Annotated in this window: 186 protein-coding genes, 1 tRNA gene and 9 pseudogenes (1 of these 196 cut by a window edge); 96 read left to right on the forward strand and 100 right to left on the reverse strand. The window is 71.6% G+C overall.

Annotated elements, in window-relative coordinates; genetic code table 11:
• A partial coding sequence (locus AB0J12_RS00005) for a 6-phospho-beta-glucosidase (RefSeq protein ID WP_363261788.1) occupies window positions 1–1144 on the reverse strand: 1144 nt, incomplete at its 3' end.
• A 248-nt stretch (window positions 1145–1392) separates the two neighbouring features.
• Here AB0J12_RS00005 and AB0J12_RS00010 point away from each other — a divergent pair.
• Window positions 1393–1818 carry a MarR family transcriptional regulator gene (locus tag AB0J12_RS00010; protein ID WP_363261789.1) on the forward strand — a complete coding sequence of 142 codons (426 nt, stop codon included), beginning with the start codon at window positions 1393–1395 and terminating at the stop codon, window positions 1816–1818.
• A gap of 53 nt (window positions 1819–1871) precedes the next feature.
• Here the strand turns inward: AB0J12_RS00010 and AB0J12_RS00015 are convergent, their stop codons facing one another.
• Complete coding sequence (locus AB0J12_RS00015; protein ID WP_363261790.1) at window positions 1872–3380, reverse strand: DUF4246 domain-containing protein; 1509 nt, start codon at window positions 3378–3380, stop codon at window positions 1872–1874.
• A 314-nt stretch (window positions 3381–3694) separates the two neighbouring features.
• Between AB0J12_RS00015 and AB0J12_RS00020 the strand changes: the two genes are divergently transcribed.
• Window positions 3695–5101: a glycoside hydrolase family 16 protein gene (locus AB0J12_RS00020; RefSeq protein ID WP_363261791.1), complete on the forward strand. Its 1407-nt coding sequence runs from the start codon at window positions 3695–3697 to the stop codon at window positions 5099–5101.
• Between the two features lie 53 nt (window positions 5102–5154).
• Here the strand turns inward: AB0J12_RS00020 and AB0J12_RS00025 are convergent, their stop codons facing one another.
• Window positions 5155–6555 (reverse strand): MFS transporter, encoded by a 1401-nt coding sequence (locus AB0J12_RS00025; protein ID WP_363261792.1) that lies wholly within the window; start codon window positions 6553–6555, stop codon window positions 5155–5157.
• Window positions 6556–6784: 229 nt separating this feature from the next.
• Window positions 6785–7690, reverse strand: coding sequence for an AraC family transcriptional regulator (locus AB0J12_RS00030; RefSeq protein ID WP_363261793.1), 906 nt, complete (start codon window positions 7688–7690; stop codon window positions 6785–6787).
• 146 nt (window positions 7691–7836) lie between these two features.
• On the opposite strand from AB0J12_RS00030, the gene tkt reads away from it, so the two are divergent.
• Genes tkt through AB0J12_RS00070 form a run of 8 tightly spaced genes read left to right on the forward strand, consistent with a single transcriptional unit; the run spans window position 7837 to window position 17152 of the window.
• Window positions 7837–9912 carry a transketolase gene (gene tkt / locus AB0J12_RS00035; RefSeq protein ID WP_363261794.1) on the forward strand — a complete coding sequence of 692 codons (2076 nt, stop codon included), beginning with the start codon at window positions 7837–7839 and terminating at the stop codon, window positions 9910–9912.
• 19 nt (window positions 9913–9931) lie between these two features.
• Complete coding sequence (gene tal, locus AB0J12_RS00040) at window positions 9932–11074, forward strand: transaldolase (RefSeq protein WP_363261795.1); 1143 nt, start codon at window positions 9932–9934, stop codon at window positions 11072–11074.
• Window positions 11075–12637: a glucose-6-phosphate dehydrogenase gene (gene zwf, locus AB0J12_RS00045; RefSeq protein ID WP_363261796.1), complete on the forward strand. Its 1563-nt coding sequence runs from the start codon at window positions 11075–11077 to the stop codon at window positions 12635–12637.
• Window positions 12634–13569: a glucose-6-phosphate dehydrogenase assembly protein OpcA gene (gene opcA, locus AB0J12_RS00050; RefSeq protein ID WP_363261797.1), complete on the forward strand. Its 936-nt coding sequence runs from the start codon at window positions 12634–12636 to the stop codon at window positions 13567–13569. The genes zwf and opcA overlap by 4 nt, the downstream gene beginning before the upstream one ends.
• A complete protein-coding gene (gene pgi / locus AB0J12_RS00055; protein WP_363261798.1) occupies window positions 13562–15208 on the forward strand; it encodes a glucose-6-phosphate isomerase in 1647 nt (548 codons plus the stop codon). Before opcA ends, pgi begins: the two co-directional genes overlap by 8 nt.
• A gap of 2 nt (window positions 15209–15210) precedes the next feature.
• A complete protein-coding gene (gene gnd, locus AB0J12_RS00060) occupies window positions 15211–16092 on the forward strand; it encodes a phosphogluconate dehydrogenase (NAD(+)-dependent, decarboxylating) (RefSeq protein ID WP_363262259.1) in 882 nt (293 codons plus the stop codon).
• A gap of 6 nt (window positions 16093–16098) precedes the next feature.
• The gene (locus AB0J12_RS00065) at window positions 16099–16683 is read left to right on the forward strand and encodes a histidine phosphatase family protein (protein ID WP_363261799.1); all 585 of its coding nucleotides are present in this window, start codon (window positions 16099–16101) and stop codon (window positions 16681–16683) included.
• 10 nt (window positions 16684–16693) lie between these two features.
• The gene (locus tag AB0J12_RS00070; protein WP_363261800.1) at window positions 16694–17152 is read left to right on the forward strand and encodes an SRPBCC domain-containing protein; all 459 of its coding nucleotides are present in this window, start codon (window positions 16694–16696) and stop codon (window positions 17150–17152) included.
• On the opposite strand, the gene AB0J12_RS00075 is transcribed toward AB0J12_RS00070, so the two are convergent.
• Window positions 17144–18943: a TIM barrel protein gene (locus AB0J12_RS00075; RefSeq protein ID WP_363261801.1), complete on the reverse strand. Its 1800-nt coding sequence runs from the start codon at window positions 18941–18943 to the stop codon at window positions 17144–17146. The genes AB0J12_RS00070 and AB0J12_RS00075 overlap by 9 nt on opposite strands.
• An 8-nt stretch (window positions 18944–18951) precedes the next feature.
• Window positions 18952–19830, reverse strand: a complete 879-nt coding sequence (locus tag AB0J12_RS00080; RefSeq protein WP_363261802.1) for a shikimate dehydrogenase — start codon at window positions 19828–19830, stop codon at window positions 18952–18954.
• Window positions 19831–19967: 137 nt separating this feature from the next.
• Here AB0J12_RS00080 and AB0J12_RS00085 point away from each other — a divergent pair, with 137 nt between their 5' ends.
• Both AB0J12_RS00085 and AB0J12_RS00090 read left to right on the forward strand, forming a co-directional pair.
• Window positions 19968–20633 (forward strand): TetR/AcrR family transcriptional regulator, encoded by a 666-nt coding sequence (locus tag AB0J12_RS00085; RefSeq protein ID WP_363261803.1) that lies wholly within the window; start codon window positions 19968–19970, stop codon window positions 20631–20633.
• A 192-nt stretch (window positions 20634–20825) separates the two neighbouring features.
• Window positions 20826–22184 (forward strand): MFS transporter, encoded by a 1359-nt coding sequence (locus AB0J12_RS00090; RefSeq protein WP_363261804.1) that lies wholly within the window; start codon window positions 20826–20828, stop codon window positions 22182–22184.
• A gap of 60 nt (window positions 22185–22244) precedes the next feature.
• On the opposite strand, the gene AB0J12_RS00095 is transcribed toward AB0J12_RS00090, so the two are convergent.
• Window positions 22245–22583 carry an extradiol dioxygenase gene (locus tag AB0J12_RS00095; protein ID WP_363261805.1) on the reverse strand — a complete coding sequence of 113 codons (339 nt, stop codon included), beginning with the start codon at window positions 22581–22583 and terminating at the stop codon, window positions 22245–22247.
• A 90-nt stretch (window positions 22584–22673) separates the two neighbouring features.
• Entirely contained in the window at window positions 22674–23702 is a 1029-nt protein-coding gene (locus AB0J12_RS00100) for a saccharopine dehydrogenase NADP-binding domain-containing protein (protein ID WP_363261807.1), read from the reverse strand.
• Window positions 23703–23801: 99 nt separating this feature from the next.
• On the opposite strand from AB0J12_RS00100, the gene AB0J12_RS00105 reads away from it, so the two are divergent.
• Window positions 23802–24803: a helix-turn-helix domain-containing protein gene (locus tag AB0J12_RS00105; protein WP_363261808.1), complete on the forward strand. Its 1002-nt coding sequence runs from the start codon at window positions 23802–23804 to the stop codon at window positions 24801–24803.
• A 102-nt stretch (window positions 24804–24905) separates the two neighbouring features.
• A complete protein-coding gene (locus AB0J12_RS00110) occupies window positions 24906–26096 on the forward strand; it encodes an MFS transporter (RefSeq protein WP_363261809.1) in 1191 nt (396 codons plus the stop codon).
• Between the two features lie 71 nt (window positions 26097–26167).
• Here the strand turns inward: AB0J12_RS00110 and AB0J12_RS00115 are convergent, their stop codons facing one another.
• Window positions 26168–26761, reverse strand: coding sequence for a TetR/AcrR family transcriptional regulator (locus tag AB0J12_RS00115; protein WP_363261810.1), 594 nt, complete (start codon window positions 26759–26761; stop codon window positions 26168–26170).
• 126 nt (window positions 26762–26887) lie between these two features.
• On the opposite strand from AB0J12_RS00115, the gene AB0J12_RS00120 reads away from it, so the two are divergent.
• Window positions 26888–27784 carry an NAD(P)-dependent oxidoreductase gene (locus AB0J12_RS00120; RefSeq protein ID WP_363262260.1) on the forward strand — a complete coding sequence of 299 codons (897 nt, stop codon included), beginning with the start codon at window positions 26888–26890 and terminating at the stop codon, window positions 27782–27784.
• A 13-nt stretch (window positions 27785–27797) separates the two neighbouring features.
• On the opposite strand, the gene AB0J12_RS00125 is transcribed toward AB0J12_RS00120, so the two are convergent.
• The gene (locus tag AB0J12_RS00125) at window positions 27798–28247 is read right to left on the reverse strand and encodes a PPOX class F420-dependent oxidoreductase (RefSeq protein ID WP_363261811.1); all 450 of its coding nucleotides are present in this window, start codon (window positions 28245–28247) and stop codon (window positions 27798–27800) included.
• 77 nt (window positions 28248–28324) lie between these two features.
• On the opposite strand from AB0J12_RS00125, the gene AB0J12_RS00130 reads away from it, so the two are divergent.
• The 3 genes from AB0J12_RS00130 to AB0J12_RS00140 all read left to right on the forward strand — a co-directional run bounded on the left by AB0J12_RS00130 (window position 28325) and on the right by AB0J12_RS00140 (window position 31607).
• Window positions 28325–28903, forward strand: a complete 579-nt coding sequence (locus AB0J12_RS00130) for a TetR/AcrR family transcriptional regulator (RefSeq protein ID WP_363261812.1) — start codon at window positions 28325–28327, stop codon at window positions 28901–28903.
• Window positions 28900–30315, forward strand: a complete 1416-nt coding sequence (locus AB0J12_RS00135; protein ID WP_363261813.1) for an MFS transporter — start codon at window positions 28900–28902, stop codon at window positions 30313–30315. The genes AB0J12_RS00130 and AB0J12_RS00135 overlap by 4 nt, the downstream gene beginning before the upstream one ends.
• A 62-nt stretch (window positions 30316–30377) precedes the next feature.
• The gene (locus AB0J12_RS00140) at window positions 30378–31607 is read left to right on the forward strand and encodes a serine hydrolase domain-containing protein (protein WP_363261814.1); all 1230 of its coding nucleotides are present in this window, start codon (window positions 30378–30380) and stop codon (window positions 31605–31607) included.
• Between the two features lie 12 nt (window positions 31608–31619).
• Here AB0J12_RS00140 and ribA read toward each other — a convergent pair whose 3' ends face one another.
• Entirely contained in the window at window positions 31620–32291 is a 672-nt protein-coding gene (ribA, locus tag AB0J12_RS00145; RefSeq protein ID WP_363261815.1) for a GTP cyclohydrolase II, read from the reverse strand.
• Between the two features lie 39 nt (window positions 32292–32330).
• Between ribA and AB0J12_RS00150 the strand changes: the two genes are divergently transcribed.
• Window positions 32331–33113, forward strand: coding sequence for a creatininase family protein (locus AB0J12_RS00150; protein WP_363261816.1), 783 nt, complete (start codon window positions 32331–32333; stop codon window positions 33111–33113).
• A 101-nt stretch (window positions 33114–33214) separates the two neighbouring features.
• Here AB0J12_RS00150 and AB0J12_RS00155 read toward each other — a convergent pair.
• The 5 genes and pseudogenes from AB0J12_RS00155 to AB0J12_RS00175 form a co-directional block, all read right to left on the reverse strand.
• Window positions 33215–34399, reverse strand: a pseudogene (locus tag AB0J12_RS00155) (lysylphosphatidylglycerol synthase transmembrane domain-containing protein); the annotation flags it as partial.
• Entirely contained in the window at window positions 34396–35427 is a 1032-nt protein-coding gene (locus AB0J12_RS00160; RefSeq protein WP_363261817.1) for a methyltransferase domain-containing protein, read from the reverse strand. The pseudogene AB0J12_RS00155 and the gene AB0J12_RS00160, both read right to left, overlap by 4 nt.
• A complete protein-coding gene (locus AB0J12_RS00165; protein ID WP_363261818.1) occupies window positions 35424–36605 on the reverse strand; it encodes a glycosyltransferase family 4 protein in 1182 nt (393 codons plus the stop codon). Before AB0J12_RS00165 ends, AB0J12_RS00160 begins: the two co-directional genes overlap by 4 nt.
• On the reverse strand, window positions 36602–37000 hold the full coding sequence (locus tag AB0J12_RS00170) for a 6-carboxytetrahydropterin synthase (RefSeq protein ID WP_363261819.1): 399 nt from the start codon (window positions 36998–37000) through the stop codon (window positions 36602–36604). The genes AB0J12_RS00165 and AB0J12_RS00170 overlap by 4 nt, the downstream gene beginning before the upstream one ends.
• Before the next feature lie 116 nt (window positions 37001–37116).
• Entirely contained in the window at window positions 37117–38100 is a 984-nt protein-coding gene (locus AB0J12_RS00175) for a zinc-binding alcohol dehydrogenase (RefSeq protein WP_363261820.1), read from the reverse strand.
• A 107-nt stretch (window positions 38101–38207) separates the two neighbouring features.
• Here AB0J12_RS00175 and AB0J12_RS00180 point away from each other — a divergent pair, with 107 nt between their 5' ends.
• The gene (locus tag AB0J12_RS00180) at window positions 38208–38975 is read left to right on the forward strand and encodes a CDP-alcohol phosphatidyltransferase family protein (protein ID WP_363261821.1); all 768 of its coding nucleotides are present in this window, start codon (window positions 38208–38210) and stop codon (window positions 38973–38975) included.
• 100 nt (window positions 38976–39075) lie between these two features.
• Here the strand turns inward: AB0J12_RS00180 and AB0J12_RS00185 are convergent, their stop codons facing one another.
• From AB0J12_RS00185 to AB0J12_RS00200, 4 genes are all read right to left on the reverse strand, one after another.
• Entirely contained in the window at window positions 39076–40170 is a 1095-nt protein-coding gene (locus AB0J12_RS00185) for an ADP-ribosylglycohydrolase family protein (protein WP_363261822.1), read from the reverse strand.
• A gap of 44 nt (window positions 40171–40214) precedes the next feature.
• On the reverse strand, window positions 40215–40613 hold the full coding sequence (locus AB0J12_RS00190) for a hypothetical protein (RefSeq protein ID WP_363261823.1): 399 nt from the start codon (window positions 40611–40613) through the stop codon (window positions 40215–40217).
• Window positions 40614–40952: 339 nt separating this feature from the next.
• Complete coding sequence (gene fusA, locus AB0J12_RS00195) at window positions 40953–43001, reverse strand: elongation factor G (RefSeq protein ID WP_363261824.1); 2049 nt, start codon at window positions 42999–43001, stop codon at window positions 40953–40955.
• 305 nt (window positions 43002–43306) lie between these two features.
• Window positions 43307–44002: a nucleotidyltransferase domain-containing protein gene (locus AB0J12_RS00200; RefSeq protein ID WP_363261825.1), complete on the reverse strand. Its 696-nt coding sequence runs from the start codon at window positions 44000–44002 to the stop codon at window positions 43307–43309.
• Between the two features lie 331 nt (window positions 44003–44333).
• On the opposite strand from AB0J12_RS00200, the gene AB0J12_RS00205 reads away from it, so the two are divergent.
• From AB0J12_RS00205 to AB0J12_RS00235, 7 genes are all read left to right on the forward strand, one after another.
• The gene (locus AB0J12_RS00205; RefSeq protein WP_363261826.1) at window positions 44334–45470 is read left to right on the forward strand and encodes a hypothetical protein; all 1137 of its coding nucleotides are present in this window, start codon (window positions 44334–44336) and stop codon (window positions 45468–45470) included.
• 172 nt (window positions 45471–45642) lie between these two features.
• Window positions 45643–45975, forward strand: a complete 333-nt coding sequence (locus AB0J12_RS00210; protein ID WP_363261827.1) for an ATP-binding protein — start codon at window positions 45643–45645, stop codon at window positions 45973–45975.
• Window positions 45976–46199: 224 nt separating this feature from the next.
• Window positions 46200–47198 carry a hypothetical protein gene (locus tag AB0J12_RS00215; RefSeq protein ID WP_363261828.1) on the forward strand — a complete coding sequence of 333 codons (999 nt, stop codon included), beginning with the start codon at window positions 46200–46202 and terminating at the stop codon, window positions 47196–47198.
• 114 nt (window positions 47199–47312) lie between these two features.
• Window positions 47313–47828 carry a hypothetical protein gene (locus tag AB0J12_RS00220; protein WP_363261829.1) on the forward strand — a complete coding sequence of 172 codons (516 nt, stop codon included), beginning with the start codon at window positions 47313–47315 and terminating at the stop codon, window positions 47826–47828.
• A gap of 117 nt (window positions 47829–47945) precedes the next feature.
• Complete coding sequence (locus AB0J12_RS00225) at window positions 47946–48443, forward strand: hypothetical protein (RefSeq protein WP_363262261.1); 498 nt, start codon at window positions 47946–47948, stop codon at window positions 48441–48443.
• A 269-nt stretch (window positions 48444–48712) separates the two neighbouring features.
• Window positions 48713–49162 carry a hypothetical protein gene (locus tag AB0J12_RS00230; protein WP_363261830.1) on the forward strand — a complete coding sequence of 150 codons (450 nt, stop codon included), beginning with the start codon at window positions 48713–48715 and terminating at the stop codon, window positions 49160–49162.
• A 187-nt stretch (window positions 49163–49349) separates the two neighbouring features.
• A complete protein-coding gene (locus tag AB0J12_RS00235; protein ID WP_363261831.1) occupies window positions 49350–49922 on the forward strand; it encodes a hypothetical protein in 573 nt (190 codons plus the stop codon).
• Window positions 49923–50353: 431 nt separating this feature from the next.
• On the opposite strand, the gene AB0J12_RS00240 is transcribed toward AB0J12_RS00235, so the two are convergent.
• The gene (locus AB0J12_RS00240) at window positions 50354–51295 is read right to left on the reverse strand and encodes an Hsp70 family protein (protein WP_363261832.1); all 942 of its coding nucleotides are present in this window, start codon (window positions 51293–51295) and stop codon (window positions 50354–50356) included.
• Between the two features lie 169 nt (window positions 51296–51464).
• Between AB0J12_RS00240 and AB0J12_RS00245 the strand changes: the two genes are divergently transcribed.
• Entirely contained in the window at window positions 51465–52721 is a 1257-nt protein-coding gene (locus tag AB0J12_RS00245; RefSeq protein WP_363261833.1) for a hypothetical protein, read from the forward strand.
• Window positions 52722–52745: 24 nt separating this feature from the next.
• On the opposite strand, the gene AB0J12_RS00250 is transcribed toward AB0J12_RS00245, so the two are convergent.
• Window positions 52746–53876: a hypothetical protein gene (locus tag AB0J12_RS00250; protein ID WP_363261834.1), complete on the reverse strand. Its 1131-nt coding sequence runs from the start codon at window positions 53874–53876 to the stop codon at window positions 52746–52748.
• Between the two features lie 670 nt (window positions 53877–54546).
• Here AB0J12_RS00250 and AB0J12_RS00255 point away from each other — a divergent pair.
• The 18 genes from AB0J12_RS00255 to AB0J12_RS00340 all read left to right on the forward strand — a co-directional run bounded on the left by AB0J12_RS00255 (window position 54547) and on the right by AB0J12_RS00340 (window position 92461).
• Window positions 54547–56430, forward strand: a complete 1884-nt coding sequence (locus tag AB0J12_RS00255) for a GTPase (protein ID WP_363261835.1) — start codon at window positions 54547–54549, stop codon at window positions 56428–56430.
• The gene (locus tag AB0J12_RS00260; protein WP_363261836.1) at window positions 56427–58154 is read left to right on the forward strand and encodes a GTPase; all 1728 of its coding nucleotides are present in this window, start codon (window positions 56427–56429) and stop codon (window positions 58152–58154) included. The genes AB0J12_RS00255 and AB0J12_RS00260 overlap by 4 nt, the downstream gene beginning before the upstream one ends.
• Window positions 58155–58969: 815 nt before the next feature.
• Window positions 58970–59845 carry a hypothetical protein gene (locus AB0J12_RS00265; protein ID WP_363261837.1) on the forward strand — a complete coding sequence of 292 codons (876 nt, stop codon included), beginning with the start codon at window positions 58970–58972 and terminating at the stop codon, window positions 59843–59845.
• Window positions 59842–61065 carry a hypothetical protein gene (locus AB0J12_RS00270; protein ID WP_363261838.1) on the forward strand — a complete coding sequence of 408 codons (1224 nt, stop codon included), beginning with the start codon at window positions 59842–59844 and terminating at the stop codon, window positions 61063–61065. The genes AB0J12_RS00265 and AB0J12_RS00270 overlap by 4 nt, the downstream gene beginning before the upstream one ends.
• Window positions 61062–62837, forward strand: a complete 1776-nt coding sequence (locus AB0J12_RS00275; RefSeq protein ID WP_363261839.1) for an Hsp70 family protein — start codon at window positions 61062–61064, stop codon at window positions 62835–62837. Before AB0J12_RS00270 ends, AB0J12_RS00275 begins: the two co-directional genes overlap by 4 nt.
• Before the next feature lies 1 nt (window position 62838).
• Window positions 62839–63921: a hypothetical protein gene (locus AB0J12_RS00280; protein ID WP_363261840.1), complete on the forward strand. Its 1083-nt coding sequence runs from the start codon at window positions 62839–62841 to the stop codon at window positions 63919–63921.
• Window positions 63918–64175, forward strand: a complete 258-nt coding sequence (locus tag AB0J12_RS00285) for a hypothetical protein (RefSeq protein ID WP_363261841.1) — start codon at window positions 63918–63920, stop codon at window positions 64173–64175. The genes AB0J12_RS00280 and AB0J12_RS00285 overlap by 4 nt, the downstream gene beginning before the upstream one ends.
• Before the next feature lie 582 nt (window positions 64176–64757).
• Window positions 64758–66167 carry a hypothetical protein gene (locus AB0J12_RS00290; RefSeq protein ID WP_363261842.1) on the forward strand — a complete coding sequence of 470 codons (1410 nt, stop codon included), beginning with the start codon at window positions 64758–64760 and terminating at the stop codon, window positions 66165–66167.
• Window positions 66164–68821 carry a hypothetical protein gene (locus tag AB0J12_RS00295; protein WP_363261843.1) on the forward strand — a complete coding sequence of 886 codons (2658 nt, stop codon included), beginning with the start codon at window positions 66164–66166 and terminating at the stop codon, window positions 68819–68821. The genes AB0J12_RS00290 and AB0J12_RS00295 overlap by 4 nt, the downstream gene beginning before the upstream one ends.
• Before the next feature lie 826 nt (window positions 68822–69647).
• Entirely contained in the window at window positions 69648–71381 is a 1734-nt protein-coding gene (locus AB0J12_RS00300) for an N-6 DNA methylase (protein ID WP_363261844.1), read from the forward strand.
• 59 nt (window positions 71382–71440) lie between these two features.
• On the forward strand, window positions 71441–72544 hold the full coding sequence (locus AB0J12_RS00305) for a protein kinase (RefSeq protein WP_363261845.1): 1104 nt from the start codon (window positions 71441–71443) through the stop codon (window positions 72542–72544).
• Window positions 72545–72627: 83 nt separating this feature from the next.
• Window positions 72628–75639, forward strand: coding sequence for a DEAD/DEAH box helicase (locus AB0J12_RS00310; protein WP_363261846.1), 3012 nt, complete (start codon window positions 72628–72630; stop codon window positions 75637–75639).
• A 4-nt stretch (window positions 75640–75643) separates the two neighbouring features.
• The gene (locus tag AB0J12_RS00315) at window positions 75644–80563 is read left to right on the forward strand and encodes a type II restriction endonuclease subunit M (RefSeq protein WP_363261847.1); all 4920 of its coding nucleotides are present in this window, start codon (window positions 75644–75646) and stop codon (window positions 80561–80563) included.
• A gap of 9 nt (window positions 80564–80572) precedes the next feature.
• Window positions 80573–87331: a DEAD/DEAH box helicase gene (locus tag AB0J12_RS00320; RefSeq protein WP_363261849.1), complete on the forward strand. Its 6759-nt coding sequence runs from the start codon at window positions 80573–80575 to the stop codon at window positions 87329–87331.
• Window positions 87331–89472 (forward strand): UvrD-helicase domain-containing protein, encoded by a 2142-nt coding sequence (locus AB0J12_RS00325; protein ID WP_363261850.1) that lies wholly within the window; start codon window positions 87331–87333, stop codon window positions 89470–89472. The genes AB0J12_RS00320 and AB0J12_RS00325 overlap by 1 nt, the downstream gene beginning before the upstream one ends.
• A 97-nt stretch (window positions 89473–89569) precedes the next feature.
• On the forward strand, window positions 89570–90946 hold the full coding sequence (locus tag AB0J12_RS00330; protein ID WP_363261851.1) for an AAA family ATPase: 1377 nt from the start codon (window positions 89570–89572) through the stop codon (window positions 90944–90946).
• Window positions 90947–90990: 44 nt separating this feature from the next.
• Complete coding sequence (locus AB0J12_RS00335; protein ID WP_363261852.1) at window positions 90991–91692, forward strand: HNH endonuclease; 702 nt, start codon at window positions 90991–90993, stop codon at window positions 91690–91692.
• Window positions 91693–92017: 325 nt separating this feature from the next.
• Window positions 92018–92461, forward strand: a complete 444-nt coding sequence (locus AB0J12_RS00340; protein ID WP_363262262.1) for an NUDIX domain-containing protein — start codon at window positions 92018–92020, stop codon at window positions 92459–92461.
• Between the two features lie 24 nt (window positions 92462–92485).
• Here AB0J12_RS00340 and AB0J12_RS00345 read toward each other — a convergent pair whose 3' ends face one another.
• Window positions 92486–93253 carry an IclR family transcriptional regulator gene (locus tag AB0J12_RS00345; protein WP_363261854.1) on the reverse strand — a complete coding sequence of 256 codons (768 nt, stop codon included), beginning with the start codon at window positions 93251–93253 and terminating at the stop codon, window positions 92486–92488.
• Between the two features lie 278 nt (window positions 93254–93531).
• Here AB0J12_RS00345 and AB0J12_RS00350 point away from each other — a divergent pair, with 278 nt between their 5' ends.
• Window positions 93532–94053, forward strand: a complete 522-nt coding sequence (locus tag AB0J12_RS00350; protein ID WP_125210354.1) for a hypothetical protein — start codon at window positions 93532–93534, stop codon at window positions 94051–94053.
• A 210-nt stretch (window positions 94054–94263) separates the two neighbouring features.
• Here the strand turns inward: AB0J12_RS00350 and AB0J12_RS00355 are convergent, their stop codons facing one another.
• The gene (locus tag AB0J12_RS00355; RefSeq protein WP_079259476.1) at window positions 94264–94584 is read right to left on the reverse strand and encodes a helix-turn-helix transcriptional regulator; all 321 of its coding nucleotides are present in this window, start codon (window positions 94582–94584) and stop codon (window positions 94264–94266) included.
• A gap of 21 nt (window positions 94585–94605) precedes the next feature.
• Here AB0J12_RS00355 and AB0J12_RS00360 point away from each other — a divergent pair, with 21 nt between their 5' ends.
• Together AB0J12_RS00360 and AB0J12_RS00365 are read left to right on the forward strand one after the other, a co-directional pair.
• Window positions 94606–95607: a hypothetical protein gene (locus AB0J12_RS00360; RefSeq protein ID WP_363261855.1), complete on the forward strand. Its 1002-nt coding sequence runs from the start codon at window positions 94606–94608 to the stop codon at window positions 95605–95607.
• Window positions 95604–97502 (forward strand): hypothetical protein, encoded by a 1899-nt coding sequence (locus AB0J12_RS00365; protein ID WP_363261856.1) that lies wholly within the window; start codon window positions 95604–95606, stop codon window positions 97500–97502. The genes AB0J12_RS00360 and AB0J12_RS00365 overlap by 4 nt, the downstream gene beginning before the upstream one ends.
• Window positions 97503–97747: 245 nt before the next feature.
• On the opposite strand, the gene AB0J12_RS00370 is transcribed toward AB0J12_RS00365, so the two are convergent.
• From AB0J12_RS00370 to AB0J12_RS00475, 22 genes and pseudogenes are all read right to left on the reverse strand, one after another.
• Window positions 97748–97832: transfer RNA gene (locus tag AB0J12_RS00370), tRNA-Leu, on the reverse strand.
• A gap of 190 nt (window positions 97833–98022) precedes the next feature.
• Window positions 98023–99557 (reverse strand): annotated as a pseudogene (locus tag AB0J12_RS00375) (aldehyde dehydrogenase family protein).
• A gap of 11 nt (window positions 99558–99568) precedes the next feature.
• A pseudogene (gene sucD / locus AB0J12_RS00380) lies at window positions 99569–100515 on the reverse strand (succinate--CoA ligase subunit alpha).
• 14 nt (window positions 100516–100529) lie between these two features.
• Window positions 100530–101108 (reverse strand): annotated as a pseudogene (locus AB0J12_RS00385) (succinate--CoA ligase subunit beta); the annotation flags it as partial.
• A 105-nt stretch (window positions 101109–101213) separates the two neighbouring features.
• Window positions 101214–102365 carry a TIM barrel protein gene (locus tag AB0J12_RS00390; RefSeq protein WP_363261858.1) on the reverse strand — a complete coding sequence of 384 codons (1152 nt, stop codon included), beginning with the start codon at window positions 102363–102365 and terminating at the stop codon, window positions 101214–101216.
• A complete protein-coding gene (locus tag AB0J12_RS00395; protein WP_363261859.1) occupies window positions 102362–103780 on the reverse strand; it encodes a nucleotide pyrophosphatase/phosphodiesterase family protein in 1419 nt (472 codons plus the stop codon). Before AB0J12_RS00395 ends, AB0J12_RS00390 begins: the two co-directional genes overlap by 4 nt.
• Window positions 103777–104937: a metabolite traffic protein EboE gene (gene eboE / locus AB0J12_RS00400; RefSeq protein ID WP_363261860.1), complete on the reverse strand. Its 1161-nt coding sequence runs from the start codon at window positions 104935–104937 to the stop codon at window positions 103777–103779. The genes AB0J12_RS00395 and eboE overlap by 4 nt, the downstream gene beginning before the upstream one ends.
• Before the next feature lie 5 nt (window positions 104938–104942).
• Window positions 104943–105791 carry a TatD family hydrolase gene (locus AB0J12_RS00405; RefSeq protein ID WP_363261861.1) on the reverse strand — a complete coding sequence of 283 codons (849 nt, stop codon included), beginning with the start codon at window positions 105789–105791 and terminating at the stop codon, window positions 104943–104945.
• Entirely contained in the window at window positions 105791–106393 is a 603-nt protein-coding gene (locus AB0J12_RS00410; RefSeq protein WP_363261862.1) for an EboA domain-containing protein, read from the reverse strand. Before AB0J12_RS00410 ends, AB0J12_RS00405 begins: the two co-directional genes overlap by 1 nt.
• Window positions 106390–107238: a sugar phosphate isomerase/epimerase family protein gene (locus AB0J12_RS00415; RefSeq protein WP_363261863.1), complete on the reverse strand. Its 849-nt coding sequence runs from the start codon at window positions 107236–107238 to the stop codon at window positions 106390–106392. Before AB0J12_RS00415 ends, AB0J12_RS00410 begins: the two co-directional genes overlap by 4 nt.
• On the reverse strand, window positions 107235–108116 hold the full coding sequence (locus AB0J12_RS00420; protein ID WP_363261864.1) for an SCO3242 family prenyltransferase: 882 nt from the start codon (window positions 108114–108116) through the stop codon (window positions 107235–107237). The genes AB0J12_RS00415 and AB0J12_RS00420 overlap by 4 nt, the downstream gene beginning before the upstream one ends.
• The gene (locus tag AB0J12_RS00425) at window positions 108113–109225 is read right to left on the reverse strand and encodes an inositol-3-phosphate synthase (RefSeq protein WP_363261865.1); all 1113 of its coding nucleotides are present in this window, start codon (window positions 109223–109225) and stop codon (window positions 108113–108115) included. The genes AB0J12_RS00420 and AB0J12_RS00425 overlap by 4 nt, the downstream gene beginning before the upstream one ends.
• A gap of 87 nt (window positions 109226–109312) precedes the next feature.
• Complete coding sequence (locus AB0J12_RS00430) at window positions 109313–110641, reverse strand: ThuA domain-containing protein (RefSeq protein ID WP_363261866.1); 1329 nt, start codon at window positions 110639–110641, stop codon at window positions 109313–109315.
• Between the two features lie 12 nt (window positions 110642–110653).
• Complete coding sequence (locus tag AB0J12_RS00435) at window positions 110654–113131, reverse strand: PQQ-dependent sugar dehydrogenase (protein ID WP_363261867.1); 2478 nt, start codon at window positions 113129–113131, stop codon at window positions 110654–110656.
• Window positions 113132–113214: 83 nt separating this feature from the next.
• Entirely contained in the window at window positions 113215–114213 is a 999-nt protein-coding gene (locus AB0J12_RS00440) for a sugar phosphate isomerase/epimerase family protein (RefSeq protein WP_363261868.1), read from the reverse strand.
• 15 nt (window positions 114214–114228) lie between these two features.
• Window positions 114229–115470 (reverse strand): Gfo/Idh/MocA family oxidoreductase, encoded by a 1242-nt coding sequence (locus AB0J12_RS00445; protein ID WP_363261869.1) that lies wholly within the window; start codon window positions 115468–115470, stop codon window positions 114229–114231.
• A 106-nt stretch (window positions 115471–115576) separates the two neighbouring features.
• Window positions 115577–116617, reverse strand: a complete 1041-nt coding sequence (locus tag AB0J12_RS00450; RefSeq protein WP_363261870.1) for a substrate-binding domain-containing protein — start codon at window positions 116615–116617, stop codon at window positions 115577–115579.
• 17 nt (window positions 116618–116634) lie between these two features.
• A complete protein-coding gene (locus tag AB0J12_RS00455) occupies window positions 116635–117651 on the reverse strand; it encodes an ABC transporter permease (protein WP_363261872.1) in 1017 nt (338 codons plus the stop codon).
• On the reverse strand, window positions 117648–119165 hold the full coding sequence (locus AB0J12_RS00460; RefSeq protein WP_363261873.1) for a sugar ABC transporter ATP-binding protein: 1518 nt from the start codon (window positions 119163–119165) through the stop codon (window positions 117648–117650). Before AB0J12_RS00460 ends, AB0J12_RS00455 begins: the two co-directional genes overlap by 4 nt.
• Window positions 119166–119320: 155 nt before the next feature.
• The gene (locus AB0J12_RS00465) at window positions 119321–120502 is read right to left on the reverse strand and encodes an ROK family transcriptional regulator (protein WP_363261874.1); all 1182 of its coding nucleotides are present in this window, start codon (window positions 120500–120502) and stop codon (window positions 119321–119323) included.
• A gap of 243 nt (window positions 120503–120745) precedes the next feature.
• Window positions 120746–121423, reverse strand: coding sequence for a GntR family transcriptional regulator (locus AB0J12_RS00470; RefSeq protein WP_363261875.1), 678 nt, complete (start codon window positions 121421–121423; stop codon window positions 120746–120748).
• 134 nt (window positions 121424–121557) lie between these two features.
• Window positions 121558–122505: a beta-ketoacyl-ACP synthase III gene (locus AB0J12_RS00475; protein WP_363261876.1), complete on the reverse strand. Its 948-nt coding sequence runs from the start codon at window positions 122503–122505 to the stop codon at window positions 121558–121560.
• Window positions 122506–122705: 200 nt separating this feature from the next.
• Here AB0J12_RS00475 and AB0J12_RS00480 point away from each other — a divergent pair, with 200 nt between their 5' ends.
• Together AB0J12_RS00480 and fdhD are read left to right on the forward strand one after the other, a co-directional pair.
• A complete protein-coding gene (locus AB0J12_RS00480) occupies window positions 122706–123506 on the forward strand; it encodes a 2Fe-2S iron-sulfur cluster-binding protein (RefSeq protein WP_363261877.1) in 801 nt (266 codons plus the stop codon).
• 17 nt (window positions 123507–123523) lie between these two features.
• On the forward strand, window positions 123524–124372 hold the full coding sequence (fdhD, locus tag AB0J12_RS00485; RefSeq protein ID WP_363261878.1) for a formate dehydrogenase accessory sulfurtransferase FdhD: 849 nt from the start codon (window positions 123524–123526) through the stop codon (window positions 124370–124372).
• Window positions 124373–124441: 69 nt separating this feature from the next.
• Here fdhD and AB0J12_RS00490 read toward each other — a convergent pair whose 3' ends face one another.
• Window positions 124442–124885 (reverse strand): MarR family winged helix-turn-helix transcriptional regulator, encoded by a 444-nt coding sequence (locus AB0J12_RS00490; protein WP_363261879.1) that lies wholly within the window; start codon window positions 124883–124885, stop codon window positions 124442–124444.
• Between the two features lie 105 nt (window positions 124886–124990).
• Here AB0J12_RS00490 and AB0J12_RS00495 point away from each other — a divergent pair, with 105 nt between their 5' ends.
• Window positions 124991–125908, forward strand: a complete 918-nt coding sequence (locus tag AB0J12_RS00495) for a zinc-binding dehydrogenase (RefSeq protein ID WP_363261880.1) — start codon at window positions 124991–124993, stop codon at window positions 125906–125908.
• A gap of 34 nt (window positions 125909–125942) precedes the next feature.
• Window positions 125943–127802, forward strand: a complete 1860-nt coding sequence (locus AB0J12_RS00500) for a sialidase family protein (RefSeq protein ID WP_363261881.1) — start codon at window positions 125943–125945, stop codon at window positions 127800–127802.
• Here AB0J12_RS00500 and AB0J12_RS00505 read toward each other — a convergent pair.
• A complete protein-coding gene (locus AB0J12_RS00505) occupies window positions 127752–128786 on the reverse strand; it encodes a bile acid:sodium symporter family protein (RefSeq protein WP_363261883.1) in 1035 nt (344 codons plus the stop codon). The two genes, AB0J12_RS00500 and AB0J12_RS00505, sit on opposite strands and share 51 nt — an antisense overlap.
• Window positions 128787–129008: 222 nt before the next feature.
• On the opposite strand from AB0J12_RS00505, the gene AB0J12_RS00510 reads away from it, so the two are divergent.
• Window positions 129009–129890, forward strand: coding sequence for a LysR substrate-binding domain-containing protein (locus AB0J12_RS00510; protein WP_363261885.1), 882 nt, complete (start codon window positions 129009–129011; stop codon window positions 129888–129890).
• A gap of 25 nt (window positions 129891–129915) precedes the next feature.
• Here the strand turns inward: AB0J12_RS00510 and AB0J12_RS00515 are convergent, their stop codons facing one another.
• Window positions 129916–130896 carry an Lrp/AsnC family transcriptional regulator gene (locus AB0J12_RS00515; RefSeq protein WP_363262263.1) on the reverse strand — a complete coding sequence of 327 codons (981 nt, stop codon included), beginning with the start codon at window positions 130894–130896 and terminating at the stop codon, window positions 129916–129918.
• Window positions 130897–131017: 121 nt separating this feature from the next.
• On the opposite strand from AB0J12_RS00515, the gene AB0J12_RS00520 reads away from it, so the two are divergent.
• The 4 genes from AB0J12_RS00520 to AB0J12_RS00535 all read left to right on the forward strand — a co-directional run bounded on the left by AB0J12_RS00520 (window position 131018) and on the right by AB0J12_RS00535 (window position 136423).
• Window positions 131018–132505 (forward strand): MFS transporter, encoded by a 1488-nt coding sequence (locus AB0J12_RS00520; RefSeq protein WP_363261887.1) that lies wholly within the window; start codon window positions 131018–131020, stop codon window positions 132503–132505.
• Window positions 132506–132759: 254 nt separating this feature from the next.
• Complete coding sequence (locus AB0J12_RS00525; RefSeq protein ID WP_363262264.1) at window positions 132760–134586, forward strand: AMP-dependent synthetase/ligase; 1827 nt, start codon at window positions 132760–132762, stop codon at window positions 134584–134586.
• A 106-nt stretch (window positions 134587–134692) separates the two neighbouring features.
• Window positions 134693–135529, forward strand: a complete 837-nt coding sequence (locus tag AB0J12_RS00530) for an aldo/keto reductase (RefSeq protein ID WP_363261888.1) — start codon at window positions 134693–134695, stop codon at window positions 135527–135529.
• 177 nt (window positions 135530–135706) lie between these two features.
• The gene (locus tag AB0J12_RS00535; RefSeq protein WP_363261889.1) at window positions 135707–136423 is read left to right on the forward strand and encodes a glycoside hydrolase family 75 protein; all 717 of its coding nucleotides are present in this window, start codon (window positions 135707–135709) and stop codon (window positions 136421–136423) included.
• Between the two features lie 13 nt (window positions 136424–136436).
• On the opposite strand, the gene AB0J12_RS00540 is transcribed toward AB0J12_RS00535, so the two are convergent.
• Window positions 136437–137138, reverse strand: coding sequence for an SDR family NAD(P)-dependent oxidoreductase (locus AB0J12_RS00540; RefSeq protein ID WP_363261890.1), 702 nt, complete (start codon window positions 137136–137138; stop codon window positions 136437–136439).
• Between the two features lie 81 nt (window positions 137139–137219).
• Window positions 137220–138116: a class I SAM-dependent methyltransferase gene (locus AB0J12_RS00545; protein ID WP_363261891.1), complete on the reverse strand. Its 897-nt coding sequence runs from the start codon at window positions 138114–138116 to the stop codon at window positions 137220–137222.
• Window positions 138117–138250: 134 nt separating this feature from the next.
• On the opposite strand from AB0J12_RS00545, the gene AB0J12_RS00550 reads away from it, so the two are divergent.
• Window positions 138251–139009, forward strand: coding sequence for a phytanoyl-CoA dioxygenase family protein (locus AB0J12_RS00550; RefSeq protein ID WP_363262265.1), 759 nt, complete (start codon window positions 138251–138253; stop codon window positions 139007–139009).
• 61 nt (window positions 139010–139070) lie between these two features.
• Here the strand turns inward: AB0J12_RS00550 and AB0J12_RS00555 are convergent, their stop codons facing one another.
• Both AB0J12_RS00555 and AB0J12_RS00560 read right to left on the reverse strand, forming a co-directional pair.
• Entirely contained in the window at window positions 139071–140804 is a 1734-nt protein-coding gene (locus AB0J12_RS00555; protein ID WP_363261892.1) for a glycoside hydrolase family 6 protein, read from the reverse strand.
• A gap of 30 nt (window positions 140805–140834) precedes the next feature.
• A complete protein-coding gene (locus AB0J12_RS00560) occupies window positions 140835–142322 on the reverse strand; it encodes a cellulose binding domain-containing protein (protein WP_363261893.1) in 1488 nt (495 codons plus the stop codon).
• A 269-nt stretch (window positions 142323–142591) separates the two neighbouring features.
• On the opposite strand from AB0J12_RS00560, the gene AB0J12_RS00565 reads away from it, so the two are divergent.
• Entirely contained in the window at window positions 142592–145513 is a 2922-nt protein-coding gene (locus tag AB0J12_RS00565; protein WP_363261894.1) for a glycoside hydrolase family 48 protein, read from the forward strand.
• Window positions 145514–145864: 351 nt separating this feature from the next.
• On the opposite strand, the gene AB0J12_RS00570 is transcribed toward AB0J12_RS00565, so the two are convergent.
• Window positions 145865–146608 carry a class I SAM-dependent methyltransferase gene (locus AB0J12_RS00570; RefSeq protein WP_363261895.1) on the reverse strand — a complete coding sequence of 248 codons (744 nt, stop codon included), beginning with the start codon at window positions 146606–146608 and terminating at the stop codon, window positions 145865–145867.
• A 33-nt stretch (window positions 146609–146641) separates the two neighbouring features.
• Window positions 146642–146947 carry a 4a-hydroxytetrahydrobiopterin dehydratase gene (locus AB0J12_RS00575; RefSeq protein ID WP_363261896.1) on the reverse strand — a complete coding sequence of 102 codons (306 nt, stop codon included), beginning with the start codon at window positions 146945–146947 and terminating at the stop codon, window positions 146642–146644.
• A gap of 156 nt (window positions 146948–147103) precedes the next feature.
• Between AB0J12_RS00575 and AB0J12_RS00580 the strand changes: the two genes are divergently transcribed.
• The 8 genes and pseudogenes from AB0J12_RS00580 to AB0J12_RS00615 all read left to right on the forward strand — a co-directional run bounded on the left by AB0J12_RS00580 (window position 147104) and on the right by AB0J12_RS00615 (window position 152373).
• Entirely contained in the window at window positions 147104–147937 is an 834-nt protein-coding gene (locus AB0J12_RS00580) for a helix-turn-helix transcriptional regulator (RefSeq protein ID WP_363261897.1), read from the forward strand.
• 26 nt (window positions 147938–147963) lie between these two features.
• A complete protein-coding gene (locus tag AB0J12_RS00585; RefSeq protein WP_363261898.1) occupies window positions 147964–148830 on the forward strand; it encodes a helix-turn-helix transcriptional regulator in 867 nt (288 codons plus the stop codon).
• A 199-nt stretch (window positions 148831–149029) separates the two neighbouring features.
• Window positions 149030–149842 (forward strand): annotated as a pseudogene (locus AB0J12_RS00590) (SAM-dependent methyltransferase).
• A gap of 137 nt (window positions 149843–149979) precedes the next feature.
• Window positions 149980–150339 (forward strand): annotated as a pseudogene (locus AB0J12_RS00595) (hypothetical protein); the annotation flags it as partial.
• Window positions 150339–150704 (forward strand): annotated as a pseudogene (narY, locus tag AB0J12_RS00600) (nitrate reductase subunit beta); the annotation flags it as partial. The pseudogenes AB0J12_RS00595 and narY, both read left to right, overlap by 1 nt.
• Window positions 150704–151198 (forward strand): nitrate reductase molybdenum cofactor assembly chaperone, encoded by a 495-nt coding sequence (gene narJ, locus AB0J12_RS00605; RefSeq protein ID WP_363261899.1) that lies wholly within the window; start codon window positions 150704–150706, stop codon window positions 151196–151198. The pseudogene narY and the gene narJ, both read left to right, overlap by 1 nt.
• A gap of 81 nt (window positions 151199–151279) precedes the next feature.
• Window positions 151280–151662, forward strand: a pseudogene (locus AB0J12_RS00610) (respiratory nitrate reductase subunit gamma); the annotation flags it as partial.
• 177 nt (window positions 151663–151839) lie between these two features.
• Window positions 151840–152373, forward strand: a complete 534-nt coding sequence (locus AB0J12_RS00615; protein ID WP_363262266.1) for an isochorismatase family protein — start codon at window positions 151840–151842, stop codon at window positions 152371–152373.
• A 112-nt stretch (window positions 152374–152485) separates the two neighbouring features.
• Here AB0J12_RS00615 and AB0J12_RS00620 read toward each other — a convergent pair whose 3' ends face one another.
• From AB0J12_RS00620 to AB0J12_RS00630, 3 genes are all read right to left on the reverse strand, one after another.
• The gene (locus AB0J12_RS00620; RefSeq protein WP_363261900.1) at window positions 152486–152911 is read right to left on the reverse strand and encodes an OsmC family protein; all 426 of its coding nucleotides are present in this window, start codon (window positions 152909–152911) and stop codon (window positions 152486–152488) included.
• A gap of 95 nt (window positions 152912–153006) precedes the next feature.
• Window positions 153007–154383, reverse strand: coding sequence for an amino acid permease (locus tag AB0J12_RS00625; RefSeq protein ID WP_363261901.1), 1377 nt, complete (start codon window positions 154381–154383; stop codon window positions 153007–153009).
• A gap of 125 nt (window positions 154384–154508) precedes the next feature.
• Window positions 154509–156563, reverse strand: a complete 2055-nt coding sequence (locus AB0J12_RS00630; RefSeq protein WP_363262267.1) for an alkaline phosphatase family protein — start codon at window positions 156561–156563, stop codon at window positions 154509–154511.
• Between the two features lie 261 nt (window positions 156564–156824).
• Here AB0J12_RS00630 and AB0J12_RS00635 point away from each other — a divergent pair, with 261 nt between their 5' ends.
• Complete coding sequence (locus AB0J12_RS00635) at window positions 156825–157283, forward strand: group II truncated hemoglobin (RefSeq protein ID WP_363261902.1); 459 nt, start codon at window positions 156825–156827, stop codon at window positions 157281–157283.
• 128 nt (window positions 157284–157411) lie between these two features.
• Here AB0J12_RS00635 and AB0J12_RS00640 read toward each other — a convergent pair whose 3' ends face one another.
• Window positions 157412–157843, reverse strand: coding sequence for a hypothetical protein (locus AB0J12_RS00640; RefSeq protein WP_363261903.1), 432 nt, complete (start codon window positions 157841–157843; stop codon window positions 157412–157414).
• 84 nt (window positions 157844–157927) lie between these two features.
• Between AB0J12_RS00640 and AB0J12_RS00645 the strand changes: the two genes are divergently transcribed.
• Together AB0J12_RS00645 and AB0J12_RS00650 are read left to right on the forward strand one after the other, a co-directional pair.
• Complete coding sequence (locus tag AB0J12_RS00645) at window positions 157928–158701, forward strand: MBL fold metallo-hydrolase (protein ID WP_363261904.1); 774 nt, start codon at window positions 157928–157930, stop codon at window positions 158699–158701.
• On the forward strand, window positions 158698–159312 hold the full coding sequence (locus AB0J12_RS00650; protein ID WP_363261905.1) for a VTT domain-containing protein: 615 nt from the start codon (window positions 158698–158700) through the stop codon (window positions 159310–159312). The genes AB0J12_RS00645 and AB0J12_RS00650 overlap by 4 nt, the downstream gene beginning before the upstream one ends.
• Before the next feature lie 60 nt (window positions 159313–159372).
• Here AB0J12_RS00650 and AB0J12_RS00655 read toward each other — a convergent pair whose 3' ends face one another.
• The 4 genes from AB0J12_RS00655 to AB0J12_RS00670 form a co-directional block, all read right to left on the reverse strand.
• On the reverse strand, window positions 159373–160488 hold the full coding sequence (locus tag AB0J12_RS00655) for an MBL fold metallo-hydrolase (protein WP_363261906.1): 1116 nt from the start codon (window positions 160486–160488) through the stop codon (window positions 159373–159375).
• The gene (locus tag AB0J12_RS00660; protein WP_363261907.1) at window positions 160485–161732 is read right to left on the reverse strand and encodes an aminotransferase class I/II-fold pyridoxal phosphate-dependent enzyme; all 1248 of its coding nucleotides are present in this window, start codon (window positions 161730–161732) and stop codon (window positions 160485–160487) included. Before AB0J12_RS00660 ends, AB0J12_RS00655 begins: the two co-directional genes overlap by 4 nt.
• Before the next feature lie 139 nt (window positions 161733–161871).
• Window positions 161872–162660: a hypothetical protein gene (locus tag AB0J12_RS00665; protein ID WP_363261908.1), complete on the reverse strand. Its 789-nt coding sequence runs from the start codon at window positions 162658–162660 to the stop codon at window positions 161872–161874.
• Window positions 162661–162890: 230 nt separating this feature from the next.
• Window positions 162891–163679 carry an RNA polymerase sigma factor SigF gene (locus AB0J12_RS00670; protein ID WP_363261909.1) on the reverse strand — a complete coding sequence of 263 codons (789 nt, stop codon included), beginning with the start codon at window positions 163677–163679 and terminating at the stop codon, window positions 162891–162893.
• Window positions 163680–163922: 243 nt separating this feature from the next.
• Between AB0J12_RS00670 and AB0J12_RS00675 the strand changes: the two genes are divergently transcribed.
• The 3 genes from AB0J12_RS00675 to AB0J12_RS00685 are packed head-to-tail and all read left to right on the forward strand — an operon-like array spanning window position 163923 to window position 166686.
• Window positions 163923–165716: a thiamine pyrophosphate-requiring protein gene (locus AB0J12_RS00675; RefSeq protein ID WP_363261910.1), complete on the forward strand. Its 1794-nt coding sequence runs from the start codon at window positions 163923–163925 to the stop codon at window positions 165714–165716.
• Window positions 165717–165736: 20 nt separating this feature from the next.
• A complete protein-coding gene (locus tag AB0J12_RS00680) occupies window positions 165737–166132 on the forward strand; it encodes a DUF2795 domain-containing protein (protein ID WP_363261911.1) in 396 nt (131 codons plus the stop codon).
• A 2-nt stretch (window positions 166133–166134) separates the two neighbouring features.
• A complete protein-coding gene (locus AB0J12_RS00685; RefSeq protein ID WP_363261912.1) occupies window positions 166135–166686 on the forward strand; it encodes a type 1 glutamine amidotransferase domain-containing protein in 552 nt (183 codons plus the stop codon).
• Between the two features lie 32 nt (window positions 166687–166718).
• Here the strand turns inward: AB0J12_RS00685 and AB0J12_RS00690 are convergent, their stop codons facing one another.
• Window positions 166719–167000: a DUF6158 family protein gene (locus AB0J12_RS00690; protein ID WP_363261913.1), complete on the reverse strand. Its 282-nt coding sequence runs from the start codon at window positions 166998–167000 to the stop codon at window positions 166719–166721.
• A gap of 56 nt (window positions 167001–167056) precedes the next feature.
• On the opposite strand from AB0J12_RS00690, the gene AB0J12_RS00695 reads away from it, so the two are divergent.
• A complete protein-coding gene (locus AB0J12_RS00695; protein WP_363261914.1) occupies window positions 167057–168175 on the forward strand; it encodes a Vms1/Ankzf1 family peptidyl-tRNA hydrolase in 1119 nt (372 codons plus the stop codon).
• A gap of 35 nt (window positions 168176–168210) precedes the next feature.
• Here the strand turns inward: AB0J12_RS00695 and AB0J12_RS00700 are convergent, their stop codons facing one another.
• Together AB0J12_RS00700 and AB0J12_RS00705 are read right to left on the reverse strand one after the other, a co-directional pair.
• Window positions 168211–169830, reverse strand: coding sequence for an ATP-binding cassette domain-containing protein (locus AB0J12_RS00700; protein ID WP_363261915.1), 1620 nt, complete (start codon window positions 169828–169830; stop codon window positions 168211–168213).
• Between the two features lie 80 nt (window positions 169831–169910).
• A complete protein-coding gene (locus AB0J12_RS00705) occupies window positions 169911–170567 on the reverse strand; it encodes a histidine phosphatase family protein (protein WP_363261916.1) in 657 nt (218 codons plus the stop codon).
• A 66-nt stretch (window positions 170568–170633) separates the two neighbouring features.
• Here AB0J12_RS00705 and AB0J12_RS00710 point away from each other — a divergent pair, with 66 nt between their 5' ends.
• From AB0J12_RS00710 to AB0J12_RS00720, 3 genes are all read left to right on the forward strand, one after another.
• A complete protein-coding gene (locus AB0J12_RS00710; RefSeq protein WP_363261918.1) occupies window positions 170634–172127 on the forward strand; it encodes a phosphatase PAP2 family protein in 1494 nt (497 codons plus the stop codon).
• Window positions 172128–172240: 113 nt separating this feature from the next.
• The gene (locus tag AB0J12_RS00715) at window positions 172241–173062 is read left to right on the forward strand and encodes a class I SAM-dependent methyltransferase (protein ID WP_363261919.1); all 822 of its coding nucleotides are present in this window, start codon (window positions 172241–172243) and stop codon (window positions 173060–173062) included.
• A gap of 42 nt (window positions 173063–173104) precedes the next feature.
• Window positions 173105–173275, forward strand: coding sequence for a hydrophobic protein (locus tag AB0J12_RS00720; RefSeq protein WP_363261920.1), 171 nt, complete (start codon window positions 173105–173107; stop codon window positions 173273–173275).
• A 59-nt stretch (window positions 173276–173334) separates the two neighbouring features.
• Here the strand turns inward: AB0J12_RS00720 and AB0J12_RS00725 are convergent, their stop codons facing one another.
• The 13 genes from AB0J12_RS00725 to AB0J12_RS00785 form a co-directional block, all read right to left on the reverse strand.
• Window positions 173335–173598 carry a gas vesicle protein K gene (locus AB0J12_RS00725; RefSeq protein WP_363262268.1) on the reverse strand — a complete coding sequence of 88 codons (264 nt, stop codon included), beginning with the start codon at window positions 173596–173598 and terminating at the stop codon, window positions 173335–173337.
• An 11-nt stretch (window positions 173599–173609) separates the two neighbouring features.
• Window positions 173610–173819, reverse strand: a complete 210-nt coding sequence (locus AB0J12_RS00730) for a gas vesicle protein (protein ID WP_363261921.1) — start codon at window positions 173817–173819, stop codon at window positions 173610–173612.
• Window positions 173816–174619, reverse strand: coding sequence for a GvpL/GvpF family gas vesicle protein (locus AB0J12_RS00735; RefSeq protein ID WP_363261922.1), 804 nt, complete (start codon window positions 174617–174619; stop codon window positions 173816–173818). Before AB0J12_RS00735 ends, AB0J12_RS00730 begins: the two co-directional genes overlap by 4 nt.
• Window positions 174616–174954, reverse strand: coding sequence for a gas vesicle protein (locus AB0J12_RS00740; protein ID WP_363261923.1), 339 nt, complete (start codon window positions 174952–174954; stop codon window positions 174616–174618). Before AB0J12_RS00740 ends, AB0J12_RS00735 begins: the two co-directional genes overlap by 4 nt.
• A complete protein-coding gene (locus AB0J12_RS00745; RefSeq protein ID WP_363261925.1) occupies window positions 174951–176081 on the reverse strand; it encodes an SRPBCC family protein in 1131 nt (376 codons plus the stop codon). Before AB0J12_RS00745 ends, AB0J12_RS00740 begins: the two co-directional genes overlap by 4 nt.
• Window positions 176078–176746 (reverse strand): DNA primase, encoded by a 669-nt coding sequence (locus tag AB0J12_RS00750; RefSeq protein WP_363261926.1) that lies wholly within the window; start codon window positions 176744–176746, stop codon window positions 176078–176080. The genes AB0J12_RS00745 and AB0J12_RS00750 overlap by 4 nt, the downstream gene beginning before the upstream one ends.
• Complete coding sequence (locus AB0J12_RS00755; RefSeq protein ID WP_363261927.1) at window positions 176743–177006, reverse strand: gas vesicle protein GvpG; 264 nt, start codon at window positions 177004–177006, stop codon at window positions 176743–176745. The genes AB0J12_RS00750 and AB0J12_RS00755 overlap by 4 nt, the downstream gene beginning before the upstream one ends.
• Window positions 177007–177010: 4 nt before the next feature.
• On the reverse strand, window positions 177011–177784 hold the full coding sequence (locus AB0J12_RS00760) for a GvpL/GvpF family gas vesicle protein (protein ID WP_363261928.1): 774 nt from the start codon (window positions 177782–177784) through the stop codon (window positions 177011–177013).
• Entirely contained in the window at window positions 177781–178203 is a 423-nt protein-coding gene (locus AB0J12_RS00765) for a gas vesicle structural protein GvpA (RefSeq protein ID WP_363261929.1), read from the reverse strand. Before AB0J12_RS00765 ends, AB0J12_RS00760 begins: the two co-directional genes overlap by 4 nt.
• A 58-nt stretch (window positions 178204–178261) precedes the next feature.
• Window positions 178262–178654, reverse strand: a complete 393-nt coding sequence (locus AB0J12_RS00770; RefSeq protein ID WP_363261931.1) for a gas vesicle protein — start codon at window positions 178652–178654, stop codon at window positions 178262–178264.
• Between the two features lie 100 nt (window positions 178655–178754).
• Window positions 178755–179681 carry a non-homologous end-joining DNA ligase gene (gene ligD, locus AB0J12_RS00775; RefSeq protein WP_363261933.1) on the reverse strand — a complete coding sequence of 309 codons (927 nt, stop codon included), beginning with the start codon at window positions 179679–179681 and terminating at the stop codon, window positions 178755–178757.
• Window positions 179678–181525, reverse strand: a complete 1848-nt coding sequence (locus AB0J12_RS00780; protein WP_363261934.1) for a transketolase — start codon at window positions 181523–181525, stop codon at window positions 179678–179680. Before AB0J12_RS00780 ends, ligD begins: the two co-directional genes overlap by 4 nt.
• Window positions 181522–182982, reverse strand: a complete 1461-nt coding sequence (locus AB0J12_RS00785) for an NAD(P)/FAD-dependent oxidoreductase (RefSeq protein WP_363261935.1) — start codon at window positions 182980–182982, stop codon at window positions 181522–181524. Before AB0J12_RS00785 ends, AB0J12_RS00780 begins: the two co-directional genes overlap by 4 nt.
• Window positions 182983–184448: 1466 nt before the next feature.
• Between AB0J12_RS00785 and AB0J12_RS00790 the strand changes: the two genes are divergently transcribed.
• The gene (locus AB0J12_RS00790) at window positions 184449–185402 is read left to right on the forward strand and encodes an LLM class F420-dependent oxidoreductase (protein ID WP_363261936.1); all 954 of its coding nucleotides are present in this window, start codon (window positions 184449–184451) and stop codon (window positions 185400–185402) included.
• 48 nt (window positions 185403–185450) lie between these two features.
• Here the strand turns inward: AB0J12_RS00790 and AB0J12_RS00795 are convergent, their stop codons facing one another.
• Window positions 185451–185939, reverse strand: a complete 489-nt coding sequence (locus tag AB0J12_RS00795) for a phage holin family protein (protein ID WP_363261937.1) — start codon at window positions 185937–185939, stop codon at window positions 185451–185453.
• A gap of 113 nt (window positions 185940–186052) precedes the next feature.
• Between AB0J12_RS00795 and AB0J12_RS00800 the strand changes: the two genes are divergently transcribed.
• Window positions 186053–186403: a VOC family protein gene (locus AB0J12_RS00800; protein WP_363261938.1), complete on the forward strand. Its 351-nt coding sequence runs from the start codon at window positions 186053–186055 to the stop codon at window positions 186401–186403.
• Between the two features lie 27 nt (window positions 186404–186430).
• On the opposite strand, the gene AB0J12_RS00805 is transcribed toward AB0J12_RS00800, so the two are convergent.
• From AB0J12_RS00805 to AB0J12_RS00855, 11 genes are all read right to left on the reverse strand, one after another.
• Window positions 186431–188386 carry a DUF5107 domain-containing protein gene (locus AB0J12_RS00805; protein ID WP_363261939.1) on the reverse strand — a complete coding sequence of 652 codons (1956 nt, stop codon included), beginning with the start codon at window positions 188384–188386 and terminating at the stop codon, window positions 186431–186433.
• A 110-nt stretch (window positions 188387–188496) separates the two neighbouring features.
• On the reverse strand, window positions 188497–189048 hold the full coding sequence (locus AB0J12_RS00810; RefSeq protein WP_363261940.1) for a GNAT family protein: 552 nt from the start codon (window positions 189046–189048) through the stop codon (window positions 188497–188499).
• An 85-nt stretch (window positions 189049–189133) separates the two neighbouring features.
• Entirely contained in the window at window positions 189134–190057 is a 924-nt protein-coding gene (locus AB0J12_RS00815) for an LD-carboxypeptidase (protein WP_363261941.1), read from the reverse strand.
• A complete protein-coding gene (locus AB0J12_RS00820) occupies window positions 190054–191985 on the reverse strand; it encodes an LpqB family beta-propeller domain-containing protein (RefSeq protein ID WP_363261942.1) in 1932 nt (643 codons plus the stop codon). The genes AB0J12_RS00815 and AB0J12_RS00820 overlap by 4 nt, the downstream gene beginning before the upstream one ends.
• Window positions 191986–191997: 12 nt before the next feature.
• Entirely contained in the window at window positions 191998–193302 is a 1305-nt protein-coding gene (locus AB0J12_RS00825) for a M20/M25/M40 family metallo-hydrolase (protein WP_363261943.1), read from the reverse strand.
• On the reverse strand, window positions 193295–194128 hold the full coding sequence (locus AB0J12_RS00830) for a M55 family metallopeptidase (RefSeq protein ID WP_363261944.1): 834 nt from the start codon (window positions 194126–194128) through the stop codon (window positions 193295–193297). Before AB0J12_RS00830 ends, AB0J12_RS00825 begins: the two co-directional genes overlap by 8 nt.
• Before the next feature lie 595 nt (window positions 194129–194723).
• The gene (locus AB0J12_RS00835) at window positions 194724–195071 is read right to left on the reverse strand and encodes a DoxX family protein (RefSeq protein WP_363261945.1); all 348 of its coding nucleotides are present in this window, start codon (window positions 195069–195071) and stop codon (window positions 194724–194726) included.
• A gap of 106 nt (window positions 195072–195177) precedes the next feature.
• Window positions 195178–195903, reverse strand: a complete 726-nt coding sequence (locus tag AB0J12_RS00840; RefSeq protein WP_363261946.1) for a methyltransferase domain-containing protein — start codon at window positions 195901–195903, stop codon at window positions 195178–195180.
• A gap of 100 nt (window positions 195904–196003) precedes the next feature.
• Window positions 196004–198454, reverse strand: coding sequence for a SpoIIE family protein phosphatase (locus tag AB0J12_RS00845; protein WP_363261947.1), 2451 nt, complete (start codon window positions 198452–198454; stop codon window positions 196004–196006).
• Between the two features lie 160 nt (window positions 198455–198614).
• A complete protein-coding gene (locus AB0J12_RS00850) occupies window positions 198615–201029 on the reverse strand; it encodes an MFS transporter (protein WP_363261948.1) in 2415 nt (804 codons plus the stop codon).
• Between the two features lie 178 nt (window positions 201030–201207).
• Window positions 201208–201651, reverse strand: coding sequence for an SRPBCC family protein (locus AB0J12_RS00855; RefSeq protein ID WP_363261949.1), 444 nt, complete (start codon window positions 201649–201651; stop codon window positions 201208–201210).
• Between the two features lie 201 nt (window positions 201652–201852).
• On the opposite strand from AB0J12_RS00855, the gene AB0J12_RS00860 reads away from it, so the two are divergent.
• From AB0J12_RS00860 to AB0J12_RS00870, 3 genes are all read left to right on the forward strand, one after another.
• Window positions 201853–202896: an Rv2578c family radical SAM protein gene (locus tag AB0J12_RS00860; RefSeq protein ID WP_363261950.1), complete on the forward strand. Its 1044-nt coding sequence runs from the start codon at window positions 201853–201855 to the stop codon at window positions 202894–202896.
• A gap of 135 nt (window positions 202897–203031) precedes the next feature.
• A complete protein-coding gene (locus tag AB0J12_RS00865) occupies window positions 203032–204600 on the forward strand; it encodes an alpha/beta hydrolase (protein ID WP_363261951.1) in 1569 nt (522 codons plus the stop codon).
• Window positions 204601–204661: 61 nt separating this feature from the next.
• Window positions 204662–205060 carry a RidA family protein gene (locus AB0J12_RS00870; RefSeq protein ID WP_363261952.1) on the forward strand — a complete coding sequence of 133 codons (399 nt, stop codon included), beginning with the start codon at window positions 204662–204664 and terminating at the stop codon, window positions 205058–205060.
• A gap of 7 nt (window positions 205061–205067) precedes the next feature.
• Here AB0J12_RS00870 and AB0J12_RS00875 read toward each other — a convergent pair whose 3' ends face one another.
• Window positions 205068–205643, reverse strand: coding sequence for an adenylosuccinate lyase (locus tag AB0J12_RS00875; RefSeq protein ID WP_363261953.1), 576 nt, complete (start codon window positions 205641–205643; stop codon window positions 205068–205070).
• Window positions 205644–206046: 403 nt separating this feature from the next.
• On the opposite strand from AB0J12_RS00875, the gene AB0J12_RS00880 reads away from it, so the two are divergent.
• The 9 genes from AB0J12_RS00880 to pssA all read left to right on the forward strand — a co-directional run bounded on the left by AB0J12_RS00880 (window position 206047) and on the right by pssA (window position 216997).
• Window positions 206047–207852, forward strand: a complete 1806-nt coding sequence (locus AB0J12_RS00880) for a 3-hydroxybutyryl-CoA dehydrogenase (protein ID WP_363261954.1) — start codon at window positions 206047–206049, stop codon at window positions 207850–207852.
• A gap of 145 nt (window positions 207853–207997) precedes the next feature.
• Window positions 207998–208810 (forward strand): TetR family transcriptional regulator, encoded by an 813-nt coding sequence (locus AB0J12_RS00885; protein WP_363261955.1) that lies wholly within the window; start codon window positions 207998–208000, stop codon window positions 208808–208810.
• A gap of 433 nt (window positions 208811–209243) precedes the next feature.
• Window positions 209244–210581, forward strand: coding sequence for a crotonyl-CoA carboxylase/reductase (ccrA, locus tag AB0J12_RS00890; RefSeq protein ID WP_363262269.1), 1338 nt, complete (start codon window positions 209244–209246; stop codon window positions 210579–210581).
• Between the two features lie 16 nt (window positions 210582–210597).
• Complete coding sequence (locus AB0J12_RS00895; RefSeq protein WP_363261956.1) at window positions 210598–212646, forward strand: protein meaA; 2049 nt, start codon at window positions 210598–210600, stop codon at window positions 212644–212646.
• Window positions 212643–213608, forward strand: a complete 966-nt coding sequence (locus AB0J12_RS00900) for a CoA ester lyase (protein WP_363261957.1) — start codon at window positions 212643–212645, stop codon at window positions 213606–213608. The genes AB0J12_RS00895 and AB0J12_RS00900 overlap by 4 nt, the downstream gene beginning before the upstream one ends.
• Window positions 213609–213610: 2 nt before the next feature.
• Window positions 213611–214123, forward strand: a complete 513-nt coding sequence (locus AB0J12_RS00905; protein ID WP_030948303.1) for a MaoC family dehydratase — start codon at window positions 213611–213613, stop codon at window positions 214121–214123.
• A 3-nt stretch (window positions 214124–214126) separates the two neighbouring features.
• A complete protein-coding gene (locus tag AB0J12_RS00910) occupies window positions 214127–215332 on the forward strand; it encodes an acyl-CoA dehydrogenase family protein (protein ID WP_363261958.1) in 1206 nt (401 codons plus the stop codon).
• Between the two features lie 170 nt (window positions 215333–215502).
• Window positions 215503–216159, forward strand: coding sequence for a phosphatidylserine decarboxylase (locus tag AB0J12_RS00915; RefSeq protein WP_103783614.1), 657 nt, complete (start codon window positions 215503–215505; stop codon window positions 216157–216159).
• 22 nt (window positions 216160–216181) lie between these two features.
• Entirely contained in the window at window positions 216182–216997 is an 816-nt protein-coding gene (gene pssA, locus AB0J12_RS00920) for a CDP-diacylglycerol--serine O-phosphatidyltransferase (RefSeq protein WP_363262270.1), read from the forward strand.
• 1101 nt (window positions 216998–218098) lie between these two features.
• Here the strand turns inward: pssA and AB0J12_RS00925 are convergent.
• Window positions 218099–219250, reverse strand: a complete 1152-nt coding sequence (locus AB0J12_RS00925) for a glycerate kinase (RefSeq protein ID WP_363261959.1) — start codon at window positions 219248–219250, stop codon at window positions 218099–218101.
• A 155-nt stretch (window positions 219251–219405) separates the two neighbouring features.
• Between AB0J12_RS00925 and AB0J12_RS00930 the strand changes: the two genes are divergently transcribed.
• Together AB0J12_RS00930 and AB0J12_RS00935 are read left to right on the forward strand one after the other, a co-directional pair.
• On the forward strand, window positions 219406–220482 hold the full coding sequence (locus AB0J12_RS00930) for an ADP-ribosylglycohydrolase family protein (protein WP_363261960.1): 1077 nt from the start codon (window positions 219406–219408) through the stop codon (window positions 220480–220482).
• Window positions 220483–220511: 29 nt separating this feature from the next.
• The gene (locus AB0J12_RS00935) at window positions 220512–221003 is read left to right on the forward strand and encodes an NUDIX hydrolase (protein WP_363261961.1); all 492 of its coding nucleotides are present in this window, start codon (window positions 220512–220514) and stop codon (window positions 221001–221003) included.
• Window positions 221004–221015: 12 nt separating this feature from the next.
• On the opposite strand, the gene AB0J12_RS00940 is transcribed toward AB0J12_RS00935, so the two are convergent.
• Window positions 221016–221216, reverse strand: coding sequence for a DUF2191 domain-containing protein (locus AB0J12_RS00940; RefSeq protein WP_363261962.1), 201 nt, complete (start codon window positions 221214–221216; stop codon window positions 221016–221018).
• Window positions 221217–221270: 54 nt separating this feature from the next.
• Window positions 221271–221813 carry a GNAT family N-acetyltransferase gene (locus AB0J12_RS00945; RefSeq protein ID WP_363261963.1) on the reverse strand — a complete coding sequence of 181 codons (543 nt, stop codon included), beginning with the start codon at window positions 221811–221813 and terminating at the stop codon, window positions 221271–221273.
• 131 nt (window positions 221814–221944) lie between these two features.
• On the opposite strand from AB0J12_RS00945, the gene AB0J12_RS00950 reads away from it, so the two are divergent.
• Window positions 221945–222682, forward strand: coding sequence for a Sir2 family NAD-dependent protein deacetylase (locus tag AB0J12_RS00950; protein ID WP_363261964.1), 738 nt, complete (start codon window positions 221945–221947; stop codon window positions 222680–222682).
• Window positions 222683–222745: 63 nt separating this feature from the next.
• Here AB0J12_RS00950 and AB0J12_RS00955 read toward each other — a convergent pair whose 3' ends face one another.
• The 3 genes from AB0J12_RS00955 to AB0J12_RS00965 form a co-directional block, all read right to left on the reverse strand.
• Window positions 222746–222922 (reverse strand): hypothetical protein, encoded by a 177-nt coding sequence (locus tag AB0J12_RS00955; protein WP_363261965.1) that lies wholly within the window; start codon window positions 222920–222922, stop codon window positions 222746–222748.
• A gap of 110 nt (window positions 222923–223032) precedes the next feature.
• Window positions 223033–223515, reverse strand: coding sequence for a methylated-DNA--[protein]-cysteine S-methyltransferase (locus AB0J12_RS00960; RefSeq protein ID WP_363261966.1), 483 nt, complete (start codon window positions 223513–223515; stop codon window positions 223033–223035).
• Window positions 223516–223523: 8 nt separating this feature from the next.
• Window positions 223524–225005 carry an AlkA N-terminal domain-containing protein gene (locus AB0J12_RS00965; protein ID WP_363261967.1) on the reverse strand — a complete coding sequence of 494 codons (1482 nt, stop codon included), beginning with the start codon at window positions 225003–225005 and terminating at the stop codon, window positions 223524–223526.
• Between the two features lie 227 nt (window positions 225006–225232).
• On the opposite strand from AB0J12_RS00965, the gene AB0J12_RS00970 reads away from it, so the two are divergent.
• Window positions 225233–226393 (forward strand): MFS transporter, encoded by a 1161-nt coding sequence (locus tag AB0J12_RS00970; RefSeq protein WP_363262271.1) that lies wholly within the window; start codon window positions 225233–225235, stop codon window positions 226391–226393.
• On the opposite strand, the pseudogene lpdA reads toward AB0J12_RS00970, so the two are convergent.
• Together lpdA and AB0J12_RS00980 are read right to left on the reverse strand one after the other, a co-directional pair.
• Window positions 226390–227801, reverse strand: a pseudogene (gene lpdA / locus AB0J12_RS00975) (dihydrolipoyl dehydrogenase). The gene AB0J12_RS00970 and the pseudogene lpdA sit on opposite strands and share 4 nt — an antisense overlap.
• A 164-nt stretch (window positions 227802–227965) precedes the next feature.
• Window positions 227966–230686: the 3' portion of a glycoside hydrolase family 2 TIM barrel-domain containing protein gene (locus AB0J12_RS00980; RefSeq protein ID WP_363262272.1), read on the reverse strand. 1176 nt of this gene lie beyond the right edge of the window; 2721 of the gene's 3897 nt are visible here — the last part of the coding sequence; its start codon lies off the right edge, out of view — the gene reads right to left on this strand; the stop codon is at window positions 227966–227968.

Here is a 230686-nt window from a genome sequence, read left to right on the forward strand (position 1 = left end):
GCAGCGGGTCGACCGCCACCGGGTGCGCGCCGTTCGCGTCGACCAGACAGGGCACCTCGATCACCGCCTCGGCATCCAGCGCCGCCAGGGTGGAGCGGTTGCGGACGTTGAGGATCAGCGTGGTGCGCTCGTCGCGGGCGATGGCCCGCATCAGTGCCAGCGCCACCTTCTCGTAACCGCCGGACAGGTCGTCGGCGTCGCGCTCGCCCGCGCCGGCCGCCTCCCGGTTCTCCGCCATGTAGGTCGCCTCGCGCTCGGCGCGGGTGCGGTTCCAGGCGGCCAGGGCGGGGGTCGCCGGGTCGCGCACCTCGTCGTAGAAGCGGGCCTGCTGGTCGCGCAGGAAGGCGCCGCGGGTGCGCTCGGCCTGCTGGTAGGCGGAGACGGTCTCGCGGTTGAAGTAGTAGTAGTGCAGGTATTCGTTGGGGATCGCGCCCAGCGAGCGCAGCCACTCGGCGCCGAACAGCTTGCCCTCCTCGAAGGAGGTGAGCAGCTCGTCGTCGGCGAGCAGCCGCGGCAGTTCGTCGCGCCCGGCCACGCGCAGGCCGCGTACCCAGCCGAGGTGGTTGAGGCCGACGTAGTCGATCCACGCCTGCCCCGGGTCCGCACCGAGCACCCGGGCGATACGGCGGCCGAGGCCGACCGGTGAGTCGCAGATGCCGATCACCCGGTCCCCGAGGTGCCGGGACATGGCCTCGGTGACCAGCCCCGCCGGGTTGGTGAAGTTGATGACCCACGCGTCCGGCGCGAGCGCGGCCACACGGCGGGCGATGTCCACGGCGACCGGCACCGTGCGCAGCCCGTAGGCGATGCCGCCCGCGCCGACCGTCTCCTGGCCGAGGACCCCCTCGGCCAGCGCGACCCGCTCGTCGTCGGCGCGGCCCGCGAGTCCGCCGACGCGGATCGCGGAGAAGACGAAGTCGGCGCCGCGCAGCGCCTCGTCGAGGTCGGTGGCCGTCGTCACGCGCGGGGCGTCCGGGACGGCCGCCGCCTGCTCGGCCAGCACCCGGGCGACGGCGGCGAGCCGGCCGGCGTCCACATCGTGCAGGACCACCTCGGTGACGCGGCCCTCGGCGCGGTCCGTCAGCAGGGCCCCGTACACCAGCGGCACCCGGAATCCGCCGCCGCCCAGAATCGTCAGCCTCATACCGCTCCCACCTCGTCCGCCACGCGGGAACCCTACCCGGCACCCCGGCCGGTCCCGCCGCGCTCACCGCGGTGGCGCGGTGCGGGTCGGCACGATGGCAGCCGGACCCAATAATTGCAGCATGCAATAGTTGTTGCACGCCCTCGGATCCGGCATCCTGGGACACCCGACGACCGCGTACCAGGGAGAGCGCCATCAGCCCGCGGCAGACGAAGCAGACCACCCCGATCGACGCGGACGAGCCCTGGATGCGCGCGCTTCACGCGGACGCCGGTTATCTGCTCCACCGGCTCGGCCTGCGCTCCGGACAGCTGTTCAACGCGTTCCTGCAGGAGTCCGGGCTGCGGCTGCGCCACTACGCGGTGCTGCGCTTCCTCGCCACCTCCGAGGGCGCCCTTCAGCGTGAGCTGGCCGCCCGGCTCGGGTACGACCCGAGCGCGATCGTCGGCCTCGTCGACGACCTGGAGAAGCAGGGCCTGGCCGAGCGCCGCCCGGCGCCCGACGACCGCCGCAGCCGGATCGTCGTCCTGACCGACGCCGGCCGCGCCTTCCTGCGCGGCACCGACGAGGCGGGCCGGCGCGTGACGGCGGAACTGCTCGCCCCGCTCGACGACGCCGACCGCGAGACCCTGCACACGCTGCTCCTGCGCGTCGCGGAGGCCGGCCTCGACTGAGCGGGGAGGCGACGGCGAGCGCCGCTCGCCGACGAGGCGAGGGCAGACGAGGTTCAGTGCTCGCAGAGGGAGAATTCTCGTTCGTAAAGCTGCTCGTTGTGTTCGTCGACGAAGAACTTGCGTTCCTGCATGAGTTGTTCGCGGTAGTTCTTGGCCTGTTCGAGCGTCATGGTCGAGGTGTCGGACCATGGTTGCTGCGGTGGCACATCGGACGTCGAGACGATCTTTTCCGACGGGTCGACCAGGAAGAAGGCGAGAATTTTCCGATGTCCCGGGCGGGTGGGGTCCGCCAGGCGGAACGAGCCGACGCGGTGTTGCAGGATGTTCGGGAACGCCAGGCAGCGGCCGGCCGGGGTGGAGGCCGATCCCAGCATCTGGTTCAGTGCGTCCTCGTTCTCCAGGCCGTAGACCTCACGCATACCGTTGTCGTCGCTCTGTTCGTAGTCCGGATCGTCGAGTGCCGCCCGGAAACTCAGCCGGCTTTCGGTGATGTTCTCGCTGTCCCAGTAGTAGATGCCGGTCGAGACGATCCGCTCGTTCAGCATCCCCTCGACGTGCCAGGAGCCGCCGGGGTACTCGGGCTTGTCCGGGGTGAGATGAATGGTGGCGAGCTTGACGATGATCTGGAGACGGCGGCCGCGCAGGTCGACCAGGGCGGATTCGTCGGGCACCTCGGGCGGGGTGAAGTCCGGGGCGTCCGGGATGACCGGGCGGCGGTTCTCCCACCAGTCGTCCGAGGCCTCTTCCCATGCGCGGACGGCTTCTTGGTAGGCCTCGTCATCGCTGAAGGAGGAATGGTCCGGCTGCTCCGGCTCCGAGTCGTACCACCCGTAAGGATCGGCCTCGATCCGCAGGGGCCGCGGATGGCGCAGATCGGTGAGCACCTTCTCCAGCAGCGGGCGCAGGCACGCGAACAAGTCCGGCAGGACGGAGGCGAGTTCGCGGTGAGTCTCGGGGTGGACGTTGTTCACGTACGAACGGAAGGTGACATCGCCGTCGTCACTGACGTCGACGTCCGTGGGCAGCCACTGGAATTTCTCCGAGAACTCGTACTTCGAGTACCGGTCCGTCGGGTTCTGCCACGCCCGCTCGGGCGCACCGCTCACCTCTCTCACCAGGCAGAAAAGTGAGGGATGAACCAGATCCAGCACCTGGCCGTCGGACCCGGGGTGCCAGTCCTGTTCTGCTTCGGGGACCTCTTCCAGCACCCGGACCGCCTCGCGCAGCCGGGATCCGAGCTTGTCGTCGACCAGCGTGTCCGACTGCCACACCCCGTCGACGGCGGACACCTCGATGCCGGTGCGTTCGTCCCGCAGCGCGGCATAATGCACGAGTTCGGCAAGCACGTAACGAACCTGCGCTTCGGTGAGACCCTGAGCGAGAGCTTCTTTCGTCCACCGCGCAACGATTTCCGCATCGTTCATCTTGTCGAACCACCCGGGCTTCTCCCGAATGTGCGCGCTGCACTGCATCATCTGAAGTTCCCGCAGCGTTCGGGGTGTTGCGAACGATATGGAACGGGAAGCATGAAAGGGCAGCGGGAAAGCGGACAGGCCGGTCAATTCTCTTGATCCTCCCAGTCGGTGTGCGGTGGCGGGAAGGATACTTCAGCGGACTGACACCGCAGCCGTGGTCCCTGTCCTCGCCGACCCGGAGGCCCCGGGGGGTTGCGGGCGTTGCGGCGCAGGCCGCCCTCGGGCGGCAGCGCATCCCGGGACGTTCACCCCCTTCGCGGTATTCGCGACCCGAACTCGCCCGCCACACACGGACTTTGTTGCCTTCAACCTCTTGACGGTCGCAGCGGCGGAGAGCACATTGGCGGCACTTGAGAGCGCTCTCAAACAGCATCCGCTTGCGACTCCGAGAGGCACCCCCCATGACCGAATCCCCCGGCACGCCCAGACGTCGCCCGCTGCGGCGGGCCCTCGTCGCCGCCTTCGGCACCCTCGGCCTGGCCGCCGCCGCGGCGGGCATCGCCGTCCCGTCCGCCGACGCCGCCGCGCCGACGCCCCCCTCCGGCTGGACGCGCGTGTTCCTCGACGACTTCGACGGCCCCGCGGGCTCCGGCGTCAACACCGCCAACTGGCAGTACGACACCGGCATCTCCTACCCCGGCGGCCCCGCCAACTGGGGCACCGGCGAGGTCGAGACGATGACCAGCAGCACGAGCAACGTCTCGCTCGACGGCAGCGGCAATCTGCGCATCACCCCGCTTCGCGACGCCTCCGGCCGCTGGACGTCCGGCCGTATCGAGACCGCACGCACCGACTTCCAGCCGCCGGCCGGCGGCAAGCTGCGCGTCGAGGGCCGGATCCAGATGCCCAACGTCACCGGCACCGCCGCCGAGGGCTACTGGCCGGCGTTCTGGGCCCTGGGCGCGCCGTACCGGGGCAACTACCAGAACTGGCCCGGCGTCGGCGAGCTGGACATCATGGAGAACGTGCAGGGCCTGAACAAGGTGTGGGCCACGATGCACTGCGGCACCAGCCCGGGCGGCCCCTGCAACGAGACCACCGGCATCGGCAACTCCACCGCGTGCCCGAACACCACCTGCCAGTCGGGTTTCCACACCTACGCGATGGAATGGGACCGCTCGGTGAGCCCGGAGGCGATCCGCTTCTCGGTCGACGGCGTCGTCTACCACACGGTGACGGCGAACCAGATGGACGCGGCCACCTGGGCCAACGCCACGAACCACGGCTTCTTCGTCATCCTCAACGTGGCCATGGGCGGCGGCTTCCCGGACGCCTTCGGCGGCGGACTGGACGGCGACACCCAGCCCGGCCATCCGATGGTCGTGGACTACGTCCAGGTGCTGTCGTCCGGTGGGGGCGGTACCACTCCTCCGCCCACTCCCCCGCCGTCCGGCAACCGCGACGCCTACAGCCCCGTGCAGGCGGAGTCCTACGACAGCCAGTCCGGCACGATCACCGAGGCCACCTCCGACAGCGGCGGCGGGCAGAACATCGGTGCCGTGGCGAACGGTGACTGGGCCCTGTACAAGGGCGTCAACTTCGGTTCCACGGCGGCCCGTCAGTTCTACGCCCGGGTGGCGAGCGGTGCCGCGTCCGGTGTGAGCGGGCTCGTCGAGGTGCGCCTCGACAGCCGCAGCAACGCTCCGATCGGCAGCTTCGCCCTGGCCAACACCGGCGGCTGGCAGTCCTGGCGGACGGTCCCGGCGAACATCGGCGGCGTCACCGGCGTCCACGACGTCTACCTGACCTTCACCAGCGGGCAGCCCGCGGACTTCGTCAACATGAACTGGTTCGACTTCGGGCACTGAGTCCGCCCGCGTCCAGGAGCGCCCGGGGTCGGCCCAGCATCATCCCCGGGTGCTCAGGGTCCACTGCCCGGCCGGGCCGTGCGGGCCACCAGGAGCAGGAACAGCCCGCAGGCGGTGACCATGAGCCAGCCCGGACGGGAGGCGTGCGCGAGATCGGCGGCACCGGCGCCGGCCACCAGGCCGCCGGCCAGGGCGATGCCGAGGGCGGAGCCGAGCTGGCGTGCGGTGGAGGTGATGGCTCCCCCCACGCCGGCGCGGCTGCGCGGCAGCGCGCTGACCGCGGTGTTGGTGAGAGGGGCGTTGGCGAATCCGAATCCGGTGCCGATGAGCAGATAGGCCGTCAGCAACAGGAGGACGCTGGTTTCCCGGTCGAGCGCGACGAGGCTGAGACCGCCGGCCGCGATGAACGCGCCGCCCAGGGCGAGCGGCCGCCGGGGGCCGACGCGGCCGACCAGGTACCCGGACCAGGGGGCGCACAGCGTCGCGCCGACGGCCATGGGCAAGGTGGCCGCTCCGGCCTGCAAGGCAGTCCAGCCCCGGGTGTGCTGGAGGTAGAGGGTGTTGAGCAGCAGGGTCGCGTTGAGGGCGACGAACACGGCCACGGCTCCGAGGACCGCTCCGGTGAACACCGGGCGCCGGAAGAGCCGTGGGTCGATCAGCGGCTCGCCGCGCCGCAGCTCGGCCCACGCGAACGCCGCGGTCGCCAGGGCCGCGCACGCGTAGCCCGCGAGGACCCAGGGCGAGGTCCAGCCGATGTGCGGCCCTTCGATGAGGAGGCCGATCGTGACGGCGATGACCGCGGTGAGCAGGAACTGGCCGGGCAGATCGAGCCGGCGCGCCCGCCCTGCCGCCCGGGACTCGGGCACCAGCAGCGCGCTGAGCACAAGAGCGGCGACAACGACCGGCGCATTGATCCAGAACACCGACCGCCAGCCGAGCGCGGCGACGAGCGCGCCGCCGGTGACCGGTCCGGCGGCCATGCTGAGGCCGAACACCGACGCCCACACGCCGATGGCCTGCGCCCGTTCCCGGGGATCGGGCATCACGTTCACGACGATCGCCAGGGCGACGGGGCTGAGCATCGAGGCGCCGACGCCCTGCACGGCACGGGCCGCGACGAGCACGCCCGCCGACGGGGCGAGAGCACAGGCCAGGGAGGCGACTCCGAAGACGGCCAGGCCGCACTGGAACACCCGGCGGCGGCCCAGCCGGTCCGCCAGCGCGCCGGCGGAGATCAGCAGACCGGCCAGGACGACGGTGTAGGCGTCCACGGTCCATTCCAGGCCGCGGGTGCCGATGTCCAGGCCGTCGCCGACGGCGGGGAGCGCCACGTTGACGATGGTGGTGTCCAGGCCGACCAGAAACATGCTGAGACAGCAGACGGCCAGGACGGTCCGGCGTCTTCGCCTGCTCAGCGGGGGCGGCGCGGAGAGCGCCGGCGCGGTGATGGTCATGGCTTCACCTCTCGGATGCGGGGGCGGGTGCCCGGCCATGCTGCGGCCGGGTGGCGGCCCCTCCCAGAGTTTTTGCGGTGGCGGCAAAACGAGCCCTGCGCACCTGGGTGTTGAGCCTGGACGGCAGGCCGGCGGCGACCGCCGCCGGCCGCCTTCCCACGCCGACACCACCGACACGACGCGTGACACATGTGCACGTGCGGCACGTGATCGGCCCGCCGGCCGCTCCCTACCGCAGCTCCGCCCGGAACGCCGCCGGCGTCCGGTCGGTGTGCTGGTGGAAGAATTTGGAGAAGTTCGCCGCGTCGGGGAAGCCGACCGCCGCGCCGACCCTGCCGATGGGCAGATCGGTGTGGGCCAGCAGCCGCTTGGCCTCCAGGACGACCCGTTTGTCGATGAAGCCCTTGGGCGTCTCCCCGGTGGCGGCGCGCACCGCGCGGACCAGGGTGCGGCGGGAGTAACCGAGGGCGTCGGCATAGGCGCTGACGCTGTGGTTGGTGGCGAAGCCCTCCTCCACCGCGTCCCGGAAGCGGGTGAAGGTGGTGTCGCTCTGGTGCCGCGCCGCCTCCGCGGAACTGGCGGCGAGATGCGCGAGGCGCAGCAGGAACGCGGTCAGGGTGTGCCGCAGCACCGCCGTGTGCAGGCTCAGCGGGAGGGTGTCCGTGTCCTCGTACTCGCGCCGGAGCTGCTCCAGGGCCGTGCGCAACCCGGTGAGCTGGGCCGGGGCGGGGTGGAGCAGGGGCGGCAGGTCGTAGCGGTACAGGCCGGTGGCCTCGACGGTCGTGCGGGGCAGGAAGCCGGGCTGCATGGTCAGGACGGTTCCGCGGTACTCGCTCTGTTTCGAGAAGCGGTGGACCTGACCCGGGCGGATCCACAGGACGTCACCGGCGTTCGCCTCGTACTCGGCGAAGTCGACCATGTGGCGGACGGGGCCGTGCGTGAAGAGCATGACGACGTGGAAGTCGATGCGGTGGACGCGGTCGAGAGGAGCCTCGGAGTGCCAGGTGCGACCGCTGCCCATCGGGCCGACCTGCATGCCCACACCGCCGACGCTCAGACCCACCGGGAAGGGGAACGTTCTGATCCCGTCCGCATCCTCGCCGGCGTCGCCGTCTTGCCTGGTTGTGTCCGCCATGTCCGTCTCGTGCCGTCCCGGTCGCGCGCTCGGTGTCCCACTTTCACCACAGGCTGACACACGCAGACCTTCCGGCGAAAAAGTCAGACTTTTAAGTTTGAACACGTCAGAGCATAAGCAGCGCTTCTTGCGAGGACTTCTTGAAGATGAGCACGCAGACACCCGACACCCTCGAGTGGACCGACCTCGACCGGCGTGCCGTCGACACCGCACGGCTGCTGGCCGCGGATGCCGTGCAGAAGGTCGGCAACGGCCACCCCGGCACCGCCATGGCCCTGGCCCCGGCGGCGTACACGATCTTTCAGAAGGTGATGCGGCACGACCCCGCCGACCCGGAGTGGACCGGCCGTGACCGTTTCGTCCTCTCCCCCGGCCACACGTCGCTGACCCTCTACACCCAGCTGTACCTCGCCGGGTACGAGCTGGAGCTGGACGACCTGAAGGCGTTCCGCACGCACGGCTCGAAGACGCCCGGCCACCCCGAGTACGGGCACACGGCCGGTGTGGAGACCACCACCGGCCCGCTCGGCCAGGGCGTCGCGAACGCCGTCGGCATGGCGATGGCCGCCCGCTACGAGCGCGGCCTGTTCGATCCCGAGGCCCCGGCCGGCGAGTCACCCTTCGACCACACGATCTGGGCGATCGTCTCCGACGGCGACCTCCAGGAGGGCGTCTCCGCCGAGGCCTCCTCCCTCGCCGGCCACCAGAAGCTCGGCAACCTGGTCTTCCTCTACGACGACAACCACATCTCCATCGAGGGCGACACCGCGACCGCGTTCTCCGAGGACGTGCTGAAGCGGTACGAGGCCTACGGCTGGCACACCCAGCGCATCGAGCCCGCCGGGGACGGCGACATCGACGTACACGCCCTGTACGCCGCCCTGAAGGCCGCGCAGGCCGAGACCGAACGGCCGTCGATCATCGCGATGCGCACGGTCATCGCCTGGCCCGCCCCGAACGCCCGGAACACCGAGGCCGCCCACGGCTCCGCGCTCGGCGAGGCGGAGGTCGCCGCCACCAAGCGCCTGCTGGGCTTCGACCCCGAGCAGGTCTTCCAGGTCGACGCCGACGTCCTCACCCACACCCGCGCCGCCCTGGACCGGGGCGCCGACGCGCACGCCGCCTGGGACAAGCAGATCGCCGTCTGGCGCGAGGAGCGGCCGGAGCGCGCCGAGCTGTTCGACCGGATCGTCGCCGGCCGGCTCCCCGAGGGCTGGGAGGAGGCCCTGCCGGCGTTCGAGGAGGGCAAGGCCGCCGCGACCCGCGCCGCCTCCGGCAAGGTCCTGCAGTCGCTCGGCGCGGTGATCCCCGAGCTGTGGGGCGGCTCCGCCGACCTGGCCGGCTCCAACAACACCACCATCGACAAGACGTCCTCGTTCCTGCCCGAGGGCAACCCGCTGCCCGAGGCGAACCCGTACGGCCGTACCGTCCACTTCGGGATCCGCGAGTTCTCCATGGCCGCGGAGATGAACGGCATCGCCCTGCACGGCAACACCCGCGTCTACGGCGGCACCTTCCTGGTGTTCTCCGACTACATGCGCAACGCCGTGCGGATGTCGGCGCTGATGCAGCTGCCGGTGACCTACGTGTGGACGCACGACTCGATCGGCCTCGGCGAGGACGGGCCGACCCACCAGCCGGTGGAGCACCTGGCCTCGCTGCGCGCCATTCCGGGTCTGAACGTCGTCCGCCCGGCCGATGCCAACGAGACCGCGGCTGCCTGGGCCGAGATCCTGAAGAGGCACGCCACCCGTCCGGCCCCGCACGGGCTCGCGCTCACCCGCCAGGGCGTGCCGACGTACGCGCCGAACCCGGACGCGGCGAAGGGCGGCTACGTGCTGCGCGAGTCGTCCACGAAGACCCCGGAGGTGATCGTCATCGCCACCGGCTCCGAGGTACAGCTCGCCGTCGCCGCGCGGGAGCGGCTGGAGGCCGAGGGGATCGGCACGCGCGTGGTGTCGATGCCGTCCGTGGAGTGGTTCGAGGAGCAGCCCCGCGCCTACCGCGAGTCCGTCCTGCCGCCGGCCGTGAAGGCCCGGGTCGCGGTCGAGGCCGGCATCGGTCTGACCTGGTACCGCTACGTCGGCGACGCCGGCCGCATCGTGTCCCTGGAGCACTTCGGCGCCTCCGCCGACGCCACGACCCTGTTCGCCGAGTACGGCTTCACCCCCGAGAACGTCGCCGCAGCAGCCCGGGAATCGCTGGCTGCCGTGCGCGGTTGATCCGATCGCCAGAAGGAAGATGATCACTGTGACCGAAGCAACCGCTCCCGCGGTAGCCCTCAAGCGCCTGTCCGACGAGGGCGTGTCGATCTGGCTGGACGACCTCTCGCGCACCCGCATCGACAGCGGCAACCTCGCCGAGCTCGTCGCCACGAAGCACGTCGTCGGCGTCACCACCAACCCGTCGATCTTCCAGGCCGCCATCGGCTCCGGCGAGGGCTACGAGGCCCAGCTCACCGAGCTGGCCGTGCGCGGAGTGACGGTCGACGAGGCCGTCCGCATGATGACCACCGCCGACGTACGGGCCGCCGCCGATGTGCTGCGCCCGGTGTACGAGGCGACCGGCGGCCGCGACGGCCGGGTCTCCATCGAGGTCGACCCCCGTCTCGCGCACCACACGGCGGCCACGATCGCCGAGGCCAAGCAGCTCGCGTGGCTGGTGGACCGCCCCAACGTCATGATCAAGATCCCGGCGACCAAGGCCGGTCTGCCCGCCATCACCGAGGTGATCGCCGAGGGCATCAGCGTCAACGTCACGCTGATCTTCTCCCTCGAGCGCTACCGCGCGGTGATGGACGCCTACCTCGCGGGCCTGGAGAAGGCCGCCGCAAAGGGCCTGGATCTGTCCGCGATCCACTCCGTGGCGTCCTTCTTCGTCTCCCGCGTGGACGCCGAGATCGACAAGCGCCTGACCGTCCTCGGCACCGACGAGGCGCTCGGGCTCAAGGGCCGCGCCGCCCTCGCCAACGCCCGCCTCGCCTATGCGGCCTACGAGGAGGTCTTCGCCGGTCAGCGCTGGCTCGCCCTGGCCGGAGCCAAGGCGAACAAGCAGCGCCCGCTGTGGGCGTCGACCGGGGTGAAGGACCCGGCGTACAAGGACACCCTGTACGTGGACGAGCTGGTCGCCCCGGGCACCGTCAACACGATGCCCGAGGGCACCCTGAACGCCGTCGCCGACCACGGCGAGATCACCGGCGACACGGTGTCCGGCGGCTACGCGCAGGCGCGCGCCGACCTCGCGGCGGTGGAGAAGCTCGGCATCTCCTACGACGCGGTGGTGCAGAAGCTGGAGGACGAGGGCGTCGCCAAGTTCGAGACGGCCTGGCAGGACCTGCTGACGGCCGTGGCGAAGGCCATGGACAGCAAGGGGGTGGCAGCGTAAATGACCGCGACACCGCTGATGGAACTGACGGCTCCGGCCGCAGGCTGGGCCAACCCGCTGCGCGATCCGCGCGACCGCCGGCTGCCGCGGATCGCGGGCCCTTCGGGGCTCGTCATCTTCGGCGTGACCGGTGACCTGTCCCGCAAGAAGCTGATGCCGGCCGTGTACGACCTGGCCAACCGCGGGCTGCTGCCGCCGGGCTTCTCCCTGGTCGGTTTCGCCCGCCGGGACTGGGAGGACCAGGACTTCGCGCAGGTCGTGCACGACGCCGTCAAGGAGCACGCCCGCACCCCCTTCCGTGAGGAGGTGTGGCAGCAGTTGTCGGAGGGCATGCGGTTCATCCCCGGCGACTTCGACGACGACAACGCCTTCGACCAGCTGCGCCAGACCGTCGAGGAGCTGGACGTCGCCCGCGGCACCAGCGGCAACTACGCCTTCTACCTGTCGGTGCCGCCGAAGTTCTTCCCGAAGGTCGTCCAGCAGCTGAAGAAGCACGGCCTGGCGGACGGCCCCGAGGGCTCCTGGCGGCGCGCGGTGATCGAGAAGCCGTTCGGCCACGATCTCGCCAGCGCCCGTGAGCTGAACGCGATCGTGCACGAGGTGTTCGAGCCGGACCAGGTGTTCCGCATCGACCACTACCTCGGCAAGGAGACCGTCCAGAACATCCTGGCGCTGCGCTTCGCCAACCAGATGTTCGAGCCGATCTGGAACCGGTCCTACGTCGACCACATCCAGATCACGATGGCCGAGGACATCGGCATCGGCGGCCGCGCCGGCTACTACGACGGTATCGGTTCGGCCCGTGACGTCATCCAGAACCATCTGCTCCAGCTGATGGCGCTCACCGCCATGGAGGAGCCGGCCGCGTTCGACGCCGAGTCGCTGCTCACCGAGAAGCTCAAGGTCCTCAAGGCGGTACGGCTGCCCGACAACCTCGGCAAGCACACCGTACGCGGCCAGTACGCGCCCGCCTGGCAGGGCGGTACGAAGGTGCGCGGCTATCTGGAGGAGGACGGCATCGACCCGAACTCCACCACCGACACCTACGCCGCGATCAAGCTCGGCGTCGACAACCGCCGCTGGGCCGGGGTGCCGTTCTACCTGCGCACCGGCAAGCGGCTGGGCCGCCGGGTCACGGAGATCGCGGTGGTCTTCCAGCGCGCCCCGCACTCCCCCTTCGACTCCACGGCGACGGAGGAGCTGGGCCAGAACGCGATCGTCATCCGGGTGCAGCCCGACGAGGGCATGACCGTCCGGTTCGGCTCCAAGGTGCCGGGCACCTCGATGGAGATCCGGGACGTCACGATGGACTTCGCGTACGGCGAGTCCTTCACGGAGTCCAGCCCGGAGGCGTACGAGCGCCTCATCCTGGATGTGCTGCTCGGCGACGCCAACCTGTTCCCGCGTCACCAGGAAGTGGAAGAGTCCTGGAAGATCCTCGACCCGATCGAGGGCTACTGGGCCGCGCACGGCAGGCCGGCGCAGTACCCGTCGGGCAGCTGGGGACCCAAGGAAGCGGACGAGATGCTCGCACGAGACGGACGGAGCTGGCGCAGGCCATGAGGATCGACCTGACCGACACCACGGCAAGCAAGGTCAACAAGGCGCTCGTCCAGGGGCGCCGTGCCATCGGCACCCCGGCGGTGGGCATGGTCCTGACGATGGTCATCGTCACGGACGAGGAGAACGCCTACGACGCGATCAAGGCGGCCGAGGAGGCCTCGCACGAGCACCCCTCGCGCACCCTGGTCGTCATCAAGCGGCACGCCCGCACCCCGCGCGACCGCCAGGCCTCCCGGCTGGACGCCGAGGTCCGGGTGGGCTCGGAGGCCGGCACCGGCGAGACGGTCGTGCTGCGCACCTACGGCGAGGTGTCCGACCACGCCGACTCCGTCGTCCTGCCGCTGCTGCTGCCGGACGCCCCGGTCGTCGTGTGGTGGCCGGTCGACGCGCCGGACAACCCCTCCAAGGACCCCCTCGGCGCGCTGGCCCAGCGCCGCATCACCGACCTGTACGCGGTCGAGAACCCGCTGGAGATGCTGCAGACCCGGGAGCGCACCTACGCCCCCGGCGACACCGACCTCGCCTGGACCCGGCTCACCCCGTGGCGCTCGATGCTGGCCGCCGCCCTGGACCAGGCCCGCGCGAAGGTGATCTCGGCGGCCGTCGAGGCCGAGGCCGACAACCCGGCCGCCGAGCTGCTGGCCCGCTGGCTGGAGGCCCGCCTCCGCGTCACCGTGGACCGGGTCGTCACCGCCGGACCGGTCGTCACCGCCGTACGCCTGGGCACGGCCGAGGGCGAGATCGTCATCGACCGGCCCGAGGGCCCGCTGGCCACGCTGACCCTGCCCGGCCAGCCCTCGCGCACCCTGGCGCTGAAGGTCCGCGCCACCTCCGAACTCATCGCCGAGGAACTGCGCCGCCTCGACGCCGACGAGATGTACGCCATCGCCCTGCGCGGCGAGGGCAGCAAGGAGACTCCCGCACATGTCTGAGACCCCGTTGCTGACCCGGCGGCCCGAGTGGACCGCCCTGGAGGACCACCGCGCCCAGTGGCAGGCGCACCTGCGGGAGCTGTTCGCGAGCGACCCCGGGCGCGCCGAGCGGTACGTGGTGCGCGTCGGCGACCTGCGCATCGACTACTCGAAGAACCTGATCACGGACGAGACCCTCGCCCTGCTGCGGGAACTGGCCACCGCCACCGACGTGTTCGGGCTGCGCGACGCGATGTTCCGCGGTGAGAAGATCAACGTCACCGAGAAGCGGGCGGTGCTGCACACCGCGCTGCGTGCCCCGCGCGACGCCGTGATCGCGGTCGACGGCGAGAACGTGGTGCCGAAGGTGCACGCCGTGCTCGACAAGATGAGCGCCTTCGCCGAGCGGGTCCGCTCCGGCGAGTGGACCGGCCACACCGGCAAGCGCATCCGCAACGTCGTCAACATCGGCATCGGCGGCTCGGACCTCGGCCCGGCGATGGCGTACGAGGCACTGCGCGCCTTCACGGCCCGTGACCTGACGTTCCGTTTCGTCTCCAACGTCGACGGCGCCGACCTGCACGAGGCCGTGCACGACCTGGACCCGGCGGAGACGCTGTTCATCGTCGCGTCCAAGACCTTCACGACGATCGAGACGATCACCAACGCCACCTCGGCCCGCGCCTGGCTGCTTCAGGGCCTGGGCGGCGAGGACAAGGCGGTGGCCAAGCACTTCGTCGCGCTGTCGACGAACGCGGAGAAGGTCACCGAGTTCGGCATCGACGTCGACAACATGTTCGAGTTCTGGGACTGGGTCGGCGGCCGCTACTCCTACGACTCCGCGATCGGCCTGTCGCTGATGATCGCCATCGGCCCGGACCGCTTCCGGGAGATGCTCGACGGCTTCCACACCGTCGACGAGCACTTCCGCACCGCGCCCGCCGAGGCCAACGCCCCGCTCCTGCTGGGCCTGCTGGGCATCTGGTACGGCAACTTCTTCGACGCCCAGTCGCACGCCGTTCTGCCGTACAGCCACTACCTGTCGAAGTTCACCGCGTACCTGCAGCAGCTGGACATGGAGTCCAACGGCAAGTCGGTGCAGCGCGACGGGCGCCCGGTGGAATGGCAGACCGGGCCGGTGGTGTGGGGCACGCCGGGCACCAACGGCCAGCACGCCTACTACCAGTTGATCCACCAGGGCACCAAGCTGATCCCGGCCGACTTCATCGGGTTCGCCCGTCCCGTCGCCGAGCTGAGCGACCGCCTCAAGGGCCAGCACGACCTGCTGATGGCCAACTTCTTCGCCCAGACCCAGGCCCTCGCCTTCGGCAAGACCGCCGACGAGGTGCGCGCCGAGGGCGTGCCCGAGGAGCAGGTCACCGCCCGCACCTTCCAGGGCAACCACCCCACCACCACCGTCCTGGCCCGCGAGCTGACCCCGTCCGTGCTCGGCCAGCTGGTCGCCCTCTACGAGCACAAGGTGTTCGTCCAGGGCGCGGTCTGGAACATCGACTCCTTCGACCAGTGGGGCGTGGAACTGGGCAAGGTCCTCGCCAAGCGGGTGGAACCCGCCCTCACCGAGGGTGCGGACGTGCCCGGCCTCGACCCGTCCACCGCAGCGCTCGTCGCGGCCTACCGCGACCTCAAGGAAGTGAAGTGACCATGCAGATCGGTCTTGTTGGTCTCGGCAAGATGGGCGGCAACATGCGCGAGCGTCTGCGCAACGCCGGCCACGAAGTCGTCGGATACGACACCAACCCCGAGCTCTCCGACGTCGACAACCTGGTCGAGCTCGCCGACCGGCTCGCCGCGCCGCGCGCGGTGTGGGTGATGGTCCCGGCCGGCGCCGTCACCCAGAACGTCATCGACCAGCTGTCGGGCATCCTCAAGCCCGGCGACACCGTCATCGACGGCGGCAACTCCCGCTGGACCGACGACGAGAAGCACGCCGAGGAGCTCGCCAAGCGCGGCATCGGCTTCGTCGACGCGGGCGTCTCCGGCGGTGTGTGGGGCCTGGAGAACGGCTACGCGCTGATGGTCGGCGGCGAGAAGGAGCACGTCGACCGGCTCAAGCCCATCTTCGACGCGCTGAAGCCGGAAGGCCCCTACGGCTACGTCCACGCGGGCAAGGTGGGCGCCGGGCACTTCGCGAAGATGGTCCACAACGGCATCGAGTACGCCATGATGCAGGCGTACGCCGAGGGCTGGGAGCTGCTGGAGAAGGCCGAATCCGTGGAGAACGTCCGCGAGGTCTTCCGCTCCTGGCAGGAGGGCACCGTCATCCGCTCCTGGCTGCTGGACCTCGCCGTCAACGCCCTCGACGAGGACGAGCACCTGAACAAGCTGCGCGGTTACGCCGAGGACTCCGGCGAGGGCCGCTGGACGGTCGAGGCGGCCATCGACAACGCGGTGCCGCTGCCCGCGATCACGGCCTCCCTGTTCGCCCGGTTCGCCTCCCGCCAGGACGACTCGCCGCAGATGAAGATGATCGCCGCGCTGCGCAACCAGTTCGGCGGCCACGCCGTCGAGTCCTCGAAGAAGTGACCCGGCGTGGGTGATCTTCTCCTCGTCCGCCACGGCGAGACCGAGTGGAGCCTGACGGGACAGCACACCAGCTTCACCGACCTGCCCCTCACCACCCATGGTGAGGAGCAGGCCAAGTCCCTGGCTCCGCTCCTGTCCGGACGGCCCTTCGCGCTGGCTCTCACGAGCCCGCTGCGGCGGGCCGTCCGCACGGCGGAACTCGCGGGCCTACTCGGGGCCGTGCCGGAGCCCGACCTGCACGAATGGGACTACGGGGGGTACGAGGGCGTCGCCACCGTCGACATCCACCGCACCCGTCCCGGCTGGGACCTGTGGACCGACGGCGTCCCGTCCGGCACCGGCAGCCGCGGGGAGTCGCCGGAGGAAGTGGGCCGCCGCGCGGACCGGGTCCTGTCCCGGGTGGTCCCGGCCCTGACGGCCGGCGATGTCGTCCTGGTCGCCCACGCCCACTTCCTGCGCGTCCTGACCGCCCGCCGCCTGGGCCTGCCGCCGTCGGAGGGGCGGCTGTTCCAGCTGGCGACGGGCACACTGAGCCGGCTGTCGACGGAACACGGGCGACCGGTGGTCGCGGAGTGGAACGTGCGGGCGTAAGGAGACGGTGATGACGCACGACGGTGGTCTGCGGCTGCATCTGCGGCGTGTTCTCGCCGCGCCATCCTCTGTCGTGTTCAGAGCCCTGACCGAACCACGGGAGCTGGCCAGGTGGTGGGGCCCCGAGGGGTTCACCATCCCGAGCGTGGAGTGCGATCCGCGGCCGGGCGGCGGTTATCGCATGGCGATGCAGCCACCGGAGGGCGATGTGTTCCACCTCGTGGGCGAATACCTCGAGGTCACCCCTCCGGTGGGCCTGTCCTACACCTTCCGCTGGGAGGATCCCGATCCCGAGGACCGGGAGACGGTCGTGCGGCTGACGCTTCGCGACATCGGCGCCGCGTCGGCCGAATTGACCGTCATCCAGGGCGACTTCCTGACCGAGCGACGACGAGCCCTCCACGAGGAAGGCTGGACCCAGGCCCTCGACAAGCTCGAGGGACTGGTGTCATCGGCTGCCTCACCCTGAGACGTCGTGTGCCGTGTGCTGCGCGGCCAGGCGTATCGGCGCGTTCGGGGCGCCGTAGCCGCCGTAACCGCCGTCGCGCTGGACCAGTTCGAAGAAGACCTGGCCGACGGTCCGGGTGTAGCAGTGGCGGAACTCGCCGCCCTGCTGGTCGCGGTCGTAGAGGATGCCGAGGTCGCGACAGGCCGCCAGGTCCTCCTCGGGGAGGTCGAAGCGGGCGGCCAGGTCGTCGTGGTAGTTGGCGGGCACCGGCAGCAATCCGCCGCCCGCCGCGCGGAAACGTCGGGCCGCGGCGACCACGTCGTCGCAGGCCAGCGCGATGTGCCGGGCGTGCGCGGTGGCATCGCCCGGAGCCGCGCCCACGGTGAGGGCGAGGCGGACGCTGCCGTCGGCGGTGGCCACGGCGCGGCTGCGCATCAGGCCGTACGGGTCGGCCAGGTCCACGCTCTCCTGCGCGTCCAGGCCGAGGACGGAGCGGTGGAAGAGGGCGGCCTCGTCGAAGTGGTGCCAGGGCTGGGTGAGCGCCAGGTGGTCGATGCCGCGGATGCCGGTGTCCCGCGGGGCTGCGGTCACGTCCGCGAAGCCGGCGCGCCAGTCGGGGAGTTCGGGCACCCGGTCGGTGGCGCAGAAGAACAGTTCCGTGCCGTCGGGTGCGGCCACCGCCTCCAGCGGCGCGTCCTCGGGTGCGCGCCGGCGGGGCAGTACGGGCGCGAGCAGGGCCTCGGCGCGGCGGGCGGCGCCGGCCGGGTCGGGTGAGGTGAGGCCGATCGCGGCGAGCCGGGTCCCGTCCCGGCGGGCGGCCGGGCCGGTGTTCAGCAGGATGCGGGCGTCCCCCTGCTCCCACAGGTCGACCGGCTTGCCGCGGTGCCGTGCGGTGCGGGTGAAGCCGAGGGCGCCGAGCACCGCGGCGGCGGGGGCGGGGTCGGGAGTGAGGAGTTCGGCGAAGGCGACGCCCGTGGGCACGACCGGCGCGGGCGGTGCCGCCGCGCCGGTCTCCTCGTGCAGGACCAGCAGTGAGCGGCGGCCGTCGACGGCCGTGGGGCCGGGGTCGGCCTGCCGGAAGACGTCGTTGAAGACCTCCAGCGACAGCGGGCCGGTGTATCCGGTGCGCAGCACGTGCCGTACCAGGCCGGCGACGTCGAAGCCGCCCTGGCCGGGGAAGCAGCGGTAGTGGCGGCTCCACTGCAGGACGTCCATGGCGAGCCGGGGCGCGTCGGCGAGCTGGAGGAAGAAGATCTTGTCGCCGGGGATGTCCTCGATGCCCTTGGGGTCCGAGCCACGGGACAGGATGTGGAAGCTGTCCAGGCAGGTGCCGAGCGCCGGGTGGTCCGCGGCCTCGACGATCCGCCAGGCGTGGTCGTACGTCGACACGTGCCGCCCCCAGGCCAGTGCCTCGTAGGCGACGCGGACGCCGAAGTCCTGGGCGAGGCCGGCGAGCCGGGCGAGCTGGGCGGCGGCGAGGGCGTCGTCGTCGACGGCGAGCGGGTGGACGCTGGAGCAGACCAGGACCGTGTCGGTGCCGAGCCGGCGCATCAGCTCGAACTTGTGCCGGGCGCGGCGCAGGCTGCGCGCGAACTCCTCCTCGGGCAGCGCCTCGACGTCCCGCATCGGCTGGTAGAGGTCGATGGTCAGGCCGAGGTCGGCGCAGCGGGCGCGGATCTCCTCGGGACCGAGCGGGCCGGCGAGCAGGTCGTTCTCGAAGATCTCGACGCCGTCGAAGCCGGCCCGGGCGGCGGCCGTGAGCTTCTCGGTGAGGGAGCCGCTCAGACAGACGGTGGCGATACAGGTACGCATCGGTGGCCTCACGGGGTGGTGGTCGCGGCGGCGCCGGTCAGGGCGGCGAGGTCGGCGAGCATCGCCGCGCTGTCGGGTTCCCGCCCGGTGAACAGGCGGAACGCGTCGGCGGCCTGGAAGGCGGCCATCCCGCCGCCGTCCAGGGTGGCGCAGCCCAGCGCCCGTGCGGTGCGCAGCAGTTCGGTCCGAAGGGGGCGGTAGACCACCTCGGCGACCCACAGGCCGGGGTGCAGCAACTCGGCGGCCAGCGGCAGCCCGGGGTGGGCGGCCATGCCGGTGGGGGTGGCGTGGATGACGCCGTCGGCGCCGGTGACCAGTGCGGGCAGCTCGTCCGGGCCCGCGGCGGCCGCCCGGCCGGCGCCGAAGTGCCCGGTGAGGGACGCGGCCAGGGTGGCGGCTCGCTCGGACTGGGCGTCGACGAGGGTGATCCGTTCGGCGCCGAGGGTGAGTGCGGCGTGCGCGACGGCCGCGCCGGCGCCGCCCGCCCCGAGCTGTACGACCCGCTCCAGCGGGGCGTCGGGCAGGCCGCGCGCGAAGGAGGCGGCGAAGCCGGTGACGTCGGTGTTGTGGCCGACGGCCCGGCCGCCGTCGAAGACGACGGTGTTGACCGCGCCGAGCGCCTCGGCCTGCGGGTCCAGGGCGTCGAGATGGGGTATCACCAGCTGCTTGCAGGGGTGCGTGACGTTGAGCCCGTCGTAGCCGAGGTCGCGGGCGGAGCGGACCAGGTCGCCGACGGCCTCGGGCTGCAGCCCGAGTGTGTCGAGGTCGAGGAGCCGGTAGAGGTAGCGGAGCCCTTGGCGGTCGGCCTCCCGCTGGTGCAGGGCCGGGCTGAGCGACGGGCCGATGCCGGAACCGATCAGTCCGACGAGGAAGGAGTCACCGGGCACTGCTGACCTCCGGAGCTAATGTACGAACCAGTACGTTAGCTATATCAGCCCGGCGAGCCCACGAAAAGCCCCGGCCCGCCGCGGACCCGCCGCCTTCTACAATCTGCGGCACTGGCCCAACGCACCGGGGGAAGCCCATGACCAGCGTCGACGAACCGGCACGCACCGGCGGACGCACCCGCGACGCCGCCCGCACCCGGGCCGAGATCCTCGACGTGGCGACCCAGGAGTTCGCCCGGGCCGGATACGACGGGGCCCGCGTCGACGAGATCGCCGCCCGCACCCGCACCACGAAGCGGATGATCTACTACTACTTCGGCGGCAAGGAGCAGCTGTTCACGGCCGTGCTGGAGCGGGCGTACGCGGTGATCCGCGAGGCCGAGCAGCAGCTGGACGTCGAGCACCTTGACCCCGTCGCGGCGATCCGCCGGCTGGCGGAGCTGACCTTCGACCACCACGAGCAGCACCCGGACTTCATCCGGCTGGTCAGCATCGAGAACATCCACGAGGCCGAGCACATCGCGGCCTCGCAGAAGCTCGGCCGGATCGGCTCGCCCGCGCTGGACGTCATCCGCCGCATCCTGGCCGCCGGCCGGGGGTCGGGCCTGTTCACGGCGGACGTCGACGCCGTCGACCTGCACGCGATGATCAGCGCGTTCTGCTTCTTCCGGGTCTCCAACCGGCACACCTTCGGGGCACTGTTCGAGCGCGATCTGCTCGACCCCGCGGAGCGCGAGCGCTACCGGACGATGCTGGGCGACATGGTGATCGCCTATCTGACGGCGGAGCGCGCCGGCGACTGAGTCCGCGGGGTTCCGCTGCGGCAACACCCCTTGACAGCGGGGAAACACGGGCGCAACATCGCTTGCCATCGCAACTAACTATCCAGTGGGTTAATTAGCCGAAGATCCGGCTCCCCCGCGCTCCCCGCGTTGTCTCGCGGTTCTTCCGCTCACCCCGTTCCGCCTACGTGGAGTCCCCCGAAGGAGCACGCCGTGCCCGTCCCCGCCGCACCGCACGACGCCACCGCCCCGCCCGGCCAGGCCAGGAAGGCGGCGGCCGCCGCCTGGATCGGCAGTGCCCTCGAGTGCTTCGACTTCTTCCTCTACGGCAGCGCGGCCGCGCTGATCTTCCCGGAGGTCTTCTTCGACTCCTCCGACCCGGCGACCGCCACCCTGCTCTCGCTCGCCACGTTCGGGGTCGCCTACGCCGCCCGCCCGGTCGGCGCCCTCTTCCTCGGGCACATCGGCGACCGGCTGGGCCGTAAGAAGATCATGGTGTTCACGCTGATCCTGATGGGCGTCTCGACGTTCCTGATCGGCTGTCTGCCCACCCGCGCCCAGGTCGGCGGCCTCGCCCCGGTGCTGCTGGTGGCCTGCCGCGTGCTGCAGGGCATCTCCGCTGCCGGTGAGCAGGCCAGCGCGAGTTCCATGACGCTGGAGCACGCGCCGCCGGACCGGCGCGGGTTCTTCACCAGCTTCACCCTCAGCGGTACGCAGGGCGGCCAGCTCATCGCCACGCTCGTCTTCCTGCCGATCGCCGCACTGCCCGAGGACCAGTTGCTGTCGTGGGGCTGGCGGGTGCCGTTCTGGCTGAGCATCGTGGTCGCGGTGGTCGGCTACCTGGTGCGCCGCCGGCTGGCCGAGACGCCGGCGTTCACCCGGCAGGCCGCGACCGAGGGCGTGGTGAAACTGCCGTTGGCGGTCCTCGTGCGCGAGCACTGGGCGGACGTCCTGCGGGTGATCGCGGGCGCGCTGATCGCCTCCGTCAGCACGATCTTCACGGTCTGGGCGCTGGCGTACGCCACCAGTGACGCGGTGGGGATGGACCGGTCCGGGATGCTGTGGGTGGGTGCGCTCGCCAATCTGGTGGCGCTCGCCGCGATCCCGCTCTGGGCGCGGCTGGCGGACCGGATCGGCCGCCGCCCGGTGTACCTGGTCGGCGCGGTGGGCAGCGCGATGACGATGACGCTGTACCTGTGGGCGATCTCCACCGGCTCCTACCCGCTGACGCTGGTGTGCGGCGTCCTGGCGTTCGGGGTCGTCTACAGCGCCGCGAACGGGGTGTGGCCCGCGTTCTACGGCGAGATGTTCTCCACCCGGGTCCGCCTGTCCGGCATGGCCGTCGGCACCCAGATCGGGTTCGCGGTCGCCGGTTTCGCGGTGACGTTCGCCGCGCGGATCGCCGGGCCTCGCGGTGACGACTGGGCCGCGGTGGCACTGTTCACGGCCGCGCTGTGCGTGCCGCCGGTGATCGCCGCGCTGTCGGCGCGGGAGACGCACCGGGTGCCGACCGAGCTGCTCGGCCGGCGGCCGGTGTCCCGGGCGGCACAGCAGGAGACGGTGACCGCCTGAGGTCACGTACCGCCCGGGCCCCGGGAGCCGTGCCCACGGCGACCGGGGCCCGGTGCCGCGCTACGGGCGCGGGTGCCGTGGCTCGTACAGTCCGATCTCGCCGCCGCCCGGCAGCCGGAACCCGGTCAGACGCCCCCAGGGCGCCTGCACCACGGGACTGAAGTCGACGCCCTTGGCGGTGAGTTCGGCGATGGTCGCGGTCAGGTCGTCGCACATCAGCATCAGCTCGTGCGACGGCTCACCGTCCGCGGGGTGGCAGGCCACCTCCGCGGGCGGCATCCGGAAGATCAGCCAGCCGTTGCCGGCGTCGACGTGCGGCCAGCCCAGCACGTCCCGGAGAAAGGCCCGGTCGGCCTCCGCGTCCCGGCTGTACAGCACCACGTGCGCCCCATTGATCACCCCTGGGAGGCTAGCGCCTGCCTTGAGGACCGGCCAGATGACGCGCGGCCCGCACAGCACGCTCACCTCCGCCTGCGGCCGCCCTCGGGCTCACTCGCCCGTGATGTCGACGCTGACGTGCGCGGACAGTGCGCCCAGGAAGTCCTGCGCGTCGAAGGCCGCACCGGCCGAGGCGACACCGGCCCCGCGGGTCCGTCCCGTCAGGATGCGGTCGACCGCCTCCACCACGAGCGGCGCGGTGACGGCGTAGATGTCCCGCCCCCTCGCCACGGCACGCCGCTCACGACCGCCGGAGCGTACGACGACGTCGACGAGGAAGGTCTGCGCCGACCGCCCCCGCTCGTCCGTCGGCGCCGGGGCGGGCGCGTCCGGGTCCACCACGTCGCGGGCCGCCTCGACCGTCATGTAGGTGCGCACCTCGGGGATGGACAGGTGGCTGGGGAGGGTGATGACGTCCGCCATCGTGAACTCGCCGATGACCGCGCGGGGACCGGTCGGGGCGGGGAACGCCCACTCCAGGGCCGGCGGATCGTCATGACGGTGTTCCAGCCGCCCGTTCGTGTACACGATGCGTGCGCTGCCCCGCCGCTGCCGGGACACCGCGCCCGCCGCACGCGTACCGGCCGTGGGGTGCCAGCTGTTCAGCCCGTACGCGATGTGCGCCTCGTCCGCCGCCGTCCAGTCGCCCATCGCCGCGGTGGCCAGCAGGTCGCCGAGGCCGCCGTAGAAGGCCATCGCCGGGACGATCACCGCGCCCGCCGCCCGCGCGCGGTCGGTGAAGTGCGTGAACGTGTCGGCGTTGGCCTCGATCTCGGCCGCCACGTCCACGTAGGGAATCCCGGCCCGCAGAGCCGCCTCGATCAGGGGAGCGGCGGTCACGGCGAACGGCCCTGCGCAGTTGACCACGGCGGCCACGCCGGCCAGGGCGCGGTCGAGGGCGGCGGCGTCGTCGACGGACGCCGGCCGGACATCGAGCCCCGGGCCGGCGGCCGCCCGCAGCTTCCCGGCGTCGCGGCCGGAGAGGACGGGGACGAATCCGCGTTCCAGCAACTCCGCGACCACGAACCGCCCGGTGTGTCCGTACGCCCCGTACACGGCCACCCTCTGCCCCGTTGCCATGCCGCTCTCCTCCGCTTGAACGATCAACTGCGCTCATCCTGTCGTCCGTGGTGCACGCCCGCGAGTGTCGGGAACGACACCACCCGTACAATTCCGGACATGAATCCGAGGGCGGGGACGGTCGCACTGGCGGTGACCGAGGGCATGCTGCACTTCGAACTGTCCGTGGCGTACGAGGTGTTCGGCTCCGCTCCGGACGCGGTGCGCGGACCCTGGTACGACGTGGCCGTCTGCGGCCCCGCTGCCGTACGGGTCGGCCACTTCCTGCTGGAGCCCGACCACGGCCTGGACCGGCTGGCCCACGCGGACACAGTGATCGTCCCCGGGTGGGCCGACGTCGACGTGAGTCCGCCCGCCGACCTCGTGGACGCGGTGCGCGCGGCGCACGCGGCGGGAGCGCGCGTCGCCTCGCTGTGCACGGGGGCGTTCGTGCTGGCCGCGGCCGGACTGCTGGACGGCAGGCGCGCGACCACGCACTGGGCGCACACGGCCGCGCTGGCCGCCCGCCATCCCGCGGTCGAGGTGGATCCCGACGTGCTGTACGTCGACAACGGCAGCGTGCTCACGTCCGCCGGCAAGGCCGCCGCGCTGGACCTCTGCCTGCACCTCGTCCGCCTGGACCACGGTTCGTCGGTCGCCAACACGGTGGCCCGGCGCCTGGTCGTGCCACCGCACCGCGACGGTGGTCAGGCTCAGTTCGTGACCACCCCGTTCCCGGCGCCGGGCCATCATCCGCTCGCCGGCCTCCTGCCCTGGGTGCTGGAGAACCTGGACCGTCCGCTGACCGTCGAGGACCTGGCCCGCAAGGCGCGGATGAGCTCACGCCACCTCAGCCGCCACTTCCGGTCGCTGACGGGGTCCACTCCGCTGCAATGGCTCCTGACCCAGCGGATCCGCCTCGCCCAGGAGCTGCTGGAGACCACCGACGGCACGGTCGACGCCATCGCGGCGGTCACCGGCATGGGCACCGCGACAACGCTGCGCCGGCACTTCAGCCACCGGGTCGGCGTGCCCCCCGACACCTACCGCCGCACCTTCCGTCGCCGCAACGGCTCCCCCGGGCCGGCGCCGGCACACACTGTCCGCTCCGCTGACAGTTGATGCCTGCCGGGGCCGACGAAGGCGCTGCCCGCCCTGCGCCGAACTGACTCGGCAGCGGCGCCCCTTGAACCTGACACCGGTGTCAGGGTCGACCCTGCGGGCATGACGACCGACACCACGTCACCCGCCGTACGGGTGCTCAGCCCCCGCCTTCCCCTGGCCGCCCTTCTCGCGCTGGCCACCGCCGTCTTCGTCACCAGCCTCACCGAGACCCTGCCCGCCGGACTGCTGCCCGCGATGAGCGCCGGGCTCGGCGTCGGCGAGTCCGCGGCCGGACAGGCGGTGACCGTCTACGCCGTCGGGACGGCTCTCACCGCGATCCCGCTGGCGGCGGCCACCTCCGCCTGGCGCCGCAAGCGGCTGCTGCTGACCGCGATGGCCGGCTTCGCCGCCGCCAACACGGTGACCGCCGTCTCCGCGAACTACCCGCTCACCATGGTGGCCCGGTTCGTCGCCGGCGTGGCGGCCGGACTCGCCTGGGCCCTGCTCGCCGGATACGCCCGCGGCCTGGCCCCCGCCGAACTGCGCGGCCGGGCGGTCGCGGTGGTGATGACCGGCATCCCCGTGGCCCTCTCGCTCGGTGTACCCGCGGGCACCTACCTGGGTGAACTGCTGGGCTGGCGCTGGGCGTTCGCGCTGATGACCGCGGTGACCGCCGGACTGCTCGGCTGGATCGCGCTGCTGGTGCCGGACCGGCCCGGACAGCAGCGGACGGCACGTGAACCCGTGCTGCGCGCACTGGCCGTGCCCGGGGTGGCGCCGGTCCTCTTCGTCACGCTGGTCTTCGTGCTCGCGCACACCGTGCTGTACGCCTACGTCGCCACGTTCCTCGACCGGTACGGCATGGGCGGCTCGGCCGGCGCGGTGCTGCTGGTGTTCGGCGGGGCGTCCCTGGTGAGCATCTGGTACGTCGGCGCCCGCATCGACCGCCGGTTGCGCGCGCTCAGTGTGGCGGCCGTCCTGCTGGTCGCCGGGGCGGCGGCCGTGCTGGGCCTCTTCGCGGACGTACCGGTGCTGGTGTACGTCGCGGCGGGGCTGTGGGGCCTCGGCTGGGGCGGTGTGCCGACGCTGCTGCAGACCGCCGCGGCGGAGGCGGGCGGCGCGCGTGCCGACGCCGCGCAGGCGATGCTGGTCACGCTGTGGAACGCGGCGATGGCGGCCGGCGGGGTGCTCGGCGGGGTACTGCTCGACCGGTTCGGGGCGGGCGCCTTCCCCTGGACCGTGCTGATGCTGATGGCGCCGGTGCTGGCGGTGGTGGCGGGGGCGCGCCGGCACGGTTTCCCTGCCGGGTGACAGCCGGACGCCCGCCCGCCGGCCGGCCCTTGACTCGACTCGACCACCGGACGTTTCCGGCCGGGCGCCCCTTACCGGGGCGCCGCCGCCGCGTCCAGCAGGGGGCCCAGTTCCTCGACGACCGTGTGGAGCGCGCGGGTGTCGCGTTCGCTGCGGGCGAGGAGGATCGCCCCCTCCAGAGCGCTGATCATCACGGTGGCGAGGGAGCGGGCACGGTCCGCGGGCACCCGCATGCCGGTGAGCGCCTCGGCCACCGCGCCGGTCCATGTGGCGAACGCCCCGGCCGTCGCCTCGCGCGTCGTCTGCCCGGCGGCCGAGCAGTCGACGGTGGCGGCGGCGACCGGGCAGCCCGTGGCGAAGCCACCGCTCTCGTACTCGTCGATCCACTGGCGGGCCATCGCCGCGAACAGCCCGCTGGGCGTGGGGTCGTCGAGCTGCGCGAGGAAACGGGGCACGCGCCGGGCGGCGTACCGGCCGGCCCAGCCGACGGCCTCGTTGACGAGCTGTTCCTTGCCGCCGGGGAAGTAGTGCTGGAGCGAGCCGCGGGGCGCCTCGGCGTGCGCGGCGACGTCGCGCATCCCGGTCGCGGTCACGCCGTCGCGCCGGATGAGCTGGGCCGCGCTGAAGACCATCCGCTCCCGTGGCCCCGGTCCGGACCCCGCCATCTCCGACCTCCTGACACCGTCGCCGAGCCTGTGCCCAGCGTAGGGCCGGACGGCCGGCTATGACGATGGTCATGGAACAGCGCTACTATGACGACTGTCATAGTGAGTGCGCGGGAGGACGGACGCATGCATGTCGGCTTCATCGGTCTCGGCGTCATGGGGCAGCCGATGGCCCTGCGCCTGGCCGCCGCCGGGACCCCGCTGACCGTGTGGAACCGCACCCCGGCCCGCGCCGAGCCGCTGCGCGCGGCCGGCGCCACGGTGGCCGCGGACGCGGGCGAGGTGTTCGCCGGGGCCGAGACCGTGTTCCTGATGCTGGCCGACGAGGGGGCCGTCGACGCCGTACTCGCCCGGCACACCGCGGGGTTCACCGCGCGCGTGGCCGGTCGGACCGTCGTCCACATGGGCACCACGTCCGCGGAGTACTCCCGCGCCCTGGAGGCGGACGTGCGCGCGGCGGGCGGCCGTTACGCCGAGGCCCCCGTCTCCGGATCGCGGGTACCGGCCGAGCAGGGCCGCCTGGTGGCGCTGCTGGCCGGCGAGGAGGCGGCCGTGTCCGCCGTACGGCCGCTGCTGGCGCCGATGTGCCACCAGACGTTCGTGTGCGGTGCCGCCCCGAACGCGCTGCTGATGAAGCTGTCGGTGAACCTCTTCCTGATCACCCAGGTGACCGGACTGACGGAGGCGTTCCACTTCGCCGGGCGGCACGGGCTGGATCCCGCCCTCTTCCTGGACGTCCTGGATGCCGGGCCCATGGCCAGCGCGGTGTCCCGGATGAAGGGGCCCAAGCTGCTGGCCGGGGACTTCGCGGTACAGGCGGCCGCGCTGGACGTCCTGAAGAACAACCGGCTGATCGCCGAGGCCGCCCGCGTCCGGGGGCTCGCCTCACCGCTCCTCGACGCCTGCCACGCGCTGTTCGAGGAGACGGTGGCGCTCGGACACGGGGGCGCGGACATGGTCGCCGTGCTGCGCGCGATCGAGGCGCGGACCGGGACTCCGGCCGAGGCGCCGGCCGAGGGCTGATCAGCCGGCGCCGTCAGCCGTCGTTGGCGCCCTTGGGGATGCCGTACGCCCGCTCCACGGGCAGCCGGAGGACCAGGCGGCGGTCGCGGACCATCGCGGCGCGGTAGTCGTCCCAGTCGGGGTGCTCGCCCGCGACGGCGCGGTAGAGGCGGATCAGCTCCTCCACGGTCTCGTCGTGCGGGTCCTGCGCCACCGGCGTCAGCTCGGCGGTCGCCTCGACGACCGTGTAGGCCCAGCGGTCGGCGCTGGTGACGTGGTACGACGCGCGCGGGTCCCGGCGCAGGTTGCGCGTCTTGGCGCGGTCGTCGGTGAGCGAGATCCGGACGACCCGCTCGTCGGGGTCGTAGTGGTGGCTGACGTTCGACAGCTGCGGACGTCCGTCGCGCTTGAGGGTGACCAGCACCCCTCCGCGCTGCTCGGTGAGGAGGGCGAGCAGCGCGTCCTGTGTCGTGTCATGAGTCATGTGGGGACAACTCGCGGGAGACGCGGCCCATTCCCGCTCGGTAGACAGTGTCTACGTCCGCCTGGTAGACACTGTCTATGACTGCTGCCGAACCGGCCGATCTACGGACCCGACTTGTCGACGCCGGCGTGGACCTGGTGGCCCATGAGGGCGTCCAGGCACTGACCCTGCGGGAGATCGCCCGGCGCGCCGGCGTCTCGCACGGGGCGCCGCGCCGCTGGTTCCCCACCCACCTGGAGCTGCTGTCGGCCATCGCCCGCCGCGGCTTCGGCGACCTCGCGGCCCGGGTCGCGGCGCTGGACACCGATGGCTCGCCGCGCTCCCGCGTCGAGCAACTCGCCCGTGCCTACCTGGACTTCGCACGGGAGCAGCCCGGCATGTACGAGCTGATGTTCCGTCACGACCTGCTGGAGAGCGGTCATCTGGGGCTGCGGGAGACCAGCCTGCCGCTGTTCGGCGTACTCGTGGACCTGGTGGGCCGGGGCCGGCCGGACGCCGACGCCCGCACGGTCGCGGCCGCACTGTGGGCGAACCTGCACGGCATCGCCCAGCTGTGGCGCTGGGGCAGCCTTCAGCTCGCCACCGGCAGCGAGGACGTCACCCCGCTGCTGCGTGGCGCTCTGGACGCCCACCTCGGCTCCGGGACGACCCGGTGAAGGGGCGTGCGGCCCTGGCGTGCAGCGTCGCGGGCGCCGTCGTCGTGGCCCTGGACGGCACGGTCCTCACCGTCGCCCAGCCCGCCCTCGGCGCGGACCTGCACGCGTCGGCCGGCCAGGTGCAGTGGACCACCACCGGGTACCTCATCGCGGTGGCCGGCCTGCTGGTGCCCGCCGGGCGGATCGCCGACCTGTACGGGCACCGGCGCGTCTTCGCCGTCGGCATGCTCGGCTTCGGCGCGGCCTCGGCGGGGATCGCGCCGGCCCCCGGCGTGGGCTGGGTCGTCGCGCTGCGGATCGTCCAAGGCGTCTTCGGGGCCCTGCTCCAGCCCGCCACCCTCGGCATGCTGCGCGCCGCCTACCCACCGGACCGGCTGCGCCGACCGCTCGCCGTGCGCACGGCGGCCATCGGCCTGGCGGCAGCGACCGGACCGCTGATCGGCGGGGCGCTGACGACGGCGGTGGGCTGGCGGGCCGTGTTCCTCGTCAACGTCGTACCGGCTGCGGCGTTCGGGCTGCTCGCCCTGGCCTGCGGGCAGGCGGGAGCGCCCCGCCGAGAGCACCCGGCGCCCCGCCCCGACCTGCCCGGGGCCGTGCTGCTCGCGCTCTGCCTGGCCGGTTCGGTGCACGCCCTCGTCGCGCTCCCGGCGTCCGGGTGGACGCCGGCCCGCGCGCTGGAAGTCGCGGGGGCCGCGGGGGCGGCGCTGGCCTTCGTCCGCCATGAGCGTCGTACCGCCGACCCGCTGGTGCCCGCCGACGCGGTCGGCGCGGCGGGCGTGGGCGCCGCGCTGGGCATGCTGGTGGCCGCGTCGGCGGCCCTCCAGGGCGCGCTGTTCACCTGCGTCTACGTCCTCCAGCGCGACCTCGGCCTGGATCCGCTGCACTGCGCGCTGACCGCCCTGCCGCTGGCCGCGCTGATGATCCTGGCCGCGCCCGGCTGCACCGTCGCGCTGCGCCGGGCCGGTGCCCACCGCACGACCGCTGCCGCGCTGGCGGCGCTCGCGCTGGGACTGCTGGTCCTCGCCCGCGCCACCGGCCCGCTCGTCTTCGGTGCCGGGTTCGCGCTGCTCGGCGCCGGTTTCGGCACGGTGATGGTGGCGGCCACCCACGTCGTCGTACGACAGGCGGCCGCGCGGTCGGCCGGGGTGGCGGGCGGCCTGCAGCAGACGGCGCTGAACCTCGGCCCGGTCCTGGGCGTGGCCACCGCGACCACCCTGTGGGGCCTGGCCGGACCGCGGGCGCCGCTGCTCGCCCTGGCCGCGGTGGCGGCGGGGGCCGCGGTGGCGGCGCGGGGCCTGCCGGGGCGGGACACAGAGCCAGGGGCGGCGGGGGCCGCAACGGCAACGGCAGCGGAGGCGGAGGCGGAGGCGGAGGCGACCGGAACGCCTCCCGCCGCTTCCGTGCGGCGGTGACGTCTGACGGCCCGCGGGTGGGGTATGCCGGTGGAGGGGCCCGCGGCGACGAAGGACACGCGATGGCGATGCTGCGACAAGAGGTCGAGCCGGGTGAGGCCGGGATGGACGCGACGGCGCTGGACCGGCTCGACCGGCATGTCGTCCGCCTCGTCGAGGAGGGCCGGCTGCCCGGGTTCCTCGTCTGCGTCGCCCGCGGCGGGCGCGTCGCGCACCTCACCTGCCACGGCCTGCGCGACATCGCCGCGAAGGCGCCGGTCGAGCCGGACACGCTGTGGCGGATCTACTCCATGACCAAGCCGGTCACCGCGGTCGCCGCGCTGCTGCTCGCCGCGGAGGGCCGACTCTCGCTCGACGACCCGCTCGAGCGGTATCTGCCCGCGTTCGCCGCGCCGCGCGTGTACGTGGGCGGCGAGGGGACGGACGTGCGGACCCGGCCGGCCGCCGGGCCCCTGCTCATCCGGCATCTGATGACCCACACCGCCGGTCTGACCTTCGGCTTCTACCACACCCACCCGGTGGACGCCCTGTACCGGGCGGCGGGCCTGGAGTCGTCGGTGCGGCCGGGCTCCGACCTCGCGGAAACGGTCGAGTTGTACGCGAGCCTGCCGTTGCAGTTCGACCCGGGCACCCAGTGGAACTACTCCGTGGCCTCCAACGTGCTCGGCCGGGTGATCGAGGTGGTCTCCGGGCAGCCGCTCGACACGTTCTTCACCGAGCGGATCTTCCGCCCGCTCGGCATGACCGACACCGGCTTCCAGGTGAGCGACGAACAGGCGGAGCGGCTGGCCGAGTTGTACGGCGACGCGGACGACGGCGGTATCACGCCGATCACCGGGCTGCCGGTGCGCGGACGGCCCCGGTTCCTGTCCGGCAGCGGCGGCCTGGTGACGACCGCGCACGACTGGCACCGCTTCATGGAGATGCTGCGCCGCCGCGGGGAACTCGACGGCGTACGCCTCCTCGCGCCGCACACGATGGCGGAGATGACGCGCAACCAGCTGCCGGGCGGCGCCGACCTGAGGTCCTTCGGCAGCCGCCCGGCCCACGACGAGCGCGGCAACGACGGCGTCGGTTTCGGCCTCGGCGTCTCCGTCGTCGTCGACCCCGCCCGCACCCTGGCACCGGCCGGGCCCGGCACCTACGGCTGGAGCGGGGTGGCGACGACGACGTTCTGGGTGGACCCGGGCCGGGAGCTGACCGTGCAGTTCCTGACCCAGCTGCGGCCGGGGCGCTCGCTGCGGCTGTTCCCGGAGCTCAGACGGCTCGTCCACGAGGCGGTCACCGACTGAGGCGGGACCGGCTCAGGACCAGTGGGCCACCGCGTCCAGGTGCGGCAGATGGTGGTCCATCCGCTCCCGCTTGGTGCGCAGATAGGTGATGTTGTTCTCGCACGGCGGGATCAGCAACGGCACCTGCTCGGCCACGCCGACACCGTGCCGTACCAACGCCTCGCGCTTGAGCGGGTTGTTGGACATCAGCCGCACGGAGTCCACGCCCAGGTCGCGCAGCATCGCGGCGGCCACGCCGTAGTCGCGGGCGTCCACCGGCAGCCCCAGCGCCAGGTTCGCCTCGACGGTGTCCAGGCCCTCCGCCTGCAACGCCATCGCCCGCAGCTTGGCCAGCAGTCCGATGCCCCGGCCCTCGTGACCCCGCAGATACAGCACGACGCCGGCGCCCTCGGCGACGACCGCGCGCAGTGCCGCGGCCAGCTGGTCGCCGCACTCGCAGTGCCGGGAGCCGAACGCGTCACCGGTGAGGCACTCCGAGTGCAGACGGGTCAGGACGTTCTCGGTGCCGAGGTCTCCGTGCACGAGCGCGACCTGCTCCTCGCCGCGGTCGTGGTCCAGGAAACCGATCGCCTGGAACATTCCGTACACCGTCGGCAGCGGGGCGCTCACGACGCGTTCCACACCCGTGCGCCGGTCCTGCTTCTCGCCGAGGACGCCGAGGGGCGCCGTGCTGTTCTCTGTCATGATCTGATTCCTCAGCTCCGTACGAAAGGCCGTGAAAACATGAGTGGTTCGGGCTCGGTGACAGCGGGAGACGGTCCGGTGCCGGCGGGTCACGGTCTGCTGCCCGCGGACACCACGGAAGACGTACGGGCGCGGGCGGCGGACGGTTCAGCACGGGTCGCCGTCCTTCCCGTCGGCAGCCACGAACAGCACGGCCCGTACCTTCCGCTGGCGACGGACACCCTCGTCGCCTGTGCGATCGCCCGGGAGATCGCCGCCGCGTACCCGGTGCAGCTCCTGCCGCCGGTGACGATCTCCTGTTCGCACGAGCACGCCGGCTGGCCGGGCACCGTCAGCATCTCCGCGGTGACCCTGCACGCGGTGGTGAGGGACATCGCCGCCTCGCTGCGCCGCTCCGGCGTCGAGGCCCTGGTCGTCGTCAACGGGCACGGCGGCAACTACGTGCTCGGCAACGTCGTCCAGGAGGCCTCCGCGCGCGGCGAGCGGATGGCGCTCTTCCCGGCCGCGGAGGACTGGGAGGCGGCCCGCGTGCGGGCGGGGGTGGCCACGTCGCTGCTCACCGACATGCACGCGGGAGAGATCGAGACGTCCGTTCTGCTGCACGCTCACCCCGAATTCGTCCGGCCCGGTTACGAGTCCGCCGACGTCGTCGCCGACGACCGCCGTCATCTGCTCACCGTGGGCATGTCCGCCTATACGGCTTCCGGTGTCATCGGCCGTCCCTCCCTGGGCTCGGCGGACAAGGGCGGAGAGCTGCTGGCGAGCCTCGCGGACTCCTTCGGCGCGTACTTCGCACTGCTCACGGGAGCCGCCGAGGAGTAGCCGCGGGCGGGCAGCGCCAGCACGCCCGGCAGGGCCGCGGCGAAGCACAGCACGCCGTAGACCACCGCGACGGCCAGCCCGGTGTCCGCGCCGAGCCCGGCGGCACCGAACGCCCACGCGGTCACGCCCTCCCGCGGCCCGAACCCGCCGACGTTCAGCGGCAGTCCCATCGCGAACAGGGCGAGTACGGCGAGCGGCAGCAACGCGACGACGGAGGCGCCGGGCGCGGCGGCCCGGGCCGCGAGGGCGAACGTCGCCAGGTGTCCGGCGAGCACGACGACCGAGGAAAGCAGCACGCCCGGCCCGTTGCGCCGGGACAGCAGCCCCTCGCGGGCCTCCGCCAGCACCGCCCGCAGCGCACGCGTGTGCCGGGCGGGCGCCCCCGGTGCGCGGTTCATGCGGACGGCGAGGACGACGGCCAGCGCTCCGACGGCGGCGAGTGCGGCGAGCGGGACGGCGTGCCGTACGTCGTCGCGGACCGGGGAGGGCGCGACGAGCAGCACCAGCAGCCCGGCCACGGTCAGCACGACCTGCCCGGCGGTGCGTTCCAGCACCACCGCGCGCACGCCTCGTCCCATGTCACCGGCGCTGCGCCCGTGCCGCACCGCTCGGTGCACGTCGCCGAGGACACCGCCGGGCAGGGCGGCGTTGAGGAACAGCGCGCGGTAGTAGCCGGCGAGAGCGGTGCGGAAGGGCAGCCGGATGCCGAGCCCACGGGCCACGAGCGACCAGCGCCAGGCACTGCACGCCGTGGTGACCCCGCCGATCCCGACCGCCGCGGCCAGCGTCGGCACGTCGATCCTGCGCAGCCCGTCGAGAAACGCCCCGGTCCCGAGCCGCCAGACCAGCAGCCCGAGGATGAGTACCCCGACGAGGGTGCCGAGGTGCCGGCGGAGGTGAGGCGCGCCTGTGCCGGAGACGGACTCGGGTGGCGCGTCGGCCGAGTCGTGGCCGGTCGCCGTACCGGAGCCGACCGAGCTGTCGTGGACGTTCTGGGTCCGCGGGCCGGCCGAGTTGTCGAGGCCGTTCCGGGTCCCCGAGCCGACCGAGCCGTCGGGGCCGCTTCCCTCAGCCGGTCCGGCCGCTCTCGGGGCCGGGACTGCGGTGCCGGGGCGGGGCGCCGTCGTGGCGGCGGCACCCGTGCCGGTGCCGGTACCGGTACCGGCCGAGGCGATCCGCCCGGTCACGGGCCCCGCGGTGTCCGCCTCCGGCATCAGGACTCGGGCCGCCGTGGCGGACGTCGCCCCGCTGCGATCGGCGGCCGGGCGCCCCGTTCCGGCCCTCATGACGTGCCGCCGTTCGGAGCGGCCAGGGCCAGCAGGTCGCTGTGGTGGACGATCGCGCGCAACTCCCCCACGGCCAGGGACGCGAGCCGGGCCGCCAGATAGGTCCCGGCGCGTTCGGCCAGCTCCGGCCGCTGTTCCACGGCGGCGCCGACCCAGCCGCGCAGCCACTGCGCCGTCAGCTCAGGGTCGGCGGACCCCAGATGCCAGGCACTCGGGCGGACCCGCACGGTGGCGCCGTGCGCGGCGAACGCCTCGCAGGCCGCGGTGACCGCGTCCGGGCCGAGCAGACCGGTGCGCCGCTGGTGGTCGTTGAAGGCGGCTGTGATCTCCGCGTCCAGCGGATCCTCCGGGGCCAGCTCCACGCGCCCGGCAACAGTCAGCGTGAGCAGCGCCGGACAGCCGGCGCCCGCGCACGCGGCGGCGAGGGCGTCGATCTCGTCGCGGGTCAGCACGTCCAGCAGCGCGGAGGCGGTGACCAGGCCGGCACCGGCCAGCGCGTCCGGGGTGAGCCGGGCGACGTCGCCGCGCCGGGTCTCCACGGTGACCCGGCTGCCGTCGGCGGCGGCGCGCGGGGCGCCGGCCGCGGCGAAGTGCAGCAGGTAGGGGTCGCGGTCGTGCAGCACCCAGTGCTGGGCTCCGTCCAGCCGGGGCGCCAGCCAGCGGCCCATCGAGCCGGTACCGCATCCCAGGTCGTGCACGACCAGGCCGCCGGAGCGGCCGGGCCGGTTGGCGAGCCGGATGCGCAGCGGGTCCAGCAGGTCGGCGGCGCGCGCGGCGGCGTCGGCCGGCTCCCGCAGCCGCAGCCACTCGGGCGCGTACCGGGCCGGTTCCTCGGGAGCACCCGGCCGCAGCCGTACGGTCTCCCGCTCCCCCGGCCGGGTCACCGGCCCGGCGCCCGCAATCACCACGGACGGGCCCCCGGCCGCCTGGGCCGGAGCGAGCTGCCGCGCCGCCGGAGCGGGCGCACCGGGAGTCGTCTGCTCCTCGCGCGGAACGCGGCCGTCCGCAGCGGCCGTGGGCCGCGTCATGACGGCCTCCCCGACGGGGCCGGGAGCCTGCCCAGGACGGCGGCCAGGCGCTGGGCCGTCGTCCCCCAGCCGCTCAGGGCGGCGCGGCGGGCGCGCGCGGCCGTCCTGAGGCGGCGGCGCAGCTCCGGGTCGCCGAACCAGGCGCGCAGGGCCGTGGCGAGGGCGGCGGGGTCGTCCGGGGGGACGAGGAGACCGGGCCGGGTGCCGTCGGGGGCGCGGCCGAGCGCCTCGGGCAGTCCGCCGACGTCGGTGGCCAGCACCGGGACACCGCGCGCCAGGGCCTCGGTGACCGCCATGCCGTAGGTCTCGCCGGCGGAGGCCAGGACCATCAGGTCGGCGGCGGCGTAGGACGCGTCGAGGGCTCCGGCGGTGCGCGGTCCGGTGAGGGTGACGCGGTCGTCGAGGCCGTACGACCGGATCGCCGAGCGGACGCGGGAGACGTAGGCCGGGTCCTGGGTGACCCCGCCGACGAGTTCGCAGTGGAAGGGCAGGCCGGCGACCGCGGCCAGGGCCTCCACCAGCCGGTGCTGGCCCTTGCGCGGGGTGACGGCGGCGACGCACAGCAGGCGGGAGACGCCGTCGGTGCCGGGCGCGAGGGGCGCGATGTCGGCGCCGGGCGCGGCGACGTGCACGGCGTCCGGGGCGAGGCCGTGGTGGGCGACGAGCCGGCGTCCGGCCCACGCGCTGGTGGCGATCACGGTCGGTACGGCGCGCAGCACCGCCCGCTCCCGTGCGTCCAGGTCGGCGGCGACGGCCGGGTCGAGGCCGGTCTCGTCGCCGAGAGGGAGGTGCACGAGGACGGCGAGGGACAGCCGCCGCGCCGCCGGGACGACGACCTCGGGGACGCCGCAGGCGACCAGTCCGTCCAGCAGGACCACCGAACCGTCGGGGATCTCGCGCAGGGTGCGGTCCAGTGCGGCGCGGGCGCCGGCGTCCGGGCGGGGCCAGGCGCCGGCCACCAGGTGGGCGTGCGGCTGCCAGCCGAAGCCGGGCAGGTCCAGGCTCACGCGCCGGTCGTAGGCGTTGCCGCCGCTCGGTGCGGCCGGGTCGTCGACTCCGGCCGGCATCACGAAGTGCGCGGTGCGCAGGGACATGGGAATGATCCCGCCGTCGGTCGGGGGTACGGGCTGCGCGGGTATGTGGGCGAGCCGCTTCGTCCGCGTCGTCGTGCCGGTCACAGCGCACGCTCGTAACTCGCCCACGCCACATGCGACTCGTGGAGGGTGACGGAGAGGCCGGCGATGCCCCGGGCGCCCTCGCCCAGCGCGCCCTTGTGGATGCGCTCGGCGAGGCGGTCCGCTATGACCTTGGCCAGGAACTCCGTGGAGGTGTTGATCCCGGCGAAGTCGGGTTCGTTGTCGAGGTTGCGGTAGTTCAACTCGCCGACGACGGCGCCCAGTTCGCGGGTGGCCAGACCGATGTCGACGACGATGTTGTCGTCGTCCAGCTCCTCGCGCCGGAAGGTGGCGTCCACCAGGAACGTCGCCCCGTGCAGGCGCTGCGCGGGGCCGAAGACCTCACCGCTGAAGCTGTGGGCGATCATGATGTGATCGCGGACGGTGACACTGAACAACGGACGACCCTCCAGGTGCGGCGCGTCGGTTTCCCGGCCGATGGCCGCCGGGGATGCCGAGTAGTACGGCTCATCTCTCCCCCGCGTTCAGCCTCTCCTCACCCTTTTCGCTCAGGTCAGGCGCTCGGATCGGGGTACCGGACCCGGTGGCACAGCGCCGGCACCTCCCCCGACGCGAGCCGGGGCAGCGCCTCGGGCAGCTCCTCGAAGGCGGACTCGCCGGTGACGAGGGCGTCGAGGGCGGGATCGGCGAGCAGGTCGAGGGCGAGCGCGAGCCGGTCGCCGTAGGAGCGGGAGGCGCGGGCCGGGGAGACGGTGCCGACCTGGCTGCTGCGGATCGTCAGGCGCCGGGAGTGGAAGGCCTCACCGAGCGGGAGACGGACCGTGCGGTCGCCGTACCAGCTCAGTTCGACGACCGTGCCCTCGGGGGCGAGGAGTTCCAGTGCCCGGGTGAGGCCCTGCTCGGTGGCACTGGCGTGCACGACGAGGTCGCACCCGCCGAGCGCGTCCTCGGGCGCGGCGAAGCCGACGCCGAGCGCCTCGGCGGTGCGGGCGCGTCCCGGGTCGGTGTCCACCAGCTGGACGCGGACGCCCGGGAAACGGGCGAGCAGGGCGGCCACCGAACAGCCGACCATGCCCCCGCCGACCACCGCGATCCGGTCCCCGACCAGCGGCGCGGCGTCCCACAGCGCGTTCACGGCGGTCTCCACGGTGCCGGCCAGCACGGCCCGGTGGGCCGGCACGTTCTCGGGGACGACGGTGAGGGCTTCCGCGGGGACGACGTACCGCGTCTGGTGCGGGTACAGGCAGAAGACGGTACGGCCGGTCAGTTCCGGCGGCCCCTCCTCCACCACGCCGACGTTGAGGTAGCCGTACTTCACCGGGCCGGGGAAGTCGCCCTCCTGGAACGGCGCGCGCATCGCCGCGTACTGGCTCACGGGCACCCCGCCGTGGAAGACGAGGGTCTCGGTGCCGCGGCTGACCCCGCTGAACAGGGTCCGCACCACGGCCTCCCCCGGCGCGGGGTCCGGCAGAGTGACGTCGCGGATCTCGCCGTGCCCGGGCGAGCGAAGCCAGAACGCGCGTGCTGAACGGCTCATCAGCATCCTCCTGAACGATCGGAAGGCGGTGCACGTACCGGGATGTGCACAGGCCGCGCACAGTACGCGGCGTTGATCGACTCTGTCACTCGGCCGGAGGGTGTTCGGTGGCCCTGAACGACATGTACTCAGCCAGGCCCGTTCAGCAGGAGCCGGCGGTGGGCGCGGGTGTCCAGCTGGTGTTGCTGGGCCTGCTCGGCGCGGCGATAGGTCTGGGTCCGGTGGGGTGGCTGACCGGACTCGTCTTCGCCGTCACCAGCTGGGCGGTGCTGTCGCGGGCCCTGCACCGTTCCGGTCTGGACTCCTTCGGCCCCGCGAACCGTGTCACGCTCGGCCGCGCCACCCTGGTCGGCGGGGTGACCGCGCTGGTCGCGGACTCCTTCGAGAGCGCGCCGCCGGTGACGGTGTTCGTCGCGCTGACGGCGGTGGCGCTGCTGCTGGACGGCGTGGACGGCAAGGTGGCCCGCCGCACCGGCACCACGACGGCGCTCGGTGCCCGCTTCGACATGGAGGTCGACGCGTTCCTGATCCTGGTGCTCAGCGTGTACGTGGCGCTGGACTTCGGCCCGTGGGTGCTGCTGATCGGCGCGATGCGCTATGTGTTCGTCGCCGCGGCCCGCGTGTGGCCCTGGCTGACCGCCCCGCTCCCGCCGAGCACCGCCCGCAAGACGGTGGCCGCGCTCCAGGGGATCCTCCTGCTGCTCGCAGCCTCCGCCCTGCTGCCGGAACCGGCGGGCGCCGGGGTGGTACTACTGGCGCTGGGGCTGCTGACCTGGTCCTTCGGCCGGGACGTGGTGTGGCTGTGGCGAAGCACGCACAGCGTGCCGGACACGGTCCCGGTGCACGCGGAGGAACTGGACCTCGCGGCACCCTGAGCGCGATGCGTCCGGTCGCTCAGCCCCGGCGTGGCAGCAGGGCGATCGCCGCCAGGGTACGGCGGCCGGCACGAGCCAGGCTGTCCTCCCCCTCGCCGGCTCACCAGCCCGGATACCGCTCCCACCAGTGCGGGTCCCAGGCCGGTACGTACTCCATGCCGCTGGGTGAGTCGTCGAGTTCCAGGGTCATGTCGCGAGCCAGGGTGTCCAGGACCCAGGCGAGTTCGTGACGGGCGATCAGGTCGGTGGGCAGCGCCTCGACCCCGTGGACGGCGCCCAGCAGCGCGCCGGTCACGCACGCGACCGAGTCGCCGTCCGGGGCGCCGGCGGCGAACGTGAGCGCGGCGCGGATGTCGGTGCGGGCGGGGAAGGAGGCGGCCGCGTAGACGGCGCCGAGCAGGGCCGCGGGCGCGGTGGGGTCCGGGGCGAGGCGGGCCAGGTGGCCGGGGTGCGCGGGTTCCTCGATCGCACGCCGCAGGGCCGCCGTCAGCAGGGCGTGCTCCTGCTCGGTGACCGGCCGTTCCTCGGCCGGGAGGGCGGTGAGACCCGTGTGCAGCGCTTCCCGTACGGCCTCGTCGGGCCGCACCGGCGTATGGGTCAGACAGTGGCGGGCGAGGAAGACCGCGTGCGCGGTGGCGCTCTGCGCGGCCGGGTCGCCGTGTGTGAGGGCGGCGAGCGCGGCGGCCTGGGCGATGCCCGCGGGGCCGGTGGCCGCGACCGGGAGCGTCCGGGTCAGCGCGTGACAGCCACGGCTCGCGGTGGCCATGCCAGGCTCGCCCTGCTCGATCCGGGACAGGGCCGTCACCGTCGCCGGTGCGCTGCCCCGCCGTTCGGCCAGCGCGGGCACGCCCGCGAGCCAGCCGTCCGGCCAGGGCTTGTGGTCGTACGGGTTCCAGCGGCGCCGCATCGTCTCGCGGGCGATGCCCTGCAGGTGGGCCCAGCGGCTGTAGGCGTGCAGGACCACGCCGGGCGCGTGGCAGATGCCCTTGTGGTGGACGCGGACCTGGGCGCGGATGATGCCCTCGGCGGTGAAGCAGGCCAGTTGGGTGCTGACGCCGGCGGGCAGCGGACCGCCGGCGGGCAGCCTGCCCCGCGCCGCCCCCAGGGTGTCTCCGATCGCCAGGCCGAGCATCAGCCCGCGTACGCGGGACTGCCGGGCGAACAGTTCCCTCTGGGGGTCCTTGGCGTGGGGCAAGGCAGCGCGCCTCTCGTTCTTCCGGGGGAGAGCCGGCGGTGGCGTCAGAGGCCGGCCCGCTCCAGCAGCACGGGCAGGGCCTCCGGCTTCACCTTCTGCACCGACCGCACCTGCCCGAGCCCCAACTGCTCGCGGCTCACCGGGTCGCGGGACAGCGCCTTCGTCGCCTCGGTGAGCAGCGTCGCGGCCACGAGGTAGGAGACCTCGGGATCGTCGGGGTCCTGCCAGGGTTCCTCGTCGACCTCGCCCACGGCGCAGACCGCCGCGTCCGGGTGGGTGAAGAAGAACCAGAGCCGGTCCCCGGGCTTCATACGGTTACGGCGGCTGAGCCAGAGATCCAGTTCGGGGTCCTCCTCGGCCAGTTGCCGGATCGTCTCCGGGTCGGTCGGTTCACCGTCCAGCATGTCCAGTTGAGGATTGAGGATGTAGATCCAGTCCGCCACGGCTCTCCCCTCGATCAGAACGCCCGGTCCGCGACCGCGCGCACGCAGCGCCCCATGGTGCCAGGCGGACGGCACCTGTGCGAACTTGGTTTCGAAGACCGGACATCGGCCGGGGCCTCGGCACCGGTCCTCGGCCGCCGACGCACGGGCCACGGCCCACGGCCCACGGCCGCCGGCGTACGGCTGCCGGTGTACGGCTGCCGGTGTACGGCTGCCGGTGTACGGCTGCCGGTGCAACCGCTCCGGACAGCCGTACGCCCACGAGGTGTGCCGCATCCCCGACGGGCGGGCCGTCGGCGGCCCTCCCCCGGCCAAGGGGAGGGCCGCCGGCCGTGTGCGTCACGCCGGCGCGTACCCCGTCGGCCGGGCCGTGAAGGTGCCGCGGCCCTGGGTGCGGCTGCGCAGGCGGGTGGCGTAGCCGAACAGTTCGGCCAGCGGCACCGTCGCCGTCACCACCGCCGCGCCGCCGCGGGTGTCCGACCCGGTGACCCGGGCCCGGCGCGAGGCCAGGTCGCCGAGGACCGCGCCGACCGCGTCCTCGGGCACGGTCACCGTGACCTCGGCGACCGGCTCCAGCAGGAGCATGGCGCAGCCGCGCAGCGCCTCGCGCAGGCCGAGCCGGCCGGCGGTGCGGAAGGCCATCTCCGAGGAGTCCTTCACATGCGTGGACCCGTCGGTGAGCGTGACCTTCAGGCCCGTCACCGGGTGCCCGGCGAGCGGGCCGCCCTCGGCCAGCGCGTCCCGGCAGCCGGCCTCGACCGCGCGGACGTACTCCTGCGGCACCCGGCCGCCCACCACGGTGGACGCGAACGCGAAGCCGGTGGTGCCCGGTCCGCCCGGCAGTGGCTCGACGTCGAGGACGACGTGAGCGAACTGGCCCGCGCCGCCGTCCTGTTTGACGTGCCGGAAGACGACGCCGGTCACACCGCGGGCGACCGTCTCGCGGTGGCTGACCCGCGGGCGGCCCGCGGTGATCTCCAGCCCGTGCGCGCGGCGCAGCTTCTCCGCCGCGACCTCGAGGTGGAGTTCGCCCATGCCGGACAGTACGGTCTGGCCCGTCTCGGGGTCGGTGCGGACCACCAGGGACGGGTCCTCCTCGACCAGCCGGGCCAGCGCGGCCGACAGCCGTTCGGTGTCGGTGCCGCGGCGGGCCTCGACGGCCACCGAGACGACGGGTTCGGCCGCGCCCGGCGGTTCGAGCACGATGGGCGCGCCCGGCGCGCACAGGGTCGTGCCCGCGCGGGCGGTCTTCAGTCCGACGACGGCGACGATGTCGCCGGCGCCCGCCCGCTCGACCGCCGCGTGCCGGTCGGCCTGGACGCGCAGGATGCGGCCGACGCGCTCGGTGCGGCGTGCGGTGGCGTCCCACACGGTGTCTCCCTTCTCCAGCGTCCCGGCGTACACGCGCAGGTAGGTGAGGCGTCCGGTCGCCGTGGCGGTGACCTTGAACGCCAGGGCGGTGAACGGGGCGGCGGGGTCGGCGGGGCGCTCCTGGCCGTCCTGCGTGCCCCGGACCGGCGGCCGGTCGGCCGGCGAGGGCAGGTAGGCGACCACGGCGTCCAGCAGCGGCTCGATGCCCCGGTTGCGGTAGGCGGAGCCGCACAGCACGACCACGCCGTCACCGCCGACGGTCAGGTCCCGCAGGGCGGTGGAGAGCGTCCGCGCCGAGAGGGTCTCCCGGTCGCAGAACTCCTCCAGCGCCGCCGGGTGCCGCTCCGCCACGGCCTCCTCCAGCGTCCGGCGCCGGCGCCGGGCCTCGTCGAGGACCGCGTCCGGAACCGGGCCCTCGGTGGCCGATTCGCCGCCGTCGGGCCAGGTCAGGGCCCGCATTCGGACGAGGTCGACGACTCCGGTGAAGGCGTCCTCCGCACCGAGCGGCAGCTGCACCACCAGCGGTGTGGGGTGCAGCCGCGCGCGGATCGATGCGACGGCCGCGTCCAGGTCGGCGCCCGCGCGGTCCATCTTGTTGACGAACGCGATCCTGGGCACGCCGTGCCGGTCGGCCTGCCGCCATACGGACTCGCTCTGCGGCTCGACACCCGCCACCGCGTCGAACACGGCGACCGCCCCGTCCAGCACCCGCAGCGAGCGCTCGACCTCGTCGGCGAAGTCGACGTGGCCAGGGGTATCGATCAGATTGACGCGGTGGCCGTCCCAGGCGCAGCTGACGGCCGCGGCGAAGATGGTGATGCCGCGGTCGCGTTCCTGCGGGTCGAAGTCGGTGACGGTGGTGCCGTCGTGCACCTCGCCGCGTTTGTGCGTGGTGCCGGTGGCGTACAGGATCCGCTCGGTGACGGTGGTCTTGCCGGCGTCGACGTGGGCGAGGATGCCCAGGTTGCGGACGGCGGTGAGCGGGTGGGTGAGGTGACGGTCGAGTGCGGTGCGCACGGCCCTGTTGCCTTTCGGTGGGATGCGGTGCAAGAGCAGCGCGATTCCCCCACGACACACGGATGTGACGGAACGTCAGATACGGGTCGCGGGCTTCCGGTGCCGGCCGCGCAGCGGGCACCGGACGGCACGAGACACGAGGATCACCTCGTAACGGGCGCGGGAAGCGGCGGCAGCGGTGCGGTCACGCATGGCCTGCTCCTCTCGCTCGTCATCGGCCGTGGCGGCGCGCCGCACAGGGCGTGCGGCGCGCGATGTGTGCCGAGTCTAGGGAGACGGGTGTGGGCCAGGCATCCGATTTACCGTCAGTTGTGTGTGAACTCCGCGGGCTTGTAGAAGTGGGCGCGTACCCGGCGCAGCCAAGCGTCGGCCGCCGCCTCGTCGGGCCGCTCGGGCAGGGCGCTGGGCGTGGCCGCGAAGGCGTCCTCGTAGTGGCGCAGCAGGGGCTCCGCGGCCGAGGGGTCGGCGGCGACCCGCTCGCCGAAGGCGTGGTAGGCGTCGGGGTCGTCGACGCGGACGGTCAGCGCTCCGGTCGCGTACAGCTCGAAGCCCTGCACGCACAGCCGCCGCAGGTGCCGGGCGTGCTTGGCGACCCGCGCGGGCGGGGCGGTGCCCTCGGCCCGGTTGACGAGCTTGCGGAACTGCTGGGTGGCGTAGCCGAGGTAGGCGTCGCGGACCCGTCGGGCGCTGAGCAGGGAGGTGCGCAGGGCGATGAGTTCGTCGCCGAGCGGGGTGCGCACCTCGTACAGCTCGTCCGGCAGCCACACCAGCTCCATGACGGTCGGGTTGCCGCCCAGGGCCAGCCGGCACCACTTGGCCGCCTCGTGCAGGGTGCGGTCCGGTGCGGTGGAGACGTAGGAGTCCTGGGGCTGCCGCAGGCCGTGCAGTTCCTCGGTGGGGGCGGCGAACAGGCCGAGCCGGTCGATGTCGGAGCCCTCGCGGGCCAGGCCGTAGGCGGTCGAGCCGACGATGCCGGACAGCAGGACGTATCTCTCGCTCACAGGTCCCCCCGGTGGTGGTGCGGTCCGCCATCATGCCTCGCACAACCGTTCGCCGGCCTCGCATTTTCCGCCCGTGCGGGGGCTCGCGGGCCTGATGCGCCCGGCCGCGGGGTGCGTGCGGGTTCGGCGGCGGAGCCGGCCGGGCATCGTGAAGACCGCACCCGCGTGATTCGCCACGGCCCCGGTCGCCTGACGACGCGCTAAGGTTGCGCCTCAAGGGGAGGACAGAGCGGCCGTTGTACCGCTCGCCGAATCAACGCGCGGAGACGGCAGCAGGGGTGCCCGCACCCCGCAGCTCAGCCGGCCGCGGAGCAGCGTGGGGGAATGCGCCATGACAGACGCGCCGATTGACACCGCCGCCACCGACAAGGACGAAGTCGGCGACGCCTCCGACCGGAAGGTCGTCGAGCAGGAGCAGGCCGAGATCAAGGACTTCGTCAAGGGCCTGAGCGCGGATGACATCAAGTCGGGCAACTGGTTCACCAAGCTCGCCGCTCACGCCATGAACTCGTACACCGAGAAGGTGGACTGGCAGTACTTCCAGGACCGGTACGCAGGTGTGCCCGCGGACGCCATCGTGGATCAGCGGATCAAGATGGCGGCACGGTACGCCGCGCTCGAAGGAGGGCTCTCCGCCGGGGCCTACACGGCGACCATCGCCGCCACCATCGGGAGCCTCGGGGGTGCCTCACCGGCCACCGTCCCCGCCGCCGTGGCGACCATGATGGTCGACGTCGCGTTCATCACCCAGCTCCAGCTCCGCCTCGCCTACGACGTCTCCGTGCTCTACCGGGTCCCGCTCGACGTGCACGACCCCGAGGACCTGTGGAAGCTCATCCGCGTGGCCTTCACGATCAAGAGCGGGGAAGCGGCCCGTGAAGGCGTGGCCAAGGCGGTCCCGGCCCTCGTACGGCCGGTGATCAAGCGCTTCTTCTCCGGCGAGGTCCTCACCGCCGCGAAGGCGCTCCCCGTCGTCGGGAAGCACCTCCTGCAGCGCAACGTCATCAAGATCGGCATCCCCCTGGTCGGCGTCCCCCTCGCCGTCCTGCTGAACCGCTACACCACGCTCCTCGCCGGCCGGCACGCGCGGGCCGTGTTCCGGAACGAGGCGCGGGTGATCGAACTCGCCGAGGGAATGAGTGAGCGCAGCCGGCACCCGCAGTTGATGCTGTGGGTTGCATGGCTCGTCATCAGGGCGAACGCAAACGCCAAAGTCGCCGACGACGAGGCGCTGCTGATGCGGCATCTGGTGAGGCTGGTCCGGGAGCGGCACGAGGTGGTCGACGAGAAGCTCGCGCACGTCGTCGACATCGACCCCGCCGAGGTGTGGAAGCGCGTGGACGCCGAGCCGGGAGATCTGGACGACGTCCTCGAGGCGGCGGAGCGCGTCGCCGCCGTGGACGGTGACGTCAACTCCCGTGAGAAGGCGGTCCTCGCGGAGCTTCGGGAGAGGTGCCGCCGGAGCTGACGCCGTCGTGCGGCACCGCCCGCACGCCACTCCCCCGCCGCGGCCCGACGCCCGTGTACAGCCCACGGCCGTACAGGCGTCGCTCCTGGTGACACGCCCGACGCGACCGCAACGCTGGCCGCATGCACACGCCGCTCTTCCCCCCGGCCCCACGGGGACGAACGAGTTCGCGATGTCGTTCACGTCGACTCCGCGGGGCGCCCGCCTGGCACGGCTGTTCGTCGCACACCGCCTGGACGCCTGGCGCCACCCTTACGACAGCGAGGTCAACGAGACGCTCACCTTGATCTCTGCCGAGCTGTGTGCCAAAGCGGTACGGCACGGGCGCGTCCCCGGACGGGACTTCCCCGTCCGGCTGACGTCCGAGCCGGACGGCGGGCGGCTGTTCCTGGAGGTCTCCGACACTCGTACCGAACGACAGCCCGCTGTCACCGCCCCCACGGCCCCCCGACGCCGAGTCAGGGGCCGGCCGTGGCATCCTCCTGGTCACCGCCCTGGCCGATGACTGGGGCGCCACCGACCGCCGCTGCGGACCCGGCAAGACCGTGTGGGCCGTGGTCGGCACCGTGTCGAGCAGGTGGCCCGGCGCCTGAAGCTCGGCAGTGCCTACAACTCGACGTAACTATGGGAAAGTTGTGCTGTCGCGCTGTATCCGGAACGGGGAGGCAGACAACGGTGGGCGAGGTGAGAGCGAGCGCTCCGCGCGGTCAGTCGCGTGTACTGGGCGTGATGCTGCTGTCGTTCGGCTGGGTACTGCTGCCGGTCGGTGCGGCCTTTGAGTTCGTCTGCTTCGCCGCCATGCGGCCGGGTGGGAGCAAGCCGGTCTGGTCACCGCTGGTGGGCGCCGCGCTGGGCTTGATCGGCGTGGGGATTCTCATGGCGGCCAGGTACTCGGTACGCCAAGGAAAGCGGCACCTCAGTCCCATCACCACGGCCCAGCAGGTGCTGGACGGCCGGCCCTTCGTCCTGTACTTACGGACCTTCACCGACGACCCGGCTCTGGGCGACTTCCGGCCCGGCGCCGATCTGCGAAGCAGCTTCGGTGACGCGCATATCTCCAATCAAGCCCTGCGTACGGAGGAAGAGCAGCTGAAAGTCGCCGTTCGGCCGTTCGGGCCGATGGTCGCCGTCGGCCGGCCCGGAGAGCGGCTGCCCGAGGTGGGAGCGAGGCGTTTGTACCTGGACCAGCACGGCTGGCAGGACACGGTCCTGCGGCTCATGGCGAAGGCCGGTGGCTCCGGGCTGGTCCTCATGGGCGCGGGGCGGGGAGCGGCACTGCGCTGGGAGCTGGCCCAGGCCGTCGCCCTGGTCCCCCCGTCACGGCTGGTGCTGCTGGTCCCCATGCGGCAGGAGGACTACGAGTCCTTCCGGCGGGATGTCGCGGCCCTGTTCCCCGCCTCGCTCCCGGGCTACCCGGACGGAGCGCGACTGGTGAAGTACAAGGCGCAAATCCGCGGCGCCATCTACTTCGACGACGACTGGACACCTCATTTCGTGCGCTTCGACACCCCTCGGTCACCCGGCAACTTCCAACGCGTCATCGAGTCGCGTTTCGTCTACGGGTTGCGGCCGGTGTACGAGCGCCTGGCGGTCGCCTGGCCGGGGATCCAACTGCGGCTTCCCACCCACTCACGCCCCACCCGCCGCCAGGTGCCGCTCTTCGCCGCCATGTTCGGAACTCCGCTCGCGCTGCTGGGTTTCCTGGTCTGGTCGATACTGCACTTCTGACGGACGCGTCACCTCGGCGGACGAGACGGCACGATGGCTCACCGTGACGGAAGTCGGCCTCGCGGATCGGGGGCAGCGCCTGCGCGAGCCGCTTGGGGTGTGGACAATGAACAAGTGACTGACCGTCAGCACTTACTCTGGAACCCTGCCGTCTCTCCGTCCGACTACGCGACGGCCTCCGAGAAGTACCAGGGAGCGATACTCGAGCAGTACAGGCTCTGTGTGGAGATGGCCGACAGGGTCAGTTCCCGCCGCAACCTGGCCAACACCTTCTTCCTCTCCGTCAACACCGCGGTGGTCGCGGCTGTCGCGGCCCTTGCCGGCCACGGGCTGTCAGCCGTGTCGCGCTGGGTGCTCGCCGCCGGCCTGGCGATTCTGTTGTCCCAGTGTGTGGCCTGGTGGGCCATGGTCCGGTCCTACCGCCAGCTCAACGCGGCCAAGTGGCAGGTGATCGGCCTGCTCGAGGAGCGCCTGCCCGCCTTCGCGTACTCCCGTGCCGAGTGGGTCCTGCTCGGCGAGGGCCGCGACTGGCGCAGATACCTGCCCCTGACGCACGTCGAGCAGTGGGTGCCCGCCATCTTCGCCGCGTCCTACGTGCTGGGCTCCGCGGCTTTGGTATGGCGACAGTGACCGTGCTCCCGTTCCGCGGGAGGCGTGCCGGTGCCGTACGACCTGCGGATGAAATGGCCGACCCCGATGCGGTGGGTAGCATCACCGACACATCGGATGACCAGCGAGGAGGTGGCCATGCCAACGGTCGCCGTCACCGGGCACATGGATCTCAAGGAGACAACTGTCGAGCCGGTCCGCACCGCGCTGGACGAACTGCTGGCCGAGGTGGCACGCGACGGCGGCTTGGTGGGCGTGTCGTGCCTGGCCGCGGGCGCCGACACGCTGTTCGCCGAAGCCGTGCTCGGCGCTGGCGGCGCCTTGGTCGTCGTGCTGCCGTCGCGGGACTACCGCACGGCCAAGGTGCGGCCCGAGCAGACTGCGACCTTCGATCGCTTGCTGGCCGCTGCGTCGGAGATCGTCACCATGCCTTTCGCCGATGCCGGCCCACCCGCCTACCAGGCGGCCAACGCGGAGTTGCTCGCGCGGGCCGACATGCTGGTCGCGGTCTGGGACGGCACTCAGCCCGAAGGCCGGAGCGGCGGCACCGCGGACATGGTCCTGGAGGCCCGTCGCGCTGGTGTCCCCGTGCGGGTGGTCTGGCCCGAAGGAGCGGAGCGGCGGCGGCAACTGTAGGGCGGACCCGGCTCCGGGGACCTCACGGGCTGGGCCTGCCCTCCGGACCACGCACACCACGGACCGGTCAGCCTACTTGGGGCCATCATCTGGGGAATTCTGACGCTTCACGTCGCCGGCCGCCTTCGCGGTGGTCCGGGATTCCACCAGGTGGGTGTCGTTGTCCGAGGTGGGCGCTATTTTGATACTGATCGTCACAGTGCCGGCGCCGGGCTGTCACGGGGGTGCGTACCGGCGGTCTCGGTACCTGACTTGCCCGAAAGGTCCTCGTGTCGGCGAGGCCGGCCGAGGCGCGGGACGCTCTGGCGGCGCTGACCGGCACCGGGCCGAAGCAGGCGGGCGGGGTCGATCCGCAGACCATGGTGGTGCTGTACGGGGCGCAGGGCACCTACCGCCTGCCCGTCGCCGAGGACGGGGAGGAGCTGCAGGGCGCCTGGTTCGCGCGGGCCATTCTCGACAAGAAGACCGCCGACCAGGCCGCCAAGGACGACACCTGCCCGGCCTGCAACACGGACAACGGCATCAGTTTCCTCGGCACTGCGCTCGCCGCGCTGGCCTCCGCCACCGTCACCCAGCTGTTCACCGGTGCGCCGCGTCCTGCGTGGAGCGGTACATGGCGTTCGTGCGCGGGCTGCTGGAGCGACTGCGGCTGCGCGGCGGTGTCCGGCACCGGTGGCTGGACACCTGAATCAGGGAAGCGGGCGTCAACCAGTACCTGACCTCCGGCCGGCGGCCGGAAGGCATGCCCGCCTTCCCCGAGGGGCGCGTGGCGCCGCCGAGGTTCCTGCTCGACGGGCCCAAGGAGAAGACGAAGTTCGACACGATCAGCGGTAAGAACAACGGGTACCAGGAATGGACGCGGCGCTGCCTCGGCCTGGACACGTCGCAGGCGACCGAGTACCTGCGGTGCTCGCGGACGAGGGCGTGCTGTCGGTGCGCACCGCCAAGGACCGCACGACCCGCGTCTACGGGCTGCAGCCGGGCCACATCTACGTCAGGCTGCTGGCGGACGACGTGGTCAACAAGGCGTTCGTGTCCTGTGAGGAGTGCGGCTGGCAGCAGGTGGTGCCGCCCGAGCGGCGCACCCGATGGTACGGGCAGATGCTGGACGAGCTGCTCGGAGCGGACGGCGAGCGCTGGCGCACCTCGCCCGTCGCCACAACCCAGCACATCCCGATGCACAGGCAAGCCGAAAGCACCCACGGCGACGCAGCCGCACAGTCCGTTGCCGCCCAGGCAGCCGCGATCGTCCACCACTGTCTCACCGGCACTCCACCGGATCATGACCACACGGCCCCGGTCGCGCTGGATCTCGCCGCCACTGCGAGGGTGACTTTTGTCAGTGACCAGCTCCCCGGCGACACACACAACAAACGAGGGCCGCGACCGCAAGGTCCAGGCCCTCGTTACCGTATGGTCATTCTGTCTGGGTGGGACGTTCACGAGTTCCCTTTGACCAGGCGCAACAGAGCCAATTGATGTTGAGGTTCCCGCGGGTCGCAAGATCACTTCCCGAGTGTATGCACATGCATTTTATTGATGGGATGCACCTACGCCCGGATCGAACACCGGCAAGCCGTCGTCGGACTGATTAATGAGTACCACCGAGCCAGCTGATCGTCCGGCAAAGCCGCAGCTCATAGGCTGTGAAGCCATTCTGAAGCGGTACGGGTGGAGCGAGCTACTGGCGCACCCGGAGATTACCCACCAGAGTCCAGAGGCTGGTCAGAGTCCCCCCGTCACCACGCCCTGCGGCTCGCCGTTGACCGTTACGGCCGGATCGGCCTCCACCACACGCACAGACGTGTCGATCGGTGCGGGGCGGACGCTGGCTGATTCAGCTGCTGAGAGGTGACGGACGTTGGAGGAGCCGTTTGCGAACGGGCGGACGGTATGGGCCAAGAGGCAGGTCAGTTCATCGGCGAGGCCGTGCTGCAGTGGGGGCCGTCGGGGCCGAAGGAATCGATCTCGCGCTCGACGAGCTGCTTGCCGGTGGCGGCGTGGGTGGCGGTGAAGCGCAGAATGCCGCTCTCATCGTAGCGGAACGTGATCTCGATCCTGTTCCGGCGGATGTCCTGTTCACGGGTCGGAAGATCCACGTCGATGTTGGGCAGGGGGAAGGCACGGTCGCTGTCTGCGGAGTAGCCGACCTCGCCCTCGATCACCGGCACCCGAACGAAGGAAGCACCCGGCGTGTCCGGGTAGAAGTTGGCCGAGCCCTCCGCCGGAAGCGTGGCATTGCGTCGGATGATGGCGCGGAAGCCCTCCCGTTCGCCCGCGCTCACAGCCGTGCCCAGGTCGTAGCTGGTGACCAAGGAGAAGTCTTTGTCGTCGCCGAGTTCGCCGTCGAGGGAGGCCGCATAGATGGCTGCGCCTCGGGCGACGGCGGTCATGGGCCGACACAGGCCGCTGTCGACGATGCGATCGTGGCCGAGGAGCTCGCCCAGGGCTTGACGCACCTGGGGGATCTGCGAGGTGCCGCCGATCATCAGGACGGAGTCAATGTCGTCCGAGGAGATGGCCAGGTCTGCCAGGGCCTGCTGGACCGGCTCCAAGGGGCGGGTGATGAGCGGGGTGACCGCCTCGGTGTATTCGGCCGCGGTGATCCTGACCTCGCGCCTCGAGACCGAGGGGGCGAGGCCGATCGGGAGATCGAAGAAGAGCGCGCCATCCATCGGCACGAAGGACAGGGCGATCTTCGTCAGCTCGACCGGCCGGCGCCACCCGCGTCGTTCGGCCTTGGTGAGCTGGTCCGCGGTCAGGCCGATCTTCTGCTGTATCAGCTTGGCCAGCGCGTTGTCGAACTCCAGGCCTCCGAGGGCGAGTTCCTCACTGTCTGGTTCTGCCGGCATGGGTCAGGCAGACTCTTCGTCAGAGCTTCGTGTCCCGCACAGGACACGGACACGGAACAAGGCGATCGCCACCCGTGGCGCCTCCGCCGCCGGCGCTGACGTGGCGCACCGTCGCGACCGGAGGGGCAGGGCGGGGCACGGTGGAGTTCGCGCGGCAAGGGGGCCGATCGTGAGTGCTCAGGAAACGCACTTCCAGGGTGCAGAGATCTTGCAGAGCACACGTACTCATGTCCGCTGGACCTTGCAGAAGCTTTCCGCACCGATTTCGTTCTCGTGCCATCAATGCGGCAGGGCAACCAAGGACACGGTGGTCGCCATCAAGACCACGAGTGCGGGCAGGAAACTCGCCCACTGCGCGGACTGCCACCTTCATAGACTCACCAACGTGGCCAGTACGCATGAGCCTCATGCCCCGGTCGTCGGCACTGCCTCGGCTCCTGACGGTGCAGAAGGTGCAGCGACCTCCAGGCTCGACCAGACGGTACTGATCCGGCAAGCGGACCCGGGTCAACCCCATGACGTAGTCGAGACGGCCTCCGAACTGCAGTGGACGTTTGTGATCCGCCGACATCACGTGGAGCACGGGCAGTGTCCGCTCCCCTCGCAGGCCGCACGTCGGATCCGGACGGCCAAAGTCGTGCACCTTGACCGCGGCCGCGGCTTCCCGACAGTGTTACTGGATTCGCTCCGCAAGAAGGTCACCAAAGAGCACCTCCGAGGGATCCGGTGGCCGCGCGCGGAACTCATGCCCGGCACGCGGATCACGGCCAAACTGGACCGCAGCCGGCTGCGTCTGTCTCTCACCCCACTGGAACGTCCCGTCTTCATCGGGGAGAAGCGGTTCTCTTACGCGTACGACCCCCGGATCATCGCCCGTGAACTCCCGATGAGCCTGGCCGAGAGCCCAGCGGGCATCGGTGTCTCGCTCGATGTGCTGGTGCAGGAGACAATCCGCAAACTCGGCTATCTCGACGAGGCGGGCAGCGCGCTTCTGCCGGTGGAGAACCTGATCCGCGGCGTTCGAAGCCGTGGCATGTCCCACCAGTACTCGAGCGACGCGATCCGCGCTTCGGTGAAAGGGCTCATCAACCGAAGCCGCCTCACCTGGGAAACAGGAAGCTGTGCGGCCGACGGCGTTCTTCGCTTTCCGGCCCGTCCGGGCGAGAGAACGGTCCGCCTCGTCTGCTACACGCCCTTCGTACTGCCCAAGCCGAAGAAGCAGCGGGTCGTACACCTGCCGAGCGCCTCTTCACAGCACGGCGTCGCGGGGCACCTGATGAAGATCGAGCACCTGGGCAAGCAGGCCAGCGTCACGGCCCAGGCCGCGTACGCCGAAGCTCACCGCAGCGCCGGCCTTACCGGGACTCATCAGCTGCCGAAGGGGCACACCTACGTCAAACCTCACAAGCGCGGAGGCCTGACGTAGGTAGGCGAATGGAGGGGCCGTTCACTACCGAATGCTCTGCAACAACCGTCCCGTTGCAGTGACGGTCCAGAAGTTCCATCCGTTCCGATTCGGATTGACGTGCGGGTTCAGGGCGTGGACCACGGCGACCGCCGCCCCGCTGGGAGTCTCGTACTCGCCTCGTCCCGGACCGGAGGGGATCCTCACGACGCGCGACAGGGGATCGTAGTAGGCGTCGACGCGCTGGCCTTCGTAGACCGCGTGGATCTCGACACCGCGCTTCGTGCGAAGTTCTTGGATTTCCGCCCCGACGAGCGTGGGTGCGGTCGGGCCCTCCACGATCAGCTGCTCGTCGGCAGGCAGCTCGTCGGTGTCCCGGGGGATGACCTGTGCATCGTAGCGGGGAAGACCGAGCAACTCGTTGAGGACGTTGGCCAGCAGACTCCGGCGTGCGGCCAGGAAGTCGGGGAAGCGGTCCAGGGACCGCAGCTCCGGATCGCCGGGGATCCACTGTTCGGCCAGGCGCTCCGGCGCGATCCCCGCCATGTAGTCGACGGGCAGCCCGGAGGAGATCATCTTGTTCGTCTGACCGGTGACGAAGGCAAGGTTGGCGAGGCTGTTCCACTCCTCCTTCGCGTATGTCCCCTGGACTCGGGCGCGCGGGAACACGTGATGGAATTCGATCTTGGCACCGCTGTTCATCGGCTGGTCGCTGATGGCGATGTTGGTCGCCCAGTCCCGCGCCGTGCCCCGCAACGCGGCGATGTAGAGCAGTTTGAAGAAGGGATGCGTGGAGTACTTCTGCTCCAGATCCCTCGGGTGGAGGGCGCTGTCCCGGGACCGGGTGCCGGAGGCCCGGCGAATGAGTTCGGCGAACAGGCCCTCTCCCTCACGCGATTTGATCAGCCTTGCCTCCGCGTCCAGTTTGCCCTCGACCTGCAGCGAGTAGTGACTAAACGCCATCGCCGTGTACACCCAGCGACGCAGTAGCTGAGCCTCCCCCGGACGCAGCTTGCCGTCCCGGTGGTGCAGCAGCAGGGCGGGCACGATGGTGACGTTCGGTGACGAGAGGACCTCGGACCGGGGGATCGCGCACTCGCCCTTCAGGAAGTCGATGGCGAAGCGCAGCGCCCTCTCGGTGGCGTGCCAGGCCTCCTTCAGCGCGGCTTCGTCCATGTCCGCCCCGATGAGCTTGATGTGATGGGCGCCGGTTCCCGCGAGGAGGCTCGTGACCGGCTGAGCTGCCGGTCGGCCGGTTCCCCTGGAGTATTCCCGACGCTGCAGCCAGGGACAGGACACAATGTCGAGCACCATTGGGGACCAGTCAGCCGTCAAGGAACTCTTCGCCCCGCTCCTGTCTTTTGCGGCGCGCAACTTGCGTGCGAGGCCCCGGCCTTTCATTCCCGGTCCCCGCGGCCTTCTCCCCGGGCCCGCCCGGGGAGCTGCCGATCACTCCCGGTTTAAATGGGCGGTGTCAAGGCGCGCGAAGCGACCGCGCAGCGGCCCGGCCTTGGCACCCCCTGCGAAACGTAAACCTCCCCGGCCGGGCAGGCCCGGCCGAGCAAGTACCGCACTGCATACGGCCTAACATGACGCTGGCACGACACCCTGCGAGGGGACAGGTGCGCTTCAAGGAGGGGGATTGGCGAGCAAGAACAGGCACGACTGGAGTCCTGCCGCTCGGGACCAGTTGCGCGGTCCCGAACCGCCTTGCGATAACCCCTCTCCCGCGCATGCGGAGGCAGTCGCTGCCTGCCGAGCGACCCTGGCAGAGGTTCACCGGCTGTCTCGGGACGGGGCCTCGGCAGAGAAGACGACTAGGCAGTTTGTCGACTTCCTTATGTCAGTGGAGGTCACCGACGCACCGCCAGTCGGCGCGCCGATGAGGATCGTCCTGATGGGGCGGACGATGGCTGGCAAGAGTACCCTCCTTGCGGCGCTCACCGGCGGGTCTGTGGAGCGGATTGGGGACGGCCGGCAGCGGTACTCGCGCGACGTCTTCGCGGCCCCGGCGGTGGACCTGCACGACGTTGAGATCGTCGACACTCCTGGAGTGGGTGCCAGGGACGGTATGGATGACGTCGCCCAAGCGATGGCTGAGGTCCCCGGTGCCGACCTCGTGCTGTGGGTTGCGAGCAACGATTCCTTTCAGGAGGAGACTGCACAGGAGCTACGTGCCGTGGCATCGCGCGGTAAGCCTGTCGTTGTGGCATTGAACTGCCGCAAACCACTCGTGGACGATCTGGACCACGAGGAGTTCCTGGAGGACCCGGATTCAGTCTTCGCCGAGCACGAGGGTCACTTCAAGATGATCCGTTCCCATCTATCCGCTGCCGCCGTACGCCCCGTAGCCGAGGTAATGCTCCATGCCGAGGCCGCCCGCCAGGCGCGGGCGGACGGCGACTACGGTGCCGACCTTTGGGAAGCGAGCCGCCTTAGCGCCCTGCTCGCCGTCCTGGAACAGGAAAGCCGCAAGCGCCGCACCGCCCGGCGGGTACTGCGCGAGGCCGACGAGGTTCGCTCGCAGGCACAGGCGTTGAGCGAAGCTCTCGCCGCTGTGGAGCGGGAGACCCGAGAGATCGTCGATGTCGGCCGGAGGATGCGCGAAGACCAGGAACGACGGACGGTACGCCTGGTCGATGCCTGCATGCAGAGGATGGAGGACGACGTTGTTCGCCTCGTCGGCCGACGGCAGGGGTGGCCCCAGAACGTCACTGACTTCGGCCCGCAGGTCGTCGAGCAATGGGACACGGAACAGGCCGCTTTGGTCGCCGAACTCGACGAGAGGCTGGAAGCACGGCTCAGCAACCTCGCGCGAGCGATCGAGGAAGCGGCTGTCGCCGTCGAGCACGAATGGACGACGGCTGTCCGCCCGTACCTTAAGGTCAGCGGAATGCGTGACTTCAGGGGGCTGTGGAAGCAGAAAGCAGCCGGGGTTGCGGTTGGGGCAGGCGGAGCGCTCGCCTCCATGGCGCTTGGCGCGTACGTGGGTTCTTTGGCAGGTCCAGCCGGCACAGTCGTCGGCGCCGTCGTCATGAGCCTCGGTTCGTTCCTCGTCACTCCGGTGCGCAAGAAGGTCCAGTCACTTTTCACGAGCAGAGCGGAAATCTTGGAGGCGAACCGCGATCTGCTGCGGACCGAGATCAGCAAGGTCCTCAATGAGCTGGAGGCCCAGGTGCTGGCCGAGGTGTCTGGGACCATCGCGCGGGTTCTGGAGACACTCACCACTTCCCACGTGCGACGCGCAGAGGCCGAGGCCGCCGCGTTGGTCGTGGCCGACCTTCTGGCTAGTCAGCAGCAGGTGATTGACTCCGCGGTCTCCACCCTCGACCACGAGACGGTCCGCTGCCTGCTGCGCGTAGACGGCCGGCCTCGCCTAGCTGCGTCCGTTAGGAAGGTGACCCGGCTTCCCGGGGTCTGCATCTTGGTCGAGGTGCCTGATGAGGCTCTAGCAGATACACGGCTGTTCCCGCCGTCCTCGCCCGAATTCCTGGCCTTCGGGCGCACACCGTCACCTGACCTGCCGGGCGCGTCCGCGATGTCATACGTCCTCGGCCTGACCGAAGGGGTACCGGCCTTCATTCGCTGTCGCCCCGACGGCACCATCGTTACCACCACTGCTCCAGCGCCAAACCAGGTACTGGAGGCATGGTCCGCAACCCTGTCCGACCACCTGGGCACCCCGGTGAAGATTGTCCGACCAAGCGCACCGAGGAGCGTGCCAACGTGAATGACCTTCTGTATCACTCCGCCCCCGCGGTGACGCGCGACCTCTCGGAGCGGCTCGTCGAGCTGATCCGAAACCTTCGACCCGATGATGCGTCGAGGCTCCAGCGGATGCTGGCAGTGGATGAACACCATCGTCCCCAGATGGTCCTCACCGGGCAGTACAGCAGCGGCAAGTCGACCTTGATCGAGGCACTCACGGATGGCAAGTATCAGGTTCCGAGGGGCTCGGCGGTCACGACGGACAGGGTCGAGGTCTTCAACTGGGACGGCATGGTCGACCTGGTCGACACCCCGGGCGTGCAGGCGGGCCGGCCGGAGCACGACGAACGCGCGGAGGAGGCTCTGCGCTCCGCAGATCTTGTGTTGTTCACCGTCACTGTTGACTTGTTCGATGATCGCTTGGTCGAACACCTGCGGCACGTCACCGAGGATCTGCGAAAGGCGCCGCAGTTGCTTGTGGTGCTCACCAAGTGCCGCAGCCTTCGCGCGGCCGAAGGAGCGCGGGAGGCCGAGGTCCGTGAAGCTCTCGGCAGCTTCGCCGACCAGGTGCCATGGGTCGAGTGCGACGCCAAAACCTACCTGGAAGCGCTAGAGGTGGACCCGTCGCGGGCCGCCCGCCGCATCGCGGCGTCCCGGATGGACAAGGTCACGGACGCGATCAACCGGATCGCGCGGGCCCGCGGCGACTTGGCCAGCTTCCGTGTGGCGCTCCAGCGGGTCGCCCTCGTCGCGGGCGAGGCACTCGCCGCGCTCACAGACGACCCCGACGAGGAAGCAGTCTTGACTGTCCTCGCACGCCAGCGCAGTGCGCTCACAACGCGCCGCGGGCTCTTGGACTCGGCCCTCGAACGGCAGGCAACCGAGTTCCGCACAGCGTGTATCCGGGCAGCCGAGCACCTCGCCGACACGGTGGAGTCGATCCAGGAGTCGCCGAACCGCGACTGGTCTAGGGTCGACGCCGCCTCCGTGACTCTGAACGACGAGCTGAGCTCGGCGAACCAGAGGTTCCTGGACGGGGTACGCGCCGTCCTGGCCTCTCAGCTTGCCGACTTGACCTCCGAGGTACGGGAGATCGAGGCGTCGCCGTACGCCCGCCAGTTGCTCGCCCTTGATGTCCAAGGGGACATCGAGACGCAGAACATCCCGGTAGACCCAGGCCTGGCACGCCAGCCAGGTCGGAAGCAACCCCGCGTCCCAGCCTGGGGTCCGAAGTCGATCGAGCATCTGAAGGCCTTCCAGAAAGTCTGGGGCGCAGGCGACGGCATCAAGAAGTCGGCAGGCAGCGCGGGGCACAAGATCGTCTACAAGGCTGGAAAGCTCGTCGACATCAAGTTCAAGCCGTACCAGGCCGTGCGCTGGGCGAACAACATCGGAAAGGTTGCCAAAATCGGCGGCGCTGTACTCCCTGTTGCCCTTGAAGCCTATGCGGTCGTCAAAGAGGAGCGTCAGGAGGTGCATGCTGCGAAGGAAAAGATGCGCCGCCGGAACGCCCTGGTCGGCCGCGTCCTTGCGCAGTGCGATGACATCTCGAGCAAGACGCTTATCCAGGTGCGTCTTGAACTCGACGACGAGTTCGGCAAGGCGCTCCGCGCGATCGACGAGGTGAACCGGTCAGTTCGCGACGCTAGGGCTTTCCGTACCGACCTGGACCGCAAAATCAGCGCGATCCAGATCGAAGCCCAGTCAATGCTCGATCAACTCGGAGCGCCCGCGCTGGAGGCGTGAGAGTCGAAACGGGGCCTGATCACTGTTCCCGAACGGACGGCCGAGATCCTCGGCCGGTGCATAATCCGGACATTGCGCCAGTCAGCTGGCTCAGACCCGAATCCTCAGGTGCTGCCTGCTGCTCTGTCTCGGTGTCGGCTGCGGGCTCGCCGTTGAGGATCTTGTGTACGTTCAGGGGTGGGACATCCTCGCGGGCCCCACCGGCCGGGCACTGGTCAAGGTGCACGGGCGCCGTCCGCGCACTGTCGTATGCCGGTACGCCTACGAGGAACTGCTGCTGGCGGAAGCCGCCCACATCCCAGCAGACGCGTACGCCTTCCGGCCGGACTGGCAGGACCGCACCAGCAAGCACATCGCATCGGACTGGCTGGCCAGGTACCCGCGGATCATCGGCCGTTGTGACGGTGCAGGGGCCTCGCACCGGCATCTACACCCACACGAACGCGACATGACAGTCCATCACAGGTCGATCTCACTCAAGCGGCGACCTCGCAAAGTTCGTGCGCTCGGACTAGCCTTCCGAAGGTGTAGGGGACGCGGATCAGCAAGTGACAGGGGGGTACGTGGGGTTCTGGCACACCGGCTACATGGAGTTCCATGAGCCGACCGGACTCGAATCGGCCGGACCGCCAGCCCCGCCAAAGCCCCCTCGGTTTCCCTGCGCTGAGTGTGGACTCGTCTTCTCGTCCGAGCGCGCCCGCCGAGCACACCGCTTCGACGGTCATGCGACCAAGCGGCCGATCCTCCTCTTCAGGGGACGAGAGTGCGGGCGCACGCGCTTGATGGTCACGAGCTCCAGCAGCTCCGCCGATTGGGTGACATCGGATGTCGAATCCATCACCGTCAACGGCCGCGAAACCTCCACATCTGAAGCCGCCGGCTTCCTCGCGTCGGTGAAGGTCGGCGTCCAGACAGTGGCCGTCTCCAATGGCCCGCTGGAGCGGACCTTTGAGTTCGATTTCTGCCTTGCCGAGGAAGAGGACCTCTGCCTCGTCGACCAGGCCTTGGAGAAGCTCATCTCCAGCCGCGAGTTGAGTCTCAACGCAATCGACACCTTCATCATGCGTGCCGGCCGCGGGGTGACGGCCCGCCGTTACCGCGAAGGTGTGGCGGCATACCTGTACGGCGTACTCGCGCGTGAAGCGGTCGAGGACCCCGGCCGGGTAGATGCGTCGGGCGCGACGATCTACGAGCAGCGGTACAACAGTGCGGTCTCTCTGCTGTCGACCTTCGACCGCCCCGCAGCGGAGGCGATCTGCGGGTTGGTCGCGTTGCACTACAACCAGTTCGAACTTGCGGTGCGCAAGACCAACAGCCACCGTGTCTCCGATGTCGCGGCGCGGTTCCGATCCCTCCTCGCAGGCGGCGCATTCGTCACGACAAGCCTGGCCGACCGGTCGCACGGAAGCTTCGATCGGGCCTTGAGCGACTCCGTTACCGAGGACCTCCTGGACCTCGGTGCGACGGCTTTGGACGGGACACAGTCATCCATGGTCACCCAGCTACTGCCCTCGCTGGGCGAGCTCCGGCCCCAGGACCAATTCAAGGTCCGACTCATGGCGGCTGAGGCGCTGCTCGCTGTGGGAGACATCGATGGTGCATCACGACACGGCGAGGCGCTCAGGCACTCCAAGGAGACCGGCGCCTGGTACGCAGGATTTCGGACCCGATTGCAAGAGGTAGGACGTTGAGCAACGAGACCATTCCAGAGCCCGGCGCGGAGTCGGGGCCGAGCGACCCCGCATCGGCTACCGCTACCGGCGATGGCACCGCCTCGGCCACGCCTCCTGACAATGCGTCAGCGGCACCCGCTGCGGAGGAGGGGACACAGCGGGCCAAGTCCAAGACGAAACCGAAGCCGATCATTACCTCGATCGAGGAGTTGCTGACGTTCGCCTACGAGTCGAACGCTCGACTGCTTGAGTTCTCGAAGGAGGACCTCAAGAAGCTGGCGATTACCGGTGAGGGCATCGCGTCACAGAGCGCGCTGGTCGAGTCTCTCGCGCCGACAGACCCAACGTTGTCGGCCCCGTTCAAGCTGCTTCAGTACGTGGCGCGCCAAGGGGTCCCGCTCAAGCGCGCCGAGGACGGTGGCCTCGCACCGGCGTTGAACCGGCTCGTTGACCTCGCGGTAGTCGCACTGGGCCACAGCCCGGTGTTCGGAGGAAGGGTGGACCAGCTGGTCGAACCCCGCAAGGATCCGCAGCTCTCGATCGAACACGTGCGTGCCGCGGCTCAGCGGGTCGCCGACGAACTTGGAGCGGCCCCGAAGCAGTTCAAAGCCGCAGACAGTGAGCGCCTCGTCAGGCATGCGATCGGGTGCTACGGACTCCTCCGCGCGCTCCAACGTGATTGGACCCTGGATCAGTTCATCGATGCGTCGTACGACTCTCTCTGGAGGTACGAGGCCCCGGAGGCAGCAGGGCTGGAGCGAGCCGCCAGCCAGATCGGGGCGAGCAGCGATCACAAGGTGCTCGGGATCGTCGGCGCGAACTACCTCGCCCGGATCGCCCGCTTGGAACGGCAGGTCACACATCTCGAGAGTGAGGCTGCCGCTGCTCGGAATCGCGAGACTCGGCTCCGCAATGAGCTTTCCACCGTCGAGGAGCGTGAGCAATCTGCGCTGGCTCGCGCCGACGCGTTCTCTGCCGACGTGGTGCGACTGCAGAAGGAACTCGCGGCTGAGCGCGATAACAGAGTGGTCGACAAGAGCCATATGGCGGACGACTACGAAACGCTGCGAACGCGCATCATCCGGCGTCTCGGGGGTGAGATCGATCTGCTTACCGATGGTCTGCACGCACTCCGGAACGGTGCGCCCGACGTCGCGGAGGAGTTCCTCGACCGTTCTTTGCTTGCCCTCACGCGTGAGGTCGAGCAGCTGAAGGACGCGGCTGGAGGCTTCGCGTGATCGTCGGGTTCGACTTCGGAACGACCAACAGCCTTGTTTCGGTGGTAGTTGGTGACCGCGTGATCGACGTGATGGACGTCGAGACTGGCCGGCCACATCCCTCGATCGTCCGGTACGAGGGCGAGCAGGTAGTCGTCGGCCGCGATGCCAAGGACGCGTTGGGTGCCGCGGGCATTGGTGTGCACGGCAACACGGTGAAATCGCCGAAGTTCCTCCTCGGCGAGGAGGCGATCGCCGTCGGAGGCGTCGACCGGAGCCCGGTGGACATCGTTGCGGACGTTGTGCGGCACGTCCGATCGGAGTCCCTGCGCAGTCCGCAGCGGAAGGTGCTCGGCAGCCTCGACAACGCTGTGGTCACGATCCCCGTGACCATGAATGGGCACCGCCGCGCGGCGCTGCGAGAGGCATTCGCCGGGGCCGGGATGCGTATAGCCCAATTCGTCCACGAGCCGCTCGCCGCCCTGTACGGGTTCATCCGGGGAGCAACCGACCCAGAAGAGATGGCACGGCGGCTTGCACGACGAAACGTCCTGGTTGTCGACTGGGGCGGCGGAACGCTGGACCTGACTCTCTGCCGAGTCGACGAAGACCAGGTTCGACAACTTCGTAACGGTGGCTCAGCCCAGGTCGGCGGCGACGAGTTCGACAAGGTAATTCGCGACGAGGTCGTGAAGCGCGCTCGGGCTCGCGGAAATGCCACTGACGACGACCTTGCGATCCCTGAGGCCGAGCTCCGACTCCTCCAGGACGCGGAGCGCAACAAGATCGAGCTCTCGGCTGACCGTGTTGACGTGACGTTCTACCGGCCAAGTTACTTCCAATCAGGTGCCACGTTGCAGTACCGGCTCACTCGTCAGGAGCTGGAGGAGATCACGCGGCCGCTCGTGACGGCAGGTATTGATGAGATCGAGTCGCTGCTCGGCAGCTTGTCGATGGCGCCCGGGCAGGTCTCGCTGGTCGTAGTGGTCGGTGGCATGGCGGCCATGCCCGCGATTCGGAGCCGACTGCACGAGTTGTTCGGTCCGGACCGAGTTGAGGTGCCGACGAACAGTGCCACGTTGATCTCACAAGGGGCTGCGTGGATCGCACATGACAGGCAGCGGCTCCGGCTGGCAAAGCCCATCGAACTCGAGCTCGCCCGTGGGTCGTTGATGCCGCTTCTCGCTGCGGGCACTGAAATGCCTCTCGGTGGAGACGTCAAGCACGAAACCCTCCACCTGTACTGCGCGGATCCGACGGACGGGAAGGCGAAATTTCCGATCGCTACTCCGACCGCGTTGTCATCACACCCGCAGGCGAGCGAGCGGCGAACGTCGCTGGGAATGATCACACTCGGCGTCGACGAGACCGCGCCGCCACTGCACGAGCGCCTCGAGCTGAAGGTCGTTCTCGACGACGACTTGGTGTTGTCGGTCGAGGCGTCATCAAGCCAGAAGCACGATCGAGTCACGGCGTCGTACTACGACCTGGAGTTCGGTCTTGGCCTCCCGGCTTCGGCTATGCCCGGAGGTGCAGCCGCGGACCCAAAAGCACCTGAGGAGTCCATAGTCGTGCCACAGGCGGGACTGGTCGTCCGTGCGAATGTGGCGAGGAACAAGGACCAGGCGACCGTTCCCGGCGAAGTGCTGTATCGGCACAATTCAAGGGCCTTCACCCGGCACGTGCGCGACGGTGCGACAGAAGCCCAGTTGCGGGAACACCTGTACTACAAGCCGTGCGCCGCCTGCAAGCGCCAGTGGGGGCACCCGGAGTGTCGATGCGGAACGGCGTGACATGGCGAGCGCCAAGACACTCGTGCGAGTGCTTGACCACGGAACGGAAGTCGAGTCTGGAGTCCGCCGTCCGATTCGTCTGACTCCCGATGGGTACGCGGGCGTCGCGTATGCGGGCTCCGTCTACCCACTCCGGCAGGGCGATCTCATCGACTTGGACGGAACGAGCTGGGAACTCGCGGACTGCGATCGTTTCCTGTTTACCGGAGCAGAGGTTCCGTACGCTCCCATTGCCGGTGAACCGTTGGAGAAGGCCAGCGGTTTCGACGTCGAGTGGCACCTCGAAACCAACCAGTACGGGCATAACATCGTCTTCAACGCGTCGGAGCGCATTGCCAGCAGCTTGGTGTCAGCGCTTGAGGACGCGGGTCTCAGCGTCCAGCGCTGGGACGTCAGCCATCGTCCAGCAGATGATGGCAACTTCTACGACTGGTTCGCGCGCCTTCGGTTCAAGGGCAGCCAGGTCGAAGCACTTGCGCTCGTCGGGGATGTCATCGCACCGCCGTCGTCTCTCGCGCCGACGGTGCCAGTCACGAATCCGACCACAGCTCGCCTTGCTGATGCTGAGGCTCGGATCGAGGAGCTGCTCAACCAACTGTATGTCGCGACACGCAAGGGCGAGGCGGCTGAACGTGAGGTCGCGCAGCTCCGTCACGATCTTGCGAACGCGGAAGCGAGCGAGCATCGATACCGAGAATCCGTTGCCCTCGCAGAACGCCGTCATTCAGATCTGCAAGAGCAACTCGCCGTGCTCCGACAAGGCCGGGGAGGCATGGCTGACACGGCGGAACTGGTGAAGAACCTTGCTGACGCCGAGGAACTTCGAGAACTCGCTCTTGCCGAGAACTCCTTGCTGCTGGAGGGTGTGCGAGCGGCCGACTCGGAAGCGGCAGAAAGCGGAGCATGCGCTGAAAACTTGGCGGTGCAGGTAGACGCACTCCTTGGGAGAGTGTCGGAACTTGAGGGCCTAGAGACGGAACGACTTCGCGCCGCGACCGCGCAACGGCCTCGGCCGGGGGCGTCATTGACTTCCTGCCTCGGGCGTTCAGACGCCTCGAGTTCGTTCTCGATGCAGTCGATGTGATCGCCAACCTCGACTCGCCAGCGTCCACGATGAAAGCACTTGCTGAAATCGACTCTGGGCGCCCTGTCGGGAAGGACCTTTCGGGAATGCGTGGCTGGTTTGAGGTGACGGAATTGGCGACGGGCATCGCGGGAAGCGAGCGACTTGGCCGCATCTTCTACAAGCCGGACGGTCAAAGAGTGCTTGCCAGTGTGCACATCGAACAGGACGAAAAGGAACAGAGACATCACATCGAGAGGCTGCGAGCCTTCTGACCCCGGTTACCGGCGCCTGAGGCATGCCTCGATGTCGGTTCGAGGCGCAGTTCCTTGGCGTCGGGCCTGGCGGTCCAGGGCCCCAGATCGGTGACAATAGGCGGCGCACTCCGGAGTAGGACCAGTGCCGTCCCGATGGTGCCGCACCAACTCGGCCAGACCTCACGTGCTCCGGGAACTCGCAGCCGCCCTGGTGTGGAGAACACGGGGGGAGTCCGTTGATGCGCTGTCTTCGGCGCTGCCCCCAGGGGGTTGGTACAGCGGGCGCCTGCGCTAACCCGGGTGTTGCCGAAAGTCCCGTGGACGGCCTTGAGGGTGGATCGGGCGCGTCCTGACAACTTCCATAATCCAGTCGACCGTACTGGCCTCTCGTCCAAAATCAGCACCTACCCTGAAGCAGGATCACGTAGTTTCTGCCGATGCAACGCTCCGGCAGCCGACAAGGGGTGGCAAGTGACAGCGGATGTCCGTGGGCCGGCATGGGCACTCGAGGGATTGGGCTTGCGGTCCGGGCGCTATCCCCTGGCGGTGGAGGGCCCGGTGATGCGGGCGGTGGACCGGTTGGTTCCTGGAGTGTCCACGGTGACCCGCTACATCCGTTACCACTCGCTGTATGCGGCGATCGCGGCGCACGCGGAATGGAACGCGTGGGACATCACCGCGTGCCGCCGGGCGGTCCGCCGCAGCGAGGTCCTGCTGGCGGCGCTCCAGCACTACACAGAGGCAGATTCGGCGTGGCTTGCCCACGGGGTCGATCGAGTGCGGCGTTTCTGCACAGAGGAACTGGAACTCGCGCGAGCCGCCGACGAGGAGCAGCTGAGCCAGTCGTACTCACCCCGTCGCTGGGGCTTCTGGGACCAGTACGGCGGACCCGCCACGGTGCTCGGCACGGTGGACGTCCGGGACGGAGTGCTCAGACCCGGTCGGCACCCGTGCCCTCCCGCGGTCAAGGAGCTGTTCGCCCCTCTGCTGTCTCTCGCGGAGCGGGACGTCGTGTCCTTCGCCGACCTGGAGACAGCGGGGCAGGCGGCTCTTGGTGTCCCGTGTCCGGCCGAGCGGGAATGGCTGACGGACGTCCTGACCGCGACCCGTGGCGGAGGTACCGACGCGCAGGGGGACTGGGAGGCGTCCGACCGCACTCGGCGTGCGACCCTCCGTATCCTCGGCCGGGCTATCGATCTCCACGGTCATGAGGGCGACGGGTATCAGGAGACGCTGCGCTCCGCGGTGGCCTTCGGTGGCGAGGCGACAACGGATCCCGTTCTGGCGGCGATTCCCGAGACCTCCGGTTGGCGGGGAGTGCTGCTGCGCCATTACTCCGTCGGCGCCTGGCGTCGGCTGTGGGCGGCGCTGGTGGCCGATGTCGGCTCCAAGGACGGCGAGGCCGACCGGACGGCCGAGGAACTGCGCGACTGGCTGGCGCAACAGGCCCCGGACGCGAATGTACGGCGGGTCCTGGACGACCTGCCTCCGCTCAAGGACGCGGCAGGTCAGTTGTTGCCGGCCGAACGGCAACTCCTGACGCAGGGTGCCGATGCCCCGATGACCAATGTGCTGCTCCTGATGGTGGGTGCGCTGCGCTCCCGGGAGGGTCATCTGCCGGACGACGCACGGGCCGTCTTCCTGGGCCGTCAGCGGCGCTGGGCCGAGTTCCTCGACCCGACGTGGGTCGACGGCCTCATCGACGACTTCGCCGACCGGCCGGTCCGCGACCTGGCCGCGCGGCTGGTGGACGACATGCTCGCCCAGTCCCGCAGAGTCGCCCTCGCGAAGCTGCGCACCGACCCCGCGACCGGCGGGCTGAAGATCTTCTCCCGTCTGCACCTTCGCAACGAGCGCTATTTCAAGACCGGTGACGAAGGAGACTCCGACATCGGCACCCGCATCCCCCAACTGGGCTCTTTGGCGGCGCAGCTGGGGCTTTTCGCCGTCCGCGACAATTGCCACACCGTCACCGCGGAGGGACGGCGAATCCTGGAGACAAACCCATGAGCGCGGCACAGCACACCCGGTTCGCATCTCCCGTCACGCTGCTGAGGGATTGGAGCGAACGCAGCGATCAGCAGGCGCTGCACGAAGCGCTCTTCCTCGGTTTCACAGTTGATCTTCCCTTCCTGGAGAAGGTAGCCATACCCGTCGCCCGTGGTCTGGGTGCCCGCACCGCGGTGATCGGTGATGCGGCCCAAGGGCTGTACGACCCGGTGGATGTGCGCATGGCCGGCCGCAGTTATCTGCACGGCCTGGCCTCCTGCCAGCGTGCGTTCCATCCCAAGGTCGTCCTTCTGATCGGAGAACACGCCTGCCGGCTCGCGGTGGGTTCGGGGAACCCGACGCTGTCCGGCTGGGGCGCCAACGACGAGCTGTGGACGTTGGTGGAGACCGAGGATGACGAGTCCCACGCCCTCCTGGCCGACCTCGCCGACTGGTTGGACGCACTGCCCGCCGCCGTGGAACTGGCCCCCTGGTCGGCGAGTCATCTGAGGGAACTGGCCGCCCTTCTGACCGAACGGCATGTCAACGCCCCGGCCGGACCGGAACCCGGTGCCCGGCTTCTGCACAACCTTCAGGAGAGTCTGCTGGACCAACTGCCGCTCGGTCCTGTCGACGAACTGCACGCGTACGCCCCGTTCGTCGACGAGGCCGGTCATGCCCTCAGCGAGCTGGTCGGCCGTCTGACACCCCGCCGCACCATCCTCGGGCTCCAGCCTCGCTGGTCCAGCTACGACGCCGGAGCGATCAAGAAGGCACTCGGCGGCTTCGACGCGCAGATCCGTTTTCTCGAGGAGACTCGGATGCGGCACGGCAAATTCGTCGAGTGGCAGGCCGGCGGCCGCCGATACGCTCTCACCGGGAGCCCGAATCTGACCCGCGCCGCGCTGTGCACCAGCACCCGGGACGGCGGCAACTGCGAGCTCGCCGTACTCACCGCCGACACCGCGCCGCTGCTTCCCGAACAGGGGCGCGTCACCTCACTCGCGAGCCTGACGGGCCGCACCATCCGGCCCTTCGAGTCCACCGGTCACACGCTCGTCCTGCTGGGCGCGAAGGCGGACAGCGAAGGCCTGCACGTCTCTCTGGCCCGCCCCCAGCCCGTGCCCGTGGTGATCAGCACGTCTCCGGACGGTTCCCCGGGTTCCTGGACGCGGACCGGAACCATTCCGGCGGGGGCGTCGGCCTGTTCCTTCCCGCTGCCCGAGGTTCCTGGTGCGGCGGTTCGCGCCACGTGCGCTCGTCCTGACGGCACCACTGCCGAATCCGCCGTCGTCTTCGTCTACAGCCCCGTGCACTGCGCACGGCGCCACAGCGCCGACAGCGGTCCACGGATGAGATACGACTACACGGTGCAGACCCTGTTCGCCGACGAGCGTGCCGCACGCCGTTTCGAAGCCGATCTGCTGCGCCTGCGCGAACTCACCGCCGGAACGTCCGCTCCCCGGGTGAGCCCGGCGGGAGAGACGACAGCGGGCTCGGTGACATCGAGCGGCGTCGACCGCTGGGACGCCTACCTCGCCGACTGCCGCCGGATGATCGGGGCACCGTTGACGGATCTGGCGTTCGGCACCTCGCCGCTCGACCTGCCGCAGGCACCGTCGTCGCGGTGGATCGTGTCGGCGGTCACTCTTGGCGTGCGGGAGGAGGACGACGAAGAGCACGAGGACGAGACGGAGGAGGTGGACCTCCCCACCACGAGCGTGCCGCTCGCCCCGTACGTCGCGCCAGAGCAGCGTGCCCGTTTCCGCGCCTGGGCCCAGCGCTGGGTCGCGGCGCTCACGGGCCCTGACGATTCAGCCGCAGCACCGGTTCCGGTCCGGCTGCTCGTGGCCGGCCTGTACGTCCAGCTCCTGGCCGCCGGAGTCTGGGACGAGCAGGACCAGAGCTGGCGCGACGGGCTCAGCCGCCTCCTCGAAGCACTCGGTTCCGAAGACCTGACGGCCGAGGCGGACCACGATGATCCGCCCGAGACCCGGCGACGGCTGGACGCGGTAGCGGCCGTGGTGATGACACTGCTCGCCCAGGACGCCACCTTCACCGGCGGCGCCGAGCACGACGTACTGGCGGCCCGCGCCTGGCACGGCAGCAAGACGATGATCGCGCGTGCCGAGCCCGCCGAGGCGGAGGACCTGATGATCCCGCCGGAGCGGGCGCTCGCCCGCGTCGCGCCCTGGAGCGAGGTGGACGGACTCATCGCGCTGGCGCAGGAGGACGACCCCTACGCGGAGGCGATCGAGGGGCTCACCGCGGCCGGCTGGTCGGTCGTGTGCGAGGACGGGCTCTGGGAGATCACGGGCTCCTTCGGCAATCCGCTTCCGGTCGTGGCCAAGGCCGCCGAACGACTCGGGCGGCACCACGCCGACGGCGTGCTTGTACGGGCCCGCAGCAAGAACCGCTGGGCCTTCATGGCATGGGTGGACCCCTACCTGGTCCTGCTGAATCCCCCGGCACGCGTCTGGCGTACCTACCAGGTACGACTTCCTGCCACACCGGAATCACGGTTCAGCGGCGGCGACCTTTCCGCGGTACCCGGCCGCGTCGGTTCCCCGGCCCCGTTACAGAAGGGCCCGCCGCAAGCTCTCAGGAAGATTCTCGCCGAAGCAGGGCTCACCTACCCGGAGTTGGTCAGTCGCCTGTTCACACTCGACACGTGATGGGGAAAGCAGGTGATCAGTGCCGTGACGCCACCGGCGACGGACCGTCGAGCGGCTGATCTCCCTCGATTGACATCGTCTCACCGTCACGCCGCTACTCAAGGCGCAGGCGCGATGATGGTGGGCGCCTGTCCCGGGAGCAGGGAGCTGTCCGCCCGAGCACTTGGCAGCGCGCCAGTCCGGCCGGTACCACAGTGCGGCCGTCCACGCACAGAGCAGCGCATCGATGAGGTCCTCCCGATGCTTGTAGTCAGCCGCCTTCTGAGGTGAGGGCTCGGAGAGCAGTTGACGGGAGACCGGGTGGGAGGAGAGCAGGAGGGGCGGATCAGCGGTGGCCAGGCCCGCCATGTGCCCGATCAGCCTGTCGCACTCCGCCGCCCGTACCGACCGCCACTGTGCCGTCGGAACTCGTGCCGGTCGGCGCTTGTACGTGGGGCGTTCCTGGTCGTAGCCCAGCTCGGCGGCTCCGACCAGGGTCGTGTACGGACAGCACTCGGAGAAGACAAGACCGCCGGTCGGCGCCCGCCCCTGCCGTCGTCGTAGGACCAGCCCGACTCCTCCAGCCGTTCCCGCAGCAGCACTCCGGCCTGTCGGGGAGAGCTCTGGTTGGTACTGTTCGTGCTCACCTTCCAACGGCCGTACCTTCGCCGCGTGCCACCTCAGCGAGGGTTGACCGACCTTCTCACTCGTCGACTGACCGTTTGTCCCCCCTGAGGTGTGGTTCCTCGCTCGATGGATTCCGAAATGAGCAGGAATGTCACCACACTGTTAGCGGCGTTAACGCAGGCATCTTGTCTATGCCCTCTGAGGTGTGTACGGTCCCGTCATGGCCGCCGACGAATCCGCCCCCGCGGCGGTCGTCACGGCTGCCGAGATCGCCCGCCTCGCCGGAGTGACCCGTGCCGCCGTCTCCAACTGGCGCCGCCGTCACCCCGACTTCCCGCGCCCCGCCGCCGGCACCGCGACCAGCCCTCTCTTCGCACTCACGGAAGTCCAGCAGTGGCTGGACCGGCAGGGCAAGGGCCGGGAAACCTCCGCTGAGGTCGACCTGTGGCACGAACTACGCGCTCAGTACGGCGATGACCTGCTCACCGCACTCGGCGCGGTCGGCGCTCGATTGGTCGGAACCGCCGTCGAGCAGCCGCTAGCCGAGCCCGCCGCGGCTGCCCTCTCCGCCTTGTCCGCGGAGCGTGGCGCACACGCCCTCTACGCCGACCTCATCGAGCGCTGTATCGCTTCCACCACCCGCAGCGGCGGTGAGCCGATGACCACTCTCGCCCTGGAGCGGATCGTCGCGGCGTTCACCGGGCCGACTGGGGTAGCAGCCGAAGCATCGGAGCGCACAGTCCGCACCGTCTACGACCCGACGTGCGGCATCGGGACGCTGCTGCTCACGGCCGTCCCGGGTGGCCACCGGTACGGCCAGGAACTCAATCCTGCGATGGCCGCCATTGCCGAGTTCCGCGCCTGGCTCGACGGCAGGACCGCCACGCTGGCCTGTGGAGACTCGCTGCGCAAGGACGCCTTCCCCGACCTCCGCGCCGATCTGGTCGTCTGCGATCCCCCGGTGGGCGTGGCCGACTGGGGGCGGGACGACCTGCTGCTCGACCCCCGCTGGGAGCTGGGCGTACCCCCGCGCTCGGAGAGCGAACTCGCCTGGGTCCAGCACTGCTACGCCCACACCGCCCCCGGCGGCCGGGCACTGCTGGTGCTGCCCTCGTCCGTCGCCTACCGCAAGGCCGGTCGCCGTATACGGGCCGAGCTGGTCCGGCGAGGACTGCTGGCCTCCGTGGTGGCACTGCCGCCCGGTCTGATGTCCAGCCACGCGCAGCCCGTGCACCTGTGGATCCTGCGGCGACCGGCCAAGGGCGATCCTGCCCCGACGCACATCCGCATGATCGACCTCAGCACCGCCGACCCGGACGGCATCGGCATCGGCATCGGCATGAAGGACTGCGCACCGACGCCGGAGCAGGTCGCGGACGTTCCGCCCGTCGACATCCTGGACGACGACGTCGACCTGAGCCCCGGCCGCTACGTCACCCCCCATCACGGCGACTACCCCGTCGAGTACGCCGCCCTGCGCGACCGCGTCCAGAGCCTCGCCTGGGACCTACTCGACCTGCTCCCCGAGCTCCCTGCCGGCCCCGGCCGCATCGAGGCCGCGCCGATGGGACTCGGCGATCTCGTCCGGGGCGGTCTGGTTGACCTGGACGGCACCGAGCCGACCTCCCGGACCGACCGGCTCGACACCGACTACCTGCGCGGTTTCCTGCGCAGCGCCGCCAACACCCGCCGCAGCACCACCGTCAGTGGCACCCTGCGCCTGAACGCCTCGGGTGCGCAGGTTCCGCAGATGGACATCGGGCGCCAGCGGGAGTACGGCGAGGCCTTCCGGCGTCTGGCCGCCTTCGAGGAACTGCTGCGCGAGGTCGCCGCCATCGGCGACCGGGTCGGCGCGCTCGCGTACGACGGGCTGACCAGGGGCGCCCTGCTGCCGCCGTCGGCCAACAGTGCCTCTTCGGGGAAGAGCGAGTCCCAGGAGGCGCAGGATCAGTGAACCGACCCGCTGATAACCTCGCTCTCGTCCAGCCAGGTCAGGACAGTACGGGGGCAAAGGTGCTGCAGCCGCTCAGAGCGGGCGACCCGACGACGGTCGGGAACTTCCGACTGGTCGGCCGACTGGGGCAGGGCGCGATGGGTGTCGTGTACCTGGGCTACCGTTCGACCCGCCCGGTCGCGGTGAAGGTCGTCAGACCGCAGCTCGCGGAGGACGAGTACTTCCGCAAGCGCTTCGCGCTGGAACTGGAGGCGATCCGCCGCGTCGGCGGCTTCCACACCGCCGCTCTGGTGGACGCCGACCCGCAAGCGCCGACGCCGTGGATCGCGACCCAGTACATCAACGCGCCCTCGCTGCTGGAGCTGGTGGAGCAGCACGGCCCGGTCAGCGAGCTGGGTGCGTGGTGGCTGGCAGCGGGTCTCGCGGACGCCCTGATGCACATCCACTCGGTACGTTTACTGCACCGGGACCTCAAGCCCAGCAACGTCCTGGTCGCCATGGACGGCGTCCGGGTCATAGATTTCGGAATCTCCCACGTCAGCGGCAGCACCGGCCTGACCACGGCGAGCGCGGCCCTCGGCACCCTCTCCTACATGGCACCGGAACAGGCGGCGGACTCCCGCAGAGCCAGCGAGGCGTCGGACGTCTACAGCCTCGGCGCGACGCTGGCGCATGCGGCGACCGGCCACGTCCCTTTCTACGCACAGATGCCGGCACAGCGAACGCTGGACATCCAGCCCGACCTGACCGGCCTCCCGCCCGCGCTGCTCGACCTCGTCACCCACACGCTGGCCTTCGACGCCGAGGACCGGCCGACGGCACAGAACGTGCTGGAGGAGGCGATGGGACGCCTGCTCGACTTCGGCGTGCCGATGGAGGCGCAGGCGTACCCGCCGCTGCCGGAGGCGTTCCTCGCGGCGGTGCTGGAGCGGCAGGCCACACCGGTCGAGGTACCGGATGCCGTACCGGATCCCGATGCCGCGGTGGAGGCCGAGCCGGACGGCGTTCCGGACATCGCCCCCGAGCCGCTGCCCGAGGCCGCGCCGTTCCCCAGGCCCGCGGAGCCGCTCGATCCCGGGCCCCGGCCGGATGCCATGCCGGACCGCTGGGCCGCACGATGGCGCAGCCGTATCGAGGACCGCCGCGGCGACTACGGCGGCTGACCCCGTCAAACCCGCGCACGAACCACAAACGCCCAGTGCTTGAACGGCACAGCAGCAGAGCAGCAATCGAAGGAGACCCGCCGATGACCACCGTCGCCGACAGTGCGTCAGGCAACGTCCCGGGCGATGCGTCCGGCGGCGTCCGGTTCGCCGCCGGGATGCAGGTCCGCGCCCGCGACGAGGACTGGCTGGTCGTGGAGGCCGTCGAGACCGCCAAGGACGGCACCCGCCTGGACGTACGGGGCATCTCGCCCCTGGTCCGCGACCAGCGGGCGGTCTTCTTCGCGCACGAGAGCCTCGACCAGGTGACCCCGCTGCGTCCCGAGGACACCGAGCTCGTCCCCGACGACTCCCCCGAGTGCCGCCGTTCGCGCCTGTTCATCGACGCGCTGATCCGCAAGACCCCGCTGCCCCTCTCCGAACAGCGCCTCGCCACCGTCGGCACTCACCTCGTCGATGACCTCGCCTACCAGCGCGAACCCGCGAAGGCCGCCCTTCGCGCCCTGCGCCCCCGACTGCTGATCGCGGACGCGGTCGGCCTCGGCAAGACCCTTGAGGTCGGGCTGCTGCTGTCCGAACTGATCAGGCGCGGACGCGGCGAGCGCATCCTGGTGGTGACGCCGAAGCACATCCTGGAGCAGTTCCAGCACGAGCTGTGGACGCGCTTCGCGATCCCGGTGGTGCGGCTGGACTCGGCCGGAATCGAGCGGATCAAGAACGACATCCCCGCCGGCCGCAACCCCTTCTCCTACTACAAGCGCGCGATCATCTCCATCGACACCCTGCGCTCCGACCGCTGGCGCAGCCATCTCATGCAGGTCACCTGGGACGCCGTCGTCATCGACGAGTCGCACAAGCTCATCAACACCGGGACGAAGAACAACCGCCTCGCGCAACTCCTCGCGCCGAAGACCGACGCCCTGATCCTGGCGAGCGCCACACCGCACAACGGCCAGCGGGAGTCCTTCGGCGAGCTGCTGAGCTTGCTCGACCCGACAGCCATCCCCAACACCAGCGACTACGACGAGACGCAGCTCCAGCACCTCTACATCCGGCGCCACAAGATGTCGCCCGACGTCTCGGCCGAGATCGGCCACATGTGGGCCACACGCAAGCCGCCCGTCGCCATCGACTGCACGGCGACCCCGGCCGAGCAGCGGGTCTTCGACGAGCTGTACGACGTCTGGATCAACCCGAAGGACGGCCGCAAGGCCCCTGTCTCCGGCAAGGGCGCCCGGCTCTTCCCGTACACCCTGCTGAAGTCCTTCCTCTCCTCCCACTCCGCGCTCGTGGAAACGGTCGACAACCGGATCGACAGCATCGACCGGAGCACCAACCCACAGGAACGCCAGGCCGAACGCGACGCACTGGTCAACCTCGGCACCATCGCCGAGGCCATAGACATCGAGGACGCCGCCAAGTTCCGGCAGCTGGTGAAGGTCCTCAAGGAGGAGATCAAGGTGGGCCCCGGCTCCGACAGCCGCGTCGTCATCTTCTCCGAGCGCCGCGCCACTCTCCAGATACTGCAGGACACCCTGCCCTCGGCCCTCGGCTTCGCACCGAGCCGGGGAAAGACAAGCGGCGCCGTCCGCCAGCTCCACGGCGGCCTCTCCGACGACGAGCAGCAGCGCACCGTCAAGGACTTCGGCCTGGCGAGCAGCGAACTACGGGTCCTGCTCACCGGCGACATCGCTGCCGAGGGCGTCAACCTGCACCGCCAGTGCCACCAGATGATCCATTACGACCTGCCCTGGTCGCTGATCACCATCGAGCAGCGCAACGGCCGTATTGACCGCTACGGCCAGCAGCACTGCCCGGAGATCCGCGCGCTGTTGCTGCTCACCGCCGACGAGGACCCCGACCGCCCCTCGGCGGACCGAGCCGTCTCCGAGCGCTTGCTCAAGCGCGAGGACGAGGTCCACCGCACCCTCGGCGAGGCTGCCTCCATCCTGGGCCTGCGCGACGAGGACGCCGAGACGAACGCCATCATGGAACGGCTCCTGGCGAACGAGGAACCGTTCGACGCCGCCGTTCCGTCGGTCCCGCTGGACCCCTTCGAAGCGTTCCTCGCCGACCACTCCCCGGACGGCGACTCACCAGGCTATCGGGTGCCGCAACTGTTCGCCTCCACGCGCGCGTTCGTCGAAGAGGCCCTGGAAGAGGTCTACGACAACCCGGAGCAGCGCACCGGCAAGCACTGGGACGCCGACCACCCGAAGATGATGGTCTTCACCCCGGACCGGGAACTCCAGCGCCGCCTGCTGGTCCTCCCCAAGTCGTACCTGGACGAACGGCAGGTCCTGGACCAGCTCCGGGTTACCTTCGACAAACAGTTCGGCCAGGACCGGCTGGACCGCGCCCGCGAGCGCAGCGGCAACCGTGTCAAGGGCGCGATCACCAAGCAGGAGCGCACCGAAACCTCCGGCTGGCCAGACGTCAGCTACCTCACGGACCAGCACCCGGTCGTGGAGTGGCTCACCGACAAGGTCCTGGTCAGGCTCACTCAGGACCGCCGGAACGGCTCGGACCAGAGCCGCGACCGCGCTCCGGTCATCACGGCGGACGTCGATGAACCGGTCTTCCTGGTTCAGGGCATGTACTCCAACGCCAAGGGTCACCCCACCGTGCTGGCCTGGATGTGTGTGACGGGCCTGGAAAGCGGCACGCCGGTCTTCGACGACGACCTGGTGGGAGTGCTTGAGCGGGCCGGGGTGAAGCCGAAGATGCTCAACCGACCGTTCACCGGGGACAAGACGGCCTTGCAAGCACTGGTCCCGGCGGCGGTAAGGGCGAGCCGCGAGCACATCGCCGCGCTGCGCACCGAGCAGGAAACTCCGCTGGTGGAACAACTCGTGGAGTATGAGCAGCGTTTGGCAGCCTGGCGTAAGGCCAGCCTGTCCACGTTCGAACAGCTCAGCTTCAGCGGCATCCGGCGGAAGCACGAGGAGACGCGCGTGCAGAAGACTGCGGTGGAGGTCGAGCAGCTCATCGAGCAGTTGGCCACGCAGGGCGAGGCGATGGTGCGGGTGATCGGAGTCCTGGCGCCGGCCTCGGCTGCCGACGGCAACGTGATTCAGCAGCAGAGGGGTGCATGACACCGTGGCATTCGAAGCGATCACCAACCGCGGTGAGTACATCTCCGCCCACTACCTCGCCGAGCTGTTCGCCCGCGACCTCACCGAGCTGCGCAAGCGCTGGACCTCCGCCGACCGGGCAGGCGCTCCGTCGTCCCGGTCGGGCGTGAAGGGCCTGCGCCGCGAGTACTTCAAGGCCAAGGTCCGCATCACCGAGAGCAAGGCCTTCGACGGTCCCGAGCTACGGGAGCTCAACGACCGCCTGTTGGCGGCACTGGCGTATGTCGAGCCGGAGGGCGAGGGCAAGGACGCGGAGGCCGCAGGTTCCACCCACACCCAACTCCGTCGGGGCGACTTCGGTGTGATGCAAGGCGACAAGGAAAGGTCGGTGCCGGTGGCGCTCGCTGTCACGGGCCCAGGCGGCCTGGAACTCGTCGCCCTGGACGTCACCTGGCAGGTGGACGGCGAACTCGTCGTCGCGGACATCGAGGACGGCGGCGCACAGCTCCTCGACCCGATCCAGCTCGATGGCAAGCAGCTCATCACCGGCGCGGCCGACGCGGTCACCTTCCTCTTCGGCTGCGAGGACGGCTACGCCCCGCGCTACGTCCTTCTTCTCGCGGGCGGCGCGGTACTGCTCGCCGACCGCACGGCCTGGCACGAGGGCCGGTTCCTCGCGGTGAGCGTGGACGAGGCCCTGGACCGCAACCTCAGCGCGGACGGCGAGGAACTGGAGGCGGTGGCAGCGCTGTTCGGCGCGGAGTCACTGCTGACGGAGGGCGGAGTCGCCGGGTACCTGGACGGTCTGGTCGACAAGGGCCGCAAACACGCGGTGGGCGTCTCGAAGGAGCTGCGGGAAGGGCTGCGGCAGTCCGTCGAGCTCATCGCCCAGGAGATCCTGGACCGGCTCAAGGAGGGCGGCGCCGATCCGGCGGAGCTGGGTGACCCCGCCGACCTCGCGAGCCGACTCACTCGGGAGTCGCTGCGGTACCTGTACCGGATCCTGTTCCTCCTTTACGCGGAGGCCCGGCCCGAACTTGACATCCTGCCGAGCAAGGACGACGCGTACCAGGACGGCTATGGCCTAGCCCGGCTCGGTGAACTGGTCTCCTACGACCTTCCGGAGGAGGCTCAAGACGGCACGCACTTCGCCGATTCGCTGGACCTGCTGTTCCGGCTGGTCGACCAGGGACACCGCCCCGTGGGCACGGACGCGGCGCCGACCGAGGACGGAGTGTCCGTCCTTGACGCGGACGGGCTGCGCTTCGAGGCCCTGCGTAGCGACCTGTTCAAGGCCGACGCGACCCCGCTGATCGGCTTGGTGTTGGTCGAGGGCGAGCGGATCGAGACGAAGCTGCGGAACAAGGTGCTGTGGCGGGTACTCAACCTGCTGATGCTCACCCAGGGTCGGCGCAGTGGCCGCGGCAAGGCCGGCGGCGGCACGGGCAAGGGCTTCATCTCGTACGCGCAGCTCGGCATCAACCAGCTCGGTGCGGTGTACGAGGGCCTGATGTCCTACACCGGCTTCTTCGCTTGGGACGACCTGTATGAGGTCGCCAAGCCGGACTCGGACGGGCTGAGCGGCACCTGGGTCGTGCCCTTCGAGGACGCGGACAACTACGACGAGGAAGTCTTCGTCAAGCGGCGTGACGAGCTGACGGGCGAATTCAAACGGGTCGAACACAAGAAGGGTACGTTCGTCTACCGCCTGTCCGGTCGGGAGCGGCAGCGATCGGCGTCGTACTACACGCCGGAGGTACTGACCCGCAGCACGGTCAAGCACGCGCTGGCGGAGCTGTTGGACCAGGACGGCGTCACGACGCCCGCGCGGACGATTCTCGACCTGAAGGTGTGCGAGCCCGCCCTCGGCTCGGGCGCGTTCCTCAACGAGGCGATCAACCAACTGGCGGCGGAGTACCTGAAGCGCAGGATGGCGGAGCTTGGCGGTGAGCAACTGCCTCCTGACCGGTACGAGGCGGAGCTCCAGAAGGTCAAGGCGTACATCGCACTGCACAACTGCTACGGCGTCGACCTCAACCAGACCGCTGTTGAGCTAGCCGAGGTCTCGCTGTGGCTCAACTCGATGCACGAGGGCCTGAAGGCTCCCTGGTTCGGCCTGCACCTGCGTCGCGGCAACTCGTTGATCGGGGCCCGACGGGCCGTGTACGCGGCGGAGGCGCTGAAGCGAAAGGCATGGCTGACGACGGTCCCGACGGACCGGCCGCTGCGGGCAGGGGCCGAGGACGGCCAGTTTCAGTCGGGCAAGGAGATCCACCACTTCCTGCTCCCGGCTAAGGGTTGGGGCGCTGTCGCAGATGCCAAGCAGGCCAAAGAGCTGGCAAAGGACGAGCGCGACGCACTGGCGAAGTGGCGAACCGCAGTCACGGCGACGCCGTCCGCAGCGCAAGGCAAGCGACTGCTGGCACTGGCAACGCGGGTCGAGCGCCTTTGGGAGCTGGCCCGGCGCCGCTTGATCGTGAGTGAGCGGGAGGTCCGGCGCCAGATCGAGGTGTGGGAAATCGACCCCAACCAGCCGCTGGAGAAGGCGTCAGGAGACGTCACGCGTGAGCAGATCGAGAGCGCACTGAACGAGCCAGGCTCGCCGCGTGGCCGGCTGAAACTCGTCATGGACGCCTGGTGCTCCTTGTGGTTCTGGCCGGTGGGGCAGCCCGACACTCCGGCGCCTCCCACCATGGAGGAGTGGCTTGCGTTCTGCGAGGCAGTGCTTGGTGTTCCGCCCGCTAAGGCGAAGGCAAGCAGCAGGCATGGCGGTGCGGCAGGGCTGGACGACGAACTCGGGCTGTTCGGTGACACGGGCGAATTCGAAAGACTGGCCGATGACGACGAGTTCGACCGGCTGATGAGCCAGTGCGTGGACATGCCGTTGGTGATGGGGCGCTTTTTGTGGCTGAGTGAGGTGGACACGATCTCGCGGCGCGAGGGGTTCTTCCACTGGGAGCTGGAGTTCGCACACATTTTTGAGCGAGGCGGTTTCAACCTGCAGGTAGGAAACCCTCCATGGGTTAAGCCTGATTGGAATGATCATATTGCACTCGCAGAGCACGATGCATGGTTCGGCCTAACCGATAAGCCACCAGCCGAAGTAGCCGCCCCTAGGCGCGCAACCGTACTCAGCCACACCGATGCCACTCGCGAGTATTTGCACGACCTGGCTGGATGGGCAGGATTGACAGCCATCCTCGGCTCCTCTACCGAATATGCGCTACTTGCAGGCCTCAAGACCAATCTTTACATGAACTTCATGGAGCGGGTTTGGAAGAATTCCGACACCGCAGGGATCGCTGGCCTCATTCATCCTGAAGCCCACTTTAACGCTGTCGCCGGAAAGAAATTCCGAGCTGCCGTATACCCGCGACTTCGCCGCCATTTTCAATTCCGCAACGAATTGAAACTTTTCGAAATCATGAATACGCGCGAATATGGCATTCACGTGTATGGGGATTCGCGGGATGTAGACTTCATTAACATCTCCGGTTTACTGCACCCCTCGACGTGCGACGACTCGATACATCACACTGGATGCGGCGCAATCCCTGGGCGTCAGTTTGAGTCCGGAGGTTGGGATCTTCGTCCGCACCGTGAACGTGTAGTGAAGGTCGATGCGCAAGTGCTCGCCCAGTGGGCGTCCCTCGTCGATGGCCCTAACACTCCCGCCCTCGAAGCTCGTATGCTGCGTCCATTGACTGCTGGCGATGCCGCCGCCACAAATGTTCTTGCAGCCTTCCCCCAGCGCCTAAGGGGAAGACGCTACTGGTGGACCTGGGGGTTGCATGAAAAGCAAATGGTGGATGCCGGCGTAATAAAGAAGGAAACTCGAATTCCCGAGAATCTCAAGGAGGTGATCCTGCAGGGTCCGCACCTGGGCGTGGGAAGCGCCTTCGCGCAACAGCCAAACCCCGGATGCAAATCCTACAAAGACTACTCTTCGCTGGATTTCACCACAGTCGCCAGCGATTTTGTTCCGCGAGTGAACTATGTTCGGGTGTGCTCGCCGGGCAAATTCTCTTCATCTCATAAACTTTGGGGAGATAAGCGGGCGATTGAGTTTTTTCGCGCCGCGTGGCGTCGACGAGTTGATTCCATTACGGAGCGCACTCTTCAGTCGGGCCTAATTCCTCCTGGAGTGACGCACGTGCACGGGGTTTACTCACTGGCCCTGGCGTCAGATCGGGATACTGCTTTCGTGGGTGGCTTGTGGTCGACTCTCCCACTTGACTATATGGTAAAAGTGACGGGTAAGGATGACATCCAGGCTGAGATGCTGGAACAATTCCCTGCACCTCTTGATCACCCTCTTGCGGCCCCTCTATTGCTACGGAACCTCCGCCTAAACTGCATAACTCGAGAGTACGCTCCCCTGTGGGAAGAGGTATTCGAATCAACTTGGCAATCAGATCGGTGGAGCACCCCCTTCGGCATGAAAGTTCCTATTGGTTCCGTTCTTGAGGAGTGGTCGGAAAGCACCCCTCTCCGAACTGATTATGACCGCCGTATGGCTCTGGTTGAAATGGACGCTATCGCGGCGATCATGCTAGGGCTGACCGCGAGTCAGCTATGCGCGCTGTACCAGTCCCAATTCGACACACTTCGCAAATACGAGTGGGGAATGTTCTTCACTCCAGATGGTCACCGAGTTGGCGCAGAGACTCACAGTGCTGGCATCCGGCAAACTGAGGAAGAGACCACCTTCGTCAAGGCCTGGGCCAAAGCCGCCCGCGCAGGCGACCCCACCCCCGCCATCCCCGAAGGCTGGGTCAAGCCCAACCGCGAGGCCGAAATGACCCGCGCCCACGCCGACTTCACTGCCCGTCTCCACGCCGGTGAATACGGAGACTACGCCGCCTACCTCGCCGAGCACCCCCTCACCACGCCCGCGTCCGCCGAGTCCACCGCCACGCCCACCCCCGCCCCGGAAAGCAGGTAGCACCCAGCCATGCTTCCCTCCCTGGCCGCCGAGGATCTGCGCCGTGCCCTCGCCGCGTACCTGACGACGAGCTTCGCGCTCGCCGACGACGACGTCCGCGAGGAGCTCGAGGCATTCCTTGAGCGGCCGGAGAGCCGGCTTTTCCGGGGCCCGTACCTCCGCGTACGTACGCCCTTCCGGTACGCGCCCCCCGGCTGGGAGAAGGCTCTGGACTGGTCGCCCAGCCTCCGCCCCTACACCCACCAGGCGACCGCCTGGCAGCGGCTGTCCAGCAAGTCGGGCCACGCCCCCGAGCCGACGATCGTCACCACCGGCACCGGCTCAGGAAAGACCGAGTCGTTCCTCGTCCCGATCCTCGACCACTGTGCCCGCGCCCGTGCCGCCGGGGTGAAGGGCGTCAAGGCGCTGCTGCTCTACCCGATGAACGCGCTGGCCGACGACCAGGCCCGCCGTATCGACGACCTTCTCGCCAAGAACGCCTCCCTCTCGTCCGTCACCGCCGGCATCTACATCGGCGGCGCCTCCGGCAACCGTCCCCCGGACGACGAGGACGAGAACGCCCCCGGCTCCTACGCCCGCGAGTCCGGCGCGAGCACCATCACCCCCGCCCAGCTGTCCCCCAACAGCCGCCTGATCACCGACCGCGAGGCCATCCGCGCCAACCCGCCGGACCTGCTGCTCACCAACTACAAGATGCTGGACCTCCTCCTCCAGCGCATCCCGGACGTTCCGCTCTGGCAGGACGGCGGGCTGACGTACGTCGTTCTGGACGAGCTCCACACCTACGACGGCGCCCAAGGCACCGATGTGGCGATGCTGCTGCGGCGCCTGGGCGCGGCCACCGGCAAAGCCGAGCCGGGCCGCCCCCTCGGCACGATCACCCCCGTCGCCACCTCCGCCACCCTCGGCGGCGGAACCGGCGGAACAGGCGCAACCAATGGAACCGGCGCCCTCGGCCACACCGCAGCCACCATCACCACCCCCTCCGCCGAAGTGGCCCCCACCCTCGACGGCCCCCAGAAGTCCGACCGCGAACTCCTCCTCGAATTCGCCGAGAAGGTCTTCGGCACCACCTTCCCGGACGCCGCCCTCATCGGCGAGGATCGCCAGACGCCCGGCGAGTTCGTCACCGAGCCCGACTTCCTCCTCCCCGTGCCCTCCCCGGCCGCCCTAGCCGCCGTCCCCGACCCCCTCGACGACCCGTCGGCCCTCCACCGACTTGCCGAACTCGTCGTCGGCATGGACTTCGCCGACCCGATCCAACTCGGCGAGAAGCTCCGCCAGCACAACCTGATCCGTGCCCTCCTCGACGTCGCGGGCGACACTCCCGTCACCGTCCCGGAGATCGCCCGCGAGTTCGCGAAGCGCGGCGGCGGCGCGGCCTGGGACGAGGCGGCCCGGACCGACATCGGCCTGGTCGAGACCGGCCTCGCGCGGCTCCTCGCGCTGGTCTCGACCGCCCGCGCCTACGACCCGGTCGCCGACCGCACCATCCCCTTCCTCCGCGTCGAGGCCCAGCTCTGGGTTCGCGAGGTGCGCCGCGTGATCCGCGCCGCGACGCCGACGCCCCACTTCCGCTGGTTCGACGACGACGGCCCCACCGGGGACACCCAGCCCAACCCGGCCAACCTCGCCGTCTACCCCTCCGCCGAGGTGGACAGCACAGCCGACGCCGACACAGACGCGTATGCCCCCGGCGACGGCGCCTCCGCCCTCACCCCGGACAGCCCCGTCCCGTTCGTCCGCCCCGTCGGCCCGGCCTACCGCGCCCATCTCCCCGCCGTGTACTGCCGTCACTGCGGACGCTCCGGCTGGGCAGCGCTCTCCACGGATCTGGAGTGGCAGCAGCTCAAGACCAAGCCGCTGGAGATCTACCAGGCCTCCGCCCAGGGCAACCGCGCCGTCCGCTGGATGATCCGCGCCAGGCCCGGCGAGCACACCCCCGTCTTCCTCCACGCCGAGGAAGCCGAACTGCGCACGGTGCCGAGCAACGACACCGTGCCCGTCATCACCGTCGCCGGGCCCCTCCCCGCCAACGCGGGCGACAAGTGCCCCTCCTGCGACCTGACCGACGGCATGCGCTTCCTCGGCGCGGGCACCGCCACCCTCGCCTCCGTCACCACCACCCAGCTGTTCTCCGACCGCGGCCTGACCGACGACGAGCGCAAGCTGCTGGTCTTCACCGACTCCGTCCAGGACGCCACCCACCGGGCCGCGTTCATCGCCAACCGCAGCTTCGGCTTCACCTTCCGTGGGCTGCTCGCCGAGCAGCTCAAGCCGGGCACCCCCGTCGCCGTACACGATCTGGCCACCGATGCCGCCGAAGCCGTGGTGACGGCGGCGGAGAAGGGCGAGATGAGCAAGCTCGCCTCGATCGTGCCGCCCGACCTGCGCGACAACCCGGAGATCCGGACGCTCCTCAGCGGCGACGGGTTCAGCGACGCGGGCGCGTACATGCTGCAGGACCGCATGGTCTTCCAGACGCTGCTGGAGTTCGGCCTGCGCTCACGCCTGGGCCGTACCCTCGAACTGACCCGGACCGCCGCCGCCGAGGTACACCTCCCCGACGCCGCCGCCGTCGCGGCTCTGCTGCGGGAAGCCCACCAGCGCCTCCCGGGGCAGATCACCCTCCCCACCGACGACGTCGACTACATCGTCTACCTGCGCGGCCTGCTGGAGCGTATGCGCCTGCGCGGGGCGCTGTTCCACCCCTGGCTCAAGGAGTACATCGCCCAGGCCGGTGCCCGGCGCTGGCCGATCTGGGGCGGGCGGCCCACGGGCATGCCCGCGTTCCCGCGCGGCCTGGCCGCACCGACCTTCCCGGTCCTCGGGCGCCCCGGGACATCCGAGTTCGACTCGCTGGCCCGCGACAACACCTGGTTCGCCGACTGGGGGCACCGCACCCTCGGCTGCGAGCGACGCGAGGCCCGCGCCCTCGCCGAACAGGCCATGAAGCTGCTCGCGCAGCGCGAGGTACTGGCGACCTACCCGGCGGAGGGCGGCTCGACCGTCTTCGCTCTCAGGCCGCGCACCATCATGGTGCACAGCCTCGCCACCGATCCCTCGTCTCCTGACGACGGCAGCGGGGCGGACGGGGCCGGGACCGACGGAACCGGCGTCAACGACCACGGCGTCCGCTGCGACAGCTGCACCTGGCGGCAGACCGTCCCGCCTGGCCGGCCCGAGGACTGGCTCGGCACGCCCTGCCTGCGCTTCCAGTGCGGCGGCACGTTCACCACCGACGACCGCGACTACAGCGATGACTACTACCGCCGTCTCTACACGGTCGACCGGCCCGGTGACGTCCTCACCGCCGAGCACACGGGCGCACTCAGCCGTGCCCGCCGCGAGGAGGTCGAGCAGGCCTTCAAGAACCGCCCCTCGCCGTTCGACCCGAACGTACTGACCTGCACGCCCACCCTCGAACTCGGCATCGACATCGGCGACCTGTCCGCCGTGCTGCTCGCCTCCCTGCCGCCCGCGCCCGCTAATTACGCGCAGCGCATCGGCCGCGCCGGCCGCAGCACCGGCAACTCGCTCACCGTCACCTTCGTACCGCGCGGCGCCCGCAACCAGTACTACCTGCACGCACCCGAGCAGATGCTCGCGGGCCGGATCATCCCGCCGGACTGCTACCTCGACGCCTCCGAGATCCTGCGCCGCCAGTACCTGGCGTACCTGCTGGACCGGGCCGCCGACCGCAGCCTGTGGCGGGGGACGATGATGCCCGAGGAGCCCATGCCGCACCGCATCGGCGCCCTCTTCACCCGAGGGCTCGCCGAGGACGGCTGGTTCCGCCGCTTCCTGGACGTCTCCCACGCCCGCCACGCCGAACTCGCGTCCTCCTTCATTCAGCTCTTCCCCGGCATGTCGGCCGAGGCCGAGCAAGGCCTGCGGCAGTTCGCGCAACTGGAGCTGGAGCAGACCGTCGGCCAGGCCGCCACCGCATGGCGCAAACGCCTGGAGGCACTGCGCTCCCGGTCCCGACAGATCGGCCGGGCCTTCGACGCCCTGTCCACCGCCTCCGGGGACCGCGAACGCGACGAGCAGCGCCGCCAGCTCTACGCCGAGCGCAGGTCGGTCAACCGGCGCAGGGACGCCCTGGTCGGCGAGAACTCGATCAACGCCATGGTCCGTCTGGGCCTGCTGCCCAACTACACCCTCCACGACGACGCCACGCTTCTGGACGCGACGCTGTGGTGGAAGGACGCCGACGGCGAGTTCCAGGACCAGCTGACCGAGTACGGGCGGGGCTCACGCATGGGCCTGCTGGAACTGGCGCCCGGCAACACCTTCCACACCGACGGCTACAAGTACATCGTCAACGGCCTGGACCTGGGCGCCGGTGAGGGCGACACCGCCTACGCCAAGTGGCGGCTGTGCCCCGAGTGCGGCTACGTCGCCACCGCCGAGTCCGGGCTGGACCTCACGGCCTGCCCGCGCTGCCTGACGCCGCAGATCGCTGATCCCGGCGCGCTCCACACCGTGCTCGTGCCTGAACGGGTCACCGCCCGCGAGCGGCGCGAGGACGCACGGCTCACCGACGAGCGCGACGAGCGGGAGCGGCGCCGGTTTAACGACATCACACTGGTGGACATCGACCCGGAACAGCCCCAGGGACTGCGCGCCTGGAAGCGGGTCGGGGAGCTGCCGTTCGGTGTGGAGTTCGCCCGGGTGGCCACCATCCGCACCCTCAACCTCGGCCCGGCCGCCGCGGCCGGCCCCGAGCACCAGATCGCCGGCGACGACGTCCAGGTGCCTGGCTTCGAGACCTGCCTGGAGTGCGGGGCCGTACGCGGCGTGCACCCTCAGGCATGGGATCGGGCCGCCGAACGGATCGGAACCCGGCACGCGTACTGGTGCAGCCACAAGGATGACGGGATCGCCACCGAGACGGCGTCGATGCAGAAACTCGTGCTCGCGCACGAGCTGACCACACAGGCATTGCGGATCCTGCTGCCCGTCTCCACGATGGAACTCCAGACCCGGCTGGTGTCGTTCAAGGCCGCGCTGCTTTTGGGCATAACCAAGCACTTCGGCGGCGCCCCCGACCACCTGCGTGTCGTACCCGCGACCATGCCGGGCGGCACCCGGGAACTGCGCCGCCGCTTCCTGGTACTGCACGACTCCATGCCGGGCGGCACCGGCTACCTGGAGCACCTCGCCGACGCGACCGTGCTGCACCGGGTGCTCACCCTCGCCCAGACCGCCCTGCGGGACTGCCCCTGCGGCAAGGAGAACCTGCGCACCCCCTGCCACCGCTGCCTGCTGCCGCACGTCAGCAGCAACGAACACCCCTTCGCGTCGCTACGGGTCGCCAGGGAGCTCCTGGACGAGATCCTCACGGGCTGGGACACCGAGCGGGTCGACACCCTGTCCGGGGTGCGGATCGACCAGCTCGCCGAGAGCGAGTTGGAGAAGCAGTTCGTCCGCACCCTTGTGGACTGGGGCAGCCGCCGCCCGGAGTCCGGCTCGGTGACGCCCCGCGCCGGGGAGCGCGGCATGGAGTACGAGCTGCGCTTCACCCGCCCGGACGGCAGCGGCACCCGCTGGCTCTTCCAGGACCACGTGCGGCAGCTGAACTCCGCGCCCAGCGAACCGGATTATCTGCTGACCCGGATCGACGGGCCGTCGACACGCATCGCGGTCTTCCTCGACGGCTACGCCTTCCATGCCAGCACCGGCATCAACCGGATCGCCGACGACGCCGCCAAGCGCGAGGCACTGCGGGCCGAGGGCATGCAGGTGTGGCAGTTCACGCACACGGACGTCATGGCTTGGAAGGCGGCGGTGGAGGGGACCGCGGACGACCGCGAGGTGCGCACTCCCGCCGAACCGCTTCTCGGTGAGGGCGCGCTGCGGACGGCCCGGCAGATCCACCAGATGCTGACGGGCGGCCCGCGCCCCGACGACACGCTGGACCCTGTGCTGCGGAACCCGATCGAGATCCTGCTCGCGGTGCTCGCCGATCCCGACGCGGAGAAGTGGTCCCGCAGGGCGGCGGCTCTGATCAGTGGTTTCGCAGGGGGCGGAGCGGCGCGTCAGCCGATCGACCGGCGTTCGGTGGGAGAGCTGCTGCCGGACGTGCTGGCGGGCGGCACCCTGCCGGTACCCGACAACCCGGCCGCCGCCGACGCCATCGCGATGGATGTCCGAACCCTGGGCGGGCTGCGCGTCCTCGGGCTGCTCGACCGGCGGGCCGAGCCCGCGACCGGGCAGCCCGGGATGTCCGCCTGGTCGGCCTTGACCGTGCTGGACGACCGCGACGAGGCCGTCGCCGAGCCCGGTCATCGGGCGCGGTGGGCCGACTGGCTGCGGTGGTCGAATCTGTTGCAGCTTCTGACGGGCGACCGGGGTTCAGCACTGCCGCGTTCGTTCCACCAGATCGCGATGTCCACGGCCGGACAGCTCGACCCGCACTCGGTCGCTCTCCTCGCGGGTGCGATGCCCACCACTGCGGGCCTGCCCGAGCAACTGCCGGAGCCCTGGGCGGAGGCGGTCGAGTGGGCTTCCTCGCAGGCCGAGGAACTGCTGTTCGCCCTGTGCAAGGAAGCCCGCACCCGTCACTTCGGCGCCCCGGAGGTCGGCTTCGAACTCGACGACCGGGTCGCGCAGCAGGCCGAACTCGCTTGGCCGGACGCCAGGGTGGCGGTGTTCCTCGACGTGGACGAGAACCGTGACGCCGCCTTCGCGGCGGCCGGCTGGCATGTCGTACATGCCGAGACAGTTGATGTGGCCGAGTTGGCCGAGCGTTTGGAGAATGTGTGATGTCCAAGGCCCAGGTCGTCATGGCGGACGTCTTCGGCAAGTACTACGACAAGCTCGACGGGTCGGTCCAGGCACAGGTGCTGCAGTTCATCATGAAGATGCAGCGCGACCCGGACGCCAACGGGCTCAACCTCAAGCCGCCGAAGGGCGCCGAGGACAAGCGGGTGCGCACGGCCAGGATCAACGACAACTTCCGCGCGGTGCTGATGCACTACGCCGACCGCATCTACTACCTGGTCGCGGTGCTGCCGCACGACGACGCCTACACCCTCGCGTCCCACATCATCTTCGACATCAACAAGGTCACCGGCGGCGTCGAGCTGATCAATCTCGCGAGCCTCCACGGCACCCTGAGCGGGCAGCCCGCCCAGGCACCCGCCACCGAGCAACCGTCCGTCTTCGCCCACGTCTCCGACGCCGACTTCGACCGGCTCGGCGTGCACCCCTCGGTCGTACCTGCGTTGCGTGAGATCCGCAGCATCGACGCGATACTCGGCTTCGTGGAGCATCTGCCCAAGCTCGCCAGGGACGTGATCCTCTGCCTCGCCGACGGCATGACCGTCGAGGACGTCTGGGAGCACGTCAGTTCGGTCGCCGCGACCAGTGACACCATCGACCCGGACGACTACGAGGCCGCCAACGAGCGCCCCGCGACCAAGGAGTCCTTCGTCGTCACCGGCGACGTCGCCGAATTCGGCCGGATTATGTCCGAGCCGCTGTCGGCCTGGCGGATCTTCCTGCACCCGGCCCAGCGCGCCCTGGCCGAGCGCAAGACCCCCAACAAGGGCTCGGTACGAGTCACCGGCGGCCCCGGCACGGGCAAGACCGTCGTCGCCCTGCACCGGGTCAAAGCCCTGGCCGAACGGCTGCCGCCCGGCCAGGCGATCCTGCTCACCACCTACACCACCACCCTCGCCGAACTGCTCCGCTCGCTGCTGGAGGACCTCGGCGGCACCCAGCTCACCGCCAAGGTGGACGTCCGCAACATCGACAAGGTCGCCTACGGCATCGCCAAGGAGGCCTTCGGCGCGAAGACCCCCAAATCCCTCGGTGACGACGAGATCCGCAGGCGCTGGGAGGACCTGGCCGAGGAACAGCAGCCGCACCGCTGGGACGCGCGTTTCCTGGAGGCCGAGTGGAAGCAGGTCGTGCTCGCCCAGGACGTGCGCAGCCGCGACGAGTACCTCGTCGCCAGCCGGGCCGGTCGCGGTCGGCGCCTCAACCGCCCGGAACGGGCGCAGGTGTGGGGACTGATCGAGGCCTTCGAGCACCGGCTGGACGCGGCCGGTGAGGTTGGCGTCACCCAACTCGCGGCGCAGGCCGCCCGGATCGCCTCGGGCTGGAGCGACGAGACCCGCCCGTACCGGCACATCGTCGTGGACGAGGCCCAGGACCTGCACGCCGCGCACTGGAAGCTGCTGCGGGCGCTCGTCCCGGTCGGCGAGGACGACCTCTTCATCGTCGGCGACGCCCACCAGCGGATCTACGACAACCGGACCGCGCTGAGCGCCCACGGCATCAACGTGCGGGGGAGACGCTCCCGGCGGCTGACCCTGAACTACCGCACGACCCGTCAGATCCTCGGAACATCGCTGGGCCTGCTGGGTGACGCGAGCTTCGACGACCTCGACGACGCGACCGAGGACCTGGGTGGCTACCGCTCCGTTCTCGGCGGGGCGAAGCCCGAGTTGACCGAGTACCCGAGCACGGCCGCGGAACTCGCGGGCCTGGCCGGACGCGTCGGGGAATGGCTGGGCGAAGGGCTGAAGGAGGACGAGATCGTCGTCACCGCCCGGACCAACAAGCTCGCGGACGCGGCGGTAGAGGCATTGCACGACGCGGGGATCAAGGCCGTCAGGGTGAAACCGCGGCAGACTCCGGCGATCGGTTCCGGGGTGCACGTGATGACGATGCACCGGATCAAGGGCCTGGAGTACCGGGCGGTCGCGATCATCGGAGTGAGCGCGGACCACGTGCCGCAGCCCGGCGCCGTTACCCCGATCTCCGAGGACCGTACCCAGCACGACCGGGACCTGCAGCGCGAGCGCTCGCTGCTGTTCGTCGCGGCCACCAGGGCCCGCGAACAACTGTCCATCACCTGGGCCGGACCACGCAGCCCGTTTCTGGAGGGCAGCCACTGACCTGCGGTGACGCGACACAACGCCGCCGCGTTAGAGTCACCACGGAGCCGGCCGTTGTCCGGCTCTCACCTCAGAACGGGATCCGGGCGGACGAGACATGTACCTGAAGAACCTTCGCCTACGGAACATCAGGTCGTTCCACGGTGCACGCGACGTCGACCTGGACCTGACCAGGCCCGACGGCTCATACGCCGGCTGGACGGTCCTGGCGGGCCGCAACGGCTCGGGGAAGACGACCCTGCTGCGCGCGGTCGCCTTGACGATCAGCGGACCTGGCGTGGCCCGCAGCCTCGTCCCCGGGTTCGACACCTGGGTCTCGCGGGACGAGACGGTGGCGAAGGCCGAAGTGTGCCTGGTCCATGACCCGGAGCAGGACCAGTTCACCACGGGGCGGCGTCCCGTCCGGCCGATCTGGGCCGGGCTGCGCTGGACCGCGGCGGAGCAGACGTCTCTCTCAGGCAAGCCGGGTTCCAGCAGGGCCGGACAGCCGGCGCTGAACGCCATCGGCTACCAGAAGGAACGCCCCGTCGCCCAGCGCGGCCCCTGGGCGGACAATCCGGTGGGATGGTTCTGCGCGGGGTACGGTCCCTTCCGCAGGCTCGCCGGGGGCTCGAGCGACATTCAGCGGCTGATGTCGAGCTCAGGCGCGGTCGCCCGGCTGACGAGCCTCTTCCACGAGGACGCGTCGCTGGCGGAAGGCGTGAGCTGGCTCATCGAGCAGCACCTGCGCGCCTTCGAGGACCGCGACGGCGCCCGGGATCTCAAAGCGGCCGCCCTGGCCATCCTGGGCGACGACCTGCTGCCCGACGACTACCGGATCGACAACGTCGACTCCGAGGGCCTGTGGGTCGTCAACCGAAACCATCGATTCCCGCTGCGGGAGATGAGCGACGGCTACCGCACGGTGGCGGCCCTGGTCGTGGACATCCTCAAGCAAATCCATGACGCCTACGGCGAACTCGTCCTAGACACGACGGACGGCACGCCGAACGTTCCGAGTCCCGGGGTCGTCATCATCGACGAGATCGACGCCCATCTGCACGTGTCCTGGCAGAAGCGCATCGGCGGCTGGCTGAAGGCTCACTTCCCGAACATCCAGTTCATCGTCACCACGCACAGCCCCTACGTTTGCCAGGCGGCGGACCCGGGTGGACTGATCCGGCTGCCGGGCCCCGACGAGGAGGGCCCTGTGGAGGTCGTGCCCCAGCACCTCTACGACCGCATCATCTTCGGCAGCGGTGACGACGCTGTGCTCTCGGACCTGTTCGGGCTCGACACCCCCTACTCGGACCAGGCCGAACAAAAGCGGGAGGAACTCCTCGCCCTGGAACTGGACGTCGTGCGAGGCCGGGCCAGCCAAGAGGAAAAGGACCGCTACCGTCACCTCAAACGCAAGCTGGCCAGTTCACCGGCAACCCGCGTCGACGAAATCGCAGCCGGGCTCCACTCCCGCCGTCCGGGGCACGATTCATGATCCGAGTGACGAGGGTGCCACTCCCGCAGACGACGCTGACTTCCATGGCCGGCTACACCGGTGACATCGGGCAGGCCGCTGCACCCAAGCAGCGAGCGGGGCAGTTATGGAAGCACACGTCCGTCCGCAGGCACATACATCCCGTGCTGAAAAGCGCCCTCGCGGAGATGGCACCCGGGCTGGAGAGGTGCATGTACTGCGGGGACAACCAGGGCACGGACATCGACCATTTCGAGCCCGTCCGTGTCAATCCGTTACGGACCTTCGACTGGAACAACCATCTGCTGGCGTGCTCCCTGTGCAACAGCCACCTCAAGCGTGACCTCTTCCCCCTCGCCGACGACGGTACGCCCCTGCTCATCGACCCGAGCAGTGAGGATCCCGCTCCGCATCTACACCTCTCGCTCGCTGCCGGCGAATACATCGATCTCACCGACAGGGGCACCGCCACGATCAAGGTCTTCGGTCTCAACCGGAGAATCCTCGTCCGAGGACGGCTCAATGCTTACCGGATCACCCCGCTTCTGCTGAACAAGTGGCGTGCTGCCTTCGAAAAGGACGACCTGGAGGAGGTGGCAGCCTGCGCGGCAACCGTCTGGGAGCAGCCCACCGCCGACGTTGTGCATGCCATGTTCCACCAAGCAGTCGTCCCGGGCGCCGAGGACATCTTCACGGACGAGTCCGACACCCTCACTCTGCTGCGCGATCCGGTGATCCGTACCGGACTGTTGGGCACCTGTAGGTGAGCGCCCTGCGCAAGCATGTTCTCGCTGGGGGCTCCCCCCGAGAGAAGAAATGGGAAGACACCGGCGTGAAGCTGAGTTCGGCGATCGGTGACATCACCGAAGTGGCCGGCTGCCCAATACTCGGGTGACGGTCTCTGAAGTATCCGTGCGGCTTGCTGCTGCCCAGACCTAGATCAGATTCGCCGCATCGAGCTCCGAGATGAAAACTGCGTCCTTAACTAAGGCCCGAGTGGCCGGTTAAGCGGCCGCATGTCAGGATCGGACCGTGCCTGCTTTCCTGGACGCCGCCGAGAGTTCGAGGTGCCCTGCCGTGCCGCCCCCCAGGATGAGGCGGGTGGTGTTCGTTGCGTTGCTGAGCTCGGACGGGCGGCTCGCCCTGGTGGCAGACGACCTACCTGGAGCTGTTCCCCGATGGGTGCTCCCGTCAGGATCGGTCCGAGCCACAGAGCCCTACCGTGAGGCGGCAGTGCGCGTACTCCACGAAGCGGTCGGCGCGATTCCTGTGCGCGGAGGCACTGTTGAAGGATGCCGCTGGGCTCAGGTGCCTGTGCCCGTAGGCCGGAGCCGTCGAGAGGCACACGTGTTCATCTTTCGTCTCGCTGCGCCTGGTGATCCGCCAGATCATCTGTCCTGGGGAGCGACACGCTGGGCGGGACCTGAGCAGTGGCAGGAGTTGTGCACACGGTGCGATCTGCCAGATGTGGATGTGCTGCTGACGGGATACCTGGAGGGGTGGATCCCGGACGGGCGGATCACGTTGGGGCCTTGAGTCCTGGCACCTCGGCGCCCGTTGTCACTCTGCCCTGGCGATCGTGGTGGCGGTCTCCTGCAGGGCCGTGGCAATCGCTGGCATGTCCTGTTCACGCAAACGTACGGCGGGTGCGTACACGGAGATCGCGGCGAGCGGTTCCCCGATGCGGTTGCGGATGGCCACGCCTACGCCGTGCAGGTCGTGTGCACTTTCCTCGAGGTCTGCCGCCCATCCCCGGACTCTGACTTCCTCCAACTCCACCTCAAGCAGCGGCCACTCAGTGATGCTTCCTGCCGCCGTGGCGGGGAGCGCGGCCGGGAGTGTCGCGCGTACATCTGCCGGGTCGCGCAGTGCGAGCAAAGCCTTGCCCGCCGCTGTGACGTGGGCGGGGAGTTCCTGTCCGAGCGGAACACTGACGCGCAGGACATGCCGGCACTCGACTCCGTCGAGTAGTCGGACGACGGCCGCATCCAGGGTGTACAGGCACACCGTCTCCTGCAGCTTTTCGGAGAGCTCCTCCAGGGGTCTGCGCGCCTGTCGTCGGACGTCCAGCTGGGCGATCGCGGCCAGTCCCATGCGTACGAGCTGCGGACCCGCTGAGTATCCGTGCTGGCCAGGATCGTGACGCAGGAAACCCGTGCGCTGCAGGGTGACCAGGATGCGGTGTGCGGTGGAACGTGAGATACCGAGCTCCCGGGCGGTTTCGGTAACACCGACTTCCCCCCTGTCATACGCCAGGAGGAGAACATCCAGGGCCTTCGTCACCGACGCCAAGGCCTCCGTCGCCGACAGATGCTTGCCATCCACCATGAAGGAACCGTAACGCTCAAACGTTCCCGGAGACCGGGAGCTTCGGCAGAATCCACACGTCAGAATTCTGCGATGGCACGTCTCACAGTTCCGGTGCGGCATCGCTCGAACCCGACGAGCCAACTCTGCGTCAAGACAGGTTGATTCCTGCGATAACCCCGACCGGACTTGCCGTGCTTGAGCGCACTGCTGACCGTTTGATAGCGCCTCACAGGAATGGGGTGCGTGCCACAGTGTGCCGTCCCTACACTGGCAGCGGCCTTCCTTAGGAGTTCGCTATGGCGGGATACCGGACCAGCGCACCTGCGTCAGACAAGGGTGTCTACATCGGCCAGGCCCGGCATGCCGTGAAGGAGCTGATCACTTCACTGCGCGGCGAGTTGGCGACATTGGAAGCTGTGTACGCGATGATGTGCCAGGGCGCCGAATCCACCGATGTCCGCGAAGAGCCGCCGGACACTGGCGAGGACGCGGAAACCGACCAGCCTTCCCGGGAGGGTCCGTCTGAAGTTTCTGTCGCCGACGAGGATCCTTCGTCCGAAGATGGGCGACCGGGGAATGGCACTCGGACGCTGGGGCCACCGCGTAACGGAAGCATGCGCGATGCGATCCTCACACTCCTGTGCGCCGCTCAAGAAGCAATGTCCATCACCGACATCGCGGCGGCAGTGCGCCCGGGAGCGGACGCGACGGTCCGCTCATCCGTAGGGAAAACCCTCAACCGTATGAAGCAACTTGGCGAGGTGGAAAACGTAGCACCGGGAATGTTCCGGGCCGTGCTGTCATCCCGGGCTGCTTGATCTACCCGAGAACGACCCTAACCCAACAAGCAGGCCTCCCTCGATTAGCGGTCGAGGGAGGCCGCCAAACACGCGAACGGACGCTTCTCCTAGCAGGGTTCCGGTCCGTCGCGCACGTTCACTCTAGCGCTCCTACGGGTGGCGCTATAGGGCGTCTGCGCCATCCGGCACTTGAGCGTGCACGACTGACCTCAAATAGGCAATTGGGGATCAGTCATGAGCACATTGGGTCGCATTCGATCCGGGCCAGAGCGCCAGGCCCAGGGCGCGCTCCAGTCGGCAGACCGTCAGCACGTCCGGCCAGGTGGCGCCCGCCAGCAGATCGCCGATGGTCTGCCTGCCGACGTTGCTCTGGGCGGCCAGTGCACGCAGCGAGAGCTCCGGCCTCTCACGCAGGGCGGCGGCGAGGCGGCGGGCAATCGTCTGGACCACCGCCGCGGCGGGCTCCCCGGCGATCCGGGCATCCGGCCACTCCTCCGGATCGACGGCGTAGCTCCATGGCGGCGCCGTGCGCGCTCGGCCTCCGGTCATAAAGATGCGTTCCTTCAGATCGTGATCGACACTGACACCAGTGGCCGGTTAATCGGCCACCTGTCATGGGCCTTGCGCCTGGAGGTCGCTGTGTCGAATCGCCTGCTGGCCTACGCACCGAAGGCGGAGACGGTGCCACCCGCCCAGTGGCGCCGCATCGCTCCGGTCGTCCGCTCGCTGGGATTCATGGCCGCCGCAGCGGGACCCTACGGCCCAGACGTGATCATGACACCGCTCGCACGGCTGGTCGCCTGGGTCGAGGCCCAGGGCCTCCCGCTCGAACCCTCGGTGATCCTTGACCAGAGCAACGTCGAACGGTTCATCCTCGTCGGCTGCCGCGACATGGCCGCCAACAGCCGCCGAACCTGCAGCAGCCAGCTGCGCCGGGCCTCCGAAGCACTCCTGCTGGACCAGCTCGGACAGCATCCGCCGATCCGGCTGAAGGCCACCGCCGCCCCAGTGGCCCCCTACCCGCCGGCGGAAATCGCCTACTGGCTGATCTGGGCGCAGAGCCTGCCCACGCCCGCCCAGCGGCGCAACGCCTGTCTTCTGTTCTGTCTCGGCGTCGGCTGCGGGCTCGCCGTTGAGGATCTTGTGTACGTTCAGGGGCGGGACATCCTCGCGGGCCCCACCGGCCGGGCACTGGTCAAGGTGCACGGGCGCCGTCCGCGCACTGTCGTATGCCGGTACGCCTACGAGGAATTGCTGCTGGCGGAAGCCGCCCACATCCCGGCAGACGCGTACGCCTTCCGGCCGGACTGGCAGGACCGCACCAGCAAGCACATCGCATCGGACTGGCTGGCCAGGTACCCGCGGATCATCGGTCGTTGTGACGGTGCAGTGCTGCAGACCCAGCGGCTGCGCACAACCTGGCTCGTCGATCTGCTGAATGCAGGTATTCCGCTGAAGGTGATCCTCAAAGCGTCGGGACTCGGGACCCTGCACAGCCTCTCGCGCTACCTCGTCTTCCTCCACGACGTGCCCGAAGCGGAGGCATCCGATCTGTTGCGGGGGGCGGCATGAGCAGGAAGAACCCGGAAGGCAAACCCTGCCGGCGTACCGGCCTCGCTCTACGCCCTGCACCGCAGGCCCCCGGCCGTACCCTCAACGACCGCGTTGTGAGTCAGGTCTTCGACCTCGTGCGCCACAGCGGAGTACTGGAACGCCTTCCCACCAACGAGCACCGGCCAGGCCCGAAGGGCTTCCCGTTCCGCACAGTGCTGATCGGCCTGATCCTGTCGCAGTACATGGGCAAGAGCGCGAACATCAACGACGCATGGGAGACGCTCTTCTTCGCCCTGTCTCCAGGATCCAAAGCCCTCCTTGACGTCCCCGACGTCGACCTGCACATCCGCGAGGGCACAACCCGAGAAGAAGTCGACCGCGTCGCGCACCACCAGTACGCGACGTCGAAGCGCGTCTACCGGTCCTGGTCCTCGATGACCCGGCGCCTCGACCCTGCACCGCACGACCGCCGCAAGCGGCTGTCTCTCAGCGAGGCCAAGAAGATCCGACGGAAGTGGAATGCCCGCGACAACCAGGACACCGTGCGTAACCTGGAGGCCATCGCCCAGGATCTGATTCTCGCTCCGGTGATGGCTTCCTACCGGCGCGGCGACTTCGCTCGGTGGCCTGGCCACATCGCGGTCGACGACACTCCGGTTCCGGTCTGGGGCAAAGAGCCGGACTACCACCAGGACCGGGCCTCGCTTGAGATCACCGCCGGGATGTACGTGAAGGGAGGAACGCAGAAGAAGTCGCCCAGCGGCAAAGCTGCGGCCTCCACGAACACCGGCACCCGGCGCGGCACGGCAAACAAGCCAGTGCCTCGCAAGACCAAGTCGGCACGGGAGAAGAAGGCCAAGGCGCCGGAGAAGAGAGAGTTCCGCTACGCCATGATGGCCGCGTTCCCAGGCCATGGCCATGGCGACCTCGCCGGCGCCTACCCTGCGGTCTGCCTCGGCATGATCCTCCACACCCCGGGCACCGAACCCGGCCCGGCCGCCCTGCGCGCCATCCAGCCAGCCTTCGAACGAGGCTTGGTCAAAGACCTGTTCTGCGCCGACCGGGGCATCACCCAGGCCAAGCCTCACAACCTGCATCTGCAGCTGCTCAAACTCGGCCTCAACGCGGTGAAGCACTACAACGACGACAAGGTCGACCGGCAGGGAGAGTTCCGCGGCATGCAGCTGGTCGGCGGCGAGTTCTACTGCCCGCTGATGCCCACCCCGCTCGTAACTGCGGGCGCCACATACATCGACAGCCGCACGGACGAAGACCGCGCCCACGCAGTCAACCTGATCCAGTCCCGGAAGGACTACCAGGCCAAGATCAAGGAATACGGGCCCGCAGGGGATCAGCGTCGACAGTGCCCCGCCCTCGGGCCGCACGCCACGGTCACCTGCTACCGCCGACCCCAGCCACGCCCGTCCACCGTCGTCGACCTCGACGCCCCCACTGTCCGTACCCCGGCAGCCCTGCCCACCATTCCCAGGCCCAAGAGGGACACCCCTGTCTACCCAGACATCTGCAGAGGGAAGAGCATCACCGTCCCGGGCACCGTCTTGGCCAAGTGGCGGCAGAAATACGCCCTGTTCACCCCTCTGTGGCAGGAAGCCTGGTCCGGACTGCGCAGTCAGAACGAGGGCGGCAACGGCAACCTGAAGAAGTCCGCCCTCGACAGCATCGACAATCCCCAGCTCCGCCTGCCGCACGGACGCGTCGCACAGACCCTGCTCAATGCCGTCATCATCTTCGTGGCGAACCTCAGAGCCATCCGACGGTTCCTCCGCGACCAGGGGATCCAGCCCCGCAAAGCCGGCACGCAGAGCGCCACAACCCAACCCAGTGAGCCTTCCGCCCCGCTCCAGGCGCGACCGCTTCCGGCCGAGCAGGTCGAGCCTCCGCCACGCGAGTGACACACCTCCGCCGCGCTCCGCCCCCTGAAAACCCCACATGCCTGCGTCACGGCTACCAGCCGTCGCGCAGGCATGTCCTGTTTCCGCAGGTGAGAGGTGCAGTGCTTGGACCGCCACCGCCTCACCCCCTCATCGGGCCGATCACGAGGCTCGAGGCCCCAGAAACGACGAAATACCGGCGAGTAACATGACTCGACCGGTAATTCGTGAACGCTTCGGGACGATCTCGTGAACGTCCCTCTGGGTGTCCGAGGGGGGACTTGAACCCCCACGCCCGATAAAGGGCACTAGCACCTCAAGCTAGCGCGTCTGCCATTCCGCCACCCGGACTAGGTGTCTGTCGCCCGTGGGGTGGGTGCCCCGCGGCGACGAGGACAACCATACCAAGGTTTCACAGTGCCTTTCACCTGCATATCCGTGCGGCGGGAGCCGTGCGGACGGCGGCGGGGGGGCTGGTCACGGCGCGTGCGCGTCCGGTGACTGTGCTCAGGGCCGGGTCCGCGGCCCGCCACCGCGTGGCCTACGGCATCAGCCGGCACTCCGGGAAGTTCCCCGGCAACCGCTCCCCCGCCGGCCCCCGCGTCACCGCGCGGACCAGCAGGTCGCCGCCGACGAAGGCGCCGCGCCAGGACGCGCCGAAGCCGCCGAACAGCTCGTTCGGGTCGCCGCGGGAGCGGGGCACGCCGTGGCCGACCTTGAACGCGCGGATCTGCGGGGCCAGCCGGTCGAAGGTGGCCCGGTCGTCGGTGGACAGGGTGGCCACCAGCGCGCCGTTGGGGGCGTTCATCGCGGCCAGCAGTTCGGCCTCGGTGTCCACCAGGGCGATCGTGTCGACGGGGCCGAAGGGTTCGGCGTGGTGGAGGGGGGAGGACGGGGACGGGTTCAGGAGCGTGACCGGGGGGACGTACGCCGAGGTGTCCTGGCCGGGCAGGAGGCGGGCGCCCTCCAGGCCGCCGCGGTACAGCGGCACGGTGCCCCGGTCGACGGCGAGCGCCACCTGGTCGGTCAGCTCCTTGGCCTTGGCGGCGTTGATCAGCGGTCCGAAGTCGAGCTCGGGGAAGGGGTCGCCGGGCTGCTCGACGGCCAGCGGGTGACCGAACCGCAGCGCGCACGGCCGGCAGGTAGACCGCCAGGAACGCGTCGAACAGGGTGCGCCGGACGACGAAGCGCGGGTAGGCGGTGCAGCGCTGCTTGCCGTAGTCGAACAGCCTCGGCAGGGCGGCGGCCAGTGTGTCCCAGTCCGAGTGGTTCCAGATGCCCCAGGTGTTGAGTCCCTCCTGTTCCAGCACGTGCCGCTTGCCCAGGTCGGTGACGGCCGTGGCGACCGCGGCGCCGGTGTCGCGGCCGCCGACGAAGGAGACGCAGCCGATCTCCGGCGCCCGCAGGAGCGCCTCGGACAGTTCCCCTCCGCTGCCGCTGACGAGGGTGGCGGGAAGACCCTCGCGGGCGGCGAGCGCGCAGGCCAGGGTCAGGCAGGCCACCCCGCCGTCGGTCGGGGTCTTGGCGGCGACCGCGTTGCCTGCCGGAGCCTGTACGAGGAGCGCGTGCACGAGGACGCTCATCGGGTAGTTCCAGCTCGCGATGTTGGACACCGGTCCATCCAGCGGGGCCCGGCCGGCCAGCCCGGGTTCGATGCCGTCGGCGTACCAGCGCACTCCGTCGATCGCCCGGTCCACGTCCGCCCGCGCCGCCCGCCAGGGTTTGCCGATCTCCCGCACCAGCAGCAGGGCGAGCAGGTCGCGGTGGGCTGCGAGGGCGTCCAGGGTGGCCGCGACGCGGGCACGCCGCTCGGCGAGCGGGACGTGGAGCCAGGCGCGGTGCTGGTCGAGGGCGGCGCGGACCGCGCGGCGGCCGGTGCCGCCGTCGAGCCGGGGGCGGGCCGGCGACGGGGGTGCCGTCGACGGGGCTGGTGGCGGGCAGTACCCGGCCGTCGGCGTGCCAGCGGGCGTCCCAGAGGTTGAGCACGCGGTCGTCGCGGAAGGCCTCCGGTGCGGCGGTGAGACAGCGCTGCCAGGCGTCCGGCCAGGAGGTGCCGGCCTTCGGGCTCAGGGCCATGGGGGCCTCCCTCACCTGGTTCCGTCGAGCGTGGACAGGACCAGCCGCGCCGTGCGGGTCGGGGTGTCGCCGACGCGTACCCCGGCCGCCTCCAGCGCCTGCTTCTTCGCGGCGGCCGTACCCGACGAGCCGGAGACGATCGCGCCCGCGTGCCCCATGGTCTAGCCCTCGGGTGCGGTGAAGCCGGCGACGTAGCCGACGACCGGCTTGGTGACGTGGTCGCGGATGTAGGCGGTCGCGCGTTCCTCGGCGTCGCCGCCGATCCCGCCGATGAGGACGATCAGGTCGGTGTCGGGGTCGTCCTGGAAGGCGGCGAGGCAGTCGATGTGCGTGGTGCCGGCGACCGGGTCGCCGCCGATGCCGACGCGGCGAGCCGGGAGCCGTCGTCGAAGACGGCCTCGACCATCACCAGGTGAAGAAGCCGATGTCGCGCAGCTCGTACACGAGCTGGTAGGTGAGGGTGCCGGACTTGGAGACCAGGCCGATGCGGCCGGGCTTGGTGATGTCGGCGGGGATGATGCCCGCGTTGGACTGTCCGGGGCTGATCAGCCCGGGGCAGTTGGGGCCGATGATCCCTGGTCCTCGCGTACGCCGTGAAGGCGACCGTGTCGTGGACCGGGACGCCCTCGGTGATGACGACGGCGAGGCCGATCCCGGCGTCCGCGGCTTCCAGGACGGCCGCCTTGGCGAAGGCGGGCGGGACGAAGACGACGGTGACGTCGGTGCCGGTCGCGGCGATGCCCTCGGCGACGGAGCCGAAGACGGGGACGGCGCCGGGGGCACTCCCCAGGTCGCCCTGGGGGACGCCGAAGTCGACGGTGCGGCCCGCCTTGCGCGGGTTGACTCCGCCGACGACATTCGTGCCGGCCGCGAGCATGCGGCTGGTGTGCTTCATGCCCTCGCCGCCGGTCATGCCCTGGACGAGGACCTTGCTCTCCTGGGTGAGGTAAATGGCCATGGCGTCCCGTCTCCTCAGGCCGTGGTGGCGAGTTCGGCGGCGCGGCGGGCGGCGCCGTCCATCGTGGGGATCTGCTGGACCAGCGGATGGGCGCGCTCGTCGAGGAGGGCGCGGCCGCGGCCGGCGTTGTTGCCGTCGAGGCGCACCACGAGCGGCCTGGTCAGCCGGATGCGGTCGACGGCGCGCAGGATGCCGTCGGCGACCGCGTCGCAGGCGGTGATGCCGCCGAAGACGTTGACGAGGACGGACCGCACGGCCGGGTCGGACAGGACGACGTCCAGCCCGTCGGCCATGACCTGCGCCGAGGCCCCGCCGCCCAGGTCGAGGAAGTTGGCGGGCCGGGCGCCGCAGCCGGCGACGACGTCGAGGGTCGACATGACGAGTCCGGCGCCGTTGCCGATGACGCCGACCTCGCCGTCCAGCCTGACCTAGTTCAGGCCCCTGGCGGCGGCCGCCGCCTCCAGCGGATCGGCGTCGAGAGCTTCCCCGGAGCTCCAACGTGCCTGCCGGAAGCGGGCATTGTCGTCCAGGGTGAGTTTGCCGTCGAGGGCGAGGATCTGACCCTGGCGGGTGCGCACGAGCCGGTTGACCTGCTGCTGCGGCAGCCAGGGCGCGCGTCCACCGGCCGATTGACGACGCTCGGCACCTGAGGAGGGGCCTCCCCCGCGCCGCCGGGGAGGCCCCTCCTCATGGGTGCGCTACTTGCGGCGCAGGGCCGCCAGGTTGCGGTAGCCGATCGCCGCGTGCTCCAGCGACTGCCCCGGGTTGGTGGCGCTGGGCGCGTTGTCCTGCTCGACCATCGGGTTGTGGTAGTTGCGGTGGCCCACGCGGGTGAAGAACGTCGTGTAGTCGATCACGCCGGTGCCGAACGGCACCATGTCGTAGCCCATGCCGTTGGTGTTGTTCACGACGCCGTCCTTGGCGTGGAAGAGCGGGTAGCGCTTGTTGTACCGCTCGACCAGGCCGGCCGGGTCGAAGATGTTCGTCTGGGTGGAGCCGTCGTGGGCGGTGTAGGTGCGGAACTTGTACTGCGCCACATGGGCCCAGAAGACGTCCATCTCCAGCCAGACCAGCTGCGGGTCGGTGACGGTGAGGAAGTACTCCAGCTTGCGCAGGCCGGAGCTGCGGGTGGGCCGGCCCTGTGCGTCCAGCGGGCCGCCGTCCAGCAGGAAGCCGTAGGCGGCGTCGTGGTTGTGGGTGTACAGCTTGATGCCGGCGGAGCGGGCGATCTCGCCCAGGGCGTTCCACTTGTCGGCGGCCACCTCCCAGTCGGACTTCACGGCGCTGGAGGTGGGGTCGCCACCGGTGCCCATGTGCGCCATGCCGAGGATGTTCGCGATTTCCAGGTGCTTCTTGAAGGTGTCCAGGTCGGCGCTGGTCAGCGGCCAGGACGGCGGGATGAAGCCGTGGTTGCCCTGGGCGCGCAGCCCGTAGTCGTCGAGCCAGCCGCGCAGCAGCCTGGCGCCCTGCACGGACTCCAGGTTCGCCCCGCCGGGCGCGTTGGCGTGCTGGCCGTAGCCGGCGAACTCGACCTGCCGGTAGCCGAACCGGGCGAGCTGCTCAAAGACGGCGCGGAAGCCGGAGGGCAGGGTGGTGGTCAGCGGGTCGCGGCCGATGGCGTCGCGGACGGTGTACAGGATGATGCCGCGCCGGTCGGCGGGCACCAGCTCGTGCCCCCGGGCGGTGTCGTCGTCGGCGGCCGCCGGGGTGGCGGCGTGCACGGGGGCCGCGCCGAGGACGGGCGCGGCGATCGCGCCGGCCGCGACGGCGGTGCAGGTGCTCAGGAAGGAGCGGCGGCCGATGCCGAGGGAGCGGCGCAGCTGGTCGTCGGGGGTGCGGATGTCGTTCACGGGTGCCTCTCTTCGCCATGGTGGTCCGGTCCGTCGAGACCGGCAAGGTGGAGCAGGAGGGACTTCACGTCGGTGGCCGCGAGACGGTCAGCGACGGCGCGGGGGGTGGAGCACAGGACGAGCGGACCGTCGTCGTCGCTCGTGGGGAGGCGGCCGTGGCTGCCGCGCACGGGTGCCGGGTCCAGCGGCACGACCGCCATGCGGTAGCGCAGGCCGATCTTCTTGCGGGCCAGGGCGCCGGCCGCGCGGAGTTTCACGTAGGGGTCGAGCGGGTCCATGAACAGCTCGGCCGGGTCGTAGCCGGGTTTGCGGTGGATGTCGACGAGCCGCGCGAAGTCGGGTGCGCGGGCGTCGTCGAGCCAGTAGTAGTACGTGAACCAGGCGTCCTCTTCCGCGACGGCGACGAGTTCCCCTGCGCGCGGGTTGTCCAGGTGGTGGGCCTTCTTGCCCTCGTCGTCGAGCAGGTCGGCGAGGCCGGGCAGGCCGTCGAGGGCGGCGCGGGTGGCGGCGAGGTCCTCGGGGCGGCGGACGTAGACGTGGGCGATCTGGTGGTCGGCGACGGCGAAGGCACGGGAGGCCATCGGGTCCAGGTACTCCATGCCGTCCTGGGTGTGCACCTGGAGCAGACCGGCGCGGCGCAGGGCGCGGTTGATGTCGACGGGGCGGCGCACCGGGGTGATCCCGTACTCCGACAGAGCGAGCACGGTACGGCCCTCGGTACGGGCGTCGTCCAGCAGCGGGGCGAGGGCGGTGTCGAGGTCGGCGGCGGCGCGGTGGGAGCGCGGATCGTCGGGGCCGTAGCGCTGGAGGTCGTAGTCCAGGTGGGGTAGGTAACACAGCGTCAGGTTCGGTCGGCGGGTGCGGTTGATGTGCCGGGTGGCGTCGATGATCCAGCGGCTGGAGGTGAGGTCGGCGGTGGGGCCCCAGTAGTGGAAGAGGGGGAACGTGCCGAACTCTTCCGTCAGTTCGTCGTGCAGGGCCGGGGGCCAGGTGTAGCAGTCGGGTTCCTTGCGGCCGTCGGCGTAGTACACCGGGCGGGGGGTGACCGTGTAGTCGGTGTCGGCGCCCATCGCGTACCACCAGCAGACGTTGGCGACCGTGTAGCCGGGGTGCGCGCGGCGGGCGGCGTCCCACAGCTTGTCGCCCTCGATCAGCGCGTTGTGCTGCCGCCACAGCAGGACGTCACCGAGGTCGCGGAAGTACCAGCCGTTGCCGACGATGCCGTGCTCGTCGGGGTGGGTGCCGGTGAGGAAGGTGGCCTGGGCGGAGCAGGTGACGGCGGGCAGGACGGTGTCCAAAGGGGCGCGGGAGCCGGTGTCCGCGAGTGCTCGCAGGCGGGGCATGTGGGCGAGCAGGCGCGGGCTGAGGCCGACGACGTCCAGCACGAGCAGGGGGGTCGGCTCGGTGGTGCTCATGGCAGCTCCTTAAGACCGAGGTCCGTCAGCAGGTCGCGGGCCAGGGTGAGTTCGGCGGCGATTCCATCGACGAGCCGGTCGCGGGTGCGGGGGCGCAGCTCGGGCGGCAGGGCCTGCCAGGTGTAGGTCTCGACCTCCAGGTGACGGGTGAGCGGTTGCGGTCCGCCGGCCAGCCGGGCCAGGGCGGCTTTGAGGACGGGCAGCGTGGAGGTCAGCGGCGGGGCGGGGTCCGCGTGCAGCGGCACATGGAAGTGGGCACGCCAGGGGGTGGCGTCGGGCAGGGCGTCGCCGGCCACGGCCTCGTCGAGGTCGTCGGTGCCGCGCAGGCCGGTGGTGGTCGTCGTGCGGGTCTGGTGCAGGAAGCGGGGCTCGGCGAACTGGGCCAGCGCCGCCCGCACCTCGGGCAGGTGGGGCTGATCGGCGTGCAGGGCCGCGGACAGCTGGGACTTGACGATGGGGACGCCGGCCGCGGTGAGGGCGTCCAGGGCGGTGTCCGGGTCCTCGAAGGAGGTGGCGAGGTGGCACGTGTCCACGCACACGCCGATGCGGGGATGGCGGATCGCGGCGAGCGGGGCGAGGGCGTCGCCGGTGGTCTCGACGACGCACCCCGGCTCGGGCTCCAGGCCGATCCGCACGCTGCGGCCGGTCAGCTCCTGCAGGGCGTCGAGACGTTCGCCGAGCATCCGCAGCGCGTCGAGTCCGCGGCCCGTTTCCGCCGCGGTGCGCCAGGCGAGCGGCAGGGTGGAGATGCTGCCCTCGGTGACGTCGTCGGGGAGCAGGACGGTGAGGATGCGGGCGAGGGCGCTGGTGTACTCCAGCCGTTCCGGGTCGGACCAGTCGGGCCGGTACACGCGGTACTTGACCTCCTCGGCGCCGAATCCCTCGTACGGGAAGCCGTTGAGGGTGACGACCTCCAGGCCGCGCCTTTCGAGCTCGTCGCGCAGGCCGCGCAGCGCGGCCGGGTCGGTGGCCAGGGCGCGGGCGGCGCCCTGCGCGAGCCACAGGCCGATGCCGAGGCGGTCGCGGCCGAGGCGGCGGCGCACCGGCTCGCAGTGGTCCCGGAGTTGCGCGAGGACGCCGTCGAGGGTCTCGGCCGGGTGGACGTTGGTGCAGTAGGCGAGGTGGACCGTGGAGCCGTCGGGGTGGCGGAAGCGCATCGGCGTCACTCCCCGCCGCGCAGCACGGAGTTGCCCTCGTGGGTGGGGCCGGTCGCGGCGACCTCCAGGGCGAGGCGGCCGCTGAGGCCGTAGAACGCGACCGGGTTGCGCCACAGGACGCGGTCCACGTCGTCCTCGGTGAACCCTTCGGCCAGCATCAGGTCGGCGACCTTGCGGGTCTTGAGGGGGTCACTGCGGCCCCAGTCGGCGGCGGAGTTCACCAGCACCCGATCGGGGCCGTAGGTGCGCAGGAGGGCGACCATGCGGGCCTCGTCCATCTTGGTGTCCGGGTAGACGGAGAAGCCCAGCCAGCAGCCGCTGTCCTTCGCCTCCTTGACCGTGGTCTCGTTGAGGTGGTCGACCAGGACCCGCTGCGGGGCCAGCGCCGACTCGCGTACGACGTCGAGGGTGCGGCGCAGGCCTGCGAGCTTGTCGCGGTGCGGGGTGTGCACGAGGGCGGGCAGGCCGTGGTCGGCGGCGAGCTGGAGCTGCACGGCCAGGGCCTTGTCCTCGGCGGGTGTCATCGCGTCGTAGCCGATCTCGCCGACGGCGACCACGCGGTCCTTGACGAGGTAGCGGGGCAGTTCGTCGAGGACGGGGAGGCAGCGCGGGTCGTTGGCCTCCTTGGGGTTGAGGGCGATCGTGCAGTGGTGGGCGATGCCGTACTGGGCGGCGCGGAACGGCTCCCAGCCGAGCAGTGAGTCGAAGTAGTCGTAGAACGTGGCGGGCGCGGTGCGGGGCTGCCCCAGCCAGAAGGCGGGCTCGACCACGGCGCGCACCCCGGCGGCGTGCATGGCCGCGTAGTCGTCGGTCGTGCGGGACGTCATGTGGATGTGCGGGTCGAAGATGCGCATCACTGATCCCCCTCCTCGGTCAGGGCGAGCACGCGGCGCAGGTCGTCCGGTACGGCACGGCCGGCGGCGGTGCGTTCGGCGGCGTAGTCGCGGAGCATGCGGGCGAGTTCGGCGTCGCCGCGGGCGCGCCGGTCCAGGTCGGCGATGGCGTCCACGGGCACGCCGGTGAACAGGCACTTCAGTACGGCGTGCCGCCAGCCGTGCGGATCGAGGTGGCGGGCGGCGTAGGGGCCGACGGCGGCGGCCAGCAGCCGGGTGTCGTTGGTGCGCAGCGCGTCCTCGACCAGCGGCAGGGCGTCCGGTCCGGGTACCAGGCCGGCCAGCGCGCGCAGCACGGCGAGGCGTTCCTCGGCGGTGCCCTGGTGGTACACGCGGGCCAGCGCGTCCGGGTCGGGGCGGGCGGCGGCGAGGATGAGGGCGCGGGCGGCGGTCGCGTGCTCGGGTCCGCAGCGTCTGCCGGCCTCGGCCAGGCGCAGTTCCCACACGGAGATCGGGCCGTGTGCCCCGGGATGCGCGGCGGCCTCGTCCAGGGCCCGGTCGAGCCAGGCGCGGGCGGCGCCGGGCAGCCGGTCGCGCAGGTCGTCCGCGGTGAGGTGGTTCATGAGGTGCTCCCTTGTGCGTGCCTGAGGAAGGGCAGGGAGAGCGCCGCGAAGTGCGGGCCCGCGTGGGAGTGGCGGGGCAGTTCGACGACCGTGAGGCCCTGGTAGCCGACCTCGGCGAGGGCGGCCAGCACGGGCGGGAAGTCGATCTCGCCGTCGCCGAACGGGAGGTGTTCGTGGACGCCGCGGCGCATGTCCTCGATCTGCACGTGCCGCAGCCACGGCGCGGCGGCCCGGACGCAGTCGGCGGGCGGCAGCGGCTCCAGGCACTGGCAGTGGCCGATGTCGAGGGTGAGGCCGAGGGGTGCGGGATCGCCGAGGGCGCGGCGCAGGCGGTGGAAGTCGTCGAGGGTGGCGAGGAGGTGGCCGGGTTCGGGTTCCACGGCGAGCGGGACGCCGGCTGCGGCGGCCGCGTCCAGTACGGGTGCGAGGGACTCGGCGAGCCGCTTCCAGGCGGTGTCCTCCTCGGTGCCGGCCGGCGTGACGCCGCTGAAGCAGTGCACGGCGTGCGCGCCGAGGCCGGCGGCGATGCGGACGGCGCGCAGCAGCAGGTCGGTGCGGCGGGCGCGGTCGTCGGGGTCGGCGTCGAGCAGGGTCGGGCCGTGTTTGCGGCGCGGGTCGAGGACATAGCGGGCGCCGGTCTCGACGGTGACGCCCAGGCCCAGTTCGGCGAGCCGGCGCGCGATCCGGCTGGTGCGGGTCGGCAGGTCGGGGGCCAGCGGGTCGAGGTGCATGTGGTCGAGGGTCAGGCCCACGCCGTCGTAGCCGAGGTCGGCGAGCAGGGCGAGGGCGTCGTCCAGGCGCAGATCGGCCAGGCCGTTGGTGCCGTACCCGAAGCGGAGGCTCATGTGATGCTCACCCGCTTCGCGAGGCGGGCGCCCAGGGGCGCGAGCGCCGCGACCAGCAGCGCGCTGCCCCGGGCGCCGGAGCGTGCGGCGAGCGCGGCCTGGAGCGGCACGGTGGCGCGGATACCGGCGCCGACGGCGCGCTGGGTGAGCGGGGGTGAGGGGTTGAGGGCGGCGTGGGTGTAGGGGCGGGCGGCGGTGGCGGCATACAGGGCGGTCAGGGCGGCGGTGAGGGTGGGGCCCGGCAGTCCGCGGGGGGCTGCGTCGCCGCGGGCTGCCGGGAGACGGTGGGTGAGCAGAGCGGTCGTGGCCAGGGCGGCCAGGGGGGCCGCGGTGGAGCCGCCGCGGGTCTCGGTGCGGGAGACCGTCGTGACGGCGAGGGTGTGGCTGCCGAGCAGGGCCGCCGACGGCACGGCCGCGCGGGTGCGGCCGGCGGTGGCGGCAGCGCCGAGCAGCAGGTCGAGGGCGCGGGCGGCCGCCATGGCCGCGGGGCCGGCCGGGGTGTGCTTCAGGGCGAGGTCGTACGCCCAGACCGTGGCCGCGAGCGGGGCGGCGACGGTGAGGGCGGGGCGGCCGGCACGGGCCGCGAGGCCCAGGCCGGCCGCCGTGAGCGCACCGGCCGCCGTGAGAGCCGCGGCGGGGCGGACGCGGCCCGACGGAAGCGGCCGGTGCGGGCGGTCCACGGCGTCCTCGGCGCGGTCCGCCCAGTCGTTGAGGGCCATCCCCGCCTCGTACAGGCACACCGAGGCGCCGACGGCGAGGAGCGTGCGCCGGTTCGGCCGTACGGCGGCGGCAGCGGCGCCCGCCAGGACGTCGCCGGGGACCGTGCACAGGGCGGGCAGCCGCAGCAGTTCGGCCCAGGCGCGCAGCCGGGGGCTCACCGCCGTCCCCCGCCGAGCCGCCCGGCGAACCGCAGCAGTGCCGCGTACTGCTCCCCGAGTGCCGCCGGGCCGTCGCCGACCGGGTCCTTGAAGTAGAAGCCCAGGTCGGTGAGCGGTCCGCTCAGGCCGGCCTCGTGGGCGCGGGCGGTCAGCCGGGCCAGGTCGAGGACGAGGGGTGCGGCGAGGGCGGAGTCGCAGCCCTGCCAGATGGTCTGCAGGACCATGCGGGTGCCGAGGAAGCCGTCGAAGGCGACGTGGTCCCAGGCGGTCTTGAAGTCGCCGAGGGCCGGTACGTCGTCGATGTGGACCTCGCCCTGCGGCACCGCTCCGAGGGTGTCGGTGAGGACGCGTTCCTTGCCGGCGTTCTTGGCGGCCGCGGCGGCCGGATCGGCCAGGGCCGCGCCGTCGCCCCCGCCGAGCAGATTGGTGCCGGACCAGGCCCGCACGGTGAGCGAGCGCTGCGCGAACATCGGCCCGAGCACGGACCGCAGCAGCGTCTGCCCGGTCTTGCCGTCCCGTCCGGCGTACGGCAGCCCGCTCGCCGCGGCCTCGGCGGTCAGCGCCGGGTGGTGCAGTCCGGTGGAGGGGGTGAAGTTGACGTAGGGGCAGCCGGCGCGCAGGGCGGCGGCCGCGTAGAGGGAGCTCGGCGGCAAAGCGCCGTCGGCGGGGGCCGGTTCCGTCGAGGCGACGTTCACGACGACGACCCGTGCCAGATCGTTTCTGCGCGAGAAGCCGGTCAGGTCGGCGGTGAAGGTCTCGATGAGCTGGTCCGCGTCCCTGGTGTCGCCCGGCAGCGGTCCGCCGGGCCTGATCTCCCGGTCCGCGGCGGCCAGTTCCGCGGTGACGGCCGCGGGCAGTCCGTGCGGCAGCACCCCGGCCGCGGCCAGGTGCTCGGCCCGCTTGGGCAGCGGGCAGTCGACGGTGTCGTGACCGCCGAAGACCAGTGCGCCCAGCGGGGGCAGACCGGCCGCGGTGAACTCCGGGGCCTCGGTGACCATCCCGGTCGGCGGGTGCAGGGCCGCCGTCAGCGCGGCGCAGCCCGCCACGACGGTCGTGGCGACCGAACCGCGGGCGCCTATCAGCCAGACTCCGGTACGGGACGCGGACATGGGCAGCCTCCTTGTCGCGTGCGAACCCTGAAAAGGGTGGGGGAAAAGACGGCGGGCGGGAGTCCGGCGTCCCCCGCCCGCCGCCGCTCAGTCGCCCTGGGCGGGCAGTTCCTTGATCCGGATGTCGCGGAAGGACACCTCGTCACCGGCTCCGTGGTTCTGGACGCCGATGTGCCCGTCCGTCAGGCTCCGGGCCGGATCGGTGTTGGTGAAGTCGTTGATCTGCACGCCGTTGAGCCACACGCGCAGGCGTTCGCCCTGCACGCGGATCTCGTAGGTGTTCCACTCCCCCGGCGGGTTCAGCGCACGATCACGCTTCTTCAGATCGGCGGACCGGAAGCCGTAGACGGACCCGGTGGTCTTCTCCGGGACGTCGGTGGCGTCGATCTGGACCTCGTACCCGTTGTCCACGGCCGACCAGGGGTCGTCCGAGGGCGGGAAGCCCACGAACACACCGGAGTTGTCGTCGCCGGCCACCTTCCAGTCGAGCTTCAGGGAGTACGACCCGAAGCTCTGGTTCGCGTACCAGAGCAGGCCCAGCCCTCCGGACGAGGTGAGCGTGCCGTCCTCGGACAGGGTGAAGGAGCCCGGTCCGGCCTGCCGCCAGCCGTCCAGGGAGGTGCCGTCGAAGAGCGGACGGTAGCCGTTCTCCGGGCGGCAGTCCGCCTGGGCGGCGCCGATGGCGTACCGGATGCCGCCCAGCAGGTGCTGCCGGAAGGCGGGATCGGCGTAGGACTCCTTGGTGTGGCCGCCGCCGGTGTAGAAGGCGCGGCCGCCCTGGTACTCCTGGCACCAGGCGATCGGGTGGTCGCCGTTCATGGTGCCGCCGCTGTACGACGACTCGTCCAGCGAGGCGAGGACGTGCGCCCGCTCGCGGGGATCGGAGCGGTAGTTGTACCACTCGTCGGTGCGGTTCCAGGCCGGCCCGAGGTGGGCGGTCGCCGGGTGCGCCCGGTCCTCGACCGTGACGGTGGCGGGCTGGATCGCCGGGTGCGACTGGAAGTAAGCGCCGGCCAGTCCGCCGTAGAACGCCCAGTCGTACTCGGTGTCGGCGGCGGCGTGCACGCCGACGTAGCCGCCGCCGTGGTGGACGTAGTCCTCGAAGGCCCGCTGCTGGGCGGCGTCCAGGACGTCCCCGGTCGTGGACAGGAACACGACCGCGGCGTACCGGCGCAGGTTGCCCGGCGTGAACGCGCCCGCGTCCTCGGTGGCGTCGACCGTGAAGCCGCCGCTCGCGCCGAGCTGCTTCACCGCTGCCACACCGTCCGGGATGGAGTCGTGGCGGAAGCCGGCCGTCTTGGAGAAGACCAGCACCCGCTTGCCGTCGCCGGGCTGGGATGTCGCCGGGCCGGTCGCACAGCCGAGCAGCAGCGCGGCGGTCGCGGCGGCGGTGGTGAGTCTGCCGACGGTTCGCATGATGTCCTCCTCTCAGCCGGTCGTGAAGGTGAAGTCGTCCACGTCGAACAGGGCTCCGGTGCCGCCCTTGAACACCAGGTACAGCGTGGTGGTGCCGCGGGGTGCGCGGGACAGGCCTGCCTCGACGTCCTGGAAGGTCTCCCAGCCGCCGGTGACCGGGACGGCCGCCTTGCCGAGCAGGGTCCCGGTCGGGGAGCCGGCGCGCACCTCGAGGGTGCCGCCCGCGCCGCCGGAGGAGACCCGGGCGGTGATCTTCGTGGCGTTGCTCAGGGCGTACGGCGTGAAGGAGATCCAGTCGCCGTTGTCGATGTCGCCCACGGTCCTGCCGCCGTGCGCGGTGTCCTTGGCGACGACGGTGACGCCGGAGCTGTCACCGAAGTGCTCGGCCTGGCGGTGCTTGGGCTGGGTGACGTGCCGGGCGTGCGTGGTGAGCGGGGCCTGGCCGCCGCCTCCGTTGTCGGTGTACTGGGCGTCGAAGACGCCGAAGATGTTGGCGTCCTCGTCGTGGCCGCCGTCGGCGCTGGTCTGGATGGTGCCGGAGCAGCCCGTGGCGGAGGTCAGCGGGTGGCCGTGGCTGTCGTGGCCGAGGACGAAGGTGACGGTGACCTTGGAGCAGTCGATCGCCGTACCGTCCTCGGGGTCGGTCACCTTCACCTTGAACGGGATGGCGTCACCGAAGCTGAACAGCTGCCCGTCCTGCGGCAGTTCGAGTGTCACCTTCGGCGCGGTGTTGCCGACGACGATCTGCACGCTGGCGCTGCCGGTGCGGCCGCCGGGGTCCTTGGCGGTCAGGGTCGCGGTGTAGGTGCCGTTCGTCTTGTACTTGTGCGTGGGGTCGGCCTCGGTCGACTTGGCGCCGTCCCCGAAGTCCCAGCTGTAGGTGAGGGCGTCGCCGTCCTGGTCGGTGGTGCCGGCGGAGGAGAACTGCACCTTCAGCGGCGCCTGCCCGTTGGTGCGGCTCGCGGCGGCCTGCGGGACCGGTGAGTGGCCGTCGGTGGCGTTCTCGATGCGGTACAGAGCCGAGTTGTCGTCACCGCCGAACCAGGAGAGGCCGTAGTCGAGGACGTACAGGGCGCCGTCGGGGCCGAAGGCCATGTCCATCACCTGGGTGCCGGTCCAGGGGAAGGGGTTGATGGACTGCACGGTGCCGTTGCCGTCGCTGACGATCCGCTTGATCCAGCGGCGGCCGAACTCACCGGCGAAGAAGTTCCCGTCGTAGGCCTCGGGGAACTTCACCGGCGAGTCGAGCGCCGGGTCGTAGTGGTAGACCGGGCCGCCCATCGGGGACTCGGAGCCGGAGCCGAACTCGGGCACGGAGCCGTTGTCGTAGGGGATCCATGCGGGCTGGGCCGGGGGCAGGTCGGTCAGGCCGGTGTTGTGCGGGGAGGTGTTCTTCGGCGCGTCGCAGTCGAACGCGGCGCCGGAGGTCTTCGTGGCGAAGTCGTAGTCGATGTAGGCGTCGTTGGCGCCCGTGCAGTACGGCCAGCCGAAGTTGCCGGGGCCGGTGACGCGGGCGAACTCGACCTGGCCGGCGGGACCGCGGCTGGGGCTGGCGGAACCGGCGTCGGGGCCGTAGTCGCCGACGTAGAGGATGCCGGTCTTCTTGTCGACGCTGAACCGGAACGGGTTGCGGAAGCCCATGGCGTAGATCTCGGGCCGTGTCTTGGCCGTGCCGGGCGCGAAGAGGTTGCCGTCGGGGACGGAGTAGGAGCCGTCGGCGTTCACCTTGATGCGCAGGATCTTGCCGCGCAGGTCGTTGGTGTTGCCGGCGGTGCGCTGGGCGTCGAAGCCGGGGTTGCGGTCCGCCCGCTCGTCGATCGGGGTGTAGCCATCGGACTGGAAGGGGTTGGTGTCGTCGCCGGTCGACAGGTAGAGGTTGCCGGCCGCGTCGAAGTCGATGTCACCGCCGACGTGGCAGCACAGGCCGCGCGTGGTGGGGACGTCGAGGATCTCCTTCTCGCTGGCGAGGTCGAGTGTGCCGTCCGTCTTCAGCACGAAGCGGGAGAGCCGGTTGACGCCGTCGAAGGGCGCGAAGTCGGCGCCGGTGCCGTTCTCGGGGGCGTCGCCCGCCGGGGTGTTCAGCGGCGGCGCGTAGTACAGGTAGATGAACCGGTTGCTGGTGAAGTCCGGGTCGATGCCCACACCCTGCAGGCCCTCCTCGTCGTGCGAGTACACGGCGAGCTTGCCCGCGAGCCTGGTGTTGCCGGCGGCGTCGGTCAGGCGCAGTGTGCCGTCGCGGGAGGTGTGCAGCACGGAGCGGTCCGGCAGCACGGCCAGCGACATCGGCTCGCCGACCTCCGCCGCGCCCTTGGCGAGGGTGACCTGCTGGAAGTCCTCGGCTGTGAGGGCCTGTTGGTCGGCGACGGCTGCGCCGGCCGGCGGTGTGGTGAGGGTGAGCGTGGCGCCCGCGAGCAGGGCACCGCTGAACAGCGCGAGTGCCGCGCGCAGACGTGAGCGAGGGGATCTGGTGGTGCGGTCGTTCCCGTGCACGAATGCCTCCAGATGAGGGGCTGGTTGTACGGGCGGGTGCGAACGCCGGGATGCGCCGTCATCCCGGAGAGGGGGAAGAGAAGTCAGTTGCCGAACGCCGCGTCGAAGGACGCCGTCGGAGGTTCGAAGTCGTACGCCTTCAGGCGGGTCAGGGCCTCGGGGGCGCCCTGGAGCCGGTCCATGCCGGCGTCCTCCCATTCCACGGAGACCGGGCCCTGGTAGCCGATGGAGCGCAGCATGCGGAAGACGTCCTCCCAGGGGACGTCGCCGTGCCCGGCCGAGACGAAGTCCCAGCCACGCCGCGGGTCGCCCCAGGGCAGGTGGGAGCCGAGGCGGCCGTTGCGGCCGTCGAGGCGCTTGCGGGCTTCCTTGCAGTCGACGTGGTAGATCCGGTCGCGGAAGTCCAGAAGGAAACCGACCGGGTCGAGGTCCTGCCACACGAAGTGGGAGGGGTCGAAGTTCAGGCCGAACGCGGGGCGGTGGCCGACCGCTTCGAGGGCGCGCTGGGTGGTCCAGTAGTCGTAGGCGATCTCGCTGGGGTGGACCTCGTGCGCGAACCGGACGCCCTCGGCGTCGAAGACGTCCAGGATCGGGTTCCAGCGCTCGACGAAGTCCTGGTAGCCGCGCTCGATCATCGACTCGGGGGCGGGCGGGAACATCGCCACCAGGTGCCAGATCGCGGAGCCGGTGAAGCCGATGACGGTGTCGACACCGAACGCGGCCGCGGCGCGCGCGGTGTCCTTCATCCGTGCGGCGGCACGCTGCCGTACGCCCTCGGCGTCGCCGTCGTCCCAGACGGCGGCCGGCAGGATGGCCTGATGGCGTTCGTCGATGATGGCGTCGCACACGGCCTGGCCGACGAGGTGGTTGGAGACCGCCCAGCACTTCAGGCCGTACTTGTCGAGCAGCTGGTGGCGCGAGGGTATGTAGGCCGGGTCGGCGAGCGCCTTGTCGACCTCGAAGTGGTCTCCCCAGCAGGCGAGTTCGAGGCCGTCGTAACCGAATTCCCGGGCGAGCCGGCAGACCTCTTCCAGGGGCAGGTCGGCCCACTGGCCGGTGAACAGCGTGAACGGACGCGGCATGGCGGTGGCTTCTCCTCAGAGCCCGACGGGCGTGTAGACGGAGTTCTTCTCGGCGCTCTCCTCCACGGCCGCGAGTACGCGCTGCACCTGCAGCCCGTCGGCGAAGGAGGGTTCGGGGCGGCCGCCCTCGGCGACCGCGTGGACGAGGTCGCGGACCTGGTGGACGAAGGTGTGCTCGTAGCCGAGGCCGTGGCCGGGCGGCCACCAGGCGTCCACGTAGGGGTGGTCGGGTTCGGTGACGAGGATGCGGCGGAAGCCCGCGTGCTCGCCGGGCTCGGTGCCGTCGTGGTACCAGAGCTCGTTGAGCCGCTCCAGGTCGAAGGACAGGGAGCCGCGCTCCCCGTTCAGCTCGATGCGCAGGGCGTTCTTGCGGCCGGTGGCGTACCGGGTGGCCTCGAAGGAGGCGAGGGCGCCGGAGGTGAACCGGCCGGTGAACAGGGCGGCGTCGTCGACGGTGACCGTGCCGGTTCGGGCGGCGGCGGTCCCGGCGGACAGACCTTGTACGGCCCCCGCGGGCAGCGGCCGCTCCCGCACGAACGTCTCCGTCAGCGCGGACACCCCGGCCAGCTGCTCCCCCGCGAGGTACTGGGCGAGGTCCACGATGTGTGCGCCGAGGTCGCCGAGCGAGCCGGAGCCCGCCTGCTCCCTGCGCAGCCGCCAGGTCAGCGGGAAGGCCGGATCGACCAACCAGTCCTGGAGATACGTCACCCGCACGTGCCGCAGGGTGCCGAGCCGGCCCTCGGCGACCATGCGGCGGGCCAGCGCGGTCGCCGGGACCCGGCGGTAGTTGAAGCCCACCATCGCCACCAGGCCCCGCGCCTCGGCCTCCTGCGCCGCACGGACCATCGCCTCGGCCTCAGCGACGGTGTTGGCCAGCGGCTTCTCGCACAGCACGTGCTTGCCCGCGGCGAGCGCGGCGAGCGCGATCTCGGCGTGGCTGTCGCCGGGGGTGCAGATGTCGACGAGGTCGACGTCGTCGCGCTCGATCATCTCCCGCCAGTCGGTGACGGCCTGAGCCCAGCCGTGCCGGTCGGCCGCCGCGCGCACCGCCGTGGCGTCCCGGCCGCAGATCACGGCCAGCTCCGGGCGGCGGGGCAGGTCGAAGACCCGGCCCGCGGTGCGCCAGCCCTGGGAGTGGGCGGCGCCCATGAAGGCGTAGCCGACCATCCCGACGCGCAGCGGCGGTCTGTCCCGGCCCGCTGAGCCGGCCGGGCTCGTCGGGCTCTGGGTCCCGTCTGACTGCTGCGGCTGTGCCATGGGGTAAGTCCTCCGTCCTCGTCGTGACGACGTCGTGGCGGTGCGGTGGGGGGTGCGGGGCCGGGCCCTGCCGTTGCGTTCGCCCCGGTGTGGCGGGGGCCCTCGGTCAGCGGAAGCCGGTGGGCATGTACCGGTCGACATTGGTCTTGTCGACGACGGCCGAGTAGAGCGTGATCGACGCCGGGATCTCGAACTCGGCGAGACCGCCGACGCCCTTGCCCTGGCCGAGGGCGCGGGCGAGGTCGATGGCGGAGGCGGCCATGGTGGGCGGGTAGAGCACGGTCGCCTTCAGCACGCCGTTGTCCTGCTTGATGGCCTGGAAGGCGGAGAGCGCGCCCGCGCCGCCGACCATCAGGAAGTCGTCACGGCCGGCCTGCTCGATGGCGCGCAGCGCGCCGACGCCCTGGTCGTCGTCGTGGTTCCACAGCGCGTCGAAGCCCGACTGGGCCTGCAGCAGCTGGGCCATCTTGGCCTGCCCGGACTCCACGGTGAACTCGGCGGCCTGGCGGGCGACCTTGCGGATGTTGGGGTAGTTCTTCAGCGCGTCGTCGAAGCCCTGGGTGCGCTGCTTGGTCAGCTCCAGGTTGTCGAGCCCCGCGAGTTCGACGACCTTGGCGTTCGGCTTGCCCTTGAGCTTCTCGCCGATGTAGTGGCCGGCGCTCAGGCCCATGCCGTAGTTGTCGCCGCCGATCCAGCAGCGGTAGGCCTGCGGGGTGTTGAAGACGCGGTCGAGGTTGACCACGGGAATGCCGGCGCGCATCGCCTTCAGGCCGACCTGGGTGAGGGCCTTGCCGTCGGCGGGCAGCACCACCAGCACGTCGACCTTCTTGTTGATCAGCGTCTCGATCTGGCCGATCTGCTGCGCGGTGTCGTTGGAGCCCTCGGTGATCTCCAGGGTGACGTCGGAGTACTTCTTCGCGCGGCTCTTGGCGTTGTCGTTGATGGCGTTGAGCCAGCCGTGGTCGGCCTGCGGTCCGGCGAAGCCGATGGTGACGTGCTTGCCGGGCTTGCCGTCAGCGGCCGGCCGCTCGTCCGCGGCCGGTGCGGAGTCCTTCGGCTCGTTGCTGGTGCAAGCCGTGAGGAGGGCTCCGGCGGAGACGGCGGCGGATCCGAAGAGCAGTCCTCTGCGGGTGGGCAGCTGGGGCATGGCGGGGAACCCTTTCCTCAGGTCGTGCTTGCGGTACGGCGCTGGACCAGCACGGCGGCCACGATGATCGCGCCCTTGGCGATCTGCTGGACGTCGCTCTGCAGGTTGTTCAGGGCGAAGATGTTGGTGATCGTGGTGAAGACCAGGACGCCGAGCACGGACCCGGTGATGGTGCCGCGGCCCCCGCTGAGCAGGGTTCCGCCGATGATGGCGGCGGCGATGGCGTCGAGTTCGTAGAGGTTGCCGTTGGTGTTCTGGCCGGAGCCGGACAGGACGATGAGCAGGAACGCGGCGATGCCGCAGCACAGTCCCGACAGCAGGTACAGATACAGCCGCTGGCGGCGGACGTCGATGCCGGCGAGCCGGGCGGCCTCGGCGTTGCCGCCGACGGCGACGGTGCGCCGGCCGAAGGTGGTCCGGTTCAGCAGCAGCCAGCCGAGAACCGTCACGAGTGCGAAGACCAGCACCAGCGGCGGGATGCCGAGGACATACGCGTCGCGTTCGCCGAGGCTCAGCACGCCGTCGATGGTGACGATCTGTGTCTTGCCGTCGGTGATCTGCAGGGCGAGACCGCGCGCCGAGGCCAGCATGGCGAGGGTGGCGATGAACGGGACCATCCCGCCGTACGCGATGAGCAGGCCGTTGACCAGGCCGCAGCCGAGGCCGACGACCATCGCGGTGAACAGGATGCCCGCGAAGCCGAACTCCTGGGTGGCGAGGGTGGTCGCCCACACCGAGGCGAGGGCGACGATCGCGCCGACGGAGAGATCGATGCCGCCGGAGGTGATGACGAACGTCATGCCGACGGTGACGACACCGATCACCGACGCCTGGGTGAGGACGAGTTGCAGATTGCGGGTGTCGAGGAACTCGTCGGGCTTGGTGACACCGCCGATGACCACGAGCACGGCGAGCACGCCGAGCAGGGAGAGGGTGCGGACGTCGGCGCGGGCCAGCAGGGTGCGCCAGGCGGGGAGATGGACCGGCGGCACCTTCGAGGTGCCGTCCCGCGGCGGGGAGACGTGCTGCGTCATGACGCCGGGCTTCCTTCCATGACGAGGTCGAGGACGCGGTGTTCGTCGAGCTGCCGGGCGGGTGCGGTGTGCACCACCCGGCCCTCGCGCAGGACCAGGACGCGGTCGGCGAGGCCGAGCACCTCGGGCACCTCGCTGGAGACGAGGAGCACCGCGAGGCCCTCGTCCGCCAAGCGGCGGACCACCGCGTACAGTTCGGCGCGGGCTCCGACGTCGACGCCGCGGGTGGGCTCGTCGAGCAGCAGGACCCGGCAGCCGCGCAGCAGCCAGCGGGCCAGGACGGCCTTTTGCTGGTTGCCGCCGGACAGGGTGCGCACCGGCACGGACGGGTTGTCGGGCCGCAGCGACAGCTCTCGGACGGCGGCGCGGGCGGCGCCGCTCTCGGCCCCGCGGTCGATCCAGCCGCCGCGGGAGAAACGGGACAGCGAGGAGACGGAGACGTTGCGGGTGACGGACTCCAGCATCAGCAGCGCCTGCGCCTTGCGCTCCTCGGGCGCGAGCCCGAGACCGGCGCGGACGGCGGCGCGGACGCTGCCGGGCCTGAGCGGACGGCCGTCCACGAGCACCTGACCGGCCGTCGGCCTGCGGGCGCCGTAGATCGTCTCCAGGATCTCCGAGCGTCCCGAGCCGACGAGCCCGGCGAGGCCGACGATCTCCCCGGCGTGCACGTCGAGGTCGAGCGGCGCGAACTCGCCCTCCCGGGCGAGTGCGCGCACCTGGAGCACCGGCGTGCCCGCGGGCGGCTCGGCCGGCCGCTCGGGGAAGACGTACTCCACGTTCCGGCCGGTCATCAACGCGACCACGTCGCGGGTCGGGGTCGTCTTGGCGGGCAGTCCCCCCGCGACTGCCCGCCCGTCCTTCAGCACCGTGACGCGGTCGCCGATGCGGCGGATCTCCTCCAGGCGGTGCGAGATGTAGACGACGGCGACCCCCTCGGCGGTGAGGTCGGCGACGATCCGGAAGAGGTTGTCCACCTCGTCGGGGTCGAGCGCGGCGGACGGCTCGTCCATCACGATCAGCCGTACGTCGTGGGAGAGCGCCCGCGCCATGGACACGATCTGCTGCTGCGCCGCGGACAACTCGCCCACGAGGCAGCCCGGTTCGATCTCGGGGTGCCCGAGTCGCCCGAGCAGCGCGGCGGTCGACTCCTTCGCCGCCTTGCGCCGTACGACGAATCCGGCGGCCGTGGGTTCGTGGCCGAGGTGGACGTTCTCGGCCACGGACAGGTGTTCCACCAGGTCGAGTTCCTGGTAGATGGTGGCGATGCCCAGGCGCATGGCGGCGATCGGGGAGCGCAGGGTGACCGGCTCGCCGCCCCAGCGAATGGTGCCGGTGTCGGGCTGGTGGGCTCCGGCGAGGACCTTGATGAGGGTGGACTTGCCGGCGCCGTTCTGGCCGAGCAGGCAGTGCACTTCGCCGGCCTGGACGTCGAGGTCGACGCCGTCCAGGGCCCGGACGCCGGGGAAGGACTTGGTGATGCCGGACATGCTGAGCAGCGGTGGTTGTGGTGCCATGCGGATTCCCCTCGGCGGGCGTGCGGGCCGGTTCAGGGCAGGGCGGAGCAGGACGGGGGCCGGTTGTGACCAGGGTGCGGCGGAGCGTGAGCAGGGCAGGGCAGGGCAGGGCTGAGCTGGTCCCCGTACTGGTGAGGCGAACCGAGGTCGGTGACTTACGCGGGTGAGAACAGGTGGTCGCTGATCAGCCGGGCCGCGCCGATGACTCCGGCGACGGGTCCCAGCTCCCCCAGGACGATGGGCAGGTTGCCGGTCGCCAGCGGCAGCGACTGGCGGTAGACCTGGGTGCGGATCGCGGCGAGCAGGGTGTGGCCGAGTCCGGTCACCCCGCCGCCGATCACGACCAGGCCCGGGTTGAAGAAGCTGACCAGGCCGGCGATGACCTGGCCGGTGCGGGTGCCGCCCTCCCGGATGAGGTCGAGGGAAGTGGCGTCACCGGCGGACGCGGCGGCGGCGACGTCGACGGCGGAGAGCGTGCCGCCCGTCTCCAGCCGTGACGCCAGTTCCGGCGACAGCCCCTGGCGGCCGGCCTCGGTGGCGTCGCGGGCCAGGGCGGCTCCACTGAAGTGGGCCTCCAGGCAGCCGCGGTTGCCGCAGGCGCACGGACGGCCGTCGGGCACGGCCTGGATGTGGCCGATGTCGCCCGCGCTGCCCGTCACCCCGCGGTGGACGCCGCCGCCCACCACGATGCCGCAGCCGATGCCGGTGCCGATCTTGACGCAGAGGAAGTCGCCCACGGAGCGTGCGACGCCCGCGTGCATCTCCCCCATCGCCATCAGGTTCACGTCGTTGTCGACCATGACGGGGCAGCCCAGTTCCTGGCTGAGCGCCTCCCGCACGGGGAAGCCGTCCCAGCCCGGCATGATCGGCGGGGCGACCGGGACACCCTCCGGGAAGCGGACCGGGCCCGGGACGCCGATGCCGGCGCCGTCGTACCCCTCCGCGAGCCCGGAGTCGCGCAACTTCGCGGCCATGGACAGCACATGCTCGAAGACCGCGACGGGTCCCTCACGGACGTCCATGGGCTGGTTGAGGTGACCCAGGACCTCCAGCTCGGCGTTGGTGACGGCGACGTCGATCGAGGTCGCGCCGATGTCGACGCCGAGGAAGCGCAGCTGCGGATTGAGCCGGACGTTGTGCGAGCGGCGCCCGCCGCGGGAGGCGGCGAGTCCGTCGGCCACGACCAGGCCCGTCTGCAGCAGCCGGTCGACCTCCACGGCGAGCTTGGACCGCGAGAGGTCGATCTGATCGCCCAGCTGAGCGCGGGAGTTGGGTCCCCCGTCGCGCAGCAGCTTCAGCAGCTGAGCCTGATGCGTGTTCGCGGGTCGTGCGGTCATGCGCCTCACGTGCCCCTCCCCGCCTCAAATCGGCCACCGTCGTTGGGCTTTCGAGGGGAACGTAGCAGCGACCGTTGAATGTGGGAAGAAGTCGCGCAGGGATTCGCGCAGACTTTCTCCACTCACAGGACAAAGACCGGAGCCCGAACTTCCCTACCCCTTCGGCCTCTTACGACGGGCGGGCACATCGATCACCTGCGGGGACTGCTGCCGAACGCGCCGGCCGCGCTGCCCGCAGGGGAGTCAGGACGCCGGGCGGTCGTGGTGCGAGCGCCGGGTGTGCTCGGTGTGTTCGCGCATCAACCGGGTGGCGCGGCTCTCGTCGCCCTCGGCGATGGCGGCGATCAGCGCCCGGTGCTCGATCCAGGGCTGCTGCCCGCGCTGCCGCGCCACCGGCGTGTAGTACCAGCGCACCCGGCGGTCCACCTGGGCCGCGAGGTCGGCGAGGACCGTGTTGCCGGCCAGTTCCATGACCGTGGCGTGGAAGCGGGCGTTGAGCGCGACGGCGGTGTCGACGTCGTCCGCGGCGACGGCCTCCTCGCCCTGCGCGCACAGCTCTTCGAGGCGGACGACGCCGTCACTGTCGGCGGCCGCGGCGGCGAGCCGGGCGGCCTCGGCCTCCAGGAGCGTGCGGACGGTGAGCAGCTGGTCGGCCTCCTCCTCCGTCGGCTCGTGCACGAACGCGCCCTGGGCGGGCCGCAGATCGACCCAGCCCTCGGTGTTGAGCCGCTGCAGCGCCTCGCGCACCGGCTGCCGGGAGACCCCGAGATGCCCGGCGAGTTCACTCTCCACGAGGTGCTGACCGGGCTGCAGGGCACGCGTGGTGATGAGTTCGAGCAGGGCCTCGTAGACGCGCTCGCGCAGCGGGCCGGGCCGCTCCAGTCGGGGCACCGCGCCCTGCGGCAGTCCGGTCGACAACATCGCTCCCCCTCGGGACTCGGTGGGACGGCACGCGCAGCAGACCATCAGTACCGATTGTCTTTCGTCTACAGTCTACGGCGTACAAGCGCCGCCGCGGCGTGCGGCACCGTCCCCTCAGGGGTGCACCGGCGGGCTCAGGGGCAGCGCACGACCTGCCCCGCGTACGACAGGTTGCCGCCGAAGCCGAACAGCAGCACCGGGTCGCCGGTCGTGACCCGGCCCTGCTCGACCAGCTTCGACAGGGCCAGCGGGATGCTCGCCGCGGAGGTGTTGCCGGAGTCGGTCACATCGCGGGCGACGACGGCGTGCGCGGCGCCGATGCGCTCGGCGAGCGGTTCGATGATGCGCAGGTTGGCCTGATGGAGCACGACGGCCGCGAGGTCCTGCGGGGAGATGCCGGCGCGTTCGCAGGCCTGCCGGGCCAGCGGCGGCAGCTGGGTCGTCGCCCACCGGTAGACGGACTGCCCCTCCTGCGCGAACCGGGCCGGCTGGCCCTCGATGCGCACGGCGTGCCCCATCTCGGGCACCGACCCCCACAGCACGGGCCCGATGCCGGGCTCCTCCCCGTCGGCACACGCCTCGACCACCGCGGCGCCCGCCCCGTCACCGACCAGGACGCAGGTGCTGCGGTCGCTCCAGTCGGCCACGTCGGACATCTTGTCGGCGCCGATGACGAGGGCCCGCCGGGCAGCGCCGGCGCGCAGGGTGTGGTCGGCGGTGGCCAGCGCGTGGGTGAACCCGGCACACACCACGTTGACGTCCATCGCGGCCGGTCGCGGAATGCCCAGCCGGGCGGCCACGCGGGCCGCGGTGTTCGGGGAGCGGTCGATGGCGGTGGAGGTGGCGACCAGGACGAGGTCGATGTCACCGGGCGTGAGACCGGCCGCCGCGAGCGCCTTGGCGGCGGCGTGCGCGGCGAGCTCGTCGACGGGCTCGTCGGGCCCGGCGATGTGCCGCGTGCGGATGCCGACCCGGCTCCTGATCCACTCGTCGCTGGTGTCGACCAGTCCGGCGAGGTCCTCGTTGGTGAGCACCTTGGCGGGCTGGTAGTGGCCGACGGCGGCGATCCGTGAGCCGTTCATCTGGAGGGTCCCCCTCGTTGCCTGGACAGCGGACCCCTCAGTCTGATCAGTGACTCACGGGTACGAGGGCAGGCGAAGCGACAGGAATCGGGCGCGGGTGTTGTCGGCTTCCGTCAGAGGCGCGGACCCGGCCGGACAGCGCCTGCGAGAGCCCTCACCCACCGCCACTTCCATACTGTAGACAATATTTCGTCGACAGGATGCCGCGGGTGCCGGAGGGCGCGACGGTCCTCGACGCCTGCCGCGCCGCCGGCAAGGACGTGCCGACCCTGTGCCACGGAGACACGCTCACCCCGAAGAACGCCTGCCGGGTGTACGTGGTGGAGGTGGAGGGGTCGCGCACCCTGGCGCCGGCCCGCTCACGTGCGGCGGAGCCCGGCATGGAGGTGCACACGGACACCGAACGTGCGCGGCACAGCCGCAAGGTCGTCCTGGAACTGCTCGCCTCCTCGGCGGACCTGTCGACCACGCCCGGGGCGGCGGAGTGGATCGCGCAGTACGGCGCCGAGCCCGACCGCTGCGGCCCGGACGCGGCCCGTCTGAACGAGGAGCCGAAGGTCGACAACGAGCTGTACGTCCGCGACTACGGCAAGTGCATCCTGTGCTACAAGTGCGTCGACGCCTGCGGCGAGCAGTGGCAGAACACCTTCGCGATCTCCGTCGCGGGCCGCGGCTTCGACGCGCGGATCGCCGTCGAACACGACGCGCCGCTGCCCGACTCGGCGTGCGTGTACTGCGGCAACTGCATCGAGGTGTGCCCGACGGAGGCGCTGTCGTTCAAGTCGGAGTTGGACATGCGCGCCGCCGGCACCTGGGACGAGACGCGGCAGACCGAGACGTCGACGGTGTGCGCGTACTGCGGAGTGGGCTGCAACCTCACGCTGCACGTACAGGACAATGCGATCGTCAAGGTCACCTCGCCACACGACAACCCGGTGACCCACGGCAACCTCTGTATCAAGGGGCGGTTCGGCTACCAGCACGTACAGAACCGGGACTGACCGGGACGGATGGGGACATGGGACGAGTGACGGAACGACGCAAGGTGATCCGCGTACGGGACGGAGCGGTCTCCGCACGCCCGGACACGCTCGTCGCGGAGGAACCCCTGGAGATCCGCCTCGACGGCAAGCCTCTCGCCATCACCATGCGCACCCCCGGCGACGACTTCGCCCTGGCCGCCGGCTTCCTGGTCAGCGAGGGCGTGCTGGCGGAGGCGTCCGACCTGCTCAACATCGTGTACTGCGCGGGCGCCACGGCGGACGGCTCGAACACGTACAACGTCGTCGACGTCCGGACGGCCCCGCACGTGGTCGCCCCCGACATCACGCTGGAGCGCAACGTCTATACGACGTCCTCCTGCGGCCTGTGCGGCAAGGCGAGCCTGGACGCCGTGCGCACCACGGCCCGCTGGCCCATCGCCGACACGCCCCCGGTGCGCGTGACGCCGGGACTGCTGGCGAGCCTGCCCGACCGGCTGCGCGCGGCCCAGCAGGTGTTCGACCGGACCGGCGGGCTGCACGCGGCGGCCCTGTTCACGGAGGACGGCGAGCTGCTGGACGTCCGTGAGGACGTGGGCCGGCACAACGCGGTGGACAAGCTGGTCGGGCGTGCCCTGCGGAACGGGGACCTGCCCCTGTCCCGCACGATCCTGCTGGTGTCCGGGCGCGCCTCCTTCGAGCTGGCGCAGAAGGCCGTGATGGCCGGCGTCCCCGTGCTGGCGGCCGTGTCGGCGCCGTCGTCGCTGGCCGTGGACCTGGCGGCCGAGACCGGCCTGACCCTGGTGGGCTTCCTGCGGGGTGCCTCCATGAACGTGTACGCGGGCGAGGACCGCATAGCCCTGGAGGCCACGGCCGACCAGGGCTGACCCCTTCCCCGCGACACGACGACGGGGTCCCGCAGGCGGGGAGCGCCCCCTGCGCCGCGGGACCCCGTCTCAGTTTGTTTCCCGCGTCCCGCTGACGCGGACCAGCATCTCCAGGAACCGCTCCCGTTCCTCCCCAGACAGCGGCGCCAGCAGTTCCGCGTTGGCCGCGCGGGCCATCTCCTCGCACCGCTGGAGCATCCGCTCGCCCTGTTCCGTGAGCCGCACGGCGTTCTTGCGGCGGTCCTTCGGGTCGGGTTCACGCAGGACCAGGGACGCGGACTGGAGGTCGTTGAGGACACCGACCAGGTCCTTGGGGTCGAGGCCCACGCCGCGGCCGAGGTCGGCCTGCGCGACCGGGGCGAGGTCACGGACGGCGGAGAGCACCACGTGGTGCCACATCTTCATGCCCTGTTCGGCGAGCGCCTCGGCGACCAGGGCGCGCCCCCGCGCGGCGGCGCGCCCGAGCAGCCAGCTGGGCAGGGAGCGGATCGCGGGCAACGGTGCTTCGGCCATGCGAGCAGCCTATCCAGAAGTCATTGGACTTCCCCACGACATCTCTCTATCGTTGGGGCTCCCAACGAATCCATGGGTATACCCAACGATTTCCCGGAGGTCGCCATGCGCCGCATCCGATACGACCGCCCCGGCGGCCCCCTGTTCCTGGAGGAGGCCCCCGTCCCCGCGCCCGCCCCCGGCGAGCTGCTCGTGCGCTGCGAGGCGGTCGGTGTCACGCTCCCCGTCGTCCGCAAGGTCACCGAGGCCGCGGAGCCCATCGCACTCGGCGGCGAGATCGCCGGCGAGGTCGCGGCCGTCGGCGAGGGCGTGACCCGCTGGGCGCCGGGCGACCGAGTGACCGGGCTGTGCTTCGGCCACGGTTACGCCGACTTCGCGCTGCTGCAGGGCGCCATGACCTCACCGATCCCGGACACGGCCTCGGCCGTCGACGCCGTCGCCCTGGTGCGCAGCGGCCTCGTCGCCTACGGCGCCCTGGACGCGGCGCGTCCCGAGCCGGGCGAGACGGCGCTGATCACGGCCGCCGCGAGCGGTGTCGGCCATCTCGCCGTCCAGCTGGCCCGGATACGCGGCGCGGCCCGGGTGACCGGCGCCGTCTCCGACCCGGCCAAGGCCGGCTTCGTGCGCGCGCTCGGCGCCGACGAGGTCGTCGGGTACGGCGACGACAGCTGGGGCGAGCCGGCCGACTACGCGCTGGACGCCGTCGGCGGCGAGCTGCTCACCCCGGCCCTCGCCGCTCTGGCCCCCGGCGGCCGGCTCGTGGCGTACAGCTCGGGCGGCGGGACCCTTCAGGCGTACGACCTGCTGGTGGCCGCCAAGTCGGTCATCGGGTTCCAGATGGCCCGCATCGCCCGCGGCCGGCCGGCGCTGTACGAGCAGTGGCGCGCAGAGCTGTGGCGGCTGTTCAGCGAGGGCTCCCTGAGGCCCGCCGTGCACGGCGAGTTCGCACTGGCCGACGCGGGAAAGGCCCACGAGGTGATAGAGAACCGGGCGAATCTGGGCAAAGTCGTTCTGATCCCATGATCCGCTCGGCCCGTCCGGGAGACGAACCCCCGCCATGACCCCACATCGTCGTACCCGTCTCAGCCTCCTTACGGCCGCCGTCTGCACGGCGGCCGTTCCGCTCTTGGCCACGCCCTCGCCCGCGCAGGGCCGGCACCGGCCGGAGTTCACCCAGCAGGTCCTCTTCCGGGCGGCCGGCGACTCCCCCTACGCCTGCTTCCGCATCCCGGCGCTCGTGCGGACGAACGCCGGGACCCTGCTCGCCTTCGCCGAGGCCCGGGCGCGCACCTGCGGGGACGCCGGCGACATCGACATCGTCGTCCGGCGCTCCACCGACGACGGCCGCACCTGGGGGCCCGTGACGGTCGTCAACGACGGCGGCGGCGACACGCACGGCAACCCGGCCCCCGTCGTGGACCGCACCACCGGCCGCATCCTGCTCGCCGAGACCTACAACACCGGCCGGGCCGACGCCCGCGGCTGCGCCGCCCCCTGCGAGCGCACCCCGCACCTGCAGTACAGCGACGACGACGGCCGGACGTGGTCGGTGCCGCGCGCCCTCGGCTCCGCCGTCCGGCCGCCGCAGTGGAACTCCTGGTACGCCACCGGTCCCGGGCACGGCATCCAGCTCAGCCGTGGCCCGCACGCCGGCCGGCTCGTCGTCGGCGTCAACGCGGAGAGCTGGACGGGCGGCCGGATCACCGCCAACCAGGCCGCGCTGATCGTCAGCGACGACCACGGCGCCCACTGGCGTCTGGGCGCCACCGACACCTGGCCCGTCTCCGCCGACGGCACCTTCCGGCAGAAACCGTCGGAGCTGAGCCCGGCCGAGCGCGCCGACGGTGCCCTGCTGGTCACCGGCCGGGAACAGGAGGGCACCGACCTCGGCCATCGCACCCAGGCCGTCAGCCGCGACGGCGGCGACCGCTTCGCCGCCCCTTTCCGCGCCCTGCCGGATCTGTACGCGCCGCAGGTCCAGGGAGCCGTGCTGCGGCTGGGCGGCCGTCTCCTGCTGGCCTGCCCCGGCGACCCGGACCGCAGGCACACCCTGCTGATCCGCTCCTCCTACGACGGCGGCCGTACCTGGGAGAGCGCCGACCGCGGCACGGTCGTCACCCGGGAGTGGTCCGGCTACTCCGACCTGGCCGAGGTCGCCCCCGACACCGTCGGCCTGCTGTACGAGGGCGGGACGGCCGACGCCCGCGAGGAGATCCGCTTCGCCCGCTTCACCGAGGGCCGGCTCGCCCCGCGCCGCGCCCCGGACCCGGTCACCCCCGACCTGGCCCCGTACGGCCGGCCCGCCGCGGTCCTCGGCCACCCCCGCGGGACGGCCGGCGTGCGCGGGGGCGCCCTGGCGTTCGACGGCACCGACGACGCCGTACGCCTGCCCTACCGTGCCCGGCTGCCGCTGGGCACCGGGGACTTCACCGTGTCGCTGTACTTCCGTTACACGGCGACGGCCGGGGAGCAGCCGCTCGTGTGGATGGGCGGGGTCGGCGCGTCACAGCCGCAGGTGTGGGTGGGCGGCCAGCCGGCGCGGAACCGTGTCGTGGGCCTGATCACCGTGCGGGACCGGGGCGCGGCACCGCGGACGGCGTCCGTGCGCACCAGGAGCGCGTACAACGACGGCCGGTGGCACCGCGCCGTGCTGCGCCGGGGCGCAGGCCGCCTGTCGCTGTCCGTCGACGGAGTGGAGTCCTCCGTCGCGGCTCCCCCGGGCTCGGTCAGCCGGACCTCGCCCTTCGGAGTGCACCTCGGGCAGCGCATGGACGGCAGGGCCTTCTTCACCGGAGCGCTCGACGAGGTGCGCGTCTGGGACCGCGCGCTGAGCGACGGGGAGCTGAGGCATCCGGCGGTGCCGGGCTCAGCGCAGGACACGGTCCTGTCGCTGCCCCTGGACCGGGTGAGCGGCTGAGTCGTCGCCGTTCGCCTCGGGGTCGTGGGAGCGGCGCTTGGCGATCACCGCGCACACCATCAGCTGCATCTGGTGGAAGAGCATCAGCGGCAGCACGGCCAGCGAGGCCTGCGGGCCGAACAGCACGCTCGCCATGGGCAGCCCGGACGCCAGCGACTTCTTCGACCCGGCGAACTGGATCGCGATCCGGTCCGCGCGGCCGAACCCCATCGCCTTGGCGCCGTACCAGGTCAGCAGCAACATCACCGCGAGCAGCACGGCCTCCACGACGAGCAGCCCGCCGAGCCGGACGGGGCTGACCTGGTGCCAGATGCCGCGGACCATGCCCTCGCTGAACGCGGTGTACACGACGAGCAGGATCGAACCGCGGTCGACCAGGCCGAGCACCTTCTTGTGCCGGGTGACGAAGCCGCCGATCCAGCGGCGCAGCACCTGCCCGGCGAGGAACGGCACCAGCAGCTGCAGCACGATCTGCACCACGGAGTCGGCGGAGAAGCCGCCCGCGCCGCTGCCCAGCAGACCCGCTGCCAGCAGCGGTGTGACGACGATGCCGACCAGGGAGGAGAAGGAGCCGGCGCAGATCGCGGCGGGCACGTTGCCGCGGGCGATGGAGGTGAAGGCGATGGAGGACTGGATGGTGGAGGGCACCAGGGTGAGGAACAGCAGGCCCTGGTAGAGCGGCTGGGTGAGGAAGACCGGGACCAGCCCGCGGGCGGCCAGGCCCAGCAGCGGGAAGATCACGAAGGTGCAGACCAGGACGGTGCCGTGCAGCCGCCAGTGCTTGAGGCCGTCCAGCGCCTCACGGGTGGACAGCCGGGCGCCGTACAGGAAGAACAGGAACGCGATCGCCGCCGTGGACGCACCGGAGGCGACGTCCGCGCCCGTGCCGCGCGCCGGGAACAGCGCGGCCAGCCCCACCGTGCCCAGCAACAGCACGATGTAGGGGTCGATCGGCATCCAGCTCGGCCACTGCAGGCGTTTCACGGTGCTCCACGTGCTCGGTCGTCGTACGTACGGATGGGCGTGCGGCCTCGGGCTGCGGCCCATGAACGCGGCCCCGGTTCGCCGCCATCGGCGGGCGGCCCCCGGCCCGCGGCGAGGCCCGGAAGGCCCCCTTCCATCCTGCTCCCCCGAGCCGTGATCGGGAATCCGGCATACGGCTCTGACTGCCATCACGTTTCATGATGAGCGGCTAGGGTGGCAGGCGTGTACGACCCCTCCCAGCTGCGCACCTTCCTCGCGGTCGCGCAGACGCTGAGCTTCACGCAGGCCGCGCGGCGGCTCGGCCTGCGCCAGTCGACGGTCAGCCAGCACGTGCGGCGGCTGGAGGACGCCACCGGGCGCACGCTGTTCACCCGGGACACGCACGCGGTGGAGCTGACCGAGGACGGCGAGGCGATGCTCGGCTTCGCGCGCCGGATCCTGGAGGTGCACGAGCAGGCCACGGCGTTCTTCACCGGGACCCGGCTGCGCGGCCGGCTGCGCTTCGGCGCGTCGGAGGACTTCGTGCTGACCCGGCTCCCGGAGATCCTGGAGGGCTTCCGGCACGACCATCCCGAGGTCGATCTCGAGCTGACGGTGGAGCTGTCCGGCACGCTGCACGAGCAGTTGGCGGCCGGGAAGCTGGACCTGGTGCTGGCCAAGCGGCGCCCGCAGGATCCGCGCGGAGAGCTGGTGTGGCGGGACGACCTGGTGTGGATCGGCGCGGAACGGCTGCGCCTGGACCCCGACCGGCCCGTCCCGCTGATCGTCTACCCGCCGCCGGGCATCACCCGGGCACTCGCCATGGAGGCGCTGCAGCGGGCGGGGCGCCCGTGGCGGATCGCCTGCACCAGCGGCAGCCTGAACGGCCTGATCGCGGCGGCCCGCGCGGGCCTCGGCGTGATGGCGCACTCCCGCGGCCTGGTCCCGCCCGGCCTGGTGCGCGTCCCCGACCGGGCCGGTCTGCCGGAGCTGTCGGGCGTCGACTTCGTCCTGGTGCACGGCCACCGCCGCACCTCCGCCCAGGACGCCGCCGACGCCCTCGCCGCGGCGATCCTGGCGGGCGGCGACCGCCTGCAGCGGCGCCGGCGGACCGGCGTCGGCTAGGACACCCGGGCACGCGCCGACGGGTTCAGCGGGCCGGCATGGGATACGTCAGCTGCTTGACCCGGCGCAGGAAGGGGCTGGCCTCGACGTGCTGGACGCCCGTCAGCCGGCCGAGGGGGCCGCTGAGGTAGGCGTAGAGCTCGGCGGTGTCGCGGAAGACGGCGGTGGCCGTGAGATTGGACGGGCCGGCGGTCGCGGCGGCGTGGGCGATCTGGTCGTGCGTGGCGAGCGCCTCGCCGACGGCGTGCAGGGTGGCCGGTGTGGTGGTGATCCACAGGGCGGCGGCGGTCGGGAAGCCGAAGATCTCCGAGTGGTACTCGACGTCGATGTAGACCGCCCCCGACCCCAGCAGCGCGGCGAGCCGGCGTTTGACCGCCGACTCCGAGCGGCCGGTCGCGCGCTGCAGTTCCGGGTAGCCGGCCCGGCCGTCGCGCTCGAGAACGGCCAGCAGCGGCTCGTCCGACGGTTCGATGCGGGCGGGTCCCGCGTCCGGGACCGGCTCCGGCCGCAGGGCCGCGATCTCGTCGTCCCGCAGCACGCCGAACTTGCCGAGCCAGCCCGTGGGCCCGCCGTAGAAGCGGTGCAGCATCTGGTGGGCGCGGATCTCCAGCACGCGCGGGGTGCGCGGCAGCTTGCCGAGCAGCAGGTCGTCACGGTCGCCGGCGCTGCGCGGCCGGGTGCCGAAGACGATCTCGGTGCCGCCGGAGGCGAGGCCGATCCAGTTGGTGTCGGGCCGTTTGGCGAGCGCGTCGGCGATCGTCAGAGCGGCGTCGGGGACGCAGCGCAGCCGCAGCGTCCACTGGTCCTGGCCGAGCCGCTCGGCGTCCCGGACGGCGACGACGCGCAGACCGCCCTCGGAGCACAGCCGGCGGTAGCGGCGCGCGACGGTCTGGTCGGACGCCCCGAGCACGGCGGCGAGCCGGCTGAAGGAGGCGCGCCCGTTCAGTTCCAGCGCGCACAGCAGACGCAGGTCCAGCTCATCGAAGGTGTCGGATTCCCACTCCAGCACGCCGTCTCCCGTCGGATTCCGTCACCCAGAGGGTCACTTCGCATGTGATCGTCCACGGACGGCCCATGGTACGGAACCGGGCGCAGACGCGTCCCGGTATCGGTGAGGAGTTGAGGACATGCGCACATGGGGGCCGCTGACGGCGGTGTGCCTGGGCACGTTCATGTTGTTGCTGGACGTGACGATCGCGGTCGTGGCGCTGCCGGACATGGGGCGGGCGCTGCACGCGTCGCTGAGCGATCTGCAATGGGTGATGGACGGCTACGCGCTCGCGCTGGCCGCGCTGCTGCTGGGCGTCGGAGCGGCGGCCGACGTCCTCGGGCGGCGTCGGGTGCATGTGGCCGGTGTCGTGCTGTTCGCGGTGGCGTCGCTGCTGTGCGGGCTGGCCGGCGGGCCGGGGCTGCTGGTCGCGGCCCGCTGCCTGCAGGGCGTGGGGGCGGCGGCGATGTTCGCCACCACGCTGCCCCTGCTGGGCGCGGTCTACCAGGGCCGGCAGCGGTCGGTGGCGCTCGGCGTGTGGGGCGCGGTGAGCGGCGCGGCGGCCGCGGTGGGCCCCGTGGTCGGCGGACTGCTGACCGACGGGCCGGGCTGGCGGTGGATCTTCTTCGTGAACCTGCCGGTGAGCGTGGCCTCGGTGTGGCTGACCCTGCGGGTGGTGCCGGAGTCGCACGGCGAGCGCCGGCGGCGTATCGACCTGGCCGGCACGGCGACCTTCGCCGCGTTCGCCGGGGCCCTGACCTACGGGGCGGTGCGGGCCGGGTCGCACGGCTGGACGGAGTCCGGGACGCTGCTCTCCTTCGCCCTCGCGGTGCTGGCGCTGGTGTGCTTCGTCGTGGTGGAGCTGCGGGTGGCCGACCCGCTGCTGGACCCCCGGCTGTTCCTGCGGCCCGCGTTCACGAGCGTGATGGTGGGAGCGTTCGCCTTCAACCCGGCGGCGTTCGCGGTGATGGCGTACTCCTCGATCTGGCTGCAGACGCTGCTCGGGATGAGCCCGGTGCGCGGCGGCCTGGTGTTCCTGTGGCTGTCGCTGGCCTCGTTCGTGGTGGCGGCGCTGGGCGGCCGGCTGCTGCACGGCGTGCCGGCGCGGCTCACCGTCGGCGGCGGGCTGCTGCTGATCGGCGTCGGCCAGTTCTGCTCGGCGGTGCTGAACGCGGGGTCGACGGCGACGACGCTGGTGCCGGGTCTGGTGCTGGTCGGGATCGGTACGGGTCTGGTCTCGCCGGGTATCGCGGGCGCGGCGCTGGCCGTGGTGGAGCCGCAGCGCGCCGGTATGGCGGGCGGCGCGGTCAACACCTTCCGCCAGCTCGGTTACGCGCTCGGCATCGCCGTCTTCGGCACGGTGCTGACCACGCGGCTGCGGGACACCCTGCCGCCGGACGCCGCGCACACCCTGGCCGGTGGCGGCGCGGGCGCGCTGCGCGGGGCCCTTTCCGAGCACACGCTGCGGTCCGCGTTCGCCTCGGGTCTGAACACCGCGTCGGTCGCGGCGGGTGCGGTGGCGATGATCGGCGGCGCGCTGGTGCTGACACTGGCCCGTTCACCGCGCGCCGAGCGGCCCACGGTGACGGAATCCGGGGCGCGGACGCTGACCGAAGTGAAGCGCTGACGGGAGCCCGCACCGCTCGGCGGCCCGGTCGTACAGATTCGGTGGAGATTGGGGCGCCGAAACTTACGGAACCGTCGGTTTTCTGTCCGACCCTTCCGCATGTGCGCCCATTTTCCGCCCATGACCAGCGCGGACCCCGGCGCCGCCCGCAGCCCTCGCCCCTCCCGTCCCGCCGCCGCGTGGGGTAGCTTTCACGGCGCTGCGCGGGCGCCAAGGACGAGCCGGGCGCCGGAACCGGGGAGCGGGGAGTGGGTTTGCGCGAGTACACCAACCCTCCGTTGGCGCTGACGCCGCCGGTGGGCGGTCTGGCCGACGTCGTCTTCCGGCATGCCGAGACCGATCCGCTGCACGTCGCGCTGGGCCGCAAGGACGAGGCCGGACAGTGGCGGGACGTGACCGCGGCCGAGTTCCGCGACGAGGTGCTGGCGCTGGCCAAGGGGTTGCTGGCGAGCGGCATCCGGTTCGGCGACCGGGTCGCGATCATGTCCCGTACCCGCTACGAGTGGACGCTGTTCGACTTCGCGCTGTGGACGATCGGCGCCCAGGTGGTGCCGGTGTACCCGACCTCCTCGGCCGAGCAGTGCTTCTGGATGCTGTACGACGCCGAGTGCACGGCGGCGATCGTGGAGCACGAGGACCACGCGATGACGATCGCCACCGTCATCGACCGGCTGCCGAACCTGCGCCGGCTGTATCAGCTGGACGAGGGCGCCGTGCAGGAGCTGTACGACGCGGGCGCCCACCTGGACGACGAGGTGGTGCACCGGCACCGCGAGGCGGTCACCCCGGAGTCGGTGGCCACGATCATCTACACCTCCGGCACCACCGGCCGCCCCAAGGGCTGTGTGATCTCGCACGGCAACTTCATGTACGAGGCGGACACGGTCATCGGGCGCTGGGAGCCGGTGTTCCACTCCAAGAAGGGCGACGAGGCGGCGACGCTGCTGTTCCTGCCGCTGGCGCACGTCTTCGGGCGGATGGTGCAGGTCGCGGCCATCCGCGGCAAGGTCCGCTTCGGTCACCAGCCGCAGCTGAACGCCGCGGCGCTGCTGCCTGACCTGCAGGCGTTCCGGCCGACGTTCATCCTGGCCGTGCCGTACATCTTCGAGAAGGTGTTCAACGCGGCGCGGCGCAAGGCGGAGAAGGACGGCAGGGCGGCGCCCTTCGAGAAGGCCGTCGAGGTGGCGGTGAAGTACGCCGAGGCGGTGGAGGCGAAGGCGTGGGACATCGGGCCCGGGCCTTCGGCGGGGCTGCGCATGCAGCACCAGTTCTTCGACAAGCTGGTGTACGCGAAGGTGCGCGCGGCGATGGGCGGCCGGATCCGCAACGCCATGTCCGGCGGCTCGGCCATGGACCGCCGGATGGGCCTGTTCTTCGCGGGCGCCGGTGTGCAGATCTACGAGGGATACGGCCTGACCGAGTCGACGGCCGCGGCCACCGCGAACCCGCCCGAGCGCACCCGGTACGGCACGGTGGGGCAGCCCATCCCGGGCGTGACCGTGCACATCGCCGACGACGGCGAGATCTGGCTGCGCGGCGGCAACGTCTTCCAGGGCTACCTCAACAACCCCAAGGCCACCGACCAGACCCTGCACGACGGCTGGCTGGCCACCGGAGACCTCGGCTCGCTGGACGAGGACGGCTACCTCACCATCACCGGCCGCAAGAAGGAGATCCTGGTCACCTCCGGCGGCAAGAGCGTCTCGCCGGGGGTGCTGGAGGAGCGGGTGCGCGAGCATCCGCTGGTGAACCAGTGCATCGTCGTCGGCAACGACCGCCCGTTCATCGCCGCCCTGGTCACCCTCGACCAGGAGGCCGTCGAGCACTGGCTGCAGATGCGCAACAAGCCCCGCCTCACCGCCTCGGAGCTGGTGCGCGACGCCGATCTGGAGACCGAGGTGCGCCGCGCGGTCGTGGCGGCGAACACGCTAGTCTCGCAGGCGGAGTCGATCCGCACCTTCCGCATCCTCGCCCAGCCCTTCACCGAGGAGCACGGCCTGCTCACGCCGTCGCTGAAACTGAAGCGCAAGGCGATCGAGAACGCTTACGCCCGTGAGGTGGAGGCGCTCTACCAGGTGTGAGCCGTCGCACGGCCGGCGACGGATTTCGCGGTCAGGAATGCATCGCGGCCGGTGATCGTTGACGATATGCGGAACACCTGACGGACAACCGAAGGATCAAGAGCTCGTGAGCAGCAAGGTCCCCCCGATCACCCTCAACAACGGCGTCGAGATGCCCCAGCTGGGCTTCGGCGTCTGGCAGGTGCCGGACGACGAGGCGGAGCGGGCGGTCGCCACCGCCCTGGAGGCCGGGTACCGCAGCATCGACACGGCGGCGATCTACGGCAACGAGGAGGGCACCGGCAAGGCCATCGCCGCCTCCGGACTGCCCCGCGAGGACATCTTCGTCACCACCAAGCTCTGGAACAGCGAGCAGGGCCACGACTCGACGCTGCGCGCGTTCGACACCTCGCTCGCCAAGCTCGGCCTGGACTACGTGGACCTGTACCTGATCCACTGGCCGCTGCCGTCCAAGGACGCCTACGTCGACACCTACAAGGCGTTCGAGAAGCTGCACGCCGACGGCCGCGTCCGCGCGATCGGTGTCTCCAACTTCCTGCAGCCCCACCTGGAGCGGCTCATCGCGGAGACCTCGGTCATCCCTGCGGTCAACCAGATCGAGCTGCACCCGCACCTCCAGCAGCGCGCCGCCCGCGAGTACCACGCCGAGCAGGGCATCGCCACGGAGGCCTGGTCGCCGCTCGGCTCGGGCAAGGGCATCCTGGAGATCCCGGCGATCGTCGCGATCGCCCAGAAGCACGGCCGCACCCCCGCCCAGGTGGTGCTGCGCTGGCACCTCCAGCTCGGCAACGTCGTGATCCCGAAGTCCGTGACGCCGTCGCGGATCAAGGAGAACATCGCGGTGTTCGACTTCAGCCTGGACGACGAGGACCTCGCCGCGATCAGCGCGCTCAACGAGGACCGGCGGCTGGGCCCGGACCCGGCGACGTTCGACGTGGTCTGAGCGGCACCCCGTCTCGAGGTCGCCCCGTCCCGACGTCACCTCGTCTCGGCGTCACCCCGTCCGAGGATCATTCCTCCCGATCGTCACCCGATCACCACGCCGCCCCGGCACCCGCCGTCCGGGGCGGCGTGGCGTATCCCCGGGGACCGGGCATCGGGGTGCTAGCGTCCGGGACTCGTGCACTCGTTCCCCACAGCGCGTACCCGCCCCCGCCGTCTCGCCCTCCGTGCGGCGGCGGCAGCCGTCCTCGCCGCCGGTGTCCTCCCGGCGCTCGCCGGCCGCGGTTCCGGCGCGGCCTTCGCCCACGAGGGCTCCGTCCCCGCCGCCGATCTGCTCGCCAAGGTGCGCTCCTGCAAGCAGGTGTCGCACGGCTTGTACCGCACCGACCAGGACAAGACCCCCCGCGTCCCGGTGTGCGCGGCGAAGGGCGCGGTGTTCTTCACCGCCGACATGGACGTCGACTGCGACGGCTGCCCCAGCGCCCGGTGCAGCGGGGCCACCGACCCCTCGCTCCAGGACGACACCGCCTTCCACCAGTCCAACGGCGAGCCGCTGCGCGCCGACCGGCTGCCGTTCGTCGTCGTCCCCGGCGCGAGCGACATCTGGGACTACCGTGCGGCGGGCGTACGGGGCGGTGGCGTGGCGGCGGTCATCCACGACGACCAGGTCGAGTACGCGGTCGTCGGCGACGTGGGCCCGAAGCAGATCATCGGGGAGGCGTCGTACGCCACGGCGCACGCCCTGGGCCTGGACCCCGACCCGGTGCACGGCGGCACCGACGCCCCGGTGACCTACATCCTGTTCACGGATTCCCGGGCCGCGCCCTTCGAGAGCCACAGCGCGGCGGTGACTCTCGGCGAGCAGCTGGCCCGGGACTTCCTGAAGAACAACTGAGGCGCGCCTCCCGTCAGTTGGGCTGTCCGATGGGCCGAACGACGACGGTGTTGACGTCGACCCCGGCCGGCTGGCGGATCGCCCAGACGACCGAGTCGGCGATCTGGTCGGCGGTCAGCAGACGGCCGGGCGGCAGGCTGCCGTAGGAATCCCAGAACGGCGTCTCCACCCGGCCCGGCGCGACCAGGGTCACGCCGACGCCGAACTCGGTGACCTGGCGCCGCGTGTTCTCGGCGAGCCCGGTCACCGCCCACTTGGTGGCCCCGTACAGGTTGCCCGGCGTGTTGACGAACCCGGCGACGCTGCCGACCAGCACGATCCGGCCGCGGGACTCCTTCAGCGCGTCCACGGACGCCCGGATGAGCAGCGCCGGGCCGAGCACGTTGGTCAGCACCATCTCCGTCCAGCCCGCCGGATCTCCCTCGGCGACCGTGTCGTGGGTGGCGCTGCCGGCGTTGGCGACGACGGTGTCGAGGCGGCCGTACGCCTTGAGCGTGCGCGCCACGGCGTCCTGCACGTCGGCGTACTCGGCGGCGCTGCCGGCGACCGTCAGCAGCCCCTCGGGCTCGCCCAGCCCGGCGGCGAAGTCCCGCAGCCGCTGCTCACCGCGCCCGGTGACGGTCACCCGCCAGCCGTCGTCGAGCAGCCGCCGCGCAACGGCCGCCCCGATGCCCGTGCCGCCGCCGGTGATGAGTGCGACCGGAGAGTCGGTCATGACAAGCCCCCTGAGAAGTCGTTCGTCGTGAACGAGCGGGAGTCCATCAGTTGGAGCGCACTCGATGTCAAGGACGGCCGGTCAGTACGGCCTGACCGCCGTGTGGACGGTGTGCGCGGCGAGGACGAACACGTCCGGCCGGTGGTGGACGCTCGCCGGGTCACCGGCGTCGAGGAGGCGGTCCAGGGTGGCGCGGTCCTCCGCGTCCAGGCCGTCGCCGACGGTCTCACGCAGCCGGCCGAGGGCGGTGACGACATGGGCGCGGGCCCGGTCGGGCACAGGGGCCGGGATGTCGAGCAGGAAGGTGCGGGTGCGGGTGTGCTTCAGGCCGGCCGCGGTGAGCAGCGCCGGCCAGTCCTCGGTCACGGCGACGCTGCCGGGCAGCTCGGCGCGCATGCGGGCGAAGCGGTCCTCCTGCATCGCGTCGAGCCGCGCCTGCAGACCCGGGCGGCCGAAGCCGATGTCGCGGGGCAGGTGGCGGGCCGGCAGCCCGCCCTCCAGCAGGGCCAGCGTGCCGCCGGGGGCCAGCCGCTCGGCGAAGGCGGCGAGGGCGGCGCGCTGGTCGCCGAGGTGGTGCAGGCTGCGGCTGGCCCACAGCAGGTCGGCGGGGTAGTCGAGGTCGCCCAGGGCCTCGGGCAGGTCCCCGGCCAGGGTGGCGAAGCGGTCGGCGACGCCGGTGCGCTCGGCGCGGGCCCGGGCGCGCTCCAGCAGCGGCGCGGAGCCGTCCGCGGCCAGCACGCGGGCGCCCGGGAACGCCTCGGCGAACAGGCACGACACCACGCCGGGCCCGCTGCCCGCGTCGACGATCAGCCCCGGCTCGGTCACCTCCTTCCCCAGCCAGGCCAGCGCGCGCTCGTACAGGGGCGTGAACAGCTCGGCCTCAGACTCCAGATACGCCGCCATCTCGGCCCAGTCGATGTCGGCGCCGTGGTCGTGGCCGTGGCCGTGCGGGTGGTCGTGGTGGTGCTCGTGTGCCATGGTGGTCAGCCTCTCCTCCGGATGCCGCCAGCGTGCGCCGACGCACCGCGCGGCGGCCAGCGCTGTTGCCGGGACGGCAAAAATGAGGTGCGTGCGCGGGCCGGTGAGCCCACCATGACGCGGTGGACGACGAGATGCTGACACGGTTCCTGCGGGACGGGTTCGTGAAGATCGAGGGAGCCGTCCCGCCGCGCGTCGCGCGGGACTGCGCACGGCTGCTGTGGCGGGAGACGGGCTACGACCCCGACGACCCTGGCACCTGGAAGGACCCGGTGGTGTGGGTGGGCGGGATGGCCCAGGGCCCGTTCGCCGCCGCGGCCAACACCCATGTGCTGCACGAGGCGTTCGACCTGCTGGTGGGGGTGGGCCGCTGGCAGCCCCGGTACTCGCTCGGCACCTTCCCGCTGCGCTTCCCGCACCCGGAGGAGCCGGCCGACGCCGGCTGGCACATCGAGGCGAGCTATCTGCCCGAGGGGGCCGAGCACTACCACACCAATCTGCGCTCGCGGGACCGGGCGCTGCTGATGCTGTTCCTGTTCAGCGAGGTCACCAAGGCGGACGCGCCGACCCGGATCAGGGTCGGCTCGCACCTCGACGTGCCGACCGTCCTGCAGCCGTACGGCGAGGCCGGCGCCTCCTTCCTGGAACTCGGCCCGCAAGTGGACGCGGCCTCGGCGCACCGCCCGGTGACGTACGCGACCGGGCGGCCGGGGGACGTCTACCTGTGCCATCCGTTCCTGGTGCACGCTTCCCAGCCGCACCACGGGACGCGGCCCCGGTTCCTGGCGCAGCCGCCGCTGCACCCGGCGGAACCGGTGACGCTGCAGCGGCCGGACGGCGACTACTCGGCCGTCGAGTTCGCGATCCGCCGGGGCCTGGGCGAAGAGTCCTGACCCCGGCGGTCGCACCCGGGGCCAGCTCCCCACGGCCGGCCCCGAGCGGTCACTCACCGCGCTACGGCAGCGGCGGGTAGGCGTTCTGCATCAGCTGCTGGAACTGGGCCGAGAACCAGTGCCCGGCCAGCGGCGCGTTCGGCAGCGCGCCCGAGGGGTTGTTGCCGTTGCGCGCGTTGCCTCCGTAGGTCGGGTCGCACATCCGGTCGAAGCCCTTGCCCTCGTCGTTGGAGACGGCGGAGCTGGACCCGTCGGACTCCCCCGGCGGCTTGACCCAGACGTAGGCGTCGATCCCGGCGGCGGGCGCCGCGGTGGGCCGTTCGCCGAGGCCGGCGCCGCTCTGGTTGCACCAGTTGCCGACGTGGATGCGCCGGTCGGTGCGGCTGCCGTTGACGTAGTCGTCGACGGAGGTCAGCGGGCCGGGACCGGCCGGGCGGGCGGTGCCGCCCCAGCCGTTGCGGGAGGTGTCGATCAGCATGCCGAGGTTGCTGTTGAACCCGGCCGCGACGAGCTTGTCGCGCAGCCCCTGGGCGAAGGACTGCTCGTCCACGTACTGGTTCCAGTCGACCCACTTCGACTGGCGCACGGTCTGCCCGTTGACGCTGTCGGTGACCTTGAAGTACGGCTCCTTGGTGGGGCTGTAGTTGGCGGTGTTGACGATGAACCCGGTCACGTCGTTCACGCTCGCGCCGTTGGAGGTCGCCGTCCGGTAGAACTCCTGCACGGAGGGGCCGATGTTGGTGTCCCAGCCGAGCCAGCCGTGGTGACCGGCGTCGATGTAGTTGTAGACGTTCGGGATGGCGCCGAGCTTGTCCAGCGCGTAGCCGACGCCCTTCTCGTAGTTGCCGTTGGACTTCATGGTCACGCAGGCGTCGGTGGTGGTGTTGGTGCCACCGGCGTTGGTGACCAGGTTGGGCAGGGAGTCGGGTTCGATGACGGTGGCGATCCGCAGGCCCGCGTACTTCGCGTCGGACAGGATCGAGGCGATCGGGTCGATGTACTGGGTCTTGTACTTGTCGATGTCGTTCGGGCCGAGTTCGCCGTTGGAGGCGAAGGCGGCGCAGTCCCGGCCGGGCAGGTCGTAGATGACCAGCTGGACGACGAGGTCGCCGGATCCCTTCTGCTTCAGCGCCTCGTCGAGGTGGGCGCGCAGGCCCATGCCGCCGTTCACGCCGTTGATGGCGGCGATCCGGTCCAGCCAGACGTAGGTGGGCTGGTTGGCGACACGGCTGCCGCCCGGTTCGGCCGCGGCCAGCGCCGACCATTCGGGGTTGACGTACACCTTGGCGCCGGCGTAGGGGTTGTCGGCCTTGCCCGACGGGTCGGTGGGGGTGGGCGTCGGGATGGTCGGGTCGGGGGTCGGCGTGCCGCCTGTGCCGCCGACGTTGCAGGTGACGCCGTCGAGGGTGAAGGTGGCGGGGACCGCGTTGGTGCCGCTGTAGGAGGCCTGGAAGCCGAAGCTCGCCGAACCGCCGGTGGGCAGCGATCCGTTGTAGGACTCGTTTGCGGCGGTGACGGCGGTGCCGGACTGGGTGACCTTCGTGTTCCAGGCGTTGCCGATCTTCTGGTTGCCGCCGTAGGTCCACTTCAGCGACCAGCCCGACTTGGCGGCGCCGTTGTTGGTGACGGTGACGGCGGCGGTGAAGCCGGTGTCCCACTGGTTCTGCACGGTGTAGCCGACGGTGCAGGCGGGAGCGGCGGCCGCGGCCCCGGCGGGCACGGCCGTCAGCGCGGCCGCTCCGGACCCGGCGGTCAGCGCGAGGGCGGCGATCAGGGACAGTCTCGTACGACTCATGGCTGCGGGTTTCCTTGTCGCTAGCGGGAGTTACGGGTTGAGGGCGCGCAGATGGTCACGCAGCCCGGTGCCGTAAGCGGTGGGGGTGCCGTCGTAGGCGGAGATGAGCGAGGGACCCGAGGAGCAGTCCCAGGTGTTCCAGGTCCAGCCGAGGTAGGACAGGCCGCGGTCGTCGAACCACTTCATGACCCGGTCGACGAAGGAGTGGGCGCAGGTGTTCTCGCCGATCTCCCCGGCGATCAGGGGAACTTGGGCGGCGACCGGGGCGAGCGTGGAGTCCCAGCAGCTCTCACTGGAGCAGGTGTTGAAGTTGTACACGTGGTACGCAGCGGCCAGATTGCCCGCCGGGTCGGTGGGTTTGTACGTCAGCCACTGGCTCAGGTCGTTGGAGTAGGCCAGGCCGCCCAGCATGATCACGTTCTTGGCGCCGGTGGCGCGCACCGCGTCGACCAGGTCCTGCATGCCGGCGACCTCGTAGCCGATCCCCGGGCAGGTGCCGCCGTCCCGCCAGCACTGCCAGGCCTGGGCGGTGGCGGACGTGGCGCGGTCCGGGTAGGGCTCGTTGAACAGGTCGAGCACGACGGCCGGGTCGTCCTTGAAGGTGCTCGCGACCGACGACCAGAACGACGGGGAGTACTGCGCGTCCGGCATCGGCTTCTGGCAGGTGGCGTGCACATCGGAGCAACCCGCCGAGTTGCCGGTGTACTGCCCGTACGTCCAGTGCAGTTCGACGATCGGCGTCATGCCGTGCGCCTTGACCCGGCCCACCAGCTCCTTGACGGCGCTGATGTAGGCGGCGCCCGCGTACTCCGGCTTGACGTTGGCCAGGCCGAGCCAGCACTCCTCGTTGAGGGGGATGCGCACGGCGTCGGCCTTCCAGCCGGCGATCGCCTTGATCGCGGCGTCGTCGACCGGGCCGTCCCAGATGCCGTAGCCCTGGACGCACATGAACTCGCCGCCGGAGCGGTTCACGCCGAGCAGCCGGCGCGCCCTGCCGTCGGCGTCGACGAGCTTGTTGCCCTGGACGTGCAGGGCGGGTGCGCCGCCCCCGGAGGGCGGCGGGTCGGTGGGGCCCGGGTCGGTCGGGCCCGGGGTGGGTTCCGTGTCGACGTTGCAGGTGGTGCCGTTGAGCTTGAAGCCGGCCGGCACGGCGTTGGTGCCGGAGAACGAGCCGAGGAAGCCGGCGCTGACGCTCGCGCCGGTGGCGAGCGAACCGTTCCAGCTCTCGTTGGCCGCGGTGACGGTCGTGCCGGACTGGGACCACTCGGCGTTCCAGCCCTGGGTGACCTTCTGGGTACCGGGGAAGTCGAAGGTCAGCCGCCAACTGCTCAGCGCGGCCGTGTTGTTGGTGACCTGCACGGCGCCCTGGAAGCCGGTGTCCCACTGGCCGGTGACGGAGTACTCCACCGTGCACGCCGGCGCGGCGGCCTGCGCCGTGACGACCGGCACGAGCGCGGTGGTGAGCAGGGCGCTCGCGCCGCCGACGGCTAAAAGTACTGAACGCGGGGGGTGTCTCATCGAGCGACTCCTTGCAGTTCGGGCACGTGCTGGCACACGCGCCGACTGGTGGAACCGCTCCCACTGGTGCGATGGAAGGTAGCGGGAAGTGACGGAGAAGGCCATAGGAGTCACGGGACTTTTCGAAAGGCGGGCCGTCGAACTTTTTCGACTCTTCACGTCTCTTGACCCTCCGTCACCCCATCCTCACTATGGGAGCGCTCCCACTGGTTCAAGCCTTGACTTCTCCCGAGCCCGTACACCCCGAGCCGCAAGGAGGAACCAGCACCATGCATCCCCCACCCCGACGCGGACGCAGAGCCGTACGGCGGCTGTGGACCGCCGCCGCCGCGGCCTTGGCGCTGCCCTTGTCGATGCTGGCGAGCGGCGCGACGACCGCGCACGCTGCCGCGCTCCAGTGCAGCGTCGACTACAAGACCAACGACTGGGGCTCCGGCTTCACCGCGGACCTGACGCTCACCAACCGTGGCACCGAGGCCCTCGACGGCTGGACCCTGACGTACGCCTACTCCGGCAACCAGAAGCTGACGAACGGCTGGAACGGCACCTGGAGCCAGTCCGGCCAGACGGTGACCGTCAAGAACGCCTCGTACAACGGCACGATCGCCGCCGGCGCGGGGACCAGCACCGGCGCGCAGTTCACCTACAGCGGCACCAACACCGCGCCGACGTCGTTCGCGGTCAACGGCACGCCCTGCACCGGCGCGCACCGGCCACCGGTCGCCGTGCTGACCAGCCCGGCGGCGGGCGCGGTCTACACGCAAGGGGACGCCGTCCCCCTCGCGGCGACCGCGGCCGCGGCGGACAACGCGTCCATCGGCAAGGTGGAGTTCTACGACGACACCACGCTGCTGGGCACGGACACGACCGCGCCGTACACGCTCTCCGCCTCCGGCTTGACCGTGGGCAGCCATTCCCTGGTGGCGAAGGCGTACGACAGCCTGGGCGCGTCGGCGTCCTCCACGCCCGTCGGCATCACGGTCGCCGCGGGACCGTCCGTGGTCGCCTCCACCCACCAGCTGGCGGTGCAGCAGGGCACGACGGCCTCGTACGAGCTGAAGCTGTCCACCCAGCCCAGCTCCGACGTCACCGTCGCCACCGCGCGGGCGAGCGGCAACAGCGGCCTGAGCGTCTCCGGCGGCGCCTCGCTCACCTTCACCCCGGCCAACTGGTCCACGCCGCAGAAGGTGACGGTCACCGCGGACGCCTCCGGGACCGGCGCGGCGGCCTTCGAGTCCACCGCCCCCGGGCTGGCGAAGGCGTCGGTGACGGTCACGCAGATCGCCGCGGCCAAGGAGTACGACGCCCGCTTCCTGGACCTGTACGGGAAGATCACCAACCCGGCGAACGGCTACTTCTCGCCCGAGGGCATCCCCTACCACTCGGTCGAGACGCTGATCGTGGAGGCCCCCGACCAGGGCCACGAGACGACGTCCGAGGCGTACAGCTACCTGCTGTGGCTCCAGGCGATGTACGGCAAGGTGACGGGCGACTGGTCGAAGTTCAACGGCGCCTGGGATCTCATGGAGAAGTACATGATCCCCACCCACGCCGACCAGCCGACCAACTCCTTCTACAACGCCTCCAAGCCGGCCACCTACGCGCCCGAGTACGACACCCCCGACGAGTACCCGGCGAAGCTGGACACCTCGGTGCCGGTGGGTTCGGACCCGATCGCCGGTGAGCTGAAGAGCGCCTACGGCACGGACGACGTGTACGGCATGCACTGGATCCAGGACGTCGACAACGTCTACGGCTACGGCAACGAGCCCGGCACGTGCGAGGCCGGACCGGCGGCCACCGGCCCGTCGTACATCAACACCTTCCAGCGCGGCCCGCAGGAGTCCGTGTGGGAGACCGTCCCGCAGCCCACCTGTGACGCCTTCAAGTACGGCGGCAAGAACGGCTACCTGGATCTGTTCACCGGCGACTCCTCCTACGCCAAGCAGTGGAAGTACACCGACGCCCCGGACGCCGACGCGCGTGCGGTGCAGGCCGCCTACTGGGCGGACGTGTGGGCCAGGCAGCAGGGCAAGGGCACGGCGGTGTCCGGCACGGTCGCCAAGGCCGCCAAGATGGGCGACTACCTGCGCTACGCGATGTACGACAAGTACTTCAAGAAGATCGGCAACTGTGTCGGTCCGTCCGCCTGCCCGGCCGGCAGCGGCAAGGACGCCTCGCACTACCTGCTGTCCTGGTACTACGCGTGGGGCGGCGCCACCGACACCTCGGCCGGCTGGGCCTGGCGCATCGGCTCCAGCCATGTGCACGGCGGCTACCAGAACCCGCTCGCCGCGTACGCGCTCAGCTCCTACGCCGACCTGAAGCCCAAGTCGGCCACGGGCGCGGGCGACTGGGCCAAGTCCCTCGACCGGCAGCTGGAGTTCTACCGCTGGCTGCAGTCCTCGGAGGGCGGTATCGCGGGCGGAGCGACCAACAGCTGGGCGGGCCGGTACGCCACCCCGCCGGCCGGCACGCCGACCTTCTACGGCATGTACTACGACCCGGCGCCCGTCTACCACGACCCGCCGTCCAACCAGTGGTTCGGCTTCCAGGCGTGGTCGATGGAGCGCGTCGCCGAGTACTACCAGCAGACGGGCAGCACGGCCGCGAAGACGGTCCTCGACAAGTGGGTGAAGTGGGCGCTGTCCAAGACCACGGTCAACCCGGACGGCACGTACCTCATCCCCTCCACGCTCCAGTGGACCGGGCAGCCGGACACCTGGAACGCGTCGAGTCCCGGCGCCAACACGGGACTGCACGTCACCGTCGCCGACTACACCGACGACGTCGGTGTGGCCGCCGCCTACGCCAAGAGTCTGACGTACTACGCCGCCAAGTCCGGTGACACACAGGCGAAGACGACGGCGAAGGCGCTGCTCGACGGCATGTGGAAGAACTACCGGGACGCGCTCGGTGTGGCCGTTCCGGAGACCCGCGCCGACTACAGCCGGTTCGACGACAGCGTGTACGTGCCGAGCGGCTGGAGCGGCACGATGCCGAACGGCGACAGGATCGACTCCGCGTCGACGTTCGCCTCCCTGCGGTCCTTCTACAAGAACGACCCGGCCTGGTCGAAGATCGAGGCCTATCTGAAGGGCGGCGCGGCGCCGGTGTTCACGTACCACAGGTTCTGGGCCCAGGCGGACATCGCACTCGCCATGGGTTCGTACGCGGAGCTCCTCGAATAGTCCCCGCTCTCCGCGTACACGCCGGGCGGCCCCGACCTCCCTGGGGCCGCCCGGTTCTCTCACGCCCTCCCCGACGTCATCGTCCAGCACGACACCGGTCCGCACCCGGGAGGCCCTGCACCGGCTCGCCGACGACCTCGGCCTGGACTGGTCGGAGGAGATCGACGAGCCGGACGCTCACGGCGCGTAGAGCGCGGCCGTGGCGGTCAGCGCGGCCAGGACGGCGGCGGTACGGCTTCTGCGGTGTCGGGTGCGCGGGTGCGGGTGCGGGTGGTCCATACGGTCCTCCTACGGGGGGAGCCGACAGGTGCCACCCGCTGGTCGCCGCCGGCGAAGGGAAGGTTGCCGGGTCTACGCCGGCTTGCGGAACGCGCGCAGCGTGAACTCCGGGTCGGGGCGGGGCCGGTCCTGGTCCGGCAGCTCGGCGAGCCGGGCCGCGTAGCGCTCGGTGAGCGGCCGGCCGGGCGGCAGCGTGACGAACCAGCCGCGGCGCAGGTCGGCGATCGTACGGCGCGGACTGCGGCCTTGACCGCGTCCGGTGAACCGGGCCCGGCCCGCCGGGACCAGGCCGTGCTCGACGGCGTACTTCTGGACCTGGTCGGAGGCGTCGCGGGCCTCGCTGGGCGGCCGGGAGGCGAGGACGGCGTCGATGTCGCTGCCCACGTTGTGCGCGGCGGCCTTGTCGACCGTAGTGACGTACACCCCGCCGGGTGCGAGGACCCGGGCGCACTCGGCGACGACGGCGCGCACATCCTCGGGTGTGTCCAGCAGGTGCAGCAGCCACACGCCGGCGACCGCGTCGAACGCGGCGCGCGCGAAGGGCAGGCGGCGCGTGTCGGCGCGTATGACGGCGCCGGGCAGACGGGCGGCCGCGTGCCGGGTCATGGTGTGCGCCAGGTCGGCGCCGGTGACGGCGAGGCCCGGGCGGGCGGCGGACAGCCGGCGTGTGACAATGCCGGTGCCGCAGGCGACGTCGAGCATCCGGCGGGCGGTCGGCGGTACGAGGCTCAGCACGGCGTCCGCCGCCGCGGCCGCGCGGGGTTCGCCGCCGCGCAGGGCGTCGTAGCGCTCCGCTTCCTTGTCGTAGTCCAGCACCGCCCGCTCCCCCCTCGTCCGCGTGTGTGCCGGTCAGTCGGCCCCGTGGCCTGCGGCCAGGTCCTGGACGCGGCGTGCCAGCTCGAAGTCGAGCGCGGTGACCGCGCCGCCGGCGCTGTGTGTGCTCACCGTGAGGGAGACGGTGTTGTAGCCGAGGGTCAGGTCGGAGTGGTGGTTCAGCTCGTCCTGCACCTGGGCGATGTGGATGACCATCGCGGTCGCCGCGAAGTGGGAGGCCAGCCGGTAGGAGCGGGCGAGGCGGTCCCCGTCGAGGGACCAGCCGGGCAGCTCGGCCAGCCGGTCCTCGATCTCCTTCTGCGACAGCGGTTCGACGGCCATGCCGGGCTCCCTTCAGCGGTGTCGCGTACGCGTCCAGCCTGCCACAACGCGGCGCGGCGAGCGCCGGTCGACGCGGTGCGTCCGGCGAACTCCACCGGGCAGCCGAGTGCGTCCCCGAGCGCCCCGCCCCGGCGGACCTCGGCTACCGTCCTCCCCATGACCCCTGTCGCCTCCGGCACCACCGTCTCCGCCGGCGCCCCCACCGGCCAGGGCATCGGCCCGCTGTTGCGGGCCTGGCGGGTGCGGCGGCGGATCAGTCAGCTGGAGCTGGCGCTGCGCGCCGACTCCTCCGCCCGGCACATCTCCTTCATCGAGACGGGCCGCTCCCGGCCGAGCGAGGAGATGGTGCTGCGGCTGGCGGAGCACCTGGAGGTGCCGGTGCGGGAGATCAACGCGCTGCTGCTGGCGGCCGGTTACGCCCCGCGCTACCGGCAGACCCCGCTGGACGACCCGGCGCTCGGTGCGCTGCGGGACGGCATGGAGCGCCTGATCCAGGGCTACGAGCCGTATCCGGCGCTGGTGGTGGACGGGCTGTACACGGTTCAAGCGGCGAATCGGGGCATCATGATGTTCCTGGACGGGGTGGAGGAGCAGTTGCTCGAACCGCCGTTGAACGCGATGCGGTTGACACTGCACCCTCGGGGCATGGCGCCGCGCATCCGGAACCTGCGCGAGTGGCGCGGCCATCTGCTGGCGCAGATGGAACGGCAGATCGCGCTGCAGCGCTCGGAGGAACTGCGGGAGCTGTACGCGGAAGTGGCGGCCTACCCGGTGCCCGAGGCGTCCGCGGCGGACACCGACCCGGAGGAGCCCTACCCGTACTTCGCGCTGCCGCTGCGGATCGAGCACGAGGGCCGGGTGCTGTCGTTCATCTCGTCGATCTCCACGTTCAACACGCCGATGGACATCACGGTCGCCGAGCTGGCGATCGAGACGTTCCTCCCGGCCGACCCCGCCACGGTGAAGTACCTTCATTCACTGGGTGATTGACGAGACACGGCACTGCGGAGGACGGCGTGAGTGAGCGGCGGCCCGCGCCCACGGTGGGCCAGGTGGTGCTCGGCAGGCGGTTGCAGGAGCTGCGGGAGGCGGCCGGTCTCAAACGCGAGGAGGCCGCGCAGGTGCTGCGGGTGGCCGCGGCGACCGTGCGGCGGATGGAGACGGCCGAGGTCGCGCTGAAGATCCCGTATGTGCAGGTGCTGCTGCAGACGTACGGCGTCGGTGCCACGGAGGTCGCCGAGTTCGTGGCGCTGGCCGAGGAGGCCAACCGGCCCGGCTGGTGGCAGCGCTTCCACGATGTGCTGCCGGACTGGTTCAGCCTGTTCGTCAGCCTGGAGGGTGCGGCGCGGCTGATGCGCTCCTACGAGCCGCACTTCGTGCCGGGCCTGCTGCAGACGGAGGGCTACGCGCGTGCCGTGCTGGAGTCCGGCACGATCGGGCGGCGCAGCCCTCAGGCCACGGAGCGGCATGTGACGCTGCGCATGGAGCGGCAGCGGCTGCTGGAGCGCGCGGACGCCCCGCATCTGTGGGTGGTCATGGACGAGACGGTGCTGCTGCGCCCGGTGGGTGACGACCCGGCGGTCATGCGGGAGCAATTGGAGAAACTGCTGGAGTTCGGCGAGCGCGACAAGGTCACGCTGCAGGTCGCCGAGTTCGCCTCCGGCCCGCACCCGGGGACGTACGCGCCGTTCTCCCTGTTCCGCTTCGCGGAGCCGGAGCTGCCCGACATGGTGGTCTCCGAGTACCTCAGCGGCGCGCTGTACCTGGACTCCCGCTCGGAGGTGTCGGTGCATCTGGAGGTGCTCGACCATCTGACGACGCACGCCGCGTCGGCCGAGCGCACGAAGAAGATCCTCACACACCACCGTGACCGACTGAGCTAGGTCCTGTCGTTCGGATCAGGCCGGCTATGAGGTGCGGTAGCTCTGGGTCGACCCGAGCGGGGCCCGGTGCGTGCAGCTGCAAGGCGGAGCAGGGAGTCGACGCGGAGCGTCGGGGACCGACGACAACGCCGCAGATGGGCGTGCCAGGCCCCACGACGCCGGAGTGATCCGAACGACAGGGCCTAGGAGAGCCCCGAGCATGACCGGATCCGACACCGCGGCGTCCCGCATCGACACCAGCCGGCCGCACCCGGCCCGGGTGTACGACTGGTGGCTGGGCGGCAAGGACAACTACCCGGTGGACGAGGAGCTGGCCCGCCGGATCCTCGCCGTCGACGGCACCGTGGTGCGCGGCGCCCGCGCCAATCGCCAGTTCATGCACCGGGCCGTGCGCACGGTGGCCGAGGCGGGCGTCCGCCAGTTCCTGGACATCGGCACCGGCATCCCGACCGAGCCCAACCTGCACCAGGTCGCGCAGGGCGTGGCTCCGGAGGCGAAGGTGGTGTACGCGGACAACGACCCGATCGTGCTGCGGCACGCCGAGGTGCTGCTGCGCGGCACGGCGGAGGGCTCCACGGACTATGTGCACGCCGACGTCCGGGACGTGGACACACTGCTCGCCCGGGCCGCCGAGTCGCTGGACCTGGACCGGCCGGTCGCGCTGTCGCTGGTCGCCCTCACCCACTACCTGTGCGCGGACCCCGCCGGGACGACGTCCACGGCCTGGTCAAGCGGTACGTCGACGCGCTCGCCCCGGGCAGCCATCTGATCCTGTCCCAGTCACCCCGGACCTGAACCCGGAGGCGATCGAGAAGGCCGCCGAGAACTTCCGGCGCAGCGGCACCCGTTCTTCCCGCGCCCGCTCGCCGAGTTCTCCCGCTTCTTCGACGGGCTGGAGCTGCTGGGCCCGGGGGTGATCCCGGTGACCGGCTGGCGCCCGGAGCCGGTGGACGTGGCCGTCCAGGCGGAGGGCATCGTCCCGGTGTACGCGGGGGTCGCCCGCAAGCCCTGACGGATGCGCCCGCGCCGCCTGCCTCACGCGGACCCAGCTCGCCGTACCGGTCCCGCTGACCCGTACGGATGCGCTGAACAGGTGCCTCCTGCCGCCCGCCCCTAGCGTCGAGCCTGACGGTGAGCGAGGGAGGGCCTGTGACCGACACGCGGATACCGCCCACCGAGCCGGGCGCGGCCCTGCTGCGCGCCGGCCGGTTCTTCCGGCCGGGCACGCCCGCCCCGGACCTGCACAGCGTCCGGCTCACCGGCGGCCGGCAGGCCGACGCCTTCTACCGGGACCGCTGGAGCCACGACAAGGTCGTCGACTCCCCGCACGGCGTGAACTTCACGGGCTCGTGCCGCTGGAAGGTGTACGTCAAGGACGGCATCATCACCTGGGAGACGCGAGCGACGGACTACCCGTCGGTGGGCCCCGACCGCCCCGAGTACGAGCCGCGGGGCTGCCCGCGCGGGGCGGCGTTCTCCTGGGACACCTACTCCCCCACCCGGGTGCGCGCTCCCACATGCGGGCGCTCAACCTCGGCGAGGAACCGGACGCGGCCGTCGCCGCCGCCGTCGGGATGCAACCGGACGAGATCGAGGCGATGTACCGGCTGCTGGCGATCGCCAAGTACGAGGAGCGGTACGTCATCCCGACGACCGCCGTCGGTGACGCGCGCCGGCTGGAGGAGTCCGCGCTGCCCGACGAGTGTTCCCTGGAGTTCCACGGCGGTCCCGGCATATGGGGCGACGGCCCGTTCGGCGGGGACTCCGGGCGCCGCACGCTCCCCCTGGTGTCCGTGGAGAACTTGCACCTGCTGCGCCGTAGGCAGACCGCGGACGACGAAGCCGAGGTGGCCGACCCGAAGGAGGCACCCTGATGCCCTCGGACGCCGTGCTGTACCAGGCGGCCGCGCTCTGCCTGACCTATCCCGACGACGACCTGTTCGCCCGGCTGCCGCTGCTGCGCGAGGCGGCTCCGCAGCTGCGCGCGTTCACCGACCACGCGGCCGTCACCGAACCGCGGGAGCTGGCCGCGCACTACGTGCAGGTCTTCGACCTGAAGAACCGGCACAGCCTGTACCTCAGCTGGTGGCACGAGGGCGACACCCGGCGCCGCGGGATGTCGCTGGTCCGCTTCAAGGAGCAGTACCGGGCGCACGGTCTGGAGTTCACCGACGAGGAGCTGCCGGACTTCCTGCCCGCGGTGCTGGAGTTCACCGCTCGCACCGGCGACACCGGCCTGCTGACCGAGTACCGCGACGCTCTGGAGCAGCTCCGGACCCGGCTGACCGCCTTCGGCACCCCCTACGCGGCCGTCCTGGACGCCGTGTGCGCCGCACTGCCGCCCTCCCGCACCGAGGTGCGCCGATGACCACCGTGCTCTGGGGCGCCCTGCCCTGCATCGCTCTTCCACTACGGCATCCTGTTCGTCCTCGCCGGACACCTGGCCGGCCTGTTCGTCCCGCTGTCGTGGACGAGCGCGCTCGGGGTGAGCGAGCACGCCTACTGTCGCTGTACGGAGGCACCGCGGCCGGAGTGCTGACGGTCACCGGGATCGCTCTGCTGGTGTACCGGCGGCGCACCAAGGCTCCGGTGTTCCGGGCGACCACGGTGAACGACAAGCTGATGCACCTGGTCCTGGTGGCCGCGATCGTGCTCGGCATGGTCGCCAAGCTCACCCACGCCTCCGGCGACGGCTACGACTGCCGCACCACGATCGGCCCCTGGGCGCGCAGCCTGTTCACCCTCCAGCCGAAGACGCAGCTGATGGAGGGCGTGCCGGTGCTGTACCAGGTACACGCGCTGATCGCGCTGGTGCCGTACACGCGGCTGGTGCACATGTTCAGCGCGCCGGTGCAGTACCTGTTCCGCCCCTACGTCGTCTACCGCAGCCGCGACCCGCGCCGGCTGGGGCCGCGCCCGGAGCGGCGGGCTGGGAGCGGACGGGCGGCTGAAGCACGTCCCCTTGGTAGTGTGCCGAGGACCGCCGATCGTCCGTCCCCGGGGGAACACATGGCCCGCGCCCGCTCGGCGCTCGTCCTGATCGATCTGCAACGGTGGATCGTCGACATGCCGTGGCAGCCGATCAGCGGTGACGCCGTGGCCGACGCGTGCGGAAGGCTGCGCGAGCACTTCGCGAACGCCGACTCCTCGACCGTCGTCCTCGTCCGGCACGTGCGGGCCGACGGCGCCGACGGCGGCACCGGTGCCGCGCCCAACCGGCTGGTCCCCGCCTGCGCACCGCGCGCCGGCGACCACGTGGTGACCAAGAACGGTCTCGACGCCTTCGAGGGCACCGAACTCGGCGACGTCCTGCGCCGCGAGGGGGTGACAGAGGCGGTGGTCGCCGGGCTGTCCACCGCGCACGGCGTCGCCGCGACGGCTGCGACAGCGGTGCGGCTGGGCCATGACGTGGTCGTCGTCTTAGACGCCACCGCGAGCGTGGACGAGGCGCAGCACCGCGAGGCGCTCGACCGGCTCACCGCGCTCGGCGCGCGCACCGCCACGTCCGCGGAGATCCTGGCCGCGAGGACTGCCGCGAACTGATCCGGCGGGCCTGCGGCCGGGCCGCTCGTCGAGCAGGGCGAAAACGCCGGCGCGGACCGTCCCCGGCACTCAGGGGACGGTCCGCGCCGGTGTACCGGGTGCGGGCGCGGACTCAGGCGAGCTTGGCGTCCAGCGTCATCGGTACGGCCTTCAGGGCCTGGCTGACCGGGCAGTTGGCCTTGGCGTCCTGCGCGGCGGCGACGAAAGCGTCGTTGTCGATACCGGGGACGGTGCCCTCGACCGTGAGGTGGATGCCGGTGATCCCCTCACCGGGCTGGAAGGTGACGTCGGCCGAGGTGACGAGCTTGGTGGGCGCGTTGCCGGCCCCGGCCAGAGCGTGCGACAGAGCCATGGAGAAGCAGCTGGAGTGGGCGGCGGCGATCAGCTCCTCCGGGCTGGTCTTGCCGTTCGCCTGCTCGGCGCGCGACGGCCACGACACCGGCTGCTGACCGATGCCGGAGGAGTCGAAGGTGACGACACCGTTGCCCTCGAGCAGGTTGCCTTCCCAGACGGTGTGTGCGGAACGCGTGGTGGCCACGTTTGCTTCCTTTCACGTGTGGTCCCGCCCAAGCGGGGTTCCCTAGGCCTCCATCCGATCACATTTCGGCACGCCGCACGCGCAGGTCCGGCCTCTCACGCCCCGCCGCGCTGCCGCCGCGCCGCGAGCCACGCGTACACGGGGACGCCCGCGAACAGGAACAGCACCCCCTGGTAGACGGCGGCGTAACCGGCACCCGCGACGAGCCACAGGGAGAAGCCGAAGGCGAGCGCGGCGAGGACCGCGTCGCGCACCAGGCGCACCCGGTCGACCTGCTCGCCCCGGGCGAGATGGTGGATCTGCGCGGCGGTGGCCAGCAGGTACGGGACGGTCGCGGTGAAGGTGGTGACCAGGACGAGGACCTCGAAGACCCGCGCCGAGCCGGCCGTGTAGTTGTAGATCGTCAGCAGGGAGGCGAGGACGACGGTGACGCCGACACCGACGGTCGGCACACCGCGCCGCTTGCGGGTGAACGCGGCCGGGAACAGCCCGTCGCGGGCCGCCGCGTAGGGCGTCTGGGCGCTCAGCAGAGTCCAGCCGTTGAGGCAGCCGGTCATCGACACCAGTGCGGCGAGCGCGACGGCCCAGCCGCCCCAGGAGCCGCCGAACATGGCGTTCACGGCGTCGGAGAACGGGGCGGTGGAGTGCACCAGCTTCTCGTGGGCGACCGTGCCGAACACGGCGAGGGTGCCGAGCAGGTAGACCAGGGCGGCGCCGGTGGTGCCGATCACGGTGGCGCGGCCGACGTTGCGGCGCGGGTCGCGGACCTCGCCGGCGCTGACCGCTGCGGACTCCACGCCCAGGTAGGAGAAGAGCAGGATCGCGGCGGAGGCGGAGATCGCGCCGAGCGTGCTGCCGCCGCCCTCCTGGAAGGGCCCGAGGTTGTGCGCGTCGAAGTGGAACAGGCCGCCGACCGCCACGAGCAGCAGCGGGGCGAACTTCAGCACGGTGGAGATCAGCTGGACGGCTCCGACGTACCTGCTGCCGGCGAAGTTGGACAGGGCGGGCAGCCACTGGATGACCAGTGCGGCCAGGCACGCGCTCCACTTGTGGTCGTTCACCGGGATCAGCACGTCGAGGTAGCCGACGGCGGCGACGGCGAGGGCCGCGTTGGAGACCCAGGTGGTGATCCAGTACGCCCACGCGGCGAGGAAGCCGGCGAAGTCGCCGAAGGCCTCGCGGGCGTAGACGTAGGGGCCGCCGGTGCGCGGGTCGCGCTCGGCGAGCCGGCCGAAGACCAGGGCCAGCGCGATCGCGCCGAGCGTCAGGACGCCGAAGGCGAGCAGGCTGACGGTGCCGAAGGGGGCCACGGAGGCCGGGAGGAGGAAGATGCCGCCGCCGATGATGTTGCCCATGACGAGGGCGGTGGCGACGGGGAGCCCGAAGCGCCGGGCGTGCTTCTCGGATGCCGAAGCGGACCGGGGTGCGGTCGCCTCGGGGGCCGGAGCCTGGACGGATCCGGTGTCGTGCATGGGGTGGTGCGCCTCTCGTCGTGCTGGTGCCCGGGATCGCCGGGCTCCCCGCTGAGCCGCGGGGCGGGTGCCCGGGGTCGCCGGACGACCGCCCATGGTCGGTCACGGGTTCGAGGCGCTCCAAATCACGCGCTTTTGTCCTGTACGGCCGGGTCGGGCGCCGTAAAAGGTGCGCTCTCGAGGGCCTCGTACCGGGAATCGTCCACCGGCACCTGCGGGCCGTCCGCCTCGCGCAGCCAGCGCCGCAGCACCCGGTGGACGTGCTCGGCGCCGACGAGATCCGCCCCGTCGGCCACGGGCGCGGACAGCACCAGGGGCGACAGCAGGAAGGGACGGTTCTGGGCGCCGCCGAGGCCGCCGTGGGAGCCGATCTGCTCCTCGAAGGCGAGCACCTCGCCGTCGGCGGGGTCGTGGAAGGAGTTGACCATGATGTCGGCGGCGTGGGGGAAGGAGTGGGTGCGGCGCACCGCGTCGGCGGCGCCGGGCCCGAAGGCGGCGAGCGGCCCGCGGCCGTCCGCCAGCTCGCCGACGGGTATCTCGGCCCCCCGCGCACCGAGCACCACCCCACCGTGCTCCTCACTGCGCACGAGCAGGAACCCGACACCGGGATGGTTGGCGAGGGTGGCCAGCAGCGCGGGGTGGCGGGCGTCGATCTCCTCGCGGGTCATACGGTGGGGGACGTCCGGGAAGGAGACCAGGCCGAGGTTGCCGGAGGCGAGCACGATGGGCTCGGAACGCCGCCCGGAGGGCCGGTGCTGCTCACCGCCCTCCTCCACGGGCCGGCGCAGCGCGGCGCGCACGGCGTTGCGGGCCTCGGCCCCGCTGCGTGTCCGCCGGGCGCGGCGCGGCACGGGCAGCCCGCACCCGGCCCGCACCAGGTCACCGAGGGTGAGCCCGTACCGGGAGCGGAAGGTCTCCCCCGGGCTCTGCCCGTGATCGGACAGGACGACGATCCGGTACGGCCGAGGGGCGTGCTCGGCGGCCTTCTCGATCAGTGCCAGCGACCGGTCGAGCCGCTGCAGCACCTTCTCGGCGTCCCGGCTCGCCGGGCCGGAGTGGTGGGCGACCTCGTCGTAGGCGACGAGGTCGGCGTAGACGGTGGTGCGGCCGGCGAGCAGGTCGCCCATGACGGCGGCGACGACGACGTCGCGTTCGACGACGGTGGCGAAGGCGCGCACGAAGGGGTAGAGGCCGCCGCGGCTCACCCGCGGCCGCTGCTTGCGCAGCCGGGCCCGTACGGACTGACCGATCTCCCGGCCGGCCTCGGCGACGAAGGAGAGGGCGGTGCGGACGGCGTTGGCGGGGTCGGAGAAGTAGGCGAAGTAGCCGGCGCGGGAGCGGTTGGCGCGGCCGATGCGGGCGGAGACGGACAGCACCAGGGCGTTCTCGTCGGCCCCGCCGCTGAAGAGGTTGCCGCGGCCGGCGCCGTCGGCGCTGAGCAGCCCCCCGTCGTGGGTGCGGGCGACGGCGCGGCGCTGGAGCTCGGCGGCGGAGGAGGGCCGGTTGCACACCATGACCTCCCCCGTGTCCTTCTCGTACCAGCGGAAGGCGGGCACGTCGTGGTTGGAGCCGTGCAGGATGCCGAGCTGGCTGGCGCCGGTCTGGCTGGACCAGTCGGTGCGCCAGGGGGTGAGCCGGTGGGTGGGCTCGCCGAGCCAGCGGGCGACGGTCGGCATCAGCTCCTTGGCCACGGCGCCCCGGAGCACGTCGTGGCCGACGCCGTCCAGCTGGAGGAAGACGGTGCCGGGCCCGGCCGGGCAGGGCGGCCCGTGCCGGCGCCGACGCGTGGCGAGCCGGAGCAGCCGGCGCCGGTAGGCGTCGTCGTCGCGCACCGCGAGGGCGGCGCCGGTCGCGGAGGCCACGGCGGACATCACGGCGGCGACGATGACGGCGGTCTCGGGAGCGGCGGCGCTGTCGCCGGAGGGGTTGATCCGCAGGGCGAGCCACAGCAGCGACCCGTTGAGGAAGAACACCAGCAGCCCGAGCAGCAGGGCCGGCACGAGCAGCAGCAGCCGCACGAGCAGCGGCCACACCAGAGCCGACAGCAGACCGAACGCCCCGGCACCGAGCGCGGCGGTCACGGCGATACGGGTCGCGCTGTCACCGTCGGCGGACTGCAACTGGAAGTCGGGCAGCAGCCCGGCGAGCGCGAGCATGGTCACGGTGGACGCGGCCCACACGACGACGCTGCGCCCCACCTGTCCGGCCACTCCGGCCCAACGCCCACCGCCCGACAAGCCCCACGCCTCCCTTCCCCGGCCCGCACCCGGCGCGGGCCCACCCCGTACACCCTGTCATACCGGTTTGTCCGGGTGGGGGTGTGGTGGGCGCCGGCAGGTGGACGCCTGCGGCAACCAACCCTGCCGAGAGCGAACATCCTTGGTCGCGGGCCGTGTTGTGTGAAAGCTGGGAGAACGCATCCCGCATCCCGGAGGCCTTCCATGAGCGCCGAGCACACGAACACCCTGTACGAGGCCGTGGGTGGCGCCGACGCGCTGCGCCGGCTCTCCGAGACGTTCTACGAGGGGGTTCTGGCCGACCCCCTCCTCGCACCCGTCTTCGCCGACTTCACCGCCACCCACGTGGAGCACGTGGCCGTGTGGCTGGTGGAGGTCTTCTCGGGACCGGCCCTGTTCACGGCGGAGCACGGCGGACACCAGGCCCTGCTCCGCGCCCATCTCGGGCTAGGCATCACCGAGGAGCAGCGGCTCCGCTGGATGGAGCTGATGACGGCGGCCGTGGAGAAGGAACTGCCGGACGACGCCCTGCTGCGCCGCAGGGTGATGGAGTACTTCGACTGGGGCACGCGGATCGCCAAGGACGTCTCGGCCTCGGCCCCGGACACGGACCTGGGGGCCCCGGGCCCCACCCCGCGCTGGGGCTGGGACGGCCTGGCCTGACCCCGCCACCGCCCCGGGGCCGTGGCGGAGCCCCGCGCCGGTGTCTCCCGCGCAACCGAGGCAGCCGAGGCAACCACCCGGGGGCCGGGGCGCAGCCCCGGGGACGGTGACGCCGGCCGGCCGAGCCGTCAGCGACCGTCGTACCCGGCTGTCGGCATCGACAGCCGCCGATGCACCCGCGCCTTCATCTGCGCGTCGTACGCGGGCTCGGCGCAGCCGACCGTCTCCACCCGCACCCCCCGCCGCGCGCACTCCGCGGTGAACTCCTCCACGGAGGACAGGGCGGACTCAAGCACCCGCCTGCTCGGGGCGACGAACACGTCCCGCCCGGCCCGCACCCCGTCCCACAGCACGCGGTGGTCGGCCCGCAGCCCCCGGACGAGCAGTTCACGCGCGACGACGTAGCCGCGCTCGGCGGCCCAGCGGGCGCACATCGCGAACTGGCTGCGGGAGTCCACCAGAAAGGGGTCGCTGTCCAGCTCCTCCAGCGGCGTCAGACCGGCGATCGCCGTGACGCGGACCTGGGCCGGCCGGCCGAAGGCCCCCCGCACCTCTCCCATGGCGTCCCCCTCACCTCCGGGTTTCGCCGCCGACCCTACTCCTGCCCGTAGGCTTCGGGGGAGTCGCGCGAAGGAGGCATTGAGGTGCCGGTGGAGATCACCTGGTGGGGTCACGCCACCTGCACGGTGGAGGACTCGGACACCCGTGTGCTCACCGATCCCCTGTTCACCCGCCGGCTGGCGCATCTGCGGCGCAGGCGCGGGGCGCTGCCGCCGCCGGACGCCTGGCGCGCGGACGTCGCACTGGTCTCCCACCTGCACGCCGACCACCTCCACGTGCCCTCCCTGGAGCGGCTCGCGCCGGGCACGCGCCTGCTGGTGCCCCGAGGTGCGCCGCGTGCCGTACCGGGACTACGGCGTCTGACGCATCTGCGTCTGCGCGAGATGGCTCCGGGCGACGAGACCCGGGCCGGCGATCTGGCGATCCGCGCGGTGCCGGCCGAGCACGACGGCCGCCGGCTGCCGTTCGGCCCGCACCGCTCCCCCGCCCTCGGATACGTCGTCGAGGGCGAGGCGCGCACCTACTTCGCCGGGGACACCGGGCTGTTCGAGTCGATGGCGAAGGAGGTCGGCCCGATCGAGGTGGCGCTGCTGCCGGTGGGCGGCTGGGGGCCGTACCTCGGGGAGGGCCATCTGGACGCGGGGCGGGCGGCGCAGGCGCTGGCCCGGCTGGCGCCTCGCTGCGCGATACCGGTGCACTACGGCACGTACTGGCCGATCGGGATGGACGCGGTGCGCCCGCACGAGTTCCACGCGCCCGGCGAGGAGTTCGTGCGGCTCGCGGCGCACTGGGCCCCGGACGTGGCCGTGCACCGGTTGGCGCACGGCGAGAGCGTGCGGCCGGCGGTCGCCCCGTGAGCGGGCTGGCCGCGGCGGTGACGGCGGTCCCGACGGAGTCCACGCAGCAGGCGCTCGGCTATCCCTCGCTGTTCCTGCTGGTGCTGATCGGGGCGCTGGTGCCGGTGGTGCCGACGGGCGCGCTGGTGAGTTCGGCGGCGGTGGTGGCCTTCCACCAGACGGCGCCGTTCTCGCTGGCGCTGGTCTTCGTCACGGCGTCGCTGGCCGCGTTCTGCGGGGACGCGGCGCTGTACTGGCTGGGCCGGCGCGGGATGCGCTCGCACAGCGGCTCGCGCTGGCTGGAGGCGATCCGCGCGCGGGCGCCGCAGGAGCGGCTGACGCAGGCCCAGGACAAGCTGGCGGAGCACGGGGTGGCGGTGCTGGTGCTGTCCCGGCTGGTGCCGGCGGGCCGTATCCCGGTGATGCTGGCGTGCCTGCTGGCGAAGTGGCCCCTGCGGAGGTTCGCGCGGGGCAACCTGCCGGCCTGTCTCGCGTGGGCGTTGACCTATCAGCTGATCGGCATCCTCGGCGGCTCGCTCTTCCCCGAGCCGTGGGAGGGCGTCGTGGCGGCGATCGGCCTGACCCTGCTCGCCGGTGCCCTGCCCAGTGTGTGGAGGCGCGTGCAGCGGTAGGCCCGCCGTCGTACGGCCGGCACGGGCCGGCCGGGGCCGGTCGCGTGGCTCCCCGCCCCTTCAGGGGCGCTCCAGCACCCGGGACGCCCCCACCGCCAGGTCCCACAGGTCGTCGCGGTCCAGCCCGGCCCTCTCCCACGCCTCCCGCACCCGCGTCAGCGGTTCCAGGACGGGTTCCGCGGAGAGGATGAACGTCCCCCAGTGCATCGGGGCCATTCTGCGCGCGCCGAGGTCCAAGGCGGCCTGCACGGCCTCCTCCGGGTCGCAGTGGACGTCGCTGAGCCACCAGCGCGGGTCGTAGGCGCCGATCGGGAGCAGGGCGAGGTCGATGCCAAGGTAGCGGCGGCCGATACGGCTGAACCAGTGGCCGTATCCGGTGTCACCGGCGAAGTACAGCCGCCGGCCGTCGGGCGCGGTGAGCACCCAGCCGCCCCACAGGCTGCGGCAGGTGTCGGTGAGGGTGCGCTTGGACCAGTGGTGGGCCGGGACGAAGTCGAAGCGGACCCCGGACAGTTCGGCGCCCTCCCACCAGTCCAGCTCGGTGATGCGGGTGAACCGGCGCCTCTCGAACCAGCGTCCCAGCCCGGCGGGCGCGAACACGGGGGTGTCGCGCGGCAGTCGGCGCAGCGTGGGGGCGTCGAGGTGGTCGTAGTGGTTGTGGCTGATGACGACGGCGTCGATGCGCGGCAGCTCCTCCCACGGCACGCCGACGGGCGTGATGCGGGCCGGGGTGCCGAGGATGCGGCGCGACCAGACCGGGTCGGTGAGCACGGTCAGTCCGCCGACCTGGACGATCCAGCTGGCGTGTCCCGCCCAGGTGACGGCGAGGGTGCGGGCGTCGACGCGGGGCAGCGGAGCGGGAGCGTAGGGCAGGCGGGGGATGTCGGCGAGGCCCTCCTTGCCGGGGCGCACCGCGCCCTCGCGGGCGAAGCGGGCGATCGCCTTGAGGCCGGGCAGCGGTGCGGTGAGCCGGTCGTGGAAGGTCCGCGGCCACACCCGCCGTTCTCCCAGCGGGCGGGGTTCGGCCAGGGGCGGGAACGGGGGCGCGAAGGAGGGCGGGGCGGCGGCCGGGGGTGCCGGGGCGTCGGGGGCCGGGGACGGGGTTGTGACGGGGGCCGGGGACGGCGTCGTGCTCGTGACCGCGCCGGTGGCGGGCGACTCGGACTGCTGCGTCATCGAGGAGGCTCCCATCGCTGGGCGTCGTCGCGGAGGTCGTCGAAGACGGACCGCACCGTGCTCAACGCGCGGTGCACGTGTGGCAGTTCCAACGGCGCGGGGGACGTGAGGCATTCCGCGCGCTCGGCGTCCGTGCCGCCCAGCAGCGGACCGGTGGTCAGCCGCACGCGCAGCGCGGCGAGGTCGTCTCCGAAGCGGTGGCCGCCCGGCGCGGGCATGCCGAGCCGGGCGGAGAGGTACTCCTCCAGATCCTGCGCGTCGCCCACCCCGTGCACGGCGAGCGCCGCGCGCAGCGGGCCCAGGTCGGCGTACAGGTGGCGACCCGCCTGCGGCGGCCTGGCGAGGGCGCCCGCGGCGACGACGGCGTGGTGCACGGCGGCGGCCACCCGCGCGTGCAGCGCGACGGTGGCCGCGACCCGGTCCGCGACCGGCTGGGGTTCGGTCAGCGCGTACGCGGCGGCGGCGGCGACGGGCGCGGCGATGCGGGCGTCGAGTGCGGTGAGGATGTCCCGTACGCGCGCGTGCAGTTCGCCGCCGCGGCCGTCCGCCGGGAACCGGGCGACCGCGGCGGGCCAGCCGGCCGGCAGCAGCGCACCGGCCAGGTCGGTGACGACGGTGACCCGACCGGGCAGCATCTCGGCGGGGCTGAGCAGCACGGTGTCGTGCCGGGCGTGCAGGGTGTCGCGCCAGGTCTCGTCGCTGACCAGGTGCAGCCCCTCTCCGGCGGCCGCCTCCACCGTCTCGTGCAGCAACTCCGGCGGGACGACGGTGCCGGTCGGATCGTCGGCGAGCGACAGCACCAGCAACCGCGGGTCGCCGCCCTCGGCGCGGACCCGGCGGACGGTCTCCAGCAGCGCGTAGGGGTCGGGCACACCACCGGACTCGGCGGGTGTGGGCACGTGGAAGAGGGGTCTGCCCAGCACGCGCGCGTACGGCGCCCACCAGGCCGCGCAGGGCCGGGGCACCAGGACGTCACCGCCGAGGGCCGCGGTGAGCGCCAGCAGCAACGCGGGCGCGCCGGACGCCGCGGCGACACGGCCGGGTTCGGTGGCAAGGCCCCGCCGCTCCCAGTAGCCGCAGGCCGCCTCGGTGACGGCGGGTGAGCCGCCCACGGGTTCGGCGTCGGCCCGGTCGGCGGCGGCGCAGATCCGGGCGGTCAGTTCGGGGAGCACCGGCAGTCCGGTGCCGGGCAGTGGGGGGCCGTAGCGGACGGGGCCGTGCCCTTCGGGGTCGGTCCGCCGCATGCGTGCCTCCGCGCAGTCGCTCGTGCCGTGGGGTGGGCCGGTGCCGCGTCACCGCCTCGCCGGTCCGCCTCCAAGTACCCACGTCGTGCGCCCCCCATGGCTCGGGGCGCGGGTTGCGCCGGTCACATCCCCCGCTCGCTCAGGGGCGGTCCCGCTCGCGCTGCCGCAGCCGGTGCGCGGCGGCCCCGGCCGCGCCCAGGATGAGCAGGCCGCCGGCCACCAGGGCGGGCGCCGAGGTGGTGAAGGTGCCGCCCTCGCCCGCGTGCACGCCGTGCTCGATCGCCGGGGGCCGCGCGGGCTGGGCGGTGGGCTGCTGCCGGCCGGGTTCCTGCGCGGGCGGTGCGGGCTTCTCACCCTCGTCCCCCTTGCCTTCCTTGTCTCCCTTGTCCCCGCAGGGGGTGAGGGAGGGCTCGGGGCAGGCCGGGGCGGCGGTGGCGCCGTGGGAGGCGTGGGCGAGGTCGACCGTGGTGCTCCAGGGCCGGCCCTTGCCGCCCGGCGGTGCCGGGCAGGTGCCGTCCACGGTCCAGCCGGCGCCGGGTCCGCCGCCGGCCAGGCCCTCGAGGTCCTCGGCGGGGACGATCTTCGCGGTGCCCTTGTAGGAGGGCCCGGACAGTTCGTCGTCCCCGCCGGGCACCTTCTGCAGCTTCACGGTGCCGTCCGCGAAGGCCGCCTCGGAGCTGGCGTCGATGCTCTCGGGCGCGGGCCCGCCCGTCGGGTCGCAGGTCACGGACACGGTGACGGTGCCGCCCGGCTCCACCGAGGCGGGGCTGATCTGCGCGGCCGGCGTGGCCGGGTCGCCCGGGCCCGCCTGCACGGCCGTGTCCAGCGGGTCGGCCGGGTCGGCCGGGTCATCCGCGGCCGCGGCCGGTGCGGCACCGGCCAGCACGACCAGCGCGGCGACGGACAGGGCACGGGCGGTGCGGCGCATGGGGAGAACTCCTTCGGCCGTACGACTGCGGGCACGGGGGTGTCGTGCCGTACAGCCATGACAGCCGCCGAAGGACGAGGCCGCGCGCGGCCGGACGCCGTTAGGGGGACGGCTGAGAGCCGACGGAGTGATTCAGCCGACGTCGAGGCCAGTGCGGGCAGGCGCGCGGGAAACTGCGCGACCAGCCACCGACCCCCCGCCCCCGGCATCGAAGAGAGACCCCCACGGCGCTACTCCGCATCCGCCAGGATCTCCGACCGCATCCGCCCACAGCACCGGCTGATCAGCCGGGACACATGCATCTGCGAGATCCCCAGCTCCTCCGCGATCCGGCTCTGCGTCATGTCCCCGAAGAACCGCATGTACAGGATCGCCCGCTCCCGCTCCGGCAGCGCCGCCAGCCGCGGCCGTACCGCCTCGCGGTCCACGACCGTGTCCAGCGCCCCGTCGGGTGAGCCGAGTGTGTCGGTCAGTGCGTAGCCGCCCTCGGTGCCCGTCATCTCGGCGTCCAGGGACAGCGCGGTGAAGCTCTCCAGCGCCTCCAGACCGGCCTTGACGTCCTCCTCGCTCAGCTGCGCGCGTTCGGCGATCTGCTCGACGGTGGGCCGCTCGCCGGAGACGGTCTGGGACAGCTCCTGGACGGCGGCGCGGACCCGGTTGCGCAGGTCCTGGACGCGGCGCGGCACGTGCAGGGTCCACATGTGGTCGCGGAAGTGCCGCTTGATCTCGCCGGTGATGGTGGGCACGGCGTAGCTCTCGAAGGCGTTGCCGAGCTCGGGGTCGTAGCGGTCGACGGCCTTGACCAGGCCGAGGGCGGCGACCTGGCGCAGGTCGTCGTAGGACTCGCCGCGGTTGCGGAAGCGTCCGGCGAGGCGTTCGGCCATCGGCAGCCAGACCTCGGTGATCTCGGCGCGCAGGGCGTCGCGTTCGGGCCCCGGCTCGAGCGCGGCGAGCCTGCGGAAGGCGTCGGCGGTGTCGGGGGCGTCGTCGTGCGGGTGTGTGCCGGTTCGGGTTCGCATGGTGCGTCGCTCTCCCCTGGGTGCTCTGGGTGGACGGTCACCGAGGGAATGGCGCAGGCCCGGACGGGGTACGCCGGGGCCACGTGCAGCCGTTCCCACGGACGTGCCTCCGTTCCGAAGCACTGATCCTGCGCCTGCCCTGGAGGTCGGCCGGCAAACCCGGGCTCAGGTTTTCCGGGATGCCTGCGGGTGACTCGTTCCGTGCTGACGCCCCCCGATGCCGATGCGACCTGGAGGTCCTTCATGAGCAGCAAGGTGTCCGACTACGTCCTCGAGCGGCTGCGCGACTGGGGCGTGGACTGTGTGTTCGGCTATCCGGGTGACGGCATCAACGGACTGCTCGCCGCCTGGGGACGCGCCGAGGACAAGCCCCGCTTCATCCAGTCCCGGCACGAGGAGATGTCCGCGTTCGAGGCGGTCGGATACGCCAAGTTCAGCGGCCGGCTGGGGGTGTGCGCGGCCACTTCGGGACCCGGCGCGATCCACCTGCTGAACGGGCTGTACGACGCGAAGCTGGACCATGTGCCCGTCGTGGCGATCGTCGGCCAGACGCACCGCACCGCGATGGGCGGCTCCTACCAGCAGGAAGTCGACCTGCACACGCTCTACAAGGACGTCGCCTCCGACTTCGTGGAGACGGTGACGGTGCCCGAGCAGCTGCCGAACGTGCTGGACCGGGCCATCCGCACCGCGTACGCGCGGCGCGCCCCGACGGCCGTGATCATCCCGGGGGACGTGCAGGAACTGGACTACTCGCCGCCGGGCCACGCGTTCAAGATGGTGCCCTCCAGCCTGGACCGCAGTTCGTGGACGGCGATCCCCTCGGAGGAGTCGCTGCGCCGGGCGGCGGAGGTGCTGAACGCCGGTGACAAGGTGGCGATCCTGGTCGGGCAGGGCGCGGCGCACGCGCGCGAGGAGGTGCAGCACATCGCGGAGCTGCTCGGCGCGGGCGTGGCGAAGGCGCTGCTCGGCAAGGACGTCCTCAGTGACGAGCTGCCGTATGTCACCGGCTCGATCGGGCTGCTGGGCACCCGCCCGAGCTATGAGCTGATGCGGGACTGCGACACGCTGCTGACGATCGGCTCGTCGTTCCCGTACTCGCAGTTCCTGCCGGAGTTCGGCAAGGCCCGGGCGGTGCAGATCGACATCGATCCGCACATGGTGGGCATGCGTTACCCGTACGAGGTGAACCTGGTCGGTGACGCGAAGGCGACGCTGGACCGGCTGATCCCGATGATCGACTCGGGCCGCGGGCGGGAGTGGTTCGACACGGTGTGCGACAACGTGCAGCGCTGGCAGCAGGTGATGGAGCGGCGCGCGAACCTCTCCGCCGACCCGATCAATCCGGAGTACGTCGCCGCCGCGCTGGACCCGCTGCTGCCGGACGACGCGATCGTCACCTCCGACTCGGGATCGACCGCGAACTGGTACGCCCGGCACATCACGATGCGCGGCACCATGCGCGGTTCGCTGTCCGGCACGCTGGCGACGATGGGCCCCGGGGTGCCGTACGCGATCGGCGCGAAGTTCGCCCACCCGGACCGGCCGGTGGTCGCCCTGGTCGGTGACGGCGCGATGCAGATGAACGGCCTCGCGGAGATGATCACTGCGGCGAAGTACGCCGACCGCTGGCAGGACCGGCGGCTGGTGGTGGCCGTGTGGAACAACCAGGACCTCAACCAGGTGACGTGGGAGATGCGGGCCATGGAGGGTGCGCCGTCCTTCGTTCAGTCGCAGGCGATCCCGGACGTGCAGTACGCGGCGTTCGCCCGCTCGCTGGGCCTGACCGGCGTGCGGGTGGAGAAGCCGGAGGACGTGGAGGCGGGCTGGCGGGCCGGTCTGGAAGCCGACGGGCCGGCGGTGATCGAGTTCCTCACCGACCCCGCGGTGCCGCCGGTCCCGCCGCACGCCACCTGGGAGCAGATGGAGGCCACGATCGCGTCGATCCTCAAGGGCGACGCCGACCGGGGCTCGATGGTCAAGCAGGGCTTCAAGGCGAAGGTGCAGGAGTTCCTGCCGGGCCGGGACAAGAAGTAAGCCTCCGAAAGGAACGTGACATGCAGCGAGGCAGTGACCGGATGAGCGTGCACCGCGACAACGAGAGGAAGCACGAACTGCAGGGTCTGCTCCGGTCCGGCCACCCGACCCGGACCGAGGAGTGGCACGACCCGGAGCCGGCCGCCGACGACGACCCGCAGGTCTGGGGCGGCCCGGTGGCGCCCGGTGGCCTCGGCTCCTCCCTGGAGACCGTTCGCCTGGAGCTGGCGCGGATCCTGGGCCGCGGCTCGTTCCCGGCAGGCCCGCACGAACTGATCGGCGTGCTGCGCCGCAACAACGCGCCGGACCCGCTCGTGGACGCGCTGGAGCGCCTGCCCCGCAAGGCGCACTACGGCAACGTCCAGGAGCTGGCCGAGGCGGTCACCGGCACGCAGTCCACACGTACGAAGGGATGATCATGCGTATCGCTTTCCTGGCAGCCCCCGAGGGCGTCGAGCAGGTCGAGCTGACCGACCCGTGGCAGGCGGCGAAGGACGCCGGGCACGAGCCGGTGCTGGTGTCGACCGAGTCCGGCGAGATCCAGGCGTTCAACCACCTGGACAAGGCCGACACCTTCCCCGTCGACGAGGTCGTCCAGGACGCCTCGGCCGACTCCTTCGGCGGGCTGGTGCTGCCCGGTGGTGTCGCCAACCCGGACTTCCTGCGGATGGAGGACAAGGCGGTGGCGTTCGTCAAGGACTTCTTCACGCAGGGCCGCCCGGTCGCCGCGATCTGCCACGCCCCGTGGACGCTGGTCGAGGCCGACGTCGTACGCGGGCGGGTGCTGACGTCGTGGCCGAGCCTTGAGACGGACATCCGCAATGCGGGCGGCACCTGGGTCGACGAGCAGGTCAAGGTCTGCGACCACGGACCCAACAAGCTGGTCACCAGCCGCAAGCCGGACGATCTGAAGGCCTTCTGCCAGACGTATCTGGAGGTGTTCGCGCAGGAGTCCCGGCAGGCCGCCTGAGCGGCCCGCGCGGGACTGGGACGGTCAGCAGGTCAGGAGCGGGGAGTCGCCGACTCCCCGCTTCCGCGTTCCCGGGCGCCTTCCCGGGTACGGCCGGCCGCGACAGGACGGCTCGGATTGCGGCGCAGGTACTCGCCCTCGAGTTGCGCCATGCGTTCGTTGTGGGCGCGCAGCGCGTCGTTCGAGCCGTACAGCAGGGTGTCGTGACGCGTGCGGTGGATGTTCTCCAGCTCCCTCATCAGCTGCTGGTCGTCCAGTCGCCCTGGGTCGACTCCGCTCATGGTGGCCCCGTCCGGTCGGTCGTGTTCGTTCATGCGGTCCGGGTACCCGCCCGTGAGCACTACCCCCGAGCTCATCACGGGAGGGAGCCATGGATCTCGCCTTTCTGCATCCACTCTATGAACACTCCGGCCCCTGGGCCTCCGTGTACGTCGACCTCTCACGCCATGCGGAGGACACGGCCCACGAACGGGAACTGACGGCGCAGGCGGTGGCGCGGGAGCTGGCCGGGCAAGGGGCGGACGAGGCGACCTGCCGTGCGGTGCGCGATGCCGTGGACGAGTTGCGCCATGCCAGTGATCCGCACGGACGCGCGCTGTTCGCGAGGGACGGTGAGGTGGTGCTGGACCCGCCACTGGCCCGGGCGCCGGTGCGGGGCAGCTCCGCGCAGTGGGCTCCGCTGCCGCGGGTGTCGCCGCTGCTGGAGCTCGCCGGGGAGGACCCGGTGTGCGTGGTGGCGTACATCGACCGCAAGGGCGCGGACTTCGAGCTGCGCTCGGGCCTGGGCAGCCAGGAGGCCGGCACGGTCAGCGGGCGGCAGTGGCCGGTGCACCGGACCGGCTCGGCCGACTGGTCGGAGCGCCACTTCCAGCTGCGGGTGGAGAACACCTGGGAGCACAACGCGGCGGAGATCGCCGACGCGCTCGCGGTGTGCCAGGAAGAGACCGGCGCCGACCTGCTGATCCTGGTGGGTGACGCGCGCGAGCGGCGGACCGTGCACGAGCGGCTGCCGCAGCGGCTGCGCGGGTGCGCGGTCGAGGCCGACCACGGCAGCGGCAGCCGGCTGCTCGCCGAGGAGGTGGAGCGGGCGCGCGCCGAGCATGTGCGGCGGCGGGCGCAGGAGGACCTGGATCGTTTCCTGGCCGCCCGCACCCCGGGCGGCGAGGGCCGCGCGGCCGCCGTGGAGGGTGTGCCCGCGCTGGTGGAGGCGGCCCGCGAGCACCGTATCGACGAGCTGCTGATCCGGCCGGACGGCCCGGACACGCACCGTGAGGTGTGGATCGGTGAGGACCCCGACCAGCTGGCGGTGCGCCGCACGGAGCTGAAGACGCTCGGTGAGCAGCACTCGTGGTCGACGCGGGCCGACGACGCCCTGCTGCGCTCGGTGGTCATGACGGGTGCCCCGGCCATCTCGGTCACCCCGGCCCTGCCGGAGCGCGGCGACGACACCCCGGCGGGTGGCCTCGGAGCCCTGCTGCGCTGGAGCTGAGGCCACTGACGGGTGGGGCGGGATCCGGACAGACCCTAGCGGGCCCGCTCCACCCGTCGTTCGTCCCACACCGGGTCCGCCGTCTCGCGGACGTGACCGTCCGTGCCGAAGACCAGGTAGCGGTCGAAGGAGCGGGCGAACCAGCGGTCGTGGGTGACGGCGAGGACCGTGCCCTCGAACGCCTCCAGGCCCTCCTGGAGGGCTTCCGCGGAATCCAGGTCGAGGTTGTCGGTGGGCTCGTCCAGGAGCAGGGCGGTGGCGCCGGCGAGTTCCAGCAGCAGGATCTGGAAGCGGGCCTGCTGGCCGCCGGAGAGGCGGTCGAAGGTCTGCTCGGCCTGCTGGGTCAGCTCGTAGCGGCGCAGCCGGGACATCGCCGCGCCCCGGTCCTGGGAGTGTTCCGTCCACAGGATGTCCAGGAGCGTGCGGCCCACCAGCTCCGGGTGGGCGTGGGTCTGCGCGAAGTGCCCGGGCACGACCCGCGCGCCCAGCTTCCACCGGCCCGTGTGCGCCACGCCCTCACCAGCGAGCAGGCGCAGGAAGTGCGACTTGCCGGAGCCGTTGGAGCCGAGGACGGCGACCCGCTCGCCGTAGAAGACCTCCAGGTCGAACGGTTTCATCAGGCCGGTGAGTTCGAGGCCCTCGCAGGTGAGAGCGCGTACGCCGGTGCGGCCGCCCTTGAGGCGCATGGTGATGTCCTGCTCGCGCGGCGGCTCGGGCGGCGGTCCGGCCTCCTCGAACTTGCGCAGCCGGGTCTGCGCCGCCGCGTAGCGGGAGGCCATCTCATGGCTGACGCTGGCGGCCTGGCGCAGGTTCAGCACCAGCTTCTTCAGCTGGGCGTGCTTCTCGTCCCAGCGGCGGCGCAGCTCCTCGAAGCGGGCGAAGCGTTCCCGGCGGGCCTCGTGATAAGTGGCGAAGCCGCCGCCGTGCACCCAGGCGTCGGCCCCCGCCGGCCCGGGCTCCACCGAGACGATCTTCTCGGCGGCGCGGGAGAGGAGCTCACGGTCGTGGGAAACGAACAGGACGGTCTTGCGGGTCTCCCGCAGCCGTTCCTCCAGCCAGCGCTTGCCGGGCACGTCGAGGTAGTTGTCCGGCTCGTCGAGCAGCAGCACCTCGTCGGTGCCGCGCAGCAGCGCCTCCAGCACCAGCCGCTTCTGCTCACCGCCGGACAGCGTGCGCACCTGCCGCCACTGTGTCTTCTCGTACGGCACGCCGAGCGCGGCCATGGTGCACATGTCCCACAGCGTCTCGGCCTCGTAGCCCCGCACCTCCGCCCAGTCGGCGAGGGCCTGCGCGTACTGCAGCTGGGCGGCCTCGTCGTCCACGGTGAGCAGGGCGTGCTCGGCGGAGTCGACGGCGGCCGCGGCCTCGCGGATACGGGGCGGCGCCACGGAGACCAGCAGGTCGCGTACGGTCGTGTCGTCCCGTACGGACCCGACGAACTGGCGCATCACGCCGAGCCCGCCGCTGACGGTGACGGAACCGCCGTGCGGTTTCAGCTCACCGGAGATCAGCCTGAGCAGCGTGGTCTTGCCGGCCCCGTTGGGGCCCACGAGCGCGACGGCGGCGCCTTCGCCGACCCGGAAGGACACGTCACCGAGCAGTGCCCTCCCGTCGGGGAGGTAGTACTCCAGGTGCGCGGCTTCCAGATGTCCCATGGGCAGGCATTCTCCGGTGCGGCATGCGGCGACGGCAAACTCTTAAGGCGGGGTCCGTGGTGCGGCCACGGAGGATCGTGTCATTCGGCGGCCGGGACGGCCTCCCCCGTCGGGCCCGCCTCGCCCGACGGCGCCACCGTCTCGTCCGCCCAGGTGAGTGCCGTCCAGCCGGTGGACGGGCTGCCCTCCAAGGCCACCGCGCCGGTGTTGCGCAGGGGATGGGCGGCGGCGAAAGGGATGTCGACGTTGGCCGCGCGGGCCGCGGTCCACAGACGGATCACGGCGCCGTGGCTGACCAGGGCGGCCGTCCCGGCGCCGGTCGCCGCGGCCTCGGCGACCACCGTGTCGAAGCGCTCCAGCACCTCCTCGCCGCTCTCACCGCCGGGCAGGCGCAGCGCGGTGTCCCCGGCCGCCCAGGCGAACACGGTCTTCATGTACAGCTCACCCTGGGGACTGTCACCGGGCAGCATCTCCAGGTCGCCGGCCGTGACCTCGCGGATGCCGTCACGCACGCGCACGTCGAGGCCGCGGGCGGCGGCCAGCGGGGCGGCGGTGAGCCGGGCGCGGACCAGGGGGGAGGCGTAGAGCGCCGTGATGTCCTCGCCCGCCAGCGCGTCGGGCAACGCGGCGGCCTGCTGTTCACCGAGGGCCGTCAGCGCGGGCCCCGGCGCCGCCGTGTCCAGCAGATGGCGCACGTTGGACGGGGTCTCGGCGTGGCGGACGAGCAGCAGACGCATACGGCGGTCTCCGTGCGGTGTGGCCCCCCGGTCGGCAAACGGCCACTTCAGGGTAATCGCCAGGGTATGAGTCCCGATGTCGACCTCACCGCGCCCCGGTCCAAGGGGCACCCCCTGCGGCAGAAGCTGCTCGCCCTGGACTGCCGTCTCTTCGAGTTCGCCGCCGAGCGGCACTGGCCGGCCGCCGAGCCGGTGCTGCCCCGGCTGAGCCGCAGCGCCAACCACGGACTGCTCTGGTTCGCGACGGCGGCCGCCATCGCGGCGAGCCGCACCCCCCGCGGCCGCCGGGCCGCCGCCCGCGGCGTGGCCTCGCTGGCGCTGGCCTCGCTGACCGTCAACACGCTCGGCAAGCGCTCGGTGCGCCGCGACCGCCCGGTGCTGGACCCGGTTCCGCTGGTGCGGCAGCTGAAGCGGCAGCCGATCACCACGTCGTTCCCGTCGGGCCACGCGGCGTCGGCGGCGGCGTTCGCGACCGGGGTGGCGCTGGAGTCCCCGGCCTGGGGCGCGGTCGTGGCGCCGGTGGCGTTCTCGGTGGCGATGTCCCGCGTCTACACCGGCGTCCACTTCCCGAGCGACGTGCTGGCGGGCGCGGCCCTCGGCGCGGGCGCCGCCTTCGCCGTACGGGGTCTGGCGCCCACCCGGGGGCAGCCGGCGCCGCCGGCCCGGCCGCGGGCGGACGCACCGGTGCTGCCGGACGGGCGGGGCCTGGTGCTGGTGGCGAACACCGCCGCGGGCACCGCCGACCGGGTGCGGGCGCTGCGGGACGCGCTGCCGGGCGCCGAGGTCGTGGAGTGCGCGCCGCAGGACGTGCCGGCGGAGCTGGAGAAGGCGGCGGCGCGGGCGGTCGCGCTCGGCGTGTGCGGCGGCGACGGCACGGTGAACACGGCCGCCGAGGTCGCCCTGCGCTACGGCCTGCCGCTCGCGGTGCTGCCCGGCGGCACACTGAACCACTTCGCCCTCGACCTGGGCCTGGAGGACGTCCGCGATCTGGCCGGGGCGCTGACGCGGGGCGAGGCGGTGCGCGTGGACGTGGGCCGGTTCACCTCAGGCGAGCAGCGCGGCATCTTCGTCAACACCCTCAGCCTCGGTGTGTATCCGGAGCTGGTGCGCGAGCGGGACCGCTGGGCGCGCCGCGTCGGCGGCTGGCCGGCCGGGGTGCTGGCGGCGCTGCGCGTGCTGCGCGCCGACCGGCATCCGCTGGAGGCGGAAGTGGGCGGCCGGCCGCACCCGCTGTGGCTGCTGTTCGTCGGCAACGGCACCTACCACCGCATGGGCCTCGCCCCGGGCCGCCGCCTGGACCTGGCGGACGGGCAGCTGGACGTGCGGGTCGTGCACGGCGGGCGCCACCCGGCCCTGAGGCTGCTGGCCGCCGCCGTCGCCGGCCCGCTGACCCGCTCCCCGGCACACGCCGCAGTGCAGGTGCCCCGGCTGCGGCTGGCCGGTGTGGCCCCGGGCACGCTGCTCGCGTACGACGGTGAAGTGGCCGAGGTGCACGGCGAGGTGGCGGTGGAGAAGCTGCCGCAGGCGCTGACCGTCTACCGGCCCGTGACCACGCGCTGACGCGCCGTCAGACCACATTGCGATACGCGCATCTCATCATGCGGCCGACGCGCGTACCGTGGCGAGCACCGGCCGGGGCATCCGGCCGGGGTTCGACGAGGAGGGGCACAGCCATGTCGGAAGCGCAGGAGACGGCCGTCTACACGCACGGGCACCACGCGTCGGTGCTGCGATCGCACACCTGGCGCACCGCCGCCAACTCGGCGGCCTACCTGCTCGGCGTACTGAAGCCCCACATGAGGATCCTGGACATCGGCTGCGGTCCCGGCACGATCACCGCCGACCTGGCCGCGCTGGTCCCCGACGGACACGTCACCGGCGTCGACCGGGCAGCGGGCGTCCTGGAGCAGGCGCGGACCGAGGCCGACCGGCGGGGCCTGACGAACGTCGACTTCGCCACCGCCGACGTCCACGCCCTGGACTACCCGGACGACACCTTCTGCGTGGTCCACGCCCACCAGGTGCTGCAGCACGTCAGCGACCCGGTCCAGGCGCTGCGGGAGATGACACGGGTCACCAAGCCCGGCGGCTTCATCGCGGTCCGCGACGCGGACTACGCGGCGATGACCTGGTATCCGCAGCTGCCCGCGCTGGACGACTGGCTGGCCCTGTACCACCGGGTCGCCCGCGCGGGCGGCGGCGAACCGGACGCGGGGCGCCGGCTGGCGGCGTGGGCGCGCGCGGCGGGCCTGACCGACGTCACCGCGTCGTCCGCCACCTGGACGTTCGCCACGCCCGAGGAACGGCAGTGGTGGAGCGGTCTGTGGGCGGAGCGCACGACGGCCTCCCAGTTCGCCGGGCTGGCCGTCGCCGGAGGGCACGCCACCGAGGCGGAGCTGGCCGCCGTGGCGGCCGGCTGGCGGGAATGGGGAAAGCGCGAGGACGGCTGGTTCGCGGTCCTGCACGGCGAAATTCTGTGCCGGAAGGACGTCTGAATCCCCTTTTTCGGGAAACCCGGAAAACAGGAGGTTCAGACTATGGTTCCCATCCTGCTGGTACTGCTTCTGGCGATCGTCCTTTTCGGTCTCGGATTCGCAGTGAAGGTTCTCTGGTGGATCGCGCTGGCGGTTCTGGTTGTGTGGCTGCTGGGGTTCCTGCTGCGGAGCACGGGCGCGGCGGGCGGCAGGGGCCGCTGGTACAGGTGGTGAGGTGACCGGGAGCCCGACTCCCGGCCGTGACCGGCCTCCCCGGGGCTTCCCCGGGGAGGTCAGTCGCGAGGAAGCAACGGTCCCAGCGGCCCGAGGTCCAGGTTGAGGTCCTCGGGCCGCAGTCCGTAGCGGTCGCGCAGTTCCGCCATGCGGTCCTCCAGCAGCATCAGGGTCAGCCCGATGCGCTCCTCCTGCTCCTCGCTCAGGTCGCCCTCGTCGAAGCGGCGCACGGCCTGGCGCTCCATGAGCTGGCGCAGCAGCTCCACGACGGTCAGGACGAGCTTGACCAGGTCCCGTTCCACCGTGTCGGGATCGAGGTCCATGCGACGGTCGGTCACGGCAGCTCCTTGCGCGACGGAACCAGAGGCTCGAACGGCGAGGGCACCTGGGCGTTCACCGAGCTGATCAGCGCGTTGAGGTCGATGCGCACCAGATCGACGTCGGCGATGCGCAGGGTGATGTCCCCCGTGATCACCACGCCGCCGGCCAGCAGCCGGTCCAGCAGGTCCACGAGCGCGATCTCACGGCGTTCGACGACGGTCACCCGGACCCCTCCCCCACCGGCCGCGGGGTCTCCACGAACGAATAGGCGGCCCAGGGGCCCGTGAGTTCCACGCGCATTCCCGGGACGTCGTCCTTGGTCCGGTCGACGAGTTCCACGAATTCCTCGGACGCCGCCCGCGGCACCAGATAGGCCGCATTGAGCACATTGCGTCCGGCGGCCCCGGAAAGCGCCGGGTTCTGTGGTGCGTGCACCCGGGAATCGTCGGCGTGCGCGGAAAGGGACTCATGGAGCCGCGTGGCGAATTCCTCGGCCTTTTGCCACATGTCCTCGTGCGCCCTGGCACTCATGCTGCGGCGGCGCAGATAGTCCCGCCCCGACGCGGCCGGCGCCGCCGTGGAGGAGGCCTGCGGTGACGGCACCCCGCGCTGCGCCTCCTCGCCCTGCGCCTCCGCGTACACCTTCACGCCCCACTCGACCTTGCCCTGGAGCCGGTCCAGGGTGCGCCGGAAGTCGCGCTCGCGGGCCTCCATCATGGTGCGCACCCCGCTGTCGTCGTGGAAGACGGTGCCCAGGCGCAGCGGCAGCGGGGTGGTGACCACGGTCAGCGCGTCGATGACGCCCTGGTGGGCGCGGGCCGTCTCGGTCACCCAGTCGAGGTCCTCCAGATGCGCGCGCAGCGGTTCCTCGGCGAAGTCCCGCGCCGGGACCTCGCTGTAGACGGCGACCAGGCCGTGGTGGGTCAGATGCCGGGGCGGCGCGCCGCCCACCCCGGTCAGCTGCGCCTGGAGTGGCGCGCTGAACGGGCGGCACACGGCGTAGACGTACCGCAGTCCGGTCATGGGGCCTCCTCCTGGCCTCGCCCGGGCTCCAGCTCCGCCAGCCGGGCCCGCAGCTCGGCGTTCTCGCGGGTGAGTTCGTCGCGGCGGGCACGGCTGGAGAGCGCCGGATCGGTCTCCCACCAGTCGATGCCCATCTCCTTGGCCTTGTCCACGGAGGCGACGATGAGCCGCAGCTTGATGGTGAGCAGTTCGATGTCGAGCAGGTTGATCCGGATATCACCCGCGATGACGATGCCCTTGTCCAGGACGCGCTCGAGGATGTCGGCGAGGTTGGCTCCGCTGCCGCCCCCGTAGGGCTCGGGCATCCGGCCCGCCATCGGGCTGGGTGTGGTCATCGCCGGCTCCCGGAGTACTCGTCCTCATCCTCCTCCTCTTCCTCGTACTCCTCATCGGCGTCCCCGGCGCCCTCGTCCTCGGAGCCCTCCTCGGGCTCGTCCTCGTGCTCGCCCTCCTCCTCGTCGTACGGCTCCTCTTCCTCGTCCTCCTCCTCGGGGGCCTGGTCCTCGGCCTCGGAGGTCTCCTCGCCGCCGTTCTCGTCCTCGGCCTCGTCGCCTTCCGCTTCCTCGGCCTCCAGCGCCTCCTCGTGGCTGCGGACGACCTCGCCGTCCTCGATCTCGCCGCGCCAGCCCTCGTCCACTTCTCCCTTGAGGGTGATGAAGCGGGCGTAGTTCTTCAGGTCGAGGCGGGCCCGGCGGCCCTGGGCGCGCCAGATGTTGCCGGTCTTCTCGAACAGGCCGGAGGGGTAGTACTCGATCACCAGCAGGACGCGGGTGAGGTTGTCCGCGAGCCGGTGGAAGGTGACCGCGCCCTTGGTGGTGCCCTTGGCGCCCTCCGACGTCCAGGCGATGCGCTGGTCGGGGATCTGCTCGGTGGTGGTCGCCTTCCAGCTGCGGCTGGACCAGAACACCTTGGCCTGCCAGTCGGAATGGGTGTCGTCGGCGCGGCTCGCGCTCTTGACGCCCTTGGCGAAGGTGCTGAAGTCCTGGTACCGGGTCCACTGGTCGTAGGCGGTGCGCAGCGGCACCCCGACGTCGATCTGCTCGATGATCACGGTCGGCTTGTTGCCGGCGCGCCCCTTGCCGCCCTTCTTGCCTCCGCCGAGGCCCTTCAGCTTGCCCATCACGCTGTCCTTGGCTCGGGAGGCGCCGAGTTCCAGCGCCGTGCGGACGGGGCCCTTGCCCTCGGCGATCTTGCGACCGCCGTCGAGAGCCAGCTTGGCGAAGCCCGGGCTCTTGCCCTCGGCGATGTCGTTCAGCTTCAGGGTGGTCTCGCCGAGCTTGTGCCCGACACCGCTGAGCATCCGGGTCGCCTGGGCGGCGAGGTAGTCCTGCAGTTCGGCCTTGAGCCGGTCGGCGGCTTCGCTGTGCGCCAGGTCGGTGAGCGGGTTCTTGCCCGCCGCGTTCCCGGCGGCGCCTGCCGCGTCCCGACCGGCGGAACCGGCCGCTCCCAGGGTATCGGTCATCGTTCACCGCCTCCCTTCGCCTGCCGGTCCCGGCCGACGGTCTTCTCGGCCGTCTTACCGGCCGAGGCGGTCTTCTTCGCTGCGGCGCCGGGGCCCGGCGCCCTCTTTGCGGTCTTCTTGGCGGGGGCGGCCTTCTTGGCCGGAGCCTTCTTGGCCGCCTTCTTGGCCTTCCGAGCCGAGCCGGTCGCCTTCTTCGCCCGGGCGTCGCGCTCGCCGCGCGACCTCTCCGGTTCGTCGTCGGCGCCCTCGTCGCGGTCTTCGTCCCGGTCCTCGGCTTCGTCCTCGTCGCGGTCCTCGGCGTCGTCCTCCGGCTCCTCGTCCTCCTCGTCCCGCTCGCCGCGGCCGGAGCCGCCGGAGGTCTGATCACGCAGATCGGCCGTACGGGAGTGCAGCCGGTCGGCGAGGGCGCCGATCTGCCGCTCGACGAGGGCGCCGGAGGCCGCCTTGCCCACGCCTCGCAGGTCACCGCGCAGCTGGTCCCCGATCTCCTTGACCTGGGGATTGTTCTTGAGCTGCTGATTCACCAGGTCCGCGACCATGCGCGGGCTGAGGTTCATCCGCTTGCCGGCGACCATGCTGCCGACGGCGATCGCCAGCTTCGCCTTCTTGGTACGTCCGAGGACGTATCCGGCCCCTACCGCGAGGCCCAGTCCGACTCGGTTCATTGCGCTGTCCACTCACCTGTTCCCGCGCTCGCGCGCGTCGCCGTCTCCAGCCGGTCGAGAAGCTCGTCCTCCTGACGGTCGAACTCTTCCTCGCTGATCTCTCCGGCTTCCAGCCGCTCTTCCAGGCGGGCCAGCTCGGTCCGGATGGTGGCCGGGTCGTAGTAGATCCGCTCCGCCTCCTGGAGCACCTGCCTCATCACCCACGCGCTGCCGCGCACCGGGGCGAACGGCAGCAGAAACACCTCACCGAGCAGGCCCATGCCGTCACCCCTCTTCGGTGTCCGTGCTGCCGGCCAGGGTGGCCGTGTGCTCGGCCGGGCCCGGGTCGACGAAGCTGTAGGGCGGCAGCGGGCCGTTGACGCGGATCTCCAGCTGCGGCATGTCCGTGCGGGCCTGCTCGACGGCGGCCAGGAACTGCTCGGCGCTGTCCTTCTCGACCAGGAACGACGTGTTGGCCAGCCAGCCGGTGGACTCCGGCCCCGCGCTGACCGCGTCGGCGGCCGGCTCCAGGAGCCGCTGCAGGGCGGTGCCGTCCTCGGCCTCCTTGGCCTTCACGGCGGCGGCGACCATCTCGCCGAGGCGCAGCTTGTCGTCGTAACTCCCGCCGCCCGCCTGCCGGTTGGCCTCCGCGAGGGTGCGGATCTCCGGGCTCTCGGACATCACCCGGTGCAGGACCGCCTCTTCCACATGGTTGGCCTTGACGTTGTACTCCACACGGCCGTCGAGGGCGCGCAGGCGTTCCTTGTAGTGGTCGGCGCGCTCGGTGAGCACCGAGGTGACGGTGTCGTCGTCGGGGGCGACGCTGCCGAACCGCATGGGCAGCACGCAGCCGGCCGCACCCGCCTCGGCGAGCACGTTCTGGTGGGCGAGCAGGTCGCGCCGCTTGGGCCGCAGCCCTTCGGGGGCGTCACTGACGACGGCCGCCAGCTCACCGGCCCTGAGGATGCGGACTGGCAGGGAGGGCTCGCCGACACCGTCCATACCCTCGGGGAGCTTCGGGTGGGAACTCGCCGTGATGCCGTAGACGTACGTGCTCACTCCTGCTCCTCCTTCCGGCGGGCGGCCGTGCTCTTGCGGGGCCGCCGCTCCTCGGTCTCACCCTCGCCGCGTGCTTCCTTGAACGCGTCCGAGATGGTCTGCGCGGCACCGGACAGGGCGCCCTTGGACTTGCCGCTCGCGCCGGACTCGGTGATCTCGCCGACCAGGTCGGGCAGGCCGGGGGCCTTGCGCGGCCCGGCCTCCAGGTCGAGCCGGTTGCACGCTTCGGCGAAGCGCAGGTAGGTGTCGACGCTGGCCACCACGACCCGTACGTCGATCTTCAGGATCTCGATGCCGACGAGGGACACCCGCACGAATGCGTCGATGACCAGCCCCCTGTCGAGGACGAGCTCGAGAACGTCGTAGAGGCCGCTGCTGCCGCCTCCGCCGCCGGACTGCTGTGCCGGGACAACGGTCATACGGACCGTGCCTCCTTCTGTCGTGATCGTGTGTGTTCGGTCGTCGAGAGCGAGCTGACTACCGGCCGCGGGCGTCCGCCCGGCCGCGCTCGTAACGACGGACCTTCCGGTAACCGGTGAGCTGCCCCTCGGGGTCCAGCTCCACCTGGTAGCTCGCCATCAGGCTCATCGTGTCGGGGACCCGAGCGAGTTCGAGGACCTCGACCTCCAGCGCCCAGCCGTCCTCCGTCTGCTCGAAGGACGACACGGACTCCGGATTCATACCGGTCAGCTCGGCGAGCTGGGCCCGTGCGTTGCGGAGCACCTCCATCGGACGGGGCCGCTCCTCTGCGGTCTCCCGCTCTTGTGCGGGCTTCCGCTCTTCTGCGGGCTGCCGCTCCTCGTCGGGTTCCCGCTCTTCGGGTTCGTTCGGTGAATTCTGCGAATCTCGCGTGTTCTTTGTGTTCGCCATGGCCACCTCTCTCCTCCGTGTGGCCGCTCGTGCCATGGCCAAACCTTCACGAGGGCAGGCGCAGGCGGCACGGGCGACTTCGATCGCACGGAGTGGCCCGTCAACCGCGCAGCGCGTCCAGGCGGCGCCGGGCGGGCCCCAGCGTGCGGCCCCTGTCCATCAGCCCGGCCCACGGGTTGGTGCGGGCCTGGTCGACGGCGTCGGCGATGGTCCAGCGGCGGGCGTCGACGCCTGGGTCGTCCAGCTGATCCCAGGTGAGGGGGACGGCGACGGGCGCACCGGGCAGGGCCCGCACGGTGAACGGGGCGACGGCGGTCTGCGCGTAGGCGTTGCGCTGGATGTCCAGGTACAGCCGGTCGCCGCGGTCCTTCTTGCGGGCGGCGGTGGTGAGCCGGCCGGGGTGCTCGGCGGCGAGCAGCTCGGCGACGTCGCGCGCGAACTGCCGTACGGTGTCGAAGTCCTGATGGCCGGCCAGGGGGACGACGACGTGCAGTCCTCTCGACCCGGTGGTCATCGGGGCGGACGGCAGGCGCAGCTCGTCGAGCAGGTCGCCCAGCCGGCGGGCGGCCTCCCGGACGGCCGCGAAGTCGTCACGGGAGGGGTCGAGGTCGAAGACCATCCGGTCGGGCGTGTCGATACTGCCGGTGCGCGAGAGCCAGCGGTGAAAGGTGAGACAGGCCTGGTCGGCGAGGTAGACGAGGCTGGAGATGTCGTCGCACACCGTGTGGCAGACCGTACCGTCCTCCTTCGGCAGCTCGACGCGGGTGATCCACTCCGGATAGTGCTCCGGCGTGTTCTTCTGCATGAACCGGGGCCCGTCGACGCCGTCGGGATGCCGCTCCAGCATCAGCGGCCGGCCGCGCAGATGCGGCAGCATGAACGCGGCGACGGACCGGTAGTAGTCGACGAGATCGCCCTTGGTGTACTCCTTGGCGCCCGAGTCGCCCGGGAAGAGCACCTTGCCGGGCCGGTGCACCGGCACACTCCGGCGCCCGGCCCGCACCGTGCGCGTGTCGCCGTCGCTCACCGCACGACCGCCTCCCCCACCAGCAGCCGCCCGGCCGCCGCGATGGACTCGGCGTCGATGCCGGCGGCGTGCAGCTGCTCCTCGGGCGTGGCCGAGCCCGGCATGTTCCGCACCCCCAGCCGGACCAGCCGCGGCACGGGCCGCCCGTCGGCGAAGGCCTCCGCCACTGCGTCGCCGAGCCCGCCCTCGGGGTGGTGGTCCTCGACGGTGAGCAGACAGCCGGTGTCCTCGGCGGCCCGCCGCAGCGTCTCGGCGTCCACGGGCTTGACCGAGTACAGATCGATCACCCGTACGGCGATGTCCTGCGCGGCCAGCGCGTCCGCGGCGGCGAGCGCCTCGGGCACGGTGACCCCGGCCGCGACGATCGTCAGCCGGTCCCGGCCGGAGGAGCGCAGCACCTTGCTGCCGCCGACGGGGAACTCCTCGTCGGGCCCGTAGAGCACCGCGCTCTTGCCGCGCGAGGTGCGCAGATAGCGGATGCCGTCCAGGTCGGCCATGGCGGCGACCAGCTTCGCCGTCTGGTTGGCGTCACAGGGGTACAGCACCGTGGAGCCGTGCACGGCCCGCATCATCGCCAGGTCCTCCAGGCCCATCTGGGACGGCCCGTCCTGCCCGATGGCCACCCCGGCGTGCGAACCGACGAGATTGATGCCGGAGCCGCTGACGGAGGCCATGCGCACGAAGTCGTGGGCGCGGGTGAGGAAGGCGGCGAACGTCGCGGCGTACGGCACCCAGCCGCGCGCGGCGACGCCGACGGCGGCCGCGACCATCTGCTGCTCGGCGATGTAGCACTCGATGTACCGCTCGGGGTGCTCCTTGGCGAACAGTTCCGCCCGCGTGGAGTCGCCGACCTCGCCGTCGAGCGCGACGATGTCGCCGCGCCCGTGTCCGAGGGCGGCGAGGGCCTTGCCGTAGGCGTCCCGCGTGGCGGCCTCCTCCCTCTTGTCCCAGCGGGGCAGCTCGTAGGGCGAGGTGGTCGCGGACCGCACCACGGTGACCGTCGGCGGCTCGTGCACCTGCACCCGCAGGTCGCGCTCCCCACCGAGCTGCTCGATGGCCTCCTCGGCCTCCGGCAGCGGCTTTCCGTGCAGCCCCTCCCGGTCCTGCACGCCCTCGACTCCCTTGCCCTTCAGGGTGCGGGCGATGATCGCGGTGGGCTGCCCGGCGGTGGACAGGGCTTCGCCGTAGGCCCGGTCGACGGCGTCGACGTCGTGGCCGTCGATCTCGATCGTGTGCCAGCCGAAGGCCTTGAAGCGGCGGGCGTAGGCGTCGAGGTCGTGGCCGTGCCGGGTGGGCCCGCGCTGCCCGAGCCGGTTGACGTCGACGATCGTGATCAGGTTGTCGAGATGCTCGTGGCCGGCGTGCTCGGCGGCCTCCCACACCGACCCCTCGGCGAGTTCACTGTCGCCGGTGAGGACCCATACGCGGTAGCCGTCGTGCTCCAGCCGCTTGCCGGACAGCGCGATGCCCACCCCGACGGGCAGGCCCTGCCCGAGCGAGCCGGTGGCGGTCTCCACCCAGGGCAGCCGCTGCGGGGTCGGATGCCCCTCGAGCCGGCTGCCGAGCTTGCGGAAGGTCAGCAGTTCCTCGTCGCCGATCGCCCCGGCGGCCTTGTACGCGGCGTACAGCAGCGGTGAGGCGTGGCCCTTGGAGAGCACGAAACGGTCGTTGCCGGGATGGTCGGGCCGGTCGAAGTCGTAGCGCAGATGGTGGGCGAGCAGGACGGCCATCAGATCGGCCGCGGACATCGAGGACGTCGGGTGCCCGGAGCCCGCGGCGGCGGCCGCGCGCACGCTGTCCACGCGCAACTGCTGGCCGAGTTCGACGAGTTCACCGGTGTTCATGTGTCTCCTTGAGCGTCGGTATCGGTTTCGTCGGTGCGGGTTTCTTCCGTGCGGGTTTCGTCGGTGCGCTTGACCGGACCGGGCGCGGGACGGTCCGCGTCGAGGGCGTCGGGCCCGGGCCGCTGGGCGGGCGCGGGCTCCTGCCGCCCGGGCGCCCCGGGTGTCCGGGCCAGCTCCGGGGAGGCCGTGTCCAGGGGCACCGACCAGGACCGTACGAGTCCCAACTGGACGCCCTGGCGGGGCAGTACGGCATCGAGCAGCCAGTCGGCGGCGACGCGCACCCGGTTGCCGGGCATCGCCGCTAGGTGGTAACCGCGGGTGACCAGCCCCGCGACCGGCCCGGACAGCGGAAGCCCCAGCGGATTGGCGGAGGCCTGCGCGCCGCCGAGGTCGACGACGAAGCCCAGGTCCCGGTGCCGGTAGGACCGCAGCGCGCCGCCGGTCAGCGAGGCGGCCACGTTCTGCGCGGCGACCTTGCCCTGCCGCCACGCGTGCTGGGCGGTCATCGGGGCGTACGACCCCGGCTCGTCCAGATCCGGTACGGCGGCGGCGTCACCGCAGGCGAACACCTCGGGGCGTCCCGGCACCCGGAGGGTGGGCTCGACGAGGAGCCGTCCGCGCTCCAGCGGCAGGCCCAGCGACTCGGCGAGCGGATCGGGCCGGACCCCGACGCACCACACCAGGGTCCGGGTGTCGACGAACTCGCCGTCGGTGAGCAGGACACCCCGCTCGGTGGCCTCCTTCACGGAGGTCCCCATCCGCACGTCGACGCCCCGCTCGCGCAGTACGCGGTCCGCGGTGCGCGACAGCCGTTCGTCCAGCTCGGGCAGGACACGTTCGGCGACGTCGAGCAGCAGCCAGCGCGGGCGCATGCCCTGACGCAAGGGGTGGTTGCGCACCAGCGCGTCGGTGAAGAGCTGCCCCTGCGCGGCGACCTCGGTACCGGTGTATCCGGCGCCGACGACCACGAAGGTGCAGCGGGCGGCACAGGCGGCGGGGTCGTCACCGCCGGCGGCCAGCTCGATCTGCCGGATCACGTGATCACGAAGATAAAGGGCCTCCGGCAGCCCACGGAAGCCGTGGGCGTGCTCGGCGACACCGGGGACGGGCAGCAGCTTGTTGACACTGCCGGCGGCCAGGACGAGCCGGTCGTACGGCACGGCACCGCTGTCGCCCTCGGGCCCGGTGTAGTGCACGGTCCGCGCGTCGAGATCGACCCGCCCGACCTCCCCGAGCACCAGCCGCACCCCACGCAGCGTCCCGGTCAGTGACACGGTCACCCGGCGCGCCTCGAGTATCCCGGCGGCGACCTGGGGCAGCAGCGGCAGATACAGGAAGTAGTCGGTCGGATTGACAAGCGTGATCTCGGCCCGCCCCCGGGCCATCCGCCCCAGCACCCGAGCGGCCCGGTACCCGGCGAACCCCCCACCGACAATCACCACCCGGGGTCGACCCACGACGTCCTCACCCTCTCCGTCTCGCACACAACGGACCGCCTCCCCGCGTTTCCCTCCGGGGGTTGGCCAAACGTGGCCCGGCGGGGGCGGCACGTGGTTGCCCAAGGGGTGGGCAGGACGTGGTCCCGGCCGGGGGGGGCACGTGGTTGCCCAAGGGGTGGGCAGGACGTGGTCCCGGCGAGGGGGGCACCTGGTTGCTCCGGTGAGCCGACCGTGGTCCCGGCGGGGTTGGGCGAGACGTGGCCCCGACGGGGGCAAGCGGACGCTGTCCGGCCGGGGGTGAGCGGACGCGGTCCCGCCAGGGGCGGGGGCGGAGGCTGTCTCGCCAGGGAGGGGGACGGACGCTGTCCCGCCGGAGCGGGTGGACGCACTCCGGCCGGGGCGGGTGGGCACTGTCCCGCCAAGGGCGAGCGGACGCGGCACCGCCGGGACAAGCGGACACGGTCCCGCCAGGAGCGGGTGGGGAGACGCGTCCGGCCGGGGCGGGTGGACAGGTCCCGCCAGGGCAAGCAGGCGCGGCCCCGACTGAGATGAGCGCACGGTGGCCCCGCCAGGGGCGGGTGGACGCTGTCCCGCCACGGGCTAACGGACGCGGCATCGCCGGGACAAGCGGACACGGTCCCGCCAGGGGCTGCCGGACGCTGTCCGGCCGGGGCGGGTGGACGCGCTCCCGCCCCCCGGGCGAGCTGACAGGTCCCGCCAGGGCAAGCGGAAGCGGCCCCGACTGGGATGAACGGACGCGGTCCCGCCAGGGGCTGGCGGACGCTGTCCCGCCACGGGCGAACGGACGCGGCATCGCCGGGACAAGCGGACACGGTCCCGCCAGGGGCTGCCGGACGCTGTCCGGCCGGGGCGGGTGGACGCGCTCCCGCCGCGAGCGAGCGGACAGGTCCCGCCGAGGCAAGCGGAGGGGGCCCGACTGGGATGAGCGGACGTGACCCCACCGCGGGCGAGCGGACGCGGTCCCGCCAGGGGGGTGGACGCTGTCCCGCCGGGGCGGGTGGGCAGGCCCCGCCGGGAGCGGGTGGACTCGCTCCCGCGAGTAGTGGGCGGACGCTGTCCCGCCGGGGCGGGTGGACGCGCTCCCGCCGCGGGCGGGTAGGCAGGCCCCGCCCCGGGCAAGCGGACACGGTCCGACTGGGACGGGCGGACGTGGCTCCGCCGATTGTGGGCCGGGTGGAGTGAGGGCTGCTCGTAGTCGGGGGCTCGGGGAGCCTGCCGGGGGATGCAGGGGGCGCCGCCCCCGCCGGGGCAAGGGGCGGAGCCCCTGAGGGGGTCCGGGGCGCAGCCCCGCGACGGCGCCTCCTGCCCAACCGAGACGGGCGGGCGGGCGGGCAAACACCCCCCGAAGGGAGACCGGGGGCGCAGCCCCAGCCAACCGCACCCACACCCCCGTTGCACCGGCGGAGCCCTGGGTACTCGCCCCACCGACCACCCACCCCACCCCCACCCCGGAGGCGCCGCCCATGCCCCAGTACGGCTACTTCCTCTCCTGCGAGCAGTACGGCCCCGCGGAGCTGATCGAGCAGGCCCGGATGGCCGAGCAGGCCGGTTTCCAGGCGCTGTGGATCTCGGACCACTACCACCCGTGGAACGACGCGCAGGGCCAGAGCCCGTTCGTGTGGTCGGTGATAGGCGCCCTCTCCGAAGCCGTCTCGCTGCCCATCGAGACGGCGGTCACCTGCCCCACCGTCCGCATCCACCCCGCCGTCGTCGCGCAGGCCGCCGCCACCAGCGCGGTCATGACGAACGGCCGCTTCCGCCTCGGCGTGGGCACCGGCGAGGCCCTCAACGAGCACATCGTCGGCGGCCCCTGGCCCGCGGCCCACGTACGCCTGGAGAAGCTGGAGGAAGCCATCCAGGTGATGCGCCGCCTGTTCATCGGCGAGGAGGTCAACCACCACGGCACGCACTACACCGTGGAGAACGCCCGTCTGTACACGGTCCCCGACGAGCCCGTGCCCATCGACATCTCCGGCTTCGGCCCGGCCGCCGTCAAGCTGGCCTCCCGCGTGGGCGACGGCTACATCACGGTCGCCCCGGACGCCTCGATGGTGGAGCAGTACCGCAAGGGCGGCGGCGGGGCGAAGCTCGTCAGCGGCGGCACCAAGGTCTGCTACGACACCGACCAGGACACCGCCGTCCGCACGGTCCACCGCCTGTGGGCGAACGAGCAGCTGCCCGGTGAACTCTCCCAGGTGCTCCCCTCCCCCAAGCACTTCGAACAGGCCCAGCAGCTCGTCACCGAGGACATGGTGCGCGAGAACCGGGTGTGCGGCGACGACGTGGACGAGCACGTCGCCGAGCTGCGCCAGTTCGCGGACGCCGGTTTCGACGCCGTCTACGTCAATCAGATCGGCCCGGACGTGCGCGGCTTCTTCGACTTCTACCGCACCAAGGTGCTGCCGCAGCTGACCTGAGACGTCCCGCGTGACAGGGGGCGTCCGCGCTCGCCGTCGGGCCAGGTGTCAGGCCCGATGGTGAGGCGAGGCGGGGTCGGCGTCGTCCGGGCGCGGCACGGCCGGCCCGGCCGCCCCGGGCTCCGGGGTGCCCGCGGCGGGGGCGACGGGCGGCATCGGCGGGTACGGAGGGGCCGCTCCGGGCTCCGGCGCGGGCGCGGCCGGCGCGGTGCCGACGGCGTGCTCGGCCTCGTCCCGCGGGCCGGCGGACGGCCGCGCGGCGCTCCGCAGCGCGTAGGCCGCGGCGCCCAGGATCGCGGCGGTGATCAGCGCGGCGGCCCAGCCGGGCAGGCCGAGGGCGAGCGCCAGTCCCACGGCGAGCGCGAATGCCGCCCCCGCGTACAGCGCGGCCGCGCCGGACGCCGCGTACAGCAGGGCGGTGCGGCGCCTCTCCCGCGTCTGGCGCCGCAGCTCGTCGCGGACGGTCTCGCGGGCCACCTGCGCCAGCTCGTCGACCAGGTGCTTGTCCAGATGCTCCAGGTGATCCAGCGGTTTCATACCGTTCGGGTACCCGGCGCCACAGGGCCGTAACGGCGTGCAGCCGGCCCGCCGGTCGTGGGGATCGGGTGAAACGATCACCGGCCCGCGCGCGCCCAACTAGGCTCTGCCGTATGGAGATCCAGGGTGCCTCACTCCGTGTCTGCGTAGACGACCTCGACACCGCCATCCCCTTCTACGAGCGGCTCGCGGGCGGCAGAGCCCTCCGCTTCGAGCGGGGTGGCGTCCAGGTCGCCGCCATCGGCTGTTTCCTGCTGATGAGTGGCCCGGCGGCGGAGATCGAAGTGCTGCGCAAGGTGGCGGCGACGATCGCGGTCGCCGACGTGGACGAGGCGCACACCGTCCTCGCCGAGCTGGGCGCGGAGATCGTGGCCGGCCCGGTGCCGACGCCGGTGGGCCGCAATCTGATCGCCCGCCACCCGGACGGCGCGGTGTACGAGTACGTGGACCGCCGCCGCCCGTGACAGCCGCCGCCCCGCGGCCCCGACGGCTCAGTACGGCCGCATCCGGAAGTCGTACCGCTGAGGGAGGGGTTCGCCGGCGATCCGGGCCCACAGCCGCCCGATCACCTCGTCCCCCTCCCTGAGGTCGGCGACCTCGAAGCCCGCGTCGAACACGCCCCGCGCCTCGCTCGTCCTGCCCTCGGCGAGCAGCAGGGCCGCCTCGATCAGCCGGAACCGGCCGCGTTCCCGGGTGCCGGGGTCCAGCCGCTCCCACACGGCACGCGCCGCGTCCGTACGTCCGTCGGCGAGCAGCGCTTCGATGGCCTCGCGGCCGAGCGCGGCGCCGGCGGCCGTCCACTCGGGGCCGGTGTCGCGCCGCTCCCGGCACAGGTCGTCGAAGGCCTCGGCGTACCGATCGGCGGCCCGCTCCCCGTGGCCGCCCTCCCGGTCGGCGACGGCGAGGCAGCGCAGCAGCGCCCACTGCGAGGGGGCGAGCGGCAGCGCCCGTTCCCAGCTGCGCACGGCCTGGGCGCGGTCGCCGGCGTGCCACTGAGCGACGCCGAGGTGGTACTCGGTGTGCGGACGGGCCGGTGCGGTCTCCAGCATGTCCCGCCAGTGCGGGGCGACGAGGCTCTCGCCGGGCGGCCGTTCCTCGCCCGGCTCGGGCAGCGCCCCGGTGTGCAGCAGCGCCAGCCAGGGTTCCTGTTCCTTCCCGAGGGTGGCCTGTGCGAAGGGGGTGCCGGGCAGCCTGAAGCCGCCGCGCAGGACCTCCAGCGCGCCCCAGCCGGAACCGACGGCGAGCGTCTCGGCGGGTTCGGTGTCGGCGTGCGGCAGCCATGCGGCGTAGGCGGCGTCGACGTCGGCGGGCGGCAGTACGGCCGCCAGGTGGGCCTCGGCCCGGTCGACGACGGCGTCCCACTCGCCCGCGGGATCGGCGTCGAACGGGCCGTACGCCTCCAGCCAGGAGACCTCGCTCTCCTCCGGCAGCCGCACATGCTCGAGTTGGGTGCGGGCGAGGCCGGCCTGGATCTCGCAGTAGCCGCCGGTGCCGGGTTCGGTGAGCCACTGCTGCCAGCGGCGGCCGCCGGGCAGATGGCCCCACACGAACAGCTTGCGGCCGCGCAGCACGTCGGTGGAGGTCTGCACCACCCCCTGGCCGCTCTCGTCCAGTGCGGCGATCCAGCGCCGGCGCCGCTCGGGCACGTCGTAGAAGTAGTCGGCGGCGTACGGGCTGCCCAGCGGGTGGCTGCGGTCCGCGCCGTCGTACGCCGGGACCGGGACCCGGCGCAGCCGGCGCTCGTAGCCGAAGTGGTAGGCCTCGCTCGCCGGGGCGAGGACCCGGCACTCCTCGGGGACGGCGATGTTGGACCACCAGTAGGTGGGCACGGGCCGCTCGTGCGGGTTGCGGACCCGGACGCCGACGTACAGGAAGTCGGAGCCCTCCGGCAGCCACAGGTCGACCTGGAAGGGCAGGTCGCGCAGCCGCTCCCACTCCCACAGCCGCAGCATGTCGGTGCCGTCGGGGCCGGGGACGCGGGCGGCGTGCAGGGGTGCGCAGGACAGGGCCGTGTGGCCGGTGGCGCCGATGTTCCACTCGATGCCGCCGGAGTACCAGGCGCCGTTGAGGGCGAAGTTGGCCGGCTGGAACACCGGGTTGCGGTAGAGGAGTTCGCGCCCGGTCGGCTTGTGCAGCAGGGAGACGATCCGGCCGCCGAGGCCGGGCAGGACGGTGGCGCGCAGGCGATCGTTCTCGATGACGAGGGCGTCGAGCCGGCGTGATGCGCGGTCGCGGCCGTAGCCGTCGCGCACCCGCACGGGCAGCAGGCTGGTCAGTGGGGCGTAGCCGATCTGCCGGGCCATGTCGCGCGGCAGGTCCTCCTTGTCGCGGTCGTCGATGCGGTGCATCTCGTCCAGGGGGCGCAGCGCGGGCAGCGGGTTGTCCGGGCCGAGGTCCGCGGCGGGCAGGGTCAGTACCTCACGTCGGATCGTCGTCACGATCACCATGGAAGCGGTTGCCCGGTGATCCGGCCAGGCCCGCCGCGGGTCAGGGTTGCGCAAAGACGCCGGGTTCTATCGGCGGCGGATCGCCCGAACAGTCCTCGACACGATGAAGATCAACTACAAGCGCGCATCTCGGCGGTGATCGCCCAGCGCTCGTGATCGCGCCACGCCCCGTCGATGAAGAGCATCTTCGGCGAGAACCCCTCGAGCCGGAAGCCGCAGGCGCGGGCGAGGCCGATGGAGGCGGCGTTGCCCGGCTGGACGTTGATCTCCAGCCGGTGCAGCCGCATGGGGCCGAAGGCGTGGCCGACGACGAGGTCGAGGCCCTCCTTCATCAGCCCGCGTCCGGCCGCGTGCGCGAAGGCGCCGTAGCCGAGGGCACCGCTGAGGAAGGCGCCCTCGACGATGTTGTTGATGTTGATGAAGCCGGAGATGTCCCCGCCGTCCTTCTCGCAGATCAGGAAGCCGGCCTTCGTGGGGTCCTCGATCAGCCGGGAGGCGTACGCCGTGTAGGCGTCGGCGCTGTCCGGCGGGAACAGCCACGGGTGGTGCAGATCCTTGCTCTGCCGGGCCCGTGCGGCGAACTCGGGGCCGTCGTCGTAGGCGAAGTGGCGTATGCCCACGCGGGGCCCTTCGGCGAGCCAGCGGGATGCATGGTGCGGCATTCGAACACTGTACGACGCGACCGGCGCCCGTGCGCGTCGTACCGCAGAGGCCCGTCAGGAGGACCGCGCGGGACCAGGGGCCCGGTCAGGTCAGCGCCGGCTCGTCCAGCGTCAACGTACCCGCCTCCGCGTCGAGTTCGGCCGTGACGCCGAACGGGATCGTCAACGCCCCCTGCCCGTGCCCGAATCCGAACTCCTCGGCGACGGGCACGCCGAGCCCGCCGAGCCGGTCGGCGAGCAACGCCCGCAGCTGCTCGTACGGGCCGCACTGTTCCCAGGAGCCGAGCAGCACCCCGTGTACGCCCTCCAGCCAGCCGGAGCGCAGGAGCTGGGTGAGGTAGCGGTCCAGGCGGTAGGTCTCCTCACCGGTGTCCTCCAGGCACAGCAGTCCGCCCCGCGCGGACGGCCGGGCGTGCGGGGTGCCCAGTTCGGCGGCGAGCAGGCACAGGCAGCCGCCCAGCAGCACGCCCCGCGACCGCCCGGGCACCAGCGCGCCGCCGCCCGAGGTGATCGTCCGGACCGTCTCCGGGGCGAACAGCGTGGCCCGCAGATGCTCCTGGGCGCGGGCGCTCTTGACGAAGTCGATCCCGGCGGCCATCGGCCCGTGCAGGGTGACCAGGCCGAGCCGGGTGGCGAACGCCTCGTGCAGCGCCGTGATGTCGCTGAAGCCGACGAACACCTTCGGTCCGGCGGCCGCCATCGCGTCCCAGTCGAGCAGGTCGGCCATGCGCTGCACGCCGTAGCCGCCCCGCGCGCACAGCACGGCGTCGACGGCCGGATCGCACCAGGCGGCCTGGAGGTCGGCGGCCCGGTCCGTGTCGGTCCCGGCGAGGTAGCCGAAGTCGCGGTGCCGGTCGAGCACATGGGGTGCGACGACCGGGTCCAGGTCCCAGCCGCGCAGCACGTCGAGCCCGGCCTGCAGCCGCTCCTCGGGCACGGGTCCGCTGGGTGCGACGACGGCCACGCGGGCGCCGGGAGCGAGGCGGCGGGGCCGCAGCAGCGGCTTCACCTGGTCAGCTCCAGCCGCGGGACGCCGGTCACATGCATCCCGAACACCTGGGCGTACAGGGACAGTTCGGCCTCCAGGGCGCGGATCATGGTCTCCGCCCGGCGGAAGCCGTGCCCCTCCCCCTCGAAGGCGATGTAGGCGTGCGGCAGCCGCCTCCCCTCGATGCGGGCGAGGAACCGCTCGCACTGCTCGGGCGGGCAGATCACGTCGTCGAGCCCCTGGAGCAGCAGGAAGGGCGCGGTGATCCGGTCGGCGTGCGTCAGGGGCGAGCGCTCGGCGTAACGTTCCGGGCTGAACGGTCCGACCAGGGAGTCGAGATAGCGGGACTCGAAGTCATGGGTGCCGCCCGACGCCCAGCCGATGAGGTCGAGCACGGGGTAGATGATCGTGCCGCAGGCGTAGACGTCGGTGGCCGCCAGGGAGGCGGCCGCGGTCCAGCCGCCGGCGCTGCCGCCCCGGATCGCCAGCCGGGCCCGGTCGGCGGTGCCCTCCTCGGCGAGGGCGAGCGCGACGGCCGCGCAGTCCTCGACGTCGACCACTCCCCACTGTTCCCGCAGCCGCTCGCGGTAGGCGCGCCCGTACCCGGTGGAGCCGCCGTAGTTGACCTCGGCCACTCCGATGCCGCGCGAGGTGAAGTAGGCGATCTCCAGGTCCAGCACGAGCGGGGACCGGCCGGTGGGCCCGCCGTGCGCCCACACGACGTACGGGGGCAGCTCGCCCTCCGGTGCCGCGCAGTGCGGGTGGTGGGGCGGGTACACATGGGCGTGGATCTCGCGTCCGCCGGGGCCGGTGAAGGTCCGGGCCTGCGGCTCGGGGCAGTAGGCGGGGTCGACGGCGTCCTCGTGGGCGGCGCCGATCACCCGGGCGCGTCCGGTGCAGGTGTCCAGCTCCACGACCTCGCCGCCGCCGCGCACACCGGCGCCGACGGCGAGGACCCGGTCGCCGTGCACGGCGAGGGTGGCGGCGAACTCGGTCCACGGGCCGACGGCGTCGACCAGGTCGCCGGTCTCCGGGTCGAGTATCCCGAGGACGGCGGGCCCCCGCCCGTGCAGCACGGCGATCAGTCCGCTCTCCAGCGGCGCGAACCAGCGCTGCCCCAGCTTCCACAGCGGCCCGCCGAGCTCCTCCTCGCGTGGGCACAGCGGCTCGCCGTCGCGGTAGAGGTTCCACCAGCCGGTGCGGTCACTGGCGTACAGCAGCCGCCCGTCCGCCGACCAGTCGGCCTGCGCGACGGACTCCTGCTCACCGCCCGCGACGACCCGCGGCTCCCCGAAGGTTCCGTCCGGGCCGACGTCGGCCACCAGCAGTTCGGTGCCGTCCCACGGCATCCGCGGATGGTCCCACCCCAGCCACGCGGCCCTGCGCCCGTCCGGCGCGAGCCGCGGCCCGGTGACGAACCGGTGCCGCTCACCGGCCAGTTCGCGCACCGCGCCGCGGTCCTCGGCGGCCGACCCGTCCAGCGGTACGGCGGCCAGGACGCGCCGCACGTCGGTGGGCGCCGGGCCGGTGAACTCCTCCAGCACGCACCACACCTCGCCGCGCGCGAGAAGGATCTGCGGTTCGGCCCAGCGCGGCCCGGCCGGGGTCAGCGGGCGGGGCTCACCACCGGGCTCGTACGCGTACAGCCGCTGGTCGGCGAAGTGCGTGAACACCACGAGCGGCCCGCCCTCGTGCAGCACACCGGCCCAGGGCCGTCCGCCGTACTCGATGACCCGGCTGCGCACGTTCCACGGCGCGGGCAGCACCGGCTCCTGCCGGCCGTCCGCGTGCCGCCGCACCAGGGTGCGCCGGCCGCCCTCGGTGGGGCGCGGCTCGGTCCACCAGGCCTCGTCGCCGACGAAGCCGACGTACTCGGGGTACCCGTCGTGGGCCGCTGCGAGCGCCGCGTCGACGGGCGACGGCCACGATCCGTACGGCAGGGTCTGCACGGTGTGTCTCTCCTAGGCGGTGCGCAGGAAGCGGTCGAGGACGCGGACGCCGAAGTGCAGTGCTTCGACGGGCACGCGCTCGTCGACGCCGTGGAAGAGAGCCTGGTAGTCGAAGCCCTCGGGCAGCTTCAGCGGCGTGAAGCCGTAGCCGGTGATGCCGAGCCGGGAGAACTGCTTGGCGTCCGTGCCGCCGGACATGCAGTACGGCACCACGTGCCCCTCCGGCGCGAACTCCTCGACGGCGGCGCGCATCTTCGCATACGTCGGCGAGTCCACCGGCGCCTGGAGGGCGACCTCGTGGTGGTGGAAGTCCCAGTCGACGTCCGGCCCGGTGAGGTCGTCGAGGGTCGCGCGGAACTCGTCCTCGTGGCCTGCCAGATGGCGTCCGTCGATATGGGCGACGGCTTCGCCGGGGATGACGTTGACCTTGTAACCGGCGTCCAGCATGGTCGGGTTGGCGCTGTTGCGGACCGTTGCCTCGACCAGCTGGGCGGCCGGGCCGAGCTTGCCCAGCAGCGCGTCCACGTCACCGAGGTCGGGCTCGACGCCGTACAGCGTGGCGAGTTCGGTGAGCGCGGCCCGCACGGTCGGGGTCAGGCGCGTCGGCCAGCTGTACTCACCGATGCGGGTGACGGCGGCGGCGAGCCGGGTCACCGCGTTCTCCGCGTTGACCTTGGAGCCGTGTCCGGCCCGGCCGCGCGCGGTGAGCTTCAGCCAGCCCGTGCCGCGCTCGCCCGCCGCGATGGGGTAGAGCTGCCGCCCGGAGCCGTCGTGGAAGGTGAAGGCGCCGGACTCGCTGACACCCTCGGTGCAGCCCTCGAACAGGTGCGGATGGTGGTCGGCGAGGAAGCCGGAGCCGTCCTCGGCGCTGGCCTCCTCATCGGCGGTGAACGCGACGACGATGTCCCGCCGGGGCCGGAAGCCCTCGCGGGCCCAGGCGCGCACGACGGCGAGGATCATCGCGTCCATGTTCTTCATGTCGACGGCCCCGCGCCCCCACACGACGCCGTCGCGCACCTCCCCGGAGAAGGGGTGCACGCTCCAGTCGCGCGTCTCGGCCGGTACGACGTCCAGGTGACCGTGGAGCAGCAGCGCGTCCGCGGACGGGTCGGTGCCCTCGATCCGGGCGACGACGTTGGTACGGCCCGGTGTCCGCTCCAGCAGCACGGGTTCGAGCCCCGCCCCGGCGAGCCGTTCGGCGGCGTACTCGGCGGCGGGCCGCTCCTGGCAGTCGCCGCCACCGCGGTTGGTGGTGTCGATGCGGATGAGGCCGGAGGTGAAGTCGACGACCTCGTGCAGGGCCTGCTGGTCAGCCATACTGCTCCTCCACGGCGGCCGAGGCGATGGTGGTGACCGCCTTGAACGTACGGATCCCCTCGTACATGGTGGCGCTGGTGTACGCCACCTTCCGCTCCCCGATCCGGCCGACGCCGGGCACGACGGTCGCGGCCATCGCCAGGTGCTCGGCGTCGAACTCGACGGCGACAGTGAACGGGCCGTCGTCCGCGGCTTCCTGACGCACCGCCAGCCGAGCGGCTTCCTTGGCGGCGGCGCGGATGTCGGCGGCGGTGCGGGCCGGGGTGCGGCACACGGCGGCGTACCGCGACACATGGTCCTTCACGGCGACCTTCAGCGCCTCGGGCGCGTAGCCGAGGGCGTCCTCGCAGGCGACGTCGTCCCCGGTCACCAGGATCACGGGCACCCCGTACTCGGCGACGACATGCGCGTTCAGCAGTCCCTCGCTCGCGCGTACGTCGTTCAGCCAGACGCCGGTGATCTGGTTGGCGAGGTAGGTGTGGGCCAGGACGCCCTCCATGCCGGCGCCCGCGTGGTAGCCGACGAACGCGATGCCGTCGAAGTCGCCGTGCTGCACGCCCTCGACCATGGACAGCGCCTTGTGCCGGCCGGTGAGCATCTGCGCCCGCTCGTCGAGCTGCTCCAGGAGCAGGTTGCGCATGGTCCAGTGGGCCTCGTTGATCAGCACCTCGTCGGCGCCGCCGTCGAAGAAGCCCTGCACGGCCGCGTTGACGTCGGACGTGAACATCGCCCGGCACCGCTCCCACTGCGGCGTCCCGGGCAGCACGTCCGCCGGCCACGTCACCCCCGTGGCGCCCTCCATGTCGGCGCTGATGAGGATCTTCATGCTGCGCCACGTTACGCGCCGACCGCCCCGGCGACCAGGCTCCGGCCCGGGTGTCCCCCCGCGACGCGCCGGAGCCCCCGCCGGACGCCACCGAGCGCGCGGGAGGACCCGCCCAGCACCTCGGGGTGCCCCGCGCCCACACCACAGGCGATCGAACCGGCCTTGGCCCCATCGCTGGGGCCACACCAGACCGCCGGGCCGCCCGAGCGCGGGACGACCCGCCCGCCGGGACCGTGACAGGCTCCCGGGCGGCCCGAACCGGGGCCTGTCCCTGGAGGACGGCGGCGGGCTATCGGGCCCCGAGCGGGCGGCCGGCCTCCGGGGAGTTGCCGTGGTCGACCGGCGGATGCCTGGGAGGGCCCGACCGTAGGCGGCGGCGCCACGTCGCCGGGTCACCCAGGAGCCGGAGGACCCCACCGCCGGTCACCCAGGAGCCGGAGGACCCTATCCCGGGGCGTCAGGCAGCCCGAGTGCGGGGTCCGTCCGCCGGAGGTGCCCGGCAGGCTGTCCGGCCGCCGTCCGCACACGCCGCCACCCGGCCGCGGGGGCGTGCGGCCGGGCAGTGCGCCGGTCCTGCGGTCCGCCGTGCCGGTGGTCAGGCCGCCAGGCCCAGCACCAGGGACGCCACCACGGGCGCCGCGTACACCAGCGGGAACGGCACGTGGGAGAACCAGCGGGCGCGGGCCACGGTGATCGCCGCGCCGAGGAAGTACAGGATCAGGCCGGCCGCGGCCAGCCGCCCGATCGCCGGCACGGCCAGGCCGACGAGCAGACCCGCCGCTCCGGCGGCCTTGGCCGCGCCCAGCCACGGCCACCAGCTGCGCGGGACGCCGTAGTCGGCCAGCGGCTTGACGGTCCACTCGGCGTGGAGGAAGACCGAGCCGGCGGAGAAGGCCGCCATGGCGGCCCCGAGGACCGTGACGACGAGGTAGGCGGTGGACATGGCTGCTGCTCCTTGGCGGTGACGACTGTGCTGCTCTGTCACCGGTCCGACGAGACACACGGCCCGGATGTGACCGGCACGGCGCAGCCAGGAGCTGTGACCGCGGTCACACCTGCCTGCGGGCCAGCACGAACCAGTGCGCGGGCAGCTCCAGCAGGCTGCCGTCGGGCAGGTACTCGGTCTGCGCCAGCGCCGTGTCGCCCTCGGCCAGGATCTCCAGGCCGGCCCCGCCCAGCAGGTGCCGGATCTCCTCGTCGGGGGCGTCGGCCGGCTTGAGTCCGTGCTCGAAGACCCGGCGCAGCTTGGGCCCCGGCCCGCCCGGCCCTTGCGCGGCCCGCTGCAGCACCGCGCGGGAGCCGGAGGTCAGCTCCACGACGAAGGCCCGGCCGCGGGCGCCGGTCAGCTCGGCGACGGCGGCCGCGACCGCGGACCGCGCCTCCGGCTCGCTCTGGTGGATGACCGCCCGCATATAGACGTTGGTGTCGCCCAGCCGCTCGTGCAGGGCGCGCACGGCGTCCGCGTCGGTCAGGTCGAGCTGCTGGAACTCCACCCCGTCGCCTTCCCCGCCGCGCCGCGCGTGCTCGACGGCCGCGTGGGACAGGTCGACGCCGACGGCCCGTGCGAACCGGGTGGCGAGATAGCGGGTCTGGGTGCCGTTGCCGCAGCCGAGGTCGACGACGGGCAGCGCCGGGTCGGCGTGGGGCAGCAGCAGCTCGGTGTGCGGGACGGCGGTCAGCTCCACACCGGCGTCCCATATCGCCTCGCCCGGCTCGTCGGAGGTCTTCTCCCAGTAACTCTCCCAGGCGTTGCGGTAGTTGTCCGAGACGTTCATGCGTGCTCCCCAGGGTCGGCGTCATGATCGACATATCGCGACGCCCGGGGGCACGACAAGGGGTCGGGGGCAGGCTTTCACCCGGTGTTCGAGGAGATGGTCAGGATGTCAACGCCTGTTCGAACCACACGGTCTTGCCGTTGCCCTGCACGCTGGCGCCCCACTCCCGGGCCAGCCGGCTGACCACGCGCAGCCCCCGCCCGTACTCCTGCTCCCGCCCGGAGTCGAGCAGGGCGGGCAGTTCGGCGCCTTCGTCGGTGACCTCGACGAGCAGCGCGTCCGCGAGGACGAGCCGCAGCCCGATCCGCCGTCCGCCGGTGTGCCGCACGGCATTGGTGACGACCTCGCTGACGAGCAGCTGTGCCGTCTCCACCGCGTCGGCCAGGTCCCAGCGCAGCAACTGGTCGCGGACCAGCCGGCGGGCGCGGCCCACCTCGCGCGGATCGTGGTCGAGCGGCCACTCGGCGATGTGACCGGCGGGGATGCCGTTGAGCCGGGCCATGAGGAGCGCGACGTCGTCCTTGCGTTCGCCGCGCGTGTTGAGGGCCCGGATGATGGTGTCGCAGGCGTCGTCCATGGACGCCGCGGGATGGGCGGCGGACTCGCACAGCGCGGCCAGCCCGTCCCCGATGTCCGCGCCGCGCACCTCGACGAGCCCGTCGGTGCACAGCACGAGCCGGTCACCGGGCGCCACCCGCACCACGGCGGTCCCGAAGGGGACGCCGCCGATGCCGATGGGTGCGCCGGTCGGCAGGTCGAGCAGCTCGCTGCGCCCGTCCTCGGCGCGTACCAGCACCGGCGGGATGTGCCCGGCGTTGGAGATCCTCAGCTCGCCGTGGATCGGGTCGTACACGGCGTACAGGCAGGTGGCGAGGTAGGTCTCGCCGAGCCGCCGGGCCAGGTCGTCGAGGTGGCGCAGCAGCTGCGCTGGTGGCACCTCCATGGCGGCCATGGTCTGCACGGCCGTACGCAACTGGCCCATCATGGCGGCGGAGTTCAGGCCGTGGCCCATCACGTCGCCGACGACGAGGGCGGTGCGGGCGCCCGGCAGTTTGATGGTGTCGAACCAGTCGCCGCCGACCCGGCCGAGGCGGGTGCCGGGCAGATAGCGGGTGGCGGTGTCGCAGCCCGCCATGCGCGGGGCGACCTGGGGCAGCATGCTGTCCTGGAGCGTCTCGGCGACGTTCTCCTGGTAGGTGTACATGCGGGCGTTGTCGAGCACGAGCCCTGCGCGGGCGGCGAGTTCGGCGCCGGTGGTGCGGTCCATGTCGTCGAACGCGGCGCGGTCGGGGCGGCGCATGAGCACCATGAAGCCGAGGACGACGTTGCGCGCCTTGAGCGGCACGATCAGCAGGGAGCGGCCGGTGATCAGCGGCCTGAGGTCGCGCTTTTCGAACTCGCCGGAGATCCGCTCACTCAGCTCGGGGCCGACCCGCTCGATGAGGACCGGTTCGCCCGTGACCATGCACCGGTAGAAGGGCGTGTGCTCGGGGAAGGCGAAGGTCTCACCGACCGGGACGGTGTCGTCCCAGCGGCCCGGTTCGTCGTTGTGCTCGACCCAGACGCGGTGCATCACCGTCTGGGCGTCCGGCGGCCCGTCCGGGAAGTCCTCACCGGCCAGGACGGCCGCGCGCAGATGGGTGCCGGCGAAGTCCGCGAAGCGGGGCACCGCGGCACTGGTGACCTCGCGGATCGTCGCGTCGAGGTCGAGGGAGGAGCCGATGCCCCGGCTGACCTCGTTGAGGAACTCCAGCCGCTCGCGTACGGCCGCGTACTCCAGGTCCTCCTCCGCGCCCGCCGGTACGGCCGCCGGCGCCACCGTCCGCGTTCGCTCGACGAGCGCCGGCGCGCCCCGGTCGGCGCGGCGCGGCACACCCCAGTCAGGAGTGACGGGCACGCGGTCGAACTGGCTGAACTCCAGGACCGGGTAGCCCAGTTCGAGTACCTGCGAGACGATCCGGGCGCTGGGACCGGGGCCCATGTTGGGCAGGATCTCCGGCAGCCGGCGGGCCAGGCCGCCGGCGTCGGGCAGTTCGGTGTGGCGGGCGAAGCCGGGGGAGATCCGCTCGATCACCTCGTCGTCGTAACCGCGTTCGGCGTGCAGCCGGGCCGCGTCGGCGGCGAGCACCAGCAGCCGGGCGGAGTCGGGGCCGACCAGTGGGTAGGCCCACCACAGGACGTCGAGGCGGTCGCCCTCACCGGGGTGGGCGACGCGCGCCCGGCCCGCCGCCGGGTAGGCCGTGCGGCCGCCGAGCGAGGCGCCCAGGTCGGGGCCGAGGCCGTCGTACGCGTCGTAGGCGTCCAGTGTCGGCCCGTCCTCCAGGTCCTCGGGCAGCGCGCCGGATACCGGCAGCAGATCGACGGCGGCGTGGCCGACGGCGTCCTCACGTGCGGTGCCGAACAGCCGCCGCGCGCCGGTGCTCCAGTGGGACACCAGGCCGCCCCGGTCGACGACGACCACGGCGAGCGGAATCCGCCCGGCGTCCGCCCGTGCGGTCTTGCCGCCGGCAGCGCGGCCGGGGTGCACGCCCGCTTCGGTGCCATGGTCCATGACCCAGGCCCCTTCTCCCCCTCGACGTCACGTGGGTTCCCCGTGGGTGCCGCGCACTCAAGATCTGCGCCGCTCTCCCACGGTACGGTGACCGCGCACCGCGGTGTACGGCAATCACAGGAATTGCCGCGACCGGATGCGCCGTCACGCGCCCGGCGGCTCAGTCCTCGTGGCCGAGTTGCAGGTCCCGTTCGGTGCGGCCACCGCCGGCCACCTGCAGGACGGTGGCGACGGGCGGGTAGCCGGCGGCGATGACGGTGTACTCGCCGGACGACAGGTCGACGAAGCGGAACGTGCCGTCCCCACCGGTGGTGAGGGTGTCGACGACGTTGCCGGCCGCGTCGAGCAGCGTCACGCGCGCGTCCTCCACCGGCCGGCCGCCGCTCGCCCGCACGGTGCCGCGCAGCACGGCGCCGCCCGCGAGTTCGACGTCCTGCCGGGTCTCGCGGGAGGCCTGCACGGTGACCGGGAGGGCGGCGGGGCGGAACGCGGGGGCGCTGGCGGCGAGGGTGTACTCGCCGGCGACGAGTTCGGTGATGACGTAGCCGCCCTCGCGTCCGCTGCGGGTGGTGGCGACGACCTCGCCGTGCACATTGGTGAGGGTGACGGTGGCGTCCCGCACGGGGGTGCCGTCGGCGGTGAGGACGCTGCCCGCGAGGCGTCCGGCGCCGCCGAGGACGACGTCCAGCTCGACGGGCCGCTCGCCGACGGTCACGGAGACGGCCTGCGGCTGGTGCCCGCCCGCGGCGGCGATCAGGACGTACGCGCCGGAGCCGGGCGTGGCCAGCGCGTACCGCCCGTCCTCGCCGCTGGCGCCCCGGCCGATCTGCTGCCCGGCGACGTCGATGAGGGTGAGCGCCGCGCGCGGTACGACGGTGCCGTCGGGGTGCTGCACCGTGCCGCAGACGGGGATGCCGGCGGCGTGGGGGGCGCGGGCCTGCGGGACGGCGGCGTGCACGGGCCCGGTCTCCGTCTCGGGGGCGGGAGCGTTGTGGGACTCTGCAGTGGTCAACAGGGGGGTCTCCTTGAGGAAGAAGGCGATGAGGAGGCCGAGGACGAGCACCGGCACCAGGTAGAGGAAGATGCGCGGCATGGCGTCGGCGTACGCCTGGATGTAGGCGTCGCGCAGGGCGGGCGGCAGCCGGTGGACGAGCTGCGGGGTGATGGACTCGGCGTCGGGCAGCGCGGCACCCGCGCGTGCCGGGAGGCGGTCGGCGAGGGCGTCGGTGAGCCGGTCGGCGAAGAGGGTGCCGAAGATCGCGGCGCCCACGCTGCCGCCGATCTGCCGGAAGTAGTTGTTGGCGCTGGTGGCGGTGCCGAGGTCGGCGGGGCGCACCGAGTTCTGCACGGCGAGCACCAGGACGGGCATGACCAGGCCGATGCCGGTGCCGAGCACGGCCATCCAGATGCTGTAGTGCAGCCGCGGGGTGTCCGCTTCGAGCCGGGACAGCAGCCACATGCCGAGCGCGGAGACGGCACCGCCGAGCACCGGGTAGAGCTTGTAGCGGCCGGTGTGGCTGATGAGCTGGCCGGAGACGACGGAGGCGACGACGATGCCGCCCATCATGGGCAGCATCAGCAGTCCGGACTCGGTGGCGGAGGCCCCGTCGACCATCTGCAGGAAGGTCGGCAGATAGCTGGCGGCGCCGAAGAGGGCGACGCCGATCACCAGGCCGACGAGCGCGGAGACGTTGAAGACGGAGTCGCGGAACAGCCGCAGCGGGATGAGGGGTTCGGCCGCGCGGTGCTCGGTGAGCAGGAACAGCGCGGCGGCGACGACCGCGCCTGCGCCGAGCCCGGCGATGACGCGCGAGCCCCAGGCGTATTCGGTGCCGCCCCAACTGGTCAGCAGCACCAGGCAGGTGGAGGCTGCGGCGAGCAGCAGGGTGCCGAGGACGTCGAAGCGGGGCCGGGCGGTGGGCTTGGGCAGTTTCAGCACGACGGTCACGACGGCGAGGGTGAGCAGGCCGAAGGGGACGTTGATGTAGAAGCACCAGCGCCAGGAGAGGTGGTCGGTGAAGTAGCCGCCGAGCAGCGGTCCGGCGACGGAGGCGAGGCCGAAGGCGGCGCCGATCAGGCCCATGAACCGGCCGCGCTGCCGGGGCGGCACGATGTCCGCGATGATCGCCTGGACGCCGATCATCAGGCCGCCCGCGCCGACGCCCTGCACGGCCCGGAAGGCGATCAGCTGATCCATGCTCTGCGCCCGTCCGGCGAGCGCGGAGCCGATGACGAAGACGACGATCGCGAACTGGAAGACACTCTTGCGGCCGAGCAGGTCGCCGAGTTTGCCGTAGACGGGCAGTCCGACGGTGGAGGTGAGCAGGTAGGCGGTGATCGCCCAGGACATCCGCTCCAGGCCGTGCAGCTCGCCGACGATCTTCGGCAGGGCCGTGGCGACGATCATCTGCTCCAGCGCGGCGAGCAGCAGCGCGAGCATCAGCCCGAGGAAGACCAGGCGCACCTGGCGGGGGGTGAGCCCGGCCGGATCGCCGGGCTCGGGCGCGGGAGGGGCGGGCGGCGCCGCGACCGGCGGTTCCCGCAGCTCCTCCTGCGTCAGGGTGATCCCGCCCACGTGCCGCTCCCCTCGTCGCGCCTGCCACACAATTCCCGCGTAAGGCGACAACTACGGGCAGGCGAGACGAGTTACGGCGAATCGGCGCGTCGAACGGAGATCCACTCGAACCGGTGACGGAGTCAAGGCCCTTCGAGGGGCGTGGACTTGTCAGATTCCGGACCTCACCGGCGACCGGTCACTTCTCGGCCTCGGCGGCGAGCTTGGCGAGCATCGCGTCGTAGATCCGGGCGAGCCCCTTGGGCGCGAAGGTCTTCTCGAAGAAGCCGCCGATGCCGCCGGCGCCCTTCCAGGTGGTGGTCACCTGCACCCGGGACCTCCCCTCTCCGGCCGGGGTGACGGTCCAGGTGGTGACCATGGAGGAGTTGCGGTCCTTCTCCACCAGCTGTCCGTCGGTGGGCTCGGTGACCTCCAGCAGGCAGTCGCGGACGCGCTTGCTGGTGGCCTGGAGCTTCCAGTGGACGAGGGTGCCCTCGCCGTCGCCGCCCTCGCGCACCTCGTACTCGCTGAAGTGCTCGGGCAGCAGTTTCTCGCGCGCGCCGCTGTAGTCGGCGAGGGTGTCGAACACCTTCTCCGGGTCCGCCGCGACGACCCGCTCGGTAGTGGCCTCGACCTGCGCCATCGGATCCCTCCAGGACCTCGTGTTCTCGGGCTTGGGGCAAGCCAACCACCCCTCCGCACGGCCACCCAAATCGGGGTGCCGGAAGTGATCGATCGGGGGTCTTCGGATGACCGGAGATGACGCTCGCACGATCAAGGGAACAGATGTTCTATTCTGTCGCCGGAGGCACCGGGTCTTCGCCAGAGCTACCGAGGAGGCGTCATGCGCTGGGAGAACCTCACCGTGGACTCCGGCGAGCACGGCCGGGCCGAGGACGCCGCGCTGTTCGGCGCGGACGCGGTGGTCCGCCGGACGATCGAGTCGCCCGAGTTCCGCGGAATCACCTTCCACGAGATCCGGGCCCGCTCGATCATCAACCGGGTGCCCGGCGCCTCGCGCATGCCGTTCGAGTGGACGGTGAACCCCTACCGGGGCTGCTCGCACGCGTGCGTGTACTGCTTCGCCAGGAAGACGCACAGCTATCTGGACCTGGACACCGGCATCGGCTTCGACACCCAGATCGTGGTCAAGGTGAACGCTCCGGAGCTGCTGCGTCACCAGCTGGCCTCACCGCGCTGGCAGGGCGAGCACATCGCGATGGGCACGAACGTCGACTGCTACCAGCGCGCCGAGGGCCGCTACCGGCTGATGCCGGGCATCATCGGCGCCCTGCGCGACCGCGCGAACCCCTTCTCCATCCTGACCAAGGGCACGCTGATCCTGCGCGACCTGGAGCTGCTGAAGCAGGCGGCCGAGGTGACCGACGTCGGCATCTCCGTCTCGGTCGGCTTCGTCGACGGCGAGCTGTGGCGCACGGTGGAGCCGGGCACCCCCGCCCCGCAGCGGCGCCTGGAGGTCGTACGCACCCTGGCCGGACACGGCATCGGGTGCGGGGTGCTGATGGCGCCGGTGATCCCCTTCCTCGGCGACCGGCCCGAGCAGCTGCGGGCGACCGTGCGGGCCATCGCGGAGGCCGGCGCGACCTCGGTCACCCCGCTGACGCTGCACCTGCGGCCCGGGGCGCGGGAGTGGTTCATGACCTGGCTGCGGCAGCACCACGCGTATCTGGTGCCGCGCTACGAGCGGCTGTACGCCGCGGGCGCCTACGCGCCGAAGTGGTACCAGCGCCGGATCACCCGTCAGGTGCACGAGCTGGCCCAGGAGTACGGGATCGGTCCGGCCGGCCCGGGCCTGCCCCGCCGGGTCCGCCCTGCGCAGGCGACCGGCACCCCGGAGTCCGAGCCGACCCAACTGTCGCTGATCTGAGAGCGTTCGAGGGCATCCGGCGGCCCAATTGGGTCAAGTATCGCCGGAACACGTTCCCCGGGGGTCCCTTGCCGGGACGATGCGGCGTGGACCGTGAATCTCGCGGCCACCACCCTCCGTCCTGGGAGGACCCCCATGAGCAAACGCGCAGCCGCGCTGTGCGGCGCCGCCGCCGTACTGGCCGGAGCCCTCACGGCCGCACCCGCGCAGGCCGGAGCCGCGCACGGCGCACCCACCGCCCACGTCACCTGGAAGAAGTGCGGCACCACCGACTATCCGACGCTCCAGTGCGCGTCGCTGACGGTGCCGCTGGACCACTCGAACCCGGACGGGCGGCAGATCACCCTCGCGCTGTCCCGTGTCCCGCACACCGCCCCGGCGTACCAGGGCCCGCTGCTGGTCAACCCCGGCGGTCCCGGCGGCAGCGGGCTCACCCTCGCCGGGTTCGTCGCCTCCTCGCTGCCCAAGGCGGTGGCAGCGCAGTACGACGTCATCGGCTTCGACCCGCGCGGCGTCGGCAAGTCCCGCCCCGCCCTGGACTGCGAGCCCGGTCACTTCAAGCCGGTGCGCCCCGACTCGGTGCCGGCGACCGGCGCCCTGGAGCAGGCCGATCTGCGCCGGGCCGCCTCCTTCGCCGCGGCCTGCGGCAGGACGTACGCGGACCTGCTGCCCTACATGGACACGGTCAGTGCCGTGCGGGACATGGACGCCATCCGCGCGGCGGTCGGCGCGCCGAAGCTCAATTACTTCGGTTACTCCTACGGCACCTACCTGGGCGCCGTCTACGCCCGGCTGTTCCCCGAGCGGGTGCGCCGTCTGGTGCTGGACTCGATCGTCGACCCCGCCGGTGTGTGGTACGACGACAACCTCACGCAGGACTACGCCTTCAACGACCGCCACCGGGCGCTGATGTCCTGGATCGCCAAGTACGACGCCACCTACCACCTGGGCACCGACCCGGAGAAGGTGGAGGCGAAGTGGTACGCGATGCGGGCGGCCCTCGCCGGGAAGCCGGCCGAGGGGAAGGTGGGTGCCTCAGAGTTGGAGGACACCTACATCCCCGGCGGCTACTACAACGGCTACTGGCCCTACCTCGCCGAGGCCTTCTCCGCTTACGTCGCCAAGAAGGACACGGCGCCGCTGGTCGAGGCGTACGACAACTTCGGCGCGGTGGGCGCCTCCGGTGACAACGGCTACAGCGTCTACACCGCCGTGCAGTGCCGGGACGCCTCCTGGCCGCGCGACTGGCGGCAGTGGCGCAAGGACAACTGGGCGGTGTACGAGAAGGCGCCGTTCATGACATGGAACAACGCCTGGTACAACGCGCCGTGCGCGTTCTGGCCGACGTCCGCGCAGCAGCCGGTGCGTGTGGCCAACGACCGGCTGCCCCCGGCACTGCTGTTCCAGGCGACGAACGACGCGGCGACCCCGTACCGGGGCGGCGCGACCGTGCACCGCTTGCTGCGCCGCTCCAGCCTGGTGGTGGAGCAGGGCGGCGGCAACCACGGCATCACGCTCAGCGGCAACGGGTGCCTGGACCGGTATCTGTCGGCGTATCTGGCCGACGGCACGGTGCCGCGCGGCGGCGGGGGCGTGGACGCGGTGTGCGCGACGCTGCCCGACCCGAAGCCGCTCGGCACCAAGGAGGCGTCCAGCGGCTCGCGGGGCTCGGCGCTGCACGGGCTGCTCGGCTTCCGCAGCTGAGCGGGCCTTTGACGTCCCGTCGGGGACGGTGGTTGTCAGACCCGTGCTCCACGATGGACGCATGAGTGAGCTGACGAGAATCACCGCCCCCGGCGGAGTCGCGCCCGCGGCGCAGTACAGCCATGTCGTGATCGGCACCGGCCGCCTGGTCGCCGTCTCGGGGCAGCTGGCGCTGGCCGAGGACGGCAGCGTGGTCGGCGAGGGCGATCCGGCCGCGCAGGCCCGCCAGGTCTTCGACAACCTCCGCCGCTGCCTGGACGCGGCCGGGGCCACCTTCGACGACGTCGTCAAACTGACCTACTTCGTCACGGACATGGCCCATATGCCGGCGATCCGCGCGGCCCGTGCCGCACACATACCGGACGACCGTCTCCCGGCGTCCACGGCCGTCCAGGTGGCGGCGCTGGTGCGCCCGGAGTTCCTGATGGAGGTCGAGGCGCTGGCGATCACTCCGGCCTGATCTGCGCTCACCGCTGCGTGGGGATGCGGGCCAGCGCGTGGACCGCCGCTTCGGCGAGGGCCGGGTGGGCCAGGGCCTCGGTGAGGACCTCCCGGGCGCGGGCGTCGGCCAGGGTGCCGAGCCCTTCCACGCAGGCGAGGGCCACCCTGCGGTAGGGGTCGTGCGGGCTCAGGCGGCGGCGCAGCGTGGTGATCAGGGCCGGCACGGACTCCGGCGCGTCCAGGGCCGCCAGCAGGCGGACGGGGTGCAGGGCGTAGGCCACGCGCAGTTCGTTGGTGGCGAGGGCGGCGGCCGCGCGGGCGGTGCGCGGGTCACCGAGGCGGGCCAGGGCGTGTGCGGCGGACGCGCAGCGCTCGGGGTCGCGGTGGTTGAGCAGCAGGACGAGGGCCTCGAAGGCGCGCCGGTCGCCGGCCCGGCCCAGCCGGAAGGCGGCCAGCTCGCGGGCCCACAGCGGCTGTGCCGGGGCGGTCAGTACCCGGGCCAGCACATCGGAGTCGTCCGCGGTGAGCAGCCGCTCGAAGTCCGGGCCGCCTCCCGACTCCCGCCGTAAGCGCTCCGTGAGCGCTCGCAACTCTTCGTCCATGCCTGAGAGGGTAGGGCGCCCGGGGCGTCGAGGGACGTACATCACAAAGACCGAGGGCTGGCGTGCTCGTTACCCGCCGGTTAAGCTCAAGCGAGCGAGTTACCCACTCGCATTCCCCGTGGCGGTTTGGTGACGCAGCCCCACGGGAGCAGTCGGTTCGGTACTTCATGTACCGCAGTGCGACCCGGCCTCGGGACAGGGCCGGTCGGTTCTTCGCCGTTCCACGGGCGTGTGCACGCCCGCCCCGCTCTCGGGTCCGCCCGAGCGGGGTACCGGCGACGGCACCGGGCGTGTGCGCTCAGCAGCCCGGACATCACACCCGCACTCCTGCACGCACCCGGTGCGCCCCCGCGGCGCACCCGGGCGCTCCCCTCGTCGTCACCCTCATTCCTGGAGTCCCGCGATGGCCACTCCCCTGTCCCCCAGCTCTCCCTCCGCCCTGCAGAAGATCGCCGTCGTCGGTCTCGGCACCATGGGCACCGGTATCACCGAGGTCCTGGTCCGCGCCGGCCGCGAGGTGACCGGCATCGACATCAGCGAGGCGCAGGCGGCGAGTTGCGTCGCCGCCCTGGAGACGTCCACCGCCCGCGCGGTCGAGCGCGGCCGGCTGACCGAGCAGGAGCGCGCCGACGCTCTCGCCCGCTTCAGCACCGCCACCGAGCTGTCCGCGGCGGCCGACGCCGACCTCGTCATCGAGGTGGTGCCGGAGTCGTACGAGATCAAGCAGCAGATCTTCCGCGAGCTGGACGGGATCGTGCGTCCCGAGACCATCCTCGCGACCGGCACCAACGCCCTGTCCGTGACCCGGCTGGCCGCCGACTCGGCCCGCCCGGAGCGGGTGCTGGGCCTGCACTTCTTCAACCCGGCGCCGGCCATGAAGCTGGTCGAGGTCGTCTCCTGTGTGCTGACCGCGCCGCAGGCCGTCGCCGCGGTCACCGACCTGGCGATCGAGCTGGGCAAGGAGCCCGTCGCGGTCGGCGACCGCCCCGGGTTCGTGGCGGACGGGCTGCTGTTCGGCTACCTCAACCAGGCGGCCGCGATGTACGAGGCGAAGTACGCCTCCCGGGAGGACATCGACGCGGCGATGCGGCTCGGCTGCGGCCTGCCGATGGGTCCGCTCGCGCTGCTCGACCTGATCGGCATCGACACCGCGCGGACGGTCCTGGAGGCCATGTACGCCGCCTCCCGGGACCGGCTGCACGCCCCGGCGCCGATCCTGAAGCAGCTCAGCGAGGCGGGACTGACCGGCCGCAAGACGGGCCGCGGCTTCTACACCTACGAGGCCCCCGGCAGCGCCACCGTGGTGCGGGACGCCTTGACCCCGCTGGAGGGCAGCAGTCTCACCCCCGGCCGCCCGGTGCGCTCGGTCGGCGTCGCGGGCTCCGGCACCATGGCCTCCGGCATCGCCGAGGTCTTCGCCAAGGCCGGTTACGAGGTCGTGCTCGCCGCCCGCAGCGAGGAGAAGGCGCAGACGGCGAAGGCCCGTATCGGCAAGTCGCTGGCGCGCTCGGTCGACAAGGGCCGGATGACCGCCGAGGCCGCGTCTCAGACCCTGGAGCGGATCACCCCGGCGGGCTCCTACGACGCGTTCGCCGACGTCGACCTGGCGGTCGAGGCCGTCGCCGAGGACCTGGAGGTCAAGCGGCAGCTGTTCGCGGCCCTGGACAAGGTCTGCAAGCCGGGCGCGGTCCTGGCCACGACGACGTCCTCGCTGCCGGTCGTCGCCTGCGCCCGTGCCACCTCGCGCCCGCAGGACGTGATCGGCATGCATTTCTTCAACCCCGCGCCGGCGATGAAGCTGGTCGAGGTGGTCCGTACGGTGCTCACCGCCGACGACGTGCACGCCACCGTCCGCGAGGTCTGCGGCAAGATCAGGAAGCACGCCGTGGACTGCGGCGACCGTGCCGGGTTCATCGTCAACGCGCTGCTCTTCCCGTACCTGAACAACGCGATCAAGATGGTCCAGGAGCACTACGCCTCGCTCGACGACATCGACGCCGCGATGAAGCTGGGCGGCGGCTACCCGATGGGCCCCTTCGAGCTGCTGGACGTGGTCGGCCTGGACGTCTCGCTGGCCATCGAGAAGGTCCTGCACCGCGAGTTCCGCGACCCCGGTCTCGCGCCCGCGCCGCTCCTGGAGCACCTGGTGGCCGCGGGCTGCCTCGGCCGCAAGACGGGCCGCGGCTTCCGCGAATATGCCCGCCGCTGAGCATTCCGGCGACTGGTCCGGGGTGGACCGGGACCGTGCGGACTGGGGCGGGCTGCTCGATCCGGCCGCCCCTCCCCCGCCCTTCGAGGGCGGGGGAAGCCCCGGACCTGCACAGAGAGCTGCGCCCATGCAGTACGTTCGGGTCATGTCCCAGCCCGCCAAGTCCTCACGTACCTCCGCCACGCCCGACGCGCCGGAAACCGCCGCGGGCTCCCGCGCGGCTGCCCAGCGGCTGAAAATGCGCCGAGAACTGGCGGCCGCCGCGATGGAGCTCTTCGCGACGAAGGGGTACGAGGCGACCACCGTCGACGAGATCGCCGCCGCGGCAGGCGTCGCCCGCCGCACCTTTTTCCGCCACTTCCGCTCCAAGGAAGAGGCGATCTTCCCGGACCACGACGACACCCTGGTCCGCGCCGAGGCGGTGCTCAACGCGGCCCCGGCGCACGAGCACCCGCTGGACACGGTGTGCCGCGGCATCAAGGAAGTCATGAAGATGTACGCGGCCCGCCCGGAGATCTCCGTGGCCCGCTACAAGCTCACGCGCGAGGTGCCCACCCTGCGCGAGGCGGAGATCGCCTCGGTGGCCCGCTACGAGCGCCTGTTCACCCGCTATCTGCTCGGGCACTTCGACGAGCACGCGCACGACGACGACGCCAACGACGACCCGCTGCTGGCCGAGGTCGCCGCCTCGGCGGTGGTCACCGCGCACAACCACGTCCTGCGGCGCTGGCTGCGGGCCGGCGCCCAGGGGGACGTGGAGGCGCAGCTCGACCACGCCTTCGCGATCGTGCGCAAGACGTTCGGTACGGGGATCATGGCCGGGCGTTCCGCGCCGCCCGCGCCCCCGACCGCGGCGACGACGTCCGCACAGGGGGAGGTGCTGGTGACGGTCGCCCGCACCGACGCGCCCCTGGAGGAGGTCATGCGGACCATCGAGCAGGCCCTGAAGGAGCGCTGACCGCCCGCTCCGCCGCTGTGACAACGGCCACCCGTTCCGGGTGGCCGTTTTGGCGTATCCGGAGCCGTTTTCGACCGGCTTTCCACCCGCCTTCCAGGGTCATTCGATCGATCATCGCTCATTTGTTACGTAAAGATTTCATCTGAGAGCAAGTTCTGGCACTCAGTGCCTTGTCACCTGACACGCTGTGCCATACGTTGAGAGTGTTCCGGGCGGCCGGCGCACAGCGAAACCGCGATGTGCCGGCTGTCCCCGCAAGCCCCTGGCCTGCGCGCCCGGACGCCTGCGTCACAGGCACCCTCCCGCGCCACAAAGCGCTGCCGAACAGCACCACCCGCCGAACCGACGGCACACCCTCGACCCTCAGCAGCACCGACGTACCCCTCAGCGTCCCTCCCTCAGGGCGCTCACCGCCGGAGGCAATACCGTGACCGTGAAGGACATCCTGGCCGCGATCCAGTCGCCCGAGACCACCTCGGCCGACTTCGCCAACCTGACGCTCCCCGAGTCGTACCGCGCGATCACCGTCCACAAGGACGAGACGGAGATGTTCGCGGGCCTGGACACCCGCGACAAGGACCCGCGCAAGTCGATCCACCTGGACGAGGTCCCGGTGCCGGAACTCGGCCCGGGTGAGGCCCTGGTGGCCGTCATGGCCTCCTCGGTCAACTACAACTCGGTGTGGACCTCGATCTTCGAGCCGGTGTCGACCTTCGCCTTCCTGGAGCGCTACGGCAAGCTGTCCCCGCTGACCAAGCGGCACGACCTGCCGTACCACATCATCGGCTCCGACCTGGCCGGCGTCGTCCTGCGCACCGGCCCCGGCGTCAACGCCTGGCAGCCCGGCGACGAGGTCGTCGCCCACTGCCTGAGCGTCGAGCTGGAGTCCCCCGACGGACACGACGACACCATGCTCGACCCCGAGCAGCGCATCTGGGGCTTCGAGACCAACTTCGGCGGCCTCGCCGAGATCGCGCTGGTCAAGTCCAACCAGCTGATGCCCAAGCCCAAGCACCTGAGCTGGGAGGAGGCCGCCGCCCCGGGTCTGGTCAACTCCACCGCCTACCGGCAGCTGGTCTCCCGCAACGGCGCGGCGATGAAGCAGGGCGACAACGTCCTGATCTGGGGCGCGAGCGGCGGCCTCGGCTCCTACGCCACCCAGTTCGCGCTGGCCGGCGGCGCCAACCCGATCTGTGTCGTCTCCTCGCCGCAGAAGGCGGAGATCTGCCGGAAGATGGGCGCCACGGCGATCATCGACCGCAACGCCGAGGGCTACAAGTTCTGGAAGGACGAGCACACCCAGGACCCCAAGGAGTGGAAGCGCTTCGGCAAGCGCATCCGTGAGCTCACCGGGGGCGAGGACATCGACATCGTCTTCGAGCACCCCGGCCGCGAGACCTTCGGCGCCTCGGTCTACGTCACCCGCAAGGGCGGCACCATCACCACCTGCGCCTCGACCTCGGGCTACATGCACGAGTACGACAACCGCTACCTGTGGATGTCCCTGAAGCGCATCATCGGCTCGCACTTCGCCAACTACCGCGAGGCCTACGAGGCCAACCGTCTGATCGCCAAGGGCAAGATCCACCCGACGCTGTCGAAGACGTACTCCCTGGAGGAGACCGGCCAGGCGGCCTACGACGTGCACCGCAACCTGCACCAGGGCAAGGTCGGCGTGCTGTGCCTGGCGCCCGAGGAGGGCCTGGGCGTGCGCGACCAGGAGATGCGCGCGCAGCACATCGACGCCATCAACCGCTTCCGGAACGTCTGAGGGAGCGAGGGCCCAGATGACTGAGCGTCAGCCCGCCGAAGGCAGGCGGGAGAAGGACCGGCCGTGGCTCATGCGCACGTACGCCGGTCACTCCACGGCCGAGGCGTCCAACGAGCTGTACCGGCGCAACCTCGCCAAGGGCCAGACGGGCCTGTCGGTGGCGTTCGACCTGCCGACGCAGACCGGCTACGACTCCGACCACATCCTCGCCCGCGGCGAGGTCGGCCGGGTGGGCGTGCCCGTCGCGCACCTCGGTGACATGCGCCGGCTGTTCCAGGACATCCCCCTGGAGCAGATGAACACCTCGATGACGATCAACGCCACCGCCATGTGGCTGCTGGCGCTCTACCAGGTCGTCGCCGAGGAGCAGGGCGCGGACATCACCAAGCTCCAGGGCACGACCCAGAACGACATCGTCAAGGAGTACCTGTCCCGCGGGACGCACGTCTTCCCGCCGGGTCCGTCGCTCCGGCTGACGACGGACATGATCGCGTACACGGTCTCCCACATCCCGAAGTGGAACCCGATCAACATCTGCAGCTACCACCTGCAGGAGGCCGGGGCCACGCCGGTGCAGGAGATCGCGTACGCGATGTCCACCGCGATCGCCGTGCTCGACGCCGTGCGCGACTCCGGCCAGGTGCCGCAGGAGCGCATGGGCGATGTGGTCGCCCGGATCTCCTTCTTCGTCAACGCGGGCGTCCGCTTCGTCGAGGAGATGTGCAAGATGCGCGCCTTCGGCCGCATCTGGGACAAGATCACCCGCGAGCGGTACGGCATCGAGAACCCCAAGCAGCGCCGCTTCCGCTACGGCGTCCAGGTCAACTCGCTCGGTCTGACCGAGGCGCAGCCGGAGAACAACGTCCAGCGGATCGTGCTGGAGATGCTGGCCGTCACCCTCTCCAAGGACGCACGCGCGCGTGCCGTGCAGCTGCCCGCCTGGAACGAGGCCCTCGGCCTGCCCCGGCCCTGGGACCAGCAGTGGAGCCTGCGCATCCAGCAGGTCCTGGCCTACGAGAGCGACCTGCTGGAGTACGACGACATCTTCGAGGGCTCGAAGGTGATCGAGGCGAAGGTCGACGAGCTGGTCGAGGCCTCCCTCGCGGAGATCGAGCGGATCGAGGAGATGGGCGGCGCGATGGCCGCCGTCGAGTCCGGCTACCTGAAGTCGCAGCTGGTCGCCTCGCACGCCGAGCGCCGGGCCCGGATCGAGTCCGGGCAGGAGAAGATCGTCGGCGTCAACGTCTTCGAGTCGACCGAGCCCAACCCGCTCACCGCCGATCTCGACACGGCGATCCAGACGGTCGACCCGGCGGTCGAGGCCCAGGTCATCGCCTCGCTGCAGCACTGGCGGGACACCCGCTACCAGCCGCCCTTCAACCACCCGCGCCCGTGCAAGGCGCTGGAGAAGCTGAAGGAGGCGGCGCGCGGCAGCGACAACCTCATGGAGGCCACCCTGGAGTGCGCCCGCGCCGGCGTGACGACCGGCGAGTGGGCCGGGGCGCTGCGCGAGGTGTTCGGCGAGTTCCGGGCTCCGACGGGTGTGTCGTCGGCGCCGGTGGCGGTCCCCGCCGAAGAGGGCTCGGCCATGTCCGAGGTGCGCCGCAAGGTCGACCTGACAGCGAAGGACCTCGGCGTCGGCAAGCTCCGCTTCCTGGTCGGCAAGCCGGGCCTGGACGGGCACTCCAACGGCGCCGAGCAGATCGCGGTGCGCGCCCGTGACGCCGGGTTCGAGGTGGTCTACCAGGGCATCCGGCTCACGCCCGAGCAGATCGTGGACGCGGCCCTGGCCGAGGACGTGCACGCGGTGGGGCTGTCCATCCTGTCCGGCTCGCACGCGCAGCTGGTGCCGGACGTGCTGGACCGGCTGCGTGTGGCCGGTGCCACAGATATACCCGTGATCGCAGGTGGCATCATCCCCAGCGGGGACGCCGCGCAGCTCAGGGCCGCCGGAGTGGCCGCCGTCTTCACCCCGAAGGACTTCGACATCACCGGGATCATCGGCCGCATCGTCGACGAGATCCGGACAGCGAACAAGCTCGACCCCCTGGAGGTCCCCGCATGACCACGCCTGTCAACCGCCTTCGCCCGCGGCGTTCCTGCCTGGCGGTGCCGGGCTCGAACCCGCGCTTCCTGGAGAAGGCCCAGGGCCTCCCCGCCGACCAGGTCTTCCTCGACCTGGAGGACGCGTGCGCGCCGCTCGCCAAGCCCGAGGCGCGGCACACCATCGTCAAGTTCCTCAACGAGGGTGACTGGACCGGCAAGACGCGCGTGGTCCGCGTCAACGACTGGACGACCGAGTGGACCTACCGGGACGTCGTGACGGTGGTCGAGGGCGCCGGCCAGAACCTCGACTGCATCATGCTGCCGAAGGTGCAGAGCGCCGAGCAGATCGTCGCCCTCGACCTGCTGCTGACGCAGATCGAGAAGACGATGGGCTTCGAGGTCGGCAAGATCGGCATCGAGGCGCAGATCGAGAACGCGCAGGGCCTGAACAACGTCAACGCGATCGCGCAGGCCTCCCCGCGCGTCGAGACGATCATCTTCGGCCCGGCCGACTTCATGGCGTCGATCAACATGAAGTCGCTCGTCGTGGGCGAGCAGCCGCCCGGCTACCCGGCGGACGCCTACCACTACATCCTGATGAAGATCCTGATGGCCGCCCGCGCCAACAACCTCCAGGCGATCGACGGCCCCTACCTGCAGATCCGCAACATCGACGGCTACCGCGAGGTCGCCCAGCGCGCCGCCGCCCTCGGTTTCGACGGCAAGTGGGTGCTGCACCCGGGCCAGGTCGAGGCGTCCAACGAGATCTTCTCGCCCTCGCAGGAGGACTACGACCACGCCGAGCTGATCCTGGACGCGTACGACTACTACACGTCCGAGGCGGGCGGCAAGAAGGGCTCCGCGATGCTCGGCGACGAGATGATCGACGAGGCCAGCCGCAAGATGGCGCTCGTGATCTCCGGCAAGGGGCGCGCCGCCGGCATGCAGCGCACCAGCAAGTTCGAGATTCCGGAGGCGTGAGCATGCAGTTCGGGCGCACCTACGAGGAGTTCGAGGTCGGGGCGACGTACAAGCACTGGCCGGGCAAGACGGTCACGGAGTACGACGACCACCTGTTCTGTCTCCTCACCATGAACCACCACCCGCTCCACATGGACACCAACTATGCGGAGAAGACGACGGACTTCGGCAAGAACGTCGTCGTCGGGAACTACATCTACTCCCTGCTGCTCGGCATGAGCGTGCCGGACATCTCCGGCAAGGCGATCGCCAACCTGGAGATCGAGTCGCTCAAGCACGTGGCGCCGACCTTCCACGGCGACACGATCTACGGCCAGACGACCGTGCTGGACAAGTGGCCGTCGAAGTCGAAGAACGACCGCGGCATCGTCTACGTCGAGACCAAGGGCTACAAGCAGGACGGCACCCTGGTGTGCGTCTTCCGCCGCAAGGTCATGGTGCCGACCGAGACGTACATCAAGGAGCGCGGCGGCGAGCAGCCCGGCCGCCCCGAGCTCAAGGAGCAGGAGAAGTAAGCCATGGCCCGTCTCGCCCAGACCGCCGGTCTGACCGACGTCCAGCAGGAGATCCTCTCCACCGTCCGGGACTTTGTCGACAAGGAGATCATTCCTGTCGCGACGGAGCTGGAGCACCGTGACGAGTACCCGCAGCAGATCGTCGACGGGCTCAAGGAGCTCGGTCTCTTCGGTCTGATGATCCCCGAGGAGTACGGGGGTCTGGGCGAGTCGCTGCTCACCTACGCCCTGTGCGTGGAGGAGATCGCCCGCGGCTGGATGAGTGTCTCCGGCATCATCAACACGCACTTCATCGTGGCGTACATGCTCAAGCAGCACGGCACGCAGGAGCAGAAGGAGCACTTCCTGCCGAGGATGGCGGCCGGCGACATCCGCGGCGCCTTCTCGATGTCGGAGCCGGCCCTGGGCTCCGACGTGTCGGCCATCACGTCGAAGGCGGTGAAGGACGGCGACGAGTACGTCCTGAACGGCCAGAAGATGTGGCTGACCAACGGCGGCACCTCCTCGCTCGTGGCCGTCCTCGTCCGCAGTGACGAAGGACACCCCGAGGGCACGGCCCCGCACAAGTCGATGACCACGTTCCTCGTCGAGAAGGAGCCCGGCTTCGGTGAGGTCCGCCCCGGCCTGACCATCCCGGGCAAGATCGACAAGATGGGCTACAAGGGTGTCGACACCACCGAGCTGATCATGGACGGCCTGCGCATTCCGGCCGACCGGGTGCTCGGCGGGGTCACCGGCCGAGGTTTTTACCAAATGATGGACGGCGTCGAGGTCGGCCGCGTCAACGTCGCGGCGCGTGGCTGCGGTGTCGCCCAGCGCGCCTTCGAGCTGGGCGTGCAGTACGCGCAGCAGCGCCACACGTTCGGCAAGCCGATCGCCCAGCACCAGGCGATCCAGTTCAAGCTCGCCGAGATGGCCACCAAGGTGGAGGCCGCGCATGCGATGATGGTGAACGCAGCGCGCAAAAAGGACTCCGGTGAACGAAACGACCTCGAGGCAGGGATGGCGAAGTACCTCGCCTCCGAGTACTGCAAGGAGGTCGTGGAGGATGCCTTCCGGATCCACGGCGGCTACGGCTTCTCCAAGGAGTACGAGATCGAGCGCCTCTACCGTGAGGCCCCGATGCTGCTCATCGGTGAAGGTACCGCCGAGATCCAGAAAATGATCATCGGGCGCAGACTGCTCGAAGAGTATCGGTTCCAGGGCTGATTGTCCGGGTACGGGGTGTTATCTCCGGGAGGAAGATCACACCCCGTAGGCACTCTTCGGACGCCGACTCGGCTTCCTGCCTTACCCAGTTGTGCCCGTGAACCGCTACGATCGCGGAAGGCCGCCGTCCCCCTCCTGAAGCGCGGCATCATCCGCTACGAAGGTCATCCATGCCCCACAGCCAAACCTCTGCACCTCGCGACAGCCGAGCCGGCGTACGCCTCGCGCGCGGAGCATCGCCGTGGCTTCTCCCGACCGTCGCCACCGCAGCCCTCAGCCTCGCCCGGGCGCGCCGCTCCGGCGCCGCCAGGGCCGTCGCCGTTCCCGCCACCGCGCTCGCGGCGGGGATGCTGTGGTTCTTCCGCGACCCCGAGCGCGAGATCGCCCAGGGCCGGGTCATCTCCCCGGCCGACGGCGTGGTGCAGAGCATCATGCCGTGGAAGGACGGGCGGACTCGCGTCGCGATCTTCATGAGCCCGCTCAACGTCCACGTGAACCGCGCCCCGCTGGCCGGCACCGTGACGTCGGTCGAGCACATCCCCGGGGGCTTTGTTCCGGCTTTCAACAAGGAGAGCGAGAACAACGAGCGCGTAGTCTGGCATTTCGACACCGAACTCGGCGACATCGAGATGATCCAGATCGCCGGCGCGGTGGCCCGTCGCATCGTGCCGTACATCCCGCAGGGGACGAAGGTCGAGCAGGGCGACCGGATCGGGCTGATCCGCTTCGGCTCGCGTGTCGACCTCTACCTGCCGGAGGGTGTGGAGGTCGCGGTCGAGGTCGGTCAGAAGACCGTGGCTGGGGTGACTCGCATTGACCGTGATTGATCCGCAGACTCAGTCGGGCTGGGTGCCCGAGGCGGCCGAGGAGGACGAGGAGGAGATGCCTCTCTCCCTCCGCCTCTCAATAGCGGACACCCTCACCCTCGGTAACGCCACGTGCGGCTTCATGGCGGTGTACTTCACCACCACCGGCATCCTGATCCCGCACCTGACCGGCAGCCAGGAGTCCGGCATGGCTCGCCACAGCGCGGCCACGGCGGTCATCCTGATGCTCTGCGCGGCGGTCTTCGACCTGTTCGACGGCCTGGTGGCGCGCAAGCTGCGCTCCTCCCCCATGGGCGCGGAACTGGACAACCTGTCCGACCTGATCAGCTTCGGCCTGGCCCCGGCGTACTTCGTCCTGGTCTACGGCATGGTCGCCGACGACGCCCACCAGAGAGTGGCCGCGGTCGGCGCGATCGTCGTTCTGCTGGCGGTCGTGCTGCGGCTGGCGCGCTTCTCGTGCGTGACGATGAAGGACGGCATGTTCCAGGGCATGCCGAGCCCCTTCGGGGCGCTCACGGTCGTGGCGATCGTGCTGCTGGAGCTGCCGTTCGCGGCGACGCTGCTGGCGATCATCGGTACGGCGTGGCTGATGGTGAGCCGCGTGGAGTACCCCAAGCCGCGCGGGCGTCTCGCGGTGGCGATGCTCTCCTGGATCGTGCTCAGCATGGGTTTGCTGGCCGCGTGGGCCTTCGGCGCACCGAGCGGGCAGCTGCTGCTGCAGAGCGGGTGCGCGCTGCAGCTGGTGACGGGGGCGGTGATCCCGCTCTTCGCCACGGCGCGGCGGGTGAACAACTTCCGCGACAATCGGCGCGAGGCGCGTGCCGCGCAGCTTCCGTAACGGCGTTCTTGAAGGGCCCCGGACCGTTGGGTTCGGGGCCCTTTGCCGTGTGCGTGGCCGGTGCGGGGGTCGCTGTCCTGGGGGCTCCGCCCACAGACCCCCGTGAGGGTTTCCCACCCGCCGGTCTCGTTCGGCTGGAAGGTGCCGTGGAGGGTCGGACGGGTGGGCGCCGGTGGAAGGGCCCGGGCCGGGTGCGGCGCCCCACGGCCCGGGACGGCGCCCGTGGCGCGGCGCCGTGACAAAGTTCGGCGAGCGGGCTGCGGAGCCGATGCGCACGAGCCGGGCCCGGAGCCGGCGCAAGCACGGTGCAGACCCCGCCGGCAGCGACCGCGGGCGTCACCGGGAGCCACGGCACCCCGGGGCAGCGCCCGGGGGCGCCCCACGGCCCGGGACGGCGCCCGTGGCGCGGCGCCGTGACGGAGTTCGGCGAGCGGGATGCGGAGCCGATGTGCACGAGCCGGGCCCGGAGCCGGCGCAAGCACAGTGCGGGCCCTGTGCTTGACCCCGCCGGCAGCGACCGCGGGCGTCACCCGGAGCCACGGCACCCCGGGGCAGCGCCCGGCACCCCGGGACGGCACCCGGGACAGCGCCCGCCGACAGTGAGCCCAGGCGGCCCCGAGCACGGCGCCCGGGAACGGCGACGGGGCGGCGCCCGGACAGCGTCCGGCGGCCGGGGCGGCGCCGAGAGAACGGCGACCCCGGGGACGGCGTCGGTGAGGACGCGTCCCCGGGGTCGCCGCCGGAGGACGTGGGCTCTGGGCCTGCAGTCACCGCCGGAGGACGAGGGCCGGGGGCCCCAGTCCGCGCCGGAGGGCGAGGGCTCCGGGCCGCAGTCACCGCCGGAAGACGAGGCCTCCAGGCCCGCAGTCACCGCCGCAGGCCGAGGGCCCCGGGCCCGCAGGCGCCCCCCGGAGGACGACGGCCCCAGGCCGGCAGCACCGCCGGAAGACGAGAGCTCCGGGGCCCCAGTCACCGCCGGAAGACGAGGGCCCCGGGCCCCCAGACACCACTGGAGGACGAGAGCCCCGGGCCCGCAGTCGCCGACGCCGGGCCCGTGCCCCGCGCCGGGGTCACCGACTCCGGGGTCCGGTTCCCCAAGGCTCAGCTCAGGTAGTCCTTCGCGATCTGTTCCGCCACCCGCTCCAGGATCGGGCCCGCGTCCGCGATGCACTTCGCGACGTCCGGCTCGATCTCCGTCAGGGGGTACGCGCGGCGGATGCCGGCGCGGCCCAGGGCCTCGTGCGGGAGGGCGAGGCGGCCGCAGACCGCGACGACCTCCTTGTCCGCCGCCCGCGCCGCCGCAGCGACGCCCGCCGGGGCCTTGCCGTGCAGGGTCTGCTCGTCCAGGGAGCCCTCGCCGGTGATCACCAGCGTGGCCCGCTCCAGGGCCGGGGCGAAGCCGAGCACGTCCAGCATCAGCTCGATGCCGGGGCGAAAGCTCGCGCCGAGCAGCAGGGCGCCATAGCCGATGCCGCCCGCGCCGCCGGCGCCCGGCGACGCGGCGAGTTCGGCGGCCCTGGGGCCGATGGCCTTCTCCAGTACCTGCGCGTAGTGGGCGAGGGCCGCGTCGAGGGTCGCCACGTCCTCCTCGGAGGCGCCCTTCTGCGGTCCGTACACCGCCGCGCAGCCCTTGGGGCCGGTGAGCGGGTTGTCCACGTCACTGGCGAGGACGAATTCCACGTCGGCGAAGCGGGGGTCCACGCCCGACAGGTCGGCCGAGGCGAGGTCCGCCAGGGCGCCGCCGCCCGGACCGACCGGCTCGCCGTCGGCGTCCAGGAAGACCGCGCCCAGCGCGGCCAGCATGCCGGCGCCGCCGTCGGTGGTGGCGCTGCCGCCCACGCCGAAGACGATGGTGCGGGCGCCCGCGTCGAGGGCGGCCTTCAGCACCTCGCCGGAGCCGTAGGTGGTGGCGGTCAGGGGGGCGAAGACGCCCGCCGGGAGCAGCTGCAGGCCCGAGGCCTCGGCCATCTCCACCACCGCGGTGCCGTCGCGCAGGGCGAAGGCAGCCGTGACCGGCTCGCCGAGCGGGCCGGTGACCCGGACCTCCCGGCGTTCGAAACCGGCCGCGACGGCGGCCGCGACCGTGCCGTCACCGCCGTCCGCGACGGGGAGGGTCTCGACCTCCACGCCGGGTACGACCCGCCGCAGCCCGGCCGTCACCCGCTGGGCGACCTCCACCGCCGTCAGCGAGCCCTTGAACTTGTCCGCGGCAACGAGCACCCGCCGGGTGCCCTCCACAGCAGCGTCCGCCACCTTGCTATCCCCTTGCTCTCCGGGCCCGACGCACGTCGGGGCCAGTCGCGCCGCTGCGACCATAACCGGAGGACACCCCCGGCGTCATGCCCCGCCCGCTCCCTGGAACGCCCGCTGCCTGCGCAGACCCGGCCGCGAGCGGGTACCCCTCCCCCATGACCGCTGTGGGCACGAGACCGGAACTGGCCGACCACATCCTCGGAGGCTGGCTGGGCCGGATCGCGGGCAACATGCTCGGCAAGCCGGTGGAGCAGGGCGAGGTGTGGACCCGGGACCGCATCGACCGCTATCTGCGGCGGGCCGCCGCGCTCCCGCTGACCGACTACCTGCCCGAGCCCGCGGACGGCGGTGAGCACGATCCGCCGCTGCGCCCCGAGTGGCGCGACTGCGTGCGCGGCCGCATCCACGGCAGCTGCCGTGACGACGACATCGACTACGCGATCCTCGGTCTGCACCTGCTGGAGACGTACGGCTTCGCCTTCAGCACCGAGCAGGTTGGCGACCTGTGGCTGCTGCGACTGCCGTACCTGCAGACGTTCACGGCGGAGCGGGCGGCGTACCGCAATCTCGCCAACGGGCTCAAGCCGCCGCTGACGGCGACCTTCGACAACCCCTACCAGGAGTGGATCGGTGCGCTGATCCGCGCCGACGTCTTCGGCTGGACCTGTCCCGGCGCCCCGCGCCGCGCGGCCCTGCTGGCCCGCCGGGACGCGGTGCTGTCGCACACCGGCAACGGCGTGTACGGCGCGATGTTCGCGGCCGCGCTGATCTCCGCCGCGTTCGGCGCGCCCGGCGTGCGGGACGCGCTGGAGAGCGCGCTGGCGGTCGTACCGGCGAGCAGCCGGCTGGCCCGGACCGTACGGCGGGTGATGTCGCTGCACGAGACGCGGCTGCCCTGGGAGGACACCCTGGCCACGGTCGAGGAGGAGACCGCCGGGCTGGGCTGGATCCACACCGTGCCCAACGCCGCGGTGCTCACCGCGGGCCTGCTCTACGGCGACGGGGACTTCTCCCGCACCATCGCGCTCACCGTGCGCGGTGGCCTGGACACCGACTCCAACGGGGCGACGGCGGGGTCGGTGGCCGGGGTGCTGGCGGGTGCCGCGGCGATCCCGGCGCAGTGGAAGGAGCCCCTGGAGGACACTGTGCGCAGTGCGGTGTTCGGCTTCGACGGGGTGCGGATCAGCGAGCTGGCCGAGCGGACGTTGCGGCTGGCCGGAACGGAGGTCTGACGCGCGCGAAGGCTGGTTACCCTTCCTGGATGACCACAGCTGACTTCGCGACGTACATCGCCTCCCTCCCGCGCGTGCTGGCCGGGGCCGCCGCGCTGTTCCGGGATGCCGAGGGCCGGGTGCTGCTGGTGGAGCCCAACTACCGCGAGGGGTGGGCGCTGCCGGGCGGGACGATCGAGTCCGACGACGGTGAGACGCCGCGGCAGGGTGCGCGGCGCGAGACGCTGGAGGAGATCGGTCTGGACCGGCCGCTGGGCCGGCTGCTCGCCGTGGACTGGGTGCACGGCCCGGGCCGCCCGCCGCTGGTGGCCTATCTGTACGACGGCGGTGTGCTGACCGAGGACGACCTCAAGGCGATCCGCCTGCAGGAGGAGGAACTGCTGTCCTGGCGGCTGGTGCCGCGCGAGGAGCTGGCCGACCACCTCCTCGACGCCCTGGGCCGTCGTGTCCTGGTCGCCCTCGACGTCCTGGCGGAGGGCTCCGGCACGGCCGAGCTGGAGAACGGCCACCGGGTCGGGTGAGCGGCGGCGTGCTCAGCCGTCGGTGTGCCGGGGCTTGACGTCCACCTCGCGCAGCGCCTCGTCCGGGGTCGCGGTGCGGGCCTCGGTGCGGTGGCCGCGCTCGACGTAGTCGCGCACGACCAGCTCGACGGCGTCCTGGGGGCTGCCCACGCCCGCGAGGACCATGACCTCGACGACGAGTTCGGCGTCGAGCGAGACGGTGACCTTGGCCATGCGCGGACCCTAACACCGAGCGTCCGCGCGGGGAATGTGTTCCGGGGAGCATCCTCAGCGGTGCGCGGAGGGGGCGGGGAGGCGGTACACGACGCTCCGGCGCAGTGGGCCGTCGGGCACGCCCGGGTCGTCGAAGTCATCTGCCGGGTCGTGGGTCATGCCGAGCCGGCGCATGACGGCCTGCGAGCGGACGTTGGCGGCCGCGGTCACCGCGAGGATCTCCGGGAGCCCGAGACGCGCGAAGCCGAAGTCCAGCACCGCGCGGGCGGCCTCGGTGGCGTAGCCGTGCCCCCACGCCGGGCGGGCCAGCCGCCACCCGGCCTCCACGCCGGTGAACGGCATGTCCTCCTCCACCGGGTCCAGCCCGGCGAATCCGATGAACGCGCCGGTGGCCCGCACCTCGACCGCCCACCAGCCCCAGCCCCGCCGGTCGAGGTCGGCCTGGAAACGCGCCACGGACGCGTCGCTCCGCTCGGGAGTGAGGACGTCGGGGAAGTAGGCGCGGACCTCGGCGTCGGCGTTCATGGCCGCCCACGGGGGGAGGTCGGACGCGCGCCAGTGGCGCAGCAGAAGCCGGTCGGTCGTCAGCTCGGACATCGGGCCAAGCTAACGCGGCCACCTGCTCCCGGACGACCGGTTATCGCCGCCCCCGGTCCGGGCCTTCCCCGCTCGGACGCCGCGCGGATACTCGCTCGCTCCTGAACCGGCGGGCGTCCTAGTCTCGGCCCATGACCAGGCCCCTCGTAGCGATTCTCAGTGGCGCGGGCATCTCGACCGACTCCGGCATCCCCGACTACCGCGGCCCCCGGGGGCTGTGGCGGCGCGATCCGGACGCCGAGAAACTCGTGACCTACTCGTACTACATGGCGGATCCGGAGATCCGGCGGCGCTCCTGGCGGATGCGGCGCGAGAACGGCGCGCTCCAGGCGCGGCCCAACGCCGCGCACCGGGCCGTCGCGGAGCTGGAGCGGGCCGGGGTGCCGGTGCGGGTGATCACGCAGAACGTGGACGGGCTGCACCAGCTGGCCGGGATGCCCGCCCGCAAGGTGCTCGAACTGCACGGCAGCGCCCGCAGCGTGGTGTGCACCGCGTGTCATGCGCGCGGTTCGATGCAGGACGCGCTCGCGCGGGTCGACGCCGGTGAGGAGGATTCGCCCTGCCGGGACTGCGGCGGCATCCTGAAGCCGGCGACCGTCATGTTCGGCGAGCGGCTCGACCCGATGGTGCTCGGTGAGGCGGCCGCGATCAGCAAGGCGTGCCAGGTGTTCATCGCCGTCGGCACCTCTCTCCAGGTGCAGCCGGCGGCCGGGCTCGCGGGTGTCGCCGCCGACCACGGGGCGCGGCTGATCATCGTCAACGCCGAGCCGACGCCGTACGACGAGCCGGCGGACGAGGTGATCCGCGAGCCCATCGGTACGGCCCTGCCCGCGCTGCTCCGCCGGATCGGCGGCGGCGAGAACGGGTGACGCCCGCGGCCTTCGACCACACCGGTTCCGGAGCAGTCGAAGGTCACGGGCGTCAGCCGTCGGTCAGAGCGCGATCTCGACGCAGGACTCGGCCTGCAGGCACGCCTCGCCGGTGCCGGCGGCGCCGACGGCGAGCCCGGCGCCGAGGCCCCCACCGGCGTGCACGGCGAGACCACCGGCGACGTTGTCGAGTTCGGCCTCGGAGATCTCGGCGGTCTCGACCTGGTAAACGGAGTTCATGACTGTTCCCTTTCGTACTGGCTGCCGAAAGATCCAAACACGCATGCGGAGGGTTACCGGCCGGTCCAGGGGGGTCTGCGGTGAATCTGCACAGCACATGCGCACGGCGGTCAGAACAGCGCCGCACCGCCTTCGAAGTCCAGCAGTTGGCGCTTGCGGGGCAGGCCGCCGCCGTAGCCGGTGAGGCCGCCGTCCGCGCCGACGACACGGTGACAGGGGACGATGATGCCGATCGGGTTCTTGCCGTTGGCGAGGCCGACCGCGCGGGAGGCACTCGGGGCACCGAGGGCGGCGGCCAGCTCGCCGTAGGTGCGCCGCTCGCCGTACGGGATGGCTCGCAGCTGTTCCCACACACTGCGCTGGAACGGCGTGCCGTGCAGGCGCAGTTCGAGGGTGAACTCCCTCAACTGACCCGCGAAGTACGCCTTGAGCTGCTCCTCCGCCTCGGCGAACGGGGTCGGGTCGCGGTCGCCGAAGGTCTCCTCGGGCGGGCGGTGGCGCTGTGCGGTCATGTACAGCCCGCACAGGACGCCGTCGTCGGCGACGAGGGTGAGCGGGCCGCACGGGCTGTCGATGACGGTGTGCTGCTTCATGAACGTCCTCACACGGGCAGGAAGTTGATGGGGTGGTCGTCGGTCGCCCACAGGTACTGCACGGCGTACGCCCGCCACGGGCGCCAGGCCGTCGCGCGGGCGGTGAGGGCGGCCGGAGTGGCGGGCAGGCCCAGCTCGGCGGCCGCGCGCCGGATGCCGAGGTCGGTGGGGAGGAAGGCGTCGGGGTCGCCGAGGGCGCGCATGGCGATGACGTCGACGGTCCAGGGGCCGAAGCCGGGCAGGTCCAGCAGGCGGGCTCGGGTCTCGGCCCAGTCGCTCTCGACGCCCAGATGGAGGGAGCCGTCGGCCAGGTGACGGACCAGGGTGGTGAGCGTGGTGCGGCGGGTGCGGGGCATCGCCAGGGTCTCGGGGTCCACCGCCGCGAGGGCCCGCGGGGACGGGAAGAGATGGGTCAGGCCGCCCTCCGGGTCGGTGACCGGCTCGCCGTGCGCCGTGGTGAGCCGGGCGGCGTGGGTGCGGGCGGCCGCGGTGGACACCTGCTGCCCGAGCACGGCCCGCACGGCGAACTCCGCCTCGTCGACCGTACGCGGCACGCGCCGCCCGGGCGCCTTGTCGACCAGGGGCGCGAGCAGCGGATCGATGCGCAGCGCGTCGTCGACGGCGACCGGGTCGGCGTCCAGGTCGAGCAGACGGCGGCAGCGGCTGATCGCGACGGTGAGGTCGCGCAGGTCGGTGAGGGTGAGGCGGCAGGCGATGTGGTCTGGGCGCGGGGTGAGGGCGGCGATGCCGTGCCCGTACGGCAGCCGCAGCGTGCGCCGGTAGGAGCCGTCCCGCCACTCCTCCACGCCGGGTACGGCGGTCGCGGCGAGGTGCCCGAAGAGGTTGTCGGGGTTCAGCGGGGCCCGGAACGGCAGGCGCAGCGACAGGGTGCCGGGGGCGGCCGGCGCGGCGCTCTTCGGCGCATGGGCGCGCAGGTCGCTCGGGGCGAGGGCGAAGACCTCGCGGACGGTGTCGTTGAAGGTGCGGATGGAGGAGAAGCCGGCGGCGAAGGCGATGTCCGCCATCGGCAGCTGTGTCGTCTCGATGAGCAGGCGCGCGGTCTGGGCGCGCTGGGCGCGGGCCAGGGCGAGGGGTCCCGCGCCCAGTTCGGCGAGCAGTTGGCGTTCGACCTGGCGGGTGCTGTAGCCGAGGCGGGCGGCGAGGCCGGGCACGCCCTCACGGTCCACGACGCCGTCGGCGATCAGCCGCATGGCGCGGGCAGTGAGGTCGGCGCGCTGGTTCCACTCGGGTGAGCCGGGGCTGGTGTCGGGGCGGCAGCGCTTGCAGGCGCGGAAACCGGCCTGCTGGCAGGCGGCCGCGCTCGGGTGGAAGGTCATGTTCTCGGGTTTCGGCGGCACGGCCGGGCAGCTGGGCCGGCAGTAGATGCCGGTGGTCAGGACGGCGGTGAAGAACCAGCCGTCGAAGCGCGCGTCCTTGGACTGGACGGCGCGCACGCACCGCTCCCGGTCGGTGTGCATCCCGTTCTGCATGCCTCCAGCATCGGCCACGCACGGGGCCCGGGCTGGCGGGAATCCGACATCGACGCGGCGTGGGCTGCGCCGGGACCGATCGCTGCCGGACGCGTTCACCGGATGCCGCGGCGTCGTTACGATACGGCCATGGCCCATGGTGTCGTCCCCACCCGCCGGCCGGCACGCGGAGCACACCCGGTCGGGCAGCGGTGACGCCGCCGGGTGAGCCGGCGCCGCGCCGGGCGATGTGGCCGCTGTACGCGGCCGGCTTCACCACCGCCTTCGGCGCGCACGGCATCGCGGCCAACCTCGGCGCGGCCGACGCGGACGCGGTCACCTCCCTGCTGGTCCTCGGCGGGCTGCTCGCGCTGTACGACGGCGCGGAGGTGCTGCTCAAGCCGCTGTTCGGCACGCTGGCCGACCGGGTCGGGGCGCGCCCGGTGCTGCTGGGCGGGCTGCTCGCCTTCGCGGCCGCGTCCGCGCTGTACGTCGCCGTGGACCGCCCCGGCTGGCTGTGGGCGGCGCGGCTCGGTCAGGGCGCGGCGGCCTCCGCCTTCTCGCCGTCGGCGTCGGCGCTGGTGTCCCGGCTGAACCCGGCGGTGGGGCAGGGGCGTGCCTTCGGCAGCTACGGCTTCTTCAAGTCCGTCGGCTACACGCTGGGCCCGCTGCTGGGCGGGCTGCTGGTCTGGGCCGGGGGGCTGCGGCTGCTGTTCGGGGTGCTCGCGGTGCTCGGCGCCGGGGTCGCGCTGTGGGCGTGGGTGGCCGTGCCGGTCGTACCGCCGCTGCCCAAGGAGCGGCAGACGGTGCTGGATCTGGCGCGGCGGCTTGCCGATCCGGTGTTCCTGGTGCCTACGGCGGCGCTGGCGGGGGCGACGGCCGCGCTGTCGGTCGGGGTGGGTTTCCTGCCGGTGTCCGGGCGGGCGGCCGGGCTCGGGCCGGTGGCGACGGGCGCGGCGGTGTCGGTGCTGGCGGCGTGCGCGGCCGTCGTGCAGCCGCGGGCCGGGCGGGCACTGGACGCCGGGCGGCTGCGCACGGGGGCCGGGCTGGGCGCGGGGCTGCTGCTGGCGGCGGCCGGGGCGGGGTGCGCGATGCTGCCGGGGCTCACGGGGGTGCTGCTCGCCGCCGCGCTGATCGGGGTCGGCACCGGGCTGGTCACACCGCTGGGGTTCGCCGCGCTGGCCGCGGGGACGCCGAAGGAGCGGCTGGGGCAGACCATGGGGGCGGCGGAGCTGGGGCGGGAACTGGGCGACGCGGGCGGGCCGTTGCTGGTCGCGGGGGTGGCGTCGGCGGCGACCCTGACGTACGGGTACGCCGCGCTGGCGGTGCTGCTGGCGCTGGGGCCGGTGCTCGCCCGGGTGGGGCGAGCACCGGTGCGGCGCGCCGGAAGCCGGACGGACGCGCGCTAGAAGTTGATCATGTGGCCGGCGAGTCCGTGGACGGCCTCCTTGACCGCCTCGCCCAGCGTCGGGTGGGCGTGGACGTTGCGGGCGACCTCGTGGACGGTGAGGTCCCACTGCTGGGCCAGGGTCAGCTCGGGCAGCAGCTCGGTGACGTCGGGGCCGATGAGGTGGCCGCCGATCAGCTCGCCGTACTTGGCGTCGCTGATCAGCTTGACGAAGCCGGTGGAGTCACCGAGGCCGTGCGCCTTGCCGTTCGCGGTGAAGGGGAACTTGGCCACCTTCACGTCGTAGCCGAGGTCGCGGGCCTGGGCCTCGGTGTAGCCGAAGCTGGCGATCTGGGGCTGGCAGTAGGTGGCGCGCGGGATCATCACGTACTCCAGCTCCATGGTCTCGGCGTCCGCGATGGTCTCGGCGGCGACCACGCCCATGGCCTCGGCGGCGTGCGCCAGCATCAGCTTGGCGGTGACGTCGCCGATGGCGTAGATGTGCGGCACGGAGGTGCGGCAGCGGCCGTCGACGTCGATCGCGCCGCGGTCGGTGACCTTGACGCCGGTGTTCTCCAGGCCGTAGCCCTCGACGTTCGGGGCGAAGCCGATGGCCTGGAGCACCTTGTCGGCCTCCAGCACCTGCTGGGAGCCGTCCTTGGCGGTGACGGTGACGCGGACCTGGGGGCCGGACTCGTCGATGGCGTCCACGCGGGTGGAGGTGAGCACGTCGATGCCGAGCTTGCGGTACTGCTTGGCAGCTCGGCGGAGACCTCGGCGTCCTCCAGCGGGGCGACGCGGTCCAGGAACTCGACGATGGTGACCTTCACGCCGTAGTTGTGCAGCACGTAGGCGAACTCGATGCCGATCGCGCCGGCGCCCGCGATGACGATCGACTGCGGGAGGTCCTCGGCGAGGATCTGCTCCTCGTACGTCACCACGCGCGCGGTGCGCTTGGTGCCGGGCAGCAGCTTGGGGGTGGCGCCGGTGGCGATGATGCAGTTGTCGAAGCCGATCGTGCGCGTGTTGCCGTCGTAGTCGGCGACCTGGAGGGTGTTCGCGTCGAGGAAGGTGCCCCGGCCGTCGAACTCCGTGATCTTGTTCTTCTTCATCAGGTAGTGGACGCCCTTGACCCGGCCGTCGGCGACGCGGCGGCTGCGGCCGAAGGCCTCGCCGTAGTCGAAGGAGATGGGGCTGTCCGACTTGATGCCGAAGGTCTTCGCCTCACGGGTGACGATGCGCGCGAGCTCGGCGTTGCGCAGCAGCGCCTTGGTGGGGATGCAGCCGACGTTCAGGCAGACGCCGCCCCAGTACTTCTCCTCGACGACGGCGACGCGCTTGCCCAGCTGGGCGGCGCGGATCGCGGCGACGTAGCCGCCGGGGCCCGCGCCGAGGACCACGACGTCGAAGCGCTCGTCCTGCTCGACCATGAGGACTTCCTTTTCGGGTGTGCCGTGAAGTGCTGACCCACGGATTCTTTCTCCCCCACAGCCTCCCCGCCACGCCGATCACACATCTCACCCGGACCAGGGGTGTGATCTTGCTCCTTGCCACGACGTGACGGAGAAGGCCTTCACCCTGGAGGCCGCCCGGGTCAGCCGGCTGCGGTCGGTCGCCGCGACAGTGCCGTCGCCAGGTTCACGTCCGTGACGGGCCGCAGGCGGTAGGTGTACGTGTAGTCGCGGTCGGCGAAGAGTTTGTACGCGTCGTGGGTGTGGGCGCCCCAGCTGTTGTCTCCGCCGACGCCCATCTGGCGGTGGTTGACCCGCAGGACGACCTCCTTGCGGGGGCTGAGCTGGTAGTCGTGGCGGACGCCGAGGGACAGGTCCTCCGGGGTGAAGTGGGACGCGTTGACCTCGATCAGCGGCTCTCCCGCCACCAGCAGGCCGCGGCCGGCGCCGTCCGTGAGGGCGGCCCAGCGCACGTCGGTCTTGTTGCCGTTCTCCTGGGGGCGGATGTACGAGGTCCACTGCTCGGAGACGGTGCCGGAGTACAGACCGACGTCGGTGCCGTCCTTGCGGTCCCAGTAGTTGTCCTCGGGGCCGCGCCCGTAGTAGTGCAGGTGCTCCAGCCGCTCCGGCAGGAACAGCATCGTGCCGACCTCCGGGATGTACGGCAGGCTCGCGGCGCCCGGATGCAGGGTGTGGTCGACGCGGATCTCGCCGTTGCCGAACACGGTGTAGGTGGTGGAGTACGCCGATGCCACCGTCGTGGGCAGGGTGCCGGCCACCTTGATCTCGACGGCGCGGTCGCGCAGGGGCCGCACGGTCACACCGGTCACGGCACGGCGGGCGCCCGCGTCGCGCCAGGTCTGGTTGCGGGTGTGCTGGCCGTTGCCGCGGTCGTTGTCGGTGGGTGCGCGCCAGTGGTTGGGCACCGGCCCGGAGGTGAGCAGGCGCATTCCGGCGGCCTCGTAGGAGGTGATCAGGCCGGTGCGCTTGTCGACGACGACGGTGAGGTCGTCGCCGGTGACGGTGACGGACTCCGCCGTGTCGCTGTACCGCAGCGCCGGGACGGTGCTCAGCGGGACCGGGGTCACCGCGGGGCTGCCGGCGTCGAGGGGGATCTGCTGCCGGGCCACTTCGAAGCCGGCCTTCGCCCAGGGCGTGGCCTCCTTGGTGGTGAAGGACAGCCGGAGGAAGTACTCCGTGCCGGGCGCGGGGCTCGCCGGCAGGGTCAGCGGCACGGTGACGTCCTTGTGCGCGAGGGGAGCCAGGTCCAGCTGGTCGCGGCTCAGCTTCCCCTTCTGCACCACGACGCCGTCGGCGAGCAGGGACCAACTTCCGTCGAATGCACGGACGTTGGTGAACAGATACTCGTTGGTGAGCGTCACCCGGCGCGGGTCGCCGCCGGCCGGGGCGGCGTTGATCGCCTGGTAGATCCGCTTGACCTCGGCGGCCTTGCCGGTGTGGCCGCGGTCGGCGGTGACGATGCCGTCGGCGACGAAGGCGCCGTCGTTGGGGTTGTCGCCCCAGTCGCCGCCGTACGCGAAGAAGGTCTTGTCCTCCGGCTCGGCCTCGGCGTGTTCCACGGTGGCCGCGTCGAACCAGAACCGCACCCCCGCGTCCCCCGGCCCGCGCCCCTCGGCGGCCAGCTCACCGGCGCCCAGCGCACGGGCGTAGACCCGTGCCCGCCGGATCGTGCCGCTGAACTCGCGGGTCATGTTGTCCACGTCGGTGGCGAGGGAGAGCGGTGCCGTGGTGCCGGTGGGCCGCAGGGTGGTGGTCCGCGTGGCCTTCGCCGCGCCGTCGACGTACAGCGTCACCGTGCCCGCGTCCGCGTCGAAGACGCCGGCGACATGGTGTTCGCGGCCGGTCCAGTCCGCGGGCAGCGCCCAGCTCGCGGTGTTCCACTGGCCGGCGCTGTGGATGAAGAACTCCAGGTTCCCGTCGGTCTGTTTGAGGGCGTACTGGGTGTCGCCCTTGGCGAGGATCGGCTGGTGGTAGCCGGTGACGCGCGGGGTGATCCACGCCTCCAATGTGAGCGAACCGGTGAGGTCGAGACTGTCGTCGCGAGCGAAGACGGTGGCGCCGCTCAGGCCCCTGGCGCGGTCGAAGGAACCGGCGGGAGCGAGGATCTCTCCGCGCAGCCGGCCCGGCCCGGTCTCGGTGAGGAGCGTGCGCGCGGGGGTCGGCCAGCTCAGCGACTGGTCGACGAAGTCCCAGATCCAGCCGCCCTGCAGGACGTCATGGCGGCGGATGAGATCCCAGTACTCCTTCAGGTTGCCGTTGGAGTTCCCCATCGCGTGGGCGTACTCGATCATCACGTACGGCCGGGTGTCGGCGGTGTCCTCGGCCCGCTGCCCGACGCGCGCGGGGCTGTCGTACATCTCCGAGCGGATGTCGCTGACGCCGGGGCGGTCGTCGCCCTCGTACTGGATGACGCGGGTGGGGTCGTAGGAGCGGATCCAGTCGTGCATGGCGGAGAACGTGCTGCCGCCGCCGGCCTCGTTGCCGAGGGACCAGATGACCACCGAGGCGTGGTTCTTGTCGCGGTGCACCATGTTCTGCGCGCGGGCGACGCAGGCGGCGGTCCACTCGGGGTGGCTGCCGGGGTACTGGCCGCGGATGCCGTGCGTCTCGAGGTTGGTCTCGTCGACGAGGTAGAGGCCGTACTCGTCCGCGAGTTCCAGCCACTGCGGGTTGTTCGGGTAGTGGGAGGTGCGGACGGAGTTGATGTTCATCCGCTTGATGATCTCGATGTCGCGCACCAGGTCGGCGCGGGTGAGCGCGGTGCCGCGGTCGGGGTGCATCTCGTGGCGGTTGGTGCCGCGGAAGGACACCGGCTGCCCGTTGATGCGCATCAGGCCGTCCTT

The organism is Streptomyces sp. NPDC049915 (genome assembly GCF_040656475.1).
Taxonomy (GTDB): Bacteria; Actinomycetota; Actinomycetes; order Streptomycetales; family Streptomycetaceae; genus Streptomyces.

Excerpts from the sequence above, each read along its gene's own strand:
- AB0J12_RS00010 (WP_363261789.1), top strand. The coding sequence starts at position 1,393 with ATGCGCGCGCTTCACGCGGACGCCGGTTATCTGCTCCACCGGCTCGGC.
- AB0J12_RS00020 (WP_363261791.1), top strand. The coding sequence starts at position 3,695 with ATGACCGAATCCCCCGGCACGCCCAGACGTCGCCCGCTGCGGCGGGCC.
- AB0J12_RS00025 (WP_363261792.1), bottom strand. The coding sequence starts at position 6,555 with ATGACCATCACCGCGCCGGCGCTCTCCGCGCCGCCCCCGCTGAGCAGG.
- AB0J12_RS00030 (WP_363261793.1), bottom strand. The coding sequence starts at position 7,690 with ATGGCGGACACAACCAGGCAAGACGGCGACGCCGGCGAGGATGCGGAC.
- tkt (WP_363261794.1), top strand. The coding sequence starts at position 7,837 with ATGAGCACGCAGACACCCGACACCCTCGAGTGGACCGACCTCGACCGG.
- tal (WP_363261795.1), top strand. The coding sequence starts at position 9,932 with ATGATCACTGTGACCGAAGCAACCGCTCCCGCGGTAGCCCTCAAGCGC.
- zwf (WP_363261796.1), top strand. The coding sequence starts at position 11,075 with ATGACCGCGACACCGCTGATGGAACTGACGGCTCCGGCCGCAGGCTGG.
- opcA (WP_363261797.1), top strand. The coding sequence starts at position 12,634 with ATGAGGATCGACCTGACCGACACCACGGCAAGCAAGGTCAACAAGGCG.
- pgi (WP_363261798.1), top strand. The coding sequence starts at position 13,562 with ATGTCTGAGACCCCGTTGCTGACCCGGCGGCCCGAGTGGACCGCCCTG.
- gnd (WP_363262259.1), top strand. The coding sequence starts at position 15,211 with ATGCAGATCGGTCTTGTTGGTCTCGGCAAGATGGGCGGCAACATGCGC.
- AB0J12_RS00070 (WP_363261800.1), top strand. The coding sequence starts at position 16,694 with ATGACGCACGACGGTGGTCTGCGGCTGCATCTGCGGCGTGTTCTCGCC.
- AB0J12_RS00075 (WP_363261801.1), bottom strand. The coding sequence starts at position 18,943 with ATGCGTACCTGTATCGCCACCGTCTGTCTGAGCGGCTCCCTCACCGAG.
- AB0J12_RS00085 (WP_363261803.1), top strand. The coding sequence starts at position 19,968 with ATGACCAGCGTCGACGAACCGGCACGCACCGGCGGACGCACCCGCGAC.
- AB0J12_RS00100 (WP_363261807.1), bottom strand. The coding sequence starts at position 23,702 with ATGGCAACGGGGCAGAGGGTGGCCGTGTACGGGGCGTACGGACACACC.
- AB0J12_RS00105 (WP_363261808.1), top strand. The coding sequence starts at position 23,802 with ATGAATCCGAGGGCGGGGACGGTCGCACTGGCGGTGACCGAGGGCATG.
- AB0J12_RS00110 (WP_363261809.1), top strand. The coding sequence starts at position 24,906 with ATGACGACCGACACCACGTCACCCGCCGTACGGGTGCTCAGCCCCCGC.
- AB0J12_RS00115 (WP_363261810.1), bottom strand. The coding sequence starts at position 26,761 with ATGGCGGGGTCCGGACCGGGGCCACGGGAGCGGATGGTCTTCAGCGCG.
- AB0J12_RS00120 (WP_363262260.1), top strand. The coding sequence starts at position 26,888 with ATGCATGTCGGCTTCATCGGTCTCGGCGTCATGGGGCAGCCGATGGCC.
- AB0J12_RS00125 (WP_363261811.1), bottom strand. The coding sequence starts at position 28,247 with ATGACTCATGACACGACACAGGACGCGCTGCTCGCCCTCCTCACCGAG.
- AB0J12_RS00130 (WP_363261812.1), top strand. The coding sequence starts at position 28,325 with ATGACTGCTGCCGAACCGGCCGATCTACGGACCCGACTTGTCGACGCC.
- AB0J12_RS00140 (WP_363261814.1), top strand. The coding sequence starts at position 30,378 with ATGGCGATGCTGCGACAAGAGGTCGAGCCGGGTGAGGCCGGGATGGAC.
- ribA (WP_363261815.1), bottom strand. The coding sequence starts at position 32,291 with ATGACAGAGAACAGCACGGCGCCCCTCGGCGTCCTCGGCGAGAAGCAG.
- AB0J12_RS00150 (WP_363261816.1), top strand. The coding sequence starts at position 32,331 with ATGAGTGGTTCGGGCTCGGTGACAGCGGGAGACGGTCCGGTGCCGGCG.
- AB0J12_RS00160 (WP_363261817.1), bottom strand. The coding sequence starts at position 35,427 with ATGACGCGGCCCACGGCCGCTGCGGACGGCCGCGTTCCGCGCGAGGAG.
- AB0J12_RS00175 (WP_363261820.1), bottom strand. The coding sequence starts at position 38,100 with ATGAGCCGTTCAGCACGCGCGTTCTGGCTTCGCTCGCCCGGGCACGGC.
- AB0J12_RS00205 (WP_363261826.1), top strand. The coding sequence starts at position 44,334 with ATGACAGACGCGCCGATTGACACCGCCGCCACCGACAAGGACGAAGTC.
- AB0J12_RS00210 (WP_363261827.1), top strand. The coding sequence starts at position 45,643 with ATGTCGTTCACGTCGACTCCGCGGGGCGCCCGCCTGGCACGGCTGTTC.
- AB0J12_RS00215 (WP_363261828.1), top strand. The coding sequence starts at position 46,200 with ATGCTGCTGTCGTTCGGCTGGGTACTGCTGCCGGTCGGTGCGGCCTTT.
- AB0J12_RS00225 (WP_363262261.1), top strand. The coding sequence starts at position 47,946 with ATGCCAACGGTCGCCGTCACCGGGCACATGGATCTCAAGGAGACAACT.
- AB0J12_RS00240 (WP_363261832.1), bottom strand. The coding sequence starts at position 51,295 with ATGCCGGCAGAACCAGACAGTGAGGAACTCGCCCTCGGAGGCCTGGAG.
- AB0J12_RS00250 (WP_363261834.1), bottom strand. The coding sequence starts at position 53,876 with ATGGACGAAGCCGCGCTGAAGGAGGCCTGGCACGCCACCGAGAGGGCG.
- AB0J12_RS00280 (WP_363261840.1), top strand. The coding sequence starts at position 62,839 with ATGGCGAGCGCCAAGACACTCGTGCGAGTGCTTGACCACGGAACGGAA.
- AB0J12_RS00295 (WP_363261843.1), top strand. The coding sequence starts at position 66,164 with ATGAGCGCGGCACAGCACACCCGGTTCGCATCTCCCGTCACGCTGCTG.
- AB0J12_RS00300 (WP_363261844.1), top strand. The coding sequence starts at position 69,648 with ATGGCCGCCGACGAATCCGCCCCCGCGGCGGTCGTCACGGCTGCCGAG.
- AB0J12_RS00310 (WP_363261846.1), top strand. The coding sequence starts at position 72,628 with ATGACCACCGTCGCCGACAGTGCGTCAGGCAACGTCCCGGGCGATGCG.
- AB0J12_RS00320 (WP_363261849.1), top strand. The coding sequence starts at position 80,573 with ATGCTTCCCTCCCTGGCCGCCGAGGATCTGCGCCGTGCCCTCGCCGCG.
- AB0J12_RS00325 (WP_363261850.1), top strand. The coding sequence starts at position 87,331 with ATGTCCAAGGCCCAGGTCGTCATGGCGGACGTCTTCGGCAAGTACTAC.
- AB0J12_RS00330 (WP_363261851.1), top strand. The coding sequence starts at position 89,570 with ATGTACCTGAAGAACCTTCGCCTACGGAACATCAGGTCGTTCCACGGT.
- AB0J12_RS00335 (WP_363261852.1), top strand. The coding sequence starts at position 90,991 with ATGGCCGGCTACACCGGTGACATCGGGCAGGCCGCTGCACCCAAGCAG.
- AB0J12_RS00340 (WP_363262262.1), top strand. The coding sequence starts at position 92,018 with ATGAGGCGGGTGGTGTTCGTTGCGTTGCTGAGCTCGGACGGGCGGCTC.
- AB0J12_RS00345 (WP_363261854.1), bottom strand. The coding sequence starts at position 93,253 with ATGGTGGATGGCAAGCATCTGTCGGCGACGGAGGCCTTGGCGTCGGTG.
- AB0J12_RS00350 (WP_125210354.1), top strand. The coding sequence starts at position 93,532 with ATGGCGGGATACCGGACCAGCGCACCTGCGTCAGACAAGGGTGTCTAC.
- AB0J12_RS00355 (WP_079259476.1), bottom strand. The coding sequence starts at position 94,584 with ATGACCGGAGGCCGAGCGCGCACGGCGCCGCCATGGAGCTACGCCGTC.
- AB0J12_RS00365 (WP_363261856.1), top strand. The coding sequence starts at position 95,604 with ATGAGCAGGAAGAACCCGGAAGGCAAACCCTGCCGGCGTACCGGCCTC.
- AB0J12_RS00395 (WP_363261859.1), bottom strand. The coding sequence starts at position 103,780 with ATGAGCACCACCGAGCCGACCCCCCTGCTCGTGCTGGACGTCGTCGGC.
- eboE (WP_363261860.1), bottom strand. The coding sequence starts at position 104,937 with ATGCGCTTCCGCCACCCCGACGGCTCCACGGTCCACCTCGCCTACTGC.
- AB0J12_RS00405 (WP_363261861.1), bottom strand. The coding sequence starts at position 105,791 with ATGCGCATCTTCGACCCGCACATCCACATGACGTCCCGCACGACCGAC.
- AB0J12_RS00410 (WP_363261862.1), bottom strand. The coding sequence starts at position 106,393 with ATGAACCACCTCACCGCGGACGACCTGCGCGACCGGCTGCCCGGCGCC.
- AB0J12_RS00415 (WP_363261863.1), bottom strand. The coding sequence starts at position 107,238 with ATGAGCCTCCGCTTCGGGTACGGCACCAACGGCCTGGCCGATCTGCGC.
- AB0J12_RS00425 (WP_363261865.1), bottom strand. The coding sequence starts at position 109,225 with ATGTCCGCGTCCCGTACCGGAGTCTGGCTGATAGGCGCCCGCGGTTCG.
- AB0J12_RS00430 (WP_363261866.1), bottom strand. The coding sequence starts at position 110,641 with ATGCGAACCGTCGGCAGACTCACCACCGCCGCCGCGACCGCCGCGCTG.
- AB0J12_RS00440 (WP_363261868.1), bottom strand. The coding sequence starts at position 114,213 with ATGCCGCGTCCGTTCACGCTGTTCACCGGCCAGTGGGCCGACCTGCCC.
- AB0J12_RS00445 (WP_363261869.1), bottom strand. The coding sequence starts at position 115,470 with ATGGCACAGCCGCAGCAGTCAGACGGGACCCAGAGCCCGACGAGCCCG.
- AB0J12_RS00450 (WP_363261870.1), bottom strand. The coding sequence starts at position 116,617 with ATGCCCCAGCTGCCCACCCGCAGAGGACTGCTCTTCGGATCCGCCGCC.
- AB0J12_RS00455 (WP_363261872.1), bottom strand. The coding sequence starts at position 117,651 with ATGACGCAGCACGTCTCCCCGCCGCGGGACGGCACCTCGAAGGTGCCG.
- AB0J12_RS00460 (WP_363261873.1), bottom strand. The coding sequence starts at position 119,165 with ATGGCACCACAACCACCGCTGCTCAGCATGTCCGGCATCACCAAGTCC.
- AB0J12_RS00465 (WP_363261874.1), bottom strand. The coding sequence starts at position 120,502 with ATGACCGCACGACCCGCGAACACGCATCAGGCTCAGCTGCTGAAGCTG.
- AB0J12_RS00470 (WP_363261875.1), bottom strand. The coding sequence starts at position 121,423 with ATGTTGTCGACCGGACTGCCGCAGGGCGCGGTGCCCCGACTGGAGCGG.
- AB0J12_RS00475 (WP_363261876.1), bottom strand. The coding sequence starts at position 122,505 with ATGAACGGCTCACGGATCGCCGCCGTCGGCCACTACCAGCCCGCCAAG.
- AB0J12_RS00480 (WP_363261877.1), top strand. The coding sequence starts at position 122,706 with ATGCCGCGGGTGCCGGAGGGCGCGACGGTCCTCGACGCCTGCCGCGCC.
- fdhD (WP_363261878.1), top strand. The coding sequence starts at position 123,524 with ATGGGACGAGTGACGGAACGACGCAAGGTGATCCGCGTACGGGACGGA.
- AB0J12_RS00490 (WP_363261879.1), bottom strand. The coding sequence starts at position 124,885 with ATGGCCGAAGCACCGTTGCCCGCGATCCGCTCCCTGCCCAGCTGGCTG.
- AB0J12_RS00495 (WP_363261880.1), top strand. The coding sequence starts at position 124,991 with ATGCGCCGCATCCGATACGACCGCCCCGGCGGCCCCCTGTTCCTGGAG.
- AB0J12_RS00500 (WP_363261881.1), top strand. The coding sequence starts at position 125,943 with ATGACCCCACATCGTCGTACCCGTCTCAGCCTCCTTACGGCCGCCGTC.
- AB0J12_RS00520 (WP_363261887.1), top strand. The coding sequence starts at position 131,018 with ATGCGCACATGGGGGCCGCTGACGGCGGTGTGCCTGGGCACGTTCATG.
- AB0J12_RS00540 (WP_363261890.1), bottom strand. The coding sequence starts at position 137,138 with ATGACCGACTCTCCGGTCGCACTCATCACCGGCGGCGGCACGGGCATC.
- AB0J12_RS00545 (WP_363261891.1), bottom strand. The coding sequence starts at position 138,116 with ATGGCACACGAGCACCACCACGACCACCCGCACGGCCACGGCCACGAC.
- AB0J12_RS00550 (WP_363262265.1), top strand. The coding sequence starts at position 138,251 with ATGCTGACACGGTTCCTGCGGGACGGGTTCGTGAAGATCGAGGGAGCC.
- AB0J12_RS00555 (WP_363261892.1), bottom strand. The coding sequence starts at position 140,804 with ATGAGTCGTACGAGACTGTCCCTGATCGCCGCCCTCGCGCTGACCGCC.
- AB0J12_RS00560 (WP_363261893.1), bottom strand. The coding sequence starts at position 142,322 with ATGAGACACCCCCCGCGTTCAGTACTTTTAGCCGTCGGCGGCGCGAGC.
- AB0J12_RS00565 (WP_363261894.1), top strand. The coding sequence starts at position 142,592 with ATGCATCCCCCACCCCGACGCGGACGCAGAGCCGTACGGCGGCTGTGG.
- AB0J12_RS00575 (WP_363261896.1), bottom strand. The coding sequence starts at position 146,947 with ATGGCCGTCGAACCGCTGTCGCAGAAGGAGATCGAGGACCGGCTGGCC.
- AB0J12_RS00580 (WP_363261897.1), top strand. The coding sequence starts at position 147,104 with ATGACCCCTGTCGCCTCCGGCACCACCGTCTCCGCCGGCGCCCCCACC.
- narJ (WP_363261899.1), top strand. The coding sequence starts at position 150,704 with ATGCCCTCGGACGCCGTGCTGTACCAGGCGGCCGCGCTCTGCCTGACC.
- AB0J12_RS00615 (WP_363262266.1), top strand. The coding sequence starts at position 151,840 with ATGGCCCGCGCCCGCTCGGCGCTCGTCCTGATCGATCTGCAACGGTGG.
- AB0J12_RS00625 (WP_363261901.1), bottom strand. The coding sequence starts at position 154,383 with ATGCACGACACCGGATCCGTCCAGGCTCCGGCCCCCGAGGCGACCGCA.
- AB0J12_RS00635 (WP_363261902.1), top strand. The coding sequence starts at position 156,825 with ATGAGCGCCGAGCACACGAACACCCTGTACGAGGCCGTGGGTGGCGCC.
- AB0J12_RS00640 (WP_363261903.1), bottom strand. The coding sequence starts at position 157,843 with ATGGGAGAGGTGCGGGGGGCCTTCGGCCGGCCGGCCCAGGTCCGCGTC.
- AB0J12_RS00655 (WP_363261906.1), bottom strand. The coding sequence starts at position 160,488 with ATGACGCAGCAGTCCGAGTCGCCCGCCACCGGCGCGGTCACGAGCACG.
- AB0J12_RS00660 (WP_363261907.1), bottom strand. The coding sequence starts at position 161,732 with ATGCGGCGGACCGACCCCGAAGGGCACGGCCCCGTCCGCTACGGCCCC.
- AB0J12_RS00665 (WP_363261908.1), bottom strand. The coding sequence starts at position 162,660 with ATGCGCCGCACCGCCCGTGCCCTGTCCGTCGCCGCGCTGGTCGTGCTG.
- AB0J12_RS00670 (WP_363261909.1), bottom strand. The coding sequence starts at position 163,679 with ATGCGAACCCGAACCGGCACACACCCGCACGACGACGCCCCCGACACC.
- AB0J12_RS00675 (WP_363261910.1), top strand. The coding sequence starts at position 163,923 with ATGAGCAGCAAGGTGTCCGACTACGTCCTCGAGCGGCTGCGCGACTGG.
- AB0J12_RS00680 (WP_363261911.1), top strand. The coding sequence starts at position 165,737 with ATGCAGCGAGGCAGTGACCGGATGAGCGTGCACCGCGACAACGAGAGG.
- AB0J12_RS00685 (WP_363261912.1), top strand. The coding sequence starts at position 166,135 with ATGCGTATCGCTTTCCTGGCAGCCCCCGAGGGCGTCGAGCAGGTCGAG.
- AB0J12_RS00690 (WP_363261913.1), bottom strand. The coding sequence starts at position 167,000 with ATGAACGAACACGACCGACCGGACGGGGCCACCATGAGCGGAGTCGAC.
- AB0J12_RS00695 (WP_363261914.1), top strand. The coding sequence starts at position 167,057 with ATGGATCTCGCCTTTCTGCATCCACTCTATGAACACTCCGGCCCCTGG.
- AB0J12_RS00700 (WP_363261915.1), bottom strand. The coding sequence starts at position 169,830 with ATGGGACATCTGGAAGCCGCGCACCTGGAGTACTACCTCCCCGACGGG.
- AB0J12_RS00705 (WP_363261916.1), bottom strand. The coding sequence starts at position 170,567 with ATGCGTCTGCTGCTCGTCCGCCACGCCGAGACCCCGTCCAACGTGCGC.
- AB0J12_RS00710 (WP_363261918.1), top strand. The coding sequence starts at position 170,634 with ATGAGTCCCGATGTCGACCTCACCGCGCCCCGGTCCAAGGGGCACCCC.
- AB0J12_RS00715 (WP_363261919.1), top strand. The coding sequence starts at position 172,241 with ATGTCGGAAGCGCAGGAGACGGCCGTCTACACGCACGGGCACCACGCG.
- AB0J12_RS00720 (WP_363261920.1), top strand. The coding sequence starts at position 173,105 with ATGGTTCCCATCCTGCTGGTACTGCTTCTGGCGATCGTCCTTTTCGGT.
- AB0J12_RS00725 (WP_363262268.1), bottom strand. The coding sequence starts at position 173,598 with ATGGACCTCGATCCCGACACGGTGGAACGGGACCTGGTCAAGCTCGTC.
- AB0J12_RS00735 (WP_363261922.1), bottom strand. The coding sequence starts at position 174,619 with ATGACCGGACTGCGGTACGTCTACGCCGTGTGCCGCCCGTTCAGCGCG.
- AB0J12_RS00740 (WP_363261923.1), bottom strand. The coding sequence starts at position 174,954 with ATGACCACACCCAGCCCGATGGCGGGCCGGATGCCCGAGCCCTACGGG.
- AB0J12_RS00745 (WP_363261925.1), bottom strand. The coding sequence starts at position 176,081 with ATGACCGATACCCTGGGAGCGGCCGGTTCCGCCGGTCGGGACGCGGCA.
- AB0J12_RS00750 (WP_363261926.1), bottom strand. The coding sequence starts at position 176,746 with ATGAACCGAGTCGGACTGGGCCTCGCGGTAGGGGCCGGATACGTCCTC.
- AB0J12_RS00755 (WP_363261927.1), bottom strand. The coding sequence starts at position 177,006 with ATGGGCCTGCTCGGTGAGGTGTTTCTGCTGCCGTTCGCCCCGGTGCGC.
- AB0J12_RS00765 (WP_363261929.1), bottom strand. The coding sequence starts at position 178,203 with ATGACCGTTGTCCCGGCACAGCAGTCCGGCGGCGGAGGCGGCAGCAGC.
- AB0J12_RS00770 (WP_363261931.1), bottom strand. The coding sequence starts at position 178,654 with ATGGCGAACACAAAGAACACGCGAGATTCGCAGAATTCACCGAACGAA.
- AB0J12_RS00780 (WP_363261934.1), bottom strand. The coding sequence starts at position 181,525 with ATGAACACCGGTGAACTCGTCGAACTCGGCCAGCAGTTGCGCGTGGAC.
- AB0J12_RS00790 (WP_363261936.1), top strand. The coding sequence starts at position 184,449 with ATGCCCCAGTACGGCTACTTCCTCTCCTGCGAGCAGTACGGCCCCGCG.
- AB0J12_RS00795 (WP_363261937.1), bottom strand. The coding sequence starts at position 185,939 with ATGAAACCGCTGGATCACCTGGAGCATCTGGACAAGCACCTGGTCGAC.
- AB0J12_RS00800 (WP_363261938.1), top strand. The coding sequence starts at position 186,053 with ATGGAGATCCAGGGTGCCTCACTCCGTGTCTGCGTAGACGACCTCGAC.
- AB0J12_RS00805 (WP_363261939.1), bottom strand. The coding sequence starts at position 188,386 with ATGGTGATCGTGACGACGATCCGACGTGAGGTACTGACCCTGCCCGCC.
- AB0J12_RS00810 (WP_363261940.1), bottom strand. The coding sequence starts at position 189,048 with ATGCCGCACCATGCATCCCGCTGGCTCGCCGAAGGGCCCCGCGTGGGC.
- AB0J12_RS00825 (WP_363261943.1), bottom strand. The coding sequence starts at position 193,302 with ATGGCTGACCAGCAGGCCCTGCACGAGGTCGTCGACTTCACCTCCGGC.
- AB0J12_RS00830 (WP_363261944.1), bottom strand. The coding sequence starts at position 194,128 with ATGAAGATCCTCATCAGCGCCGACATGGAGGGCGCCACGGGGGTGACG.
- AB0J12_RS00835 (WP_363261945.1), bottom strand. The coding sequence starts at position 195,071 with ATGTCCACCGCCTACCTCGTCGTCACGGTCCTCGGGGCCGCCATGGCG.
- AB0J12_RS00840 (WP_363261946.1), bottom strand. The coding sequence starts at position 195,903 with ATGAACGTCTCGGACAACTACCGCAACGCCTGGGAGAGTTACTGGGAG.
- AB0J12_RS00845 (WP_363261947.1), bottom strand. The coding sequence starts at position 198,454 with ATGGACCATGGCACCGAAGCGGGCGTGCACCCCGGCCGCGCTGCCGGC.
- AB0J12_RS00855 (WP_363261949.1), bottom strand. The coding sequence starts at position 201,651 with ATGGCGCAGGTCGAGGCCACTACCGAGCGGGTCGTCGCGGCGGACCCG.
- AB0J12_RS00860 (WP_363261950.1), top strand. The coding sequence starts at position 201,853 with ATGCGCTGGGAGAACCTCACCGTGGACTCCGGCGAGCACGGCCGGGCC.
- AB0J12_RS00865 (WP_363261951.1), top strand. The coding sequence starts at position 203,032 with ATGAGCAAACGCGCAGCCGCGCTGTGCGGCGCCGCCGCCGTACTGGCC.
- AB0J12_RS00870 (WP_363261952.1), top strand. The coding sequence starts at position 204,662 with ATGAGTGAGCTGACGAGAATCACCGCCCCCGGCGGAGTCGCGCCCGCG.
- AB0J12_RS00875 (WP_363261953.1), bottom strand. The coding sequence starts at position 205,643 with ATGGACGAAGAGTTGCGAGCGCTCACGGAGCGCTTACGGCGGGAGTCG.
- AB0J12_RS00880 (WP_363261954.1), top strand. The coding sequence starts at position 206,047 with ATGGCCACTCCCCTGTCCCCCAGCTCTCCCTCCGCCCTGCAGAAGATC.
- AB0J12_RS00885 (WP_363261955.1), top strand. The coding sequence starts at position 207,998 with ATGTCCCAGCCCGCCAAGTCCTCACGTACCTCCGCCACGCCCGACGCG.
- AB0J12_RS00895 (WP_363261956.1), top strand. The coding sequence starts at position 210,598 with ATGACTGAGCGTCAGCCCGCCGAAGGCAGGCGGGAGAAGGACCGGCCG.
- AB0J12_RS00900 (WP_363261957.1), top strand. The coding sequence starts at position 212,643 with ATGACCACGCCTGTCAACCGCCTTCGCCCGCGGCGTTCCTGCCTGGCG.
- AB0J12_RS00905 (WP_030948303.1), top strand. The coding sequence starts at position 213,611 with ATGCAGTTCGGGCGCACCTACGAGGAGTTCGAGGTCGGGGCGACGTAC.
- AB0J12_RS00910 (WP_363261958.1), top strand. The coding sequence starts at position 214,127 with ATGGCCCGTCTCGCCCAGACCGCCGGTCTGACCGACGTCCAGCAGGAG.
- AB0J12_RS00915 (WP_103783614.1), top strand. The coding sequence starts at position 215,503 with ATGCCCCACAGCCAAACCTCTGCACCTCGCGACAGCCGAGCCGGCGTA.
- AB0J12_RS00930 (WP_363261960.1), top strand. The coding sequence starts at position 219,406 with ATGACCGCTGTGGGCACGAGACCGGAACTGGCCGACCACATCCTCGGA.
- AB0J12_RS00935 (WP_363261961.1), top strand. The coding sequence starts at position 220,512 with ATGACCACAGCTGACTTCGCGACGTACATCGCCTCCCTCCCGCGCGTG.
- AB0J12_RS00940 (WP_363261962.1), bottom strand. The coding sequence starts at position 221,216 with ATGGCCAAGGTCACCGTCTCGCTCGACGCCGAACTCGTCGTCGAGGTC.
- AB0J12_RS00945 (WP_363261963.1), bottom strand. The coding sequence starts at position 221,813 with ATGTCCGAGCTGACGACCGACCGGCTTCTGCTGCGCCACTGGCGCGCG.
- AB0J12_RS00950 (WP_363261964.1), top strand. The coding sequence starts at position 221,945 with ATGACCAGGCCCCTCGTAGCGATTCTCAGTGGCGCGGGCATCTCGACC.
- AB0J12_RS00955 (WP_363261965.1), bottom strand. The coding sequence starts at position 222,922 with ATGAACTCCGTTTACCAGGTCGAGACCGCCGAGATCTCCGAGGCCGAA.
- AB0J12_RS00960 (WP_363261966.1), bottom strand. The coding sequence starts at position 223,515 with ATGAAGCAGCACACCGTCATCGACAGCCCGTGCGGCCCGCTCACCCTC.
- AB0J12_RS00965 (WP_363261967.1), bottom strand. The coding sequence starts at position 225,005 with ATGCAGAACGGGATGCACACCGACCGGGAGCGGTGCGTGCGCGCCGTC.
- AB0J12_RS00970 (WP_363262271.1), top strand. The coding sequence starts at position 225,233 with ATGTGGCCGCTGTACGCGGCCGGCTTCACCACCGCCTTCGGCGCGCAC.